The sequence below is a fragment of the Nonomuraea sp. CA-141351 genome (assembly GCF_050944675.1).
Lineage (GTDB): Bacteria > Actinomycetota > Actinomycetes > Streptosporangiales > Streptosporangiaceae > Nonomuraea.
Genome location: NZ_CP191982.1, coordinates 8,813,679 through 9,041,431, shown reverse-complemented (window position 1 = coordinate 9,041,431; position 227,753 = coordinate 8,813,679). Strand labels below are relative to the sequence as shown.

Sequence of the window (227,753 nt, the reverse complement as noted above, 5' to 3'; positions counted from 1 at the left end):
CAGGACCGCCGCCGCGGGGGTCAGCAGCGCGGCGCCGAGCAGCTGGTAGAGCAGCGCCTTCCAGGGAATGGTCACGGCTCCCGACGCTAACCGGGCAGCTCAGAGACCACCTCCCCCGCGTGGGGGAGGTGGCTGCCGCTTTGGCATATCGGCTGCGTCGCCGGCAGGCCGGAGGCTATGCTCCTGTCTCCACCGGTGGATAGACGTGCGGGCTCCGATGGGCCGCCGGCAGCACGCAACGTCGCCCTGACTCGACGTCGGCGCAACGTTCGGCGTCCTCGCGCTGGGGGAGAGGTTCGGGGTTCGCCTGGATTCGCGGCACTGGACGGACGCTATCGGCGGTGTCCAGTGAGCTGGTCGCGCGGCGGCAACGATCAAAGCTCTGACCGGTCTCACCAATTCCAGTTAACCGTTACCGTGAGTAATACCCCAACCAGGTAAAGGCGTCGTGCGGAGTGGCCAAACCCCGCATTCGCCCATGACGGGCGCGGGCATCAAGCGGCCATGACCAAGATTTCTCAGCGCAGGGCGCTGCTACTGGCGGCTGTCGTCCCTGCTCTCCTGGTCGCGGGCTGTGCCGCGGGCGGTAACGGTACGCAGGCGATGAAGGGGGCGGCGAGCCCGGCGACGCCGACGGAGGAGATGTCGCCCGACGAGACAGAGAACGAGTCCCCGGCGGAGACGGGGAGCGAGGGCGCCACGCCGAGCGAGACGCGCACCGGCGCCGGGCTGCCGCGCTCGGCCATCGAGAACTTCTTCTCCGCGCTCAAGTCCGGGAACCTGGACCAGGTCGTCAGCGCCTTCGCCAGCACAGCGGTGGTCGAGCTGGACGGTCAGGCCACGGCGGACAGCACCCAGGCGATCCGCGGCCTCTTCCAGAAGCAGCTCCAGGGCGGGACCGAACAGCAGGCCACGCACACCGTCGAGGACGTGCGCACGATCAGCGACAAGGACGCCGTCGTCCGTTCGACGAGCAAGGCGGGGAGCCAGACCCGCCGCGAGCTGTTCCTGCTCATGCAGGACAGCGGGGAGTGGAAGATCTCGGAGTTGATGAACAACCAGCCGTCCTGACTCGCGGCGGGGCATTGCCGAACGGCAGGGTTGCTTCATGACCTCGCAAATCGACATTTACCACGATATTTATCGAACGGGCTAAGTCTGCGGGGTGTCGCCGGGGATGCGAGGAGTGATGCGGCGCTGGTCGACGAGCGCCAGATACACGGCGAAGGCGCCGCGCGCCCACATTTCCGCCTGTCGCGTGGTCAACCTGATCTCCTCGCCCTCGTGCGACACGATCATGTATCCACCCCAAGGGATCCGACGCCACGCGACCAATACGTTCTCGTAAACGAGCACGTCCAGCATCGCAGTCAGATATTCGCGTCCGGCGGCGGACACGGCGCAAGCCTCCTCGCTCCTCGCCGAATTCTCGCCTCACCTCCATTGTGCGCGTCTGACCGGGAAATGTCGCAGGACCTTGGCGGTCCCATGAAGAGAATTCTTCCTGCGGGCCGTTCCCGCGGTGATTACGCCGTCACCGCAGGGGCAGAGGGCCGTTGCCCCGTGCCATGAGGCCGCTGAGTGGGGCTTGGGTATATCGCCGGGGTGTGCCTGCGACGTCGCTTTGGAGCGGCACCACGTCGCGGCCCACCCCGGTCTTCGATCGGTGGCCTCCGCATTCGACGGATCAGCGGCACCCGCACCGCCGCGTCCCGAGGACCGCGACCGTGGACGGTGGGATGGGCGCTCCCGCCGTCGGAGGAGGCCAGGACACGCGGGGGTGGCGTCGGAGGGCGGGGCGAGTGCTCCGAGGGGCGGCTCAGGCCACGGGGGCGTTCAGAGGCCGCGTTCCTGGCGGTCCAGGATGGAGACGGAGACGGAGACCGCTCTGGTCGCGTCGCCGTCCTCGATCGCGCGCAGCAGGTCGTCGTGGGAGCTGTCCAGGTAGAGCGCCGCCTGCTCCTGGGGCCTGACGCTGTCGCGCAGGGCGTCGCTCATGCTGCGGTAGAGGTCGGCGAGGAGCGCGTTGTGCGCCGCGTCCGCCACCAGCACGTGGAACTCCACGTCCGCGTCCGCGAACCCGTCGAGGTCGCCCGCCTGTCCGGCCGCCTCCCTGCGGCCGAGCGTCTCGCGCAGCGCGGTCAGGTCCTCCTCCGTGCGCCTGCCCGCGGCGAGCCTGGCCGCGACCAGGTCGAGGCCGCGGCGCACGTCGATGATGTCCATGGCGGCCGCCGTGTCGAGCCGCCGGCGCAGGGCGACCTTGGACTCGTCGGTGGCGGTCACGTACGTGCCGTCGCCCTGGCGAGTGTGCAGCAGCCCGGCGTGGGCCAGGACGCGGACCGCCTCGCGTACGGACAGCCTGCTCATGCCGAGGCTCTGCGCGAGCTGGCTCTCGGAAGGGATCTTGGTGCCGACCGGCCACACCCCGCGCGCGATCTCCCTGCGGAGCTCGTCGATGGCGGCGTCCACGAGCGAGGTCCGAGCGACGTTTCGCATGCACCTTCTCCTCATCGGGTGGAGAGAACCCCAGCCTAGACGCCGACCGGCGACCCGGTGCGGAAGCCGGCGCGTAACGATGTGATCTTCGTTACCGGGCCAGCTCCGTGGCGAGGCGTTCGATCGTGTCGCGGCCCTCCAGCGGCCGTAGCCAGGCGGCGGGCAGGGCGGCGGCGCCGTGGAGGGCGCCGAGCAGGTTGCCGCACACCGAGCCGGTGGAGTCGCTGTCTCCCGAATGGTTGACGGACAGCAGGAGCGCGCCTTCCACGGAGGGCTCGGCCAGGGCGCAGTACACGCCGATGGCCAGCGCCTCCTCGGCCACCCACGCGCCGCCCAGCGACTCGAGGAGCTCCGGCGAGTGCTCGCCGCCGGCGGCCAGCTCCACGGCCGCGCGCAACGCCGCTGTGGTCTCGTCGTGCGCCGGGTAAGCGGCCAGCAGCTCCAGGGTGCTGTGGACGGCCGGCTCCAGCGGCTCGCCCGCCATGAGGCGCGCGACGATCGCCGCGAACGCCCCCGCCGCCAGGTAGCCGGTCGGGTGCCCGTGCGTGATCTGCGCGCAGGCCGCCGCCACCTCGAACGCCTCCCGGGGGTGTGGCGTGATCAGGCCGAAGGGGGCCGAGCGCATGACGGTGCCGCAGCCCTTCGAGTTCGGGTTCACCGGGCCCGGCTCGCCCAGCGGGGACGGACCGGGGAACGGCTTGTGGAGGCCTGACAGGCAGGCGTTGCCCGGGGCCCTCCGCGAGTACAGCCAGTCCTCCTCACGCAGCCGCCCCGTGCGGTGAGGGCGGTCCGCCGGCGGGGGAGTGCGGTGGTCCTGGGTGTCGAGCCAGCGCAGGTACGCCTGCCGCACCGCCTCCACCACCAGCGCCTCCCCGCGTCCGGAGCCGCCCCGTTCCAGCGCGTCGCCATCCCTGGAGGTGAGCGGGCCGCCGGCGCGGAGGAGGCCCTCCACCGTGAAGAGGGTCATCTGCGTGTCGTCGGTGATGAGGCCGGACTCACCGCGCCACGTCGTCACATATCCGGTGATGCCTTCCGTCCCGTGATCCCTGCGGATCTCCCGCAGCGACTGGAACTCGATCGGCGCTCCCAGCGCGTCGCCGATCGCGCCGCCGAGGAGGCAGCCCCGGACTCGATCCACTACATCCATACCGGAAATCTTGTCAGTTCTCCGGCCATCTGAGAGATTGCGGTGTATTTGGCCAACTGTCCCGGAGGTCACGCGTGCCACAATTACGACCGGCCTTCCTCGCCGTCGCCCTCACCTTGGCGATCGCGACTCCTGCCCAGGCGGCAGCCGCACCCACGATCACCGTCGAGAACGGCCGTACGCAGCCGGTCTTCTCCTATGCGGACGCCGTCCGCGAGCACGTGTACGTCGAGTCGACCGTCGACAGCGACCTGGACGGCAAGCTCGACAAGGTACGGGTGGACATCATCAGGCCCAAGGAGTCCGGCCCGGGACTCAAGGTGCCGGTGATCATCGATGAGAGCCCGTACTACGACAACTCGGGCCGCGGAAACGAGTCAGAGCGCAAAATTTATGACGCCGCCGGAAATGTCGCGAAATTCCCGCTCTTCTACGACAACTACTTCGTCCCCCGCGGCTACGCCGTCCTCAACGTCGACATGCTCGGCACCACCAGATCAGAGGGCTGCCCGGACATCGGCGGCAAGGCGGACGTGCTGGGCGGCAAGGCCGTCATCGACTGGCTGAACGGCCGCGCCAAGGCGGTCAAGGACGACGGCACCCCGGCCGTGGCCGACTGGACGACGGGCAAGGCCGCCATGATCGGCAAGTCGTACGACGGCACCCTGGCCAACGCCGTCGCCGCCACCGGGGTCGAGGGCCTGAAGACCATCGTCCCCATCTCGGCGATCAGCTCCTGGTACAAGTACCAGCGCTCCAACGGCGTCATCTACAACCACGACTACGCCTCCTGGCTGGCCGACTACGTCGACACCGACCCCGAGGCCAAGTGCCGGCCCGTACGCGACAATATGGACGCCGAGGACGGCGATGACACGGGTGACTACAACCCGTTCTGGGCCGAGCGCGACTACGTCAAGGGCCTGCTCGGCGACGCCTCCAAGGTCAAGGCCAGCGTCTTCGTCGTGCACACGGTCAACGACCTCAACGTCAAGCCCGACAACTTCTCGACCTGGTGGAAGGCCCTGTCCGACAGGAACGTGCCGCGCAAGATCTGGGTCGGCCAGACCCAGCACGTGGACCCGTTCGACTTCGAGGGCCGCAGGGCGCTCTGGGTGGACACCCTGCACCGGTGGTTCGACTACTGGCTGCACGGCGTACGCAACGGGATCATGAACGATCCCCGTGCGGATGTCCAGATGGGCCCGGCGCGGTGGATCACGCAGCGCGACTGGCCGGCGCCGTATGCGCTCAAGGCGTCGCTGCGCCCGGCCGCCGACGGCTCGCTCGGCCTGAAGCCGGCCGGCAGGAACAGCACCGCGTCCTTCACCGACGTCGCCATGAGCGAGGGCGACATGGTGGCCGACGTCGGCACGGCGAACCCGGGGCGGGTGGCGTTCACCACGGGCGAGCTCCCGCTCGACCTGCGCCTGTCCGGCACGCCCACCGCCGACCTGCGGGTCAAGCTGGACAAGCCCACCTCCAACCTGACCGCCCTGCTCGTCGACTTCGGCGAGGACACCCGCGTCGACTGGCGACGCGGCCAGGGCATCACCACGCTGACCGAAGAGGACTGCTACGGCGAGAGCACCGCGAGCGACGACGCCTGCTACAAGAAGGTCGTCACGAACGTGGCCACCCGCCCGCTCGAGATCGTCGCCCGCGGCTGGATCGACGTCCAGAACCGCGACTCGCTCAGCCAGGCCACCCCGCTGCCGCCGAACACGTACGGCACGGTCAAGTGGCTGACGCTGCCGCAGGACTACACCTTCAAGAAGGGCCACAGGATCGGCCTCGTGGTGGCGGGCACGGACTCGGACTACAGCGACGAGACCGGCACCGGCGCGAACGTGACCCTCGACCTGGCGAGATCCAGCGTCGTCGTCCCGTTCGTCCTGGGCACGCCGCTGGCCGACGTGCCGAAGGACGCGGCCACGTTCCGCGGTCCCGATCGGGTCGAGCTGCCGCAGCCCGAGCCCGAGTTCTCGTTCTTCTAGCGGCCCGATCGTGAGGGGCCCCCGGGCGCACGCCCGGGCCCCTCACCGGCAGTAGACGACGCCGCGGTCCCTGTCGAGCATCCGCACGCCGCCGCTCCCGGCGACCGTCCAGGACACGCTCATGGTCAGGGTGCCGTGCCCGGCGGTGGTGCCGCCGGTGGTCTTGCCGTCGCCCGTGGCCTTGCCGGCCCACCGTACGGTGATCTTGCCTCGCTTCACGCTCGGCCGCGCCGAGCAGGCGCGCTGGGAGAGCGGCGCGCGCACCTTGAAGGCGGTCCCGGAGACGGCGATGCCCCCGGTGCCGGTGGCCGAGGTGATCTCGCAGCTTCCCGTGCACGACAGTGAGAACGTTCCGGTACGCCCGGCGCCCAGCGACACCGACGACGGCGTCAGCCTGGCCACCGGAGGCGCCGGCCTGGGCAGCTCGGCCTTCCTGGCCATGCTCGACAGGCCGGAGCCCGCGGCCGGGGCCACCTCGGGCACATAGCGCGCGGGCGGCTCCTCCAGCACGCCCGTCTGCGCGGCGGTCTTGGTGAGCGTCGCGGGATGCCGCTGGGCGTTCACGACGGCCCAGACCAGCCCTGCCACCAGCAGGCCCACGCCCACGATCAGCCCGAGCCTGGCCACGGCCCTGATCGGCGGCCCGGCCTCCGGATCGTCGTCGTCCGGCCGCTCCCGCCAGAACTCCTGCACCTGCCCGTCCCGCAGTTCGACCAGGTCACCGCCCATGGTGATCCCGCCGTACCGGATGATGGCTCCCTGGCTGTGGACGCCGTTGCTCGAGCCCTTGACGGCGGCGGTGTAGACGAGCTTGTCGCCGTTCGCTCCGCCGCGGAAGGCCCGCGTACGGCTCGGCGGGGTGAACGGATGCCGCCCGCGCACGGCGGGGGCCGCGGGAGGCTCCTGGTCGGCGGCAGCCGCGCCCGCCGCCGACCAGGGCTTTCCCGAGGTCGCCGTCGTGGGGTCGGCGACCGGGACTTGCGGCGTGGCGTCGGCGACCGGGGGAGCCGGGGAAGGGCCGGTCTCCACCAGTGTGCGGGCCTGCACAGGGAAGCCGTCCGCCCGCCAAAGAGGCCCCTCGCCGGGCAACGGCTGCGCCAACGCCAGCCGGTTGGGAAGCGTGCCGGGCAACGTGGTGATCGGCAGGCGGCGCAGCAGCGCCGCCGCCGACATGGTCCTGGGCGCGGCCCGGCAGGTCGCACAGGACTGGATGTGACGGCCGATTCTGGCCCTGGCCCGCCGGCCGGGGGCCGCGACCCACTCCGACACCCGCGCCGTCAGGTCGGGGCATCCGTCGTGGCCCCGCGCGGCGATGATCGCGGCGAACCACTCCTCCAGGGAGGCGGCCGCCTGGGTGACGATGGCCCGCACCTCGTCCTGGCGCAGCTCGAAGATCACGGCGATCTCCGTGTCGGCCAGGCCGTGCCGCAGGGACAGGTCGAGCAGCTCACGCTGCGGGCGGTTCAGGGAGAGCAGCGCCTCGGGCAGCAGCTCCGACATCCGGCCGGGCCGCGACCACGAGCCGATGCTGGCGGGCTTGGCCACGACCGCCCGGTGCGCGCGGGCCACCGCGTACAGCCAGGGCCGCCGCAGGGCCGGATCCACCACGCGGTCCGCGTACAGGTGCGCCGTCAGTGCCGCGCCGGCCACCGCCTGCTCGGCGTCGCCCGCGGCGAGCTCTGTTCGGCAGTAGTCGTAGAGGCGGGCTCCGTGCTTGTCGCACAGGTCGCGAATGGCCTGGCGAGCGTCGTCAGACAGGGTTCGCCACATCCGGCGTCACACCTCCTCCAGTCAGTACGCGGAAACGGGGGTCGTCACCTCTTCCCAGGCACGGTGTCCAGGAGCTTGCCTGGCACGGTGTCCAGGAGCGAGGCCTGCGCCAGGTAGGCGCGCGTCGCGTCCGGGTCGCCGGCGATGGCCCGCAGCCCGGCCATGGCCGCCGCCAGCCTGGCGCTGTCGTGCTCCCGCACGCCCACGAGCCGGGTCTCACCACGCGGGATCACCCGTTGCAGCAGCACCGAGCGCCGCCGCCAGGCCCATGCCTCCAGCGCGGCCGGCGGGGCGAAGCCGCCGATCGCGGCCGCGATCACCTGGCCCACCTCGGCGGCGTCGTGGATGCCCGCGTTCATGTTGAGCCCGCCGACCGTGGACGTCAGGTGCGCGGCGTCGCCCACGAACAGCACCCGGCCGCACCGGTACGACGTCAGCACGCCTCTGGACAGCCCGAACCGGTCGGCGCCCGTCACGTGGATGGGCCCGCTCGCCCCCGGCAGGGCCCGGCGGACCAGCAGGGACAGGTTGGAAGGCGACAGCGGCTCGTGCGCGTCGCAGGGGATCTTGAAGATGATCCGCCAGTGGTCGGGCAGACCGAGCAGGGTGCACGACTGCTGCACGTCCCGCACGTACGTCAGCGGCGCCAGGCTCGGCAGCAGGCGGTCCAGCGGGGAGTCGGTGAACACCCGCAGCGCCTGCGTCGGATAGGCGGACCTGGGGAACGGCAGCCCCAGCGAGCCGCGCACCGTGCTGTGCGCGCCGTCGGCGGCGATCATGTACCGGGCCCGCGTCCAGGTGTGGCCGACGCGGACCCGGATCCCTGTGCCGCCTTCCGCCACTCCGTCCACGCGGGTGCCGAATCGCACATCCACGTCCGGGTAGGCACTCAGGGCGGCGAGCAGCAGCGGGGTCAGCGAGGCCTGGTCGGCGTGGATCCTGAACGGATGCCTGGTCAGGCCGTTGAGCCGGTTCATGCCCATCTCGGCCAGCACGATCCCGGACCGGTCGCGCCACTGCACGCGGTCCACGACGCGGCCCTTGGCGACGAGCTGGGAGGCCACGCCGAGGTCGTCGAGCAGGTCGAGCGTGGCCGGATGGAACGTGCAGGCCCTGGTCTGCTTGCTGAGCTCGTTCTCGCGCTCCAGCACGGTGACCGGGATCCCGGCCCTGGCCAGCGACAGCGCGGCGGTCAGCCCCGCGGGCCCCGCTCCCACCACGATGACGCCGTTCATGCGGCGCCTCCCATGTAGCGGCGGTGCGGCACGCGCGCGAGCGTCACGTGTTGCCCGATGGCCCTGGACAGAGCCCACCAGGCCGTGCAGAGGTTGGAGGTCAGCAGGATCCGGTCGTTGCCGGCGCTGAGCCGCCCGAGCACGGGCAGCGTGGCCATGCCGGTGCCGGTGAACAGCAGCACCGCGTCCCCGGGCAGCTCCGCCAGCTCGATCTGGCTGATCAGCTCGGCCGGGGTGACCGCGTACGAGGAGTAGCCGTTCTTCGCGCGTACCTGGACGACCTGGGTGACGTTCAGCCCGGCCGACTTCCAGAACCGCTCGGCCAGCTCCGTCAGCCACGGCTGGTACGGCGAGACCAGCACGATGTCGCTCACGTCGGCGTGGTCCATCGCCTCGCGCGCGGCCTGCGTGGCCGAGGCGAACGGCACCCCGGTCGCGGCCGTCAGCTCGGCGCACTGGTCACGGTCCTCGTCGGGGCCGAGCAGGTAGCGGGGCTCGCTGCAGGCCATGACCATCGCGCTCAGCGGCAGGCCGTCGAACGCGTAGACCATGGTGGGCAGGGCCTCGTTGTAGCTCTCCAGCCGTTCGGCCAGGGATCCCGGCCGTACCGGGAAGCGCGTGACGTGCATGTCGGCGCGCGACCCGAGCAGTCGGGTCAGCTCAGGCTCCGCCGACGGGTTCGCGGGCGCCACGATCACGCCCACCCGCCCGCGGCTCACCGGATACTCCGGGCGAGGACGGTGCGCATATGGGATCTCCTCCTGTGCGGGAAGGGTGGGTGTTCAGGAAGCGCGGTGCCGCAGGGCCTGGTCGATCTCGGTGATGGCCTCCACGGACACCTGCCGGATGCGGCGCAGCCGGTGCACGGTGCGCGCCGATCCCGCCGGCGGGGCGTCGCCCTGGTCCTCGCCCCAGGGCGGCGGCGGCGCGTGCCTTGCCCCGCGGGCGTGGAACTCATGCGGTTGTGACCTGCGCAGCTCATCCGTGAGCATGATCGCTCCTGTTCATCGCGGGTTGACGTGGTTCGGCGAGGGGCCGGCGGAGTTTCGCCGGCCCCTCTTCCGCCGTGCGTTGAGATCCAGGTTCGGTCTCACTGCCCGACGCCCCGGCGACCCGCACCAGCGCCGTGGCGGCGAGCAAGACGGCGGCCAGGAGAACGGCCACCAGGACGGAGGCACGCCCGGACACGGGCACCTCCAAGAACGGCCGGTCGATCAGCACCATGGCGCCCACCACGCCGATCGCCCCACCCAGCATCGCTCCTCCGCCCGGAGCGAGGCCTCCGCCGTGGCCGGCCTCGACGGGCCCGACGCGGCGGGCGGCCGGCGCGGCCGCCGGAATCGCCGCGATCATGGCTGTCAGTGGCTCGGCCTTCTCCACATAAGGCGGCCCCATGGTCAGCACGGCGAACGAGGCCGAGCCTGACAGGCAGGACGCGCCCGCCGCCCATGGGAAACCGCGTCGCCGCCGTAGCCGCAGGTCGATCGCGCCCGTACGACGCCGCCACGAGGTCGCGAACGACCTCGCGAGCAGCACCGCGAGCGCGGCCGCACGGCCCGGCGGACGCTGAGAAAGCCAGCCCCAGGCGCTACCCCTCGTGTTGGCCAGCACGCCAGCCGCGACCGCGCTGGCCAACAGCACCGAGCCGACTAAGTCGGGCACGTGCCGCACGGTGCCGGGGGGACGGGGAAGCGCCGGGGCCAGCGGCAAACGCGCCGCCATCAGTCCCGCGGAGGGGGCGGGCCGGCCGCACTCGGCCGGCGGCCTCCCGCCGCCTGATGGCAGCGCCGGCATTCCCGCCCCACCGCACGCGCACCAGAGCGCGACGCCCCAGGGCCTGCGGCCGGTGGGCGGCGCGCTGAGAGGCAGCGCGAGCGAGGCGGGGAACATCATGGCGACACCGATGCCCTTCTGACCACGTTGGGCACGCTGACGCAGACCATGCGCTCGGTCAGTCCTGCCCCCGGGCTCGAAGAACCCGGTGTGGAAGAGCACGGTGCCGACGAACGTACGCGCGACCTGGCCGGCACCGCACCACCGGCCACCGTGCGCGCGACTTTCGAGGCGAGCGCGAGATGCTCGCCGCAGCGACGGCTCACCTTGGCCTCCAGCCCGGCCACCTGGGCCAGCCTGAGCCTCAGCGGCTCCAGCGACGACCGGCGTTCGAGGCCGTCGAGATCGGCCAGCCGGGCGGGCCAGCGCAGCTCGTCGCCGCAGCGAGCTTCCACCTCGGCAGGAAGGTCCTCGATCGGGAACCCCTCGTGGCGCAGCCGGGTGGCGATCATGACGGCCATGAACGCCGTCTTGTCGAAGTCGGTCAGCCGTCCCGCCAGGGCCGCGCTCAGCATCCTGGCCCGGTGGCTCAGGCAGACCGCACTCCACCCGAGCAACAGCAGCCGATCAGGTCCCGTTTCCGTGTGCCATCCGGCCAGCCGCAGCTCGCGGGCCATCCGGTGGTGGAAACGCCAACGGTGACGAGGGCTGTCCAGCCAGACCTCGAGGCCGCCCAGCGGCAGGCTCGCGACGTGCACACCGGCTCCCACCACCGGTCCCGCCACGCGCTCGCAGATCCGCTGGACCACCTGCTCCTGGCCGGTGGAGGCCGGACCTTCCAGGAACATCGAGTCCGTGGTCATGTCCGGTCACCTCCTCCCCGTCTGGCTGTTAAGCCTCAGTTACCACGCGCTCTGATAGTCCGCTTATAGACTGGGCTATGTCAACTGACAGTTTGCGCATAAGTTGATACCTACTCGCGGGGCAGAGCTGGCCCGTATGGCAGGGGACAGTGGGGCCCGCGTCCCTTACGCTGGAAAAGTTCACGGGCGGTAGGAGGTGTGCCGTGGCGAACTTCGCCGAGCGGCTCGATCTCGCGCTGACCAAGCGCGGCTTCACCGGCGCACAGGTCGCCTCCGCTCTGACGGAGGCGGGCATCCCCATCACGCGCGCCTACGTCAGCCAGCTGCGCACCGGCAAGCAGACCAACCCGACGCTCCAGGTGCTCAGGGCGCTGGCCTCGTGCCTCCAGGTGAGCGTCGGCTGGCTGGTCGGCGACGAATTCCTCGAGTCCGGCGCCGTCGAGGACCTCCAGTTGCGCGCGGCCGCCATCGGCCTGAACGCCTCAGGGCTGTCCGAGAGCTCCCTGACCGTCCTGCGCGGCGTTGTCGAGCTGGCCCGCAAGGCCGAGGGCCTGCCCGAGGAGCCCGAGACCACCTCCTCCGACATCCCCGACGCCGCCGCGCCGCTGAGCGGGCCACAGCGCCGGGCGCTCGGCAAGCGGCTGCACGGCCTGCGCCTGGCCGCCGGCCTCTCGGCCGAGCAGGTGGAGACCGCGATCGGCAAGGGGACCGCCGCGATCCCGGCGGTCGAGGAGGGCAGGCTCGCCCCCGCCCCCATCACCGTCGAGCGCCTGCTCACGCTCTACGGCGTCGTCGCGCCGCCCATCCGCGAATACGTGCTCTCGCTGGCCAGGGGCGAGCGCGAGGCCGCCTGGTACGACGCGCACTCCGTGCCGGTCTGGCTGGCCGCCGCGTACGCGCTCGAGCAGCGGGCCACGGTGATCCGCACGTACCACCCCCAGTTCGTGCCGCCGCTGCTGCAGACGGAGGAGTACGCCAGGGCCGCCATCACCGCGGCCGGGCCGGCGACGCTCGGGCAGCACACGGTGGACGAGGCACTCGCCCTCGTGCTGGCCCGCCAGGAGGCCGTGGCCCGCGACAGCGGCATCGTGGTGTGGGCGGTGATCGACGAGAGCGTGCTGGTGCGCTCGATCGTCGGGCCGCACGTACAGCTCCGTCAGGTCGAGCAGCTCCTCGACCATGCCAAGCGCCCCAACATCTCGCTGCACGTGGTGCCGATGGAGGACCCTGCCTACGTGCCGCGCACCGGTCCGTTCACGCTGTGGCGCTTCGCCGAGGCGTTCGAGCCGGACATCGCGTGCGCCCATGGCATCGAGTCCGACGAGCTGGTCACCGACACCGCCGCGGTGGAGGCGTACCACCAGGCGTTCACGAAGCTGTCGGTGACGACGACCACGCGCGAGGAGACCTTCGAGGTCTTGAATTTCCATCGCGAGCGACTTTCGCGTTCTCTCGGAAAATGATCTCTTTCCCTAATGAATGATCATTATTCTCGGTAGAGGGTTAGGCAGATATACCGAAAACTAATGGCTTTTCCGGTTGTCATCCGCTCCCGAACGAGGATCATATGTTCTGGGTCATCGAGTGTGGGGTCCGAAAGGATCAGCTTTTCCCGAGATAGTGGGCGAGGGGAAAGGGGCAACACTCAATGCGTCAGCGTGCCATCCGAAACCTGGCGAAGCTGGAGATGACCCAAGCTACGATCACCCGGGTTCTCGACGCCGCCACGGGTGGAAAGAACAATTTCGTGGCGGACAGAGACGCAATGCGCCGCTACGACCAGGCCGCTCCCATCGTGACGACGGCCGCGCGGGCCGTGCTGCAATATTTATGCCGCGTGGTACGTCACCTGGCGACAGAAGGCGTGGACCAGTTCGTGATCGTCGGGAGTGGCGTGCCAAGCGGCCTGCCGGCGGGAAGACAGTTGCACGACGTGGCCCGTGACGCTTTGGGCGCCGCGGTCCCCCGTGTGGTCTACGTGGAGAACGACCCGATGGTGCTGGCCGGAGCTCGGGCGACCATCGAGCCCGTCACCGATCTCGTACGCGTCGTAGAGGGCGACGTGCGCGAGATCGACGACATCCTCGATGACCGGGTCATGCAGACGTTCCTCGACTGGGACCGGCCCATGGCCGTGCTGCTGCTGTCGACCCACAGCCTGAACGACGACGAGTACTTCCACTACGTGATCAAGCGGATCCGGCAGGTGGTGCCGGAAAGGAGCTACCTGTCGCTGCTGCAGACCACGTTCGACGCGATTCCACCGGAGCTGCTGCCGGCCATTCACAATCTGCTGGCGATGACGCTGCCCGGTCACGCGATTCGCACCAGAGAGGAGGTGGCGGCGTTGCTCGAAGGTCTGGTGCTGGTAGACCCGGGACTGGTGTGGGTGCCGGAATGGCGGCCGAACGGCCTCGACACCGCCTGCGCCGATCAGCCGAGCTCCTCAGGAACTTACGGCGCCGTGGCCCTGATCCCGTGAACGACGGCCCTTCCCCCAGGGGACCGTAACCCGTGACGTCGGGAGAGCATTCATCCCGCCGTCACGGGTTACGGTCCTCTCGGGAGCGGGCCGCTCGTGCCCATGGAAGGCGCCGCCGCGACCGGCCGGCGGCCTGCGGACCGAGGCCGGGAAGCCGGAGCTCAGTCCCACCAGAACGACCACGCGTGCCCGCCGATGATCTGCTCGGCGTAGCCTTGCAGGTCGCCGGGCCCCTGGACGATGTTGTCCGGGCAGAACGCCCAGTGCTCCGCGGCCACCTGTAACGCGTGCTCCGGATCGACAGGCGGCGCGGCCACGCTCAGGTCCAGCGTGTTGAACCCGACGCTCACCACCCGCGCGCCGAACCGGTCCTCCCAGCTGCGCACCACGGCGGCCATGGGGATCATCCACTCGTTGTGGTGCAACGCGCCCTGCCAGCCCATCACGGCCAGCGCGTCGGCGCCCCTGGGGGCGGCGACCAGGCCGAGCGGCATCCCCTTGGCGGCCAGCTCTCCCGCGAGCCAGTCGGCGACCGCCCCGGGCTCGGCCTTGAGCACGCCGGGCGGGGCAGGTCCGGGGCAGATCGCCCCGTACGGCTCCAGCTCGGTCAGCGCGCTCTGCGGCATCTGGGCCACCCACTCCTCCCACACCTCGGCCATGAAGCCCTCGGCGGTGAAGTGGGCGATCTGGCGCGGGTCATCCGGCACGACCTGGCCGACGGCCCAGGGCTGCGCCGACTCGTCCAGCAGCACCGGCCACAGCCCGCTGTGCGGGTGCCACTCGCGCATCAGCGCCCAGTCCGCGCCGGTCGCCGGCTCCTCGCTCATCCAGAACGCCGGCAAGGCCGCCTCGCCCTGCCGGGTGTAGCCGGGATCGGGCCAGACCACGTCCCCCGGCGGCAGCCCAGCGGGCAGCCTGCGCCCCATGCCGCCGTCGGCGAACAGCCGGCCCAGCTCGAGTGGCAGCCGGTGATCGTTCATGCCCTACCGTTCCGATACCGAATCCTGTCTCGGAGATGGTAGTGCCGCCGGTAGCCCCGGCACCTTTGGCGACGCGCGAAAAGCGGATCGCTGTCACAATGAGGGGCTGTGATCCCCTTTGACGCGGTTCTGTCTGACCTCGATGGAGTCCTCCGCCACTTCGACCACGCCGCCCAGGCCGACATCGAGGCCCGCTACGGCCTCCCGCTCATGAAGACGGCCCTCGACCCCGAGCTGATCATGCCTCCCACGCTCGGCCAGGTCACCGAGGAGCAGTGGCTGGAGTCCATCGTGGTCGCGCTGGGCGGCGACGAGCGCGCCCGCCAGGCCGTCGCCGAGTTCGCGGGGATCCGGTACTGGGTGGACGAGGAGGTCAGGGCGCTGCTGGCCAGGGCGCAGCAGCACGTGCCCGTGGTCATCGTGACCAACGCCATGGATCGGCTGGAGGAGCAGCTCGACCTGCTGGGGCTCACGCACTTCGCCGACGACGTGGTCAGCAGCGCGAGGGTGGGCGTGGCCAAGCCCGATCGCCGGATCTACGAGATCGCGGCGGAGCGTGCCGGGGTCGAGCCCGAGCGCTGCCTGTTCGTGGACGACCGGCTGCCGAACGTGGAGGCGGCCAGGGCCATCGGCATGACGGGCGTGCACTACCGGACGTACCAGGACCTGGCGGCCGTCCTGGGCTAACCGGACTCGCCGGCCATGTCGAAGAAGGCCCGCTCCAGCTCGACCGCGCGGCGGAACACACCGAGCACCCGCGTCCGGCGCTCCTCCGCCAGCTCCGCGCCCAGGCGGTCGAGCTCGCCGCGCAGGAAGGCCACCCAGGCGCGGAACTCCTCGCCCTCGTGCAGCTCGATCCACTCGCGGTGCACGAACCTCTCAGGAAGCGGCTCCTCGGCCCGCGACGCCCATCCCAGGTAGCACCACTCGGCCACGCACAGCACGGCCACGATCAGCAGGTAGTCCTGCGAGGCCCGCACCTCGTCCATGAGCCGCCTGAACGCCGTCGTCACCGGCTCCAGCGGCACCTCGGTCCGCCCGCCCAGCTCGGCCAGCGCCCGGTGGAAATACGTCTTCTCCTCGGTGGTCGCGACCTGCCCGAGGAACTTCCCGTACGGCACCCGCGCCTCGAACGTGTCGGCGCTCGCCACGGCCGCGCCGAGCAAGGCGGTGAACGAGTCCACGAACTGGAAGTCCTGCTCCAGGTAGCGCCGCATGTCCTCGTCGGCCGCCGCGCCCTTCGTGATCGCCATGGCGAACGGGTGCGTCACCACCGCCGTCCACTCGGGCTCGCACTGCTGCCTGAGCCACTCGCTGAAGGTCCCCTCACTCACGCTCTGACCGTACCCCTCCCCTTCCGAAGGGACTCACCCGAAGTGCGGCGAGTGACACCAGCGGAGTGGGGATGTTTCCGGCGCGGCTCGCGCAAACCGCGCCGGAAACGGTCGTGTGACCGCCGCCCCCAGCCTGCCGGCGAGCTGCGCACCTCACCAGGGCTGGGGACGACGGCGAGCGAGCGCCCGGTCAGTACCCGCCGTAGGGGTTCTGGGAGGACGGCCGGGTAGTGGGCGCGCTCGTCTGGTGGCCCGACGGGTGGTTCGTCGGGGTGCTCGACGGCGTTCCGGTGGACGTCGGCTTGGTGCCCTGCGGGGCGATGATGCCGATCAGGCCGTGCTTGGTGCCGTCGATGCCGGCGGAGAACCACAGGGAGTTCTCTCCGCCGGTGGTGGCGGTTCCGGGCTCCAGGTCCCAGAGGCCGGGCAGCACGATCGGCTTGCCGTCGGCCGTGCGCAGCGAGCCCAGGTGACGCGAGTGCTTGTACGCGTGCACGGTGCCGTCGCCGAAGTTGCCGACCAGCAGCGCGCCGGCGTACTGTCCCCAGCCCTTCGGCGCGGCGGTGATCCCCCAGGGGGCGTTGAGCCCGACTCTGGAGATGCGGCCGGTGAGGCGTCCGCCGGCGTTGAAACGGCTCACGAAGCCCTTGCCGGCGCCGAAGGTGGGCTTGCCGGTGGACTGGTCACGCAGGGCGTAGGCCACCCAGATGCTGCCGTTGGCGATCGCCACGTTGTAGGCCTTGTACGTTGAGGGCACCCCCGGGTCCTTGAACTGCCAGTTCTTCAGGTGGATGCGCCGGAAGTCCTCGTCGAAGGCGTGGATGCGCCCGCTCGCGAAGTCGGCGGCCAGCAGGAAAGCGCCGTCGTCGGTCTCGACGAGCTCCAGCCCCTTGTAGTCGGCGCCGCGCGTGAAGGCCGCGATGATCGCGTTGGCCGGGTCGACCTCGGCGTTCCAGCCGCTGATGGCGCCGCTCGGGCTGGAGAAGATGAACGTGGCGGGCTTGCCCTTGACGGTGAAGCCCTCGCCTGGGTTGAACACCTGACCCGTCGGGGCTCCGCCCGGAACGGCCACCTCGGTCTGCTCCTTCTTGCCCGTACCGGAGTAGACGGTGGCACTGCCGGTGCCGGTGTTCGAGACCCACAGAGTCTTGCCCATGGCCAGGCCCCACGGGTTGACGACCTTGGGGTCGGTGACAGGGGCTTTGCCCTTGACGTCCGACACAAGGTTGATGACGTCGAAACGGTTCCTGGTGGTGGCGTGTGCGGGAGTGGTGAGAGTCGCTCCCAGAACGACCGCAACAGCGCAGAGTGTGATGATGCGTGGCCGCATCCGTTGCCTCCTAGTTAGCGCTTGTGACGCGAGATACGCGGAGGCGTGTGAGGGGGTTCACCCGGTTCCGGAAATATCAGGACGGGAGTTTTTCGCGTCCTGAAGGGGAGAGGGAGTGTCATGAACGTGTTGGGCATCGATATCGGCGGCTCGGGAATCAAGGGCGCGCCCGTCGACACCGAGGCTGGAGAACTGGTCAAGGAGCGTCTGCGCATTCCCACGCCCCAGCCGTCCAAGCCTCATGAGGTTGCCGAGGCGGTGGCGGCGATTGTCAAGCATTTCGGCTGGAACGGTCCGGTCGGGGTCACGTTCCCCGGTGTGGTCAAGGACGGCGTCGTGCTGACGGCCGCCAATGTGGATCACTCGTGGATCGGCGTCGACGCGGGTGAGCTTTTCGGCGGGGCGACGGTGCTGAACGACGCCGACGCGGCCGGCGTGGCCGAGATGACCTTCGGGCGCGGTAAGGGGAAGCGCGGCACCGTGCTCGTGCTGACATTCGGCACGGGGATCGGGAGCGCGCTGTTCACCGACGGGACGCTCGTACGCAACACGGAGCTCGGGCACCTGGAGCTCCGGGGCAAGGACGCCGAGCATCGGGCGTCGGCGCGAGTGCGGGAGGAGCACGAGCTGAGCTGGGACAAATGGGCCGAGCGGGTGGAGGAGTATCTGCGGCACGTGGAGATGCTGCTGTCGCCCTCGCTGATCGTCATCGGTGGGGGTGTGAGCAGGAAGGCCGACAAGTTCCTGCCGCACGTCCACATCGGCACGCCCGTCGTGCCCGCCGCGCTCCAGAACGAGGCGGGCATCATCGGGGCGGCTCTGGCGGCGGAGTCCTGAGCCGGCTCAGTCCTGGACCGGCTCAGTCCTGGACCGGCTCAGCAGGCGGCTCAGCAGGTGGCTTGGCGGGGGCGACCCACTTGAAGCCCTTCGCCGCGTCAGGCAGCTTGTCTCCGCGGTCCGGGAGCTGGAAGGTCGGGTACGCCGATCTGTCGATCTTGACGGTGGAGAAGTCCACGCCCTGCAGGCTCCCTTTGGCCCAGCCGCCGTCGGTGATGTGGATGTCGGCCATCTTGTCCAGCTGATGCTCGCGCGCGACCAGGTAGGCGATGATGGCCATCTGCCCAGTGAAGTGCGTGATGAGCGCGCCCACCATCACGACCACGATCTTGTCCGCGGCGTTCGCCAACCACCTCAGGGACATCCGGGCCTGCACGGCGCTGGCGGGCACCATCGACATCGGGACGAGGTACGCGGTCAGGGGGATGAGCATCGCGCCGAGGGCCGCCATCGACCCTTTGAAGAGCCGGAAGGCGATGGACATGCTCTCGAGCATGTCTCCCATCTTGTCGAGCGAGTCCCGTAGGGCCTCGGTGCCGGTGTGCATGTCGCCCGTCACCCGGGAGAACTCCCGCTGGTCGTCGGCGATCCAGCGCTGCCTCGTCTCGTTGGGGATGCCGTCCAGCACCTCGACAGGGCGGTCGAGGTCCCGGGCCATCTGCTTCCAGATCTTGGCGACCTCCGAGACCTTGTCGTAGTCCATGCCGAGGCTCATCAGGAGCGAGATCGACACCATGGGAACGGCCCCGTACAACTGCAGTTCCCTGAGTGCCGTGAGGGTCGGCGCGGGCACGGGCAGGGCGGCCATTACCGGTACTCCACGATGCTGGCCTGCTCGGCCGCGCGCCAATTACCGGCGCAGGTGGTCAGGCCTTCGGAGATGCCCAGGGACGCGATGGTGCCGTCACGCAGGGCGTCCTCGCAGCCCCTCTGCGCCTTGCCGTAAATCCCGACGACCCTCTCGGCGAGCAGCACGCCCAGCGCGTCGCCGAGGTCGGTGTCCCAGATGCGGTCAGCGCTCCTCCGGAAATCGACCCAGATGTCCCTGTAGTGCTCGCTCATCTTGTCGATGGTGCGAGAGGTGATGAATCTTGTGTCCTGTGGGCCGGACATGTCGCTCCTTCAGCAATATTGCGTCGAAGGTCATCTTTGTGGGTGAGGAGGCGTTGATCATCTGGGTTCACCGGATGTTCGATGGGGTGACGCTGTTCGCTACCAACCGGTTCAGGCAATCTTGATCGACTTGCAGGCCATGCCGACGAACAGGGAAGGCCATGGCATGTCCGGCTTCGATCCGGTCACTGTCACGCCCGAGGAGCTCGAGAAGATCAGCCGGCGCGCGGACCAGGCCATGGCGAAGCTGGCCGAGGCGATGAACGGGCTCAAAGAGGTCACGGGGAGGGGACGGCCGCCGGCGGGAAGATCCAGGCCGCGGTGGAGTCCGACGGCCTCGTGCGCGAGATCCGCCTCGATCCGCGCGTGCTGCGCACGATGGGCGGCGACGAGCTGGCCGAGGCGATCGTGGCGGCGGTGCGCGCGGCCCAGATCTCGGCCCGTACGCAACTGGAGGAGCGGCTGGCCGAGGCCAACGGCGGGGAGCGGCCCACGTTCGACCCCGGCGAGGTCGAACGTGGCTTGGACGCCGTCCAGTCCGCGTTCCTCTCCTCCTTCTCGCCCCGCTGACCGGCCCCGCCGCCTCGCGGGCTGTGCGCCGTGTGTGTCGCATCCCACCGCTCCTGCGCGGCGGCGTCGCACCGGCCTCGTGTCGCGGGCTGGGGGCCGAGCGTGTTGCGCCGTACACCGTGTCGCCGACGCGTCGTGCGTGCGGCGGCCCACGCTGACGCGTCCGCCCTCGGGCGCCTGCTGGTGGGGCGGCCCGCCCGGCCGTCGTCAGCGTGTCCGGGGCGGCACCGTGCGGCGCGGAGGCGCCCGGCGTGTCGTCCGGATCCAGCCCTCAGCCGGTGAGTGGCGGGGGATATTGGGATGCGCGCCACCGCCATGGTCGGGCAGCATGGGCGGTTGGCTCCGGGGAAGCCGGGCTCAAATATCCTGAAAGCAGTATGGGAACGCCTTCCTTGTCCTCTCCACTGGCCGAGCTCCAATCCCGCCTGCCCGAGCTCATGCCGCGCGACCAGCGGCGGCTGCGGCGCAGGCTCGACGGCATGCGCCGGGTGCGCTCGCGCGACGCCCGCGACAAGATCGTCGCGGAGATCCTCGCCGACGTCGAGCGCGCCGAGCAGCGGCTGGTACGGCGGCGCGAAGCCGTGCCGGTGGTGACATATCCAGAAAATCTGCCGGTCTCCCAGCGCAGGGACGACATCCTTGAGGCCATCCGTGACCACCAGGTCGTGATCATCGCGGGCGAGACGGGCTCCGGCAAGACCACCCAGATCCCCAAGATCTGCATGGAGCTGGGCCGCGGCGTCCGAGGGCTCATCGGCCACACGCAGCCCCGCCGCATCGCCGCCCGCACGGTCGCCGAGCGCATAGCCGAGGAGCTCGGCACGGGCCTCGGCGAGGTGGTCGGCTACAAGGTCCGCTTCACCGACCAGGCCAGTGACCGCACGCTGGTCAAGCTGATGACCGACGGCATCCTGCTGGCCGAGCTGCAGAACGACCGCATGCTCGACCAGTACGACACGCTGATCATCGACGAGGCCCACGAGCGCAGCCTCAACATCGACTTCATCCTCGGCTACCTCAAACAGCTCCTGCCCAAGCGGCCCGACCTCAAGGTCATCATCACCAGCGCCACGATCGACCCGGAGCGGTTCTCGCGCCACTTCGACGACGCGCCGATCATCGAGGTCTCCGGGCGCACGTACCCGGTCGAGGTGCGCTACCGGCCGCTCGACGAGGACGACGACCAGACCCAGGGCATCGTGAACGCCTGCAAGGAGCTGATAGGCGAGGGCCCCGGCGACATCCTCGTCTTCCTGTCGGGCGAGCGGGAGATCCGCGACGCCGCCGACGCGCTCGGCAAGGCCGAGTTCCGCAACACCGAGATCCTCCCGCTCTACGCCCGCCTGAGCGCCGCCGAGCAGCACCGCGTCTTCCAGGGCCACACCGGCCGCCGCGTCGTGCTGGCCACCAATGTGGCGGAGACGTCGCTCACGGTCCCCGGCATCAAATACGTCGTGGACCCCGGCTACGCGCGCATCTCCCGCTACAGCCACCGCACCAAGGTGCAGCGCCTGCCGATCGAGCCCATCTCGCAGGCCAGCGCCAACCAGCGCAAGGGCCGCTCGGGCCGCACCTCCGACGGCATCTGCATCCGGCTGTACGAGGAGGAGGACTTCCTCAACCGGCCGGAGTTCACCGACCCCGAGATCCTGCGCACCAACCTGGCCTCCGTCATCCTGCAGATGACCTCGATCGGGCTGGGCGACATCGAGGCGTTCCCGTTCGTGGAGCCGCCGGACCGGCGCCAGGTGAAGGACGGCGTCAACCTGCTGCACGAGCTGGGCGCGTTCGACGCCCACGGCAAGCTCACGGGCGTCGGCCGCAAGCTGGCCAACCTGCCCGTCGACCCGCGCCTGGGCCGCATGGTTCTGGAGGCCGAGAAGAACGGCTGCCTGCGCGAGGTCATGGTGATCACCGCCGCCCTGTCCATCCAGGACCCGCGCGAGCGCCCGTCCGACAAGCAGCAGCAGGCCGACGAGAAGCACCGGCGCTTCGCCGACCCCGAGTCCGACTTCATGGCCTACCTCAACCTGTGGAACTACCTGCGCGACAAGCAGCAGGAGCTGTCGTCCAGCGCGTTCAGGAGGCTGTGCAAGGCGGAGTTCCTCAATTACCTGCGGGTCCGGGAGTGGCAGGACATCTACAGCCAGCTCCGCCAGTCGCTCGGCGCCCAGCCCAACAGCCAGCCCGCGCAGCCGTACCACGTGCATGTGTCCCTGCTGGTCGGGCTGCTGTCGCACATCGGCGTCAAGGACGTCATGGACAAGCAGCGCGGGCAGGACGGCCGCAGGCCGATCCAGGAGTACCTCGGCGCCCGCAACGCCCGCTTCGCCGTCTTCCCCGGCTCCGCCCTGGCCAAGAAGCAGCCGCAGTGGGTCATGTCGGCCGAGCTGGTCGAGACCTCCCGGCTCTGGGCGCGGATCAACGCCAAGATCGAGCCCGACTGGGTCGAGCCCCTGGCCCAGCACCTGGTCAAACGCACCTACTCCGAGCCGCACTGGGAGAAGAACCAGGGAGCGGTGATCGCCCTGGAGAAGGTCACCCTGTACGGGGTGCCGCTCGTGGTGGGCCGCAAGGTCAACTACGGCCGCATCGACCCCGACCTGTCGCGTGAGCTGTTCATCAGGCACGCCTTGGTCGAGGGCGACTGGGACACCCACCACCGCTTCCTCAAGGACAACCGCAGACTGCTCGAAGAGGTCGAGGAGCTGGAGAACCGGGCACGCCGCCGCGACATCATGGTGGACGACGAGGCGTTGTTCGACTTCTACGACCAGCGGGTGCCCGCGGACGTGGTCTCGGCCCGCCACTTCGACTCCTGGTGGAAGAAGGTCAGGCAAGAGACGCCCGACCTGCTCACGTTCTCGCCGGAGATGCTGGTCAACGAGGGCGCCGACATCAGCGCCCGCGACTACCCCGACACGTGGAAGCAGCTCGGCCAGCGGATGAAGCTGACCTACCAGTTCGAGCCGGGCGCGGACGCCGACGGCGTGACCGTCCACGTGCCGCTCCAGGTGCTCAACCAGGTCAATTCCGACGGCTTCGACTGGCAGATCCCCGGCCTGCGCGAGGAGCTGATCACCGCGCTGATCCGCTCCCTGCCGAAGGCCCTGCGCCGCAACTTCGTCCCCGCGCCCAACTACGCCAAGCAGGTGCTGGAGGGCGTCAAGCAGGGCGGCGAGCCGCTGCTGGAGGCCGTCGAGCGGGAGCTGCTGCGGCTCACCGGCATACGCGTGCCGCGCGACGCCTGGCAGCTCGACCAGGTGCCCGACCACCTGCGCATCACGTACCGGGTGATCGACGAGCGCAAGCGCACGGTGGCCGAGGACAAGGACCTCGACACGCTGAAACGCCGCCTCGCCCCGCGCCTGCGGCAGACGCTCTCGCAGGCCGGTGACGACCTGGAGCAGACGGGCCTGCACACGTGGACCTTCGGGACGCTGCCGAAGGTGTTCGAGCAGGGCCGGATGAAGGGCTATCCGGCTCTCGTGGACGCGGGCGACTCCGTCTCGATCAAGATCTTCGAGACGGCGGCCGAGCAGCGCCGCTCCCACTGGCCCGGCGTGCGCCGCCTGCTCCTCCTGAACGTCACCAACCCGGCCAAGTCCCTGCTCGGCGGCCTGTCCAACCAGGCCAAGCTGGCGCTGTCACGCAGCCCGCACGGCGGCGCGGTGGCGTTGTTCGACGATGTGGTGAACGCTTCGGTGGACAAGCTGATGCTCGACGCCGGGGGCCCGGCGTGGGATCCGGTGGCCTTCGACCGCCTCTACCAGCACGTACGGGCCAACCTCCACGACACGGCGGCCGACGTGCTGTCGAGGGTGGAGCAGATCCTGAGCGTCTGGCACGAGGCCGGCGCCCGGCTCGACGCCCTGCGGGCCGGCGCGGCCACGGACGACATCCGCGAGCAGCTCGGCAAGCTCGTCTACCCGGGCTTCGTCACGGCCACGGGCTACCAGCGCCTTTCCGACATCCTGCGATACATCCGGGCGGTCGACCGCCGCCTCGCCAAGCTCCCGGAGGAGCCCTGGCGGGACCAGGAGTGGATGGACCGGGTGCACAAGGTCGAGGACGACTACCACGACCTGCTGGAGAAGCTCCCCCGGGCGCGGCGAGGCGATCCGGACGTGCTGGAGATCCGGTGGATGATCGAGGAGCTGAGGGTGAGCTTCTTCGCCCAGACGCTGGGGACTCCCACACCGGTCTCGGAGAAGCGCATCGCCAAGGCGATGGAGAAGCTCACCCCCTGAGCTCACGCGGGGACGGCGCTCACGTCGCGTTCGTAGAAGCGGTGGCCGGCCACCGCCGTCGCGAACTTCTCCGCGATGCCGTCCCCCATCACCACCCCCACGTCGTTGGGCAACCGTGCCGCCTCCAGGAGCTCGCGCCCGGACCCCACCACGCCGATGGCCTTGCCGTGCCTGAACGCCTCCTTGACGAAGAACTGGGCCCGCCCCGACGGCGCCAGCGCGGCACCGTCCGCGGCCACCACCGCGTCGTAGAGGACCGAGTTCGCCGCGCTGAGCTGCTTGTCCACCGGGATGCCGCCCACGGTGCCCTCCGCCGGGGCCACCACCTCGCAGATGGCGCCCTTGCCCTCCAGGGACTCGCGCAGGGCCGTCACCTCGCCGGCGTCCGTCCCGTCCGCCATGAGGATGGCGATCTTGCGGGTGGCGACGCTCTGCGGCTGTCCGGTCATGCTGAGCGCGGGCGAGGCGTTCGAATGGACCTCGGCCATCGCGGGCTCGGGCAGGCCCAGCCCTTTGGCCACCTGCGCGGCCAGGTCGGGGTGGATGTGACCCAGGTGCCGGACCACGCCCTCCTTGATGTGCGGGCGCTCCACGTGCCCCAGCTCGAACAGGTACGCGGCCACGATGTGCTGCTTCTCCCAGTCCGCCATGCTGTTCCAGAACAGGGTGGCCTGGCTGTAGTGGTCGTCGAAGCTGGGGCTGCGCTTGCGGATCTTCACGCCGTCCACCCGCTCCTGGTAGTGCCGGTAACCGTCCTCCGCCGCGGGGTGGCCCCCGCTGATGGAGTTCGGCGCGTAGCTCGTGCGCGACTCGTGGATCATGTGCTGGTGGAAGCCGTCGCGCTGGTCGTTGCGCACCTCGTTGACCGGCCGGTTGACCGGGATCTGCGGGAAGTTCGGGCCGCCCAGGCGCAGCAGCTGGGTGTCGAGGTACGAGAAGTTCCTGGCCTGCAGCAGCGGGTCGTTGGAGAAGTCGATGCCGGGCACGAGGTTGGCGGTGTGGAAGGCCACCTGCTCGGTCTCGGCGAAGAAGTTCTGCGGGTTGCGGTTGAGCGTCATCTTGCCGATGGGCCGCAGCGGCACCTGCTCCTCAGGGATGATCTTCGTGGGATCGAGCAGGTCGAAGTCGAAGTCGTGCTCCCGCGACTCCGGCACGAGCTGCACGCACAGCTCGTACTCCGGATAGGCGCCACGCTCGATCGCCTCCCACAGGTCCCGGCGGTTGAAGTCGGGGTCGTTGCCCTGGATGCGGAGCACCTCGTCCCACACCAGCGAGTACGTCCCCAGCGCCGGCCGCCAGTGCCACTTGACGAACGTGCCCTGCCCCAAGGCGTTCACCAGCCGGAACGTGTGCACGCCGAACCCCTGCATCATCCGGAAGCTGCGCGGGATGGCCCGGTCGGACATCAGCCACATGATCATGTGCAGCGACTCGGGCTGGAGCTGCACGAAGTCCCAGAAGGTGTCGTGTGCCGACTGCGCCTGCGGGATCTCGTTGTGGGGCTCGGGCTTGACCGCGTGCACGAAGTCGGGGAACTTGATGCCGTCCTGGATGAAGAAGACCGGGAAGTTGTTGGCGACCAGGTCGAAGTTCCCCTCCGTGGTGTAGAACTTCGTGGCGAATCCGCGCACGTCGCGCACGGTGTCGGCCGAGCCGCGCGAGCCCGCCACGGTCGAGAAGCGCACGAACGTCGGCGTCGGCTTGGACGTGTCGTTCAGGAAGGCCGCCGAGGTGAGGTCGCCGAGCGGCTCGTAGAGCTGGAACACCCCGTACGCGCCCGCGCCCCTGGCGTGCACCACACGCTCGGGGATGCGTTCGTGGTCGAAGCGGGTGACCTTCTCGCGGAAGTGGAAGTCCTCCATGAGCGTCGGCCCGCGCTCGCCCGCCCGCAGCGAGTCGTCCGTGTGGTCGACCCGGACGCCTTGGTCCGTGGTCATGTTGAGATCGTCGGCTGGGACTCGATCGGCGTCGAGCTGGCGGTCCTTCGCGTCGCGCTCTGATGGCATGAAAATCCCCCTTGTAGGCTTTTGCTCTATGCCGGTGCCCAGGTGGGCGGTTTGAAACGGGGGGATTGATGATCAAGGCTGTGGTGTTCGACGTCGGGGAGACGCTGATCAGCGAGGCGCGGATCTGGGCGCGCTGGGCCGACCGGCTGGGCGTGAGCGAGTTCGTGCTGATGGGCGCGCTCGGCGGGATGGCCGCGCTGGATCGCCCTCACAGCGACGCCTTCGAGCTCGTACGGCCCGGCTTCGACCTCCTCGCGGAGGAGGCCGCATGGGAACGCGACGACCCCCAGGGCCTGCGCAACCGCTTCGACGCCGACGATCTCTATCCCGACGTGCGTGACGCGCTGGCCGCCATCCGTGAGGCCGGATACCAGGTGATCATCGCGGGAAATCAGCCGAGACGGGCTTTCGACGCGCTGGTGGCCATGGATCTGCCCGCCGACTCCGTGCACACCTCCGAGGGGTGGGGCGTGTCCAAGCCGGACCCCGGTTTCTTCGCCAAGGTCGCGGCGGTCGCGGGGCGGGAGCCCGCCGAGATCCTCTACGTCGGCGACCGGCTGGACAACGACGTGCTCCCCGCCGCCGAGGCGGGCATGCGCACAGCGCTGCTGCGCCGCGGGCCATGGGGCTACCTGCACGCCGAGCGCCCGCGGGCGGCGGCCGCCGACGCGGTCGTCGACGACCTGCACGCGCTGCTGTCCGTGCTGGAACGCCTCGCGTGACGCGCCGGCGAGCCTGACGCCCGCGCCGGGGCGTCTCACGGAAGGTTCTCGTCGGGATCGATGCGGACGGCACGCTCCTCCGCCGACAGATCGTTGCCGTCGTCGTCGCCCCAGTCCAAGCCGAGCTCTTCGTCCTCGGTGTCCGGCTCCAGCCCTTCGTCCGGCTGGGTCAGCCGGTGCTTGGGCCGGGGCTCGTGGAGCCGGTCCCTGGCCTCCCGGCGCAGGCGTTCGTCGAGCGTGTCTCTGTGCTGGGGGTCGTCCTCGACGACTTCGTGGTAAAAGCCGAGGTCGTCGTTCCACTCCTCGACCTCGATCTCCTGCTCGTCGCTGAGGCCGAACCGGTCCGGAGGTTTTTCGGTCATACGCGCCCTCTACCCAGCGAGCAGCCCGAAACCCTTCTATTTGGCCTGCCTTAGCGCCTGGGCCAACTCTTTCTTGTCCATGTGGGACCTGCCGGGAATGTCGGCCTCCTTGGCCTTCTCGTACAGCTCGGACCTGGTGGCCCCCTCGCGTGATCCGGGCGGGGCCGCCTGCTTGGGGACGCTGAGCGCCTTCAGCTCCTCCGCCCTGCGTTCCTTGAACGCCTTGCCGAGCTCCTTCAGCTTTTTCTCGCCGACCGACTTCGCCAGGGCGGGGAGGATCTTGCTCTCTTCTTCCTCGACGTGGTGCGTGACGGACTTGATCAGTTCGTCCAGCGTCTTGCGGAACTCCGGCGTGCCGGGCTTGGCCCGTACGAGCGCGTCGAGCAGGATCTCGGCCTCTTTGTGCTCCTCGACGCTGTGGTGGGCGTCGATGCCCGGATAGACCCGGTCCTCCTCGGCCCGCGCGTGCGCGATCAGGAGGGCGTGCAGCTCGGCCACGGTGGCCGCCTGGTCGCCCTGCCCCTTCTTGAGCCGCTCGAAGAGCTTCTCCACGGTCCGGTGGTCACTGGTGATCAAGGTGATGACGTCGGTTGCCATGGGGCGACTGCTACCCAGGTGACCGGTGTCCAATCGGGTCATTCCAGCTCGAGGACGCGGCGGATGGCGGTGAGTCCGTCAGGCGTTCTCCAGACGGGGGCGGAGCCGTACGGCCTGCATGAAGGTCCGGCCGGACAACCTGGCCAGCCCGACGGCCGCCAGGAGCGCGGCCGCCACGCAGGACACGCCGCCGATCTCCAGCGCGACCCGCGGCCCGAGCGTGTCGCTGAGCCAGCCGAGCAGCGGCCCGCCGAGCGCGCCCGATCCCGCGCTGACGATGGACAGCGCCGCGATGACCCGGCCGCGCATGGCCTCGGGGCTGTCGAGCTGCGCACGCGCCGAGACGGTGGTGTCGAGAGCCACCGCGCCGGCCGCGATCGGCAGCAGGACGGCCCCGAACGTCCACAGCTCCGGCATCAGCCCGCTCACCGCCTGCGCCACTCCGGTCCCGAACGCCGTCACCAGCAGCAGCCGGATCGTCAGCTGTGGCCTGGCGGCGGCCAGGAAGCCGCCGAGCACGGTGCCGACGGCGAAGGCCGTGGACAGCAGGCCGTACCCGCCGGCGCCCGCCTCCAAGGGGCCGGCGCTCATGGCGGCCATGGTGACCTGGTAGTTGCGTCCCACGCTGCCCGACACGAACCAGAGCGCCAGCACGACCAGCAGCCACGGGGTACGCAGCACGTACCCCAGACCCTCGCGCACCGAGCCCCGCTGCCGCTCGGCGGGCGCGAGCCGGTGGAACTCCTCCCGCCGCATGGCCAGCACCGCCGCGACCACCACGAAGAAGCTGGCGGCGTTGATCACGAACAGCCCCTCGTTCCCGGTGAACGGCAGCAGCACGCCCGCCAGGCTCATGCCCAGGATGCGGCCTGCGGAGCTGAGGATGGAGCCGAGCGCCATCGCGTTCGGCAGGTCGCCGGGCGGCACCACCTCGGCGCCGAACCGCCCGAGCGCGGGCCCGCCCAGCGCGGTGATCACGCCCCCGGCCAGCGCCACGCCGTATATCGGCAGTACGGACTGCACGCCCGTGAACGCGATCACTGCCAGCACGGCCGCCAGCGCGGACTGGGCGAGCTGGGCGGCGATCACGACGGGCCGGCTGGGCAGCCGGTCGGCCAGCGCGCCGCCCCACATGCCGAGCAGCAGCGTCGGCAGCGCCTGCATGACGAGGCTCAGCCCGACGCTGGTCGCCGAGCCCGTCAGCGTCAGGATGAGCCAGTTGACACCCAGCACCTGCATCCAGGTGCCGGTCACGGAGACGAGGTCAGCTCCCGCCCAGAGCCGGTAATTGTGGTGCCGCAGAGCTCTGAACGTGGAGGAGGAGAGAGACAAAACCGGTCCTAGCCTTGAAGATTCACCGGGGGGTCAAACACGGTGATCTCGGAGGCGGATTCCGGTCTGACCGGAATGTGAGGCAAGACACGTCTGATTGAGGTTTAAACAAGCTCGAGCGGTTCGTCCCGGCTCACCAGCGCCGCGTAGTGGCCGCCACGCGCCATCAGCTCGTCGTGTGTGCCGCGCTCGACGATCTTCCCGCCGTCCAGCACGACGATCTGGTCCGCGTCGCGGACCGTGGACAGGCGGTGCGCGATCATGATGGTCGTACGGCCCTGCGCCAGCGCGTCGAGCGCCTCCTGCACGGCCCGCTCGGTCTGGGTGTCCAGCGCGCTGGTGGCCTCGTCGAGGACCAGCACCGGAGGGTTGCGCAGCAGCGTGCGCGCGATGGCCAGGCGCTGCTTCTCGCCGCCCGAGAACCGGTAGCCGCGCTCGCCCACCAGGGTGTCGTAGCCGTCGGGCAGCGAGGCGATGTGGTCGTGGATGCGCGCGGCCCGCGCCGCCGCCTCCAGCTCCTCGTCCGTGGCCGACGGCTTGGCGAAGCGCAGGTTGTCCGCGATCGAGGCGTGGAACAGGTACGTCTCCTGTGACACCACGCCGACCGCCTCGCTCAGCGTCTCGAACGTCAGCTCCCGCACGTCCACCCCGTCGATGGTGACCCGGCCGCCGATGACGTCGTAGAGCCTGGGCAGCAGGTAGCTGAGCGTGGTCTTGCCCGAGCCGGTCTCGCCCACGACGGCCAGGCTGGTGCCCGCGGGGACGGTGATGTCCACGCCGGTGAGCGTGGGGGTCTCGTCGTACGAGAAGTCGACGCCCTCGAAGCGGACCTCGCCGCGGACGTCGCGCAGCTCCCGCGTGCCCGGGTGGATGTCGACCGGCAGGTCCAGATACTCGAAGATCCGCGCGAACAGCGCCAGCGAGCTCTGAACGTCGACGCCCAGCCGCAGCAGCGAGACCATCGGCCGGAACAGGCTGGTCTGCAACGTCGTGAACGCCACCAGCGTGCCGACCGAGATCGTGCCGGTGTAGCCGACGGCCCAGTAGATCAGCGCGGGCATCGCGGCCATGACGAGCTGGATCGACGACTGCCGCCAGCGCCCCGCCATGCTGACCCGCACGCCGACGTCGGCCAGCTCGCTGGACGCCCGCCCGAAGCCCTCCGTCAGCTCGCCGGAGCGGCCCATGGTACGGCCCAGCAGGATGCCGCTGATCGACAGCGACTCCTGGACCATGGACGCGATGCCGGCCAGCTTGCGCTGCTGTTCGGCGGTGATGCGCTTGCGCTCCTGGCCGACGTTGCGGCTGATCCACACGAACACCGGCATCAGCAGCAGCGAGATCACCGTCAGCCGCCAGTCGAGGGCGACCATGGCTACGACGGTGGCGATCACGGTGGTGAGGTTGGAGACGAGGGAGGCGGCGGTCGAGGTGACGACCGACTGCATGCCGCCGATGTCGTTGGCGATGCGCGACTGCACCTCGCCGGTCCTGGTGCGGGTGAAGAACGCCAGCGACATGCGCTGCAGGTGACTGTAGACGGCCAGGCGCAGGTCGTGCATCACCCGCTGGCCCACCGTGGTGGAGACCAGCGTCTGCAGCACGTCGAACACGTTGGTGGTGACCGCCACCGCGATCATGCCCAGGGCCAGCAGCGTGAGCAGGGTGGCGTCCCTGGCCGGGATCGCCGTGTCCAGCACCTCGCGCAGCAGGAACGGCGAGGCCAGCGCCACCAGCGACGACAGAAGGATGAGGACGCCCACCAGGGCCAGGCGGCCCCGGTAGGGGCGGAACAGTTTGATGATGCGCCCGAGCGGCGCGCGTGGTTCCTCTGCCAAGTGGTGCCTCCTTTTCAGATGTCCACTCAAACAGAGGTTAACTCATATTTGTTCCGGCTAAACTTACGGGCATGGCAGATAAGGAGCTCGCCGAGCTCTTGCACCTGGTGGGCCGGCGGTTGCGGCATGGGTACGTGCATCGGCTGGGGCCGCTCGGGCTCAACCCCGGGCAGGCGCGTGCCCTCCGTGTGCTCGCCGACGCCTCGCAGCCGCTGCGCATGGTGCAACTGGCCGACGAGCTGCGGATCGTGCCCCGCTCGCTCACCCCGGTGGTGGACGCCCTGGAGTCGGCGGGGCTCGTGCGGCGGGAGGTCGATCCCGCCAACCGCCGCTCCACGCTGGTGCTGATCACCCCGGAGGGCCGCCGCCTCGCCGACCGCGCCCGCCACGCCCGCCGCGAGGCGGGACAGGAGCTCTTCGCCGTCTTGACGGAGGAGCAGCGCGACCAGCTCCGGGACTTGCTGGGCCTGGTGGAGGAGCAATTCCGCTAGGGCACCGCACACGCCGTACGGGGCATGGCGGGCTCTGGACGCGCGCCGGCTACGAGACTCCCGCTCGGCGTCTCTCCGCGCGCTCAGGTCCCTGGGAGCGCCGGGCCGGCGGGGGTTGGTCTGGTGGGGGCGGGGAGGGGCGCAGCGCGCTCGGCGCTCAGCCGGGCGACGCAAGGGTCGGTGGGGCGGTTGGGGGTTCAGGCCGCGGGTGGGGTGGTCACCGTGCCGCCGATGACCGTGCCGAGCCAGGGCGGCTGGGCCAGGAGCGCCGCGTACGGGTAGCGGCCGCGGGCGTCGAAGACGGCGAAGTCGGCCCGCGTGCCGGGAGCCAGCGATCCGATCCGCCCCTTGCCCCGATCCATCCCCAGCGCACGAGCCCCGCCCAGCGTCGCCGCCTCAACCAGCCTGCCGTCCAGCCCTCGGGTACGCAGCCCGCGCTCACGAGCGTCCCGCCTGATGGCCCGGGCCACACCGAGCAGATCGGCAGGCGCCGGCCCGCCGGCACCGTCCGCGCCGGCAGGAACGGCGGGGCCGTTCGGGGCCGGGCCGGTCGCCAGCGCGACCGGGTTGCCCTCGTCGAGGAGCATCAGTACGTCAGGGGCAGACGACGGGCGGACAGCCACCACGGTCTTGCGCAGCCGCAGCAGCTTGCGTTCCCCAGGGTCCAGGGGCCGGGCACACGCCACGTGGCACAGCCGTCCCAGCACCCCCGCCTCGTCCAGGGCCGCGGGTGAGTGCCGGTCCAGATCCACCAGCAGTCGCAGCCCGAACGTCCTGGCCAGCACCGCCACGTCCTCCAGCACCTGCGGATCCCGCGTGTGCGCCGCGATCCCCACCGTGCAGGGCTGGTCGACCTCGCGAATCGCCGTGATCACCGCGTCCCGCCCGTACGCCTCCCACTCCTCCTCGTTCTCGCTGGTCACCTTGACGTACGAGATGCCGGGAACCTCAGGCGGATCGGCCAGGTCGGACACCACGCCGGCCCGTGCGGTCACCCCGGCGCCGGCAGTGGGGGCGGCGGCGCAGGCGTCCACCAGCCCGGCCACGATCATCCCGGTCCAGCGCACCTCGGAGGCGCCGGGAAGGGACGAGAGCACCGAAGCTCGCGGGCCCACCTTGACCACGCGGTCGCCCCTGACCGCGACCGCGCCGTCACGGATGGGCTCGGTGCAGATGGGCAGCACGAGTGGGGCGGAATGGACCACGACGGGTGCGGGCGCGCGCCTGCCCAGAGCCGGACCGGCACGCTTCGCAGACGGCATCGGATCTCCCGTCGGATCTTCTCTCAGGGCATTAAACGTGAGCCAGGACAAGTACGCAATAGGGACAAATCATGCGATTCCATCCGTAAGTATCATTCGGAGGATTGCAGGGCGCCCGAGTCCCGGCACCCGCGCGGTCGCCTCAGCCGCAAGGACCGGGCCACCTGTACGGGTCACCCGGCGCGACCTGCGGAAGCGCGTGCACCTAGAGCGGACGCCGACTCCCCGCGCCGCAGGCCTTCAAGGTCGCCGCCAGCTCTCCAGTAGCAGGCCGGTCGAGAGGGGCGGCGAGCTCGTCCGGACCGCCCAGCCACGCCAACCCCTTTACGGGGACATTTCATCAAATGTCGGGATAAGACGCTACACGTCACGTATTTGCATGCAACTGATCGTTGATCTCTGTCAATAACGTCTATACCGTCAATCCGTGATTGCCCCGAAGAAGCTGCTGAAGGGATTGCTGGCGGCCATCGTGCTGATCCCGGTGAGCCTGATAGCGACCCCTGCTTCCGCAGCACCCCCCACAGACCCCGAGTTCCCCTGGCGGCAGAACCACTGGCCGCAAACGCAGCCCTGGCAGCTCGACGCACCCGCCGACGCCCAGACCCTGCGCACCGGCCCGGCCGGCGGCATCAAGCCCATCGACCCACAGAACTGGGAGAACCCCGACAACATGACGTGGGCGGACTACAAACAGCCGCCCGGTACCAAGTGGAACGACCCCGCCGTCAAGGGGTCGAAGCGTACCTTCAAGGGCGCGCTCGTGCTGCTCGACTACCCGAACCAGCCGTTCGTGGTGACGCAGCCCAAGGGCTCGACGATCTACGCGAACCCGAGCGCCGAGGCCCACGACATCCCGCGCGACCAGGTGGCCAAGTTCTACCAGGACTTCCTCAACACCCCTAACGCCCTCAACAAGGGTCACACCATCCACGAGTACTGGATGGAGGACTCGGGCGGCAGGTACGGGGTGGAGCTGACCGGGTTCGGGCCCTACACGCTGTCGGGCAAGGACCACGAGTACGCGATGGAGTTCCAGGCGGGCACCGGCTGCCCATCGGGTGACACCTGCAACAAGAACCTGCGTACCGAGGGCAACGCCGCCTGGATCGGCGCCGTCGGCGAGGAGGTGGCCAAGCAGTTCGACTTCGTCTTCTACCTGAGCGCCGGCCAGGACGAGTCGTCCACCTGGCAGGAGTTCGGGATGATGAAGTTCCCGACCAAGGAGGACGTGCCGGACGAGTGGGGCCCGCCGGACCCGGCGCTGCCCAACTGGGTGGCCACCCGCTACGTCGACTGGACCTCGTGGCAGGCCGGCTCCACCTTCTGGCCGAACGCCCGCTTCGGCGTCGACTCGGTGCAGGCCGAGAGCTCCGGCATGGCCGTCTACGCGCACGAGCTGAGTCACATCATGGGCGTCGCCGACAACTACAACAACCCGTACGCCGTGCCGCCCAAACGGGCCTACACCGGCATCTGGGAGATGCTCAGCCGCGGCAGCTTCAACGGCCCGGGCGGCCCGCACTCCCGCTGGCTGATACCGCCCACGTCCGGCGCGTCCATGGGCGCCCAGCACATGCTCCGCAACAAGATCAAGCTGGAGATGGTGGACGAGCAGAACGTCCTACGCCTGTCACGCGCGGCGCTCGACGAGTCCGGCCTGGTCACCGCCAGGGTCCTGGCCCGCGTGGACCAGCCGGGCAAGGACGAGCTGGCCGGCGTCAACATCTCCTTCGACACCGATGGCGACAAGAGCTCGTGCGACAAGGCCGACCCGCTCTGCGACGGCGGCGGCTACGACAACTACACGGTCGAGGTCGTGGACCGCATGGGCACCGACTCGTTCACCCCTGACGCCGGTGTCCTGCTGGCCAAGACCAAGAACCAGGACCGGGCCCCGTTCGAGTGGGTGATCGACGCGAACCCGCAGGACATCAACATGACCGACTACGTGATGCCCAACGGGACCAAGGTGCCGATCACGATCGGTGACTACCGCCAGCTCTCCGACGCCCTCTTCCACGCCGGCACCGACTCCGGCAGCGAGTACGAGTACATCGACCAGGCCAACCGCCTGCACTTCTACATCACCGACGTCAAGCGCGACCGCGACGGCCACCTCTCCTACACGGTCGCCATCCGCTCGCTCGACGGCGCGGGCCCGCAGAAGCGTGGCGTCAAGCTGCTTCCCGCGGCCGGCCTGCCGACCGGCAAGAGCATCTCCACCTGCAAGTTCCCGCTGTTCAACACCGGCAAGACGGCCCCGGCGCAGGGCCAGCACCCGGAGGACGTCAGCGCCTACCTGAACTCCGACGTCTACCGCCTCAAGGCCGAGGTCCAGGGCAAGGGCTGGACCGCCCAGCTCCCGAACGCGCTGGCCTCCGTCGCGTTCGGCAAGCAGGCCCCGGTCACCGTGAACGCCGTGCGCGAGTCCGGCGGCGACCGGCTGGCCAGGGTGAAGCTCACCGCCACCTCGGAGAGCGACCCCACCAAGACGGCGACGGCCACCTGTCATGTGATCGGCTAGTGAATGAACGATGGGGTACGGCTGGCGCAAGCCGTACCCCATCGGTTTGAATCACCCCAGGGGGTGTTCGTTGACAGGCGAGTTGCCGGACAAGCCGCGACCGCGACGTAGAAGGGTCTCCTGGGCCGCACCGGTCTCCGCGGGACTGGCGGCGGCCGCGGCGAGCGTGCTGACGGCGTCCATTGAGTGGGAGATCCCGCCGGTGGCCAAGATCGCTGTGACCGGTGCGGCCGCCGCCCTCGTGGGACTGACCACCTGGGCCACCACCGAGCCGCGCGGGCCCAAACGCCGGGCGCTTCCGGAGTCCGCCTCGCTCGCGCCCGACCAGTGGCCGCCGGTCCCCGAGCACTTCACCGGGCGCGCGGAATCGCTTGCCGAGTTACGCGAGGTCTTCGCGGGCCGCAGGGAGTCCTCCGACCTCTCGCCGCCCCTCGTGGTCTCGGTGTACGGCCGGGGCGGCGTCGGCAAGTCCGCGCTGATGACCAGGTTCGGGCAGGAGATGTCCGGCTGGTTCCCCGACGGCAGGCTCTATGCCGACCTGCGCGGCGGGGTCGACGCCCCGGTCCGCCCCGACGAGGTGCTGATCGGGTTCCTGCGCGCGCTGGACGTGCGCCTGACCACCGACCCCGGCGGCCTCGACGAGTTACGCAAGCTCTGGCTGACCTGGACCAAGGGCCGCAGGATCCTCATCGGCCTGGACAACGCCCACGACGCCGCCCAGGTCAAACCGCTGATCCCGGCCGAGCCCGGCTGCGCGGTGCTGGTCACGTCCCGCGCGCCGCTGTTCCTGAACGGCACCCATGACACGCGGCTCGGCGTGTTCAGCGAGGCGCACGGCGTGGAGCTGCTGGCCCGGCTGGCGGGCGGCGCCCGGGTCGTCGAGGACCTGGAGGCCGCCAAGGAGGTCGTACAGATGTGCGACTACCTGCCGCTGGCGATCAACATCTGTGGCGGCCGCCTGGCCACCCGCGAGCAGTGGACCATGCGCGAGATGGCCAACCGCCTGGCCGACACGCGCCGCCGCCTCGACCAGCTCGAAGTGGCCCCGACGGTCGACAAGAGCGTGCGCGCCTCCGTACAGCTGAGCTACGACGACTGCACGGGGATGCAGCGCCGCCTGCTGCGCCTGCTCAGCGCGCTCACCGCGCCCGACGTGCCCGGCTGGGTGGCCGGCGAGCTGCTCGACATCTCCGGGCTCGACGGCGCCGACCAGCTCGAGGCCCTCATCGACGCCCAGCTCGCCGAGTGCTCGGGCACAGACCAGACCAGTACGATGCGTTACCGCCTGCACGACCTGGTCAGGGTGTTCGCCGCGGAGCTGGCCGAGCAGGACGAGGCCGAGCGGCGCAGGGCCGCCATCGAACGCGTGCTCCACGGCTACCGCCGCCGCGCCGAGGACGCCGCGCAGAACCGATGGCCGCAGGACTGGAGGAGGGGCGGCCGCCGCTCCACCAGCGACGGGCAGGTCCGCGCCGCCGACTGGCTCAACGCCGAGCGGCTGTCGTTGATCGCGATGATCCACTTGGCCCGCCAGCTCCAGCTGTGGGAGCTGACGTGGGGGCTGGCCCGGGCTTTCTGCTCGTTGTGCCACTCGCTGCGCGCGTACTGGGCCGACTGGGTGGCCATGGCGGAGATCGGCTGCGAAGCGGCCGAGCAGGCCGGCGACCGCCGCGCGCTGGCCATCGCGCTGCTCGACAGCGCCTCCGTGCACGGCGGCCTGGGCCTGCGGGAGCGGGCTCTGGAGGAGGCGGAGCGGGCCCTGGAGACGTTCACCGAACTGGGGGAGTCGTGGTGGGCGGCCAGGGCCATGCGCACGATCGGGATGACGCTGTTCAGCGACGGCCACCTGGACCGGGCACAGGACTACCTCATCGGGGCCATCACCGCGTTCAAGGGCGAGGACGACCTGTGGTGGATGGCCCGCACCCAGCGCAACCTGGCCGAGATGCGCATGGCGGAACGCCGTCCCGACGAGGCCAGGGAGCTGCTGGAAGACGCCCTGGAGATCTTCAAGCGGGAGGGCAACCGCTACTCGGAGGCCCAGACGCTGCGCGTCTACGGCGAGGTGCTGGCCGCGCAGGCGCGCGGCGAGCACCAGGCGGGCGACCACCGGCTGGCCGCCAACCTGTTCACCAGGGCCGGGTTCAGCCTCGACCGGGCCGCCGAGATGTTCAAGCAGCGCGGGGAGCGGTGGGAGGAGGCACGCTGCCTGCGGGCCGCCGGCGAGGTGGGCGACCCGGACAACGGGCTGCGCGAGCTCGAGTACGTACGGCGGGCCGAGAGGATCCTGGTGGCGCTGGGCGACTCGTGGGGAGTGGCCAGGACCGCCGTGTCGGCCGGGCGGGCGCTGGCGAGGCTGGGACGGATCGAGGAGTCGGAACAGGAGCTGCGGCGGGCCGTGCAGGGCTTCGAGGAGCTCGAGGACCGGTGGTGGATGGCCAGGAGCCTGCGTTACCTCGGGGAGGCTCACCTGGACGCGGGAGGGCGCGGGGCCGCGGTGGAGCCGCTGGAGCAGGCCAGGGAGATCTACCGCAGCCTCGGCAACGAGGCCGGCATGCGCCGGACCCTGGAACTCCTCAGACGCGCCGCGCCCTGACCTTCAGGTGAGGGGAGACCTGATCAGCTCGCCCGCCGCCTGCCTCGCCTGGAGGATGCTCTCCTCGAACAGCTTGCGCACGTGCGCCGCCTGATCGGCCAGCTCCCTGATGCGCTGGTGTGCCAGCTCGTCCCGGACGGTCTCGGCGATCAGCTGCTGGTACTCGGGGGTCTTGGCCGCCAGCGCCTCGAGCCGCCGGTGGGCGTGGTAGACCTTGTCCGCCTTGATCACCTGCTTGGCGTACTTCTCCAGGTGGCGTACGCGCTGCGACAGCGACGTCCAGGCGGCGTCCAGCGCGCTGGAGTAGGGCTTGAACGCGTCCTCCAGGCCGGACGGCAGCTCGCGGGGGACGAGCTTGCCGTGCTCGGCGTGCATGGACGACAGCCGCCGCAGCCGCTGGGCGATCTGCCAGACCTCCTCGGGCAGCGACACCATGTTGTCGATGCTGTCGATCAGGCCGTCCCTGTGGACGCGGGAGCCCATGATCGCATCGACCGCGTTCTGTGCCCTGCGCAGCAGCATCTGGCAGGGGTGGTCCAGGTCCTCCGGCAGGATGTAGTGGTTGGCATGGACTCGGGCGAGTTCAAGCTTTCGCCTGGTCGCGCGATATGAGCTGTCCACCGCTATCCACCGGATCAGGACCATCACGCCGACTCCGATGCCCGCGACCAGCATGGCCGGCAGGTCGGCCACCAGGGCGAGCACCGCTATGAAGGCGGGCAGCACGAAGAGCATGGCGGGGTTTTTCGTGGTGTCCATGCGCGCACCCGATCGAGCCTTGCGGAGGACGTGCGGGCTCGACCGCAGCTCGGCCAAGATCTCCGGGGGCAGCGATGGATCGATCACCAGCCGTGGAGGCAGAGCTCGTGGATCCATACGTTCATGCTGCGTTATGAACCTCGAATTCGCTCATATTTGGCGGACATATAGGGTCGCAATGATGGACGAGATGACGAGGTGGATAGACCTGGAAGGCGCGGTCAACGCGCGTGACCTGGGCGGACTGCCCACTCGCGACGGTGGCCGCACCCGTCGCGGGCGGATCTTCCGCGCCGACAATCTGCAGGGCCTCACGCCTGCTGACGTGACCCACTTGGTGCACGAGCTGAACCTGCGACATGTCGTGGACCTCCGCTCGAACGCCGAGGTCTCGTTGGAGGGCCCCGGGCCGCTCACGCAGGTGCCCGAGGTGCGGCACCACCATCTGACGTTGTTCGCGGAGGGCGGCACGCACACCGACGTCGAGGCCGACACCATCGACGGCGACCGGGTGCTGCCCTGGGCCGAACGCGGTCTGGACGAGGAACTGCGGGTGACCGGCTTCTACTTCGGCTACCTGCGCGACCGTCCGGACGCCGTGGTCGCGGCGCTGCGCGCGATGTCGCTGGACGACGGGGCGGCGCTGGTGCACTGCGCGGCCGGCAAGGACCGCACCGGCGTGCTGTCGGCGCTGGCCCTGGAGGTAGCCGGGACGACCCGGGAGGCGATCGTCGAGGACTACGCGGCCACGGGGGAGCGGCTGGAGCTGATCCTCAAGCGGTTGCGGAGCAGCGAGACGTACCGGGGCGACCTGGACTCGCGGCCGGCCGACGACCACATGCCTCGCGCCCGGTACATCGAGCAGTTCCTCGGGGTGCTCGACGACCGGTTCGGCGGGCCGATGGGGTGGCTGACCCGGCACGGCTGGACGGACGCCGACACGACCGCGATGCGCGCCCGCCTGCGCGACTGACAGCGGCACGCGGTCGCCTGCGCGCTTGACCACCGTGCGCTTTCCGCGCGATCGGCCACCGCCGGGCGACCGCCGACGTGCGTCGCGCTCCGGCACGCTGCCCCGGGCGGCCTCGCGGGTGAGGTGCTGGATGGCCGCGGGGCTGCGTGGCGGCAGGTCCGCGGCGCGACGCTCATCGGCCCGCCTCTCGGCGTGCTGCGTACGTCGAGAGCCGGTCGGTGGGTGCGTCAGGTCAGGTGGGCGACCATGCGCTGGGTGGCCGAGAGGTGGGCGGCCTCGATGACGGTCAGCGTGTCGATCACGCTCGCCGGGTCAACGGGTGGTGGCGCGCCCTCGCGCAGCGCCGCCACCACACCCTGGTAGAAGTCCAGGTACGCGCCCGGCTCGGTCCGCACGGCACGATGGGCGTCCTCCGTGCCGAGCATCCCCCAGCTTCCCTCGTCATCCTCGCCGAACTCGGGCGAGTCGGGCGTCATGCCCGCCCGCAGCCGCTCCTCCTGCAGGTCCATCCCGTACTTCTCGAACCCCGCGGAAGACCCCAGCACCCGGAACCGGGGCCCTCGAAAGGCGGCCACCGAGCTCATCCACAAGTGGGACCGAGCCCCGCTCGCATGCGTCAGCGCGATGAACGTGTCGTCGTCGGAGGCCACCCCCTCGCGCCGCACGTCGCTCTCGCAGTAGACCTCCCGGACGGGCCCGAGCAGCTGCAGGGCCTGGTCGACGAGGTGGCTGCCCAGGTCGTAGAGCAGCCCGCCGATCTCCTCCGCGCCCCCGGTCTCCCGCCAGCCGCCCTTGGGCACCGGCCGCCAGCGCTCGAACCTCGACTCGAACCGCAGCACCTCACCCAGCCGCTCCTCCTCGACCAGCTTTCGCACGGTCCGGAAGTCGCCGTCCCACCGCCGGTTCTGGAACACGGTCAGCATGAGCCCGCGCTCCTTGGCCAGCCGCAGCAGCTCGCGCCCCTCCTCGGCGGTCCGGGCCAGCGGCTTGTCCACGACGACGGGCAGGCCGTGGGTGAGCGCGGATGTGGCGGTGGCCACGTGGGTCTTGTTGGGCGAGGCGACCACGACGAGATCGCACAGGCCCCACAGCTCCTCCACGTCGGCCACAGGGCTCGCGCCGTACTTCCCGGCCACTTCGGCCTGCCGGGCGGGGTTCCTGGTCACCACGGCGGCCAGGGAGAGGCCTGGGGTGGCGTGGATGAGGGGGGCGTGAAAGTACGCCCCGGCGGTGCCATAGCCGACCAGCCCGACCCGGATCTCACTCATTTCCCCAGGCTATCCCTGCCCACCCCCGAAGATCCCCCAGGCCGCCCACGCCACCAGTCCCGCCCCATGTGGCGCTGGGAAGGTGTGCTGTCGCGAGGCGTCCGTCGCGACATGGCCCTCTGGACGGTCACAAGGGCACCGTCCAGGGGAGTGATGGGACCTGGTCACCGCTGCCAGGGATCCAGAGCCGTCCCGTATTCAGACATGACGGCATCCGGCCACGAAGGCACCACCCAGACGGCCCAGGGGGCGCCGTTACGGCGCCCAGCCACGCACACCTGGTGAGCGTCACCCTGGACAGAGCCCGGCCATGTGCGGCGGGTGGTGCCAGGCCGGGCCACCGTAAAATATGGGGTTTTGGATTGGGTCAGTCCTCGTCGCGCTCGGCGAGGAAGCGCTCGAACTGGGCGGCGAGTTCGTCGCCGGTGGGCATCGGGGTGCTCTCGGCCATGAGGTTCTCGCGCTCGGCGCCGGCCGCGAAGGCGTCGTACTGCTGCTCAAGCCCCTTGATCGCCGTAGACAGCTCGGTGGAGGCGCTGATCTGCTCCTCGATCTCCGTCATCGTACGGCGGGCCGCGTCGCGCAGCGGGTCCATCGGGAACACCAGCCCCGTCCCCCTCGTCACGGCTTCGAGAGCGGTCACGGCGGCGGTCGGGTATTCGGCCTGCGACAGGTAGTGCGGCACGTGGACCGCGTACCCCAGCGCGTCGTGCCCCTGCGCCCCCAGCCGCAGCTCCAGTAGCGCCGCCACGCTCCCCGGCACCTGGACGCGCCCGAACGCGCTCGTCTGGGAGTTGATCAGCTCGGGCCGGCTGGCGTGCATCGTGATGCCGAGCGGCCGGGTGTGGGGGACCGCCATGGGGACGCCGTGCAGCGTCACCAGTTTGCTCACGCGCAGCCGCTCCACCAGATCCGACACAGCCTTGGTGAACAGCTCCCACTCCCGGTCAGGCTCGGGCCCGTTCATCACCAGGAACTGCGTCCCTGTCGAGTCTTTCGCAACATAAACGGCCATTTCCGGGCTCTCGTACTCGACCCAGCGGTCGGTGTCAAAGGTCATGATGGGCCGGCGAGACCGGTAGTCGAGCAGCCGGTCCACGTCGAACGTCGCCACGACCCGGTGCTCCAGCTCGGCCAGCACGTGGCCCAGCGCGAGACGTCCGGCGCCGCCCGCGTCGACAAAACCGTCGAAGTGGTACAACAGCACCGGATCGGGCAGCTCGGGCGCGTCGTCTGCGAGCTTGTAGAGATCCGTCGGGTCGATCACGGTTGGACAGCCTTTCCCTAGGTACTCATCTCCAGAACCTACGGCGGGTCAGAACGATTCCGCGTCCAGAGGGCCGGAACGATTCCGTGCAGGGCACCCTATCGAGGCACAATGGGGCGCATGGACGGGGACCCGGAGCTCGAAGAGTTCGCCACCAGGATGTTCGACCTGGCCAGGGCGGGTGACACCGAGACGCTGCGCGCGTATGTCGAGGCAGGGGTGCCGGTCGACCTGACCAACGGCAAGGGTGACACTTTGCTGATGCTGGCGGCTTGTTATGGTCACGCTGAGACCGTGGGCATGCTGGTCACGTGCGGAGCCGACCCCAACCGGGTCAACGACCGCGGGCAGGCACCGCTCGCGGGTGCGGTCTTCAAGAAGGAATCCGCTGTGGTCAGAGCGCTGCTGGACGCGGGCGCCGACCCGAACGCGGGTACGCCGTCGGCTTTGGACACGGCGCGAATGTTCGCAAATGAGCAGTTTATCCAATGGTTCTCGGCATAGTGATTCATAATATGAAATAAGCTTTTAAGGTATCGAAGTTGTCGAGTATGGCCTTACGAGCGGTCTGTAGTCATGCTGGGGGATGTGGCTAAATCTGCGCACCCCTTCGATAGGCGACCGCTCCACATCCCTCCGCTGCCATGTCCGTTCCCCAACGAGATCAACGTTCATGCCGCGGAGGTCACTGCAGAGAGTCACGCATGGGTGGCCGCCTCGAACATGCTTCCCAGCGCCGACTCCATCGACCACTTCAGTCGCTCGGAACTCGGCCTCCTGCCCGCACGGACCAACCCGACCGTGCCGCGCGACAGCCTCCGGCTGATCACTGACTGGTACTTCTGGCTCTGGGCCTTCGACGACGGGTTCTGCGAGAGCGAGCTCACGGGGCATCGGGCCGCCGCGGTCGCCCGCGCGCTGCCGTCACTCCTGGAGGGCCTCGACGGGGACAGGGACCCCGAGCCCGGCGACGCGTTCGGCCTCGCCCTCAAGGGGCTCCTGGACCGCATCTCCGCGATGGCCACTCCCGAACAGCTGGACCGATGGCGGAGCGCGGTGAAGGAGTACTTATTCGCCCAGATCTGGGAGGCGGCGAACCGCGAGGTCGATCTGATCCCGACCCCCGCGGACTATCTTCTGATGCGCCGCACCACCGGCGCCACGTACACCTGCTTCGCCCTCATCGACATCGGCGGCGGCTACCGGATCGAGACCGAGGACTGGTATCACCCCGACGTGCGCGCGCTCTCCGACCTGGCGTGCGACCTCGTCGGCTGGGACAACGACCTGCTCTCGTACGCCAAGGAGCGCCGCACCGACAAGGCCCGGCACAACCTCGTGACCGTGCTGGCCACCCACAAGTCGCTCTCCCTTCAGGACGCGCTGCTCGAGGTCGCCCGCATGCACGACGAGGCGATCGCCGCGTTCGTCGACCGGCGTGCGGCGATGGAGAGGTGGGCTCCGCCGCCGGTGCTCAACTACGTGCGCGGTCTCGAACACTGGGTCCGCGGCCACATCGAATTCTCGTTCGGCAGCGCACGCTTCGTGCACGCCTGGCCGGACGACACCCTCTGGCCGCAGGCCGTCTGAGGCCCCCTGTCAGCTGTCCTTGAGGGCGTCCAGCTCGCCCAGCGCGAGCGAGGACGCCTCCTCAAGGTCGAACCTGGCGCCCTCCTCGAAGGCGTTCTTGTAGGCGAGCTCACCCATTCGCCGCACGCACTCTCTGATGCACGCGTTGTGGTCATCGGACAGGAACGGCGCGCCCAACTGCGGCAGGCCGGCCGATCTCCAGTTTCGCTGCAGCGCCCCCAGCAGCAGGGCGGCCTGCGGGAGCCGGTCCAGGGCCACGAAGATCCGCGCCGAGGACTCCAGCGCCAGCAGGGTGCCGAGGGTGTCGTGGAAGTGCAGCTTGATCCGCAGCCCCTCCCTGAGGCTCTGCAGCGCCTCCTCGGGCCGGTTGGTCGCGAGCCTGGTGCCCGCCAGCGCCCACTGCGCGTGCGAGCTCAGCCAGAGCTCGCCCCGCTCCCTGCACACCAGCAGGCAGTCCTGCAGCAGAGACTCGGCCTCGTAGAACTCCCCCTGCGCGGTCAGCACGATGGCCAGCTCGACGATGGCGGGCAGCAGGCCGGGGTTGAGCTCCTTGTTGTCGGTGTTGAACTCGATCGCCACACCCAGCAGCGCGCTGGCCTTCTGCATGTCGCCTTGGAGCATCGCCGCCGTGCCCTGCATCTTGGAGGCCAGGATCACCGCCCGGGAGTCGCCCACCTGGACGGCCTCGGAGCTGCACGTTTCCGCCGCCGTCTGCCCTCCGACGCTGTCTCCCTGGGAGTTGCGTACGTAGGCGAGCACCCAGAGCGCCTTGCACCGCTCCTTGCTCGGGCCGGGGTTGGCTTCCAGCGCCCGCTCCAGGTAGAGGCGCCCCTCGCGGGCGAACCCGCAGCAGACCCACATGAACCAGAGCGACGACAGCAGCGTCAGAGCCAGCGGCTGCTTGCCCGGCGTCTTCAGCGCGTATTCGAGCGCGAGCCGGACGTTGTCGTGCTCCTGGCGCATGCGGACGAACCAGTAGATCTGCCTCGGGCCCGACCACGCATCCTCACCGCGCTGGGCCAGGCTCAAGTAGTACTCCAGATGCCGCCGGCGCACCTGCTCGGCCTGGCCGAGCTTGTCGAGCCACTCCTCGCCGTACTCGGCGAGGGTGTCGATCAGCTTGTAGCGCATTCCGGCGTCGTTGCTCTTGGTCAGCAGGATGGACTTCTCGACGAGGTCCCCGATGAGGTCGGTGATGCGCTCGGCGGACAGGCGCCCGTCGGAGCAGACGAACCGGGCCGCGTCCAGCTCGAAGTCGCCCGCGAACACCGACAGCCGCGCCCACAGCAGCCGCTCGGCCGGCTCGCACAGCTCGTGACTCCAGCCGATGGCCGCGCGCAGCGTCTGGTGTCTGGGCAGGGCCGTGCGGCTCGCGCCGGCCAGCAGGCTGAACCGATCGGTCAGCAGCCCGAGGATCTGCTCCACGGACAGCGCCCGCAGCCGTACGGCGGCCAGCTCGATCGCCAGCGGGATGCCGTCGAGCCGCCGGCACAGCTCGGCGACGGTGCCGATGTTGTCCTCGTCGAGCGTGAAGTCGGGCACGCTGGCGCTGGCCCGGGCAGCGAACAACTTGACCGACTCGTTGGTGAACAGGTTTTCCGCCGGATCGTCGCCGGGCACCAGGAGGGGCGGCACCGGCATCACGTGCTCGAAAGGCAGGTGCAACGACTGCCTGCTGGTGGCCAGCACCTTCAGATTGGGCGCGGCCTCCAGCAGCTCCTGCACCAGCTCGGCACATCCCTGCAGCAGGTGCTCGCAGGTGTCGATGATGAGCAGCATGTCGCGCTCGCCGACCCACTCCGCGAGCGACTCGGACTCTGCTCGCGAGGACTGGTCGGCGATGCCGAGCGCGGAGACGATGGTGTGCTTGACCATGCCCGCGTCCTGCAGCCGCCCGAGGTCGGCGAACCAGACGCCGTCGGGATACTGTCCGCGCACCTGGTGCGCCAGCCGCAACACCGTACGCGACTTGCCGACGCCCCCGATGCCCGTCACGGTCACCAGACGGGACTCGTTGAGGTGCCGTTTGAGCGTGGCGAGGAGACGTGTCCGGCCTATGAAGCTGGTCAGCTCCGCCGGCAGATTGCCTTCTCGCCGCCAGCCTGTCGGGGTGGCCATGGGCAGCCTCACGGGGGGTAGGCGACACCTGCTCTCGCATCGTACCGCCGCAGGTCTCGCCTGTCTTTCGACCTCATGAGACGCCGGGTGCAGGTTTGTATGCCCCGGTAGCATGTCGGGCGTGACAGATTTTCTACCGGAGCAGACGGCGGACGACACGGACGAGGGCTGGGGCGACTGGCGCGAGGACGACGCGGACGCGTTCTACCTGGACAACAAGCCCCCACACTGGTCCTAGGTCTCCGGTGACACAGACCACCGACCACCGCCTGCGCACCGCGACGCCCGCCGACTACGACGCCATAGCCGCCGTCGTGGACGACTGGTGGGGCCGCCCGGTCCTGCCGGCCCTGCCCAGGCTCTTCCTCGACCACTTCCACCGGACGAGCCTGATCGCGGAGGGCCCGGCGGGCATGGCGGGCTTCCTGATCGGCTTCCTGTCCCCGTCCGTGCCCGACGAGGCGTACATCCACTTCGTCGGCGTCTCGCCCGACGCCAGGCACGGCGGCCTCGCCCGCACCATGTACGAGCGCTTCTTCGAGCTGGCCCGCCGGCACGACCGGCAGGTCGTGAAAGCCATCACCGCACCCGTCAACCAGACGTCCATCGCGTTCCACCGCCGCATGGGGTTCGAGGCCGGCGAGCCCATCCCCGATTACAACGGCCCGGGAACGAGCCTGGTGACCTTCGTGCGTCACTTTGCGTGACGCTTAGCGCACGATCAGTATGCCTTCCCGGGGATCGGGAATGGCACACAACGATCACGTGCGCAAGGAGGACCGGTGGCCGAGCGTCTCAACCGGATGGGGCTGGCCGGCGAACTGATCGCGGAGTTCGCCGGGACCATGGTGCTCATCCTGTTCGGCGTGGGCGTGGTCGCGCAGGTGGTCGCCGCCGAGCTCGGTGACCACGACAGCATCGCCTGGGCGTGGGGGATCGGGGTCGCGCTCGGCGTCTACGTGGCGGGCCGGACCACGGGCGCGCACCTCAACCCGGCGGTCACGGTGGGGTTCGCGGTCTTCCGCGGGTTCAGGTGGCGCAAGGTCGTCCCGTACGCGCTGGCTCAGACGGCGGGGGCGTTCATCGCGGCGCTCATCGTGCGCTGGAACTACACCGAGGTCCTGAGCATGGTGGACCCCGGGCACACGATCAAGACCCAGGGCGTCTTCTCGACCCTGCCCGGCAACGGCAGCCTGCCGGTGAGCCAGTGGGGCGGGTTGCGCGACCAGATCATCGGCACCGCGATCCTACTGTTCGTCATCTTCGCCGTGTCCGACACCGCCAACATGGCGCCCAGCGCCAACCTGGGGCCCGTCGTCATCGGGCTGCTCATCGTCGGGATCGGCATGGCCTTCGGCGCCGACGCGGGCTACGCGATCAACCCGGCGCGCGACTTCGGGCCGCGCCTGGCGAGCTTCATCACCGGATACGGCAGCGCATGGCGAGACCAGCACGGCGACCTGTACTTCTGGGTGCCGATCGTGGGCCCGCTGGTGGGCGGGGTCATAGGGGCCGGTCTCTATCAGGTGGGCATCGCCCGGTTCCTCCCGCCGAGTGAGGAACTCGGCATCGTCACCCCGATGGACGAGTGAGAGGAGAGCTCCATGCCCGAGTTCGTGGGGGCCGTCGACCAGGGCACCACCAGCACCCGCTTCATGATCTTCGATCACGACGGCGCGGAAATCGCCAAGTTCCAGCTCGAGCACCAGCAGATCCTGCCGAGGGCGGGCTGGGTGGAGCACAACCCGATCGAGATCTGGACCCGTACCGCCGCCGTGATCCAGACCACGCTCCAGCGCGCCGGGCTGCACGCCAAGGACCTCGCCGCGCTGGGCCTGACGAACCAGCGTGAGACCACCGTCGTATGGAGCCGGCGCACCGGCCGCCCGTACCACAACGCGATCGTGTGGCAGGACACCCGTACCGACCGGATCGCCGCCGCGCTGGAGCGGGACGGCCGCGGGGACGTCATCCGCGACAGGACGGGGCTGCGGCCCGAGGCGTACTTCTCCGGCGGCAAGATCCAGTGGATCCTGGAGAACGTGGACGGCGTCCGCGAGGCGGCGGAGCGCGGCGAGGCCGTGTTCGGCAACACCGACACGTGGACCCTGTGGCACCTCACGGGTGGTGTCAACGGCGGCGTGCACATCACGGACGTGACCAACGCCAGCCGTACGATGCTCATGGACCTGCAGAGGCTGGACTGGGACGACGAGTTGCTGTCGTTCTTCGGGGTCCCGCGGGCGATGCTGCCCGAGATCCGGCCGTCCGCCGACCCCGCCGCGTACGGGACCACGATCCCGTACGGGCCGGTCGGCGGCGAGGTGCCGATCAGCGCGATCCTCGGCGACCAGCAGGCGGCAACGGTCGGCCAGGTCTGCTTCTCGCCCGGCGAGGCCAAGAACACCTACGGCACCGGGAACTTCCTGCTGCTCAACACCGGCACCGCCCGCGTGAGCTCGCAGAGCGGCCTGCTGACCACGGTGGCCTACAAGTTCAGCGACCAGCCCGCCGTGTTCGCGCTCGAAGGGTCGATCGCGGTGACCGGCTCGGCGGTGCAGTGGCTGCGCGACCAGCTCCACCTGATCACCTCCGCGCCCCAGAGCGAAGCCCTGGCCCGGCAGGTGGAGGACTCCGGCGGGGTGTATTTCGTACCGGCGTTCTCCGGCCTGTTCGCCCCGTACTGGCGTGCCGACGCCCGCGGCGCCATCGTCGGCCTGTCGCGCTACAACAACGACGCCCACCTCGCCAGGGCCACGCTGGAGGCGATCTGTTACCAGAGCCGCGACGTGGTGGAGGCGATGCAGCGGGACTCAGGGGTCGTCCTGGACGTGCTCAAGGTCGACGGCGGGGTCACCGCCAACGACCTGTGCATGCAGTTCCAGTCCGACATCCTCGGCGTGCCGGTCAGCCGCCCGGTCGTCGCCGAGACCACAGCGCTCGGGGCCGCCTACGCGGCCGGGCTCGCCGTCGGGTACTGGAAGGACGCCTCGGAGCTGCGGGCGCACTGGGCGGAGGACCGCCGGTGGGAGCCCACATGGAGCGAGGAGCGCCGGGAGGAGGCGTACGCGGGCTGGAAGAAGGCCGTGACCAAGGCGTTCGACTGGGCCTAGCTCACCACGTCCTTGCGGCGGAATCGGCGGAACGCGACCGCGATGAGGATGGCCGCGTACGTGATCGACACCGAGGCCCCCTTGGCCATGCCGCTCCAGTCCAGCTCCGGCGCCAGGGCGTCGAGCCAGGCGTTGTTCCAGAACGTGGGCAGGAACTCGCGCAGCCCCCCGAGCGCCTCCACGGCCTGCAGGATGTTGGAGACGATCCAGAGGCCGACCGCCCCGCCCACCGCGCCCAGCGGGGAGTCGGTCATGGTGGAGACGAGAAAGGCGAGCGCGGCGACCACGAGCTGGCTGACCAGGGCGTACCCGATGACGATGCCGAAGCGCGGCAGCACGTCCAGCGCCGGGATCGTCTCTCCCGTGCCGGGCACCTGGATGTCGTTCCAGCCGAACGCCAGCGTGCCCGCGAGCAGCGCCATCAGCGGCAGGCAGATCACCGCCGCGGCGGAGTAGCCCAGCGCCACGATCAGCTTCTGCCGCAGCAACCGGTCGCGGGGAACCGGCGCCGCCAGCAGGTAGCGCAGTGACGACCAGTTGGCCTCGCTGGCCACGGTGTCGCCGCAGAACAGCGCCACCGCCACCACCAGCAGGAAGCTGGCCGACACCGACAGGGCGAACGCGGCGAAGTTCAGGCCGCCGGCCGTCGCCAGGTCCGAGATGCGCAGCGACGACTGCCCCTGCCCGCTGGACTGCGGCCCGAACTGGAACGCGATCACCAGGATCCACGGCAGCGCCAGCAGCAGCCCGAACATGACCATCGTCCGCCGTCGCTTGAACTGCCGGACGATCTCCACGCGCAGCGGCAGCGTGCGGCGGGCCGCGTAGCCCGTTGCGCCGGGGTGGGCCGCGTGGTCCGTGGCGGCGGTCATGGCTTGTCTCCGATGAGGTCGAGGAACACGTCTTCCAGGCGCGGTCCGTGCCCGTTCGTGGTGACGGCGGCCGAGGTGAGCAGCCGCGACACCGGGCCGGTGGAGACCAGCCGTCCCCGGTGCATGACCACGACGTGGCTGCAGGTCTGCTCCACCTCGGCCAGCATGTGGCTGGAGACGATCACGGTACGGCCTTCGCGCGCGTAGCGTTTGAGCACCTCGCGCATCTCCCGGATCTGGGGTGGGTCGAGCCCGTTCGTGGGTTCGTCGAGCACCAGCAGGTCCGGCAGCCCGAGCATGGCCTGGGCGATGGCGAGCCGCTGGCGCATGCCCTGGGAGTACGTGCGTACCGCCCGCTCCAGGGCCTTGCCCAGGCCGGCGATCTCCAGCGCCTCGTCGAAGTGCGCGTCGGCGGCCGGCCGGCCGGTGGCGGCCCAGTACAGCTCGATGTTGTCCCGCCCGGACAGGTGCGGCAGGAACCCCGGTCCTTCGACGAACGACCCGAGCCTGGACAGCACGGGCGCCCCGGGTGTGACGAGGTCACCGAAGATCCGGATCTCGCCCCCGTCCGGCTGGATGAGGCCCATCATCATGCGCATCGTGGTCGTCTTGCCCGCGCCGTTCGGCCCGAGCAGGCCCAGGACCTGGCCCTGCTCGACCCGGAACGACAGCCCGTCGACGGCCAGCTCCCCGTTCCTGTACGCCTTGGTCAGCCCGCTGATCTCCAGCGGGACGTCCTTGTCGCCGGTCCGGCCTGGCTGCTCCGGCGAGGACGGGTGACCCGAGGTGGCGGGCACGTCGTGGGACTCGCCGTTGAGAGCGGGAGTGGGCGTGTCGTGCGACTCGCCGTTGAGAGCGGGGCCGGGCGTGGCGGGCGACTGGCCGTTCCCTGCGGGGCCGCGGGCTGCCAGGGCGCGGGACGGGGTACGGCGGCCCGTGGCCAGCAGGACGCCGGCGATGACCACGGCGGCCAGCGGCATGGCCCACACCCACCACGCCACCCCGGTCGGGGGAGCCGCGAGCGTGCGGACCGTCGGGACGGCCAGGGCGGGGGAGGCCAGCGAGACCTGGTGCGCGGCCGGCGTGGCAGGGGTCGCGAAACCCATGTCCGTCGTGGTCACGACCAGGCGGAGCCGGTGGCCCGCGGCGAAGCGGTAGTCGACGGCGGGCAGGGTGACCGTGGCCTCCGCGCTGCCCGCCCCATCGGGGATCGTCACCCTGATCGGCGCCACCAGCCCGGCGGGCAAGATCGGCAACTGGGTGCCGTCGGCCACGTCGTACAGCTTGGCGAACAGCGTCGCCTCACCCTCGCCCGACACCCTGATCTTGGCCGTGGAGCTGCCGGTGAGCTGGAGCGGGCCGGTGAGCGGGCGGGACTCGAACGCGGCGCTCTGGCCCGGCATGTCGATCGACACGCCGGTGTTGCCCTGGCCGCCGCCGCTCAGCAGGCCGCCGACGCCGGGCACCGTCGAGATCGAGGCGGGCGCGCCGCCAGGCGGGTTGACGATGTTCTGCTCGGGGCCGTTCAGCTGCACGGTGGTGGTGTCGGTGCCCGCCAGGCCGGGGTAGGAGCCGGCCTCCGGGTGCAGGCGGATGCGCTGGCGGGTGCCGGGGTCACGGCCGCCGTCACGAGTGACCGTGAACGGGCTCACCGCCGGAGCCGATTTGTCGCCCTTCAGGTAGCGGGCGAACCAGGCCGTGGACTCCTCGGACACCCAGTCCGCCTCGCCGTTGCCGCCGTCGTGCCCGCCGTCGAACCAGGCCAGGCTCACCGGGGTGCCCGTCGCGGCGATCGCCTTGGCGGTGGCGTCGGCGTGGCTCAGCGGGAACAGCGAGTCGCGCTGGCCCTGGATGAGCAGGGTCGGCGCCTTGATCTGGCCGGCCACGGTGATCGGGCTCGACTTGCGCAGGATGGAGACGGCCTCGGGCGTGGCCCGGCCGTCCTTGGCGACCTGCTGGTAGATGTCACAGATGGCGGGCAGGAACCTGCCGCACCGCGCCTGCTCGGCGGTCAACGGCCCGGCGGCCTGCCGCTGCCCCTGTAATGCGAAGGTGTCCAGGGATACGCCCTGGCCGAAGAAGATGCCCGCCCACATGCGCTTGAAGACGCCGCTCGCGGCGTTCTGGCCGATGGTGGCGGGCTGGGCGGTCTGGGTGGCCGCGTTGGGGAAGAGCGCGTCGGCCAGGTCGGACCACGTGATCTGGGGCACGATCGCGTCGACCCGGTGGTCGAAGGCCGCCGTCATCAGCGCGATGGCGCCGCCGTACGAGCCGCCCGCGATGCCCACGCGCGGGTCGCCCGTGGCGTCGAGCTGGACCTCCGGACGCTTGGCCAGCCAGTCGATCAGCTGCTTGACGTCCTTGACCTCGTAGTCCGGCGAGTTGAGCGCGATCTCGCCGGTCGAACGGCCGAAGCCGCGCGCCGACCAGGTCAGCACGGCGTAGCCCTGCTGGGCGACCCGGATCGCCTGCTCCCGTACGCTCTGCTTGCTGCCGCCGAAACCGTGGGCGATCAGTACGGCCGGGGCCTTCCTGCCGTCCGGCGGCGGGAAGAAGGTCGTATCGAGATCGACCCGTTGATCGTCGGCGGGTCCGTCGACGACGGTTATTCTCTGGTCCTGGCCCCGCACCGCAGGAGCCGACGGCCACACCAGCCACGTCGTCACCCCGATGAGGGCGAGTGCCGCAACCAGCGCGGCCACACGCTTCATGACCGTGAGCCTACTTTCCGCACCTGAGAGATCCCTGAGACGACGCTCACGCCGGGATCGACCGCCCGGTGCCGCCGGCGTCGAGCTGGGCCGGCTTGATCGCTTGCCACCTGGCGAAGCCAGGTATAGAGCGGAAGTACGGGGAGAGGAAGGGGTGGCATGTCGGTGGTGGCCGGAGGCGAGCGGGGTGTCGGCGCGGGGCGGTCCGCGGTCGAGGTGTTCATGCCGTCCACCTACGAATCGGCTGTCCCGTACGACCTGTTCGCCGAGCTGAGGGAGGAATTTCCCGTCTGCTGGATCCCGGAGCCCGCCATCGGGCCATGGCGGGAAGGCCCCGGCTACTGGGGCGTGTTTCGGCACGACGATGTCAAACACGTCCTGCGCGACCACGAGGGCTTCTCCTCGCACCTCGGCGCCACCCAGCTCCGCGACCCCGACACCCCGGGCGACCTGGCGTTCGTGCGTTCCCAGATGCTGAACATGGACCCGCCCGGCCACTCCAGGCTGCGCAGGATCGTGGCGGCGGCGTTCACCCCGCGTGCCGTGCGCGCCCTGGAGCGGACGATCGCGGGGCGGGCGGCGGCGCTGTTCGCGGAGGGGGAGTGCGACTTCGTGGAGGTAGCCGCCGACCTGCCCGTGTGGACGCTGGCCCACGTCATGGGCGTCCCGGCACAGGACCAGCGGCTGCTGTACGACTGGGCGTCGCGCGTGATCGGCTACCAGGACGCCGACTACGCGGGCCTGTCCACGGCCGACGTCGAGTCCCTCACCCCCATGGGCCGCCTGGCCGTCGCGTCGAGGCCCGAGCTCCAGCCCGGCACGAACCCGCGATCGAGGGCCGCGCTGACCGACATGTTCGCCTATGCGCATGCCCTGGCCGAGGCGCCCGTGGACGGCGAATCCGTCATGTCCGCGATGCGGAAGGGCGGCCTGACGGAGGCGGAGTTCGAGAACACGTTCTTCCTGTTCGCCGTCGCGGGCAACGAGACACTCCGCAACGGCATCCCCGGTGGGCTGCTCACACTCCTCCAGCACCCCTCCGAGCTCGCCCGGTTGCGCGAGGACCCGTCCCTGCTCGGCTCCGCGATCGAGGAGATGCTCCGGTTCTGGCCTCCCGTCATGCACTTCAGGCGTACCGCCACGCGCGACCTCACCCTCGGCGGCCGGCGCATCCGGGCGGGAGACAAGGTGGTCGTCTACCACGCCTCCGCGAACCGCGACCCGGCCGTCTTCCCCGGCCCCGACCGCTTCGACATCACCCGCACCCCGAACGACCACGTGAGCTTCGGCTTCGGCCCGCACTTCTGCCTCGGCGCCCACCTGGCCCGCGCCCAGTTCCGCTCGCTCTTCACCGAGCTGCTGGTCAACTGGGACGTCGAGCCGGCGGGCAGCCCGCGACGGCTGACGTCCAACTTCCAGAACGGGCTCAAACACCTCCCGGTACGGCTGACGAGAAGGCGGCCCTGACCGGCCCCGTAGCCTCCGGAAAACCAGCGGCGGCGAGATCGGAGACCCGCCTACGCTTCTCGTTCATGGACTATCTGGACGTCAACCGGGCCAACTGGAACGCGCGGGTCCCCATCCACGTCGCCAGCGACTTCTACGACGTCGAAGGCTTCAAGGCGGGCCGGAGCGCCATCAGGTCGTTCGAGCGGGACGAGGTCGGCGACGTGTCCGGCCGCAGCCTGGTGCACCTGCAGTGCCACTTCGGCCTGGACACCCTCTCCTGGGCCAGGCTCGGCGCCGAGGTGACCGGCCTCGACTTCTCGGAGGCCGCCATCGGGCAGGCGCGGGCCATCGCCGCCGAATGCGGCATCCCCGCCGAGTTCGTCACCGCCGACGTCTACGACGCGGTCGAGGCGCTCGGCGGGGCCACGTACGACATCGTCTACACCGGCATCGGCGCCCTGGTGTGGCTGCCCGACCTCACCCGCTGGGCCGAGACCGTGGCCGCTCTGCTCAAGCCGGGTGGATTTCTCTATATCGCAGAACTTCACCCGTTTGCCGACATCTTGGACTACGAGACGGGTGCCACCGTCACCCACGACTACTTCGCGAAGGGCCCCCACGTCTGGGAGTACCCGCACACCTACACCGGCGACGAAGTCCTCGAGCACCAGACCTCCGTGCAGTTCCAGCACGGCCTGGGTGAGGTGGTCAGCGCGGTGACGGCGGCCGGACTGCGGGTGGAGTTCCTGCATGAGCACGACCACACCTTCTTCCAGCGCTTCGCCACCCTGGTCGCGAGCGAAGGACGCCACCGGTTCCCGGAGGGCGCACCCAGGATCCCGCTCGTCTACTCCCTGCGAGCGACGAGGAGCGGATCGGATCTCGGATGACATGGCCCGGCATTACCCCAGCAACGGCGCGACGCGCGGAACCGTAAGATTCAGTCCCGTGAAGTCTCCAGCATCGTTCAAGAAGGCCGCCGCCTGGGCACTGCCGTACTGGACCAGGGGCCAGGCGGGGCGTGAGACGCCGCAAGACCTGTTCAGGGTGCTCTATTTCGGCTGGCTGGTGGCGCTCACGCTCAAGCTGCTCGGCTCGGCGTGGGACGTTTCGTGGCACTTCAAATGGCTGCGCGACGACCTCGCCCCGCCCCACCTGCTCAACTCCGCCGGCACGGCCATCGCCGTCGCGCTGACCGTGATCCATGGCTACACGGGGTACGGCGTGGACAAGGCGGCGCTCCGGCTGATCCAGTGGGGCACCGGGATCTTCCTGATCGCCGTGCCACTCGACCTGATCAACCACCGCGTCAACGGGCTCGACATCACGTCATGGAGCCCGTCGCACATCATGCTCTACCTCGGAACGTTCTTCATGATCGCGGGCGTGATCCGCGGCTGGTTCATGGGCGCGCCGCCCGGCAGGGAGCGGACCGTGGTGCTGGGCGCGTTCTTCGCCTTCTTCCTGGAGAACGTGCACTTCCCCGAGCAGCACCAGGAGTACGGCATCCTGTCGATCGGCGCCTGGGACAACCACGCGACCTACGCCGAGCCGATCCTGCTCCGGTTCGCGGCCGACCAGATGGGGCGGCCGGTGGACCGGACGATGATGCTGGGGTTCGCGCTGCCGGTCCCCGACTACCTCTACCCCGTCTACGCGGTGGTCGTCGGGCTCTCGGTGCTGGTGGTGGCCAGGCTGATGATCGGCAGGTTCGGGGCCGCGAGCCTGGTGGCGGCCGCCTACGTGGGGTTCCGGACGTTGATCTGGCCGCTCCTGACGGCCACCGGCTTCCCGCCGTCGGCGGTGCCGTTCTTCCTGGTCGTCGCGGGGCTCGTGGTGGACCTCGCGTTCCTGGTGCGGATGCCTTACCTACGGGCCGTGCTGGGGGCGGTCGGCGGGACGGCCGCCGCCTACGGCGCGCTGGTGGCGCAGAGCACGATCATGGGCGGCGTGTACGGCGCGATCAAGGGCCAGGAAGGGCTGGTGGGCGCGCCCCCACTGGCCACGTCGTCGGCCGTCTGGGCAGGGCTCGGCCTGCTTGCCGCCTGGCTGGCCGTGGAGTGGATCGCGGGAAGGCGCAGTCCTCAGGAGGCGATGGAGGCCCGGGTGATCGCGACCGCCACGCCGTAGGCCAGCCCCATCACCCCGACCTCGGCCGCCGCCCATCCCACCAGGGCGGTGGCCCGCCCCCGGCGCACCGCCGGCATCAGGCGGAAGCGGATGTGCGCGGCCAGCGGCACCAGCGACGCCACCAGCACCGTCTTGACCACCACCAGCACGCCGTAGTGGCTGGTCAGGAGCGCGCCGGGAAGCGTCACGCCGGGCGTGAGCGCCATCGTGCCGAGCCCGTTGACCAGCCCGGACAGTCCCACCATGAGCAGGCACACCGTGGCGATCCTGGAGAACCTGGGCAGCACCACGGCCAGCAGGTCCCTGTGCGGCGCCACGAACACGGCCGTCGCCACCAGCCCGCCCGCCCACGCCGCCGCGCCCATCACGTGGATCTCCATCGAGATCATGATGGGGTCGTGCCAGACCGAGTTCACGGCGTGCCCGGTGACGGGGATGGGCAGCAGCCCGAACAGCCCCACGATCACCCGCAGCTCGGCGGGCACCTTCTCGCCGAACCGCACCGCCATCAGCCCGATGCCCGCCGCCGCCAGCGCGCACGCCGCGCTGAACAGCAGGCCCTGGCCGGTGCCGACCTCCTCGACGTATGAGGCGATCATCCCGAACGTCGGCACGCGGCCGGGGTTCAGCTCGGCCGTCTGCAACACGATGGTGAGCAGCGCGCAGATCGCCCACGCCCAGGCGGCGATCACCGCCAGCGGCCGCACCCTGAGCATGACGGGCTCGGTACGGTCCGGATTGTCGTACCCGAGCAGCTTGGACACCAGGCTCAGCCCGACCACGGCGACGGCGGACAGGTCGAGCAGCACGCGGATGACGGGCAGCCCGACGGACACCAGCGGGCCCGGCATGGGGATGCCGGGGACGGCCTGCTGAGCGGCGAACGAGCTCGCCGCCACGGCGGAGACGACGGCGCACACGCCGAACGCCCCGGCGACCAGCCGGCCGCCGATCCTCTGCCGGGGGATGGGAGGCGCGGAAACGCTCACGCCCGCACCCCTTCGGCCGAATCCTGCCCCGCGGCCCGCTGCGCTCCGGAGGACGCGCGTCCTTCGGGCCGGTGCGGGTCGGCGGCGCCCTCCGGTCCTTCCGGATGATGAGGGCTCGAGGGGTCGGAGGCGGGCTGGGGTTCTCCGGTGAGGTGCGTGTCCGAGGCGGGCTGGGTGGCCGGGCGGGAGCGGCGCAGGGCCACGGCCGTGCCGGCCGCCAGCACCAGCAGCGCGCCCACGATCCACACCACCGCCATGCCCGCCCCGCCGTTGGCGGCCGCCTCGGCGGCCTCCGCACTGGCGTTCTGGGCCGTTTGCCCGGTGGCGGCGGCGGCCGGGGCGCCGGCGGCGCCGGGGGACAGGGTGAAGGTGATCTTGCCGGTGACCGGGTGGCCGTCGGCCGACAGGATCCGGTAGCCCACCACGTACGAGCTCCCGGCCGGCAGCGGCTTGACCCGTACGGAAACCCGCTCGGCCGCCACCACGGCGGACCCGTCCGCCCACGAGGACCCGTCCGCGCCCGTCACGCCCACCTGGGCGTACCCCTGGCGCACCGCCTGATCGAACACCAGCGTCACCTGAGAGGGCGCGGCCGACAACGTGGCCCCGTCCTTGGGATCGCTGCCGATCAGCACGTTGTGCGCCTGAGCCGCGGGCTGCGCCACCCCGGCGGCGGCGAAGGCGAGCAGGAGGACCGTGAGTAGCCGCCTCAAGGATCAGAACCTTCCAACGAAGACAACGAACCTGTATATGGTCCCATCCATGACAGACCTGTTCGGCGGCGCGGCACCGTACTACGCGAAATACCGCGCCGGCTACGGCGATCCGGCGATCGAGCACCTGGCCATGACGTTCGGGCGTGACAGCACCGCGCTCGACCTCGGCTGCGGCCCCGGCACGATCGCGATCCCGCTCGCGCGGAGCGTGCGCGAGGTCCTGGCGGTCGATCCCGACGGGGAGATGCTGGCGGAGGGCAGGCGGCTGGCGGGGAACGCCCCGAACATCCGCTGGATCCACGGCGACTCCACGCGGCTGCGCGAGCTGCCGGCGTTCGACCACATCGTCATGGGCAGGTCGTTCCACTGGATGGACCGCCGTGCGGTGCTGGCCGAGCTGGACGAGTTGCTGCCGCCCGGCGGCGTCGTGGCGCTCGTTGGCCCGAGCCGCGACCCCCAGGAGGAGCCCTGGGAGCCCGCCATGCGACGGGTACGCGACGAGTTCGAGGTGAACACGTTCACGGCGAGCAACTCCTACCAGGCCAGCGGCGAGCACCACGACGACGTCCTGGCCACCTCGCCGTTCGCCGACCTGGACGCCACCAGGTACGAGCACCGCCTCGTGTACGACCTGGAGGCCGTGATCGGCCTGCAGCTCTCCTACTCCTACACCGCCCCCGCCCGCCTCGGCGACCGGATCGAGTCGTTCAGGGAGGCGGCCAGGAAGGCGCTGCTCGCGCTCAACCCCGCGGGCAGGTGGGAGCAGGTGGCGGTCACCGAGGTGCTGATCGCCCGGCGCCCGAACGACTAGACCGCACAACCAGCGGGGCTAGATGCCCATGGCCCGCCAGATCCGCCGGGTGAACGCGTTGATCAGCCCGATCTCGGCGCACAGATCCCGCGTCTTGGCCACCGAGTCCCTGATCTCCCGCTTGGCGGCGGGATTGCGCAGGTAGACCTCGGCGACCACGTGGGCCGGGATCCGGAAGCGCCTGATCATCGGCCCGGGAGGGGCCAGCATGATCCGCGCCATCACCCCCAGGATGAGCGGCGTCAGGACGCCCAGCAGGAGCCGCCGGTACGCGGGCATCCGAGGCACCCGATTGCGCAGGTAGTGCCGGGCGAAGGAGATGTGCCGGGCCTCCTCCGCGATGTGGATCCGCATGATCGTCTCTTCCAGCGGATGGTGCGCCCGCTCGTCCTTGAGCACCTTGCGCTGCACGTGGTCGATCGGGTCCTCGCCGCCCAGCACGAACACGAAGAACAGCTCGGTCGAGACCAACGGTATCCACGGCGCCACCTGCGCGATCACGGACAGCGGCCCCGGCATCCCGCGGATCGGCATACGGGTACGGTTCACGAACTCCTGGAACATCATCCCGTGATGTCCCTCTTCGATGGTCTCGTGGTAGACGTACCGGAACTCCGGTGACCCGTTCGGCAGCCGGTAGGCGTAGTTGAGCAGCCCGCGCTTGAGCAGGTTCTCGAACTGCAGCCCGATCTTCATGGCCGTGGCCACCCGCCACAGCCCGATCGCCGCCCGCACCTCGGGCGGGCGGCTCCGGTACCACGGGTGGCCGCCCAGCTTGTCGACCTCGGGCAACTCCCAGCGCGGGTCCGCCGGGTCCACCTGGAACTCGGGGTCATCCCACGGGATGTCCCGGTACGGCTCCCAGTGCTTGTCGACCGACGCCTTCGAGAGGCGTTCGATGACCGTGTGGTAGGCGCCCCTGCCGGCGACCTGCTCGTCGCGTTCGCGGGCGGCGGTAGAGCGCGGTGCCGATGCCATCGCGTGCTCCTCTCCTCGCCCTCTAATTGTACGGAGCATCCAATAGTGCCGGAAGGGGGAGAGTCACAGCTTTTCGGCGGATATCCCGAGCTCGGCCGCGGCGGCCGTACGGATCAGCACGTTCACCCGGCGCCTGGACAGCACCTTGGCGTGCACGTGCGTCTGGATCGCCAGCCCGTCGACGAGCGCGAGGATCCGCCACGTGGCATCGTCGGGAGCCTCACACTTGAACTCGCCGCAGGCCACGCCGGCCTCGATGATCTCGCGTAACAGCACGCGGCCCTGGTAGTCGATGCGCCGGGAGATCTCCTCGAGCTCCGGGTTGCGCATCGCCTCGGACCACGCGTCGATCCACAGCCGCCATCCCTCGGTGGGGATCCCCGGCGAGGAGAGCCTGAGCAGGGTGCGCAGCCGTTCGAGTGGCGTGCCCGTGGACTGCTCGATGTCGGCGAGCGCGTTGAGATGCTGGCGGGCGGCGTACGTGAAGGCCTGCGCGAACAGGCGTTCCTTGCTCTCGAAGTGGTAGAACAGCAGCGCCTGGCTGACGCCGGCGGCCCTGGCGATGTCGATCGTCCGGGTGTGCCCGAATCCCTGCTCCGCGATCACCTCGCAGGCCGTCTTCAGTAAATCCTCGCGCCTTAATCGGCTGAACCCTGATGTCACAGCGCGCAGCTCACCTCCGGTACCTCGAGCAGGGTCGAAAGCCTGTCATACCCACCATCAGTCCTGTCGTATCGGCAGCCGCAGAACGAAGCGGGCTCCGACATCCGAATCCTCGATCTTGAGGCTGCCGTGGTGGAGCCGCGCGATCTCGCGGGCGATGGGCAGGCCCAGCCCGGTGCCGCCGGCGTCGCGGCTGCGCGAGGCGTCCAGCCTGGTGAAGCGCCTGAAGACGACCTCGCGCTGCTCGGGCGAGATGCCCGCCCCGTCGTCGAGCACCTCCAGCACGGCCTCGCCGTTCCGGCGCAGGGTCACGATGATCGTGCTGTCGGCGTGCCGCTCGGCGTTGTCCAGCAGGTTCGTCAGCAGGCGGGCCAGCCTGAGACGGTCGCCCAAGACGACCACGCCGGGCTGCAGGCTGGTGATGACCCTCTTGGAGCGTGGCCGGGTGGTCTCTCCGGCGACCAGTTCTGCCAGGTCGACGGGCTCGAACGCCCCGGGGGCGCCCGCGTCGAGCTTGGCGAGCGCCAGCAGGTCGGTGACGATGTTCTGCAGCCGTTCGAGGCCGGCCATCAGCTTGCCGCCGGTCTCGCACCAGTCGGTCTCGTCGGGGGCGAGCATGGCCGACTCGAGCTCGGCGCGCATGGCCGTGATGGGGCTGCGGAGGTCGTGGGAGGCATCGGAGGTGAACCTGCGCTGCTGCTCCATCGCGGCCTCCATCTGCGCCAGCATCCGGTTGGCCGCCTCCGCGAGCGCCTTGACCTCGTCGGCGTTCTCCGGGACCGGCACGCGCAGGACCTCCTCGCCGCGAGTGATCGCGTTCAGCCGCTCGGTGATCTCGTTCACCGGCGCGAGCGTCTTGGCCACCACCCTGGACACGCCGAACCAGGTGATCGCGACGAGCAGCGCGGACAGCCCGGCCGCGATACCGATCGCGGCCGGGTGGACGTACCAGGGCACCGAGGGGTCGAAGGCGTAGGTGAGCCACTCGCCGTCCGGCCGGTTGACGCGGGAGACGACCATGATCTGGCACTCGCCGCCGAACCGCGGCAGGTCGCACACCTCCTCGACCTTGTCACTCCTGGCCGGGTCCGGAATCGTCCGGGATAGGCGCGGCGAGCCCACCAGGTTGGAAGTGGAGGCCACCACCCGGCCGGACGGGGCGACGACCTGGACACCCTTCAGGGGGAGGTCGAGGACGGGGGTCAGCTCGTTCCGCTTGATCCAGCGGATCGGGCGCTGGGAGACGCTGATCACCTCTCTCGTGCGGATGCCGACCGCCGTGTCGTGTCCCACCCACACCAGGGCCGCGCCGGTCGCCAGGCACAGCAGGGCCATCGCGATGCTGGCCCACAGAGCCAGCCGCGCGCGAATGGATCTCCCCAGCCGTGCGATCACACCCAATCCCCCGTAATCAGGTGATCACAGTACGTGCCTCCACCTCTAATTGTCGGAGATTCGGCGACAAATCACGCTAAAGGCCCCCAGAACAGTGCCCTATGCGCCGTCCGGCCTCCTGGCTAGAGTAAGTGGGCACTGATGCCAAGGAGTCGATGTGAACCTTGCTGACTACCGGCGCGCCGCCAGGGCCTGGTTGCAGGAGAACGCTCCGACGGACGACCCGGAGACGGACGCGATCGCCAGGGCCAAGAAGTTCATGGCCAAGCTCCACGACGCCGGCTACTCCGGCATCACCTGGCCCGAACGGTGGGGCGGACAGGGGCTGACGCAGGCGGAGGAGCGCGCGTTCGCCGCCGAGGCCCGTGGCTACACGCTCCCCACGTACGTCTTCTCGATCGGGCTCGGCATGACCGGGCCGACACTGGTCGACCGGGGCACCGACGCGCAGCGCGAGCGGTTCCTCAAGCCGCTGCTGCGCGGCGAGGAGATCTGGTGCCAGCTGTTCTCCGAGCCGGGGGCGGGCAGCGACGTGGCCAGCCTGCAGACGAAGGCCGAGCGCGACGGCGACCACTGGATCGTCAACGGGCAGAAGGTGTGGACCTCGGTCGCCCACCACGCCGACTGGGGCCTGCTGCTGACCCGCACGGACGTGGAGGTGCCCAAGCACAAGGGGCTGACCATGTTCGTGGTGGACATGCACCACCAGGGGGTGACGGTCAGGCCGCTGAAGGACATGAGCGGCAGGGCCAACTTCAACGAGATCTTCTTCGACAACGTCCCCATCCCCGACGAGCACCGCGTCGGCGAGGTCAACGACGGCTGGAGCGTGGCCGTCACGACGCTGCTGCACGAGCGGCTGTCGATCTCGGCGGGTGTCGGCATGGGCGGCCAGAAGGACGACCCGACCTCGCTGGAGGCGCTGCGCCAGGTGGTCGACACCGAAGACCCACTGGTCCGCGACCAGCTCGTGGAGCTGCACATCCGCAGCCGCGCCCTGGCGCTGTTCAACCAGCGGCTGGCCCAGGAGACCGAGGCGGGCATCTTCCCCGGTGCCCGGGGCAGCGCCGCCAAGCTGCTGCTGGCCGAGCTGACCATGTTCCGGGCCGACCTGGCCACACGGCTCGTGGGGCCGGAGGCCGCGCTCGGCGACCACCCGCTCGCGTACGCGATCTCGCTGGCCCCGGCCATGTCGCTGGGCGGCGGCACCAACGAGATCATGCGTAACATCGTGGGCGACCGCGTGCTCAACCTGCCGCCGGAGCCCAGGGTGGACAAGAACGTGCCGTTCAAGGACCTGAAGGTGGGGACGCAGGGGTGAAGCTCGTACTCGATGAGGAGCAGCGGCAGCTCCGTGAGGCCGTGCGCGCCTTCCTGCGCGCCGCCTCGCCGCTGCCCAAGGTGCGCCACGGCTACGACCCGCAGGTGTACGCCAGGCTCAACGGCGAGCTCGGCCTGTCAGGGCTGATCGTCCCCGAGGAGTACGGCGGCGCGGGCGCGGGCATGGCCGAACTGGCGGTCGCGCTGGAGGAGACGGGCGCTGCCTTGCTGCCGGGACCGTTCCTGGCCACCGCCTTCGCCACCATCGCTCTGGCGGGCACGCCCGACAAGGAGCTGCTCGGCGCGATCGCCGAGGGCCGGATCGCGGCCACGCTCGGCCGGGACACCCTCGACTATGACGGCGCGGCCGTGCGCGGCACGCTGGCGCAGGTGCTCAGCGGCATGGAAGCGGACGTTCTGGTGACGCCGGCCCGCAGCGGCGACGACACGGTCCTGGTGGCCGTCGAGCTGGCCGGGCCCGGCGTCACCCGGACGGCGCTGGAGACGCTCGACCTGACGCGCGGCCAGGCACGGGTGGCCCTGGAAGGCGCGCCCGCCCGCGTGCTGGGCCCGGCGCCGGAGGCCGACGACCGGCTGTGCGTGGCGCTGGCGGCCGAGCAGCTCGGCGTGATGCGGGCGGCGCTGGACGCCATCGTGGCCTACGCCAAGATACGCGTGGCCTTCGGCCGCTACATAGGCTCCTACCAGGGGGTGAAGCACAAGCTCGCCGACATGCACTGCCGGCTCGAACAGGCCGAGTCCATCGTCAGGTACGCCGCCTGGGCCGCCGACGAGTCGCCCGACGAGCTGCCCGAGGCCGCCGCCCTCGCCCAGGCGTACGTCGGCCGCGCCTGCTTCGAGGTGGCCCGCGACCACCTCTTGCTGCACGGCGGCATCGGTTTCACCTGGGAGCACGACGCGCATCTCTACTACAAGAGGGCCAAGGCGGACGAGGTGCTGCTCGGCCCGCCCCGCGTCCACCGCGCCCGCCTCGCACATCTGTTGGAGCTGTGATGATGGACGTCAGCCAGCTGCCCGGCTTCTACGCCATCGCGGCCGCCGACCCCGCCCGCCGCGCGGTGATCGACTACGACGGCACGGAGACGTCCTACGGCGAGCTGCTCGCCCGGGTCAACCAGGTGTCGCACGGCCTCAGGGCGCGCGGGCTCGGCACCGGCGACGTGGTGGCGGGCGTGCTGCCCAACGGCATCGACGCCATCGTCATGCTCATGGCGACCGCCCAGATCGGGCTCTACTACGTGCCGATCAACTGGCACCTCACGGCGTCCGAGGTGGCGTACATCCTGGACGACTGCGACGCCAAGCTCGTGGTCACCGGCCCCGGCTACGCCGTGCCGGGAGCGGAGATCGGGACGGCCGGGCTGGCCGAAGGGCAGCCCATCGGGGCGCCCGGCGAGCGGACGTCCGGGGCGGTCATGTGGTACACCTCCGGCACCACCGGCTTCCCCAAGGGTGTGCAGCGGCCGCTGCCCGGCGCGGAGCCGGAGCAGCTGGTGCCGGCGTACAGGTGGTTCCTGGGCGAGGTCGTGGACCTGCGGCCGGGCGACGACGTGCACCTGGTGACCTCGCCGATGTACCACTCGTCGCCGTGCGCGCACACCCAGTTCGCGCTGCACCTCGGGCACACCGTGGTCGTCGCGCCCAAGTTCGAGCCGGTGACCATCCTGGAGCTCATCGAGCGGTATCGGGTGACCAACGCGATGATGGTGCCCACCATGTTCCACCGCATGCTGCAGCTGCCGGAGGATGTCAGGGGCAAGTACGACGTGTCGAGCCTGCGCCAGGTCATCCACACCGCCGCCGCCTGCCCGGTCGCGGTCAAGCAGCAGATCATGGACTGGTGGGGTCCGGTGCTGTACGAGTACTACGGCTCGACCGAGTCGACCATCGCGTTCGCGGTCAAGCCGCACGAGTGGCTGGCCAAGCCGGGCACCGTGGGCAGGCCCGCGCCCCTGTTCGAGGCCAAGATCGTCGATGAGGCGGGCATGGAACTGCCGCCCCGCGAGCCCGGCATGATCTACGTCAAGTCCAGCATGGGCACGTTCGAGTACCGCAAGGACCCGGCGAAGACCGCCGCCAGCATGCTGGGGGAGTGGTACTCGCCGGGTGACATCGGCTTCCTGGACGAGGACGGCTACCTGTTCCTGTGCGACCGGCGGACCGACCTGATCGTCTCCGGCGGGGTGAACATCTACCCCGCCGAGATCGAGGCCGCCCTGCTCGAGCACCCTGCGGTGGCGGACGTGGCCGTCATCGGCGTGCCCGACGAGGAGTGGGGCCACAACGTGGTCGCTCTCGTCCAGCCCGCCGAAGGGGTCGCGCCCGGCCCCCAGCTCACCGCCGAGCTGCTGGAGCACTGCGGGCCGCGCATCGCCAGGTTCAAGCACCCGAAGGTGATCGAATATCGTTCACCGCTGCCGCGCACGCCCACGGGCAAGTTGTCGCGCATCAAGGTACGCGAGGACTACCTGTCGGAGCTGTGAAACACCAGCTCGTCGCTGTAACCCCGGCCGTCGCCCAGGTAGAAGCGGGTCGACAGGGTACGGTCGGCGGTGTCGAAGACCGTGGTCCACAGCGTGCGGAACGGCAGCGCCGGATCCTCCCGCGGCCGGACCGCGCACAGGCTCTCGCGCAGGTCCTGCGATGACATGGTGGCGCCCTTGCTGCGCTCGTGCAGCGTGCGCAGCCGCTCGAACGTCCGGAAGCCGGCCGCCGTGTCCGCGGGCAGGTTCATCGGGTCGGGGTGGCGGTGCAGCAGGTGGTTGGTGACGCAGAGCGGGCCGTCGCCGAGCTCGACGATGTGCTCGCTGCCGTCCCTGCCCCGCTCCCACACGAACGCCCGCCCGTTCGCGTCGGCCACCAGGTAGTGCAGGGGCATGCCGTGGTCGTACTGCTTGGCGCCGAGCAGCGCCTGCTTGGCCTGCTCCACGTTCTCGCAGGTCTCGACCAGGAACCTGGGCAGCTGCACGCTCCCCACTCCGACCTGCGGCGAGATGCTCTCCGGCGGAGTCGCGTTCTCGAAGTCGGCCACCAGCAGCATGACCGCCAGGCCCGCCGAGTTGATGCCGTCCATGCAGCCGTCGAGGTCCGACATGGTGATCACCGTCGAGGACAGCCCCTCGTCGGGCACCGTCGTGATCACGTACGGGCGCGAGGCCATGGGCAGCTCGTTCGGCCGGGGCTCACCGCCCATGATCTGGCTGGTGGTCGTGGGGAAGAAGTCGTAGTTGCGACCCACCCTGCCGTGGCCGTCGGTGGACGCCGACGGCGGTATCCACAGAGCCGAGCAGCCGGAGCCCTCGGGCACGAAGCTGAGGCCGTCGAGGGCCAGCTCGTCCTGGTCGGGGTCGAGGCCGAGGGCCGCCGCGGCGCCGTCCAAGCGGGCGTCGTGCTGGGGCCAGTGCCGCTCGAACCACGTCCTGCGGGCCCGGTTCACCGTGGGGTCCACCGGCGTGGGGGACCAGCCCAGCCTGCGGGCCTCCTCGGTGAGCGCCCTGCCGATCTCGAACTGGCTGCCCTTGAGCGTGAGGTGATGCACCAGCTGGAAGTCGTCCTTGCTTCCGGCGACCTGTGTCATGTTCTTCATGCCACCGAGGCTGCGGCCGCCCGCTGACCGGGGCCTTACCGCCGGCTGACCGCCCGCCGGTAGCGCTCGGACAGCTTCAGCACGTGCTCGGCCAGCTCGGGCGGGTCGAGCACCTCGAAGTCCACGCCGACGAACCCGATCCACACGGCCATCCCGTTGAGGTCGTCGCCGCCCAGCCGGAGCAGGCAGGTGGCCTCGTCCACCGGCTCCACCTCCAACCCCGGCGCCAGCTCCTTCACCTGGCCGGCCGGGGTGTGCAGGAGCACGGTGGCCCGGTAGCGCCACATCGCCGTGTTGACGCCCCGCTCCACGAACGCCGCCACGTCGCCGTCCCCGGGCAGCTCGCGCGGGGTGAACCTGGGCCCGGACGGCGTGCGCGGGCGCACCCTGTCCACCCTGAACGTGCGCCAGCCCTGCCGCTCGACGTCGTATCCCACGAGGTACCAGCGGCCGCGCCGGTGCACCAGGCGGTGCGGCTCCACGTTCCGCACGGTCGTCTCGCCCTCGTGGCCGGTGTAGTCGAAGCGGAGCCGCTCGTGGTCGCGGGCCGCGTTTGCGATCGTGGTCAGCACCTCGGGCGCCACCGAGGGGGCGTTGCCGGGGATCTGTACGGTGTAGCTGTTGAGCGTGTTCACCCGGCGGCGCAGCCGGGACGGGAGCACCTGCTCCAGCTTGGCCAGGGCGCGTACGGAGGTCTCCTCGATGCCCTCCACCCCGCCGCCCGCCGCCCTGCCGAGCCCGACCGCGACCGCCACGGCCTCCTCGTCGTCGAGCAGCAGCGGCGGCAGCGAGGCCCCCGCGCCCAGCCGGTACCCGCCGGCGACCCCCGGCGTGGCGTGCACGGGATAGCCGAGCGAGCGCAGGCGCTCGACGTCGTTGCGGATCGTCCTGGTGGACACCCCGAGCCGGGTGGACAGCTCGGGGCCCGTCCATTCCCTGTGCGCTTGAAGCAGGGAGAGGAGCTTCAGCAGGCGGGCCGAGGTTTCCAGCATGGAGACCAGTGTGCCCGCTATCGCGGCAAGGTGGCTTCCGTGTTCACCACGATCTTGCCGAGGAAGTGGCCGTCCTCGCTGCGGCGGTGCGCGTCGGCGATCCGCTCCAGGGGGAACACCTCCGCGACCGGGATCCGTACCTCATGGGCTGGTACGGGGCCTCTCGTGCCGCCGGTCGAGAAGCGTACGCCCATCTTCGCCGCGTTGACCGGATCCGCGATGCTGATCACCTTGGCGGGGTCGCCGGTGAGCTTCACCGACAGCTCCAGCTCGCCCCTGCCCGAGGCGTCCAGCACCCGGTCGACCGGTCCCGGGAGGCGCTCCTCCAGGCCCTCGCCGTACGTGACCGGGTGGACGCCGAGGTCGCGGAGGTAGGGGTGGTGATGTTCGCCGGCCGTGCCGACGACCTGGGCTCCCCTGGCGATGGCGAGCTGTGCGGCGGCCAGCCCGACGCCGCCCGCGACCGCGTGGATCAGCAGCGTCTGTCCCGGTTGGAGGTCGAGCTCGCTGAGCGTGCGCTGGGCCGTCTCGAGGGCGACCGGCAGCGCGGCGGCCTCCTCGTACGTCAGCTCGTCCGGTTTCGGCGTCAGGGCGGCGGCGTCGGCGATCGCGTGCGTGGCCGCCGCGCCCGACTCGACCTGCCCGAACACCGGCTGGCCGAGCCGCCACCCGCTCACCTCCGGGCCGATCGCGTCGATCGTCCCGGCCAGCTCGAGGCCGGTGCCGCGGGGGCCGTCGACGGGGCCGCCGCGGCGGAGCTTCCAGTCGAGGGGGTTCACCCCGGCCGCCCTGACCGCGACCCGCACCTGTCCGGGGCCCGGCTGGGGGAGCACGATCTCGTCCAGCGTCAGCACCTCGGGTCCGCCGTTGGCCCGGTAGCGGGCGGCCTGGGCGGTGACGAGCAGGACCGCCTTGCCGACCAGCTCGCGCCTGTCCAGCGCCGCGTGCGCCTCGCTCGCCCGCTCCAGCGGTACGGCGAGCCCGACGACGGTGGCGAGCCTGTCGTCCTCCATGACCCTCTGGGCCAGCTGCCTGAACTCGTCCGGGGCGAACTGGACCTGCTCCATGCCGACCACCCTGGCCGCCCCGGGCTTGATCAGGGCGGCCGAGCCGCTGGGCACGCCGTAGGCGAAGAACGTCCCGCCGGGCTCGACCAGCTCGTACGCGGCGCCGCCGACCTCACCGCCGACCCCGTCGAACACCACGTCGAACCGCCCACTGAGCTCGGTGTAGTCGACGGCCTCCGCCGCGCCCATGCCCAGGGCCGCCTCCCGCTTCGCCGCGCCGTGGGCCGCGGCCGTCACGTGGGCGCCGGCCGCGCCGGCGAGCCGCACGATCGGCAGCCCCAGCGCGCCTCCCGCCCCGGTGACCAGCACGCGTGACCCGGGTTTCAGCTCGGCCGCGTCCACCAGGCTCAGAGCGGCCGGCCCCACCTGGATGAGCGAGGCCGCCCGCCACAAGGGCACCTCGTCCGGCACCCCGACCACCGTCTCGACGCCGGCCACGACCTGCTCGGCGTACCCGCCACCGCTGGGCAGGAACGCGGCCACCCGCCGTCCAGCCCAGCCGGCGTCCACCCCGTCGCCCACCGACAGCACCCGCCCGGCCACCCCGGTGCCGGGCACGAACGGCGGCTTGTTCGGGAACCACTCGCGCCCCCACCCGGCCCGCAACTGCGCGTCCAGCGACATCACGTCCACCGCCGACACACCGATGAGCACCTGCCCAGGACCGGCCACGGGCTCCGGCGCCCGCCGGACCTCCAGCACCTCGGGACCGCCGAACTTCGTCACTTCGATCACGTTCATGCGACCGAGTCTGATACCTCAAGTTCGGTTGAGGTCAAGCTCAGGGCAGGTCGTACGCCGTCTGGTGCCGGGGCTCGTACAGCCCGAGCCGCCCGCCCCCGGGCAGGTGGACCGCCGTGAGCATTCCCCACTCGTGGTGGGTGACCGGGTCGAGCGGCACGTCCTTGGACCGCAGATCGTCCATCGTCTGCTCCAGGTCGTCGCACGTCAGATAGAGCTCGTGGACCTCCGCCTCCCCGGTCGGGTGGACGGCGAGCTCCGAGGGAGGCAGCTGGAAAATCAGCCAGCCGCCTCCCCCGTCGACGAACGGGAACTCGAGCACGTCACGGATGAACGCCCGGTCGGCGTCCGCGTCGTGACTGTAAACGATCAGATGCGCTCCGTTGATCATCCCCTCACGATACGCCGAAGAGCTTCTGTGCCTGCTGAATGACGACCATCACGGTCAGCGTCCCGAAGAAGGCCACCGACCACACCAGCGCGCCCAGCCGGTACGAGCGCACCTTGATGGCCTCGGGCAGCGACCGCCGGTTGAGGATGATCAGCAGGATCGAGTACACGAACATCATCACGGCCGCGAAGCACGCGGAGAACACCAGCAGGATGAGCGGCTGGTCGAAGCCCGCCAGCAGGACCGCGATCCCGATCAGCGCCATGGCCCAGACCGTGTAGAAGTAGACCCGGTTGACCGAGACGGGCTTGTCACGCAGGTAGACCGTCTTGATCGTGTCGGAGGCCAGCCGCGAGGTGTAGTCGACGATGCCCATGGCCGAGGCGAACAGGGCCAGCGCCCCGATCACCCAGAACAGCACGCCGAACCACGGGGCGACGACGTCCTGCAGCACCTTGCCCTCGACCTGCAGGAACTGGATGCTGTTGGCCAGCCCCTCCCGGCCGAACACGGTGGAGTAGGCCAGCATCGACATGAACGCGATGGTCAGGAACGACACCACCGCGAACGTCCAGGCCTGCTCGATGTTCGCGAAGCGCCACCACTGCTTCCATCGGGCCAGGTTCTCCTTGGTGGGCGGGAACTGGAAGCCCGTCGAAGCGGCCGCCTCCTCCTGTCCGGTCACCGGGCTGACCAGGCGCGGCACGTACTGGCCCATGCCGAAGCCCTTGTCGCGGATCCAGTTGCTCTGGCAGAGGTTCTGGCCGCCGCCCGCGCCGGCGTACGCGATGGCGCCCATCAGCACCGAGAACTCCAGCGGCGGCACGGGGAACCTGGCCCCGACCGTCATGCCCTTGCCCAGCTGAACCCAGCTGTCGGCATTGATCGCGAACAGGACGGCGACCACGATCAGCGTCGCCACGAGGATGATCTTCACGAAGATGACGCGTTCGAGCACGGTATAGATCACCGGCGCCAGCGTCAGGCCGAGCGCGATCACGAGGAGCATGCCGATGGCGATCCACCGCACGCTGCCCGCGCCCGACCCGGTCAGGTACGTCACCATGGTCGCGGACGTGGTGACCCAGCCCGGCCAGAGGTTCGAGCAGAGCGTCATCACGACGAAGACCAGGCCCCAGTGCTTCCACATCCGGCTGAACCCGGTGAGCGCGGTCTCGCCGGTGGCCAGCGTGTAGCGCTCGATCTCCATGTTCAGGAACCACTGCGTGATGATCCCGATCGCGGCTCCCCAGATGAAGATGAGCCCGACTTGGGAGGCGATGTACGGCCAGAGGATGAACTCGCCCGACGCCAGCCCCACACCTGCGCCCACCAGCCCTGGGCCGATGATGCGCCATTTGGATCGGGGAGGATCAGGCAGATCGCGGACGGTGACGGATGGTAGGACTCGCGCAGGAACGGTCGGGGTGTACTCCGCCATGCGGATCTCCTTGCTCAGCGTTGCCTGAGCGCCACATTACAGAGATACGTAATGCCGGTGGAATAGTCAGTTAACTTGCATCACGACGTACTCGCCCCGGTCTGTGAACCCCACGACCCTCCCGCCCGCCTTCATCAGCCCGCCGAGGGTGTCGCGCACGGCCAGCCGCCACGCCTTGGCCGCCGCCGGGTCCTCGCGCCGCAGCCGCTCGACATCGGCCGGCGTCCCCACCAGCACCACGTCGCCCCGCGCGTCCTTCACGACCGGCCACCCGCTCTCGTCGGCGAGCAGCGCCTCTGCGGCGGGCGGCTCGTCGCGCCGCTCGCGAGCGGCTATCCGCCACACCGCCAGCAACCGGTCGGACGCGTCCCCCTCGTTGATCGCGTCGGCCATGTCCCCGTAGAAGTCCTCCAGGTACTCCTCCGGCATGGCGCCCAGCTTGACCAGGTTGAACCGCGCGTTCCTGCGTACGAGCGGGTCGAACGTCCACGTGATCCGGTCCAGCCCCCGCTCCAGGCACCAGGCTCGCTGGTGCGACTTCAACGCGTACCCGATGCCCCGCCCGATGACGGCGCCGGTCACGTGCGAGTGCAGCGTCCGGCCGGCGCCCCTGAACCCGACGGAGGCGCCCACCAGCGCGCCCCCCTCGTACGCGCCCGCCACGTAGTTGCCCGTGTGCGCGAACCCGATCATCAGCTCCACGGTCACGGGCGGGTTGTGCGGCTCGGGATGCCAGATGTCGTCGAAGAGCCGGTAGACCTCCTTGAACTCGTCGATCTCCCGCAGTTCCCTGATCACCACGCCGCCGTTCACTTCTCCATTTACGCACGGCGAGGCGCAAGGCGTTACTTCACCCGAAGTCTCTTGGCGACTACTCTCAGTAGTCGATCGAAGGTCCGTCTCGGTGCCGGGACGGCCGTTGACCTGGGAGGTTCCCATGACGCTCGTGCTCACCGCCGCCCGCAAGCTGGCCGTACTCGGACTGTGCGCGACGCCGTTCCTCGCCCCGCTCCCCGCCGTCGCCGACGACGACGCACCGGGCGCGGAGCTGTTCATCACCGTCGAACCCCGGTCGGGCGGCGAGTACGCGAGGACCCTCACCTGCGACCCGCCCGGCGGTCTCCACCCGCGACCGGAGGAGGCGTGCGAAGTGCTGCGCGAGGTGGACGGGCACGTCGAGGACCTCGACGCGGATCCAGGGCCGTGCCCGATGATCTGGGACCCGGTGACCGTCGACATCGGAGGCCACTGGCACGGCGAGGACGTCTCGTTCCACCACGAGTTCTCCAACAACTGCGTCGCGGAGCGGAAGTTCGGTCCCGTCATCTAGCCGGGCGATCCGAAGGCCGCCCGCAGCCCCCGCCACCCGGCGGGGGCTTTCTCATGCCTTGGAATCGCGGATCACGCCAGTTGTTCGCCGAGGAAGCGGTGCACGTTGCCGCCGATGATCTTCATGACGTCCTTCTCCGCGAGGCCCCGGGCGAGCAGGCCCTCGGTGACCGTGGGCAGCCCCGACGGCCCCTCCAGACCGGGGATCGCCGACTTCGGGTCGACACCTCTCGTGTGGACGTCCTCGCAGCACGGCGGGGTCAGGTCGTCCATGACCTCGCGGATGAAGTCGGGGCCCAGGCCGACGTGGTCGATCCCGGCCACGGACACGATGTGCTCGATGTGGTCGAGCAGGCGATCGAGCGTCATGTCCTCCTCGCGGTCGGCGAGGAACGGGGCGAAGAAGTTGACGCAGATCACGCCACCCGTGGCGGCCACCGCGCGGAGCTGGTCGTCGGTGAGGTTACGGTGGTGGTCGCGCAGCGCCCGGGCGGAGGAGTGGGTGGCCATGACGGGTCTGGTGGCCAGCTCCAGGACGTGCGCCACGCCGGAGGCGCCCAGGTGGGAGACGTCGAACACGATGCCGAGCCGCTCCATCTCCTGCAGCGCCGCCACGCCGTGAGACGTCAGGCCGCTGCCCGTGGCGTCCTCGCCGCTGCCGTCGGCCAGCGGTGTGCGGCCGAAGTGCGCGATGGACGCCACCCGCACGCCCAGCCGGTGGACGGCCGAGATCAGCTCGACGTTCGCGTCGATGCCCGGCATGCTCTCCAGCGCGATCACCAGGGCGATCTTGCCCTCGTCGAGTGCCCGGTCGATGTCGGCGGCGTTCAGACATATGCGGACGTGGTCGGGGTTTCCCTCGGCGAGCACGTGCGCACACTCGATCATGCGCAACGTCTGCCGTAGCGCACCCTCCGGCCGGTACTGGTCGTCGATGAAGACCGGCAGGACCTGCAGATTGACCCCGCCCTCGATGAGCTGGGGCAGCCACCTCTCGCGGAAGAACGAGGCCCACTGCTGAGGCGGCCGCGCGGAGACGGCCATGAGCAGATCGTTGTGTGTGTCGGCCACGACTGCGCGCTGGTGCAGGGAAACAGTCATATGTCGGACGTTATCGCGAGGGCTGGACCAGCTCCAATGCGCCTGTCGTCTCTGAGAGGGCCGGGGTGCCCTAGACGGGGCGGTAGGCGGGCGCCGGGCGCTTGGCGGTGAGCTTGCGGTAGAGCGTGGTGGTGCCGGGCCAGTTGTTGGTCACGCGGCCTTCCGCCGTTTTGTACCAGCTCTGGCAGCCGCCGCCCCACACCATCCGCGTCATCGCCGCGTCGAGTTGCCCGCGCCATGCCGCCATGACCTCAGGTCGTACCTCGATCGGCCCGTTGGCCGACAGGTACGGCAGGCAGGACAGGATGTGCCTCACCTGGCATTCGATCATGAAGACGATGGAGTTGTGCCCGAGGTTGGTGTTGGGGCCGTACAGAAGGAAGAGGTTCGGGAAGTTCGGCATGGATATGCCCAGGTACGCCTCGGCGCCGCCCTTCCACTGCTCCTCCAGCGTCCGCCCGTCGCGCCCCAGGATCTCCATCGGCGCCAGGAACTCGGTGCTCTTGAAGCCGGTGGCGTAAACGATCGTGTCGACCTCGTACGGGCCCTCGGTGGTCTCGATGCCCTTCGGCGTGATCCGTACGATCCTGTCCGTCACCACATCGACATCGGCCCTGGTCAGCGCCGGATAGAAGGTGCTGTCGATGACGACCCGCTTGCAGCCCGGCGGATAGTCGGGGGTGAGCTTGGCCCGCAGCGCCGGGTCGGGCACCTGGTCGTGCAGGTGACGCAAGGCGCGCTTCTTGAGCAACTCCGCGCTCCAGCCCTGGGCGAGGGCGGGATAGAGGGTGGCTTCGGCGTACCGGTAGATCCACTCGCGGTAGGCCCGCTGGAGGCCGGGGACGAAGTGGAACGCGAGCCTGGTCAGCGGTCCGAACGCGGCGTCCGGCTTCGGGATCACCCAGTTGGGCGTGCGCTGGAAGACGTACAGGTGGCCGGCCTGCTCGGCGATGCGCGGGATGAACTGGGCCGCTGACGAGCCGTTCCCGATCACCGCCACGCGGCGGCCGGTGAGGGTGTGATCGTGGTTCCATCGCGCGGAGTGGAAGGAGACGCCCTCGAAATCCGACATTCCGGGAATGTCGGGCAGGCGTGGGCGGTTCAGCTGGCCCACTCCCATGACGAGCACGTCGAACGCTTCGGTGTGGTCCCCGCTCGTGAGCTGCCACTGCGCGCCGTCGAAGACAGCCCGCCGCACTTCAGTCCCGAAGCGGATTTTTCGCCTGACGTCGTATTTCTCGGCGCAATGTTCAAGATATCCAAGAATTTCGGGCTGCTCCGGGTAACGGCGCGTCCAGCTCGCGTACTTCTCGAACGAGTATGAGTAGAGGTGCGAGGGGATGTCGCACCCCGCTCCCGGATAGCTGTTGTCGCGCCACGTGCCCCCGAGCCCGTCGGCCTTCTCGAAGACCGTGTACGAGCGGACCCCGGCCCGTTCGAGCTGGATCGCCATGCACAGTCCGCCGAACCCCGCTCCGATGATCGCGACGCTTGGTGACATGCCGTCCTCCGCAGGTCAGGATTCACTTACATTACGCCGAACGCCGTTCCAACGACACCCTCCCCCAGGCCGATAGTCTGCGCAGGTGGCTGCTGTGACGTTGACGAACGTGATCGAGGTGCTCGAGGCGTCCTACCCGCCCGCCCGGGCCGAGTCGTGGGACGCCGTGGGGCTGGTCAGCGGAGACCCGGCGCAGGAGGTGCGGCGGGTGCTGTTCGCGGTCGACCCGGTCGCGGCCGTGGCCGATGAGGCCCTGGAGTGGAAGGCCGACCTGATCGTCACCCACCACCCTCTTTACCTGCGCGGCACCACCAGCGTGGCCGCGACCACACCCAAGGGCCGCCTGATCCACACCCTGATAAAGAACGACATAGCCCTCTACACCGCCCACACGAACGCCGACGTGGCCAACCCCGGCGTGTCCGACGCCCTGGCCCGGGCCGTCGGTCTGGTCGACGACCTGGTGCCGCTCCAGCCGTTCCCCGACGATCCGTGGCGCGGGCTGGGCCGCATCGGCGAGCTGCCCTCGGAGATGACGCTGGGCGAGTTCGCGGCACAGGCGGCCAAGGGCCTGCCCCGCACGTCCGGGGGCATCCGCGTGGCAGGCGATCTGTCCCGCCCCGTCACGCGCGTGGCGGTCAGCGGGGGCGCGGGCGACTCACTCCTCGGTACGGCGAAGGCCGCGGGGGTCGATGTGTTCCTCACGGCGGACCTACGGCATCATCCGGCGAGTGAGTTCGTGGAGGCGGGCGGTCCCGCGCTGATCGACGCCGCGCACTGGGCGACCGAGTGGCCCTGGCTGGAGAGCGCGGCGTCCATCCTGCACTCGAGTGGCGTTACCGTTGAAACGCGTGTCTCCGCCACGGTCACCGATGCTTGGACAAGAGGATATTGATCATGAAAGCTGCGCCTGAGGCCCAGAAGAGACTGCTCGACCTGGCAGAGCTCGACTCCGTGATTGATCGGCTGGCGCACCGCCGCCGCACCCTGCCCGAGCTGGCCGAGATCGACGAGCGGTCGAAGTTGTTCGCCAAGCTCGCCACACAGGCGATCGAGGCCCAGACCGAGGCCGGCGACCTGGCGCGCGAGCAGGCCAAGGCGGAGAGCGACGTCGATGCCGTACGCACCCGTGCCGACCGTGACCAGAAGCGCCTCGACTCCGGCGCCGTGACCTCGCCGCGCGACCTGGCCGGCCTGCAGTCAGAGATCGCCTCGCTGCACAAGCGCCAGGGAGACCTGGAAGAGGTCGTTCTGGAGATCATGGAGCGCAAGGAGGCGGCCGACACCAAGGTCACCGACCTGGTCGCCCAGCGCGACGAGCTCGCCGCCGCCCTCGCCGTCGCCGAGGCCCGCCGCGACGAGGCGCTCAAGGAGATCGACAAGGAGGCGGGCGCGGTCCAGAGCCGCCGCGCCGCCGTCTCCGGCGACATCCCCGCCGACCTCCTCGGGCTCTACACCAAGCTCAAGGACCAGTACAGCGTGGGCGCCGCGATGCTGCGTGGCGGCCGGTGCCAGGGCTGCAAGGTGGCCCTCTCCATCGCTGAGATGAACCGCATCAAGGCAGCGCCCCACGACGAGGTGCTCCGTTGCGAGGAGTGCCGCCGCATCCTCGTACGTACGGCAGAGTCAGGCCTGTGACCTCCTACATCATCGAGGCCGACGGCGGCTCGCGCGGCAACCCGGGGCCTGCCGGTTACGGCGCGGTCGTCATGGACGCCTCCGACGGCCAGGTGCTGGCGGAGGCGGCCGAGGCCATCGGCGTCACGACCAACAACGTCGCCGAATACCGCGGTCTGATCGCCGGTCTCCAGGCCGCGCTCCGGCTGGGCGGTGAGGGGGCTTCGGTGGCCGTCCGGATGGACTCGAAGCTGGTCATCGAGCAGATGGCGGGCCGCTGGAAGATCAAGAACGAAGGGCTGCGCCCGCTCGCGATGGAGGCCGGGGCGCTGGTCAGGCGGTTGCGCGTGACGGAGTGGACCTGGATCCCCCGCGAGCGCAACAAGCACGCCGACCGCCTGGCCAACGAGGCCATGGACGCCGCCGCCAAGGGCCTGACCTGGAAGGCCGGCGGCACGACCGAGCCCGGCGCACCAAGCGGACAGGGACCCGACACACAGGCGCGTCCGGGCCCCTCAGGAGCACGGGCGACGGACGCCCAGGGACGGCGGGACACCGCAGGAGCACGGGCGACGGACGTCCAGGGACGGCGGGACACCGCAGGAGCACGGGCGACGGACGTCCAGGGACGGCGGGACACCGCAGGAGCACGGGCGACGGAGGTCCAGGATCGGCCGAGCGCCTCCGGGGCGACCGCCCGCACCGCGTCCCGGCCCGCCGCGCGGCAGACGGACCTCCTCGACGCGGGCGACATTTCCGAAATATCAGCTCCCACCGCCTCCACTGCCACAGCCCAGCAACGCACCGCCAAGGGCACCGGCTGGCGCCCTCCCACCCGCGTGGCCACGTCACTTCTGCTGCTCAGGCACGGTGAGACCGAGCTGTCCGTGGAACGCAGGTTCTCGGGCCTGGGCGACGCCGAGCTCACGCCCAGCGGCCTGGCCCAGGCGGCGGCCGCCGCCGAGAGGCTGTCGCGCGAGCCGTACCGGCTGGATGTGATCATCACCTCGCCGCTCAAGCGCGCCATGCAGACCGCGGAGGCGGTCGCCCAGCGGACCGGGCTCGACGTCGAGGTCGACGAGGATCTCAGGGAGCTCGATTTCGGCGAATGGGAGGGCCACACGTTCACGGAGGTGCAGCGCCGCTGGCCGGCCGAGCTCGCCGCCTGGCTCGCCGACCCCGAGATCGCACCGCCGGGCGGCGAGAGCTTCGCCTCGACCGCCCGCCGCGTCCAGGCGGCGGGAGAGCGGCTGGTCGAGCGCTACGAGGGCAAGACCGTTCTCGCGGTCTCGCACGTGACACCCATCAAGATGCTGCTGAGATTGGCCCTCATGGCCCCTCTGGAGTCCCTCTACCGCATGCACCTCGACCTGGCGTGCCTGTCGCTGATCGAGTACTACGCGGACGGCCCGGCCGTGGTGAAGTCGTTCAACGACACCTCGCACCTACGCCGGGAGTAACGTAGGGCTTGGTATAATTTTGGAGACGAGTCGGCTGGGCGACCGCGTTGGGCCTTACGGCCTGCCGAGGAAGGTCCGGGCTCCACAGGGCAGGGTGGTCGGTAACACCGACCCGGGGTGATCCGCGGGACAGTGCCACAGAAAGCAGACCGCCTCCCGGTTGACGGGAGGTAAGGGTGAAAGGGTGGTGTAAGAGACCACCAGCGCCCACGGTGACGTGGGCGGCTAGGTAAACCCCACCCGGAGCAAGGTCAAGAAGGGACGCTCTCCGGAGCGTTCCGCGCGCGACGTTCGAGGGCTGCCCGCCCGAGCCGCGCGGGTAGACCGCTCGAGGCCGCCGGCAACGGCGGCCCTAGATGGATGGTCGCCCCTTCTCACGAAGGACAGAACCCGGCCTACAGGCCGACTCGTCACCCTCCGCCCCTTTGACTAGGGGCGGAGCACCCTTCAAGATCTCCCATTCCGTCCCTGTTCCGTGATCTTTGGAAGTAGAAGCGCATCGATCGCTCCGCGTCCGAGATCTTCTGTTCCGGGAAAAGTGACCGTAGGTGTCCATCGTCTCGGCGATGGCGGCGTGACCGAGGCGGGTTTGGATCACCTTTGGGCTGAGGTTGGCCTCGATCAGCCCGGAGGCGTAGAAGTGCCTCAGATCGTCGAATCGAGTGCCCTTGGGTAGCCTGGCCATTACGGCCTCGCGCCAACAGTGGACGGGGTCAGCCATCGAGGCCATCGATGACAGAGGCCGAATCTCGACAATTTTGAGTCGCAATGCGACTGTTTGCGTTCGATGGGTGGGCGGGGCGGCGCCTCACCACGACGGTGGGGGGCACTGGCCGTGCTCGTCATGGCGGTGGTCGCGCTTGACTGGCGCTGTTCCACGCGGTCTCGTACTTCATGCCGCTCGGCTGCGTGGGCTGGGGGAAAGGCTCCATTGGCTGCTGTGGCGTCTGATCCCGATGGTCGGCTACGGCGTAGCGATCGTTTTGCTGGTCGCAGGAATCCAGAGCGTCAGGAGCCGGGCTGGTTCATCTTCCGGCGCGTCGTCCGCATGAGCTCCTCCACCCGTGCGATCTCCGCCGTCACCTCCGCGATCTGGTTCTCCAGGATGACCGGCACCCCCGCACCCCCATAGCGGGCCTTCTCGATCTCGAGCTTGTTGAGCGAGCCGTAATGGACGTTCAGCAATGTGCTGAGCCCCTCCAGCCGAGTCTGCAGCGCCTTACGCTCCACCTGGCTGTCACGCCAGCGAGGCTCCACCAGCACGTCATCTGCCAGCTCGACAGCCCGCCGACCCGCGTCCCCTGCCAAGATGCCCTTCTGCAACCGGTCGACGTCCTCCAGAGTCCGTGGCGGCTGCCGCAACGCATCGGCAACGTCCCTGATCTCCTGGAGCAGGTCCTGGAGGGCGGGCCGAAGCCGCTCCAGCGCCTCGTCCCGCGACGACTGCTCCAGCACCCGTACGGCTCCCGCGAGCCTGCGGGTCTGCCCACCCACAGCCGCCAGCGAGGCCACCCGCTGGTAGAAGATGGCCAGGTCGCTTTCCCGCAGCTCCCGACCCGGCGGCAGGGTCAGGCTCACCTCCTCCAGCGACGACCCGCGCGCCAGCCGGTCGCAGATCGTCTGGACGAGGATCTGGGCACCCTCATACAACGGAAACCGCCCGGTGCCGGTGCCGAGCGCCGGGAGCGCGATGCTTCGCACCCGAAGGCTCTCCGCCAGGTCCAGCGACCGGTTCACCAGCTGCCTGATGCACGCCGTGTCCGGCATGAGATTGCGATCCAGGTCGATGGAGACCGCATGGAAGACGTACTTGGCGGACAGCTGCCCCGCCGTCGTCACACCGACGTCGCCCAGTGATAGCGGCAGCAGCTTCCTGGCATGCAGACGCAGCTCCGCACCGGCCTTGACGGACAGGGCCATGGAGACACCGCCGCCCATGGTCAGGTAATTGTCGTCGGAGCTCACCAGCACCTCGGCAGTCGACTCGGTGAGGTCGCCGTAGCCGACGCGGAACAGGGACGAGCCGATCCGGTAGGCGGTCGTCATCGCGGCTGGCCACGGAGGCGCTCGCGCACCGCCTCCAGGCGGTCGCGCTCGTCCTCGAGCTGGGTTTGCAGGTGGACAGGAGCGCTTCCGGCGTACTTGGCGACCTGTTCTTCGAGAATGCGCACGTTCCGTTCGTGAATGCGCAGAAGATTCCGCAGGCTCTCGCGGTCGAAATCCGGCGTGCCGGGATTTTCGTGCATGCGTGACTCCTGTCGACTTTCCTCCGTGTACGGCTGAGCCGCCATCCGGGCAAGCCACCCCGCCAGCCCCAACGCCACCGCCGCGCCAGCGAACCACAGCGCCTGGGCCCACCAGGGGCCATCCACGCGGTTGGTCGCCACCCCGCCGGCGACGGTCGCCACGGCACTGCCGACGGCGATGAGCTGGACCGGTTTTCGCGCGCCCTTTTTCTGCTTTTTCATATGAACCGGAAACCGGCGCGGGGGTTTCTCATTAGAAAAGTGTAAAGGCGTCACCCTTCCATCCGGGGGAGGAGTCGCTCGCTCACCCCATCCAATAATCCAGCCCCAGATGCGTGTGGGTGTCGTGCGCCTGCCGAGCGTGCCACCGAGCCAGCCCGGACCCGCCGTCGCGGCCGCCAGCTCCGCCAGCATGGTGTGCGTCGACCCCCGTACGGCGCCACCCGTGCGCTCATGACCAGCCGTTCCGAATACGGCATGAGCCTGCCGGTAGGGCGCGGCCGAATCCGGCACGCCCAGCCGGGCGGCGACGTGGCCCAGACCACGCCGAGAAACTCGGCCGCCCAGTCCTCCCTGATGTCGCTGCCCCCACCGCTCCAGCAGCCGCCGGGCCAGCGCGACGTCGTCCACGTCGAGGGGGCCAGCACGGCGACGGGGCGGAGCGGCCCCACTCGGGGTCGTGCATCCCTCGGAGAGATTCCCCATTGGGTCAAGGTCGTGGTGACGTCCCGCACTGCCGTTTCGACGGTGCCGGGGCCGAAGACGAGGTCGGCCAGTGCGCCCAGCCGGGTGAGACCGACCCGCTGATGCAGCCGTCGGTGTCCACCGAGTAAGTAGCCTAGCGCGGTCAGAGGGAAACGGGCTTGGCCGTCTTCTCCGGCCAGCTGGTGGAGACGGCTGTGATGGGCTCGATGAGACGGCTCAGGTCGCTCGCCTCAGCGAAGTGCCTGCCGGGCTGCGGGCGCGACATGCAGTGGGCCAGCGCGGCGCGCTCACCGGTTGTCAGGGTGGTGGCGGGCTCGAGCCGTCGTGCTTGGGCTGCGCTGATGGGCATCATGACGGCACCACCAGTCCAGCCAGCAGGCGCTCTCGCTCTGCCTGAATCGATGCACTCGCGCGACGGAGCTTGCTGGCCAGCTCACGGCCGCTGAGATGGATGTACGTCATCGTCGTGGCCAGATCCCTGTGCCCGGCGTACTGAGCGATTTGATCGAGAGTCGGTGAGCTCGCTCATGTCGCAGAACCTATCGCACGCCGGGTTCTGCGAGATGTTCTGCGAGAGGTTTTGAGAGTGACGCCAAGGGGTGAACCGGACACCGCGCGAACCTTGGTCTCGTGTCGCAGAACTATCCATTTCTGCGACACGATGCCGAGGGCCCTATTGCAGGGTGCGGCGTTGGTGGTCGCTGTCGCGGCGCAGCTGTCGGGTGTGCTGGTCCAGGGTCTGGGTGCGGGCGGCGAGGTCGGGGTGGCGGGGGCGTAGGTGGGGGGTGGCCTGGATGAGGGGGGTGAGCAGGTGGGCGGCGTCGTTGTCGGCCAGGGCTTGGGTGAGGCGGACGATGGCGGTGTGGGCGGTGTCGGGCAGGTCGTCTAGTGAGGTGATCTGTCCGGCCAGGCGGCGCAGGTCGGCGGCGTGGGCGCGGGCCCAGGCGGTGATGGTGCGGTCGGCGGCGCGGCGGTCGCGTTCGGCTTTGACGCGCTGCTCGCCAGTGGTGCCGGGTGTGCTGGCGGGGCGCAGGCGCAGGTAGCGGCGTTCGGCGGCTTGGCGGCTGGCCACGCCCAGGGGGGCGGCGAGTTCGGCCCAGCTGGCGCCGGCGTCGCGGGCGGTTTCGATCAGGCCGCTCTCCCAGCTGTCCAGGTGTTCGCGCACTTCGCGCAGCAGGAGCAGGGCCGCCAGGGCTTGTTCGGTGCCGGGGCTCGAGTCCTGGCGACCGGCCTGCTGGTGGGCGGTGTGGATGGCGTGGTCGATGGCGCGCAGGGCGCTGGCCGCGGCCAGGAACGTTGTCGGCCCGACCCGCGGTGCGGGGTGCGGTGCGGCGGGCTGGGGGGTGGTGTCGTCATGGGCCATGCGGTGGCCTCCTCTCGATCTTGTCATTGTTTCGGTGACGAGCATGTTTGTCATCGTTTCGATGACATGCTACAACGGAGGTGAGCGAAGGCATAGGCAGCACCTGCCTGAACCGAGTTGGAGGTGTTTCGTGATGTTGATGCGCACCGATCCCTTCCGTGAGCTGGATCGCCTCACCCAGCAGCTCCTCGGATCGACCGGCACCTGGTCGCGGCCGTCGGCGATGCCGCTGGACGCCTACCGGGAGAACGACGAGTACGTGGTGGCCCTGGACATCCCGGGGGTCACGCCGGAGGCGATCGACATCGACGTCGAGCGCAACATGCTCACCGTCCGGGCCGAACGCCGGCCCGTGGCCAAGGCCGACGAAGTCCAGGTCGAGCTGTCGGAAAGGCCTCTGGGCGTCTTCTCCCGGTAGATCATGCTCGCCGACACCCTGGACACCGACAACATCAAGGCCGACTACGACGCGGGTGTGCTGACCTTGCGGATCCCGATCGCCGAGCGCGCCAAGCCCCGCAAGATCGCCATCGGCAGTTCCGGCGGCCACAAGCAGATCCGCGCCTGACCCCGCTCTCGCGCCCGGGCGGGCGCCGCGCTCCGGCCATCCCCGCGGCCCAGACGGCGGGCCGCGGGGCGTCACCGTAGTGATGCCCGCATGGCAGAGCCGGGTAGAAGGCGGCCTGGAGGAGATGGGCACCGCTGAGGAGAACGCCGTGATCACCGCCTGCGGCGATATCGACGTCGCCACCGGCCCGGCGCTGTGAGACCGGATCACCGCGGCCCTCGAGCACCATCGCGCCGCGGTGCTCGACCTGTCCGGTGTCGCGTTCATCGACTGCGCCGGCCTCGGCTTCCTCATCGCGGCCTTCAACCACGCCGAACACCACGGCCGCACCCTGATCCTGCGCTCTCCCGGTCGGCAGGTGCGGCGGCTGCTCCACCTGGCCGGCGTGCACCAGCGGCTGCCCATCCAGAACTGACCCGACACATGGACACGCCCCCGACCCCGGCAGGCGTGCCGGGGTCGAGGGCGCGGAGGGAGCCCACCGCGATGACGCTGCGATGGCAGGCGTTCCTGGAGGCGGTCCAGGAACGCGGCGAGTACCCCACGCCACAGGAGGCCGACCGCGCAGCACGGGTCGTCCTGGCCCTGCTCGGCGCACATCTGGTCGGCTCGGAGCGGGCCGAGCTGGCCGCCCGCCTCCCCGAGACCTACGCCCTGATCCTGCTCAACCCGCTGCAGGCCGCCGAACCGCTCACCCCCGAACGCTTCATCCGCGCCACCGCCGCATGGATCGAAGGCGCCACCGCCACCACCGCCGCCTGGGACGTCAGCGCCGTCCTCAGCACAGTGGCCGACGCGGCCGACGACGAGCTGACCGAGCGTCTCCTGCTCCAGCTCCCACACGGCTACGATCTGCTGTTCGGCCGGCCCACCCCGGCCTGACCAGGGGGCACAGGCGTGACGGCCCGACCCATGCCAGCATCTCCCGCACCAATCCACGGGTTCTCCCACAGTGATCAGGCAATCACCGATCGCCATGAAGTCCACCGCAGCCTTCGGGATGTCCTCGCGCCGTGCCCCGTACACACATGTCATGGCAACGATAACATTCCTGGTTTCATCCCGTGTTGCTGGTGAAATGCGAGCTTGACGTACTGGAATGGCATCGTTAACAATCGACAGCGAACGGCCGCCCCCGCCTCTTCGGCGCCACCCCGACCCAAGGAGGGCTCAATGGTCCGCTCGCTCCCATTGGTAGCGGTAACATCCCCAACTCGCCGCGACGTCCTGCGCGGGCTGGGAGGGCTGGCCGCGGGGGGAACGTTGGCTGCCTGCGGAGTGCCCACGGAATCGGGTGAACCCGCGGCGCTCGGATCGTCGGCCCCGCCGTCGGGGGCGCAGGCCCGCGGCGAGGTCACCTTGTGGATGCGCGACGACGACCTGCTGAAGGTCTTCCGGACCGTGGTCCCGGCCTTCAACGCCAAGTACCCCAACGTCAAGGTGAACCTCAAGGGCGTGGACATCGCCACCAAGCTGCCGCCGGCCCTGGTTAGCGGCACCGGCCTGCCGGACGGCTCGTTCTGGGAGGACGACCAGATCGGCCAGCACGCCGACCACCTCTACGACCTGAGCACGCTCATGAGCAAGTACCGCGCCGACACGGTCCAGTTCAAGCTCGACGTCCTGACCCACCACGGCCGGCTGGTCGGCGTTCCCTGGGACACCGACCCGGGGCTGCTCTACTACAACGACGAGGTCGTGACCGGCGCCGGCATCGACCCTGCCTCCCTGACCGACTACGACGCGCTGCTGGCGGCGGCCCGCGCCATCAAGGGCAAAAATCCCAAGGCCAGACCCATCCCGCTGGAGCAGGACAACACCCTGAGCATGATGTGGTACACGATGTTCCTGAACCAGCAGCAGGGACACGGCCTGGTGGACGCCTCCGGCAACCTGACCCTGGACGGGGAGGCCTCCCGTCGCGCGCTCACCTGGATCAAGGCTGTCGTGGACGAGGGGCTGGGCGCGCGGCAGAAGTTCGCCGGCACCGCCCAGATCACGATGCTCGACGAGGGCGTCATCTCGCTGGTGCCGTGGGCGCAGTGGTTCATCTTCATCCCGCAGTCGGGCCTGAAGAAGACGACCGGCAAGTGGCGTGTGAGCAGCCTGCCCGCCTGGACCAAGGACGGCGCCCGCAGCGGGCTGATGGGCGGCAGTTCCTTCGTCATCCCCGACAAGGCGAAGAACCCGGAGCTGGCCTGGCTCTTCTACGAGTTCGCCGTCTACCAGCCCGACGGTTACCGCAAGGTGTTCTCCAAGAACAGTGTCTACCCGACCGGGCTCAACACGCTGGTGCCGTCCGTCAAATCCGCGCTCGACCCGGCCAAGCCGCTCGTGGACAAGCTGCCGCAGCTCGGCGGGGTGGACAACTGGGCGATCAGTACCAAGGCGGCGCTGGAGATCCCCGCCGGTTACACGGCGCCTTCCTGGTACGGCCAGGCCGCCAAATACCTGGGCGTCAACATCCAGCGGCTCATGGACGGCAAGATGTCGGTCGACGAGGTGATCGCCAAGTCCATGGCCGACATCAAGAAGAACCTGATCGACAGGAACTGATCCCTTGTCTTTGCTGGCAAATCGGGTGGCCGCCCGGCAGGCGCCCGCCGTCCGCTCGACCGGTGGCCGCCGCGGCCCGCGTACGGGCTGGAGAGGGCTGCTGCTGGTGGCCCCGTTCTTCGTGTTCTTCGCGGCCTTCACCGCCTACCCGCTCTACTACGCCTTCCAGCTCAGCTTTCTCGACTGGCACGGCGGCGCGACGTTCAAATGGGCAGGGCTCGGCAACTACCTCTACCTGCTGACGAACCCGGACTTCTGGACGGCGCTGGGCAACACCGCGCTGATCTGGCTGCTGATCGTGCCGCTCCAGACGATCGGCGCGATCGCGGCGGCGGGCGCCCTGTCCCGGGCTGGGCTCCGGTTCAAGCGTCTGCTGCGCACCGCAGTGATCATCCCGTACGTGACGCCGCTGGCGGCCATGGCCCAAGCCTTCATCCTGATCTTCGACCGGGACTACGGCGTGGTCAACCACCTGCTCGGCCTGGCCGGCCTACCGCCCGTCGAGTGGCTCACCTCCACCGAGTGGTCCAAGGTGACGATCGCGCTGCTGGTGCTCTGGAAGTCCAGCGGGTTCGCGCTCATCATCATGCTGGCCGCCATCCAGTCCATCCCGGGCGAGGTCTACGAAGCCGCCGCGCTGGACGGCGCTGGGCCGCTGACCACCTTCTGGAGGATCACCGTGCCGCTGATGCGTCACGCCATCGCGTTCTTCTTGGTCATCTCCACGTTGGGCATCTCGCAGATGTTCCTCGAGCCGTACGTCCTGACCGGCGGCGGGCCCTACAACAGCAGCACCACGACCGGCCTGTACCTGTTCCAGCACATCGGCGCCTCCGATCTGGGCACCGGCTCGGCCAACACCTTCCTGCTGGTCGCCATGGTGCTGGCGCTGTCGCTGGCGGCGGTGCGCCTGTTCCGGGAGTCGAAGTGAGCCTCCTGCGCCGCGGTGGCGGATACCTGCTGCTGGCGGCGGCCGTCGTGGTCTTCCTCTATCCCCTCTGGTGGATGGTCGTCTCGGCGTTCAAACCCGGCGCCAGCATCCTGAACGACCCCCTGGGGGCCGGACCGTTCACCCTGGACAACTTCCGGGCCATGTTCGAGGAGGTGCCGATCGGGCCGGCACTGGGCAACACGGCCCTGGTCGTGGCCGCCAAGAGCGCTCTGACCATGGTCTTCTGCCCGCTGGCCGGCTATGGCTTCGCCAAGTACAGCTTCCGCTTCAAGGAGGCGTTGTTCGCGCTGGTGCTGGTGACCCTCATGCTGCCCGTCCTGGCCCTGGTCATCCCGCTGCTGCTCGAGATGAAGCAACTCGGCTGGGTCAACACGTACCAGGCGCTGATCCTGCCCGGCGCGGTCGACGCCTTCAGCGTCTTCTACATGCGCCAGGTGATCAGCCAGGTGCCTGACGAGCTGCTGGACGCCGCCGCCATCGACGGCGCGTCAGTGGTGCGGACGTTCTGGTCGGTGGTGGTGCCCGTGATCCGTCCAGGCCTGGCCGCGCTGGCAGTGCTCACCTTCTTCGCCAGTTACAACGATCTCGTCTGGCCCATCGTGGCGGTCAACGACGAGAGCCGGCAGACCGTCTCGGTGCTGCTGGCCAACCTCGCCACCAACGTCACCGGAGCCCAGACCGCCAGCGGTTTCGATCTGTGGGGGCAGCTCATGGCCGCCTGCACCATCGCCACCGTGCCCACCGTCATCATCTTCCTGCTGGTCCAGCGCCACTTCATCCAAGGTCTGCTGGCCGGCAGCAGCAAATAGACAGGAGTACCGTTGCTCACCGCTGACATCACGCTCAGCACCTCCTTCCACCGCGGCCCCCTCGACCGCCGCCTGTTCGGGTCCTTCGTCGAGCACATGGGCCGATGCGTCTACACCGGCATCTACGAGCCCGGCCACCCCACGGCCGACGAGCACGGTTTCCGCACCGACGTCGCCGACCTGGTGCGCGAACTCGGCGTCACCCTGGTGCGCTATCCGGGTGGCAACTTCGTCTCCGGCTACCGGTGGGAGGACGGCATCGGCCCCAGGGAGTCCCGCCCTCGTACCTTGGAGCTGGCCTGGCGCGGAATCGAGCCGAACGAGGTCGGCACCGACGAGTTCCTCGGCTGGGCCGCGCGCGGCGGCCTGACCCCCATGATGGCGGTGAACCTGGGCACCCGTGGCATCCAGGAGGCCGCCGACCTGGTCGAGTACTGCAACATGCCCGGCGGCACCCGCTGGTCCGACCTGCGCCGTGCCAATGGCACCGCCGATCCGTACAACGTCCCGCTGTGGTGCCTGGGCAACGAGATGGACGGGCCGTGGCAGATCGGACACACCAGCGCCGCCCAGTACGGAGCGCTGGCCCGCGAGGCCGGCAAGGCCATGAAACTCGTCGATCCCGGCATCGAGCTGGTGGTCTGCGGCAGCAGCAACCGGCAGATGCCGACCTTCGGCTACTGGGAGGCCGACGTCCTGGAGCAGGCCTACGACGTGGCCGACTACATCTCCCTGCACGCCTACTACCTCAACGACGGGGAGCGTGCCGGATACCTCGGCTCCGGCGCGGCGCTGGATTCCTTCATCGGTGACGTGATCGCCACCGCCGACGCCGTCGGCGCCCGGCTCGGGCGTCCCAAGCGCATTGACCTGTCCTGCGACGAGTGGAACGTGTGGACCCGCGATCCCGCGGTCGACATCTCCGCCCGCGAGCCGGACGTGGCGGTGCCGATCACCGAGCACGTCTACACCCCGCTGGACGCCGTGGTGACCGGCGATCTGCTGGTGGCGCTGCTCAATCACGCCGACCGGGTCCGCATCGGCTGCCTGTCGCTGCTGGTCAACGTGAGCGCGCCGATCCTCACCGAACCGGGCGGCCCGGCCCGCAGGCAGACGATCTTCTACCCGGCCGCGCTCACCGCCCAGCTGGCCCGCGGCGTGAGCCTGCGCACTGTGGTGTCCAGCCCCGAGGTCGCGACCGTACGGCACGGCGACGTGCCCGCAGTCGCCGCCGCCGCCACCTACGACGAGGACTCCGGCGAGGTGGCGCTGTTCGTCACCAACCGCGGCACCGACACCGCGCACGTGCGGCTGCACGACATCGGCCCGGGGACGCTGGCGGTCCAGGAGGCCTGGACCCTCGCCGCGGCCGGGAGCGGGCTGCCCATGCCTTTCACCCAGTACGTCACCGACGACGACGGCGGCGGCATCGTCCTGCGTCTGCCGCCGGAGTCCTGGACGGCACTCAAGAGCCAGCGGAAGGACTGAACGATGGGGATCTGGTGATCAGCCCGGCGCCGGTGCGGTGCTCGCCCGCCGCACCAGCGCCGGAACCACGTGCGGTGCGTCATCGGCGTCGTCGTCCTGCCCGTCCATCTGGCGCAGCAGCACCTCGACCGCACGGCGGCCCACCTCCTCGTGGTCCGGCCTGACCGTGGTCAGCGGCGGGATCAGGTAGCCGGCCTCCGGAATGTCGTCGAACCCGACGACGCTCACGTCGTCCGGCACACGAATGCCGCGCTCATTGAACGCACGCAGCAAGCCGAGCGCCATGTGGTCGTTGGCGGCGAAGACGGCCGTCACACCCGAGCGCTCGGCCAGCTCCAGCCCGGCCTGATAACCGGACTCGGCGCTCCAGTCGCCGGGCACGACCCGGGGGACGGAGCGGCCTGCCTGCTCCAGCGTGGCCCGCCACGCCTCGATACGTGCCTGGGCGTCCATACGCTCCCGAGGACCGGAGACATGCCACACCGTCGAATGCCCCAAGCGCAGTAGGTGCTCCACCGCCATCCGCACGCCCTCGACCTGGTCGATGCGCACGGCGGGGACCGACTCGTCGGGAGCCGCCTCCACCGCGACGGCGGGCAGTCCCTCAGGCAGGCTGTGCAGCGCGCTGGTGGCCGCCGCCTGGGAGGCGAACACCGTGATGACCCCGGCCACCGTGTGGCTGGTCAGATCGGCCATCGCCTCGACGATGCTGCCGCGATCGAAGCTCTCCGGAGTGGCGATCGTGACGCCATAGCCCGCGGCACGAGCCGCGCGGCCGATGCCCAGGAGCGTGGAGGCCGGCCCGAAAAGCACCGAGTCGAAGCTGATCACGCCGATCGTGTGCGCCTGCTGGCGGACCAGCCCGCGGGCCATCAGATTGGGGCGATAGTCGAGCTGCCGGATCGCCTCCAGCACCCGCTCCCGTGTCTCCTCGCGCACGTTGGGGCGTTCGTTGAGCACGCGCGACACCGTCTGGTTGGACACCCCGGCCAGCCGGGCGACATCGCCGATCACCGCGGGACGCGCGCCCCGCCGGACACCTGCCACCGAATCCTCTTCCCCGTGTCGAAGCTCTTGATAACGATATCAGGGACGCTCGCACAGGCTGGGAATAGTGCTCGACCAGCGCTGTGGCCTGCGCGGCACCCTATCACGTTGTTCACCGTCCTAATGGGGTACGACAAGAGAGCCACCACATCCCACATCAAAGCCTGATGACAGCGACGATGACCGGAATGCTAACGTTAACAATTGTCGTGTCCGGCCGAACTTTGGAGCCCAACCGTGCACAACGCGCATCTCACGATCGACCCCGCCTTCCTCGTAGCCCCCGTCCGCCGGCGCACCTTCGGCACGTTCGTCGAACATCTGGGGCGCTGTGTCTACACCGGCATCTACGAGCCGGACCACCCATCGGCCGACGACGACGGTTTCCGCGGCGACGTGCTCGACCTGACGAGGGAACTGGGGGTGTCCACGGTCCGCTACCCGGGCGGCAATTTCGTCTCCGGCTACCGGTGGGAGGACGGCGTCGGCCCTCGCGAGAGCCGCCCCCGCCGCCTGGACCTGGCCTGGCACAGCACCGAGACCAACGAGGTCGGCGTGGACGAGTTCGTACGCTGGTGCCGCAAGGCCGGCGTCGAGCCCATGATGGCCGTCAACCTCGGCACCCGCGGCATCGAGGCGGCGCTCGACCTGCTGGAATACTCCAACCACCCGTCCGGCACCGCGCTGTCCGACCTGCGCGTCGCCAACGGCGCCAAGGAGCCGCACGGGATCAGGATGTGGTGCCTGGGCAACGAGATGGACGGTCCCTGGCAGACCGGGCACAAGACCGCCCGCGAGTACGGCAGGCTCGCCGCCGAGACCGCCCGCGCCATGCGCATGATGGACCCCTCGCTGGAGCTGGTCGCCTGCGGCAGCTCGAGCTCGTCGATGCCGACCTTCGGCGCGTGGGAGGCCGAGGTGCTGGAAGAGGCCTACGACGTGGTGGACTACATCTCCTGCCACGCCTACTACGAGGAGAAGAACGGCGATCTCGGCAGCTTCCTGGCCTGCTCGACCGACATGGAGTACTTCATCTCCTCGGTCGTGGCCACCGCCGACCACGTCGGGGCGCGGCTGAAGTCCCGCAAGAAGATCGACATCTCCTTCGACGAGTGGAACATCTGGTACCTGTCGCGCTTCCAGAACGCCGAGCCGCCCGCGGACTGGCCGGTCGCGCCGCGGCTGCTGGAGGACCACTATCACCTGGCCGACGCCGTCGCCTTCGGCGGGCTGCTGATCACGCTGCTGCGCAACAGCGACCGGGTGACCGCCGCGTCCCTGGCCCAGCTGGTGAACGTGATCGCGCCCATCATGACCGAGCCCGGCGGCCGGACCTGGAGGCAGAGCACCTTCCACCCGTTCGCGCAGGCGTCCCGGCTCGCGGCCGGCGACGTGCTGCGGGTGGAGCCGGTGAGCCCCACGTACGAGACGGCGGACTACGGGGATGTGCCGCTGCTGCACGCGGTGGCCACGCACTCGGACGAGGGCACGACGCTGTTCGCCGTCAACCGCTCCACCGACGCGCCCCTCTCCCTGGAGATCGACGCCCGCGCGCTCGGCGGCGCGCGCATCCTCGAGGCCACCACCCTGACGCACACGGACGTGTACGCCCGCAACACCGCCGCCGACCCCGACCGGGTCGCACCCCGACCCAACGCGAACGTCGAGCACGACCCGGCCCGCGTGCTCCTGCCCCCGGTGTCCTGGAACGTCATCCGCCTGGCTTGACCAGCCACGGCGACCCGGCCGGCCGTACTCTGGAAAGTGGGACCGGGCCGTACGACTGCTCGCCTTGTTCGCGCAGGATCGCCTGTCGCGCCTTGCGCAGTTTCCTGCGGCCCGGCTCGGCAACCGGGATCAGGGCCGCTGCGCGCCTTCGCCGTCCCCGTCGAGCAACGGCCAGGCCGTCAGGAGCCCTTGGAGGGATTGACCGTGAAGTAGAGGCTCATGTTCAGGTCATCCGGCACTTCCAACAGCTTGCGCACCAGTTCGCCCTTGAATCCCACGACCTGGATCTCGTCGTTGGCCCCGTTGTCCAACTCCCAGCAGTACAGATGCGTTTCGTCGTACCAGCCCAGCACCCTGTCGCAGTCAGAGGTGAACTTCTGGAGCCGCTTGCCGGTGGCAGTGTCCCAGAGGCAGGTGTCCCCGTCGTGGCCCTGCGGGCAGTCGGTCACGAACATCTTGCCCGAGGGCGAGAACATGTCCCTCTCGCCGGACGACAACGATCCGACACCTGGCGCGTCGCGTGTGGGCTTGCCGGAGGTGTCGAAGAAGCGCAGGCCCTGGTCCTTGCCGTAGAAAGAGACCACGCCTTCCTGGTCGCCGTCCCAGCCGAAGTCCGAGCCACGTATCGAGTCGTCGGCCACGTCGACCACGCTGACCTTGGCCTGGGCCACGTCGACGATGGCGAAGCCCAAAGAGAGCCAGTCCTCTTTGCCTCGCTTGTCCTTGATCTGCTTGTCGATGTTGAGCAGCACCCTCGAGCCGTCGTCTGACCAGGAGCGGATTGTGCTGATCAGTGGGTCGCGTACCGTCTTGATCCGGAAACTGGACCCCGCCTGTCTGTCGTTGATCAGGATGGAGTCGTAGCCGTCCGAGGTGTACTCCTTCTGTCGTCCCGCGACATAGCGGCCGTCGGGGGAGACCATCGTGTCGAAGTTGCCGGCGTACTTGTCGAACGTGCCCCGCGGCGATTGCCTGGCGTAATCGACGTCGCCGTCGTCATTCTTGTCGTAGACCTCGTACGCCGTCAGCGTGATCGGGTCGGAAGGAAGCTCGTAGAGCGTGATCGGGCCCCCGGGCAGCCTCTTCTTGACAGGGGCGGCCGGAGCCGTGGTCTTCGGCGCCTGACTCGCGGGGCCTGGGAGGACAGGGTTGCTCGGGGCGTTCCGTAGCGCCACGGCCACCGGCACTCCGGCCAGCGCGAGGATCACGGCCGCCGCGGCGATGACGATCGGCCTGCCGCCCTTCTTCCGCGGCTTCCGCGGCTTCCGTGGTTCCTCCCCTTCCTGCGGCTTCGCGTCCGTGACGGCACCCGTGGCGGCTGCCTCGCTTCCCGCCTGGAGTACGCGTGAGCTGGGCACCGGATGTGCCAGCAGCCGCATGATCACCTGCTCGGCCGTCGGCCGCTGCGCCGGATTCTTGGCGAGGCACTGCTGCACGACGTCACGGAGCGGCCCGTCGAGCGAGCCCAGCTCGGGCGCGTTCCTGAGCACCCGGCCCATCACGGCGAGCGTCCCCTCGTTCCCGAACGGCGCTCGCCCGCACGACGCGAAGACGATCGTGCCGGCCCAGGAGAACATGTCAGCCGCAGGTCCGACCGCATGCCCCAGGATCTGCTCGGGAGACATGTACGCGGGCGTCCCGATCTGCGTGCTGCTGGTCATCGTGGCCGGACCGAGCTCGCGCGCGATGCCGAAGTCGACCACGCGCGGCCCGTCGGAGGCGATGATGACGTTGCCCGGCTTGAAATCCCGGTGCACGACGCTGGCCGCGTGGATCGCGGCCAGCGCGGTGGCGGTGCCGATGGCCAGCCGATCCAGCGCCGGGCCGGTGTGCGGGCCGTCATTTCGCACGGCCCGCTCCAGAGAGGGCCCCTCGACGAACTCGCTCATGATGTACGGGCGGTTGTGCTCGACACCCGTGCTGAGTACGGCCGCGGTGCAGAACTGCGCCACCCGCTGGGCCACCTCCGCCTCGCGCAGGAATCGCTCGACGCTCTTCTGGTCGTCGGACCGGTCGAGGCGCAGCCACTTGATGGCCACGTACATGCCCATAGGGGTCCTGGCCAGGTAGACGACGCCCTGCCCGCCCTCTCCGAGCTTGCCGAGCAGTTCCAGGCCGGCCAGCTCCGGGGGATCACCGGGCATCAGAGGGGTGAACGACGGCATGACAAAATATTGGACCAATGCCGTGGATCTACGGAATCTTACTTACGGACAACTCCTCCGATGCGATGCGGCCGACGTGCTCAGGAGGCCTTGGCGAGGGCCTTGGTGACGACCTTGGCGACGGTCTCGACAGCCTTCACCCCCACCCCCATCGAGCGGTGACGATCCGAGATGACGGCGATCAGGTACGTGTGCCCGCGGCTGCGGACCCGGCCGATGCTGTTGACCGTCCACCGCCCCCCGTCCCGGGGACGGGGCAGCCAGCCGTTCTTGAGCGCGACGCCCTTGCGCCCGGCCGCGCTGACGCCCCATGACTGCGCCCGCGTCACATCGCTCATCAGGCGCAGCACGTACCGGCGGTTCCTGGCGGAGAGCGGGCTCTTGGCGGAGGTGAGGGCGGTCATGAGACGCACCTGGTCGGTGGCGGTGGTCGTGGTCGCGCCCCACGCGCCTCCCGGGCCGGGCGCCGTGTCGCGCAGCCCGAGTTTCCTGTTGGCGGCGGCCAGGCCGGACGCCCCGCCGATCGCCCGCCACAGCGCCGACGCGGCGGCGTTGTCGCTCACCTTGATGGCCCGCGCCGCCAGACGCTTCTCCCCGGCGGTGAGGCCGCGGTGCCGGCGCTGGGCCCTGAGCAGCAGCGTGACCAGGATGTCGACCTTGACGATGCTGGCCGTGGCCGTCCTGAGGCCGGGGTGGTAGGCGTAGGACAGGCCCGAGGACAGGTCGCGTACGGACACCGAGAGCCGGCCCGAGAGGTGGCTCACGTAGCGGTCGAGGGCGCGGGTCAACGACTTCTTGTACGACTTGCGCGAAGGCGCGAGGGCCGATGCCACGGCGACCGGACGGGGTGCGAGGAGGACGGCAGCGGGGCCGGAGGCAGGGGAGGGACTGCTCGGGGAGAGTAAGAGGAGCAGGGCGGCCACGGTGAGGAGGGACGCCGGCAGAGCCCGCCGGCGCCGCAGCGTCCCGGGCCGGGCTGCGTACGCAGGGGATAAAAGCGGCAAGGAACGCAAAGCCATGCGAGGCAGCATTACGGCACGGCTGTTTCCTCTGTGTTAGCTGAGGTAAAAGGTGAGGGGCGGAAGCAACCGCACAGCCTCCGCCCCTCCGGCCCCTGGGAGTCAGGACCGCCGCCGCGAGGAGCGCCATGGGCTACCTGGAGAACCTCGCCGGCGCCCGCGACACTAACCCGCTCCTGGGCGCCACGTCTGCGGAGGATTACTCAGAACGGGCCGCCCACGCCGCGAGGATGGCGGCCTCTTTCTCCGGCGCCATCCCGTGCGTGGTCTTGACGCCGTAAACGCGCTCCTCCTCCGGGATCTCGCGGAGCCAGGCCCACGTGTCACGGACGATCTCCGACACCGGACGCGTGCTCAGCCCCGCCGCCTCCGCCCTGGCCGTGGGCACGCTCCAGAAGTTTCCGACCTCCGCGGACGGCGGCCCGCCCCACAGCGGCAGCTCCACGAACGCCCCCGCCCCATGCTCCAGCAGGAACCCGCTGTCCACCCACACGAACTCCGCGTCCGACCCCGTCGCCTCCTTGCAGAGAGCGAGCCACTCGCCATAGGTGGTGTTGCCCGCCGGCCCCGTCACCAGGAAGGTGTCGGACGTGCCTCGCTCCGCGTGATCGAGGGTGAAGATCGCCACGTCGCGCGCGTCCACGAGTTGCATCGGCGTGGCCGGGTCGCCGGGTGCGAGGACCCGGCCGCCGCGCGCGATCCTGCTCAGCCACCACGGCAGCCTGGCCACGTTTTCGTGCGGCCCCAGGATCAGGCCGGGCCGGACGATCAGCGCATTACCATCGAACCCCTGCCGGACCGCGCGCTCGCACCCCGCCTTCAGCACGCCGTAGTCGCCGTCGTCGGGCCCGGCGTCGGGCGCGCACGCCCATCCGGGCGTGTCCTCGGTGGCCGGTACGCCGGGAAAGCCGTCGATGGCCGAGACGCTGGAGACGAAGGCGTACGTGCCGGCATGTCCGGACAGCGCCATCGCCGACTCGCCCACGACCCGCGGCGTGTAGCCGGACGTGTCGACCACGGCGTCCCACGACCGGCCTTCGACCAGCCGATCGAGGTCCGCGCGCACCTCCCGGTCGCCCCGCACGACCTCGGCGCCGGGCACGTCGGCCCCGCTCCGCCCCCTGTTGAACGTCGTCACCTCATGCCCGCGGGCCAGCGCCTCGACGACGACGGCACGACCCAGGAACCCTGAACCACCAATGATGAGAAGCTTCACGCACTCATTGTTCGCCCATCGTCGGCGTGCGATGGGTCTTCTTCACGCAGAGCGGAGCCCGTGGGGCGCAGCGGCGGCACGATGTGCACCCTCGCCGAGCCGATGTCGAAGAACAATCCCACCAGCTCCAGCTTCCCGGCCCGGACCTGCTCGTCGACCTTGCGGTAGGTGCGCAGGTTCTCCAGTTGCTGCTGTACGTTGACCCGGCACAGGACGTCCAGAGCGCCGCTGTGCAGCCGGTCGCCCTCGGTCTCGATGAACGTGGCCAGGCTGTGGTTTCCGTGCCGCAGCCACCGTCTCAGCCCCGGCAGGCTGCCTGCCTGCACGCCTCCGCTGAGCACCCCCGCCATCGCGCCGCACCCGGAATGCCCGCACACCGTGATCGTGTGCACGCCCAGGACCTGCGTGGCGTACTCGATCGCCGCCACCACCGAGTCGTCGTGCGGCTCGGAGCCCCTGCGCGGCACCAGGTTGCCGATGTTGCGCACGGTGAACAGGTCGCCGGGGCCGCTCGCGGTGATCAGGCTGGGCACGATCCTGGAGTCCGCGCACGTGATGAACAGGTGCGTCGGCTGCTGCTTACGGGCCAGCTCCGTGAAGATGGGCCGCAGCAGCGGCGCCGTACGCCGGTGGAATTCCCGCGCCCCCACCGTCAGCTGGCATTCCGCACCCTCGGAGCCCGGCGCCGCGGGGGGACGGCGGTGCCGGTGCGCCCACGGCAGCCACCAGCGGTCCGGCGCCTTGGGCGGCGACTTGACGGGGAACATGCGCGCCCCGCTGGCCGCCAGCGAGTACCACTCGTCGTGCAGCTCGTCGATGTCGATCGTGCCGCCCATGCGCTCGTGGTCGAGCCGCCAGGAGTGGAGGGCCTCGAAGGCGGCGTTGTCCATGAAGTCGATGTTCAGGTCGAGGTCCACGTCGGCGCCGGGGGCGATGGCCCGCAGCTCGCGCGTCAGCCTGGGCACACCCAGGAACGTCAGCGAACCGGAGATCGTCACGTGCAACCGGCCGTCGCGATCCTCCCGCTTCAGCACCGTGACCCAGGTCAGGCGGCGCAGCGCCAGCAGCGCGGCCAGCGCCAGCCCCGCCAGCACGCCTTCGGCGAGCCCGAGCAGGATCACGGCGAGCATCGTCGCCACGTAGACGGGCACCTCGCCGTGGCCGTGCACCTTCCTGATGTGGGCCAGGTTCACCATCTGCACGCCGATGAACACCAGCAACGCCGCCAGCGCCTCCAGCGGGATCAGCTTGATCGTCCAGCCGAACCCGATCGCGAACACCAGCACCCAAACTCCGTGCAGGACCGCCGACCAGCGCGTACGCGCGCCCGCCTGCACGTTCGCGGTGCTGCGTACGATCACGCCGGCCACCGGCAGGCCGCCGAGCGCGCCGGTGACCATGTTCGCGACACCCTGGCCGGTCAGCTCCTGGTCGAGGTCGGCGCGGCGGCCGGCGTGCTGCCCCTCGACCGCCACGCAGCACAGCAGTGACTCGCACCCGGCCAGCAGCGCCACCAGCAGCACCGCCGCGACGATCAGGTGCCAGTCGCCGTGCGGCAGCACGGGGAACGCCCACTGGACGACGCTCTGGGAGAGGTCCACGCGCGTGACGTCCCAGTTGAACACCCACGCCGTGGTCGCAGCCACGAGCAGCGCCACCAGCGGCGCGGGCACGGCCTTGACCTTCTTGGGCATCCGCGTCCACAACGCCAGCACGGCGATCGTGAGCACTCCGACGGCGACCTTGTGACCGTGCAGGTTGGCGATCTGGCCGGGCAGCTCGATGAGGTTCGCCACGGCCGAGCGCTGCGAGCTGCCGCCGAGCACCACGTGGAGCTGGGCGAGCGCGATGATCACGCCGACGGCCGCCAGCATCCCGTGGATGACCGCCGGCGACACCGCGAGCGCCGCCCTGGCCGCCTTGAACACGCCGAGCAGCAGCTGCACGGCCCCTGCCAGCAGGGTGATCATGCAGGTGGCCCGCCATCCGTAGGTCTGCACGAGATCCACGACCACCAGCGACAAGCCGGCGGCGGGCCCGCTCACCTGCACGGCGGAGCCACCGAGTGCGCCCGCCACGATCCCGCCCACCACGGCGGCGATCAGCCCGGCGGCCAGGGGGGCGCCCGAGGCCATCGCGATGCCCAGCGAGAGGGGCACCGCGACGAGGAAGACCACGAGCGAGGCGGGCACATCATGCCTGAGCGTGCCCAGCCGGTTACTCTTTGTGTCGGGGATCATGGAGCAAACCCTATTGCTCCGTCGGCCCCGCTTTAAGGGTGCGTCACGCGGGTTTTACCCATTAATGGGCGCCTGCGGATCACCGGTAATAGTCGTGGGGATAGTCCTGGTCGGCGGGCGAGCGGCGGTGGTTGCCGCCACCGTTGCCGTTCTGGGAGCCGTACGTCGGCCACGGGGTCGCGCTCGACGGCGGCTCGGGCCAGGCGGCGGCCGGGCTGGTGGTGATGTCGCCGGTCTCGTACGCGATCGAGCTGGGCTTCGGCGCGGGGGCCGACAGCACGTCGTCGTAGGCCGAGACCGCCCTGCTGGGTGCGGTCGGGGTGCCCGTGGCGGGGGAAGGGCCGGTGAGCGGGTCGGTGTCGTCGGCGACCGCCCAGCCGGAGCGCACCTCGTACGAGGCGGGGTACGACGAGCGCGCGGCGGGCTGCTCGAAGGCGGGCCACGAGCTTCCCGAGGTGGGAGAGGGGTCGTCGAGGATGTCGGGCTGGGCGGGCCAGGAGCCGGACGACGACGACGCGGGCGTGCCGGCCCAGGTGGTCTCGGCGGCGTTGTTGTAGGCGGGGAACGGGTCGCTCGTGGGCGCCCCGTGGATGGGTGAGGGCTGGGCGGGGAAGGAGCCGCTGGAGTTCACCGCGGGGGTCACCGGGAAGGAGCCGCTGGAGCTCGCCGCGGGGGTCGCCGGGAAGGAGCCGCTGCCGAAGGAGCCGCTGCCGCTCGGTGCGGTCAGGGGGTTCGGCTGGGTCACGGGGGTCGCGGGGAAGGAACCGCCGGCGGCGGGAGTGGCCGGGAAGGAGCCCGTGCCGTTGCCGGTCGTGTTGGACGACAGAGAGTCGGGGCGAGGGGAGGGCACCGGCTGGGCGCCGGCGCCGAGGATGCTCATCACGTCGGCCGTCGGCGCGGCGAATGTCATCGTTCGCTGGTCCGCCAGCTCGGCCTGGGACGGAGTGGCGCGCTTGGCCGGCTGCTCCACCAGGTCGGCGAGGTTGGCCGCCGCGGCGGCCGGCTGGCGCTGCGGAAGGGGGGACTGGACGGTGGTCGCGTTGGGGTCGGCGGAGGCGGCCGCGGGCTGCGGCTGAGTGGTGCGTTCCCGGCGCCTGGCGGCGGGACGCTCAGCAGGGCGCTCGGCGGGGCGCTCGCGCTCGACAGGGCGGGAGGCGCCCTTCCTGGCCGCCACGGTGCCACCCGCACCGAAACCGCCCTCTTCCGCATCGCTGCGGATGTTGGCCCAGAACTCCTCGTCCTCGTCGTCGGAGGTGGGGTTGCCCCACTCGTCGACGCCGCGCCTGCCACGCTGACCGGTGCGTACCGGTTTGGGCTTGGGCTCGTCGATAGGGCTGAAGTCGGGGCTGAAGTTGGCCATGCGCGGCTCGTGCGAGGCGAACTCGTCAGTGGACCGCGTCTGGGTCATCTCCTCCTTTTCGGCCATCTCCTTCAGCCGTTCCGGAGGGAGAGAGCTCTCCCGGCGGTTCATGGAACGCATGCCCAGTGCCACGACGACGAGCACGAGGAGCACGACAGCGACCAAGCTCACTACGACCGCGATCATTGCACCACCCTCAAAGCCATGGCCTCCCTTCGGCGCCGGTGAGATCGCGCGGCCATCGACGCGACCTGCCCCCTTTGATCACCAGTGCCTAACAATTGGATCTGATTGTGTCGGACCACTATGAGCGTTGTCACACCCTACGTGAAGAATTGGTACACCGAATTACCTGCTGTGTTCGGGGTATCACTGGATGTCGACCGCTGTGAGTCTGCCCCGGGCAATGGTCTTGTTCGCGATGTCCTTCAGGATGTCGGGGAGCCCGCCATCCTTCGGGACGACGACCTTGTCGTTCAGCGTGTAAACGGTGAAGCGGTAGTTGCCGCTCTCGCCGCACGGGGGGTCGTAGCCCGTCTTGCCACTGGTCACCTTGGCCTGACCGGATCCCGGAGGGGGATCGGCCGCGGCGTTGGGCCCCAGCTCGGTCGTGGTCGCCGGGATGTTGTAGAGCACCCAGTTAACGACCGATTCCGATGGTGTATGAGAATCGACCACGATTGCGATCGACTTGGCCTTGGGCAGCGGCTGGCTCGACCAGCGCAGCGGAGGGCTGCCCTGGTCGCCTCGGCAGGAGTAGTCGGCGGGCAGCGGCTTGCCCTCCCGCAACTCCGGGCTCGAGACGTTGATCTGCGCGATGTCCTCGGCCTGAGATCTGCCTATGAGACTGGCGCAACCCGACAAGGCGAACGCGGCAGCCACCACCGTCACACTGACGGCGATGCGTCGCATGCGTGATGCCGCGTTACACAGCCCCATGCCGGACGATGCTACGCGGCTCTCGGCGGTGCGCAGACCGTTTCTCGATGGTCGGTGCAAGGTAAAGGATCCGAAACGAGGCGGAATCGCGGGATCCGGGTAGTGACCTTCGACACAAGTGTGGCCCCCGCCGGCGCTGGGGGCCCGGAATGGCGCCGTACCCGGGAACCTTTTCTGACCTGCTGGTTCACTGCGGCCGGACTTCCGGCGGGATCTCGTACGGCGACCCGACAAAACGGACATCGGTTTCGGTCGTGCCCCTTCCGTAAAAAGCAGGTGCGCCGGATCCATCCAGAGATGTAGGCACAGGCGATGATTCCCGGGGCCGGCCGGGTGGACGGCGGCTGCCACGTTGCGTGAGGCGCTCGCGCTCTGGTGCGGTCCCGCGCTGGCCGGGCCTGGCTGGCACGCACGTGGCGCCGCCGATGTGGCCAAGCTCGACAGCCTGCGGCCGGCCGCCATCGAGCATGGCACCGAGGCGGAGCAGGGCGGCGGCAGACACGCCGGGCGTGCAGGTGGATCTTGGCGGGCCGCGGACAGATCGCTCCGGCGGTTCGCGCCCTAAGCTGGCCTTGTGACGTCAACTGGCCCGCTGCGCGATCCGGCGAACCGCGTCTCGCCCAAGGCCGTCCGCCTGTGGTTGCTCGAGTCGCTGGTCGCGTTTGTCTTCTTCCTGGGCGGCTCGCTCCTGGTGTCGCGGTGGGTCGGCGGAAGCGGGTGGTCGTGGGTGCCCGGCTGGTTCGCGGACCACTCCTGGTTGCTGCCTGCCGCGGTCGTGGTCCTGACGGGGCCTTTCCTGGTCGCCGAGCCCTTCATACGGTACGCCGTGCATCGCTGGGAGCTCTCTGGGGACGTCGTCTACGCCAGGTCGGGGTTCCTGACCAGGGAGTGGGTGTTCGTGCCCGTGAGCCGCATCCAGACGGTCGACAAGGCGCAAGGGTGGATCGAGCGGATGCTCGGGCTGGCCACGCTGGAGATCCGCACCGCGTCCCACGCGGGGTCCTCGACGATCAAGGGTCTCGACCACCACGTCGCGGCGGGGCTGGCCGAGCAGATCGCGCACCGCGCCGAAGCCCTCAGGGACGACGCGACATGATCGGCCCCCAGCCGCCCCATGGCGGCGGCGACCCCCACGCCGGCCCCGAGCCGCAGGGTTACGCTCCACCTCGGAGTGCTCCTCCGGCGCGGGTGCCGCTGCGGTTGAGCCCGAAGGTGCTGCTCATCGATCCCGTACGCATGCTGCCCTCGCTCCTGCTCCCTCTCGTCGGCGTGCTCTTCGTGGGCGGGTTCTCGCCCAGGTCGTACGCCTGGGCGGCGCTCGGCGTGGCCGGCACCGTGGTGTTCGCGATCGTCCGGTGGGCCACCTTCACCTACGAGATCGCCGGCGACCGGCTGGAGACCAAGCGGTCGCTGATCAGCCGCTCCGTCCGCACCATCCCGCTGGAGCGGATCCGTGGCGTCGACGTGTCCACGCCGCCCATGCACCGCCTGCTCGGCCTGGCCGTACTCAAGATCGACACGGGGGCGAGCGGGGACGACGAGGAGGCCGAGCTCGACGGGGTCACGCTGGAGGAGGCCGAACGGCTCAAGTCGGTGCTCCTGCGACGCTCCGCCCGGCCCGAGGCGCACGTGGCCGACATGGCGGGGCCCCGCGAACGGGTGATCATCGGCGTGCCGCGGAGGTGGCTGCTGTACGGGCCGCTGTCGGGCGCGTACCTGCTCACCCCCTTCGCGCTCGCCGGCGGCGCCATAGGGCTGGTGTTCCAGTGGGGCGACGACCTGGGGTTCGACCAGGACGCCGCCTTGAGCGCCGGAGAGTGGCTGTGGACCCATCCCTATCTGCTGCTGGTCGCGGTGCTGCTGCTCGTGGTGGCGATGCCGTTCGTGGGCGGGCTGATGTACGCGATCTTCAACTGGGACTTCCAGCTCAGACGCCGCGACGGCTACCTGGTGGCGGAGCGCGGTCTGATCAACCGGCGCAGTGTGTCGCTGGAGTCCGCCCGGGTGCGCGGCTACGAGATCGTGGACGGGCTCGCCGAGCGGTGGGCCGGGGTCGTACGTGTCTGGGCCATTGTGACGGGACTGGGCGACTCCCAGACGCGGGGGCAGCTTCTGCCCGATGTGCCCCGGCCCGTGGCGCACCAGGTGACCGACGACGCCATCGGCCCCTACCGGGCGCCCCTCCGCCCCCATCCGCCCGTGGCGCGCAACCGCCGCCTGTTCCGCGCCGTCTTCCCCTGGGCCGTGCTCGCGTTGGCGAGCGCCGTGGCGATCTGGGTGACGGGGACGACCCTGTGGCTGGTCCTGCTGGTGCCGGCGCTGCTGCTGGCCGGGGCCGGGGTTCCGCTGGGACTCGACCGGTACACGTCGCTGGGGCACGGCTACGACGGGGTACGGCTGGCGGTGCGCTCGGGGTCGCTGCGACGTTCCCAGGCCGTGGTCGAACGCCGGGCCGTGGTGGGGTGGCGGCTCCGGCAGACGTGGTTCCAGCGGCGGGCGGGGGTGCTCACACTGATCGCCGGCGTCGGGGCGGGCAAGGGCGGCTACTCGGCGATCGACGTGTCGGAGGCTCAGGGGGCGGGGTTTCCCGCCGAGGTGACGCCGGAGTGGCTCGCCCCCTTCCTCCTCGAGCCCCGAACGCCACCCGCAGGCTGACCGCCTCTTCCGGCACTGGACGCCGCCGAGGCTGATCCCCCCGGCGGCGATTGCTGACGGCCGGTGCCGGTCAGTCTAGGGCGGTGGATTCCGACGATCCGCCGTGTGCCAGTGCGATCAGCCCCGTGCGGCGGGTTCTGGTGATTGCCGTGGGCGGGTGCGGTAGGTCCGGGCGGCGGATCATGACGATCCGCCGCGTGCCGGGTGCCGTCAATCCTGGCGGCGAGCTCCGAACATGATCTCATCCCAGGTCGGGACCGAAGCTCTGCGTCCCCTCGAGCCCTTGCGCGCCTGACGGGCGGCCGGGGCGGGCGGCGGGGACGGCACGGGCACGGCAGGCTCTTCCTTGGACCCGTCCTTGGCCGAACGCGCAGCCGGGACCGCGGGCTTGGGCTTGGGCGCGGGCGCCGGAGGCTTGCTCTCCTCAGCCGGCGCGGCCTCCTGAGCAGACTCGCCCTCCTGGGCGGCCTCCTGAGCAGGCTTGGCCTCCTGAGCGGGCTGCTCGGACTGGGCCTCCGGTGCGGCAGGCCGGGTGACACTCTCAGGCTCCGGTGCGGCGGGCTCCTGGGCGCTCTCGACCTTCGCCGCGGCGGGCTCGGCGGCGCTGCTGCGCTCCACCTCCGGCGCGGCAGGCTGCGCGGCGCTCTCGGACTTCGGCGCGGCGCTGTCTGGCTGTGGCTTGGCGTCCGGTACGGCCTGGGCCGCCGCCTTCCCCTCCGGTGCGGTCGCCGCCGGCTCGGGGGAGGCCGCGTCCGCCACGACCTCCGCGGCCTTGGCCGTCTCGGCCTCCATGACACCAGGCGTCTGGGCGTCCATGGCGTCCGCCTTCTGAGCGTCTACGGCGTCTGCCTTCTGGGCGTCCGTGGCACCCGTCCTCTGGGCGTCCGCGGTGCCGGGCGTCTGAGCGTCCGCGGCGTTCGTCCTCTGGGCGTCCACGGCAGAGGGCGTCTGCGCGTCCGCGGCAGTGGGCGACGTGGCGTCCGCGCTGGCAGGCGCCTTGGCGTCCGAGGCGTCGGACGTGCCGGCCTCCGCGGTGGCGGTTGCCGCCGCGCCCGTTTCCGCCGATGCGGGCGTCGCGGTGCTGGACGATGTCGTGGAAGCCGGCCCCGTGGCGTCGCCGGATGCGGCGATGGGCGCGGCGGCGGACTCGGTGGCCGCCTCTGGTGTGGAGGGCGGCTCCACCGGGGAAGGCGAGTCCACCGGAACGGGTGCCTGCGCAGCGGCCGCCGGCTGGGCGGGCGATTCCACCTCGGCCGGCACCTGCGCCGCGACCTCGGGCCCCGCGGGCGAGTCTGCCGTGGCGATCGGCTGCCCCTGGACGGCGGCCTGATCCTGTGCCTGGGCGGTGGGCCGCGCCTCTGCGGCCGGCTGGACCGGGGCAGTGGGCTGCGCCTCCACGGCGGGCTGCACCCCCGCAGCGGGCTGCGCCTGGGAGGTGGGCTCCGCCTGGGAACTGGACTGCACCCCCGCGGCAGGCTGCACCTGCGTAGCGGGCTGCGCCTCTGCGGTGGGCTGCGCCTGCGTGGCGGGCTGGGCCTGGCGGGCGGGGTGCGCCTCCACGGCCGGCTGGACCGGGGCAGTGGGCTGCGCCTGCGTGGCGGGCTGGGCCTGGGCGGCGGGCTGGGCAGGAGGGTGCGCGGACGCGGGACCCTGCGCCTGCGCCGGGGCCTGTTCCCCGGCCGGGACCTGCTCATAGGCGGCCGTGTGCTCCCGGACGGGCGGCTCCTCGGCGGTGGGCGGCGGAGCCGTGCGGGAGTCCGGAAGCGGAGCCGGAGAGGTGGGCGCAGGGCTGGTGGCGGGAGAGTAGATCGGGTCCGTGTCGCGCTCGGCAGGACGGCCGGGGCCGAAGTCGGGCAGCCACGGCGAAGGCCCGCCGCGGCGGGACGAGGTGTCGCCGGGGCGGGCATAGCCGGTCTCACGCGCAGGCGGCTCCGGGCGGAAGGACTCGCGCGACGGCGGCTCGTGCCGCGGGCCGGCCTCCCTGGAAGGGTCCCGCCGGTCCTGGCGGGTGTCGGGCGCGTCGAAGGACGACTCGTCAGGGTCGCGCGGGGGAGCGGCGCGGTCGAAGGGGGGCGACGTGTCCTGGGTGCGGCCGTAGGAAGGCTCCGGTGACCTCGGCGGCGGGTTGTAGCCGACCGCGGGCTCCTCGGCGGCCTCGCGCCGCACCATCGAAGGGATGGAGGTGAGCGGCGGCACCGGCTGCAGCTTGGCCACCCGCGGCGTGAACGGCGTCACCGTGGTGTCCTCCACCACGGGCGGCTCGGGGTCGAAGTCGGCCGAGGACAGCCGCATGGCCTCGTCGTCGTGGGGCGTCACGTGCCGCTTGCGCGGGTCGAAGAGCCACTCGGCGTGGCGCGTGTGACCGTTCCACACGTAGCCGAGCTTGACCCGCCACAGGCCGTCGTCGCGCTTGGCGGAGTCCCAGTCGATCTCGTCCGTGGGCACGCCGCGCCTGGTCAGCCGCTCCGCCACGAGGTCACCCAGAGTGGGCCCGGGCGCCGACTCCCCGGGCATCCGTACGGCCACACGCTGTGCCTGCTGGGCCACGTACTCCCGCTCCTGCAACACCGGACCTTCAAACCAGCGGACACGCTCGACCGGGATCCCGGCGGTCGCGGCTATCTCCTCCGCCGTCTCTCCGGCGCGGATGCGTGCCTGGATCTCCTTGGGGCGCAACGGACTCTCCACTTCGATCTCGTACTGGCCGAGACGGGAGAAGTTGCCGCGGACGGCAGCACGGAGCCGGTCGTCCACGGGAAGCGTGAAGCGCGTACCTCGCCCGGCAGTAGCCAGCACGAGATAGGTGCCGTCCTCACTCACCGCGACGAGTCGGAGCTCCTGCATGCGAGTCCCTTCGTCAGCGTCGCCATTCTTCCCCCGGACCCTTGAGTCTCTCGCGTGTGCCGGTTGCCTGCCAGCACCGTACCCGGCATGTCCGAACATCGCCTTCCTGGGATACTCCCGGGACGGTGTGACGCCGGTCACATTTGTGGGATCCATCACTCTAGAGCCCGCCGTTGCGCATTTGGAGGCTAGAGGCCGCCGACGGGTTCTGGCGAATCGCGCCGCCCCGCACGACGGACACGCCCGAGCGGACCAGCGACCGTACGGCCGCGTCGAGCGCGGGGGAGCCGGAGCCGTCAAGGGACAGATTGGCGACGGACGCGCCGCGCGCGTGCCTGTGGATCCAGTCCAGCCCGGCCAGCACGTCGGCCAGCGTGCCCGAGCCGCCGCAGCCGAGCACCCGTACCGAGGCGATCCTGGCCCTGGGCGCCGCGGTGTGGACGCGCCGGGCGACCTCGGTGCCGTGGCCGAGGCAGTCGTGCCCGGTGCCACCGGTGGCGTCGAAGGCGCGCCAGGCCCGGTCGCCGAACTCGGCCCTGCCCGCGTCCACGCCGCTGTCCACGACGTAGAAAGTGGTGGCCGAGCGGGGGAGCGGGCGGGCCTTCCCGGCGGGCGCGGGGCGGATCTGGCGATCGGGCTCGATCGCGCGCACGCGCGGGTCGGCCTGGAGCTCGGCCAGCTCGGCAGCGGTGAGGAAGGTGGCGAAGCCGGGCAGCGCCGCGGTGTAGAAGCGCCGCACCCGCCACCTCACCTCGCCGACGAGATCGCGGGCGGCCACCCTGCTGCGCGCGGTGACGATGAAGGGCCGGGTGGGTTCTGAGGGGGCGGGGCGCAGGGCGAGTCCTGAGGCGGGCGTCATGGCGAGAGGTACGGCGGTCGTGGCGGCCGTGGCCACGGCCGCGGCGAGGTAAACGGAGGGCAGGCCGAGTCGTCGGGGCACGAGTTACGAGAATGCCCGCCACTCGGCTCGCAGGGATGCCGGGACACGTTTCCGAGGAAGCTTCTTTACCGAAGGCCCGCGGACCCAGAACCTTTGCCAGGTTTAGCACGCGCACAGTAACTACGCCTGCACGCAACGCAACCACAAGACGGTCGGGCCGGACGGTAGCCGGGTCTATGAAACGCCGAGCACCCGATCCAGGTATTCGTTGCCGAACACGCGCCCTGGGTCGAGCCGGTCGCGCAGAGCCGTGAAGTCCGCGAAGCGGGGATAGACCTTGCTCAGGTAGGAGGCGTCCCTGGTGTGCAGCTTCCCCCAGTGCGGCCGCCCGCCCAGCCGCGTCATGATCTCTTCCACGCCCTCGAAGTACGCGGGGTTCGGCGTCGGCCGGTAGATGTGGCAGGCGATGTACGCCGACGGCCGCCCGTACGCGGTGGACAGCCAGGCGTCGCTGGGCGGCGTGACCCGTACCTCCACCGGAAAGGTGATCTTCCAGTCCATCCGCTCGATCAGGTCCCGCGTCTCGCGCAGCGCCTGGGCGAGGTGCTCGCGCGGCACCGCGTACTCCATCTCGAGGAAGCGCACGTCCCGTCGCGCCGTGAAGATCTTGTACGACGTGTCGACCGATTCGGAGTCCCCGAGCGCCGCCGCGCTGACGGCGTTGATCCGCGGGATCAGGTCGGGGAAGCGGGCCCCGAGGGCGCAGGCCGCGCCGAAGACGGTGTTCTCCAGGAACACGTTGTCCAGCCAGTGCCTGAACGCGCTCGGCGGCCGGGCCGGGCCCGCGCTGCGGTTGTTGGTCTTGACCAGGCAGGCGTCGGTGTGCGGCAGCCAGAAGAAGTCGAGATGCTCGTTCTCGGAGGTCAGCGCGTCGAGGGAGCCGAGGATCTCGCCGAGCGGCAGCTCGCGCCGCCGGTTGTGCAGCAGGAACGCGGGCTCCACCCGGAATGCGACGGCCGTCAGCACTCCGAGCGCCCCCAGCCCGACCCTGGCCGCGTCGAACAGCTCCTCGCCCGGCCCGGCGGTGGCCACGGACCCGTCGGCCAGCACCAGCTCCAGCTCGGCGACCTGGTCCGCGAGGCCGCCGCTGTCGCGCCCGGTGCCGTGCGTGCCGGTCTGGATCGCGCCCGCGACGGTCTGCTCGGTGATGTCGCCCATGTTCGCCAGGGCCAGGCCGCGCTCGTCGAGCAGTTCGTTCAGCACGCGGAGCGGGGTGCCCGCCAGCACAGTCACGCGGTCGCCGGCCCATGACCTGATGCCGGTGAGCGCGCCGGGGCGCAGCATGATGCCGTCGGTGAGGGCCGCCCCGGTGAAGGAGTGGCCCGTGCCGACCATGCGGACCCGCCGCCCGGAGGCGGCGGCGTCTCGCACGGCGCTTACGACGTCCTCGACCGAGGCGGGCGTGCGCACCTCGGCGGGGGTGCACGACTGGTTACGCGCCCAGTTCGCGAACGTCACGAGCACCCCTCCAGAGGAGATCATTCAGTTAGACGCGAACGATACTCACTTCTCCCAGCCGGCGGGAACCGGGTAGATGTCGCCGGGCTTGAGTTCCTCGTTCGCGCCCTTGAGCACCTCGGACACCGTCACCAAGTGGTAGCCCTTCTTCTGCAGGGTCTTGATGAGGGAGGGCATGCCGTCGACGGTCTGCTTCACCCAGTCATGCATGAGGATGATGCCGTTGGGCTGGGCGACCTCGAGCGTCTTCTTCTGGATGGCCTCGACGTTCTTGGTCTTCCAGTCCTCCGAGCCGGCGGTCCAGAGGATCATCGGCATCCCGAACTCGGCGGCGATGTCCGAGACCTGCAGGTCGGCCATCCCGTACGGCGGACGCAGCAGCTTGGGCTCGACGCCCGCGGCCTTCTTCACCGCGTCCTGGGTCTTCTTGATCTCGTTCCTGATGGTCCCGGCCTCGGACTTGGTGAAGTCGGGGTGGCTGTAGCTGTGGTTGCCGAGCTCGTGGCCCTCGGCGGCCATGCGCTTGACGTAGGCGGGGCGGCTCTTGACGTACTGGCCCTCGAGGAAGAACGTCGCCTTCGCGTCGTACTTCTTCAGTGTGTCGAGCAGCGTCCCCGCGTACTGGCCCGGCCCGTCGTCGAAGGTCAGCGCGACGCACTTGACCTGGGTGCAGTCGACGGGCGCCTTCTTGGGCGTCTGTGCGAGGGCGGGTGCCGGGGCCAGCGTGACGCAAACTGCCGCGATGGCTAGAAGTGAATTCATTTGTCGGGACATAAGAATGCTTCCATTGTGATGGGTGTTGCGAGGGATGTCCCGACCGTAGCGGATCAGCTCTTCGCGGGTGAAGGAGCCTCGGGAAGTCTCAGCAAACCCGAACCTGCGACACCCACGACCGCGGCGAGGATCGCCGAGCCCCAGGAGAAGGCGTACGCGTTGGACGCGCCGAACGCCTCGGTCAGCCGCCCGCCCGCCCACGCGCCGATCGCCACGCCGAGACCGATCGAGGTCGAGATCCACGCCATGCCTTCGGTGAGCAGGGAAGGCGGCACCAGCCGCTCGGTCAGCGAGAAGCCCGTGATGAGCGTCGGCGAGATCGCGAAGCCGGCCAGGAAGAGCGCCACCGCCATGATCCGCATGTCGCCGATGAACATGATCGGCACCAGCCCCACGACGAACAACCCGAGCGTCCGCATGAACCGCCCGCGCAGCGAGATCTTCCAGTGCCTCGACCCGAACCACAGCCCCGACACCATCGACCCGCCCGCGAACGCGGCCAGCAGGAACCCGGCGGCACCCTTCGCGCCGTGCTCCTCCGCGAACGCCACCGTGATCAGGTCCACGGAGCCGAACACCGAGCCCAGCGCCAGGTCGACGCAGGCCAGCAGCGCGATGCCGGGGATCAGGATGGGCGTGCCGGCCGCCGACTTGACCGGCCGCACGGGCGGCTGGGTGCGCCGCTGAGCCGCCAGCGCCAGGCAGCCGAAGAGCATGCAGACCAGGGCCACGACCAGTCCCGCGTACGGGTTCACGGAGGTGGCCAGCACCGTGACCAGCGCCGGCCCGGTGACGAAGATGACCTCGTCCACCACGGACTCGAAGGCGAACGCGGTGTGCAGCTTGCTCGATCCGCCGTGGATGACCGACCAACGGGCCCGTACCATCGAGCCGACGGACATCGAAGAGGCGCCGACGAGCAGGCCTGAGGCGTACAGCGTCCAGTCGGGCAACCTGAGCCCGGCGCAGAACATCAGCGAGACCAGCGCGAGCGCGTTGACGACGGAGAACGGCGGGATGACCTTGCCCTGCCCGAACCTGTCCACGAGCCGGCTCGACAGGGGAGCGGCGATGGCGAAGGCCACGTTGGTCATGGCGGCGACCCCGCCCGCAGTGGCGTATGACGTGGTGAGCGTGGAGATCAGCAGCACGACCCCGATACCCAGCATGGACATCGGCATGCGGCCGAAGAAACCCGCCAGCACGAACCCCTTGACGCCGGACCCGTCGAACAGCCCCCGGTAAGGCCCGACCACGCCATTTCCTCCTTACTTGTGCGAGCTAACCATTGCGCACCGTATGTCCGGAGGGCAACTGATTTATCGGCCGCGTGGGTTAACGTGTCCCGCGTGTCCGGTCTTCCCTCGTTTCGTGCGGTCATGCTCATGGTCATCGCCGTGCTCGCGGTCACGGCCGCGGCCGGCGGAATCGTCGTGATCATGGGCGATGACCTGGTCAAAACCGCGCAGGAACCCGTACGCAGGCAGGCTTCACCGCGACAGCAGCAACCGGCTCCCCGCCTCGACCAGCTCGTGCCCACGGCGCAGCCGGTCAAGGAGTTCGGCAAGGGCGGCGCCGGGGTCACCGTGACCCCGCCGCGCGTGCTGGCCATCGCCGCGGGCACCGTGCCCAAGAAGACCAGGTTCTCCCTCGGCGCGCTCACGCACGTGCAGAAGGTGATCGTGGTGGACGCGGGCGCGGTCAAGGTGTCGGGCACCGCGCTCAACCTGCTGGCCGTCGATCCCGCCGACTTCCGCTCCTGGACGCCGCAGCCGGTCGCCGACCAGCCCGCCGTGTGGAGCGCGCTGGCCAGGGGGGAGTTGGTGGCCGACGCGGGCTCGATGCGCAAATTCGGGATGATCCTGGGCGCCATGTACCAGGTGGACGGCGGGCCCAGGCTGCGGGTCGCGGCCTCGGCCACGCTCGGGCTCACGGGCGTGGACGGACTGGTCAGCGCGGACCTGGGCAAGGCGCTGGGGTTCGTGCCCGGGGTCGCGGTGCTGCTGCACGGCAAGGCCGGCAAGATCAGCGAGGCGGGGGTGCGCAAGCTGCTCGGCAAGGGCTCGCAGGTCGTCATGCTGGACGCGGCGCACCGTACCACCACCCCCAGGCAGCAGCAGAAGCCGCAGACCACGGTGAACGTGGGCCGCCCCGGCAGCTACCTGGACCTGTACAAGGCCGCGGCCACCCGCTGCCCCGGGCTGTCGTGGACGGTGCTGGCGGCCATCGGGCAGGTGGAGAGCAGCCACGGGCGCAACAACGGCCCGTCCAGCGCGGGCGCGCTCGGGCCCATGCAGTTCATGCCCGCGACGTGGAAGCACTACGGCGTGGACGGCGACGGCGACGGCAAGACGGACATCTGGAGCCCGTACGACGCGGTGCCGGGCGCGGCCAACTACCTGTGCGCCAACGGCGCGGGCCAGGGCGGCGAGAAGTTACGCAAGGCGATCTGGTTCTACAACCACTCGTGGGACTACGTGAACAAGGTCATGGGCATCGCCGAGGGGTACGCGCGGACCTACGCCTGAGGACGTCTGCGGGGCGCAGGGCAGCACGTCAGCGCGCACGGGACGGGCTCCGGCTCGCCCATCAGCTCGCGCACCATCTGGACGAAGCGTGGGTGCGTGCCCGCCGTCGCCGCCCGCTCCAAGGGAAGTCCCAGCTCGGCGGCCACCTGCCTGGCCTCGGTGTCGAGGTCGTAGACGACCTCCATGTGGTCGGAGACGAACCCGATCGGCACCAGCACCACCGAGCGGGCGTCCGTCTTGCGCAGGAAGTCGCAGACGTCCGGCTCCAGCCACGGCACCTGCGGCGGGCCGCTGCGTGACTGCCAGACCAGGTCCCACGGCTCGGTACGGCCGAGCGCCTGGCTGACCAGCTCGGCGCTCCTGCGGAGCTGCGTCTCGTACAGGCCGCCCGACGGCCCGGCGGTCTCGGCCATGGAGACGGGGATGCTGTGGGCGGTGAACACCAGCCGGGCGTCGTCGCGGCCGAGCCGCTCCAGCGCCGCCCGCGTGTGGTCGGCCATCGCGGCCACGAACCCCGGGTGGTCGCCGAAGTGCCGCATCTTGACCAGCTCGGGGCCGCCGTCGACGGAGATCCTGGCGATGTCCTCGTAGTACTGGCGGCAGCTCGAGTAGCCCGCGAACGCCGACGTCGCGAACACGGCCGCCTTCCTGACCCCGTCGTCCTTCATCCGGCGCACGGTGTCCTCGCCGAACGGGTGCCAGTTGCGGTTGCCCCAGTAGACCGGCACGCCCGCCACCGGGCGCAGCGCCTCGACCAGCTCGCGATTCTGCCGGTTGATCGGGCTGACCCCGCCGAAGCCCTGGTAGTGCTCGGCCACCTCGAGCAGCCGCTCCCGCGGCACACCCCGGCCGCGCACCACGTTCTCCAGGAACGGGATCACGTCGTCGGGACCCTCGGGCCCGCCGAACGACAGGACGAGCAACGCGTCGTAATTTCCCACGTGACAAACTCTATTCGCGCGAGGGCGCGCCGCCGCCTGGACTGAGGAGCGCAGGGAGCGTAGCGACCGGAGTGACGAGGGAAGGCGGCGGCTCCCCAGCGACCGAGCCGCCTCCACGGAGTGGAGGCCATGGGTACGTGCGGGCGGTCCTTGTGGCGCGGTAGGTTCGATTGAGTGAGCGCATTCAATGACATACGCGACTATGTGGCCATCCCCCGTGTTCTCTCGCTGAGGCTCTCGCCCGACGGCTCCAGGCTGATCTCGACGGTCCAGTCACTCAACCCCGACGGCAAGTCCTTCGGCACCGCGCTCTGGGCGATCCCGGTCGACGGCGAGCCGTACCGGCTGACCCGCTCCGCGAAGGGCGAGTCCGCCGCGGTCTTCACGGACGCCGGCGACGTGCTGTTCACCTCCGCCCGCCCCGACCCCACCGTCAAGGACGCCACCGACGAGGTGCCCTCGCTCTGGCTGCTGCCCCGTGCGGGCGGTGAGGCCCGCCAGGTGGCCACTCGCCCGGGCGGGATCGGCGCGGTCCGTACGGTCGGCGACATCGTCGTGTTCTCCGCTGATGTGCTCGACGGCGAGGAGGCCGCCGAGGAGGGCAAGCGCAAGGCCCGCAAGGACGCCGGGATCAGCGCCGTCCTGCACGAGGGCTACCCGGTCCGCTACTGGGACCACGACCTCGGTCCGGGCCGCACCAGGCTGTTCGCCGCCAGGCTCGGCGCCGACCGCCTGGAGGACGTGCGCGACCTCACCCCCGACGCGGGCGAGGCGCTGCGCGACGCCGCGTTCGAGCTGACCCCGGACGGCACCACGGTCATCACGACCTGGCGCACCTACCTGCCGAAGGGTGAACACCGCACCGACCTGGTGGCCGTCGACGTGGCCTCGGGCGAGCGGCGCACCGTGCTCTCCGAGGACCGTTACGACTACACCCAGCCCATCGCGATCTCGCCCGACGGCGCCAAGATCGCCTGCTCGCGCGAGCGGTTCACCGGGCTGGACGTCTCGGTGCGCGTGGAGCTGTGGATCGCCGACCTCGCCACCGGCGAGGGCCGCGCGTACGCGCCCGATCTGTTCCCCGCGGACATCGAGTGGGCTCCGGACTCCTCGGCCGTCTACATCGTGGCCGACCACCAGGGCCGCCGCCCGATCTTCCGCGTCCCTTTGGACGGTGAGGCGACCAGGCTCACCCAGGACGACGCCGCCTACGCCGGACTCAATGTCTCCTCCGACGGCAACGTCGTCTACGCCCTGCGCAGCGCCGTCGACCTAGCGCCCGGCCCGGCCAGGATCGACGTCGCCACCGGCGAGATCACCGACCTGCCCTCGCCCGCGCCGCGCCCCGAGGTGCCCGGCACGCTGACCGAGATCTCCGCCACCGCCGACGACGGCGCCACGATCCGCGGCTGGCTCGCGCTGCCCGAGGGCGCCTCCGCCGACGAGCCCGCGCCTTTCCTGCTGTGGATCCACGGCGGCCCTGTGGCGTCGTGGAACGACTGGCAGTGGCGCTGGCAGGTGTGGCTCATGACCCAGCGCGGGTACGCCGTACTCATGCCGGACCCGTGCCTGTCCACCGGCTACGGACAGGAGATGATCGACCGCGGCTGGGGCAACTGGGGCCCGCGCACCCAGGCCGACCTCGACGCGATCGTCGACGTGGCCCTGGCCAGGGACGACATCGACAGCGAGCGCATCGGCGCGATGGGCGGCTCGTACGGCGGCTACATGGCCAACTGGCTCGCCGGCCACAGCGACCGCTACAAGGCCATCGTCACCCACGCGTCCCTGTGGAACCTCGACCAGTTCGCCGGCACCACCGACGCCTCCATGTACTGGCAGCGCGAGTTCGGCGAGCCCGGCTCCGAGCGGTACGCACTGCTGTCGCCGCACCACTCCCTCGGCAATATCACCACCCCGCTGCTCGTCATCCACGGCGACAAGGACTACCGCGTCCCGATCGGCGAGGCCCTGCGGCTCTGGTGGGACCTGCAGCGCACGGAGGTCGAGTCGAAGTTCCTGTACTTCCCCGACGAGAACCACTGGATCCTCAAGCCGGGCAACGCCGTCGCCTGGTACGAGACCGTGTTCGCGTTCCTCGCCCAGCACGTGCTCGGGCAGGAATGGAAGCGCCCGGACTCGGTGGCCTGATGACGGATTTCCTGCGACTGGCCGAGGACATCGCACGCGAGGCGGGCGACATGCTGCTCGCCAAGCGGCCCACGATGTCCGAGGAGGTCGAGACCAAGTCCAGCCCCACCGATGTGGTCACGGCGCTCGACACGGCCTCGGAGGAGCTCATCCGTGAGCGCATCCTGGCCGCCAGGCCCGATGACAGGATCCTCGGCGAGGAAGGTGGAGAGGAGCCCGGCGAGTCGGACGTGCGCTGGATCGTCGACCCGATCGACGGCACCGTCAACTTCCTGTACGGCCTGCCCGACTGGGCGGTGTCGATAGCCGTCGAGGTGAACGGCCGGGTCGTGGCCGGTGTCGTCAACGTGCCGGCGCGCGGCGAGATCTACACGGCCGCGCTCGGCGAGGGCTCCTGGCTCGGCGCGGAGCGGCTGCGCTGCAACACGGGCGTGCCGCTCGCGCAGGCGTTGGTGGCGACCGGGTTCGGTTACTCGGTGGCCAAGCGCACGGTCCAGGGCCAGGTGGTGGCGGAGGTGCTGCCCCGGGTACGCGACATCAGGCGCGGCGGCTCGTGCGCGATCGACCTGTGCTCACTCGCGGCCGGCCGCGTGGACGCCTACTACGAGCGCGGCATCAACCCGTGGGACTTCTCCGCGGCGGGCCTGGTGGCGACCGAGGCGGGCGCCAGGCTCGGCGGCCTGCACGGCAAGCCGGTCGGCCCGGACTTCGCGCTGTGCGCGGCACCCGGGCTCTTCGAGGAGCTGCACGACCTCCTGGCGCCGCTCGACCCCGAACGGGACGCCTGACCCGCCGTAGGGGAGGCGACGCTTCGTTCGCCCGGTGAGACGCGAAACGGCCGGAGCCCCGGGGCTCCGGCCGTTTCCGCGTGGCTAACGGGGCAACGGGACGCCGTGATCGTCGGCCAGCCGCCGCAGGTCCTCGATCTCGGCGGTGAGTGTGTCGGCGAGGTAGTCGTCGCCGATGCTGCGGGCCTCCCGAAGGCCCTTATAAGCCTGGTCGAGGCGGTGTTCGATCGTGGTCGTGAACTCGCCCATCTCACCTACTCTCTGTGGTCCGATCCGTGCTTGGGGTGGAGTACGCCCATTGCCGGGTGATGGTGTCCCGCAGGCATACCCCGGCTTGTCGCCCCCCGAAACATGAATTTCTCTCTCCCGTGCCTGACCACGGCGTCACCCACCCCTGAACATGGCTTACCGTGCGCTTATCGACACTGTGAGCAGAATGAGTGACCACAACCGGAGAGAGGTGCATCAGGCGTGCGGGTGCTGGTTGTAGAGGATGAGCGGGTGCTCGCCGACGCGATCGCGACCGGGCTGCGGCGCGAGGCCATGGCGGTCGACGTCGCCTACGACGGAGGCGGCGCCCTCGAGCGGACCTCCTATATCGACTACGACGTGATCGTGCTCGACCGCGACCTGCCGGTCGTCCACGGCGACGAGGTGTGCCGCCGCCTGGTGGAGCAGCGGAGCGCCTCGCGGATCCTGATGCTGACCGCGTCGGGTGACGTGGACGACAAGGTGGAGGGTCTCGGCCTGGGCGCCGACGACTACCTGGCCAAGCCGTTCGTGTTCATCGAGCTGGTCGCCAGGGTACGCGCGCTCGGCCGCCGCTCCGCCCCCGCCCTGCCGCCCGTCCTGGAGCGCGCCGGCATCCGGCTCGACCCGGGCAAGCGGCTGGTGGAGCGCGACGGCAAGGAGATCGTGCTGACCAAGAAGGAGTTCGCGGTGCTCGAGGAGCTGATGCGCGCCGAGGGCGCCGTGGTCAGCCAGGAGGACCTGCTGGACAAGGCGTGGGACGAGAACATCGACCCGTTCACGAACGTGGTCCGCGTGACCATGATGACGCTGCGGAAGAAGCTGGGCGAGCCTCAGGTGATCGAGACTGTGCCCGGAGTTGGGTACAAGCTGTGACAGATAGGCCAGAGCGCGAAGCGGGGCCGACGCATCCGATGATCAGCCCGCATTCGGAGAGGAAGGCCACTCGCGTTCAGGAGGCTCCACCACCGCCCAGCGGCCCGCCCGCCTGGGACGGTCCGCCCCCGCCGACGCACGCTCCGGTGCAACGGACGACGATGGAGCGCATGAGGGCGCTCCCCGCGAAGGTCAGCATCCGGTGGCGGCTCACGCTCACCTACGGTGCGCTGGTCTTCGCGGCCTCCGTGGTGCTGCTGTTCTCCGTCTACTCGATCGTCGCCCGGGCCATCGACGACAACTGGCCGACGCTCAACATCGGGGGCCTGCAGGATCAGCTCGTCTGGCGGGACGCGCAGCAGCAGGCCGTGACGGCCGCCCAGAACGCGTTGTTGCGCAGCTCCTTGATGGCGCTGGTCGGAGTGGGCATCCTGTCGCTCATCATCGGCTACTTCGTCGCGGACCGGGCGCTGCGCCCGGTGACGAAGATGACCGCCACGGCGCGCAAGCTCTCCGAGAGCACGCTCGCCCACCAGCGCATCGCCCTGGAGGGCCCCAACGACGAGCTGAAGGAGCTGGCCGACACGTTCGACGCCATGCTCACCCGGCTCAACGTCGCCTTCGACACCCAGCGAAGATTCGTGGCCAACGCCTCCCACGAGTTGCGCACCCCTCTCACGATCAACCGGACGGTCCTCGAGATCGCCCTGTCGGATCCCGAGGCGTCCGAGGATCTCAAAGCGCTCGGCCGTACCCTCCTCGAGGTCAACGCGCGTAACGAGAAGCTCATCGAGGGACTGCTGCTGCTGGCGAGGAGCGAGCGCGAACTCGCCGTGCGCAAACCGCTCGACGTTCAGGAAGTCGCCCAGACGGCCGTGGAACAGGTCCAGCCGTTCGCCCAGGAACACGGCGTCACCGTGACGACCGAACTGGTCAGCGCGCCTACCATAGGCGATCCCGTGCTGTTGGAGCGGTCCGTCAGCAACCTGCTGGAGAACGCCGTCAAGTACAACATTCCCGAAAACGGAAAAGTCTGGATCCGGACGGGAATGGTGGACGGTGCCTTGGTTGTTCAGGTGGCCAACACGGGGCAGCACGTGCCGGCGTACGAGGTGAACAGCCTGTTCGAGCCGTTCAGGAGGCTCCATGCGGATCGTGTGGAATCGGCCAAGGGGGCGGGGCTCGGGCTGTCCATCGTTCGTGCGGTGGTGCAGGCACACGGTGGAAATGTGGCTGCAGTGCCGCGCGATGGTGGAGGGCTGGTCGTGACCATTCGGCTGCCAAGACGCTGAGACTCATGTTGCTCCGATGCGTTCATCCGCGTGTTGATGTACGGGGGGCGTCTCGTTCTGGCCACACATGTGGTTGGATGTGCCGTCGAACACGGTGGTGCATGACGCCAAGGCTGTGGGTTTCGCCATATTTGGCTAACCATTGCCGACGGCAGCAGGCCCTGACGTGTTGGGAGGTTCGTTGTCCGTTCCCGCGGGGTACCGATGGGAAATCTCCCCGACGGAACGGGCACAAGATGGGCTTCCTGGACGTTAGAAGACGCGCGATGAGCGCGAAGACATATAGATGAGGGGGATGGAGTAAGCACAATGGCTACCGACTACGACAGCCCGCGCAAGACAGACGACGACCTGGGGGAGGACAGCCTCCAGGAACTCCAGGCTCGGCGCACCGACAAGTCGTCCGGCAGCATCGACATCGACGAGACCGACCTGGCCGAGTCGCTCGAACTGCCTGGTGCGGATCTGTCGAACGAAGAGCTCTCCCTGCGGGTCATTCCCCGGCAGGCTGACGAGTTCACCTGCTCGCGCTGCTTCCTGGTGCACCACCGCAGCCAGCTGGCCTCCGAGAAGAACGGCCAGCAGGTCTGCCGGGAGTGCGCCGCCTGATCGACTGGAGCGAAGGACTCGGGGTAAGGACGAATACCGACCCTGAGCAGTCGCGACCATGAGGACGGAGGCATCGCGTGGCCCAACCTGAGAAGGACAAGCAACCAGGCAACGAGGTCGCCGGCCCCGAGAACGAGGTCGGCGAACTCGTTGGCAAGCTCACAGCGCCCGGCGAGCTCGAGCCGGCCGAGCGGCGCAGGCTGCTCGGCCGACTAGCTCTGGCCCTGTCCAACGGGGCGAAGAAGGCGCGCGCCAACGGCGCCGGCCGGGGGCGCTGGCTGGCCGATGTCTTCCTCAACATCGCCCCCCGCATCCCGATCAGGGACCTGCACACCCTTTCCGAGCACCACCACGGCCTGACCGGCGAGCAACTCGCCGACGACCTCATGCGCACCGCCCAGAAGGCCACGATGACGGTCGGGGCCATCGGCGGAGCACTCGCGGCCGCGGAGTTCGCCGCGCCGCCCCTCCTGCTCTCCGCCCCCGCGCAGCTCGTCGCCGAGACCATCGTCGTCGCCGCCATCGAGGTCAAGCTCCTGGCCGAGCTGCACGAGGTCTACGGCGTCAGCGTCCAGGGCTCCGGCACCCAGCGCGCGGTCGCCTTCACGGCCGCCTGGGCCAAGCAACGTGGCATCGACCCCCTCACACCCACGTCCGTCTCGCTGGCTCTCGGCGCGGCCACCAAGACCGCCCTGCGCAACCGCCTCCTCCGGACGCTCGGCCGCCACCTGACCACGCTCGGCCCCTTCCTCACCGGAGCGGTCGCGGGCGGCGCGCTCAACCGGATGGCCACCAAGAAGCTCGGCGACGCCGTACGCAACGACCTGCGCGTCAAACGGCCTGCCGCACCCCCCGGCACCCCTGCCGCGGAGATCGATCCCCAGCGGCGCGGGGAGTTAGACGCGTAGGCCGCTGAAGGTCATCTTGAGCAGCGCGTCGGCCAGGTCGTCCGCCGATGCGCCGCGCGCCGGCTGATACCACTCGGTGATCGAGTTCACCGTGCCGAACAGCAGGCGCGTCACCAGGGCCGGATCCACGTCCGGCCGGATGCTTCCCTCCGCCGCCGCCTCCTTGACCAGGTGGCTGAAGAACCCGTCGAACTCCCGCCGCCGCTCCAGCGCCGCCTGCTCTGTCCCGCTGTTGCCGCGCACCCGCAGCAGCAGCGTCACGTACGGTAGCCGGTCCACGAGAATGCGCACGCTCTGCCGTACCGCCCACTCCAGGCGGTCGATCGCGGGGCCCGAGGCGGCCCGCTCGTCGGCCACCACTGCGAACAGCCCGTCGAGCGCCCGGTCGAGCGCCCGCGCCAGAAGCTGCTCCTTGCCCGGTACGTGGTAATAGATGGCCGACTTGGTGACGCCGAGCGCCCTTGCGAGGTCCTCCATGCTCGTCCCGTCGTAGCCGCGCTCGTTGAAGACGTCGACGGCGATGGCCAGCACGGACTCCGGGTCGTGTCCGCGCTTGCGCTGACGGGTGGGGGTTGGAGGGGCCATGGGTTAATTATCCCGCTTGTCGATGACTCGTTTGAGCTTGCCGACCGAGCGCTCCAGCGTCTCCGGGTCCACGACCTCGACCTCCACGCTCACACCGACGGTGTCCTTGACGGCCTGGCGCAGCGCTTCACCGGCCTCCGCACCCCCTGCGAAGCCGGGGCGGCCCTCGACCCTCACCGTCATCACGTCGAGCCGCTGAGGGCGGGTCAGGAGGAGCTGGAAGTGCGGTGACAGTCCCTCGGTACGCAGCACGAGCTCCTCGATCTGGGTGGGGAACACGTTCACGCCGCGCAGGACGATCATGTCGTCGGTACGGCCCGTCACCTTCTCCATGCGCCGGAACGCGGGCCGGGCGGTGCCGGGCAGCAGCCTGGTCAGGTCGCCCGTGCGGTAGCGGATGACCGGCATGGCCTCCTTGGTGAGGCTGGTGAAGACCAGCTCGCCCGCCTCCGACGGCTCGCCGGTGAAGGGATCGACCGTTTCGGGGTAGAAGTGGTCCTCCCAGACGTGCAGGCCGTCCTTGCTCTCGACGCACTCGTTCGCCACGCCGGGGCCGATCACCTCGGACAGGCCGTAGATGTCCACGGCGTGCAGGTCGAAGCAGTCCTCGAGCTCGGCACGCATCCGCTCGGTCCACGGCTCCGCGCCGAAGATCCCGATCCGTAGCGACGACGCGCGGGGGTCCTGGCCCTGCCTCTCGAACTCGTCCAGCAGGGCCAGCATGTACGACGGCGTGACCATGACGATGTCGGGCCGCAGGTCCGTGATGAGCTGGACCTGGCGCGGCGTCATGCCGCCCGAGACCGGCACCACCGTACAGCCCAGCCGCTCGGCCCCGTAATGGGCGCCCAGACCGCCGGTGAACAGGCCGTACCCGTAGGCCACGTGCACGACGTCGCCGGGCCGGCCGCCGGACGCGCGGATCGAGCGGGCCATGACGTCCGCCCAGACGTCCAGGTCGTGCCTGGTGTAGCCCACGACGGTCGGCTTGCCCGTGGTGCCGCTGGAGGCGTGGATCCTGGCCACCTGCTCGCGCGGGACGGCGAACATGCCGAACGGATAGCAGTCGCGTAGATCCTGCTTCGTGGTGAAAGGGAATTTCGCCAGATCGCCGAGTTCCTTGCAGTCGCTCGGATGAACTCCCGCATTATCGAATTTTTGCCGATAAATCGGGACATTTTGGTAAGCGTGGCTAAGTGTCCGTTGGAGGCGGTCGAGCTGGAGCGCTATGAGCTCGTCGCGGGAGGCCCGCTCAATGGGGTCGAGTTGGTCCGGCGCGGGGGGATCGCCGAGTCTCATGGGTTTCCACCTATCTGAGCTCTCTGCCGCGGTCGCGGAACTGCGCGACGCGCGCTCTCCAACGCAAGTCTTCCCTTGTCAACTGACCGAATGTTCGGTAAACACTTCACCGTCCGGACTATCCCTGTCAAGAGGGTGAACACCATGTTCGAGCAGCACCGCGAGACTCTGGAGAAGGCGCTGTCCGCCATCGCCGAGCGGGGATACTGGAGCGCCTACCCCGAGTCGCCGAGTCCCCGCGTCTACGGCGAGGGGGCCGCCGAGCGGGGCAAGGAGGCGTTCGAGTCCTACCTCGGCAAGCCGTTCCCCCTCGACCAGCCGGGCACCGGGTCCTGGATCGGGGCCGAGCGCTCGCCGTACGGGATCGACCTCGGCGTCACCTACCCGGAGCCGCTCGTGGACGACCTGATCGCGGCAGCTGAGGCGGCACTGCCCGCGTGGCGGGACGCGGGGCCGGAAGCCCGCGCGCTGGCCTGTGTCGAGATCGTCCACCGGATCAACCAGCGCAGCTTCGAGCTGGCCAACGCGGTGCAGCACACGACCGGGCAGGCGTTCGTGATGGCCTTCCAGGCGGGCGGGCCACACGCGCAGGACCGCGCGCTCGAGGCCGTCGCGTACGGCTACGCCGCCATGACGTCCTCGGCCACGACCGCCCGCTGGGAGAAGCCCGCCAAGGGCGACCCGCTGGTCATGGAGAAGCGCTTCACGGTCGTGCCCAGGGGCGTCGCGCTGGTGATCGGCTGCAACACGTTCCCGACCTGGAACGCGTACCCGGGGCTGTTCGCCTCGCTCGTCACAGGCAACCCGGTGATCGTCAAGCCGCACCCGCGCGCGGTGCTGCCGCTCGCGATCACCGTGCAGATCGCCCGTGAGGTGCTGGCCGAGGCGGGCTTCGACCCCGGGCTGGTCTCGCTGGCGGCGGAGGAGGGCCGGGGGCTGGCCAAGACGCTCGCCACCCATCCCGACATCCGCATCGTCGACTTCACCGGCTCGACGGAGTTCGGCGACTGGCTGGAGGACAACGCCCGCCAGGCGCTCGTGCACACCGAGAAGGCGGGGGTCAACACGATCGTCGTCGACTCCACCGACTCGTGGCGCGGCATGCTGGGCAACCTGGCGTTCTCGCTGTCGCTCTACAGCGGCCAGATGTGCACGGCCCCCCAGAACATCCTGGTGCCGGCGGCCGGGATCGAGACCGACGAGGGGCACAAGAGCTTCGACGACGTCTGCGCCGGGCTGGCGGGCGCCGTCGGCAAGCTGCTCGGGGACGAGGCCCGGGCGGTGGAGCTGACGGGGGCCATCGTCAACCCGGACGTGCTGGTGCGGGTCGAGGCCGCGCCGTCTCTGGGCGACGTGGTGCTGGAGTCGCGTGCCCTGAAGCATCCGTCCTTCCCGGACGCGGTGGTGCGGACTCCGGTGATCGTGAAGGTCTCTCCGGACGAAGCCGATGTCTACGGACGCGAGCACTTCGGGCCGATCTCGTTCGTCATCCCGACGGGATCGACCGAGGAGAGCCTCGACGTGCTGCGCCGCACGATCAAGGCCCGCGGGGCGCTCACCGCCGCCGCGTACTCGACCTCATCGGACGTGCTCGACGAGGCCGAACGCGCCGCCATCGACGCGGGCGTCAACCTGTCGTGCAACCTGACGGGCGGCGTCTTCGTCAACCAGTCGGCCGCCTTCAGCGACTACCACGGCACCGGCGCCAACCCGGCCGCCACCGCCTCACTCACCGACCCCGGCTACGTGGCCGGCCGCTTCCACATCGTCCAGTCCCGCCGCCCTGCATGACCCCACCCCGCATGGCCCCGTGCGCGCCCGCCCCTGCGCGCGTGCTCGGGCCGCCTGCGGTGCTCGTGGCCGTCGTGTGCACGGAGGAGCGGCACCGCGCCGGGGACGGGGTGCCGGTGGTGAGCCCGTGACGCCGTCAGGAGGCAAAGGGAGGGGCGGTGGAGAGCCGGGCCTGAGAGCGGGAAGGTGTGGCATGGGAGTGGTGACCGCGTTCCTGGAGGAGGGGTTATGGCCAAGCCGTTCGCATCGTCGGCGGATCTCGGTGAGAAGCGGCAATCCCTGGAGGTCCTGGCGGAGGGCGTGTACGCGCTCACAGCCGAGGGCGACCCGAACGTGGGCGCCATCGAGGCCGAGGACTTCCTCGTCTGCTTCGAGGCGCTGGCGACGCCCGTGGCCGCCCGCCAGTGGCTGGCCAGGCTGCGCGAGCACACCGACAAGCCGATCAGGTACCTGGTGCTCTCGCACTATCACGCGGTCAGGGTGCTGGGCGCGTCGGCGTTCGGCGCGGACGTGATCGTGACACACGACAAGACCCGCGAGCTCATCGCCGAGCGCGGCGAGCAGGACTGGGCCAGCGAGTACGCCAGGATGCCCCGCCTGTTCAAGGAGCCCGAGTCGATCCCGGGGCTGACGTGGCCGACGGCGACGTTCAGCGACACGTTCACCATCGACCTGGGCGGCGACCGGGGCGACCTGGTGGCCTGGCTGCCCAAGCGGCGCGTCATGTTCGCCGGCGACCTCGTCGAGTCGCAGGCCGCCCTCTACACCGGCGACGCCTTCCACCACGACTGGTCCACTGCGACCCTCGACAAGGTGGCGTCGTTCGGGGCGGAGACGCTGGTCGGCGGCAGGGGAGCGGTGGCGCGCGGCAAGGCGGGCGTGGACGCGGCCATCGGGCAGACGCGCGACTTCCTCGCCGTGATGCTGCGCGAGGCCGGCGCTGCGGGCACGCTGAAGGAGGCGTTCGACCGCACGCACCGGGCGCTCGCACCGCGGTACGGGTCCTGGCCGATCTTCGAGCACTGCCTGCCGTTCAACGTCTCCAGGCTCTGGGACGAGCTGCACGGCGTCGAGCGGCCGCGCATCTGGACCGCCGAGCGTGACCGCGAGGTCTGGGACCAGCTCCAGTCATGAACGCACAGGTCATCGTCGTAGGGGCAGGGCCGGTAGGGCAGAGCGCCGCGCTGCTGCTGGCCCGCTGGGGCATCCACGTGCTCGTGCTCGACGGCCGCGCCGGACGCGACTCCACCGGGTCGAAGTCCATCTGCCAGCAGCGCGACGTGCTCGACATCTGGGCCGCCGCCGGGGCGGGCAAGATAGCGGACGAGGGCCTCGCCTGGACCACCGCCCGCACGTACTACCGCGACCGCGAGCTGTTCTCCTGGGAGTTCGAGCGCGAGGGCCCCCTGCCACCGTGCGTGAACATCTCCCAGACCCGCACCGAGCAGATCCTGGACGAGGCCATCGCGGCGCAGCCGCTCATCGAGGTGCGCTGGAACCACGAGGTCACCGGCCTCACCCAGGACGGCTCCGGCGTGACGGTCCAGTGCGGCCAGCGGCTGCTGCGCGCCCCCTACGTGCTGGTCTGCGCGGGCGCCAGGGCCCAGCGGGTACGCCAGTCGCTCGGCGTCACGTTCGACGGGGAGACGTTCGACGACCAGTTCCTGATCTGCGACATCAAGGCCGACCTGCCCGGCTGGGAGAACGAGCGCCGCTTCTACTTCGACCCCGTCTGGAACCCGGGCCGCCAGGTGCTGATCCACCCCTGCCCAGGCGGCGCGTTCAGGATCGACTGGCAGATCGCACCCGACTTCATCCCAACAAAGGTCGATATTTCGCGAAAGGTCAGGCAGATCCTTGGCGAGCGGCCGTACGAGCTGCTCTGGCACAGCACGTACCGCTTCCACTCCCGCATCGCCTCCCGCATGCGCGTCGGCCGGGTGCTGCTGGCCGGCGACTGCGCCCACCTGGTGGCCCCGTTCGGCGCCAGGGGGCTCAACTCCGGCGTGCCCGACGCCGAGAACGCGGCCTGGAAGCTGGCCTTCGCGCTCAACGGCTGGGCCGGGCCGGGGCTGCTGGAGTCCTACCACATAGAGCGGCACGCCGCCGCCCTGGAGAACCTTCGGATCACCGCCGCGACCATGCGCTTCATCGTGCCCGGCACCGTGGAGGAGCGCATGCGCAGGCGGGCCGCGCTGGAGGGCGGCCTGGCGGCGGAGGTGGACTCGGGCCGGTTCGCGGAGCCGTACTGGTACGTGGACTCGCCGCTGACGACGCCTGAGCCGACGCGGCCGTTCGCGGGCAGGCCGCCGAAGGGGGCGCTGTGCGTGCCCGCGCCCGGCGTGATCCTGCCGGACATGCGGCTTCCCGGCGGGAGATTGCGGGAGCTCTGCCGTGACGGTTTCCTGGTTCTGCTGGGTGAAATGTGCGATTCGCGTTTGTTTGCGCAGGTCCTGGGCAAGGTCATTACGGTGCCGCATGCCGTGCGCGGGTTCACGGAACTCGATGGGCTCGCTGAGAGGCTCGGCGCCGGGCCGGATGAGGCATGGCTCATCAGGCCCGACTCCCACATCGCTGCGATCATCCCCCATGCGGGTCCGGAGTCGGTGGCGGACGCTGTCCGCCGCGCTCTCGGTGAAGAGGAGGAAACTGCGTGACTGGCCGTAGCTCGTTTCTGATCGTCGCGAACCGGTTGCCGGTGGATCGGACGATCGAGCCTGACGGAACGGCCTCGTGGCGCAGGAGCCCAGGAGGACTCGTCACCGCGATCGCACCGGTGATGCAGCGGCGCCACGGAGCCTGGGCCGGCTGGCTCGGAGCCCCGGGAGAGAAGCTCGAGCCGTTCGAGCAGGGCGGCATGAATCTCATCCCCGTCCCGCTGTCGGCCACCGAGGTGGAGCTCTACTACGAGGGCTTCTCCAACGCCACCCTGTGGCCGCTCTACCACGATGTGGTGGCGCCGCCGGTGTTCGACCGGGCGATGTGGGAAACGTACCGCGCCGTCAACGAGCGCTTCGCGAACGCCGCCGCCGAGGCCGCCGAGAAGGGCGCTGTGGTCTGGGTGCAGGACTACCAGCTGCAGCTCGTCCCGGCCATGCTGCGCAAGCTCAGGCCCGACCTGCGGATCGGGTTCTTCCTGCACATCCCGTTCCCGCCGACCGAGCTGTTCTGGCGGCTGCCGTGGCGTAAGGACCTCGTCGAAGGGCTGCTCGGGGCCGACCTGGTGGGCTTCCAGCTGCCCGGCGGGGCCTCCAACTTCCGCCGGCTGTGCCGGAGGCTGCTCGGGCTGCCGTACAAGGGGAACGAGATCTTCCTCGACGACCGGGTCGTGACCACGCAGGCCTTCCCCATCTCCGTCGACTTCGGGCAGCTCGACTCGCTGGTACGCGATCCGCAGATCATGGCGCGGGCCAAGGAGATCAGGGTGGAGCTGGGCGACCCCGAGCACGTGCTGCTCGGCGTGGACCGGCTCGACTACACCAAGGGGATCGGGCAGCGGCTGGAGGCGTTCGGCGAGCTGCTCAAGGACGGGCAGCTGAAGGCCAACGAGGCCGTGTTCGTGCAGATCGCCACGCCCAGCAGGGAGCGGGTGGAGGAGTACAAGCGGCTGCGCGACGACATCGAGCTGCAGGTCGGGCGGATCAACGGCGAGCACGCGCAGCTCGGCTACCAGCCGATCCAGTATTTTCACCAGTCGTACGACCACGCCGAGCTGGCGGCGCTCTACCTCGCCGCCGACGTCATGGTCGTGACCCCGCTGCGCGACGGGATGAACCTGGTGGCCAAGGAGTACGTCTCCTGCCACCACGACCTGCACGGCGCGCTGGTGCTCAGCGAGTTCGCCGGGGCCGCCGACGAGCTGCGCCAGGCCTACCTGGTCAACCCGTACGACGTGGAGGACGTCAAGCGGCAGATGCTGGCCGCGATGCGGGCCACGCCGCACGAGCTGGCCCGGCGGATGCGCACGATGCGCCGCCGGGTAGCCACCTACGACGTGGACCGCTGGGCCAGCGAGTTCCTCACTGCCCTGGAGTCACCTGCTTCACAGACTTCCACGCGTCGTAGCGCTTCTTGGCGGTCCGGTTGACCACGATCTGCGCCACGGACATGCCGACCCCCATGAGCACGGCGTAGCCGATGGCCTCTCCCATGCTGACCTCGGGCGAGTCCGTGTCGAGGGGCGGCTCCTTGCCGGTCGCCTTCACCCAGACGAACCCGAGGATCTTCCTCGCCGCCCAGGCGGTCGCCAGCCCCATCAGACCGCCGATGACACGCCAGGCGATATCGGGCTTGTCCTCCGCCATGCCGATCTCCCTTCCCCTTTGTAACGAACACTAGTCTGTACCGCTTGCCACGCCTGCGAAGCCGTACCATAAGGAGGCATGACTCAACAGCGACTACGCCATGCCTCTATGCCGGAAAAGCCGACCCTCGACGGCTTGGAGCAGGTATGGGTAGCGCGCTGGGCGGAGCAGGGCACCTACCGCTTCGATCGGTCCAAGTCGCGCGAGCAGGTCTACTCCATCGACACGCCGCCGCCGACCGTGTCGGGCTCGCTGCACGTCGGTCACGTCTTCTCCTTCACCCACACCGACATCATGGCCCGCTACCAGCGGATGATCGGCAAGTCGGTCTTCTACCCGATCGGCTGGGACGACAACGGCCTGCCCACCGAGCGCCGGGTGCAGAACGTCTACGGCGTGCGCTGCGACCCGTCTCTGCCTTATGACCCCGACTTCGTTCCACCGGACAAGCCCGGCAAACGCGAGATCTCCATCTCGCGGCGCAACTTCGTGGAGCTGTGCCACAAGCTGACCGCCCTCGACGAGCAGGCGTTCGAGGAGGTCTGGCGGCGGGTCGGCCTGTCGGTCGACTGGTCGCTGCTCTACACCACGATCAGCGACGAGGCCCGGGCGGTCTCGCAGCGGGCGTTCCTGCGTAACCTGCTGCGCGGCGAGGCCTACCTCGCCGAGGCGCCGACGCTGTGGGACGTGACCTACCGCACCGCCGTCGCCCAGGCCGAGCTGGAAGACCGCGAGTGGCCCGGCTCGTTCCACAAGATCTCCTTCTACGGCGAGAAGGGCCCGGTCTGGATCGAGACGACCAGGCCCGAGCTCATCCCGGCGTGCGTGGCGCTGGTCGCCCATCCCGACGACGAGCGCTACCAGCCGCTGTTCGGCACCTCGGTGCTGACGCCGCTGTTCGGGGTGGAGGTGCCGGTGCTGGCCCACCGGCTGGCCGAGCCCGACAAGGGCACCGGCATCGCGATGATCTGCACGTTCGGCGACATCACCGACGTCACCTGGTGGCGGGAGCTGCACCTGCCGACGCGGCCGGTCATCGGCTGGGACGGCCGGCTGCTGCCCGAGCCGCCCGAGGGCGTGGAGGAGGATCCGTACAAGGAGCTGGCCGGGAAGACGGTTCACAGCGCGCGTGAGCGCATCGTGGAGCTGCTGCGCGAGTCCGGCGACCTCGAGGGCGACCCGAGGCCCGTCTCCCGCACGGTGAAGTTCTACGAGAAGGGCGACAAGCCGCTCGAGATCGTCACCACCCGCCAGTGGTACATCCGCAACGGCGGGCGCGACGAGGAGCTGCGCGCGCGGCTGCTGGAGCGCGGGCGCGAGCTGGCCTGGCACCCGCCGCACATGCGGGTGCGCTACGACAACTGGGTCGAAGGGCTCACCAGTGACTGGCTGATCTCGCGCCAGCGGTTCTTCGGCGTGCCGTTCCCGGTGTGGTATCCGATCGACGAGTCGGGGCAGCCCGTCCACGACGCGCCGATCGTGCCGTCGGAGGACATGCTGCCGATCGACCCGTCCTCCGACGTGCCGCCCGGCTACACCGAGGACCAGCGCGGCGTGCCCGGCGGGTTCATGGCCGACCCCGACGTCATGGACACCTGGGCCACCTCGTCGCTGACGCCGCAGATCGCGGGCCGCTGGGAGACCGACGACGACCTGTTCAAGCGGGTCTACCCGGCCGACCTGCGGCCGCAGGCGCACGAGATCATCCGCACCTGGCTGTTCTCGACCGTGGTCAGGTCGCATTACGAGTTCGGCCAGTTGCCGTGGAGCGACGTCGCGATCTCCGGGTGGATCCTCGACCCCGACCGCAAGAAGATGTCCAAGTCCAAGGGCAACGTCGTCACCCCGCTCGACCTGCTGGAGCAGCACGGCTCCGACGCGGTGCGCTACTGGGCGGCCAACGGCCGCTACGGCGTGGACACCGCGTTCGACGCCGGGCAGCTCAAGATCGGGCGGCGGCTCGCGATCAAGATCCTGAACGCGTCGAAGTTCGTCCTGGGCCTGGCCGGGAGCGACGGAGCGGTCACCGAGCCGCTCGACTTGTCGATGCTCGCGGCCCTGTCCGACGTCGTGCGCGAGGCCACGGACGCGTTCGAGGCCTACGACCACACCAGGGCGGTGGAGGCCGTGGAGCGCTTCTTCTGGGCGTTCTGCGACGACTACCTGGAGCTGGTCAAGGCCCGGGCCTACGAGTCCGGTCCGGCCGCCGCCTCGGCTCACGCGGCGCTGCGGCAGGCGCTCGACGTGCTGCTGCGGCTGTTCGCGCCGTTCCTGCCCTTCGTCACCGAAGAGGTGTGGTCGTGGTGGCGCGAGGGGTCGGTGCACCGGGCCTCGTGGCCCGCCGTCGAGCGCGGCTCCGGCGACCCGGCCGTGCTGGCCGTGGCGTCCGAGGTGCTCGGTCAGGTGCGCAAGGCCAAGTCCGAGGCCAAGCAGTCGATGCGGGCAGAGGTCTCCAGGCTGACCGTTTCCGCGCCGGAAGTCGCGCTTGTCCGCCAAGCTCAGGACGACCTTTGCGCCGCGGGCAACGTGGAGGAGTTCGTCCTGGAGTATGGTGACGAGCTGAAAGTCGAGGTCTACCTGGGCTGACGTCCGGATGGCAGGACGCCGGGCGCTCGCGTAGGCAGCGCCCGGCGTCCGTGCGTTCACGGGTCTCGGCTCACGTCGCGGTGCATGGCGAGGAAGAGCGAGTACGCCTCGCCGTCCGGTGGCGGCTGCTTGTCGCGGTACTCGTCGGCCAGCGCCTGCAACCGCCGTTGCAACTCGGCGTGATCTTCTTCGGTGAGCCGGAGGCCGAGCCTGATGAGAGTGGCCTTCTCGAGGTCGACGAGCCTGACCTCCTCCAGGAAAGCCTCGATCATCGCCGCCCTGGCCCCGGTCACGCCGCTCTCGCGGACATCCATCTCCCATGACTTGCCGGTGGCCCGGTAGGGGATCTCCGTGGAGCCGCGCGGCCCCGGCCGGCTGGGCTCGGCGGCCAGGAAGCCGGTGTCGACGAGCTTGCGCACGTGGTGGAGAGTGGTCGCCGGGTTCGCGGCGAGGCGGCCGGCGATCTCCTTGTTGGTGAGCGCCTGGTCGAGGCAGAGCCGCAGGATGCGCAGCCGGACGGCCGAGGCCAGCGCGCGAGCCTCGGCCTCGGTGGCGCGGCGTTTGGTGCCCATGGACGGCCACCCTATAACCGGTTGATTTTTCCCAATCGGTCGTGGATGCTGTGGCGGGTGAGCTTGCTACGCGATCACGACTTCCGCCGGCTGTTCCTCGCCGACACCGCCAGCCAGGCGGGCAGCCAGGTCCTCATGCTGGCCCTGCCGCTGGTGGCCGTGTCGGCGCTGCGGGCCTCGGCGTTCGAGGTGGGCCTGCTGGCCACGTGTCAGACGCTGGCGTTCGTGGTGATCGGGCTGCCTGCCGGCGCACTTGTCGACCGCATGCGCAAGCGCGTGGTGATGGTGGTCGCCGACTGGGCACGGGCGCTGGCGCTCGCCTCCGTGCCGGTGGCGTGGTGGCTGGACGTCCTCACCATCTATCAGCTGTACGCGGTGGCGCTCGTGCTGGGCGTGTTCACCGTGTTCTTCGACGTCGCTTACCAGAGCTACCTGCCCCACCTGGTCGAGCGCGAGCGGCTCGTCGAGGGCAACTCCACGCTGGAGATCGTGCGTACGGTGGCGCAGGTCGGCGGGCCGAGCGGGGGCGGCTACCTGATCCAGCTCCTCACGGCGCCCTTCGCGCTGGTCGCCACGGTGGCCGGATTCGCCTGGTCGGCGCTGTGCCTGGCCACGATACGCGGACGCGAGCCACGCCAGGAGCCGGGCCGTGCCCGCCTGGGCAAGGAGATCGCCGAAGGCGTCAGGTTCGTGCTCGGCCAGCCGCTGCTGCGCCGCATCGCGGGCTGCACCGCCACCGCGAACCTGTTCGTGTCCGTCTCCCAGCCGATGGTCCTGCTCCTCCTGGCCAGGGAACTCGGCCTGGGCGGGGGCGCCATCGGGCTGCTCACGGCCGCCGGCGGGCTCGGCGGGATCGTCGGCGCGCTGGTCAACGCCAGGGTCGCCAGGCGGCTCGGGCAGGGGCCGGCGATGTGGCTGGGTCTCGCCGTGCCCGCGCCGCTGGCGTTCGTGCTGCCGTGGATGGAGGCCGACTGGCGGCTGGGGCTGTTCGTGCTCTACGAGTTCGGCACGGGGGCGGGAGTGGTGCTGTACAACGTCACGCAGCTCAGCTTCCGCCAGGGCATCACGCCCGAGCCGCTGCTCGGGCGGATGAACGCCACCATGCGCTTCCTCGTCTGGGGGACCCTGCCGCTGGGCGGGCTGATCGGCGGCGCGCTGGGCGGGTCGATCGGGGTGCGGAACACGCTCCTGGTCGGAGCCGCCGGGTCCTGCCTGGCGTTCCTGTGGCTGGTCACCTCGCCCCTCCGCACGATGCGCGAGCTGCCCGCCGGCAGTCACACGCTCGCGTAGCCCCGGCCTTCCTGGGGCGGCTCGGGAGCACGTCCACCACCGGCTCGATGCGGGAGGCACTGGAGGGCACGCGGCGCCGGCTCGGTGCGGCAGGCGCACCTTGTGACGCGACCCTCGCTTTATCGGCGCGCATCCTGGGCCCGGACGTGCCAGTCTTGGACACGTGATGCCCGACCGCCCAACCAAGCTCGTGCCGCCCGTGCTGGCCAAGATGGCCGCGTGGTGTGTGTGCCTGATCCTCGTGGGCGTGGTCGTCTACTTCTTCGCTCTGATCATCGCCCGGCTCACGTTCGTGGCGCTGCCCGTGGCGATCGCGCTGCTGCTGACCGCGCTGCTGTTCCCGCTGACCAACCGCCTTCGCCAGGCGGGCATGCGGCCCATCTACGCCACCTGGATCACCATGCTGGTGGCCCTGGCCGTGCTCGTGGGCACGGGGTGGCTGGTGGGGGCTCGGGCCAGCGACGAGTTCCCCAACCTGGTCCAGCAGGTGCAGGCGACCGCCAGGTCGGTCCAGGACTGGCTGATCACCGGCCCGCTGCACCTCAAAGAGGCCCAGATCACGAGCTACGTCGACGAGATCGCGGCCATGGTCAACCAGCAGCGCACGGCCATCACCGGCACCGTGCTGTCGGCCGGGGCGGTCGCCTTCGAGGTGCTCGCCTCCATCGTGCTGCTGCTGTTCGTGACGTTCTTCCTGCTCAAGGACGGCAACCGGATCTGGGCGTGGATCCTCAGGGGGTTCGGCGAGGTCGCGCCGCGCGTGGACCGGGCCGGGCGGGCCGCCTGGGCCACGCTCTCCCACTACGTGCAGGGCACCGTCGCCGTGGCCGCCGTACACGGGCTGATCATGGGCATCGTGCTGGCGGGCATGGGCGTGCCGCTGTGGGCGCCGCTGGCCGTGCTGATCTTCTTCGCGAGCTTCATCCCCATCGTCGGCATCTTCTTCGCCGGCACGGTCGCCACCCTCGTCACGCTGGGCGCCAAGGGGCTCGTCTACGCGCTGATCTTCCTGGGCATCCTCATCATCGAACAGCAGCTGGAAAACCACGTGCTCCAGCCGCTGATCGTGGGACGGGCCCTGAACTTCCATCCGCTGGCGATCATCCTCGTGCTGTCCATCGGAGGCATCCTGGCGGGCATCGCGGGGGCCGCGGTGGCCGTGCCGGTGGCCGCGGTGATCTACCGGGCGTTGCCCGAGCTCAGGCACAAGGTCCCCGCCCTGCCGCCGCCGCCCCATCCCGAGGCCCCTCCCCGCGAGGGCCCCGGCGAGGGCGGCGGACCCAGCGAGGGCGAGGCCGCGCCGCGGCCAGAGGCCGTGGAGCCGAAAGGTGAGAACGTCGGTGCCCGTGGCGAGGATGGCCGAAGGGCGGACACGGAGTAACCTCGTCACCCGTGACTCGTTCCTCCCTCACCACCTCGCCGGCGGTCCCCGGCACCCCTGTTCCCGTGGGCACGACACTCCACCCGCGCGCCTGGTGCGACGGCATCACGGGCAGGAAGGCGTACCTTGAGGCTGAGGGGCGCATCGGCGCTCCCGACGGACCGGTCGACGGCCGCGCGGCGGCGCGGTTCAGCGAGGTGCGCATGGAACACTTCGCCGGGCACGGCGACCTGGCCGCCGCCACCGAACACCAGGACTACGAGGTGACCCCTTGAGCAACGTCGAGGTCCTCATCCAGCGGCTCGACGCCGAGCTGCCGATGCCGTCCTACGCCCACCCGGGAGACGCGGGGGCCGACCTCTACGCGGCCGAGGACGTCGAGTTGCTGCCCGGCGAGCGGGCCGTCGTCGGGACGGGGGTGGCGATCGCCCTGCCCGACGGCTACGCCGCGTTCGTGCACCCGCGCTCGGGGCTGGCGGCCAAGCACGGCGTCACGCTGGTCAACGCGCCCGGCACCGTCGACGCGGGATACCGCGGCGAGATCAAGGTGACGCTGATCAACACCGACGCCAAGGAGCCGTTCCGCCTCCAGCGGGGCGACCGCGTGGCGCAGCTCGTGGTCCAGCGGGTCGAGCGCGCGGCCTTCTACGAGGTCGAGCGGCTGCCGGGTTCGATGCGCGGCGCCAACGGGTTCGGATCCACAGGACGTTGATCAATGGGCCGCGTTGACGGCCCGCGAGCGAGGAGAGTGAGGAACGTGTTCCGACGTCGTCGTCGTGAGCAGCCGGAAGAGGTGGCCGGGCAGGAGCCCGCCGCCCCCATGCGCGAGTCCGGCCCGTGGGACGCCGACGAGCCCCACCCGGAGAGCGACAGGATCGACCTCGGCGGCCTGCGGCTGCCGTACAACCCCGACTTCGACGTACGGCTGGCCTCCGTCGGGGACCAGCACGTCGGCGTCGTCGTCCTCTACGAGGAGAGCTCGCTGCAGCTTCAGGCCCTGGCGGCGCCACGGAGCTCGGGCCTGTGGGACGAGGTCAAGACCAAGATCCTGGCGCAGTCCAAGCAGCTGGAGGAGCGGGAAGGCCCGTTCGGCAGCGAGCTGGCCGGCGAGATGAGGATCGACGGGGCCACCCGTCCCGCTCGTTACATCGGCGTCGACGGGCCCCGCTGGTTCCTGCTGGCGGTGATCTCCGGCAAGGCGGCGCTCGACGAGAACGTCGCGGCGGCGTACATAGACTTTGTGAAGGACGTCGTGGTGGTGCGCGGCGACGAGCCCATGGCCCGTGAGGAGCCGATTCCGCTGCGCCGTCCCAACGAACAAGTGAGCGAGAAGGCGGACGAGCGGCCCGGGCTCAACCCGTTCAAAAGAGGGCCTGAAATAAGCGAGATTCGCTGAGGGCTGACATCGCGCCGACATCACATAGGCTGATTCATCATGAGTACGGCAGAGCCTCCGAAACGCGGGGGATTGCGCGGGTTCTTCAGTCGGCTGGCCTCACCCCAGTCCGAAATCGAGGCCCAGGAACTGCGGGAAGACGCCGACGAGGTGGGCGCGACCCCCATCGTCTCGTGTGGTGGGCGCAGGCGCTTCTGCGTAGCCGGTACGCTACGTACAGTGACACTGCGTCCGCGGGGCGGCGCTCCCGCTCTTGAGGCCGAGCTCTACGACGGGTCCGACGTGATCGACCTGGTCTGGCTCGGCCGCCGCAAGATCGCGGGCATCGAGCCCGGTCGCACGGTCAAGGCCGAGGGCCTGGTCAGCGTCCAGGACGGGCGCAAGGTGATGTTCAATCCGCGTTACGAGCTGCGCCCAGGGAGTTGAACGTGAGTGCTGAGGCGGAAGAGGTCGCCCACGACACCGTTGAAGCGGCGGTGCGAGCCCAGCTCGCCAAGGCGTTCGGCGGTGTGCGCGGCATCATCGAGGCGGCGATCCCGACGATCGCGTTCACGCTCTGCTGGGTCATCACCGAGGAGCTGAAGGTCTCGCTCATCGTCAGCATCTCGCTGTCGGTCCTGCTGCTGCTGGTTCGGATCGTGCAGCGGTCCACGCCACAGTTCGTGATCAACAGCCTGATCGGCATCGCGATCGGCGCGTTCTTCGCCAGCCGCAGCGGTGACGCGAAGGACTACTTCCTGCCCGGCATCCTGTGGAACGCCGGCTACATGGTGGGGATGCTGCTGTCGATCGTCACCCGCTGGCCTGTGGTGGGCTTCCTGATCGGCTCGGTCACCGGCGACCCGACCGCCTGGCACAAGGACCCGGGCATCGTGAAACTGTGCATCCGGCTGACCTGGCTGCTCATGCTGCCTTGCGCGGTCCGGGTGGCCGTGCAGGCACCGGTGTACCTGTTCGGGGGCGGCGACGAAGCGGTCGCCGCCCTCGGTCTCGCCAAGATCGTCATGGGCTGGCCCCTGCAGGTGGCCGCCCTCGCCGCCATGCTCTGGGTGCTGGGCCGCGGCCGCACCCCGATCAAACCGGTCGCCCCGGCCTGACCCTGCCCGCCTCCGTCCCGGCCGGGCAGACCCGCCCGGCCCCGGCACGGCCAAGGCTTTAGGCTGCGTCGGGTGAGCATCATGCGAATCCCGGGGTCGAAGTCCATCACCGCCCGCGCGCTGTTCCTCGCCGCCGCCGCGCGCGGCACCACGGTGCTGCGGCAACCGCTGGTCTCGGACGACACCGAAGGGTTCGCCGAAGGGCTCGAAACCCTGGGCTACCGGGTGGAACGCGGCCCTGAGGCGTGGACGATCGAGGGCCGTCCCGAGGGGCCGCGCGCCGCCGAGGCCGAGGTGTTCTGCCGCGACGGCGCCACGACAGCACGCTTCCTTCCCGCGCTCGTGGCGGCTGGGCAGGGAGTCTTCCACTTCGACGCCTCCGCCCAGATGCGCCGCCGCCCGCTCGGCCCACTCACACGCGCGCTGCGCGAACTCGGCGTCGACCTGACCCACGAGGGTCAGGAGGGGTACCACCCACTGACCGTACGCGCCCAGGGGATCAGAGGCGGGCGGATCACGCTCGACGCGGGGCTGTCCTCGCAGTTCCTCACCGCGCTGCTGCTCGTCGGCCCGCTCACGGCCGAAGGGCTGCACATCACCGTGACGGACCTCGTCTCGGCGCCGTACGTCGAGATCACCCTGGCGATGATGCGCCGCTTCGGCGTCGAGGTCGAGCGCGCGGGCGACACCTTCCACGTGCCGCCCCAGCCGTACGCGGCCACCGACTACACCATCGAGCCCGACGCCTCCACGGCGAGCTACCCGCTGGCCGCCGCCGCGCTCACCGGGCACAGCGTCACCATCCCAGGGCTGGGCTCCGCCTCGCTCCAGGGCGACGTGCGTTTCGCCGAGGTGCTCGGGCGGATGGGGGCGACGGTGGAGCTCAAGCCTGACGCGGTGACCGTGACCGGCAACGGCAGGCTGCGTGGCCTCACCACTAACATGCGCGACATCTCCGACACCGTCCCCACGCTCGCCGCGGTCGCGCCGTTCGCGGACGGGCCGGTGCGCATTGAGGACGTCTACAACACCAGGATCAAGGAGTGCGACCGCCTGGACGCCTGCGCCGAGAACCTGCGCCGCCTGGGAGTGCCCGTAAGCACCGGACGGGACTGGATCGAGATCCACCCTGCACCGCCGCGCGCCGCCGAGATCGCCTGCCACGGGGACCACCGGATCGCCATGTCCTTCAGCGTCACCGGCCTGCGTACGCCGGGCATCACGCTGGACGAGCCTGGATGCGTGAAGAAGACGTTCCCCGGCTTTCACCAGGCCCTGGCCGACCTTCGGGCGGGCTGGGCGCTCTCGTAGCGCCCCGATCGACGGTAAAGACCTCCGGAGCAATCCCTTAAGCAGGTGATCCACTTGCGCGGGTACAAAGGTCGGCGAACGATCACGCCGTATCGGGGGCCCATCATGTACAGAAGCGCCATCATGGCCGTGACCACGACCGCCGCCGCCCTGCTCCTGTCTGCCGGGCCCGCGATCGCCGACGACGACTGGCTCGGGCCGGATCGCGCTCTGTGTGGAGGGGGTGCGGAGGCGACGCCGGGCTTCGACGTGTTCTTCATGCCGGAGGGAGTCTTCTTCGTGCCGCGGAGGGTCGCCACGCCCTGTGCGGACACGAACGACCCGCACGACTCCCCATTGATGGGCTGAGCACCCGTTGAGATCCCTCGCATGTCGTGGCGAGGGTCGCTTGGGTTTTGCCGTCGTCGTTCTGGTTGAAGGCGGACCGGAGTGCACCGGACTCGCGCGCGGAACGGCAGACGCCGTTAGGTTCTCGATGATTCAGCGGTCTCGCAGGACCGCATGACACCCTCAGAACGCCCGCAAGCCTTGCGGCAAAACGCCCAAGAACTACCCGGCAGAACGCCCACAGATAGTGCGGCAGAACGCCCACGCGCATGGGCTCAGCTGCGGTGACGCGCGGTATGACTAAGCCGCATCTGCCCCCGAGACGCGCCGAAGCGATGGCACTTGAAGCCCTGGCGGACACGCGGGTCGTGGTCGTGGACAGTGCTCGGCACGCAGCGCCTGGGCGCAGGGCCACGTGGACGAGGCGTACGACGTCCTCATGGATCGGCGCGTGTCGTGTGCATGATCACAGAAGCGAGGGCCAGAACTTCGGCGGCGTCTTGGCCGGATCGATGAGATGCAGGCGACTTGCCGCAGTCGGATCGACACCACGCAAGGTGATCAACCGCTGACCATCGGACTCCTTCAGCAAGGCCAGCGCGCCAGGCAGGCCGGCCGCGACGGTCGCGATCGCGATGCCTATGCCGACCAGTCCTGGGTGCTTGTGCGAGTACTCGACCCGATGTATTCCGGAGGTGGCGATGGCCGCGACCTCTCGGGGACGCTGCATCTGCCGCCCGTCGTTCGTCAGGATCGCATCAAACCCGTCAGCCGCAGCCCGAGGGTAGAGCATCTCATCGCGGGTTCCAGACCAGCCATCGAGATCGAGCAGGTGCACGATTTCGTGGTTCAGGATGAATGCGGTGAGAACCTGATGGAGGGGCTTGGGGACGTTCTCATCCAGCAGCAGCCTCACGCGGCTCCCTCGGGGGATCATAGCTGTCGACGTAATCAGCGAAGTCCTTCGCGTCCAACGCCGCGGGGGCCGTCACGCTCGGGTAGTACTTGGAGATCTGCTCGGCTGGTATCCCGTCACGCAACAACGCTGCGACCTCGTCATAGGGCACGCGGGTGCCTTCGATCACGGGTATTCCACCCCTGATGGCAGGATCGACGGTGACGTGGTCACGGGGCCGAAGCAGATCGGGAATGTGCCGGCCATCCCGGTAGAACGGGCGTAGGACATCGACCATCTCATGGATGACCACATGAGCCTTACGGTGCACGAGGTCGGTTGCCTGTCCCGGCTCCACGAGATAGATCGTGGAGCCATCGGCCACCATGCGGTAAGCCGACAGGTGCTCACGCTCCTGTAGATCGTCACGAAGCGTGTCCAGGGCTCGCCGAATCTTCTGCAGCGAGGTGTCATTGCGCAGCTTCACACAGGTCCGCAGTGCCACCAGGTCGCGGAAGGAGTAGAGAATGGGGCGGATCACGGAGATCTCGGGGATGAGCACGGCCCCACGGCTGGCGCTGGCTTTACGCCAGTGCGCGAGTTGGCGAAGCGTCGCACCCGACAGCGCCGCCGCAAGCTTCGGACTGTAGGACATCGGCTCCGCACATCCTCCCTCTCCTCGGTCGAGAACCTGCATCGGAGTCATCATCGCAAAGATCTCCTCGCTGCACAGGCATTGGTCGGCAGCCTGTCACTCTGCGATCGCCCGTGAGCTCCAGAAAGCGGGACCCGACCAGCTCAAGCCAGTCTGGATTCGTGCGATTCATCTGTGAGCTCCTTGAACACGAATCGTGCGCGCATTGTCCTTTATGGCGGCCATGATCTCCCCCCGCCCTCGGCCCGCATCAGCGAAGGCATCAGGCATCCACCTCGCACATCGCAGCCTCATTGGATGGCGTGAGGGTCTTCTCCACTTCAAGGGGCTCTCGGCTGAGCCACTCGTCCGGTTTGCGGCGCTCAGCGGATGTTCGCATTGTGTCGAGCCAAACGGTGGCACCTGGAGTGGCCATCTGCCGGGATGGCGTTTACCCGCGGTAATTGGGGGTCGCGTCCGGGGGTGCGGGGACCGGCAGGTCCCCGCCTGGGGGTGTGGGGGCTTGCCCCCACAGGACGCAGCCCGAGCTCTCGTCGCGCGTAGCGCGTCTCCGGGCGAGGACCGCGCCTTTGCGGGGTCGAAGGGGCGGAGCCCCTGGGAGGCAGGGCCCGAGTGCTCGCATGGCGCGAAGCGCCTCCCAGCGCGAGGACCTTGCTTTCCGCCTCCGGAACCCCCGGAGGCTCCGGAACCCTGGGACGTCCTGGGCGTACCGGCTAGTGCTGGGAGAGGAGGTGGGCGAGCTCCTGCTCGACCTCCTGGTTGGCCACGAACAGCAGCTCGTCGCCCGCCTCCAGCGGATCGTCCGCCGTTGGCACCAGGACCCGGCCCTCGCGGAGGATCGCCACCAGGGCCGCGTCCACCGGCCAGGGGACCGAGCCCGCTCGCTGGCCGACGACGGGGGCGTCCTCCGCCAAGGTGAGCTCCACCAGGTTGGCCTGGCCCTGGCGGAAGGTCATCAGGCGGACGAGGTCGCCGACGCTGACCGCCTCCTCCACCAGCGCGCTCAGCAGGCGCGGGGTCGAGACCGCCACGTCCACGCCCCAGGACTCGTTGAAGAGCCACTCGTTGTTGGGGTGGTTGATGCGGGCGACCACGCGTGGCACGCCGTACTCGGTCTTGGCCAGCAGCGAGACGACCAGGTTGACCTTGTCGTCGCCGGAGGACGCGACCACGACGTGGCAGTTGTTGAGCCCGGCCTCGTCCAGGGAGGCGATCTCGCAGGCGTCGGCGAGGAGCCACTCGGCGCGCGGCACGCTGTCGATCTTGATGGCCCGGGGGTCGATGTCGATGAGCAGGACCTCGTGGCCGTTCTCCAGGAGTTCGGCCGCGATGGAGCGGCCGACGGCGCCTGCTCCGGCGATGGCGACGCGCATCACTCGTCCTCTTCCGGTGCCGCGGCGAGCACCTTGTTGATCCGGTCCATGTCGTTCTCCGCGGCGATGACGTGCAGCACGTCACCCTCCTGCACCACGGTGTCGTCCGTGATGGTCAGGGCCTCACCCATGCGGTTGATGAAGGCGGCGCGAGCCCTGACGCGCGCCTCGAGGTCGACGACACGGGTGCCGATCCACTCCGGATGCGCGGTGACCTCGGCCAGGATGACGGTGCCCGTGGGGTCGCGCCAGAGCGGCTCTGTGCCCTCGGGAAGGATGCGGCGCATGATCTGGTCGGCCGTCCAGCGGACGGTCGCCACCGTGGGGATGCCCAGCCGCTGGTAGACCTCGGCCCGGCGAGGGTCGTAGATGCGGGCCACCACGTTGTCCACGCCGAACGTCTCGCGGGCCACACGGGCGGAGATGATGTTGGAATTGTCGCCGCTGGAGACCGCGACGTACGCGGCGGCGGACTCGATGCCGGCCTCGGTGAGCACGTCGCGATCGAAGCCGATGCCCGTCACCCGCCGACCCCGGAATCCGGCGCGCAGCCGCCGGAACGCCTGCGGATCGCGGTCGATGATGGCGACGGAATGGCCGCTGTCTTCGAGGATGTGGGCGAGAGTCGAGCCGACCCGGCCACACCCCATGATCACTATATGCATTTCCCCCCGCATGTTCGCGGTCGGCCGATTGCTGGACACCAGTATGGCCCGAGGGGGGAGCGCCGCGTTTAGGGCGTCGGCATGGGGCTAGCATCTCGTTACGTGGCGAAGGTAACGGATCTTGTCAAACGCATGCTCGTGGGGCGGGCCCTACGCAGCGGGCAACTCCACGAGCAACTCCTGCCTAAACGGATCGCACTCCCGGTTTTCGCGAGTGACGCGCTCTCTTCTGTGGCGTATGCGCCGCAGGAGATTCTGGTCATCCTGTCCCTGGCCGGCGTCTCCTTCTATACATACAGCCCCTGGGTCGCGGTCGCTGTCGTGGTCGTGATGCTCACCGTCGTGGCGTCGTACCGGCAGAACGTGCACGCCTATCCCAGCGGCGGCGGTGACTACGAGGTGGCGACCACCAACCTCGGCAAGAACGCCGGGCTCACCGTCGCCAGCGCGCTCCTGGTCGACTACGTGCTGACCGTCGCGGTGTCCGTCGCCAACGGCGTCGACTACGTCGGCGCCACGATCCCGTTCGTGGGCGAGCACAAGCCCGCCATCGCCATCGCCATCGTCATCCTGCTCACCGTGGTCAACCTGCGCGGCATCCGTGAGTCCGGCGTCGCCTTCGCCATTCCGACGTACGCATTCATGATCGCCGTCCTCATCCTGATCGCCTGGGGCGGGTTCCGGCTGCTGGTGCTGGGTGACAATCTCCAGGCGCCGAGCGCCCACTTCACCATCCAGCCCGAGCAGACCAACCTGGCCACCTTCGCCGCCGCGTTCCTGATCCTGCGCGCGTTCTCCTCGGGCTGCGCCGCCCTGACAGGCGTCGAGGCCATCAGCAACGGCGTGCCCGCGTTCAGGAAGCCCAAGAGCAAGAACGCCGCCACGACGCTGCTGATGATGGGCCTGGTCGCGGTCACCATGTTCGGCGGCATCATCGCGCTCGGGCTGGCGTCCGGGGTGAAGATCGCCGAGCCGTCCGTGGTCGCCGAGGACCTGCTCAGGCCCGACGGCACGCCCGTCGGGCCCGGCTACTATCAGCAGCCGATCATCTCCCAGGTGGCCGACGCGGTGTTCGGCGGAGGGTCGCTGCCGTTCGTGGTGATCTCGGCGGTGACGGCGCTGATCCTCTTCCTGGCGGCCAACACCGCCTTCAACGGCTTCCCGGTGCTCGGCTCCATCCTGGCGCAGGACCGTTACCTGCCGCGCCAGCTCCACACCCGCGGCGACCGGCTGGCCTTCTCCAACGGCATCGTCATCCTGGCGGCCGGCGCGTGCCTGCTGCTGTGGGGCTTCCAGGCCGACGTCAGCCGCCTGCTGAACCTTTACATCGTCGGGGTCTTCGTCTCGTTCACGCTCAGCCAGACCGGCATGGTCATCCACTGGACCCGCCACCTGAAGACCGAGACCGACCCCAAGGTGCGCCACCAGATGCACCGGTCCCGCGTGATCAACTTCTTCGGCGGGATCATGACGGGGCTCGTGCTGGTTGTCGTGCTGCTGACGAAGTTCCTGGTCGGGGCGTGGATCGTGTGCATCGCGATGCCGATCCTGTTCCTGATGATGAAGGCCATCAGGCGCCACTACGACAACGTGGCCGCCGAGCTGGAGGTCACCGAGGACTACGAGCCGGCCATGTTGCCCGCGCGCAACCACGCGATCGTGCTCGTCTCGAAGATCCACAAGCCGACCCTGCGCGCCCTCGCGTACGCCCGCGCCACCAGGCCGTCCACGCTGGAGGCCGTCACGGTGGGCGTCGAGGGCGAGGACGCGCGCAAGCTGCAGGAGGAATGGGAGCGGCGGGGCATCCCGGTGCCGCTCAAGATGCTCGACTCGCCGTACCGCGAGATCACGCAGCCCATCCTCGACTACGTCAAGACCCTGCGGCGGCGCTCGCCGCGCGACGTGGTGACCGTGTTCATCCCCGAGTACGTGGTCGGCCACTGGTGGGAGCACCTGCTGCACAACCAGAGCGCGCTCAGGCTGAAGGCCCGGCTGCTGTTCAAGCCGGGGGTCATGGTGACGAGCGTGCCCTGGCAGCTGCACTCCTCCGACCGGCTCAAGGGCAGGCCCGAACCGTTCGCTCCCGGGGCCGTGCGCCGGCCCTGGCACGAGACCGTCAAAGATGAGGAGCAGCTCCGGGCATAGGGTGTTCCTGTGGAACAGGCATCTCTCGAGTTGACGGTAGGTCCGGTCGCGCATGGCGGCTGGTGTGTGGCGCGCCACGAAGGGCGCGTGGTGTTCGTACGGCATGCGCTGCCCGGCGAGCGCGTGATCGCCCGCGTCACCGAGGAGACCGCCCGGTTCCTGCGCGCCGACGCCGTGGAGATCTTGGAGGCCTCACCCGACCGGGTGGTGCCGCCTTGCCCGTACGCGGGCCCGGGGCGGTGCGGCGGCTGTGACTGGCAGCACGCGACGCCGGAGGCGCAGCGGCGGCTCAAGGCGCAGGTCGTGGCCGAGCAGCTGCAGCGGCTCGCGGGCATTTCGCGCGAGGTCGTGGTGGAGGAGGTGCCGGGGGCCAAGGACGGGCTCGGCTGGCGCACGCGGGTGCAGTTCGCCGCCACGCCCAGCGGCGAGCTGGGCTTCCGCCGGCACCGCTCGCACGAGATCGAGGTGGTGGACGCCTGCCTGATCGCCCATCCCGAGGTGGAGGCGGTCGGGGCCGAAGAGCGCTCCTGGCCGGGGGCGTCCGGCGTGGAGGTCATCGCGTCCTCCGCCGGCGATCGGGCCGTGGTGGTCGCGCCCAGGCCGCGCCGTAGTGTCACGGTGCCCGATCTCGACGCGTCCGCCTCGGTCCTGCTCGACCAGGGCAAGGGCCGTACGGTGCCGCGGCGCGGCTCCGGGGTGCTGCGCGAGCAGGTGGGCGACCGGGAGTTCCGGGTGGCGGGCAGCGGTTTCTGGCAGGTGCACCCGGGGGCCGCCGAGACGCTGCTGGACGCGGTGCTGGCGTACGCGGCGCCGGAGCCGGGGGAGTGGGCGCTCGACCTCTACTGTGGGGTGGGGCTGTTCGCGGCCGGGCTGGCCGAGGCCGTGGGGCCGTCCGGCGCGGTGTTCGGCCTGGAGTCCGACGCGGCCGCCGTGCGCGACGCCCGGGCGAACCTTCGCGACCTGCCACAGGCCCAGGTGGAGCGGGGGCGGGTCGAGGAGGCCCTGGACCGCTTCCAGATCGAGCGCGCGGACATCGTGGTGGTGGACCCGCCCCGTTCCGGGCTGGGACGCGAGGTGGTGGAGCGGATCTCCTCGATGGACGCGCTGCGCATCGTGTACGTGTCGTGCGACCCGGCCACGCTGGCGCGGGATCTGGCCTGGCTGGCGGAGCGCGGTTACACCCTTTCTGATTTGCGGGCTTTTGACGCATTTCCGATGACCCATCACGTGGAGTGCGTGGCGCTGCTGGTCAAGAGTTAGAACACGCTGCGGCATAGACGGCGCACGCGAGCCGATCGGATCGGCGTGGGCGGCGTGGTCTTTATCGTGCTCGGATTCCTGCTCGGGAAGTTCTTCGGACAGCGAGTCTCGGGGCGCCTTAATACCGGTACCACGACGTGTCAGGACGCCGGGCGGAATGGGCGTGCTCCCGTTCATTAAGCGGCCTGTTGTCTCCTGACTCGCCCCCATAGTGAAATTTACTTTCACCGGCGGAGAAACGGGTGAAGGCTGCTTGCAGATTGGTAGACCCTCATGCACCGTGGAATCAAGATTGAGAAAGGAGGAACAGTGCAGGTCAGGGGACCAATCCGGGGGGAGGTGATACCAGGATGTGCGATCCATCGGGCTTTGGGACCACGATCGTGCAAGAGCTCGGACGCATAGTCCGGGATGCGATCAAGTCAACACCCCGGACCGTACGGTTTCTCGTGATACTGGCCGCCGTTGTCATAGCGATCGGCGCTGTAAGAGCCATGATCGACTAAACGGCGTCGCATGTAGTGGAGATACATGCGAATGAAGCAAGGCTAACGTGGGGAAGGCCAAGTGTCGAGCTTCCCCACGTGATGCCTTCCTGAATTCCCACAGCTCAGGCGGCCTGCAGCAGGCGCACGGAGCTTTTCCCCTCCCGGTAATTCCGCGCGGATGTTGACCTCGACCTCGCTTGAGGTTGCACAGTGGGGCGCATGGAAAGCTTCGAGATCGGCGTCGTGCTGCCCGGGGTCGACGTCCAGCGCCGGGACGGCATCGACCTGTCAACGGCCGCCCGGCACGCCGAGGACGCCGGGCTGGACGGCGTATGGCACGGCGACCACCTGGCCATCGGCGGGCCGACGCTGGACGGCCCGATCGCCCTGGCGATCGCGGCCGCGGCCACCGCCGAGGTCAGGGTCGGCACGAGCGTGTTCATCCCCGCGATCCGGCCCCTCGCCTGGGCCGCCAAGCAGATCGCGTCCTTGCAGCACGTCTCCGGCGACCGCCTCGTGCTGGGCGTGGGTTCGGGCGGTGGGCCCGGGCAGTGGGCCGCGGCCGGAGTGCCCTATGGCTCGCGTGGCCGCCGTACCGACACGGCCCTGGAACTGCTGCCCCGGTTGCTGGCGGGTGAGGAGGTAATGCTGCCGGACGAACCTGGCGAGCCGCCGGTCCGGTTGGCCCCGGCTGCCGCGATGCCCCCGGTGTGGGTCGGCAACGCGTCCGCGGCGGCGATCCGGCGGGCCGCGCGGCTGGGCGACGGCTGGTTCCCGTCCCTGATCTCGCCCGGGGAGGTGGCCGAGGGCCGGGCACGCCTCGCCGAACTGGCCGCCGAACACGGCCGCCCCACGCCGGTCATCGCGATCGGCGGCGCGGGCGCCCTGGGTACCGGACCCGGCCTTCCGTCCCGGGAGGAGATCGCGTCAGGCATCAGCGCCGCCTACGGGCGCCCCCAGGAGGAGGTCGTCGAGATCCCGCTCACCGGCCACCCGAAGGAGGCCGCCGAGAAGCTCGCCGCCTACCGCGAGGCGGGGGCCCGCCACGCGATCATCGGGATATCGGGCGGCGACTGGCGGACGCAGGTCGACCTGCTGGCGGAGGCCCGGAGCCTGATGCGATAGCCGGGCGGCACGTGCAGGAGCCGCTGCCGCGTGTACGCCTACGACGTCCTCGCCGCCACCGCCGTCGTGCGCGAGCTCCCGGTGGACGCCGCGAAGGTTCACGGCGCGTGCGGTTAGAGCCAGCCCATACGCTGGGCCGTCCTGATGGCCTCCAGGCGGTTCTGCGCGTTGAGCTTGGCCATCGCGCTCGACAGGTAGTTGCGTACGGTGCCCTCGGTCAGGTGCAGCTCGGCCGCGATCCGCGAGATCGTGGCCCCGTCGCCTGCCAGCCGGAGCGCGTCGCGCTCACGCTCGGTCAGCGGGCTGTCCCCGGCGGCCATCGCCGCAGCGGCCAGCTCGGCGTCGAGGTAGCGGCCGCCGGCCTGGACCTTGCGGATCGCCATGGCCAGCTCTTCGGCCGAAGCGTCCTTGCCGAGGAAGCCGCCCACGCCCGCCGCCATGGCCCTGCGCAGGTAGCCGGGGCGGCCCAGGCTCGTCAGGATGATGATCTTGCAGTGGGAGCTGATCTGCTCGGCCGCGCTGAGGCCGTCCATGCCGGGCATCTCGATGTCGAGCACGGCCACGTCAGGCCGGTGCTCGGCCACGGCGGCCACGACCTCGTCGCCCCTGCCCACCTGGGCGACGACCTCGATGCCTTCCTCGAGGTCGAGCAGGGCCGCGATGGCGCCCCTGATCAGGTGCTCGTCGTCCGCAAGCAACACCCGGGTCGTCATGCCGGCACCGCCGCCCGCAGCAGGTAGCGGCCCTCGTGAGTCGGCGAGGCCTCCAGGGTGCCGCCCGCCGCTCGCACGCGCTGGGCCAGCCCCGCCAGGCCGTTCGGCGCGGGCTCGCTGACCGGCCCGCTCAGCCCGTCGTTGGACATCTCCAGCACCCCGTCCTCGATCGTGATCGTGCAGCGTTCGGCCTTGCTGTGTTTGAGCACGTTCGTCGCGCCCTCGCGCACGACCGCGGCCAGCAGCGTGCGGGCCTCCGGCGACAGCGTGCCCGTCTCCGCGTGCACGGTACACCGTACGTCCGCCGCCTCCAGCACCGCGCGCACGCTGGACAGCATCTCGTCCAGGTCGACGGCCCGGTAGCTCTGCACGACCGAGCGGACCTCGCGCAACGACCGCCTGGCCTGGTCGCGTACCGCGAACATCTCCTCGGCGGCCGCGCGAGCGTCGGTGGGCAGCGTGCGCGACGCGTTCTCCGTCCGGGCCGCGATGTCGGTGAGGCTCTGCCCGAGCAGTGAGTTCAGGTCGCGGGCGAAGCGCAGCCGCTCCTCCGACACCGCCAGCCTCGACCGCGCCTCCTGCCCTTCGTGGGCCTCCTTGGCCACCCGCCACAGCCACAGGTTGATCAGCACGCCGCCCACGCTGATGGCGGTGAGCAGCGCCTGTGCCAGGACCAGCGCCGGCACGAACCCGCTCAGCAGCCCCACGTAGAGGTTGAAGGCCACGACGGACGCCACCGACAGGACGACCGCGGTGCGCCTGCGCACGAACGGCGCCAGCGTCGCCAGCCACGTCGGCATGGCCCACATGAGCCCGATGACCGCCAGGAGCAGGCTGAGCACCCCGGTCACCGCCAGGATCGCCGTCGGCCGCGAGCCGCCTCTCATGGCCACCCTGAACGGCCGCGTCGCCAGCACGTTGAAGGTCAGCAGCAGGACGGCGCCGGTCACGAGCACCGGCATGGGCACCCCCAGCTGCCAGCGGACATACAGGTCGTAGTAGCCGATTAGAGAGGCCAGCTGGATGACGTCGGTGGAGTAGACGATCAGCCAGCGGAGCTTGTCCAGCTTCGTCGCGCGCCGCATCACGTCGGCACCGCCGCGCGCAGCAGGAACTCACCGGTCGGGGTGGGCTCTGCCGAGAAGGAGCCACCCGCCGTGGCCAGCCGTTCCGACAGGCCGCGCAGGCCGTTGCCCGGGGCGGGCGTCCACCCTGGCACCCCGTCGTTGAGCATCTCCAGCACTCCGCCGTCGATGGTGATCGCGCAGCGCGTGGCGGTGCTGTGCTTCAGCACGTTCGTGGTCCCTTCGCGAACCGCCCACGCCAGCAGTGTTCTGGCGGCCGGCGACAGGCCGTCGGCCCTGGCGTCGATCACGCAGCGGGCGCCCGCCGCCTCGAGCGCGGCACGCGCGCCGGACAGCTCCTCGTCCAGGTCGAGCATCCGGTATCCGTGCACCGCCTGCTGCACCTCGGCCAGCGAGTCGCCGGCCAGCCGGCGCACCTGGGCCATCTCGTCGGCCGCCCGCCCGGCGTCCTTGGTCGCCAGCTTGGCGGCCAGCTCGCTCTTCAACGTGATGACCGACAGGCTGTGCCCGAGCAGGTCATGCAGGTCGCGGGCGAAACGCAGCCGCTCTTCCGACACCGCCAGCCGGGCCTTCGCCTCCTTGCTGTCGTGGGCGTCCCTGATCGTCCACCAGAGCCAGCGCCAGAGCAGCATGGACGCGGTGATCACGATGGCGCTGAGCGTCTCGGGGATCAGCACGTCCGGCCAGGACCGGTCGGTGATGGCCACGACGTAGCCGCTGACCAGACCCACCACGGCCACCCCCAGGCCGAGGGTCACGGTCAGCGGGACGTACAGTGCCGCGATCGACAACCACACCACGCCGAGCTCCAGCCAGCTGGGCGTGTCCCCCAGCGGGTGGTGCGGCAGCAACACGACTGAGACCACCGTGAAAAGCGTCGCGATCATCAGCTTGGGCGTCGGGCGGCCCGGCCTGCTGTCGTAGGCGTCCCTGAGCAGGAAGGGGAAGAGCCCGAAGAACCCGAGCATGCACGCGATGGTGATCGTGGCGTTGAGCGGGCTGATGCGGCCGGCCGTGGCATGCAGCACGGTGAGGGTCACCATCAGCAGGCCCAACAGGCCGATCGCGGCGTCCATCCAGAGGAGCAGGAGCTTTCGCGCCGTCTCCGGACGCGCCGCCATCACGTCCTCCCCCTGCCGCCGGAACCCTCATCGGTCTCGGAAATCCTATATTCAGGGAAGGGCTCGCCAAAGGATCCGCGACACGTCGGGCGCCGGGGCGACTCCGCGTAGCGACAGCCAGGCCAGCCCGTGGCGGGTGGCGTACTCGGTCAGCGTGCGGGCGTCGACCTCGTTCAGGTCGCCCGAGCCTGTCAGTACGGGGGTCAGCGCGATGCGCCTCCACGCCTGGTCGGGGTCGGTCAGGCCCTGGGCCTGCGCGATCTGGTCCCTGGCCGCCAGCACGGCGTCCGCCACCCGGTGCAGGCGGCCGTCGGCGGAGCCGCGCGGCTCGATCTCGGCCAGCAGGTTGACGGTGCCGACCTCGGCGCCCGCCTGGCGGGTGGCGCGCAGCATCGCGACGTCGCCCGCGTCCAGCCCGTCCTGTCCCAACGGCAGCGTGAAGCTGACCTGGAGCGGCCGTTCGCGCTGCATGGCGTAGATGGCCCGCGCTCTGCGCAGCACGGCGGCCTTGTCGTCGCTGTCGCGGACCTCGAAGTCGACGGCGGCGGCGTCGAACGCCCCGACCACCCTGCGGTAGGCGGCCGCCAGCCCGCCGGGCCTGGCGCACGTGTCGGCCAGCTCCCGCCCGTCCGGGCCGCCGAACACGGGCGCGGCGTCGCCGCCCATGGCCCTGAGCCGGCCGATCCGGTTGGCCACGGGGTTCTTGCCGGGGTCGAGCGGGCCGGAGCCGGACGGGCCGTTCCATTTGGGTACGCAGCCGTCGTCGCCCGCCACGAGGTGGCCGAGCGCGTAGTGGCGCACTCCGGTGCGCCGGGACTCCTTGGACAGGTCGAAGCCGGGTTCGCGGGCGGTGTCGACGAATTCGACGAACCCGGCGGCCGGCTCGTCGGCCACCGGTGGCGAGGCGGCAGGGGTTTGCCTCACCACCGGCGGCGGCTTCGGCGCGGGACTGGCGCCCGCGGGGAGCATCCGCACCACCATTCCGGTGGCGCCGGCGAGCACGAGCGCGCTGAGGATCGAGAGTGGGCGCGGGAGCGTGCCTGGCTCCCTCTTCCGCCGCGGCATGGGCAACCCCGTGTGATCAGTCGGCTACGTACCGGCGCTTTCGTGAACGCTAGCAAGCACGCGGGCCTCCGTGCGGGGCTTTTCCGGCGCGCGTCCGTTGTGTACGCATAATGGCGTCATGAAGCTGCGGATCTTCACCGAGCCCCAGCAGGGCGCGACATATGACGACCTGCTCACCGTCGCCCAGGCCACCGAACGGCTGGGCTTTGACGCTTTCTTCCGTTCCGACCACTACATGCGCATCGGCCCCGGTGACCCGGGCCCCGGCTCCACCGACGCGTGGATCACCCTCGCAGGGCTGGCGAGGGAGACCTCGAGGATCCGGCTGGGCACCCTCGTGACGCCGGCCACGTTCCGGTTTCCCGGGCCGCTGGCGATCAGCGTCGCGCAGGTCGACCAGATGAGCGGCGGCCGGGTCGAGCTGGGCTTCGGCACCGGCTGGTTCGATGCCGAGCACGCGGCGTTCGGCATCCCGTTCCCGCCGCAGAACGAGCGGTTCGGGCGGTTCGAGGAGCAGCTCGAGATCATCACGGGCCTGTGGGCCGCGGAGAAGAGCTTCTCGTTCGAGGGCAGGTACTACCGGGTCGCCGACTCGCCCGCGCTGCCCAAGCCGGTGCAGAGGCCCCGGCCGCCGGTCATCATCGGCGGTTTCGGCGCCAAGCGCACGCCGCGGCTGGCGGCGGCGTACGCGGACGAGTACAACCTGCCGTTCCGCACGCTGTCCGACACGGCGCAGGGGTTCGGGCGGGTGCGCGAGGCCTGCGAGACCACCGGGCGCAGCCTGGTCTACTCGGTGGCGCAGACCACCATTGTGGGCCGCGACCGGGCCGAGGTCGAGCGGCGCGCGGCCGCCGTCGGCGAGAACCCCGACACGCTGCGGGAGAACGGCCTGGCCGGTACCCCCGCCGAGGTGCTGGAGAAGATCGGGAAGTTCGCCGAACTGGGCGCCGAGCGGCTCTACCTCCAGATCCTGGATCTGTCGGACCTGGAGCACCTGGAGCTGATCGCCGCCGAGGTGCTGCCGCACGTCTAGTAATCGAATGGCGGTGCTTCGCGGGGGTACGGCAGACTTGGGGCGTGCTGCTGACGATCACGACCACCGCGAGGCCCGCCACCGACTTGGGTTTCCTCCTGCACAAGCATCCTGAGCGGGTGCAGGAGTTCGGCCAGTCGTTCGGCACGGCCAGGGTGTTCTACCCCGAGGCGGACGACGAGCGCTGCACGGCGGCGCTCATGCTCGAGGTGGACCCGATCGCGCTGGTCAGGTCGCGCGGCAAGAGCTCGCCCGACTTCAGCCTGTCGCAGTACGTCAACGACCGCCCCTACGCGGCCTCGTCGCTGCTGGCCGTGGCGCTGGCCGACGTGTTCCGCACCGCTCGGGCCGGCCGGTGCAAGGCCAGGCCGGAGCTGCCCGGCACGCCGCTGCCGCTGGAGCTGCGGCTGCCCGCGCTGCCCTGCCGGGGCGGCCCGGAGCTGGCGGCGCGGCTGTTCGAGCCGCTCGGGTGGGAGGTGGACGCGCAGGCGTTGCCGCTCGACGAGGGCTTTCCCGAGTGGGGTGAGTCGCGCTATGTCCGGCTCACCCTGCGCGGGACCGCGCGCCTCGCCGACGCGCTCAACCACCTGTACGTGCTGCTGCCCGTGCTCGACGACGGCAAGCACTACTGGATCGCGCCCGACGAGGTCGACAAGCTGATCAGGGCAGGTGAGGGATGGCTGCACGGCCACCCCGACCGCGGCCTGATCACCCGGCGCTACCTGGGGCGGCGCTGGGCGCTGGCCCGCACCGCGCTGGCGCGGCTGGCGGAGCTGGGCGACGAGACCGAGGAGGAGCTGGAGCCCGCGGTCGAGGAGGACGCGCCCGCCGGGGAGACCGCCGCCGACGAGGCGGCCGCCGCGGAGGCCGAGGTCCAGGGCGAGGCTTCCCCGGAAGAGGCCACGAAGAGGAAGCCCCTGAACATCACCCGCCGCGAAGCGGTGCTGGCCAAGCTGGAGGAGCTGGGCGCGGTCAGCGTGATCGACCTGGGCTGCGGACAGGGCGAGCTGGTCGGCGCGCTGCTGGGCAGGCCCAGGTTCGCCAGGGTGAGCGGTATGGACGTGTCGTCGATGGCGCTCACCATCGCCGCCCGCAAGCTGCGCCTCGACCGCATGCCCGACAGCAAGCGCGCCAGGCTCACCCTTTTCCAGGGCGCGCTGACGTACACCGACAAGCGCCTGTCCGGCTATGACGCCGGGGTGCTCATGGAGGTGATCGAGCACGTCGACCCGCCCCGGCTGGCCGCGCTCGAAAACGTCGTGTTCGGCCACGCGAGGCCCTGGCACGTGCTCGTCACCACGCCCAACATCGAGTACAACGTCCGCTATGAGTTCCTGACCGGGCTGCGCCACCGCGATCACCGCTTCGAGTGGACCCGCGCCGAGTTCGCCGCCTGGGCCACCCGCGTGGCCGGCGAGTACGGCTACCATGTCGCGTTCGAGCCGGTCGGCGACGACGACCCCGAGGTCGGCCCGCCCACCCAGATGGGAGTGTTCACCCGTGATCAGCGTTCCTGAGCTGTCCCTGGTGGTGCTCGTCGGCGTCTCGGGCAGCGGCAAGTCGACGTTCGCCAGGAAGCACTTCAAGCCCACGCAGGTCATCTCGTCCGACTTCTGCCGCGGCCTGGTCGCCGACGACGAGAACGACCAGGCGGCCACCCCCGCGGCGTTCGACCTGCTGCACCACATCGTCGGCGTGCGGCTGGCCAGGGGCCTGTTCACCGTGGTCGACGCCACCAACGTTCAGTACGCCGCCCGCAAGAGCCTGATCGAGCTGGCCAGGCAGCACGACGTGCTGTGCGACGCGATCGTGCTCGACGTGCCGGAGGAGGTGGCCATCGAGCGCAACGCCGTGCGCCCCGACCGCGACTTCGGCCGCGGCGTGGTGATCCGCCAGCGCAAGGACCTGCGGCGCTCGCTGAGCAGGATCTCGAACGACGGCTTCAGGCGGGTGCACGTGCTGCGCGGTCTCGACGAGATCGACGACGCGGCGATCACGTACGAGAAGGCGTGGTCCGACAAGACCGAGCTGACGGGCCCCTTCGACATCATCGGCGACATCCACGGCTGCCGCTCCGAGCTGGAGACGCTGCTGGGCAGGCTCGGCTGGCAGCGCCGGCCAGAGGGGCTCGCGCACCCGGAGGGCCGCACCGCCGTGTTCGTCGGCGACCTGGTGGACCGCGGGCCCGACACGCCCGGCGTGCTGCGCCTGGTGATGGACATGGTCGAGGCGGGCACCGCGATCTGCGTGGCCGGCAACCACGAGCAGAAGCTGGTGCGCGCGCTCAACGGGCGCAAGGTCAAGGTCGCGCACGGCCTGCAGGAGTCGCTCGACCAGCTCGCCGAGCAGCCGCCCGAGTTCGTGGAGCGGGCCAGGTCCTTCATGGACGGCCTGCGCAGCCACTACCGGCTCGACGGCGGCCACCTGGTCGTCGCGCACGCGGGCCTCAAGGAGGCCTACCACGGCCGCGCCTCCGGCCGGGTGCGCTCCTTCGCCCTGTACGGCGACACGACCGGCGAGACCGACGAGTACGGCCTGCCGGTCCGCTACCCGTGGGCCGAGGAGTACCGCGGCAGAGCCATGGTCGTCTACGGCCACACCCCCACACTCCGCCCCGAATGGGTCAACAACACGATCTGCCTCGACACCGGCTGCGTCTTCGGCGGCCACCTGACCGCGCTGCGCTACCCCGAGCGCCAGATCGTCCAGGTCCCCGCGGAGAAGGTCTGGTACGAGCCGGCCAAGCCACTCGGCGGCCCGGCCCGCGATCCCGGCATGCTGGACATCAACGACGTGACCGGCACCCGGTACGTCGAGACCGGCTTCGGCCCCCGGGTCAAGGTCCTTGAGGAGAACGCGGCCGCCGCCCTGGAGGTCATGAGCCGGTTCGCGGTGGACCCGCGCTGGCTGGTCTACCTGCCGCCCACCATGGCGCCGCCGGAGACGTCCAAGCTGGACGGCTACCTGGAGCACCCGCACGAGGCGTTCGAGGAGTTCGCCGCCGCCGGCGTGCGCTCGGTCGTGTGCGAGGAGAAGCACATGGGCTCCCGGGCCGTCGCCGTGCTGGCCAGAACGCCGGAAGTGGCGGCGGCCAGGTTCGGGGTGACGGACGGCAGCGCGGGCGCCGTCTACACGCGCACCGGGCGGCCGTTCTTCGACGACATGGCGCCACTGGTCACGCGGCTGCGCGAGGCGTGCGAGCCGCTCTGGGCCGAGCTCGGCTCGGACTGGGTGGTGCTCGACTGCGAGCTGCTGCCCTGGTCGGCGAAGGCCGGCGAGCTCATCAGATCGCAGTACGCCTCCGTCGGGGCGGCCGCGCGCGCCGCGCTGCCCGAGGCGGTCGCGGCCTTGGAGGCGGCGGCCGGGCGCGGGCTGGATGTGGGCGATCTGCTGCATCGCACCCGCCGCCGCTCCCACAACGCTGCCCTGTTCCGCGAGGCCTATGCGCGTTACTGCTGGCCGGTCGACGGCCTGGAGGGGATCAAGCTGGCGCCGTTCCAGATCCTGGCCTGCGAGGGGCGGGCCACGGCGCTGGAGCCGCACAGCTGGCACCTGTCCACGCTGGCGGTGCTCGACTCGCCGCTGATCACCCCTACCCAGCATGTCTTCGTCACGCTCGACTCGCCGGAGTCCCGGGCGGAGGCGACCGCGTGGTGGGAGTCGCTGACGGCGGCGGGCGGCGAGGGCATGGTGGTCAAGCCCGCCACGTACGCGCCCGGCCGGGTGCAGCCGGGGGTGAAGGTACGCGGGCGCGAATACCTGCGCATCATCTACGGCCCCGACTACACCGAGTCGCTCGACGTGCTGCGCAGGCGCTTCCTGGGCAAGAAGCGCTCGATGGCGCTGCGCGAGTACGCGCTGGGGCTGGAGGCGCTGTCGCGGCTGGCCGAAGGGGAGGCGGGCTGGCGGGTGCACGAGCCGGTCTTCGCCGTGCTGGCACTGGAGTCCGAGCCGGTCGACCCGCGGCTTTAGCGGCATGACCTGCGGGTATGTGTCCCCCACCTCGGGGGAGGACCTGCATGGCTGCCAAGTACACCCATCACGAGCATCTGGGCCACGTCGTGTTCATCACGGCGGCGGCGGCCATCGGAGGGTTCCTGTTCGGATATGACAGCGCCGTCATCAACGGCGCGGTCGTCGGGATCCAGAAGTACTTCCAGGTGGGGCCGGTCCGGACGGGGTTCGTGGTGGCCATCGCGCTGCTCGGGTCCGCCGTGGGGGCCTGGGCGGGCGGCGGGCTGGCCGACCGGCTGGGGCGTACCAGGACGATGCAGGTGGCGGCGGGGCTGTTCGCGATCAGCTCGATCGGGCAGATGCTCCCGTTCGCCCTCTGGGACCTCGCCCTCTGGCGCGTGGTCGCGGGCTTCGCGATCGGCATGGCGTCGGTGATCAGCCCCGCGTACATCGCCGAGGTGGCCCCGCCCGCCTATCGGGGACGGCTGGGCTCGTTCCAGCAGCTGGCCATCGTGCTCGGCATCGCGGTCTCGCAGCTCGTCAACTACCTGATCGTCCAGCTGGCCGGCGGCAACGTGAACAACGACGTATGGGCCCTGCAGGCGTGGCAGTGGATGCTGGGCGCCTGCTTCGTGCCCGCCCTGCTCTACTTGGTGTTCGCCCTGACCATCCCCGAGTCGCCGCGCTACCTGATCATGTCGGGGCGCACGAGGAAGGCGCGCGAGGTGCTGGCCGAGGTCGAGGGCGAGGACGTGGACCTCGACGCCCGCATCGCGGAGATCCAGCACGTGCTGCGTACCCAGCGCGTGCCGACGGTGAAGGATCTGCGCGGGCCCGGGTCCGGGCTGCTGCCGATCGTCTGGATCGGGATCACCCTGTCGGTGTTCCAGCAGTTCGTGGGCATCAACGTGATCTTCTACTACTCGTCAGTGCTGTGGCAGTCGGTCGGCATCAACCAGGCGGACTCGCTGCTGATCAGCTTCTCCAGCTCGATCATCAACATTGTGGGCACGTTCATCGCGATCTCGCTGGTGGACAAGATCGGGCGCAGGCCGCTGCTCCTGATCGGCTCGGCCGGGATGACGGTCGCGCTGGCCACCGCGTCGTGGGCGTTCAGCGCCGGCCGCGTGGCCGGGAAGTCGGTCACGCTGCCGGACCCGCAGGGGCCGATCGCGCTCGTGGCGGCCAACGTGTTCGTGCTGTTCTTCGCGCTGTCCTGGGGTGTGGTGGTCTGGGTGCTGCTGGGAGAGATGTTCCCGAACCGCATCCGCGCCGCCGCCCTGGGCGTCGCGGCGGGAGCGCAGTGGATCGCCAACTGGGCGATCACGGTGTCGTTCCCGGCGCTGGCGCAGTGGAACCTGCCGGCCACCTACGCCATGTACGCGTTCTTCGCCCTGCTGTCGTTCCTCTTCGTCACCAAGTGGGTGCGGGAGACCAAGGGCCGCAAACTCGAAGACATGGGCTAATCTCCGGCACGTGATTGACGACGTGCTGGCTCCCTCGCTCGACGTGCTGTTCTGCGGCATCAATCCCGGCCTCATGTCCGAGGCCACCGGTCACCACTTCGCCCGCCCCGGCAACCGCTTCTGGCCCGCGCTGCACCTGTCCGGCTTCACGCCGCGCCTCCTGGCGCCTTCCGAGCAGCACCTTCTCCCCTCGTACGGCCTGGGCATCACGAACATCGTCGCCCGCCCCAGTGCCAAGGCGTCGGAGCTGACCAGACAGGAGCTGGCCGAGGGCGGTCTGGCACTGGCGGCGAAGGTGGCGGACGCCGCGCCCAAGGTGCTGGCCGTGCTGGGGATCTCGGCCTACCGGACGGCCTTCGCCCGCCCCAAGGCCCGCATCGGCCCTCAGGACGAGCTCGTCGGCGGGGCCAGGGTCTGGGTGCTGCCCAATCCCAGCGGGCTGAACGCCCATTGGACCCTGGCCACCATCGCCGGCGAGATGGGCCGGCTACGCGGCTACCTGCCGACGAAGTCCTGGGTCCAGTAGATCCGGCCCTGGGCGTTCTTGGCGGCGCCGACGCCGATGAGGTTGTACGCGCAGTTCATGATGTTGGCCCGGTGGCCCGGGCTGTTCATCCAGCCCTCGACCACGGAAGCCGGGGTGGGCTGGCCGAAGGCGATGTTCTCGGCGAAGGCCCTGCCTCCGGAGAAGCCGGCCGCCCTGATCCGGTCCATGAAATCGCGGCCGTCCTTGGAGGCGTGGTCGAAGTAGCCCTGCTTCGCCATGTCGGAGGAGTGGCCGAACGCGGCCGCGCGAAGCAGCGGGTCGAGCTTGAGCGGCGCGCAGCCGCCCTTCGCCCGCTCGGCGTTGGTCAGCCTGAGGACCTCGTTCTCCAAGGCCGTGCCCACCCCTCCCGTGGAGGGGGCCGGGCTGGTGGGTGTGCCGCTGGGGCTGGGAGTGGGCGTGGGGGTGCTGACGGGGGCGCAGGCCAGTCTCACAGCCCGTGACTTGACGGTACGGCCGCGGTAGTCGGTGGCGAACGCGTAGTAGGTGCCGGGCTTGCAGGCGAGCACCAGGGTGACGCGGCCGTTCCTGGTGGCCCCGCTCTTGACGACGCGGTCGGGGCCGGGGACGGCGCGCTGGATGCGGATGCGCAGCAGCGCCGGACTGTCGCAGCCACGCCGGGTGGCGAACGACGTGATCTTGCCTTTGGCGCTGAGCCTGGGCTTGGCCACGCTCACGCGGCACGAGGTCTCCGACGACACCGCGGAGCCCTGCGCCGCCGCTGAGCCGGGCGATGGGGCCGAGCCCTGCTGTGCGGCCGAGCCCTGCGCCGCGGTTGAGCCCTGCGTCGCGGCCTCGGCCGCACAGCCAGTCGCGCAGAGCGCCGCCAGGCTCAGGAGCCCGGCGAATACCCCATGGGGTCTACGCATAGGGGGTTTCCTCCAGTTGCGATAGACGCTGGATGGCTAGGCATTCTGTCGGGGTCGAGACCGATTTGTCATCAAATTGGGATATTTGCCACAAGACTCAGGTAAACCAAAGTGATCGTTGAGGCGTCTGTGACGCCGCCGCGCAGGCCCGGAAACCCCTACGCGAGCGGGCTTCGCGAGCCACGATCTCGCCTGGAGGTACGCACCGGGCCGGCGTCCGGTTCGGACGGCGGGCATCCCCACCGAGGTGCGCACGGTGGTAAGGACTCCGGCCCGCTCGCTGCTCTCGTTGAACCGGTTAGCCGACCCGGCGGGTACGCATCGCGCCCCTGAGAGCGTTTGCAGGAGCCACGTCTCGAAAGCGTCACGGGCTATTGACGGCACCGATCAGGGAATTTACGGTCACGGTACTTATCCGGTTCAGCAGGCCATTGACCGGCCTGCGCCTACTGAAGAGTGATCGCTCACCGGTCCCAAGGCGGGGAGCGCTCTTCGCGTCCGGCCTGGGAGCGCTCCCAGGTGAGAGTCCGGAGCGCGGCCCGTTCGAGAGCAGCCGGCCCATCGAGGTGTCGACAAGACGTGCGAACCTTCGCGCCGGGCGCGGAGGAAGGAGAGAAGCGATGCGTAACCGGGTTCGGATCATGATTCCGCTCGTGGCGGCGGGCCTGCTCGCCGCGGCCTGCACGGGCGGCGGAGCCACGCCGACCCCGCCGGCCTCCCAGTCGCAGAGCCAGGGCGCGGTGACCAACGCCAACCCCGACTCGCTGCCGCGCAACGAGACGCTCTATACGACCGGCACCCAGTGGGGCCCGCCGGCCAACTTCAACCCCATCAGGGAATGGGACCACGCCACGGGCACCAAGGGCCTGGTGTACGAGACGCTGTTCCACTATGACGCGACCGCGGGCAAGTTGACCCCCTGGCTGGCCGAGAGCGGCTCGTGGGCCGACGACAAGACCTACCAGGCCAAGCTCCGCCAGGGCGTCAAGTGGTCCGACGGCCAGCCTCTGACGGCCAAGGACGTGGTGTTCTCCTTCGAACTCGGCAAGATGGAGACGATCCCGTACCACAACCTGTGGACCTGGCTGAAGAGCGTCGAGGCCGTTGACGACCAGACGGTGAAGTTCACCTTCTCCACGGCCAACTACCAGCAGTGGGACTTCAACCTCTTCAACCGGTCGATCGTCCCCGAGCACATCTGGAAGGGCCGTTCGGAGAAGGAGGTGCTCGACGGCACCAATGAGAACCCGGTGGGTACGGGCGCGTACACGTTCATGACCAAGGACCAGGACCGCGTCGTGCTGCGGCGGCGCGACGACTGGTGGGGCAAGGCCGCGCTGAACATGGAGCCCAAGCCGCGCTACATCGTGGACATCGTCACCCCGAGCAACGAGGTCGCGCTCGGCCTGCTGCTGCAGAAGGGCATGGACCTGAGCAACAACTTCCTGCCCGGTGTGGCCAACCTGGTGAAGGGCAACTTCGGCCTGACGACCTACTACAACCAGCCGCCGTACATGTTGTCGGCCAACACCGCGTGGCTGGTGCCCAACAACACCAAGAAACCGCTGAACGACCCCGCCTTCCGCAAGGCGCTCGCCTCCTCGATCGACGTCAAGAAGATCGTCGAAGGCGTGTACGGCAACCTCGTCAAGGCCGCCAGCCCGACCGGCCTGCTGCCGCAATGGGAGCAGTACGTCGATCAGAACGTGGTGGCCAGGTCCGGATTCGCTTTCGACGTGGCCAAGGCGAAGAAGATGCTGACCGACGCCGGTTACAAGGACACCGACGGCGACGGGTACGTCGAGAACAAGGACGGCTCCAAGCTCAACCTGAGCATCATCGTGCCGTCCGGCTGGACGGACTGGATGGAGTCGGCCAGGTCCATCGCCGCCAGCGCCAAGACCGCCGGCATCCAGGTCACCCCGGACTTCCCCGACTTCAACGCCCTGGTGGAGAGGCGCGGCAAGGGCGACTTCGACCTGCTGATCAACAATGAGCGGCAGCTGTCGAACTCGCCGTACACCTACTACGAGTACCTCTTCCAGCTCCCCGTCCAGAAACAGCAGAACACCGTCAACTTCGCCCGCTACGACAACAAGCGCGCCTGGGACCTGACCAAGCAGCTCGACCAGGTCAAGACCGACGACGTCGAGGGCATGAAGAAGATCATCTCCCAGCTCCAGCAGATCCACCTGGACGACCTGCCGGTGATCCCCCTCTGGTACAACGGCCTGTGGGCGCAGTCCAGCAACCAGGTCTGGAAGAACTGGCCGGCCGCGGAGGGCAGCACGCCCAAGACTCCGGCCGTGATGTGGCACAACTGGTTCGAGCTCGGTGGCTTCGAGACCCTCACGCAGCTCCAGCCCTCCGGCTCCTGACCCCACCGCCCCCCCGCGCCGCCGGGAGCGGGGGCGCTCACGGCTCTCACGGCTCTCACGGAGAAAGCATCACGTGCGTCGATATTTCGGCAGAAAACTGCTTATATATGGGCTGACCTTCTTCGTCGCGGTCACCGTCAACTGGATGATCCCGCGTTTCATGCCGGGCGACCCGGTGGCGAGCATGGTGGCCAGGGCCAACGTCACCCAGCCCGCGGCCGCGGAGGCGATGCGGGCCTACTACACCAACCTCTTCGGCTTCGACCAGCCATTGATCACGCAGTACCTCAACTTCTGGGCCGCGCTGGTCAAGGGCGACTTCGGGATCAGCATCTGGCTGTTCCCCACCCCGGTCAGCACCGTGATCACGGCCGCGGTGCCGTACACGCTGGGGTTGATCATCCCGTCGGTGCTGCTGAGCTGGGTGGTGGGCAACCAGTTCGGCGCGTACGCCGCCCGGCGCAAGCTCCTCGACAACACCGTGCTCCCGGTCGGGTACGTCCTGACCGCGATGCCGTACATGTGGCTGGCCGTGCTCCTGGCCTGGTCGCTCGGCGTGATCGCGGGCCTGTTCCCGGTGGCCGGGGGCTACAGCTTCTCGATGCGGCCCAACTGGTCGTGGACGTTCCTGCTCGACCTGCTGCAGCACTGGACGCTGCCGTTCCTGTCGCTGTTCCTGGTGGCGCTGGGCGGGTGGGCCATCGGCATGCGCAACATGATCATCTATGAGCTGGAGTCCGACTACTCCAACTACCTGGCCGCGCTCGGCGCGCCGGCCAGGCTCATCCGCAGGTACGCCTTCCGCAACGCCGTCCTGCCCCAGATCACCGGCCTGGCCCTGCAGCTCGGCGTGATCGTGGCCGGGGCGCTGGTCACCGAGATCGTCTTCGCCTATCCGGGCCTGGGCAGCCTGATTCTCAACGCCATCAAGAACAAGGACTTCTTCCTGCTCCAGGGCACGTTCCTGTTCATCGTGCTCGGCGTGCTGATCGCCAACTTCATCATCGACATCGTCTACGTCGTGGTCGATCCGCGTACCAGGGCGGGAATGGCGGGTGCGCAGGCATGACGGCACTCCAGGAAGTCGCCCCGCGCGAGCGCGCCGGGATCCGGCGCGAGGCGCTCTACTTCGCGGTCCGCAACGGCAAGCTGATGTTCGGCTTCGGCGTCGTGCTCGTGCTGCTCCTGCTGGGCCTGATCGGGCCGGTGCTCGCCGGCGGCACGCCCAACGAGTACGGCCCCCGCCCCATGAGCCCGCCCTCGGCCGAGAACTGGTTCGGCACCACCACGTTCGGTCAGAACATCTTCCTCCAGTTCGTGTACGGCCTGCGCAGCACCTTCGCCGTGGGCGTGGTCGGCGGCGGCATCGCGGCGGCCATCGGCATGCTCGTCGGCTTCGTGGCCGGTTACCGCGGCGGCATCGTCGACGAGGTGCTCAACATGCTGACCAACGTCATCCTGGTCATCCCCACGCTGGCCGTGCTGCTGATCATCAACGCGTATCTGGGGATCAGGAGCGTGGCCGTGCAGGGCCTGTTCATCGGCCTGACGCAGTGGCCGTGGGCGGCGCGGGCGATCAGGGCGCAGACGTTCTCGCTGCGTACCCGCGAGTTCGTGGACCTGGCGCGGATGAGCGGCGCGGGCACCTGGAAGATCATCACCAGGGAGATCGCGCCGAACATGAGCTCCTACCTGTTCATGACGTTCATCCTGCTGTTCGGCGGCGCGATCCTCATCGCCTCCTCGCTCGACTTCATCGGCCTCGGCCCCACCGAGGGCGTCTCGCTCGGCCTGATGCTGCAGAACGCCAACCAGTGGAGCGCGCTCCAGCTCGGCATGTGGTGGTGGTTCGTGCCCCCGGGCGCGGCCATCACCGCCATCGTGGGCGCCCTGTACGTGGCCAACGTCGGCCTCGACGAGGTCTTCAACCCGAAACTGAGGGAGACATGAGCCTGCAGGTCAGCGAGCTGAGGGTGTACTACCGCACGCTCAGGGGCGAGGTCCGGGCCCTCGACGGCATGTCCTTCGAGCTGTCTGACGGCGAGATCCTCGGCCTGGTCGGCGAGTCCGGGTGCGGCAAGAGCACGCTCGGCAAGAGCCTCATCCGCATGGACGGCCGCATGCGCCACGTCGGCGGCCGGGTCGTGCTCGACGGCCGGGAGCTGCCCATCGCCGACGACCGCCGGATGAACGACTTCCGCTTCAAGGAGGTCTCCCTCATCCCGCAGTACGCCATGAGCGCGCTCAACCCCACCCGCAAGATCCGCAAGATGGCCGGCGAGCTGCTCAGGTCCAGGGGCGCGGCCCTGGACGCCGCCGAGCTGGAGCGCCGGATGGACCAGGTCGGCCTGCCCCGCGAGGTGCTCGACCGCTACCCGATCGAGCTGTCCGGCGGCATGAAGCAGCGCATGGTGATGGTCATCTCCACGCTGCTCGACCCGTCCCTGCTGATCGCCGACGAGGTCACCTCCGCGCTCGACGTCTCCACCCAGAAGGCCGTCGCCCGCGCCCTGCTCGGCTTCCGCGAGAGCGGCTACGTCAAGAGCATGATCTTCGTCACCCACGACATCGCGCTCACCCACCACATCGCCGACACGATCATGGTCATGTACGCGGGCAAGCTCGCCGAGAAGGCCCCCGCCGACGTGATCGTCAAGGCGCCCCGCCACCCGTACACGAGGCTGCTTCTCGACTCCCTGCCCGAGGTCGGCGTCCGCTACGCCGACCGCAGGCTGGCGGGTATCGCCGGCAGCCCGCCCTCCCTGCTGGACCCACCTGCCGGCTGCCGCTTCCGCGACCGCTGCCCGCTCGCCGGAGACGAGTGCGCCGAGGAACCGCCGGTCGTCGAACTCGGCCCCGACCACCACGTCGCCTGCTGGAAGGCCCGATGCTGAAACTCGACGACGTCACCAAGGAATTCAGGATCGGCGCCTTCGGCGGCAAGAGCGTCACGGCCGTCAGGAACGTGAGCTTCGAGGTCGTGCCCGGCGAGGTCGTCTCCCTGATCGGTGAGAGCGGCAGCGGCAAGAGCACGATCGGCCGGATGATCCTGGGCCTGAACCCGGTCACCAGCGGCTCGATCACCTTCGACGGGCGGCCCGTCCAGGCCGGCAAGGACTATTACCGCCACATCCAGGGCATCTTCCAGGACCCGTTCAGCTCGTTCAACCCGGTGTTCAAGGCCGATCGGGTGTTCGCCATGATCAAGGAGGCGTACCACCCGGCCGTCCCCGAGCCCGAGTGGGCCGATCGGGTCGCCGGGTCCCTGCGCGACGTGCGGCTCAACCCCGGCCAGGTGCTCGGCAAGTACCCCCACCAGCTCAGCGGCGGCCAGCTCCAGCGCCTGCTCATCGCCCGCGCGCTGCTGCTGGACATCAAGCTGCTGGTGGCCGACGAGATCACCAGCATGCTGGACGCCTCCACCCGGATCGACGTGCTCAATCTGCTGGCAGAGCTGAAGGCCAGGGGGCTCGGCGTGCTCTACATCACGCACGACCTGTCCCTCGGCAACTACCTCGCCGAGCGCACGGTGGTGCTGCGCCGGGGGAGCGTGGTCGAGATGGGCCTGACGGACAAGGTCTTCGGCGATCCGCTGCACCCGTACACGCGCGAGCTGCTGTCGGCCGTGCCGCGCCTGCACCAGGGCTGGGACGACGCCGCGCCCGTGGACACCTGCCTGTATCACCGGCGGGGTGCCACCGGGGGACTGCTGGAGGCCGAGCCCGGCCACTTCGTGGCGTGCGCCCAGCTGGAGACCTGCTGAGGAGGCGAGGCGGTCAGACCCTGAACTCCTCGGTGCGGTGCGCGTAGGCAGGCACCGCGGCCCGCATCTCGTCGGTGACCAGCGGCGGCGGCAGCGGGACGATCTCCCGCTCGTGGAAGCCGAGCACGTCCTCGCCGGCGGCGAACAGCTCCCGGACCGCCCCCAGGCACGGCCCGACCACTCCGGGATCGGTGATCCGCCGGCCGCCCATGCCCCCGCCGTACCGGTCGTACAGCACTTCGTACATCAAGGACGGAGAGAAGATCACCAGCTCCGGCAGCGGGTCGAAGTCCGCCACCCGGTCGCCCTGGACGACCCGGCACGGCGAGCCGGCCCGGTCGCGCAGCGCCAGGACGTGCATCTCCCACTGCAGGTACGCGCTGATCGGGAACTCCACCACCCGCACCCGCCTGACCGGGACGCGGTGGCGGAAATAGTCGGCCACGGGCGCCGCCATGCGGTCGGCCAGGGCCAGCGACCGCTCCCAGTCGCCGTCCATCATGGCCCGCCAGCTCGCCACGTCGGGTTCGTAGAAGTGCTGGGCCCTCTCCAGCTTCCACATCGGCTCGGCACAGGCCGCGTGGTCGTGGTCGAAACGGGCTTGGTACTCCGGCACGTCCAGGAAGAGGCCGTCGGCATGGGTGACGGCGGCGAACGGATTGGGGCGACGGGCCGGAGTGCCCTGCTCGGTCATGGGCGTCCCTTCGACTCTGAAGATCCGCCCCGATCATGAAGTGAGGCCCTGACCGGGTCAAGGCCCAAAACCATCCGGGCGCCCGCCCTCAGCGGCGGTGGTGGAAACGCCGGTGGACCAGGCTGAACAGCATGACGCCCAGCCACGCCACGAACAGCACCTTGAAGATCCCGAACCCGCCGAAGATCAGCCCCAGCATTATGAACACGAACAGCACGGGCAGAATCGGGTGCGGCCCCCGGTGTTGCCGCCACGGGTGGCCTTGGTGGCGCCATTGCCGACGCATCTCACGCTGCGCCTGGTGCATCGACCGCATCTGCTGCCGGTGCGCGGACATCGCCTCACGCCAGCCGTCCATGTCGTACTGGGGGACGGGCTCGCGGTAGCCGGGCGCCGCCTGCCGCGGCCCCGGCAGGTCGGCCGTCACCTTCGCGAGGTCGCGGGCCGTCTTCGAGGCCAGCGCCTGGTCGAGTCGCTCGTCGAGCTCCTCGTGGGTCAGGCGGCCCTGCGCGAAGTGCTCGCGCAGGGCGGCCATCGTCTGCTCACGCTCGGCGTCGCCGATGCGGAGTTCGTTCGGATCCATGCCCAAGCCCTCCACGAAGGTGTTGTTCACTCCTCGCCCGGTTCGCCGTCGGCCAGGATCTGGTAGAGCTTGCGCCGGGTCTCAACAAGAGTCTTACGCGCTTCGCGGATTTGTGCGTCGTTCCCGGTCTGGAGAATTTGCATCATGGCGAAGGCGGACTGCCGGGCGATGTGCCAGAGATCGGCGGTGTTGTCGTCGATGTCCGGCCGCATCTCGTCCCACGGAGCCCGTACCTCGTCCGCGTGCGCCTCGATGTAGTTGCGCCCTTCCTCGGTGAGGCGGAAGGTCTTGCGGCCCTCGCTCTCCTCCGAGATCACCAGGCCCTCGTCGGTGAGCTGCTGCAACGCCGGGTAGACGGCGCCGGGGCTGGGCTTCCAGCCGCCCTCGCTGCGCTCGGCGATCTCCTGGATGATCTGGTAGCCGTTGCGCGGTTCCTCGGAGAGCAGGGCCAGGATCGCGGCGCGTACATCGCCCCGCTTGGCCTTGCGGCCCCTGCCCCAGCCGCGCGGGCCGCCGCCCCACGGCCCGCCGGGGCCACCCCATGGGCCGCGCCCCCAGTCGAACGGGAACGGGCCGGGGCCGCGCCTGCCGCGCTGCCGGTGCTCGTCGTGTTCGTGATGGTGACGGCGACCCTCTCCGAAGGCCTCGGACATGGTCCTGAACGCCTCGCGGGCTGCTTGCCTGGCCTCTCGGGCCGCCTGCCGGTACTCGTGCGCGCCGGGCCAGTGCCCGCCTGCTGCTTGTGCGGAAGTCATTCTTTCCCCCTATATCGTGATCTGTTCTCGATGCGTCAACGATATATCGATAGTATGTCGTTCGCAAGCCTGGGGATGGAGTGAGCTACATCACGAAAAAGTTGCGGAATCTGGGAACAGGATCGGGGAGGGGCTCGTTGTTCACAGCAGACGAGGTCGTTCCGCGTCGGCAGGGCTGGGGGGTGCTGTCGCCGCGGAGACGACCTCGTCTGCGTTTGCGGACCATTGCCCGGATGGTTAGGGGCCGCGAGCCCACATCGGGTCGCCACCGTCCGCAACCACGTCCCAATACTTCGCAAAGTCACGCGTCGCGGACAGGGCTCCAGCTGTCGTGAAGGCGCGCCAGGCGGGTCTCGGCGCGTAAAGGGATTGTTTGCCGTACAGTCCGGATCATGATGGGGCACACGCACGCGATGACTGGGGCCATCGCCTGGCTGGGGCTGGCGCCACCTCTCGCCGCACTTCCACTCGTGAACGAATCCTCCCGGTTCATCGACACCGGGATCATGGCGAGCGCCCTCAGCCCGGCCGAGCTGATCGCCGGAGCGATCATCTGTGCCGGGGCCGCGATGCTGCCCGACCTCGATCATCCGAGCGCGACGATCGCGCAGACGTTCGGGCCGGTCACGTGGGTGCTCAGCAAGGCCGTGTGCTGGATCAGCGGCGGGCACCGTGGAGCGACCCACTCGCTGGCGTTCGCGGTGGCGCTCGGGTTCGGGACGCACTGGCTGGCCAACACCTATCCCATTGGGCGCGACATCGTGGTCGTGCTGCTCATCGGCCTGGCCCTGCGGGCGATCGGTGTCGGCATCCCCGGTAACAAGATGGGCTCCGCGCTGATCAACATCGGGCTGACCGCCGGGCTGTACGCCGTCTTTCTCTCGCTCCAGGTGGGTTACGCCTGGCTGGGGCTGGCGGTGGCGGTCGGCTGCCTCATCCATGTGGTGGGCGACTGCATGACCGAGCGGGGGTGCCCGGTGTTGTGGCCGCTGGGGGCCAAGTTCGTGTTGCCGTGGAAGATCGGCATCAAGACGGGCAAGAAGTTCGAGCAGAAGATCCTGGCTCCGATCCTGTCCGTGGCCATCGTCGGGCTGCTCTTCTGGCGGCTGGTCCCCGCTTAACTTGATGTCGAGATATCCTAGAGATATCTTGACGTCGAGACATCCGCCGCGGTGCTCGTTGACTTAGGGTCACCTAACGTGGTTCCCGTTCGAAGAGTGCGGCAGGATTTGGTCTGAAACCTTTCTGATGGAGGAGGCGAATCACCGTGTCCGCGAACAGCTTCGGCAGCCGTGACACGCTACGCGTCGGTGACGCGTCATATGAGATTTTCCGGCTGGATGCCGTCGAGGGCGCCGCACGCCTCCCGTACAGTCTGAAGATCCTGCTGGAAAACCTCCTCCGCACCGAGGACGGCGCCAACATCACCGCCGACCACATCCGTGCGCTGGGCGGCTGGGACCCGAACGCGAAGCCGAGCGTGGAGATCCAGTTCACGCCCGGGCGCGTGATCATGCAGGACTTCACCGGCGTGCCCTGCGTGGTCGACCTCGCCACCATGCGCGAGGCCGTGCGCGACCTGGGTGGCGACCCGGCCCGCATCAACCCGCTCGCGCCGGCCGAGATGGTCATCGACCACTCGGTCATCGTCGACTACTTCGGCCACCCCGACGCCTTCCAGCGCAACGTCGAGCGTGAGTACGAGCGCAACCGCGAGCGCTACCAGTTCCTGCGCTGGGGCCAGACGGCCTTCGACGAGTTCAAGGTCGTCCCGCCCGGCACCGGCATCGTGCACCAGGTCAACATCGAGCACCTGGCCCGCGTGGTCATGACCCGCGACGGCAAGGCGTACCCCGACACCTGCGTCGGCACCGACTCCCACACCACCATGGAGAACGGCATCGGCGTCCTGGGCTGGGGCGTCGGCGGCATCGAGGCCGAGGCCGCGATGCTCGGCCAGCCGATCTCCATGCTCATCCCGCGCGTGGTCGGCTTCAAGCTCAGCGGCAAGCTGCCCGCCGGGGCCACCGCCACCGACCTGGTGCTGACGATCACCGAGATCCTGCGCAAGCACGGTGTGGTCGGCAAGTTCGTGGAGTTCTACGGCGAGGGCGTCTCCTCCGTGCCGCTGGCCGACCGGGCCACGATCGGCAACATGAGCCCCGAGTTCGGCTCCACCTGCGCGATCTTCCCGATCGACGGCCAGACCATCGACTACCTGCGGCTGACCGGGCGCTCCGAGGAGCAGATCGCGCTCGTCGAGAGTTACGCCAAGACCCAGGGCCTGTGGCTCGACCCGTCCGCCCCCGAGCCGGTCTTCTCCGAGTACATCGAGCTCGACCTCGGCACCGTCGTCCCGTCGATCGCCGGCCCGAAGCGCCCGCAGGACCGCATCGCGCTGTCGGCCGCCAAGGCCACCTGGCGCCACGACGTGCAGAACTACGTGGCCGACGACATCGACGAGGCCGGCGAGGAGACCTTCCCGGCCTCCGACGCGCCCGCCTCCAACGCCACCGCCAACGGCGGCCGGCCGCACAAGCCGGTGCCCGTCACGCTGGCCGACGGCACCTCGTTCGAGATCGACCACGGCATCGTCTCGATCGCCGCGATCACCTCGTGCACCAACACCTCCAACCCGTACGTCATGCTCGGCGCGGCGCTGCTGGCCCGCAACGCCGTCGACAAGGGCCTGACCCGCAAGCCGTGGGTCAAGACCTCGCTGGCCCCCGGCTCCCAGGTGGTCACCGGCTACTTCGAGCGCTCGGGGCTGCAGCCGTACCTCGACAAGATCGGCTTCAACCTCGTCGGCTACGGCTGCACCACCTGCATCGGCAACTCGGGCCCGCTGCCGGCGGAGATCTCCGAGGCCGTCCAGGCCAACGACCTCGCGGTCACGGCCGTGCTGTCGGGCAACCGCAACTTCGAGGGCCGCATCAACCCGGACGTCAAGATGAACTACCTGGCCTCGCCGCCGCTCGTGGTGGCGTACGCGCTGGCCGGGACCATGGACATCGACCTCGACACCGAGCCGCTCGGCCTCGGCGGCGACGGTGAGCCGGTCTACCTCAAGGACATCTGGCCGTCGCCGGAGGAGATCTCGGCGGTGGTCAACTCCTCCATCGGCCGCGACATGTTCGAGCGCGACTATGCCGACGTGTTCAAGGGCGACGACCACTGGCGTTCGCTGCCGATCCCGACGGGTAACACGTTCGAGTGGGACCCGGACTCGACGTACGTGCGTAAGGCCCCATACTTCGACGGCATGCCGTCCAAGCCCGAGCCCGTCACCGACATCACCGGCGCCCGCGTGCTGGTCAAGGTCGGCGACTCGGTCACCACCGACCACATCTCGCCGGCCGGTTCCATCAAGGCCGGCACGCCGGCCGCGCAATACCTGCAGGGCAACGGCGTCGAGGTGAAGGACTTCAACTCCTACGGCTCGCGGCGCGGCAACCACGAGGTGATGATCAGGGGTACGTTCGCCAACATCCGCCTGCGCAACCAGATCGCGCCGGGCACCGAGGGCGGCTACACCCGCGACTTCACCCAGCCCGACGGGCCGGTGTCGTTCATCTACGACGCCTCGGTCAACTACGCTGCGGCAGAGACGCCGCTGGTGGTGCTGGCGGGCAAGGAATACGGCTCCGGCTCCTCGCGCGACTGGGCGGCCAAGGGCACGGCGCTGCTCGGCGTGCGCGCGGTCATCGCCGAGTCGTACGAGCGCATCCACCGCTCCAATCTGATCGGCATGGGTGTGCTGCCGCTGCAGTTCCCCGAGGGCGGCTCGGCCGAGGCGCTGGGACTGACCGGTGAGGAGACGTTCGACATCACGGGCGTCGAGGAGCTCAACTCGGGCGGCATCCCGCGCACGGTGCACGTCAAGGCCGGCGATGTGGAGTTCGACGCGGTGGTGCGCATCGACACGCCGGGCGAGGCCGACTACTACCGGCACGGCGGCATCATGCAGTACGTTCTTCGCTCGTTGCTCGCGAAGTGACTTCCCGGGCCCGCGCGCGGTCATGAGCCGCGCGGGGGCCGGGAGCCCTTGGCTTCCTGTGAGCCGGGGTTGGGCGCGATCCTCACGCGCCCGTATCGGGGGAACCACCCGACACAGAGAAGAGCCGCTCGGCGGGACACCCCCCGCCGGGCGGCTCTTCGTCATCGTGACATCGTCCGGTAGCGGTGGATGGCCAGCGGCAGGAACACCACGAGGATCGCCACCGACCAGATCAGGCTCGCCGCCACCGGGTGCTGGAGCGGCCAGGCGGAGGAGACCGAGGTGGGGTTGCCGAAGAGGCCGCGGGTCGCGGCCACGACGGCGCTCATGGGGTTCCAGTCGGCGACGGGCTTGAGCCAGACCGGTAGCCCCTCGGTGGGGACGAACGTGTTGGCCAGGAACGTCATCGGGAACAACCAGCCGAACGTGGCCGCGTCCGCCTGCGCGCCGCTCTTGATCCACAGGCCGATGTACGTGCCCACCCAGATCATCGCGAACCCGAACAGCGCCAACAGCCCGAACGCCGCCACCGTCGCCCCGAGGCTCCCGTGCGCCCGCCACCCGGCGATCAGGACTCCGGCCAGCACCATCGCGGCCAGCGACAGCAGGTGCATCGACAGGTCGGCCACACTGCGGCCGACCAGCACGGCGCTGCGGGCGATGGGCTGGGCGCGGAACCTGTCGATGATCCCGCGCGCCATGTCCTCGCCCACGGTGGTGGCGGCGGAGGTCGCGGTCATGGCCATGACCTGCATGAAGATGCCGGGCATGAGGTAGTTGCGGTAGTCGCCGCCGCTGGGCAGGGTGATCGCGCTGCCGAAGACGTAGCCGAACAGCACGGTCATGATCACGGGGAACACCAGGAAGCTGGCGATCTCGACCGGCTGGGCCTTCAGCCGCGAGTAGGTGCGGCCCGCGATCGTGAGGGAGTCCAGCAGGGTCCAGCGCAAGGTCTCGTACATCGAGGGGCTCCTTTCAGGCCGTCAGACGGAGGAAGACCTCGTCGAGGGTGGGCCGCCGCAGCGCCAGGTCCTCCACGGGGATGCCGGCCGCGTCCAGCGCGCCGGCGATGCGGATGAGCGACTGCGCGCCGTCGGCCGCGGGAACGGTCACCTGCCGCCCCTCGGCGCTCTCGATGTCCGGCGACCCGGCGTGCCGGAGCAGCCGCAGCCCCGCGTCCACGTCCCCCGGCTCCCGGAAGACGACCTGGACGCGATCGCCCCCTACCGTCCGCTTCAGCTCGGCGGGCGAGCCCGCGGCGGCCACCACGCCCTCCCTCAGGACCACGATCTGGTCCGCCAGCTGGTCGGCCTCGTCCAGGTACTGCGTGGTCAGCAGCAGGGTGGTGCCCTCCTTCACCAGGTCGCGCAGCAGGTCCCACAGCTGCAGCCGGCTGCGCGGATCGAGCCCGGTGGTGGGCTCGTCCATGAACAGCACCGGCGGCGAGACGATCAGGCTCGCCGCCAGGTCGAGCCGGCGCCGCATGCCCCCGGAGTACTCCTTGACCGGCCGCCGCGCCGTCTCCGCCAGGCCGAACCGCTCCAGCAGCTCGTCCGCCCTGTGCCGCGCCTCAGCCCTGGGCAGGTGATAGAGCCGCCCGAACAGCTCCAGGTTGCGCCGCCCGGTCAGCAGCTCGTCCACCGCCGCGTGCTGCCCGGCCAGGCCGATTTTGAAGCGCAGCTGGGCCGCGTCGCGTACCACGTCCAGCCCGGCGACCTCGGCCCGTCCCGCGTCCGGACGCAGGAGCGTGGTGAGAATGCGTACGGCGGTGGTCTTGCCCGCCCCGTTCGGCCCGAGCAACCCGCAGACCGTGCCCGCGGGGACCTCGAGGTCGATGCCCTTGAGTGCCTCCGTGGCCGCGTACCGCTTCCGTAACCCTTCCGCGTAGATCATCGCGACGCACCTCCTTAACGCTGTTAAATCTAACAGCGTTAAGGATGCATTGAACGTTGTTAAGCTGTCAACCGTGGCACTCGAAAAAGGCACCATCGTCGCGACCGCGCTGCGGCTGCTGGACGACGTCGGGTTGGATGGGCTGACGCTGCGGCGCCTGGCCGCGGAGCTGGGCGTGCAGGCCCCGGCGCTCTACTGGCACTTCAAGAACAAGCAGCAGCTGCTGGACGCGATGGCGGCGGAGCTGATGTCCGGGCACAAGTCCCGTCCTCGGCTGACGGAGCCGGGCAAGTGGCGAGAGTGGGTCGCCGACTACGCACACACCGACCGCGCGATGCTCAACTCCTACCGTGACGGGGCCAGGCTCGTGGCGGGCACGCGGCCATCGCCCGAGCTCTTCGCGGCGGTGGAGCGGGTGGTGGCGGGGCTTGAGTCGGCGGGGTTCACGGCCGGGGACGCGATGCGTGGCCTGTCCACGGTCGCCGGGTACGTGGCCGGGTTCGTGCTGGAGGAGCAGGCCGACAGGACGCGTACGGACCCGGAGCACGCCATGCCGGACATGGAGGAGTTCCAGGCGGCCTATCCGCGGCTCATGGCCGGCATGGCAGAGGTGGGCGACCCGCAGGGCGATCGGGCGTTCGAGGGCGGGCTGCAGCTGATCCTGGACGGTATGGAGCTCCGCCTCAACGCTCAGGCCACCTTGGAGGCGGGGGCCGACCAGGTGTCGCAGGCGGAGGGGGAGACGGCCCGGTAGCCGCGCTTGAGCCAGTAGACGCGGGTGGCGCCCTTGCCGTGGCTGCGGTAGCCGTCCTCGCCGCCGCTGGCCCGGGTCGCGTCGAGCAGCGCCGCCCAGTCCCGCTCGGTGCGGCCGAGCGAGTCCCACACGCTGCCGAGGAACACTCCGGACAGGCAGTCGGCCTGCAGCTCGTAGCGCCGCTTCAGCTCGCCCTGGCGATCGCTGCGCACCCTGGCCTTGTACGACCGCCAGACGCCGAGCTGGCTCTGCAGGTGATGCCCGTACTCGTGGGCGGCCACCTTGAACGGGTAGAGGTCGGTCCGGTTCTCGATCCACCCGCCGGTGAGCGGGAACACCAGGGTGCCGCGCTCGGTGCAGTAGAAGGCGGCCGCGTACTCGGGCCACGGCACCCCGCACACGGTGCTCTCGGGCTCCTCGTAGTACCGCACGACGGGCTTGTGGAACGCCCACCCGGCCCGCTCGAAGTACGCGGCCCACGACTTATCCAGACATTTCACGACTGCCTCGAGGTACTGCCGCGTCCGCGGGATCCCTCCGTAGGTGATCGCCGTCTCGGGACAGGCCGTGTCGCCCAGCTTCCCGGCCTTCTTGGAGAACGGGCTCTTGACGGGGGCGGCGTGGGCGACCTGGGCGGGTACGCAGACGGTCGCGAGGATCGAGACGAGGGCCAGAGCGCGCTTGAGCGGGAGGAACTGCACGGAGGGCAGCCTAACGATCAGCGGCGGTGTGGCACGATGGAGGTGCCACCCGGCGAACCGTTATTTCGCCGGGCGGCAAACTTCATAGCATCCGATTGAGCGCGGTGATCGCTTCTGCGACAACGTCGTCGGGCACGTTGCCGATAAAGAAGTCGAGCCTGTCGGGTGAGATCGCGCGCACTTGCTCGATCATCGCCCAGCTCGTCCTGGCTAGCCCGGTGCCATTTCGGTCGATGCGGATATGTGAGGGGTATCCGCGCTCGCGGCTGGTCAGCGGCACCGCGAAGATGAGCCCCAGCTTCGATCGGTTGAACCGGTCGCTGCTGAGGATCATGGCCGGGCGGTCGAAGCCTTGCTCGCGGCCGACCGGATTGTGGTCGAACTGCGTGAACCAGATCTCACCTTGGGCTAGTTTCATCCTTCTCCTCAGGGAATGTGATCAGTCCCTCCCACTCCGGCGCGATCCGGCGGGAACGGGGTCGTGGCCCCAGCCAGGCCTCGCGCTCGGCGAGGTATTCAGCCCAGCCCTCGGGGTCTTCGCGCTGGGTCCGCTCGATCTGCTCGTTGAGGGTTTCCCAGAACAGCTTCTGCTCGTAGTCGGCGATGGCGTCGTTCAGCACCTCGGTCATGGCTCGGCCCTCCTTGCGGGCGATTGCGGCTAGACGATCCCGGGTCTTCATGCTGACGCGTATCGACGTCCCAGCAGCTTTAGGTCTCATGGCCATGCTCCAGACACTACGTCGGCGTCGTGAGAGGACACTACACCCGCTCGATCACTCTCGCAGTAGAAATGGCAACGGAGAGTAAAGATGATTGACTATCCTCCATGACTGATGCGGCATTAGTACTGATTGTTGGCGGTCTGGCGGTCTTCGTCGGAGCGATTGTCCAAGGTGGCGTGGGTTTCGGCCTCGGGCTAGTCGCCGCCCCCGTGCTCACCATGCTCGGCCCCGACCTCATGCCCGGCGCCATCCAGGTCGTCAACGTGACGCTGCCGCTGTTCACGCTGGCCGTCGAATGGCGGACTGTGGACTGGCGCGGGCTCGGGTTCGCGGTGCTGGGAAGGTTGCCCGGAAGCGTCATCGGTGCAGTCATTGTCGTCTACGTTTCCGTATACATCAGGGGTGCCTTCGTGGCCGTCATGGTGCTCATCGCCGTGGCGCTTACGGCGAGGGCGCTGAGCGTGCCGCGCAACGGCCTGACGGTCGCCTCGGCCGGATTCGTCTCGGGGATCACCGGGACGGCCACCGGCATCGGCGGGCCGCCCATGGGTCTCGTGTACCAGCACGCCAAGGGGCCGCAGATCAGGGCGACGCTGGCGATGTACTTCTTCCTGAGCGCCGTCCAGTCGCTGGTCATCCTCGCGGTCGTGGACGAACTGCCGGCCCGGGCGTTGTTGACGGGGGCCGGGTTGATCGTGCCCATGGTGCTCGGCTTCCTGGTGTCGGGGCGGCTGCGGCGGTATCTCGACGGAGGCAAGGTGCGGGGGGCCGTGCTCACGGTGGCCGCCGCCTCCGCCATGGCGCTGCTCGTACAGAGCGTGATCGCTAATGTCGGTTAACCGTCTGATCACAGAGGTGACCTTCGCCGGCAAGGACCATTAGCGCCCACCTGGCCGCGCGGGAGGGGATGATTTCTTTCCGGAATCAAGTCTCCGCCCGGGCGCGCGACGTTATGATCGGCCCATTCGTGCTCACCCTGCTCGCGTTTTCCGGCTGGGGGACATCGCACTATGAGAAATGGCCGAAAAGACAAGACCGGAAAGAAGAGCCGAGCCGGTGAGAGTGGGCCGCGCGCAGCGGAGAAGCCCGAAGACGCACGATGGAAAGCGGCGCGCACGTGGGTGGCCGGAGTCGTCAGCGCGGTGCTCGTCGCGGCCATCGGGGTGGTGTTCACCGCCTGGTTCAATTCCCGTGGCACGGATGCGATCGACCAGATCAGAGGAGCTCCGCCCGTCACGATCGGCCACGTGGCCGTGGACACCGACGAACGGGACATCGCCTTAAGAGAGCCGGTGACGGATCCGGAAGGCCGGAGAATTCTCCTCGGCGCCCATTCGGCGGACGAAGAACGGCAGGCATTGCTGACCCGCCACCAGGCCGCCGCCATTGACCGGATGAATATCACGGTCGTCCTCGTGGGAAATCGCAAGAGCCTGCGCATCGTCGATCTGAAGCCCCGCATTGTCGCGCGTAGATCCGTGTCGGACGGCGCGTATCTGGAAGCCGCCAGGGGCGGCGAGACCGGCACCGTGGAACTCCGCGCGGACCTCGACAAGGCGGCACCCCGTTTCATGACCGCCAAGGATCCCGGCGTCCGGTACTTCTCCACGAAGCAGATCGACTTGAAGAGGGGCGAGCGCGTCACGCTGAGTATGACGATCAGCGGCACGGCGGCGTACTACGAGTTCGACCTCCTCGCCACTGTGCTGGCGGAGGAGAGGACCGAGCAACTCGTGATCAACGGACCGGGCGGGGGCCCGTTCCGGCTGACCGGCGGGGGCGAGAGCTACCGCTCCTTCTACACCACGTCATCGCTGGGCGGGTGGGCGCCGATGCCGGAGGCCGAGGTGTGCGAGTTGTTCCCGAAGCGGAAGACATGCTGACCGCGCGCGGTCTGCGCGTCCTCGCGATCCTCCTGGCACTGGCCGCCTGCCCGGTCGTGGCAGCGGACGCGCCGCGCCTGCCGTGGGCGCCCGTCGCCTGGCGGACCGCCTGGTCCATGCCCGACCAGGAGGAGGACCCACTCGTACTCGGGAACCCGCGCTATGGGGTGTCGGAGGCGGGCCTGGCCGTGGCGACGCCGAAGGGGACGGTGGCTGTCCACGACCCGCGGACCGGCAGGCGGCGGTACAGCATTCCCGCCGATACCGTCCCCGCCGCCGGTGTGTGGGTCGCGGCCGGGACGATAGTCGTGGCGAGACAGGCGACCGGAGGAGCCGGCCACCAGCTGTCCGGCTACGAGCTGGCAGACGGGACCCTGCTGTGGCGTAGAACGGTCACCGTCGAGCAGGTCGAGTTCGTGGAGGGCGCCCCCCGCTACCTCGGCCCGACGATCATGGTGACCGAACGAGGCGTCACCTTCATCGACCGGCCGGTCGGCCCCTACACATTCACCTCGCTCGACCTCCGCACCGGCAGGATCACGGCGCGGACGGTCCGCCCACGCGACTGCCTGCTGCGCGGCGCCGCCTCCGCCCGGTCGGTCGCGCTGCTCAGTGACTGCGCGGGCAGGATCGAACTCGCCTCCGTGAACCCGCACACCCTGCTCCCCGACTGGACGCGCTCGCTGCGGCCGTCCGGGCAGGCCGCCGACCCGCCCTGGCTGGTGGCGGGCGACGACGGGTACCTGGACGTCATGGGCGGAGGCGTGGAGTCGTTCTTCGCACCGGACGGTCGGCTGGTGTCCACCGCGCGCGCGGCCCTTGAACGCCCTCCGGCCGCCGGGGCCGCGCAACCGGAGCGATGGAGCCGCCCCCTCCGGGTCGGCGCCTACCCGGAGCTCGGTCGTGACGGGAATCTCCTGACCAGCGGCAAGTTGGCGATGCCCAACTTCCTGATGTCCCTGGAAGCGGTCACAGGCCGAATCCGCGCGTTGCCCGTCGCCTTGCCCGCCCTCAACCCCATCCTGGTGGGCACGACCGGCGACATGGCCTTCGTCCACGACCAGGCCGGTCGGATCTTCGCGTACACGCTGGTCTACGGGCTGTCCGGTGACCCCGCCCCGCCTGGCGGAGTCCCCCTGTCCGACTGGCCGGACGCCTGTGCCCTCCTGGGCGAGCGCGCGCTGGGCGCCCTTGGCGGCGGCTACCGTCCCGGCCCCGTGCGACGGACCGTGGCGGGAGCGCCGACGCCGAAGCCGGCCGACTGCGACTGGATACCGCAGACGGACGAGGGAGCGGTCGTGTCCGTCTCGGTCGCCTGGGTGTTCTCCACGCCGGCCGCCGCGAGGGAAGTCTTCGCCGCCATGGTCCGCCACGTCAAGCACACCGGCAGGTACGACCCCACCACCGAGACCCCGTACGCCCTGTCGCAGACGCTACCCCGCACGCCCAGCGGGATGATGAGCGAGTCCATCGTCACCGTGGGCCCGGCCCTGGTTCTTCTGCGGTCCTCCTCACGCCGGGCCATCCGGCTGCTCACTCCACCGCTCCAGAGAAACCTGCTGGCCCGCTACGAGCCGGGAGCCGTCGTTACCGACGACGGCCCGCGCGCCGCCCGCCCGGCCGGATGGAGCTTCCCCGCCGACGCCGGATTCCGCCAGCTGGTGGTGGCGGGTGGCATCGTGTACGCGGGCAGCGACGACGGCAAGGTGTACGCGCTGGACGCCGCTTCCGGCGCCCTGCGATGGAGTCACCAGATCGGCGACATGGTCACGGATGGCCCGATCCGAGTCGGCGGAACCATGTACGCCGCCACCTGGGGCCGGATCGTCGCGCTGGATGCAGCCCGCGGCCGGACGCGGTGGAGTCGCAGGGCCATAGGGACGAGCGGGCTCGCGGTCGACAGGCGCACGGTGTACGCCGCGACCGACCGCGGGCTGCTCATCGCCCTGGACGCCGCCTCCGGCCGGACGCGATGGCGTGCCAGGACGATCGGCTTCTTCCGCGATGTCATCCCGCATGCGGCAGGTGACCTCGTCTATGCCGCCGGCGCCGATGGTGTGGTGGCGCTGGACGCCGGCTCGGGCGAACGCCGCTGGCGTTTCCGCGTCGACGGGCGCACAGGCATCGCGGGCGTGGCCACGACCGCCGACACTGTCTACGTCGCCTCCCAGGAGGACGGCCGGCTCCACGCGCTGGACCGGATCACCGGCAGGCCCAAGTGGAGCTTCGAGACCGGCGTCCCGCTCTACACCCGCCCGCAGGTGAGCGGCGGGGCCGTCTACGTGGGCGACAGGGGAGTGCTGCACAAGCTCGACGCGGCCACGGGCGAGCGACAGTGGACTTTCAAGGCCGGCGGCAGCCCGGCGCAGTGCGCCTTCACGGTCGTCCGCGGTGACGTGTACGTGACACTCGTCGGGGTCCGGCTCCACGCCCTGGACGCCGCCACGGGCGAGACCCGGTGGAGCTTCCCCCTCGGCGGCGAGGCCGCCTTCGGGTTCTCCGACGTGTCCCGCCCCGTCGTGGTGGGGGACGCACTGTACGCCGCGGCCGGCGACGGCCAGTTGCACGCCCTCGACGCCGCGACCGGCACCCGCCGGTGGAGCTTCCAGACCGGCGGCGACCTCGGCACCGCCCCCGTGGTGGCGGGCGGCCGGGTGTACATTGGCAGCGCGAACGGCAACGCGTACGCGATCCGCGCGTCGGACGGCACGGCCTGACCGGCAAGGGCGTGAAGATCGGTGTGGTGGACACCGGTATCGACCCGAACCACCCCGACTTCGCCGGACGGATCGCGGCATCACAGAGCTTCGTCGCCGGCTCCTCCTCCGCGAAGGACGGCAACGGGCACGGCACGCACGTCGCGTCGATCGCGGCGCGGTCCGGTGCGGCGTCCGGCGGCAAGTACCGGGGTGTGGCGCCGGATGCGGAGCTGGTGGTCGCGAAGATACTCAGCGACGAAGGCTCCGGTTACGACCGCCGGTAACTCGATCGACCAGACCATCACCAGGGCCTGGAAGGTCGAACGGAGGTAGGAGGGCGCGACATCGGCGCCGTTCGGCTTCGCCTCCCGACCTGTCGGCCGGTGCCGGAAACTCACCGGGGCGGTCCGGCCGCCCATGGTCCACTCTGCGATCTACCCTGACCCGCATCGCCAAGTTCAAAAGGGGCTTAACGTTTGCCACATCCTGGTTGTGACTCTGTCCTGCTCTGGTAACCCTTCGATAGGGGAAATGGCGCCACACTCTTGATCACGGGGGGTGATCAAGGTCAACCGCTGGGATCGTTGCTCGATCCGGACCCGCCTGGCCCTGATCACCAGCGTCGTCGTGGCGCTACTCTGCACCGCCATCGCGGCATTCATCCTGGTGAAGGCACGGCATGATGCCGTCCACGACCGCACGGATCACCTCTTTGCCCAAGTTGTGGCCCTGGGTAGTCAGGCACGCAGGCACACGAGAACGCCTGATCTGGCGCCGGTCAGCTCGGGGCGGGCGATTCAATTGTTCAACCCAACCGGAACCATGGTGGCGGCCACGCCGGACATGGCGCACAGGCCGCCGATGACCACGTTGCATCCCGATCCCGATGCGTTCGCCACCGCCCGCTCGTGCGACGGGCCGGTGTTTCCCGGGCGGTGCATGATCGTGCTGGCCTATCCCTTCCACCGCTACGACGGTGTCTGGCAAGTCGACATGGCTGTCCCTGATGTTCCCTGGTACGTCGGGCCCGGGTTGCTGGCGGCGGTGGCTGGCGGCTGGCTGCTGCTCGTGGGGGCTACGGCCGTGAGCAGCTACCGGATCGTGGGCAAGGCTTTGGAGCCTGTGCAGGCCATCAGCGGGAAACTCGCCCAGATCACGGCCAGCGACCTGGGACATCGGGTGCCGGTACCCAGTCACCGAGACGAGCTGCGGGATCTCGCCGAGATCGCGAACCGGACGTTGGACCGGGCCCAGTCGGCGGTCGAACAGCAGCTCCGCTTTGCCTCTGATGCCTCCCACGACCTGCGTAACCCGTTGACCGCCATGCGAACGCGGATCGAGGAGGTGCTGATGTGTCCCGAGCAGAGCGACTGGCCGGGCACCGCGAACGCGCTGCTCGAGAGCGTGGAGCGAATGCAAGATCTGGTCGGCGACTTGTTGCAGGTCGCCCGGCTGGACGCGGGTGTGACCGGCCGTCGTGAGGCGATCAGCCTGACCGATCTGGTGCGATGTGAGTTGGACCGGCTCCCGCGCAGGGTCGCCGTACGCCATCGTCTCACCCCCGCGGTGATCGTGAACGGTGAGCGGATCGGGCTGACCAGACTGCTGAACAACCTGCTGGACAACGCCGAACGACACGCCGCCTCCCTCATCACCGTGACCCTGGAGTTCTGCTCCGGTACGGCGGTGCTGGAGGTGTGTGACGACGGCGAGGGCATAGCCCCTGAGCAGCGAGAGATCATCTTCGAACGCTTCGCGCGGCTGGAGGCATCCCGGGTCAGAGACCCTGGCGGCACCGGGCTCGGGTTGCCGATCGCCCGGCAGATCGCCGAAGCCCACGGCGGCACCCTGGCCGTGGAGGACAGCACCCGCGGCGCGCGGTTCGTCCTGCGTCTGCCCGGCAAGATCGCGTCCCCGCCGGAACTGGAACAGCGCGGCTAACCGGACCTGCTTGGTCGAGCTCCTCCAGATCATGGACATGGTGACGCCAGCAAAGCAACGGCCGCGGCTACATGGCCTGGACGTGGTGCGTCTCCTCCAAGACCACCGCGCCGCCGGCCACCGCGCAAGGCGCCCAGGTACGGGTGCTCGCCGGCGCCTACGGACTCACCGCCGCGCGCCGTGCTGCCGTCCTTGATGCGATCCTCGACCGCCAATCCCGCAACGCCCGCTGGTGGGCAGAACGCCCGACCGACTCCGGCCACCGTCTGGCCAGTCCCGAACAGATCACCTCCCGCATCGCATGGTCCGAACGCGAGCACGCCTGCACCAGTGCCAACCGCCTTGTCTTCGCGGCGGCACTGCGCTGACTGGTCACACCGAGCGTGTACTGACCGCAGACGCGCGCCGAAGCACCGAGTGCCCATCTCAAGCGCGAAATGGCCAACTGAAGCGCTCAGTCACAGAGCGGAAGTCGGGAAGATTGAGGTGGCGTTTCTGGATTGTTACCCGAAACAACAAACTCCCGACCGGCAGGGTCTTCCAAAGCAGGCTATCCCGGAATACGTTGCCGCAAACAACATTCATCCGGGCCCCTCCGGAAGAAAGGACCCTGCACCATGCGCAAGGGGATCCTCAGCCTGACCGCCGCGGCAGCCGTGCTCGCCCTCGGTCTCACCGCCTGCGGGGGCAACAGCGGTCAGACCAACGCGTCGACCTCGTCAGCCTCGGCCTCAGCCTCAGCGGCGAAGGCCGGCAAGATCGGCGTCATCCTGCCGGACAGCAAGTCCTCGGCCCGGTGGGAGACGGCGGACCGCAAGTACCTCGAAGAGGCGTTCAAGGCCGCCGGCGTCCAGTACGACATCCAGAACGCCCAGAACGACAAGACGGCGTTCCAGACCATCGCCGACCAGATGGTCACCAACGGTGCCACCGTCCTGATGATCGTTAACCTGGACAGCGGCAGCGGCAAGGCCGTCATCGACAAGGCCAAGTCCCAGGGCGTGGCCACGATCGACTACGACCGGCTGACGCTCGGCGGCGGCGCCGCGTACTACGTCAGCTTCGACAACACCAAGGTCGGCACGTTGCAGGGCGAGGGCCTGAGCAAGTGCCTGGCCGACAAGAAGGCCAGCAAGCCCATCGTGGCCTACCTGAACGGCTCTCCCACCGACAACAACGCCACTCTGTTCAAGAACGGCTATGACGGGGTGCTCAAGCCGAAGTTCGACTCCGGCGAGTACGTCAAGGGCCCCGACCAGGCCGTGCCCGACTGGGACAACACCCAGGCCGGCACGATCTTCGAGCAGATGCTGACCCAGCAGCCGAAGATCGCCGGCGTGCTGGCCGCCAACGACGGCCTGGGCAACGCCGCCATCACCGTGCTGAAGAAGAACAACCTCAACGGCAAGGTGCCCGTCACCGGCCAGGACGCCACCGTCCAGGGCCTGCAGAACATCCTCGCCGGCGACCAGTGCATGACGGTCTACAAGGCCGTCAAGAAGGAGGCCGACGCCGCGGCCAAGCTCGCGGTGGCGCTGGCCAAGGGCGAGAAGCCCACGGCGAGCAGCAGCGTCAAGGACCCGGAGACTGGTCAGGACGTGCCCTCCGAACTGATGGAGCCGCAGGCCATCTACCTCGACAACGTCAAGGACGTGGTGGCCGACGGCTACGTGACCAAGGAGGAACTGTGCACGGGTGACTTCGCCAAGAAGTGCACCGAGGCAGGCATTCAATAACACCGAAGGGGGCGCGGCCGGACCGGCCGTGCCCCCTCTTAGGGAGCCCCATGACCCCCCTCCTTGAAGTGCGCGGGATCGACAAGAGCTTCGGCCCGGTGAAGGTCCTGCACCAGGTCGAGTTCGCGGCGTACCCCGGCGAGGTGACGGCCCTGGTCGGCGACAACGGCGCCGGCAAGTCCACCCTGGTCAAGTGCGTCGGCGGCATCTATCCCATCGACGGCGGTGAGATCCTCTTCGACGGGCGCCCGGTGCAGGTCCACAGCCCGCGCGACGCGGGCGAGCTCGGGATCGAGATCGTGTACCAGGACCTGGCCCTGTGCGACAACCTCGACATCGTCCAGAACATGTTCCTCGGCAGGGAGCGCAAGAACGGCCTCCTGCTCGACGAGGACAGCATGGAGGAACTGGCCGCGCAGACCCTCAGCAGCCTGTCCGTGCGCACGGTGAAGTCCATCAGGCAACTGGTCTCCAGCCTGTCCGGCGGGCAGCGGCAGACCGTGGCCATCGCCAAGGCCGTGCTGTGGAACAGCAAGGTCGTCATCCTCGACGAGCCGACCGCGGCACTGGGCGTGGCCCAGACCGCGCAGGTCCTGGAGCTGGTGCGCCGGCTGGCCGACACCGGCCTGGCCGTCGTCCTCATCTCGCACAACATGAACGACGTCTTCGCCGTCTCCGACCGGATCGCGGCGCTCTACCTCGGCAGGATGGCCGCCCAGGTCAGGACCGCCGACGTGACGCACGCCCAGGTCGTCGAACTGATCACCTCAGGCCGCAGCGGGGAACTCGGCCTCAAGAACGGGGTCACCCCATGAGCAAGGTCAAGGAACTCCCTGGCGAGGCCATCGCCGCCGCGACGCAGTCCCCGTCGATCGGCAACAGCTTCCTCGCCTACGTCGAGCGGGTACGCGGCGGGGACATGGGCGCGCTGCCCGCCGTGATGGGCCTGATCGTGCTCTGCACGGTCTTCGCCATCGCGCGGCCCGCCTTCGTCACCTCCATCAACTTCGCCAACCTGTTCACCCAGGGCGCCGCGATCACCCTGATCGCGATGGGCCTGGTGTTCGTGCTGCTGCTCGGCGAGATCGACCTGTCCGCCGGCTTCGCCAGCGGCGTGTGCGCGGCGGTGCTCGCCGTCACACTCACCAGCATGGGCCTGCCCTGGTACGTGTGCGTGCTGGCCGCCATCGTCACCGGCGTGGTCATCGGCACCGTGCTCGGCACACTGGTCGCCAAGGTCGGCATCCCGTCGTTCGTGGTCACGCTGGCCGCGTTCCTGGCCTTCCAGGGCCTGGTCCTGGTGCTGGTCCAGGAGGGCACGAACATCTCCATCAGGGACAACGTGATCGTCGCCGTCGCGAACAGGAACCTGCCGCCCTGGCTCGGCTGGGCGCTCTACGCGGTCTGCGTGGCGGTCTTCGCCGCCGTGCAGCTCCTCCGGGCCAGGAAGCGTTCCAAGCGCGGGCTGGTGGCCGACCCGCTGTCGCTGATCGCGGCCCGCGTGGGTGCGCTGGCGGTGCTGGCCGGGCTCGCGGTCTACGTGCTCAACCTGGAGCGCAGCCGCAACCCGGCGCTGGTCTCGCTCACGGGCGTGCCGATCGTGGTGCCCGTGATCCTGGTGCTGCTGGTCGTGTGGACGCTGGTGCTGCGCCGTACCGCGTTCGGACGTCACCTCTACGCGGTCGGCGGGAACACCGAGGCCGCACGGAGGGCGGGTATCCCGGTCGACAGGATCAAGATCAGCGCGTTCGTGATCTGCTCCTCGATGGCCGCGATCGGCGGGATCGTCGCCGCGTCGAGGGCCAGCTCCGTCGACCCCAACACGGGCGGCAGCTCCGTCCTGCTGTACGCGGTCGGCGCGGCGGTCATCGGCGGCACGAGCCTGTTCGGCGGCAAGGGCAGGGTGCTGGACGCCGTGCTCGGCGGCGCCGTGGTGGCGGTGATCGAGAACGGCATGGGTCTGATGGGGTATGGGGCCAGTGTGAAGTACCTGGTCACGGGGTCTGTACTGCTGCTCGCCGCGGGGGTGGACGCCCTGGCTCGCAGGCGGGCTGCTGCCGCTGGTCTAAGGTGATCAGCGACTCACAGCCCCCCTTGAAGGAACCCCAGACGATGCGTGCCGGCCCTTCCCAAGAGGACATCAGGCGCCACAATCTCGGCGCGCTGCTTCGCCATGTCCACCTGGGCGGGCCGATCTCGCGTGCCGAGCTGACCACGAAGATGGGGCTCAACCGCAGCACGATCATGGCACTGACCTCCGACCTCACCGCGGCGGGGCTGGTGCGCGAGGAACTGCCCCGTGAGACGGGCCGCGCGGGACGGCCCTCGCTCGTGGTGCGGCCCGAGTCGGCGCGGGTCTACGTGTTCGCCTTCGACGTGGGCCCCGACCGGCTCGCGGTCGCGCGCGTGGGGCTGGGCGGGGTGATACTCGACCGCCGCGACACTGCACGCGAGCGTGGCCCGTTCCAGCTGGACGAGCTGACGGGGGCGCTGGCCGGCTTCGCCAGGCAGATGCGGCGCAAGACCCGGGACGACACCGTCTGCGTCGGGGCGGCGGCGGCCGTGTCCGGCGGCGTGCGCAAGGCCGACGGGGTGGTGCGGTTCGGGCCCAACCTGATGGCCGAGGAGGCACCGTTCGGCGAGGAGCTGGGCCGCAGGCTGGGCCTGGGGCTGCCGGTCAGCGTGGGCAACGACGCCAATCTGGCCGCGCTCGCCGAGCACAGCCGCGGCGTCGGGGCCGCCGTCAGGGACCTCATCTACCTGCACGGCGACGTGGGCATCGGCGGCGGCATCATCGCGGGCGGCCACCTGCTGGGCGGCCACGACGGTTACGGCGGCGAGGTCGGCCACATGGTCGTCAACCCGGGGGGCCGCGCCTGCGGCTGCGGCTCGCACGGGTGCCTCGAGGCGGAGGTGGGGGAGCGGGCCCTGCTGGAGGCCGCGGGCCGCGTCGGTCCCGGGCAGCACGGGCGGGACGCGGTACGTGCCGTGGTCGAGGCCGCCGACCGGGGCGACATCGAGGCGCAGGACGCGCTGAACAAGGTCGGCGACTGGCTCGGGCTCGGCGTGGCGAACCTGGTGAACATCTTCAACCCGGAAATGGTGATCTTCGGAGGGATGCTGCGGGAGATCTACCTCGGGTCGGCGGCGCAGGTGCGTACCCAGCTCGCCCTGCACGCGATGGCGCCGCAGCGAGAGAGGTTGCGGTTGCGCACGTCGTCACTCGGGGACGCCGCCACCCTGGTGGGCGCGGCCGAGCTGGCCTTCGCCCACGTCCTCGCCGACCCCCTGGAGGTCCTGGCCCGCGCGGGCGGTTCGTACGAACGGACTGTCAGGTGACCTTGGACGTGGTGGCCGTCCACGTGTTGCAGAAGCCCGTGGCGCCGCCGCGGTAGCCGCGGTCCTGCCAGAAGGCGAGGTTGCGCGGCTTGCCGTGGATCTTGCTCTCGTCCGCCCTGCGCACGGCATCGATCCAGTCGTCCCACTCGATCCCGGGGTTGATCGACTCGAGGGTGGCGCTGTAGAAGACGCCGGCGAAGCATTCGGCCTGCATCTCCAGCCGGTGGCTCAGCAGAGCCCGGGCGCCGTCCGACGCGGGCCAGTACAGCGCGTTCTGCGCGTCCAGCACCCCGATGAGCTGCTGCACGTGGTGCCCCCACTCGTGGGCGACCGAGTGCGCGATGTTCATCCTGAACGGGTCGCCCAGGTCGTGCTTCATGATGCGGATGACGATCGTGCGCTGCCCCGGGCAGTATTGCGCGCCGTTGCTGGTGATCTTGCCGCAGACCGAGTCGCTCCCCGTCGTGATCGTGACCTCGGGCGAGGTGTACGTCAGCCCGGCGGCCGCGAACCGGGCGGCCCAGAAGCGGTCGGCGCATGCGGCCATCGCGCGGTGGAAGGACTTGAGGGAGGCGACGCTCCCCTCGCGGATCTGCGGGATCGCGCACTTCTGGACGGCCACGCGACCGCCCGTCGCCCCCGACAGGCCGGCCTGCGCGATGCCTGACGCCGCCCAGGCCGGCCCCGAGAAGAGGACCAGGCCCGCGACCATGCCCGCTAAGAGGGAAATGCGCATGATCGCGGATCATAGAGGACTACTTGGACACTTTGGACTTGGGCGCCGTCCATGTGTTGCAGCCGCCGGCCGACTCGGTGTCGAAGCCGCTCTTGAGCCAGCGCCCGATGTTCGAGGCGTTGCCGTGCGTCTTCTCGCCCCAGCCCTCGACCTTCACGCCGATGGCTGACAGGTCGAGGCCGGTGCCGCCGTTCTTGACGAGGTAGGTGAAGTCGGTGTCCGGGCGGCCCAGGGAGTGCCAGACGCTGCCGATGAACACGCCTCCCAGGCACTCCGCCTGAAGCTCGAAGCGCCGTGCCTCGTCGAGCACGCGGGCCTCGTTCTTGCCGTTGTACCGCGTCTCGACCTTGAACATGCCCGTGAGGTGCTGGACGTGGTGGCCGTACTCGTGGGCCAGGACCAGCATCAGTATCAGGTCGTTCGGCTCCTCGACGAGGTTCCAGCTCAGCAAGTAGGTGATCTTCTTGTTCCCCGGGCAGTAGATCGCCTGTGCCCCCTCCGGGAACTTGCCGCAGCCCGTGGCCGTGCCGACCTTGGTGATCACCTGCAGCGAGGGCTTGCTGAAGGCGTAACCCGCCTTCTTGATCTTGGGCTCCCAGGCGGCGTTGAGGCAGTCGAGCACGACGTCGAGGTAGCCCTTGACCTCGTCCAGGCTCCCGGACGGCACTTTCGGCTCCTCGCACGTGTCGAAGCCGAGCTTGCCCGTCTTGTAGATCGGGTTTTTCGCCAGTACGGGCTTGTATGCCGGAGCAGCGGTGGCCGCGTGGGCCGTGCCGGCGAAGAGCAGGCTCGCCAGGGCGCCTGCCATGAGCGCCAATCGGGGGATACGCATGAGAAGGCACCCTATTAAAGAGGGAGTTCCAGGTAAAGGAATATTAAAGTGTATTCGTGGGTGAGGCGGACCAGGTGTTACATGCGCCCGGAGTCCCGCGGTTGAAGCCACGTGTCATCCAGGCCGCCTGCGTCGGCCCCCTGCCGTGGTCGTTCTGCGGCCAGCCCTTGGCGCCGTTCTTCCTGAACCAGTCCACGGTGTACGCCCAGTCGGCGTCCGTGACCAGCTCCGTCCCCTTCAACGTGCTCATGAAGACCGAGGAGAAGCATTCGGCCTGCAACTCCGAATTGCGTGAGAGCTGCAGCCGCTTGGCCTTTCCCGCCACGTTCCTGGCGGCCCAGTAATAGTTCCAGATGCCGGAGGTCTGCTGGACGTGGTGGCCGTACTCGTGGGCGATCAGGCGGGTGATGCCCAGCGGGAACGGGTTCCTTAACTGGTCCCTGCTGATCATCAGGTACATCGTGCGGTCGGTGGAGCAGTAGACGCCGTCGGCGCCCGCGTTCCACGCGCCACAGGGTGTCTTGATCTTGGTGGTGATGATGCGCAGCCGCGGCTTGGCGAAGGGCAGCCCGGCTTTGCGGAACTGGGCGCCCCACGCCTTGTTGAGGCAGTTGGTCACACGGGTCAGGAAGCGCCGGTAGGCGGTCATGCTTCCGGCCGGCAGGTCGCCCGGCGTGCAGTTCACGTCGGTCAGGCGCCCGGTCCTGTAGAGCGGGTTCGCCGTCGCCAGCGCCCTGCCGATCGACGGGCCCTTCTGCGACTGGCTGGAGACCTTGGAGGGCGGGGAGGCGGCCTGCTGGGCCTCGTTCTGCGGCTCCGTCGAGGTGGTGGCCACGTCGGCCAGCACGAGCACCAAACCGGCCGCTGCCAGGGCAAGTGCCAGCATGGCGACCGCGAGAGCCGCAAGTTTGCTTTTGGGGACGGAGTTCATATGTCCCGAAAGACTAGGTCAAGATCGGACATATGTGGGTGGATTTGACTCGATGGAGTCAGTGAGGCCTCCGGGAACTAGACTCGGAGCGTCGGCGCACAAGAGCAGAGGGGAGTCGGATCCGTGAGCGGGTTGCTGGGCTCGATTAAGGGACCGCACGACGTCAAACGGCTCGCTGTCGAGGAGTTGCCACGACTCGCGGGGGAGATCCGTGATCTGCTCGTCGACTCGTGCGCCAGATTCGGCGGCCACCTCGGCCCCAACCTCGGTGTGGTCGAGCTGACCATCGCCGTGCACCGGGTCTTCGACTCGCCGGACGACCCCATCGTCTGGGACACCGGCCACCAGGCGTACGTGCACAAACTGCTGACGGGAAGGGCCTCGGGCTTCGAGGCGCTCAAGCAGGAGGGCGGCCTGTCGGGCTACCCGAGCCAGGCCGAGTCCGAGCACGACTTCGTGGAAAACTCCCACGCCTCGACCGCGCTCTCCTACGCCGACGGCCTGGCCAAGGCGTTCAAGCTGCGCCGCGAGCACGACCGCACGGTGGTCGCGGTGATCGGCGACGGCGCGCTGACCGGCGGCATGGCATGGGAGGCGCTCAACAACATCGCCGCCGCCAAAGACCTGCCGGTCGTGATCGTGGTCAACGACAACGGCCGTTCCTACTCGCCCACGATCGGCGGCCTGGCCTCCCACCTGTCCTCCTTGCGGGTCAACCGCAGGTATGAGGACATGCTCGAATACGTCAAGGAGAAGTTGGGGAACGTTCCCGTTCTCTACGACGCGCTCCACGGCTTCAAGAAGGGCGTCAAGGACGTCCTGGCGCCGCAGGTCATGTTCGAGGACCTCGGGCTGAAATACGTCGGCCCCATCGACGGCCATGATGAGCAGGCCATGGAGGCGGCGCTGCGCAAGGCCCGCGACTTCCGCGGCCCCGTCATCGTCCACGCGCTCACCCAGAAGGGTCGCGGCTACACGCCCGCGGAAAACCACGACGAGGACCAGTTCCACTCGCCCGGCGCCTTCGACCGGGCCACCGGCGCGGAGAAGCCCAAGGGCCGCATCTGGACCAACGTGTTCAGCGAGGAGCTCGTCCGGCTCGGCAAGGAGCGCGAGGACCTCGTCGCGATCACCGCGGCCATGCTCCACCCGACCGGCCTCAACGCGTTCGCCGACGCCTTCCCCGACCGCATCTACGACGTCGGCATCGCCGAGCAGCACGCGCTGACCAGCGCCGCCGGGCTGGCGCTCGGTGGCATGCACCCGGTCGTGGCCGTCTACGCCACGTTCCTCAACCGGGCCTTCGACCAGCTCCTCATGGACGTCGCCCTGCACCGGCTGCCCGTCACCGTGGTGCTCGACCGGGCGGGCGTCACTGGCGACGACGGCGCCAGCCACAACGGCATGTGGGACCTGTCGATTCTCCAGGTCGTCCCGGGCCTGAGGATCGCCGTGCCGCGCGACGGCGACCGGGTGACCGAGCTGCTGCGCGAGGCCGTGGAGGTCACCGAGGGGCCGACCGTGCTGCGCTTCCCCAAGGGCCCGGTCGCCGAATCGATCGAGCCGGTGGGCAAGCTGGGCGAGATGGACCTGCTGCGGGCCCCCGAAGGCGACCCCGACGTGCTGCTGGTCGGCGTGGGCCCGATGGCGCAGGTCTGCATGGACGCCTCGGTCCTGCTCGACGCCCAGGGCATCTCGGCCACCGTCGTCGACCCCCGCTGGGTCAAGCCGCTCGACGAGGCGCTGGTGCTGGCCTCGAGTGCCCACAAGCTGGTGGCCGTCGTCGAGGACAACGGCCGCGTGGGTGCCGTGGGCGACGCCGTGGCCCGCCTGCTGCGCGACTCCGACGTCGACGTGCCGGTGCGTACGCACGGCATCCCGCAGGAGTTCCTCGACCACGCCAAGCGGGCCGCGATCCTCGGCAGGATCGGCCTGACCGGACAGGACCTCGCCCGGCAGATCACCGAGGCCGTCGCCAAGCGCACCTCCCACGAGGAGCCCGCCCGCCGTTGACCACCCCGCGGCGTCGATCCCCCAGCACGGCGATCAACGCCGCGGCCACCACCGGCGGCACATCCACTTCGCGTGCTGCCACACCACCCCGCCCGGCGGCGTTCCGCTCCGTCCGGCGCCGACGCCGCTCTGCCCGGCCCGGCCCCGCCGCGACGCTCGCCCGCCTCCACCACCGCGCGGTGCGGCGGCACTCGCATGATCGAGGTGGCCGTCTGGTGGCCGGGCACCAGGGCGATGAACACGCGCACCGCCCGTCGCGGCCGACGCCTCGGCTTGCCGCAGCAGTGGCTGTCTGTGGTGTCCGTCGAGCGTGCCGGCCCGCCCTCCCTCCCGCCCAAGCCGGCCGGAGAACGGGCCGTTGTCACCGTGTGGCCAGGCATGGTCACCCAGGGCGTGGGAAGGTGCACTGGTTGTGGAGATCTTTCGCACGAAGAGTGTCGAGCAGTCGATCCGCGACACCGAAGACCCCGAACACCAGTTGCGTAAGCGCCTCACCGCCACTGACCTGACGATCTTCGGCATCGGGGTGATCGTCGGCACCGGGATCTTCGTGCTCACGGGAGAGGTCGCCAGGGAGGTGGCGGGGCCCGCGGTGGCGGTCTCGTTCGTCGTGGCGGGCATCGTCTGCGGGCTCGCGGCCTTGTGCTACGCCGAGTTCGCCTCCACGATCCCGGTCGCCGGCTCGGCCTACACCTTCGCCTTCGCCACCCTGGGCGAGTTCCCCGCGTGGGTGATCGGCTGGGACCTGACCCTGGAGCTGGCGCTGGCCGCGGCCGTGGTGTCGGTCGGCTGGTCGGGCTACTTCGCCTCGATGCTCTCGTCCGTCGGCATCCACCTGCCCAGCGCCATCGCGGGCGAAAACCCCGTGGTCAACGTGCCCGCCATCGTGATCGTCCTCCTCCTCACCTCGATCCTGGTCGCCGGGATCAAGGTGTCCTCGCGGGTCAACCTCATCCTCGTGATCACCAAGATCCTTGTGGTGCTGCTGGTGATCGGGGCCGGGCTTTTCTTCGTCAAGGCCGCCAACTACACGCCGTTCATCCCCGAGGCGGTGTCCACGCCGCGCGTGGGAGGGCTGAAGGCGCCGCTGATCCAGGTGCTGTTCGGCGTCACGCCCGTCGCGTTCGGCGTGCTCGGCATCTTCTCCGCCGCGGCGATCGTGTTCTTCGCGTTCATCGGCTTCGACATCGTGGCCACGGCCGCGGAGGAGACCATCCATCCGCAGCGCGACGTGCCGCGCGGCATCATCGGCTCGCTGGCCATCTGCACGGCTCTCTATGTCGCCGTCTCGCTCGTCGTCGTCGGCATGCAACGCTACGACCGGCTGAGCACCTCGGCGCCGCTGTCCGACGCGTTCACCTCGGTCGGCTACGCCTGGCTGGCCACGATCATCAGCGTCGGCGCCATCGCCGGGCTGACGACCGTGGTGCTGGTGCTGCTGCTGGGCCAGACCCGGGTGCTGTTCGCGATGTGCCGCGACGGGCTGCTGCCGCGCCCGCTGGCCAAGGTCCACCCTCGCTTCGGCACGCCGGCCCGGCTCACGATCGTCATCGGAGTGGTGACGATGGCGCTGGCCGGGTTCGTGTCGTTCGGCGAGCTGGCCGAGCTGGTGAACATCGGCACGCTCTTCGCGTTCGTGGTGGTCTCGATCGGCGTGGTCATACTCAGGCGCACGAGGCCCGACCTGGAGCGGGCGTTCCGCGCGCCGCTGGTGCCGGTGCTGCCGATCCTGTCCGTGCTGGCCTGCCTCTACCTCATGCTCAACCTGCCGGTGGAGACGTGGCTGAGGTTCCTGGTCTGGATGCTCGTCGGCGTCATCGTCTACTTCTTCTACGGCTACCGCCACAGCAGGACCGCGACCCCCCGGGCCAAGAGCGACGACTGAGGGGGCGGGCGCGATCCCCGCCCCCTCAGTCGTGTCAGAGGGTGAAGACCTCTCCTGTCGCGGCCTTCACCAGGCAGGCGTTGTCGAAGACCTTGCCCCAGCGCACCTTCTTGCCGTCCCAGCGGCCCTGGATCGCGACGGCATGCGGCTGCAGCTCCCGCGTGCAGGCGGCGTCCGGCGAGACGTTGAGCCGCTCGGGATGCCCGTCGACCTTCTCCAGCAGCTGGCAGGCCGCGCGGGCGTCCGGGTGGGTACCCCCGGCGGGCCCGCATTGGAGCCGGACCGTTGTCGGCGACCCGCCCTTCACCGCGATGCCGACCTTGAGCTGGGCCTTCGGCGCCTTCGGGCGCGCGGCCAGGGCGGGCGACGACATGCCCAGCATGACGATTCCGCAGACCGCGACGGTGCCAAGTACTCGGATCATGACTACTCTCCGTTCGTAGGACGCTACAAAACGCTACGACGGAGGTCCAAATAGGTTAAGGAGGCCCGCCGGACGGGCCTCCTTAAAGGATCAGACAGGCACTGAGGCGATCCCCGGGGCGAGGAAGCGCGGCTGGGCGATGCCCGTCCTGTCCAGGTATGGAGTGATACCGCCCAGATGGAACGGCCAGCCCGCCCCGAGGATCATGCACAGGTCGATGTCCTGCGGTGCGGCGACCACACCCTCCTCCAGCATGATGCGGATCTCCCCGGCCAGCGCCGACAGGACGCGGTCGCGTACCTGCTCGGCGGTGGACGGAGACGAGCCGCCGGAGAAGACGGCCACCGCTTCGGGGTCCAATGTGAAGTCGGGACGGTACACACCCGGCTTGCCCGTGGCGACCAGCTTGGCCATGTTCTCCGAGACGCCGAACCGGCCGGGGAAGGCCTCGTGCAGCGTCTCGGCCACGTGCAGGCCGACGGCCGGGCCGACGAGCTGCAGCAGCGCGAACGGCGTCATCGGCAGCCCGAGCCCGTCCAGCGCGTGCTCGGCCACCTCCAACGGCGTGCCCTCGTCCACGGCCGCCACGACCTCGCCCATGAAACAGGTCAGCAGCCGGTTGACCACGAACGCGGGGGCGTCCTTGACCAGCACCGACGACTTCTTCAGCGTCCTGCCCACCGCGAACGCCGTGGCCAGCGTGGCGTCGTCCGTCGCGGCGCCGCGGATGATCTCCAGCAGCGGCATGACGGCCACCGGGTTGAAGAAGTGGAACCCGACCAGCCGCTCGGGATGCTCCAGATCGGCGCCCATCTCGGTCAGGGAGAGCGAGGAGGTGTTCGTGGCCAGCACGCACTCGGCCGAGACCACGGCCTCCACCTCGGCGAACACCTGCTTCTTGACCGCCAGGTCCTCGAACACGGCCTCGATCACGAAGTCGGCGTCGGCGAAGGCGTCCTTGGTCAGGGAGCCGGTCACCAGACCCTTGATCCGGTTGGCCTGGTCGTTCGAGATGCGGCCCTTGCCGAGGAGCTTGTCGACCTCGGCGTGCACGTACCCGACGCCCTTGTCGAGCCTGGCCTGGTCGAGGTCGGTCAGCACGACCGGCACCTCCAGGCGGCGCGCGAACAGCAGCGCCATCTGCGAGGCCATCAGCCCCGCGCCCACCACGCCGACCTTGGTGACCTTGCGGGCCAGCGACGCGTCGGGTGCGCCCGCGGGCCGCTTGGCGCGGCGCTGCACCAGGTCGAACGAGTAGAGCCCGGCCCGCAGTTCGTCGCCCATCAGCAGGTCGGCCAGCGCCTGGTCCTCGGCGGCGAAGCCCTCGTCGCGGGAGGCCGTGCGGGCCTGGGCGATCAGGTCGAGCGCGCGGTAGGGGGCGGGTGAGGCGCCGCGCAGCTTCATGTCCACCAGGAAGCGCGCGTCGCCGACCACCTTGTCCCAGTCCTCGTCGTGGGACGGCCGCTCCACGGCCGGCTCGCCCTTGATCACGCGGGCGGCCCAGCGCAGGGACTCCTCCAGGAAGTCGGCGGGCTCGAACATCGCGTCCGCGACGCCCAGCTCGTACGCCTCCTTCCCCCTGATCATGCGGTTCTGCGAGAGCGGGTTCTCGATGATCAGCTTGATCGCGTTCGCCGGGCCGATCAGGCGGGGGAGGAGCTGCGTGCCGCCCCAGCCGGGCACCAGGCCGAGGAAGCACTCCGGCAGCGCCACCGCGGGCACGCCGGAGGAGATGGTCCGGTACGTGCAGTGCAGCGCCACCTCGAGCCCGCCGCCCATCGCGGCGCCGTTCACGAACGCGAACGACGGGATCGGCAGCTCGCCCAGCCTGCGGAAGACGTGGTGGCCCAGCGCGCCGATGGCCAGGGCCTCCTCGTGTGTGGTCAGGGCGGCGGCGCCCTTGAGGTCGGCGCCGACGGCGAAGATGAACGGCTTGCCCGTCACGCCCACGGCGGCCAGGTCGGTGCGCTCGGCGATCTCCGACAGCGCGCCGTCGAGCGCGAACAGGCCGTGCGGGCCGAACGTGTTGGGCTTGGTGTGGTCGAACCCGTTGTCCAGCGTGATCAGCGCCATCGTGCCCGCGCCGTGGGGGAGCTGCACATCGCGAACGAGCGCCTTGGTGACGACTTCGTCGGTGTTGCGCTCGCTCAGCAGCGCCCGCCAGGTCTCGAGGTTGCTCATGCCAGGTTCTCCCAGATCACAGTGCCGCCCATGCCCATGCCGACGCACATGGTGGTGATGCCGTACCGCACGTCGGGACGCTCGCCGAACTGCCGCGCGAGCTGCGTCATCAGCCGCACGCCCGAGGAGGCCAGCGGGTGGCCGTAGGCGATGGCGCCGCCGTACTGGTTCACGCGGGGGTCGTCCTCGGCGATCCCGAAGTGGTCGAGGAAGGCCAGCACCTGTACGGCGAACGCCTCGTTGATCTCGAACAGCCCGATATCCGAAATGTCCAGGCCCGCCAGCCGGAGTGCCCGCTCCGTGGACGGGATCGGCCCCACGCCCATGACCTCGGGGTCCACGCCCGCGAACGCGTAGGAGACGAGCCGCATCTTCGCGCCCAGCCCCAGCTCGTCCGCCACCTCCTTGGCCGCCACGACGCAGCCGGTGGCGCCGTCGTTGATGCCGGAGGAGTTGCCCGCCGTGACGTTGCCGTGCGGCCTGAACGGCGTCTTCAGCGCGCTCAGCCCCTCCATCGTGGTGCCGGGTCGCGGCGCCTCGTCCTCGACCGCCAGGCCCCAGCCCTTCTCCGCCGTCCTGATCGCGGTCGGCACCAGGTCGAGCTGGATCTTGCCGTCGGCGTACGCCTTGGCCGCCCGCTCCTGCGACAGCACCGCGTACGCGTCCGCGCGCTCCTTCGTGATCGCCGGGTAGCGGTCGTGCAGGTTCTCCGCTGTCATGCCCATGACCAGCGCGCTCGGATCGACCAGCTTCTCCGACAGGAACCGCGGGTTCGGGTCGACGCCCTCGCCCATCGGGTGACGGCCCATGTGCTCGACGCCGCCCGCGATGGCCACGTCGTACGCGCCGAACGCGATGCCGCCCGCGACCGTGGTGACCGCGGTCATCGCGCCCGCGCACATGCGGTCGATGGCGTAGCCGGGAACGCTCTTGGGCAGCCCGGCCAGCACCGCCGCCGCCCGGCCGATGGTCAGGCCCTGGTCGCCGATCTGCGTGGTCGCGGCGATGGCGACCTCGTCCACCCGCTCGGGCGGCAGGTCGGGGTTGCGCCTGATGAGCTCGCGGATGACGCGGACGACCAGGTCGTCCGCGCGGGTCTCCGCGTACAGCCCCTTCGGTCCTGACCGGCCGAAAGGCGTGCGCACGCCGTCGACGAACACGACGTCACGAGAGGAAGGCACGGATTCGCTCCTCGTTGGAGAGTGGGGTTCCGTGCCTATGCTACTCGCCAGTAACTACTCCGCAGACGAGAGCGACGGTCAGCAATGCGTAAATGACGGCCGTGCCCGGCTCCCAGAGATGGGCGCGGGCCCCGACCAGGGCCGCGACCGCCACGGCCGCGCCCGTCCAGAGCGCCGCGCCCTCTCGCGGGCACGCGCCACGGCCGGGGTCCCACGGATCGCCAGGTGATCCGCCCGGCCGCAGGGCACGCACCAGCATCCCCACCGCGTCACGTGCCCACCACAGGACGAACAACACCCCCGCCGCGAGACTCGTCACCGCCAGCGCCTCGGCGGCCCAGGCCAGGGCGTCGGCGAAGGCGTACAGGGCGGCCTCGCGGAAGAAGTGCGGCGCCGTCCAGCCGAGCAGCAGCGTCACCGCCCAGCCGCAGGCCACGGCGAGCCGGCTGAGTGGCCGCGCCCAGCCCGAGCGGGCGACGGCGTAGAGCTCGCGCTCTCTCTGGTGGACGAGCCGGGCACAGGCGCCCCAGACGTACTGGGTGATCGCCAGTGCGGGCAGCGCCATCATGAAGACCGCCAGCGACAACACGGCCAGTGGCAGCGTCTGCTCCTTGGTCGGGGCCCGGTCGGCGAGCAACTGGGCGGTGGCCAGCAGCGCGATGGCGGCGGAGAGTGCGACGAAGGCCCGGCGGCGGGCGGCCCTGGCCGTGGCCCGCAACTCGGTCAGCTCCTGAGCGCCTGGAGGGGGCGCCGTCTCGGTCAACAGCATGCATGTCATGATGGCGTCACTCCTCGTAGCGACGCCCCGGATTCGCGGGCTTTGGATGGAGCCCTCGCTAGCACGGAAGAGTGGCACCCCGGTGAATTGCCGCCGTCGTCAAGATGGCGCGACAGTCCTTGAGTCACGGGTTTTCTCAGTACACTGCGCGTCACCGGAAGGGGAACGCGTTTCTCTTCTGCGGAGGGGGGCGTGTGAGACAGAGCGCGAAATATCCGGTGGAAGCTCCACCTCGGCGGCGCAGCCGCGAGCCGGGCCCGCGACGGCGGGTCTCCGTGCTGGGGTGGGTCAGCATCGGGCTGACGTTCGTGCTGGTGGCCGTCTCGCTCGCGGCATACGCGTACGTGCGGAGCGTCGAGGCCGAGATTCCCCATCAGCCCATCGTGGTCGGCCCGAACCGTCCGCCCGAGACCGGCGCACTCAACGTGCTGCTCGTAGGCTCCGACTCCCGTGAGGGCGACAACAAGAAGTACGGGCCCCACCTCAAGGAGATCGGCGAGCGCACCGACACGATCATGCTGCTGCACATCTCCCCGAACCGGGACAAGGCCACCATGATCAGCTTCCCGCGTGACTCCATGGTGATGATCCCCGAGTGCCGGAGCCGTACCGGCACCGTGCTCCCCGGGGGGCTGCGCCAGATCAACTCCGCCTTCAACGACGGCGGCATCAACTGCACGATCATGACCCTCGAGTCGCTCACCAACATCAAGATCAACCACTTCGTGAAGGTCGACTTCACCGGCTTCAAGGGCATCATCGACGCCATCGGCGGCATCGAGATCTGCCTGCCCAAGGCCGTCAACGACCCCAAGTCCAAGCTGGTGCTCAGCGCGGGCAAGCACGTGGTGAACGGTGAGCAGGCACTGGGGTATGTACGTACCCGGTACGCGCTGGGCGACGGCAGTGACCTTAGCCGGATCCAGCGCCAGCAGGTCTTCCTCACCAAGGTGCTGGAGGCCGTGACCGACGGCGGCCTGCTCACCAACCCCGCCAAGCTGAACTCGTTCCTCCTGGCCAGCGCCAAGGCCGTCACCGTGGACGACGAGCTCACGCTCGACCGCATGGTGGAAATCGCCTACAGCGTCAAGGGCCTGACGGCCAAGGAGCTCAAGGGCATCACCGTGCCCACCGAGCCCTATCCGGCCGACAAGAACCGGGTTCAGTTCAGCCAGCCCGCCGCTCGTGACTTCTTCGAGAGCGTACGTGACGACGTCGAGGTCACCGCGACCCCCGCACCCGGCAAGTCCGCCGCGCCCAAGATCGAGAACAAGCAGGTACGCGTCCAGGTGCTCAACGGCACGGGGGAGCCGGGCAAGGCGGTCCAGGTGGCCGACGAGCTGGCCGCGCAGGGGTTCGTGATCACGGAGGTCGGCAACGCCGCCACGACCGCGAACACCGCCGTCCGGTATGCCAAGAAGGACGCCGCGGACGGGGCCGCCTACGGGGACGCGGTGGCCGCGCGGCTGTCCAAGGACAAGAAGACGCCGGTGGCGGGCAAGGTACGGCCGGTCAACACGCAGCCGTACAAGTCCCGGGCCGTCCAGGCGCCGGACGGGCCGATCATCCAGCTCGTCATCGGGACGGACTGGCCCGGGGTGCGCGTGGTCTCGGCGATCCCTGACTCGCTCAAGGACAAGGTCGTCGACTCCAGCACCAACCCGTGCCTGTGACATCCGTTCACGGGTCGGGCGGGCCGAGACGGCCGTAACGCGCCCGGTCCGTTCGGCGCCGGTCCGTAGCGCTCATCCGGTCTTTTGTATGCCTTTGTAAGCAGGCCGCAGCACTGGCATTGCTTAAAGTGACGAATGTTACAGAGAGTGTTTTTAGGGAAACATGTGAAATTTCCGGACAAGCTGAGGTTTGGTCTGCTAGGAAAGGGCGCGGTCCGAATTCGTATCAGAGAGGTTCCATCGTGGCGCGCGACGAGAACGACAGGCCATATGAGGATGGGCAGGGGAGGTCGTTAAACCCTGAGATGACGGGTGACGTGCTGTCCCCGCGGTGGAGCACTGAGGACACCGACGAGCAGCCCGCCATCCAGGTCGTCGGCAACGAGACCTACATCCTCCCGCTCGACAAGGGCTCGGCCGGTGAGCCGCAGCTCATCGAGGGTCGTGACGTGCTCGACGACGGCCCCCACGACGTGCTCGGCGGCTCAAGCGGCTCGCATGACCTGTACGCCGGGGCCGGCGGTTCCCATGACCTGCTGGGCGCTCATGACCTCGGCGGTCCCAGTGGCTCGCACGACGTGCTCGGCGAGCCCGGCGCGAGCGGCACGCGGGACCTGCTCGATGAGCCGAGCGGCCCGCACCGCATCGACGACGACAACCCGTACCTCCCGCTCGACCGCAGCTACGAGGGGGGCCTCGACGACGACCGCGAGGACGAGCGGCCCAAGCGCGGCTTCCTCGGCTCGGGCTGGACGGACGACTCGGACGAGGGGCGCTCGCGTGGCCGTTCCGGTGACGGCGAGGGACGTGGCCGTTCCGGTGACGGTGAGGGCGAGGTGCGCCGCCGTACCAGGAAGCTGCTGGTGGCGGCCGCCGCGGTGGTGCTGGTCGGCGTGGGCGCGGGCTTCCTGCTCACCGGCAACTCCTCCGACGACCCCTGCAAGGCCGGTCAGTGCGCCAGCGCGGGCGAGGTGACCTCTCCTTCGGAATCCGCGTCCCCCGAGGACACGCCCTCGGACGAGGACACTTCCGAGCCCACCGAATCGGACACCCCTGAGCCGACCGACTCCGAGTCCGAGGACCCGGCCACCCCGCCGACGCAGCGGACGCGGCACACGCGCGAGCCCTCGGCCCGTCCGACGAACACGCGCATCGGCCAGCCCACGGCGAAGACGAGCACCCGGCCCACCCGCGCCCCGCAGACCCGGGCGCCGGACATGGGCAACGACACCGGTGACGACCCTGCCGACAACACGGTCCAGACCAAGGCGCCGGAGTCCAAGTCCACCGAGGCTCCGCCCACCCAGGCCCCCCAGACCCAGGCGCCCGCGCCCGCGCCCACGCCGACGAAGGAGAGCAAAGGCCTGCTCGACATCCTGTTCCCCTGGGCCTGAGCCCCATAGGGTGCTCACCAGGGGATGCGGATCCAGGTGCTGGTCTGGCAGACTTGGAAACCGCTTTCCGGGGAGGTCTCGTGGTCACGCTTGAAGACGTCGCCAGGCAGGCCGGCGTCTCGCTCGCGACCGCCTCGCGGGTGCTCAACGGCAGCACCCGCCAGGTGGGCGCGGCCCTGCGCGCGCGCGTCGAGCAAGCCGCCGACGAACTGGGCTACCGCGCCAACATCGCAGCCCAGACGCTTGCCCGCGGGGCGAGCAACGTCATCGGCATCGTCGTGCACGACCTGACCGACCCCTACTTCGCGGCCCTGGCGGACGGGGCGATGCGGGCGGCCGCCACCGAGGGCCTGCTGGTCATGGTGGGCACCACCCACCGCGACCCCGAACAGGAGATCGCCTACGTGGCCACGCTGCACGCCCAGCGCGTGCGGGCGGTGCTGCTGGTCGGCTCGCGCGTCGCCGACCCAGCCGTCACGGGGCGGCTCCGCGACGAGCTGGCCCGATACCAGTCGGGCGGCGGCCGTGCCGCCTGCGTGGGTCAGGACCTCCTCGGCGTCGACACCGTCGCGCCCGCCAACAGGGAAGGGGCGGCCGAGCTGGCCCGCGCGCTGGCCAGGCTCGGGCACACGCGGTTCGCGGTGCTGGCCGGGCCCCCGCACCTCGTCACGGCGGCCGACCGGTGCGCCGGATTCGCCGGGGCGCTGGAGGAGCTGGGGCTGCCCGCGCCGCAGGTGATCCAGGGGCCGTTCGACCGCGACGGCGGCTATGCCGCGGCCCAGCAGGTCGGGGACGCGACCTGCGTGTTCGCGGTCAACGACGTGATGGCGGTCGGCGCGCTGGCGGCCTACAGGGAGCGCGGGGTCAGGGTTCCTGAGGACGTCTCGGTGGCCGGGTTCGACGACATCGTGACACTGCGCGATCATGTGCCCGCGCTGACGACCGTGCGGCTGCCGTTGAAGGACATGGGGGCGCGGGCGTTGGAGCTGGCGCTGGGCGAGGAGGACGCCGTCGTGGTCGAGCAGGTGGCCGGCGAGGTCGTGCTGCGGGAGAGCGTACGGAGGCTGGCGTGAAGCTGGCGGTCAGCACGCTGGGGATGCCCGGCGAGGGGCTCGACAGGGCGATCGAGATCGCGGCCGGGGGCGGCTGTCAGGGCCTCGAGCTTCGCCTGCACCAGGACACCGGGGTGCACAGCGGGCTCGACGCCGCGGGGCGGCGCTCGGTGCGGGAGCGGGTGGAGCGGGCAGGTTTGGAAATTTCAGCGCTCGCCGGATATGTCGGCATTTGTGAGCCCGGGGCCGACGAACCGGTCATCGAGGCGCTGACCGCAGACCTCCAGCTGGCCGCCGACCTGGGGGCGCCCGGCGTGCGGGTGTTCCCGCGCGGCGACGACCCCGCCGTCGGCGCCCGCAGGCTCAAAGCCGTCTCCGGTACGGCCTCCGCGCTCGGCACGCTCGTCCTCGTCGAGACGCACGACCTCATGGCCACCGGCGCGGCGGTGGCCGGGCTGCTGGCCGAGGCCGCCTGCCCCGAGACCACCGGCGCGATCTGGGACCTGCTGCACCCGTGGCGCCACGGCGAGTCCCCGGCCGACACCCTGGCCGCGCTGGGCCCGTACCTCACGTACGTCCAGGTCAAGGATGCCGTCTCGGCCGAGGACACCACGCCGGTGCCCATGTGGACGGGGTCGGTGCCGCTGGACGAGTCGGGCGAGCTGCTGCGCGGGGCCGGCTACGACGGGTGGGTGTCGCTGGAGTGGGAGCGTACGTGGTATCCGCAGGTCGCCCCGGTCGGGGAGATCGTGCCGGGAGCGGCTGACTGGGTACGGCGCTTCGCCCCTTAGATGGCATCGCCGCTTAGATAGGGGGCATGCCCACTTCTAAGCGGAACAAGGTGCTCGTCGTCGGCATGGACGGCCTGCGGTTCGACCGGCTCCAAGCCCTGGGTGCGCCCGTGCTGGACGCGCTGATGTCCTCCGGCGCGTACGGCACCAGCAAGCTCCCCTACGGCGAGGCGGGAACGCCGCGTACGGAGTCGCCCGGCGAGGTCGTCCCCAAGTCGCCCGAGCCGGGCAGCCGGGTCATCGCCTCGCGTACCGACTCGGGTCCCGGCTGGTCGTCGATTGCCACCGGGGTCTGGCCGGACAAACATGGCGTGGTGGACAATGGCTTCGCCAAGCCTAACTTTACGAAATTTCCGGACTTCCTGACTCGTGCGAAGAACGCCCGGCCGGAGCTGAGCACCGCCGCGTTCTTCTCCTGGGCGGCGCTCGACGAGCACGGCGCCTTCAGCCGGGCGATCGACCACCGGCTGGTGCTGGACGGGTACGGGATGGGCACCTGGGCAGCCGCCGACAAGCAGGTCGCCGAGGCCGCCGAGCGGCACCTGGCGGCGGCCGATCCCGACGCCGTCTTCGTGTACCTGGGTGACACCGACGAGGTGGCCCACGACCTCGGCCCGCACTGCCCCGAGTACTTCGCCGCGCTCCAGACGCAGGACGCCTACCTGGGCCACCTGCTCGGCGCCGTCCGCGGCCGGTCCACGTACCCCGATGAGCGATGGACGGTGCTGGTCACGACCGACCACGGGCATGTGGACGGCGGTGGGCACGGGGGGACCTCGGACGAGGAGCGCACGGTGTTCGTGATCGCGAACCGGTTGGGCGATGACCTGGGCGGCCGCCCGCTCGGTGAGCCGCGGCTGGTCGACGTTGGGCCGACGGCGCTGGGCGTGCTGGGCGTAGCGACCGACCCCGACTGGGATCTGGACGGCACGGATCTTTTCATCAACTGTTGAATTTCTGCCGGGAAAGCGTGAAACTGATTGACAGGACGCTGAACCGCAGAGGAGCACGCGATGAACACGGCACTGGCCTTCGCCGAGGTCGACGCGGGAATGCTGGCCGAGGTGGGCGGCAAGGCCGCGAACCTGGGCGAGCTGACCAAGGCCGGCCTGCCCGTCCCGCCGGGATGGGTGCTGACCACGGAGGCGTACCGGCAGGTGGCGCAGGGCCTCGAGACGAGCGGCGAAGGGCTCGCCGAGAGGGCCAGGCGGCACCTGCTCGAGGCGCCTGTGCCGGAGGCCGTCCACGAGGCCATCGTGACGTCCTACACCGCCCTGGGCGACGACGTGCCCGTCGCGGTCCGCTCCTCGGCCACGGCCGAGGACCTGCCGTTCGCCAGCTTCGCCGGGCAGCAGGACACCTTCCTCAACGTGGTCGGCGCCGAGGCGGTGGTGGACGCCGTACGCCGCTGCTGGGCCTCGCTCTGGACCGACCGCGCGGTCGCCTACCGCGAGTCCAACGGCATCGACCACGCAGCCGTGCGGCTCGCGGTGGTCGTCCAGGTGATGGTGGACGCGCGGGTGGCGGGGGTGATGTTCACCGCCAACCCGGTGACCGGGCGGCGGCTTGAGACCGTCATCGACGCGAACCCCGGCCTCGGCGAGGCCGTCGTCTCCGGCGCCGTGAACCCCGACCGCTTCGTCGTGTACGGCGGCGAGATCCTCGAACGCCACGCCGGCGACAAGCGCCTGATCATCCGCTCGGTGCCCGGCGGCGGCACGGAACGCGTCGAGACCTCTCACGAGGATCTCTGCCTGACCGACGATCAGGTGCGCGCGCTGGCCGGCCTGGGCGTCCAAGTCGAGGACCATTACGGCGCGCCCCAGGACACCGAGTGGGCCATCGACGAGGACGGCAAGATCTGGCTCACCCAGGCCAGGCCGATCACCACCCTCTACCCGCTGCCCGAGCAGACCCGGCCCGGCCTGCGGGTGTACTTCTCGGTCAACGTGGTTCAGGGCGTCATGGCGCCCTTCACCCCGATGGGGCTGTCGGCGTTCCGGCTGATCAGCGGTGGAGCGGCGAGGCGGTTCGGCTACGGACCGGCCGACCCGCTCGACGGCGCGCCGTTCGCCGCCGCGTCAGGGCAGCGCATGTGGCTCGACCTGACCACGGCCGTCCGCAGCCGCTTCGGCCGCGCCGTGCTGCCGCGCATGCTCGCGCTGGGCGAGGCCCGCGCCGTCCCCATCTTCGAGCAGTTGATGCAGGATCCGCGGCTCTCTCTGACGTACACCTCACGCCTCCCGGTCCTGCGCGCCGTGCGCAGGTTCGCCGGCGCCATCCACGCCCCCTCCAGGATCCTGCTCGCGCTGGCCAGACCCCGCGAGGCCCTCGGGTACACCGCCCGCCTCGGCACAGAGCTGGACCGGCGCCTCGTGCCGCCCGCGTCGGCCACCCCCGAGCAGCGTCTGGACCACGCCGAGCGCCTGCTCGCCGGCACCTTCCCGGTCATCCTCTCGATCATGCCGATCGTGCTCACCGGCTACGGCCTGTTCGCGCTGGCCTCCAAGCTCTCCGGCGTGCCGCTGAACGACATGCAGGACATCCTGCGCAGCGTCCCCCACAACCCGACCACGGAGATGGACCTGGAGCTGTGGGACCTGTCCACCCGCGTCGAGCCGGAGCCGTTCAGGGAGAAGCCGGTGGCCGAGCTGGTCGACCTCTACCAGGCCGGGGGGCTCCCGCCGGTCGCCCAGCGGGAGATCACCGCGTTCCTGGACAAGTACGGCCACCGGGGTGTCGCGGAGATCGACCTGGGCGTGCCGCGCTGGTCGGAGGAGCCCGCGCACATCATCGGCGTGCTGGCCAACTACCTGCGCATGGACGGCGGCGCCGACCTCGCGCCCTCCGCGCTGTTCGCCAAGGGCGCCGAGCAGGCGCGCTCGGCCATCGCCCACGTGGTGTCCGCGGCCCGGCGCAAGGGCTGGTGGCGGGCCCCGGTGGTGCGCTTCGGGCTGCGGCGTACCCGGGAGTTCGCGGGACTGCGCGAACTGCCCAAGTTCTACCTGGTCAAGACCCTCGCCGGGGTGCGGCAGAGCATGCTGGTTGTCGGGGAGCACCTGGTGGAGCTCGGCGTCGTGGACTCCGCGAGAGACGTGTTCTTCCTGAGCTTCCGGGAGGCCAGAGCCGCCCTGGGCGGGGGCGACCTGCGCGAGGTCGTGGAGGAGCGGCGGGCGGCGTACGGGCAGGAGTCGCGCCGCAGGCACGTGCCCAGGGTGCTGCTGTCCGACGGCACCGAGCCCGAGGCGCTCGCGTCCGCGGCCGCGGATGGCGCGCTGACGGGCACGGCCGCCTCGGCGGGCACCGTCACGGGCGTGGCCAGGGTGGTGCTCGACCCGATCGGCGCCCACCTGGAGCCGGGCGAGATCCTGGTCTGCCCCTCGACGGATCCCGGCTGGACGCCGCTGTTCCTGACGGCGGGCGGGCTGGTGATGGAGATGGGCGGCGCCATGTCGCACGGCGCGGTGGTGGCCAGGGAGTACGGCATCCCGGCCGTCGCCGGGGTGCCCGACGCCACCCACCGCATCACCACGGGCCAGGAGATCGAAGTGAACGGCGCGGCGGGGACCGTGACGCTATTGTGATCAAATGCCCGAAGCGTACTGGAACCACAACGTGCATTACCAGCGGCTCGTCCTCCGGCTCGTGCCCGAGGGGTGCGAGCGGGCGCTCGACGTCGGTTGCGGCGACGGTCTGCTGCCGAGCAGGCTGGCGGCCCGCGTCCCCGCCGTGACGGGCGCCGACCGTCACGCCGAGGCGATCGCGATGGCCCGCCGGAGGCACGGCCATCTGGACAACGTCACGTTCGTCGAGGCCGACTACCTCGACGACCCGAAGGGATCGCTTCCGGAGGGCAAGTACGACCTCGTCACCGCCGTCGCCGTCATCCACCACGCCGACTTCCGCGAGGCCGTGGAGGCCCTGGTGCGGCTGCTCGCGCCCGGCGGTCGGCTGGTGGTCGTCGGCCTCGGCAGGGACCGCTCACCTCTGGACTGGGCCGTCCGCCTCGCGGGGCAGGCGGCCTCGCGCGTCCTGCAGCTGCGCCACGGCCGCAAGAGCGGCGCGGGCGTGCCGGCCATGGATCCCGTCATGCCGTGGGGAGAGGTGGGGCGGGCGGCCCGCCGGCTGCTGCCCGGCTGCCGCTTCCGCCGCCTCCTGCTCCGGCGCTACCTGCTCGTGTGGGACAAGCCGAGGTAGCTCAGGGGAGCACCAGCTCCTCATACCTGGCCTTCATCGTGGCCACCACCTCGTCGGGGTCGGCGGCCCAGACGTCGGCGTTGAAGATCTCCACCTCGATGTCGCCCGCGTACCCGGCGGCCTGCACGGCCTCGGTGATCGGCCTGAAGTCGATCACGCCGTCGCCCATCATGCCCCGCCCGAGCAGGAGGTCCTGCGGCAGCGGGTGCAGGTAGTCGCACACCTGGTACGAGGCGATCCTGCGGCCGGCCCGCGCGATGTCCTCGAACACCCGCGGGTCCCACCACACGTGGAACGTGTCGACCACCACGCCGACCTGATCGTCCGGGTACGCCAGGCTCAGATCGAGCGCCTGGCCCAGGGTGGACAGGACCGCCCGGTCGGGGCAGTAGATCGGGTGCAGCGGCTCCAGGGCCAGCTTGACCCCGCGCTCCCCGGCGTAGGGCGCCAGCTCCGCCAGCGCCTCCGCCACCCGCTCGCGCGCCCCGGCCACGTCACGCGAGAAACCGCCCGCGGGCAGCGGCTCGCCAGGTTTCACGCCCGGCAGGCCGCCGACCACCATGACCAGGCACGCCGCCGACAGCTCGGCCGCCTCGTCGATGGCCCGCCGGTTGTCGTCCAGCGCCTGCGCGAAGGCACGACGCCCCTCCTCGCCCGGCAGCCCGCCGGCCGTGAGGAAGCCGCCCCGGCACAGCGACGACACCCGCAGCCCGGCCTCGCGTACCAGCTTCACGCTCTCCGCGAGACCCTGCTCGGCGACCTTCTCCCGCCACAGCCCGACCGCCTCCAGGCCGTGCCGCACGCACCCGTCCACGGCCTCGGCCACGGACCAGCGCCTGGTGGTCCACTGGTTCAGCGCAAGGCTCACAGGCCGTTCACCGCCAGCAGCGCCTTCATCCGGCGTACGGCGAGCTCCTGGTCGGCCAGCAGCCCGGCCTGGTCGGCGAGGCGGAACACCTCCGACAGGTGGAGCAGCGAGCGGGCCGACTGGGCGCCGTTCACCATGGCGAACGCGTCCTGGTGGCCGTTGAGCCAGGCCAGGAAGACGATGCCGGTCTTGTAGTTGTACGTCGGCGCCTCGAAGATCTTCCGCGACAGAGGGACGGTCGGGGTGAAGATCTCGTCATAGCGGTCCAGGTCGCCGGAGTCGAGCGCCTGGAGGGCCGCCGCCGCGGCCGGGGCGATGGCGTCGAAGATGCCCAGCAGCGCGTGCGAGCCCGACTTGATCAGCGACGGGTAGTTGAAGTCGTCGCCCGTGTACAGCTTGACGCCCTCGGGGAGCGCGGCGCGCAGTCGGACCTCGTGCTCCTCGTCCAGCAGCGACACCTTCACGCCGTCCACCATCGCGGGGTGGGCGTGGATCAGCTCCAGGAACGACTCCGTCGCCGCCGCCACGTCCCGCGAACCCCAGTAGCCGGCCAGCTGCGGGTCGAACATCTCGCCCAGCCAGTGCAGGATCACCGGCCGGTCGGCCAGGCCGAACAGCTTGCCGTACACCTGGTGGTAGTCCTCGGGACCCGTCGCCACCTTGGCGAGCTGGCGGGAGGCCATGACGATCACCCCGGCGCCGGCCGACTGGACGGTCTCGATCTGCTCGGCGTACGCGGCGGTGATCGTGTTCAGGTCGGCGGCCTGAGGCGCGTGGTCGGTGCCCGCGCCGCAGGCGACCAGCGTCGCCGGGTCGCCGTACGAGTGGGCCTCGGCGGCGCTGCGCCGGATGAGCTCCTTGGTCGCCGCCCAGTCCAGGCCCATGTTGCGCTGGGCGGTGTCCATGGCGTCCGCGACACGCAGGCCGTGCGACCACAGGTGGCGGCGGAAGCGCAGGGTGGCCTCCCAGTCCACGGCGGCGGGGGAGCCGGGCGTGTTGTCGCCGAGCGGGTCGGCCACCACGTGGGCGGCGGCGTACACGATGCGGCCGGCGGGCGGTTTGTCCGGCACCGCCCACGTCACCGGCTCGCGCAGCTCGTAAGCCCCGATCCCGGGCAGGTCGATCGTCGTCACAGCTGCGGCACCTCGATTCTGCGGCCCTCGGCGTTCGAACGCAGCCCCAGCTCGGCGAGCTGCACGCCGCGGGCGCCCGAGGCGAAGTCGTTCGGGAAGGGCGCGTCCTCCAGCACGTGCCTGACGAACGCCTCCCACTGCACCTTGAACCCGTTGTCGAACTCGGCGTTGTCCGGCACCTCCTGCCAGCCGTCGCGGAAGCGGGCGGTGGCGGGCAGGTCAGGGTTCCAGACGGGCTTGGGGGTGGCGGAGCGGTGCTGGGCCCGGCAGTTGCGCAGCCCGGCGACCGCGCTGCCGTGCGTGCCGTCCACCTGGAACTCGACCAGCTCGTCGCGGTTCACGCGAACCGTCCAGGACGAGTTGATCTGCGCGACGATGCCGCCTTCGAGCTCGAAGATCCCGTACGCGGCGTCGTCCGCGGTGGCCTGGTACGTCTTGCCCTGCTCGTCCACACGTGACGGGATGTGCGTCACGGCGCGGGCGTAGACGGACTGGACGCGGCCGAACAGGTTCTCCATCACGTAGTGCCAGTGCGGGAACATGTCGAGCACGATGCCGCCGCCGTCCTCGGCCCGGTAGTTCCACGACGGGCGCTGCGCCTCCTGCCAGTCGCCCTCGAACACCCAGTAGCCGAACTCACCGTGCACCGACAGGATCCGGCCGAAGAAGCCGCCGTCGATCAGCCGCTTGAGCTTGAGCAGGCCGGGGAGGAACAGCTTGTCCTGCACGACGCCGTTCTTCACGCCCTTGGCCGCGGCTGCCTCGGCCAGCGCCGTCGCCTCCTGCGTCGACTCGGCGGTGGGCTTCTCGGCGTAGATGTGCTTGCCCGCTTCGATGGCCTTCAGGACGGCTTTGACGCGGGCGCTGGTGACCTGGGCGTCGAAGTAGATCAGGTTGTCGTCGTTGGCGAGGGCGGAGTCGAGATCCGTGGTGAAATCCGAAATCCCATGCTTCTCCGCGATATCTGCCAATTTGTCGGCATTTCTCCCGACGAGTACGGGCTTGAGCTTCACCTTGGTGCCGTCCGAGAGCGTGACACCGCCCTGCTCGTTGATGGCCAGGACGGAACGGACCAGGTGCTGGCGGTAGCCCATCCGTCCGGTGACGCCGTTCATCACGACGCCGATGGTGCGCACGCTCATTGAGGATCCCTTCAGGACAAACATGGGGAAAGCGCTTTCCCGAACCGTACGGCCGCCCTGCCAACCACGTCAAGTAGCCCTCGCCGCTCGTCCCCCGAAACCTGTGTCCGGACCGTCTGGAGTGAGGACACCATGGACCTCTTGATCGACGCGCACGCCGCCACTCGCCCACGCACCCCGCACACGCGGCCGGGTACGCCCGGGGGGCGGCGTCGCCACGACCGGCCCTTGAACGCATTGGTGCATGCCGCGACGGCCGGGCCCGGCGGAAGCACGGGCTCCAGCCGGGCCGCAGCGTCGGACTCCACCTGGAGCCGGCCTGCGGCTACAGGTCGCCGCGGGTCTCCAGGCGGGCCAGGGCCTTGGTGATGGGGTGGGAGGTCAGGGAGAGCTGCCATTCGCGGGCCCCCAGCTCGCGCAGCCGGGCGGTGACGGTCTCCTCGTTGATCTCCGCGGGTGGCTCCCACGTGAGCCGTCGTACCGCATCCGGCTGCAGCAGGTTCTCCGTGGGCATGTGGTGCTGCTCGGCCAGCCCCGCCACCACCGCGCGGGCGGCGGCCAGGCGTTTCGCGGCGGCCGGGTCGCGGTCGGCCCAGCGGTTGGGCGGTGGCGGACCTTCGCCGGGAGTGCTCGGCGTGGGGAGCTGGCCTTCGGGCAGCTGGCGGGCGCGGGTCACCGCGGCGAGCCAGTCGCTCATATGCCGGCGCGCGCTACGCCCGGTGAATGCCGATATTTCGGTCAAAGCCTTCTTGGTGCGGGGCCCCTCGAGCGCGGCCGTCACGATGGCGGCATCGGGCAGCACCCGCCCAGGCGCCAGGTCGGCCTCCCGGGCGATCCTGTCGCGCATGGTCCACAGCTCCCGGACGATCGCCAGCGCCCGTACGTTGCGTACCTTGTGGATGCCCGAGGTGCGCCGCCAGGGGTCGGACCGGGGGACGGGCGGCGGCGTGTTGAGCACGGCGTCGAACTCCTCGCGCGCCCACTCCAGCTTCCCGCTCTCCGTGAGCTCCTGGTAGAGCGAGTCACGGAGCTCGACCAGCACCTCCACGTCGAGCGCCGCGTACCGCAGCCAGTCTTCCGGCAGCGGCCTGGTGGACCAGTCGGCGGCCGAGTGGCCCTTCTCCAGGCGCAGCCCGAGCACGGTCTCGACCATCGTGCCGAGCCCCACCCGCTCGTAGCCGAGCAGCCGCCCCGCCAGCTCGGTGTCGAACATCCGCCGGGGCCTGAACCCCACCTCCAGGAGGCACGGCAGGTCCTGGGACGCGGCGTGCAGCACGACCTCGGCGTCGGCCACGGCCGCGTCGAGCGCGGACAGGTCGGGACACGCGATCGGGTCGATCAGCGCGGTGCCCGCCCCGCCGCGGCGCAGCTGCACGAGGTAGGCGCGGTTGCCGTAGCGGTAGCCCGAGGCGCGCTCGGCGTCGACCGCGACGGGACCGGTGCCCGCCGCGAAGCGCGAAACGATTTCAGTGAGCGCGGCGTCGTCCGCGATGACCGGTGGAATGCCCTCGCGTGGCTCGAGCAGCGGCTCGACGGTGCGTTCTTCTGTCATGAGCTCACCGACCTCATGACGCTGATGCTGTCTTGACTGATGCCCTCACTTCGTACGGTCACTCTCCGGATCATCACGGCGGCGGGGAAGGGCGGCCACGTCGGGCGGGAGCGGCGGGATCCCCGCCGCCAGGCACATGAGGTCGCACCAGGCGGCGACGTGGCCGGAGAGATCCTCCTGCGCGGGTGACCAGGACGCCCGCAGCTCGAGCTCGGTCGTGACCGGGTCTTCGGCCTTGTTGCCGAACCCCTCTGACACGGCTCTTGTCACCGTACCGCCAGCGGCGGAGTAGTCGGCTTGATGTGCGTCCAGAGCCTCGGTCAGCCAGCTCCAGGCGACCGGCCCGAGCAGCGGATCGGACGTGATCTCCGGCTCCATGTCGGCCCTGACATAGGCCACCAGCCGGAACGGGCCCTCCCACCCGCGCTGGCCCTCAGGGTCGTAGAGCAGGATCAGGCGGCCCACCGCGAGCTCGTCGTCGTCGCGGTAGACCGACGCGCCGATGGCGGCCGAGTAGGGGGCCAGCCGCTGTGGCGCGGGAAGGTCTTCGAGCTCGATCTCCGGCCTGACCTCGGCCAGCCGCATGCTCTCCGCCGCACGCGCGAACGCTGCGGGAGGAGGCTGGTCACCGAGTGTCATAGCGGAAGCGTAGGTCGAAGACGGACGGAAGGGGACCACGGGGGTGCTCATCCTTCGTGATCAAGCCGCTGCCGTAACCAGCTGGCGAATCGGTCGGAGGGATTCGGCGGTGGCGAGGATGATCGCGTGACCGCACTCGACGCAGGCCCACTCGGGACAGTGGCCGGGCTCATGCCCGTCGAGGCACGGCGGCTGCTCGAACGGCCGCTCACCTGCGCAGGAAGGGCAGCGCTCACTGCGGCGCTCTGGGGAACTCCACAACGCGGTTGTCGCACGAGTCATCGAACCGGGGCCTTTCTTCGGGTCGTGGCTCCGACGTTGGCACGAGCCGCTGACAATTCCCCGCAACGCGCTCGGCGTGTCCCGAAAGTGGTCTCTGAATCGATGCCGCGCGGTGGGTTGGTGAACATTTGGCCCAGTCGAGACCGGCTCTCTGGCCGGGCATGGGGTGTGTTCGACCCGAGTGCGGCGCCGATGCCGAGCAGACCGGTAAACCTTCATCTGGCTATCTGATCATGCTTTGGGGTGTCCAATCGATGTTTTTCCGACAGGTCGCTCCCGTGTCATGGCCGACACCCGTACGTGGCACCCTTGTGGAGTGAACCTCGCCGACTCCGCATTCCTGCGTGCCTGCCGTCGCCAGCCCGTTCCGCACACCCCGGTCTGGTACATGCGCCAGGCCGGTCGGTCGCTGCCTGAATACCTGAGGGTCCGCGAGGGCGTGCCGATGCTCACCGCCTGCGCGACGCCCGACCTGATCGTCGAGATCACCATGCAGCCGGTGCGCCGGTACGGCGTGGACGCCGCGATCTTCTTCAGTGACATCGTGGTGCCGCTCAAGGCCATCGGCGTCGACCTCGACATCAAGCCGGGCGTCGGCCCCGTCATGGCCGACCCGATCCGCGACGCCAAGGGCATCGACGCGCTGCGGCCGCTGGAGCCGGACGACGTGCCGTACGTCACCGAGGCCATCCAGGCGCTGACCGGCGAGCTGGGCGGCACGCCGCTGATCGGCTTCGCCGGCGCGCCGTTCACGCTCGGCTCGTACCTCATCGAGGGCGGCCCGTCCAAGAACCACGACCGGACCAAGGCCATGATGTACGGCGAGCCGGAGCTGTGGCACGCGCTCATGGAACGGCTCTCCACGATCGTCCTCGAGCACCTGCGCATCCAGATCGCCGCAGGGGCCTCGGCCGTGCAGCTCTTCGACTCCTGGGTGGGAGCGGTGGCGCCGGCCGACTATCGGGAGTTCATCCTGCCCCACACGCGGCGCATCTTCGAGGGCGTGGCGGGCGTCCCGCGCATCCACTTCGGCGTCGGCACGGGCGAGCTGCTCGGCGTGCTCGGCGAGGCCGGGGCCGACGTGGTGGGCGTGGACTGGCGGGTGCCGCTCGACGAGGCGGCCCGCCGGGTCGGCCCCGGCAAGGCGCTGCAGGGCAACCTCGACCCGGCCGTGCTGCTGGCGCCGTGGGAGGTGGTCGAGCGCAAGGCACGCGAGGTACTGCGCCTGGGGCGGGCGGCCGAGGGGCACGTGTTCAACCTGGGGCACGGCGTGCTGCCCTCGACCGATCCCGACCAGCTCAAGCGCCTCACCGACCTCGTTCACGAGGCCGGCTGACGGTCCGGGTCAGGCCGCTTCCGGGTCCGGACCGCCGGGCTGCGGCCCCGGCGGGGGCATGGGGGTCCGGGGGCGCCTGCCGCGGTCACGCCGTGCCAGATAGATCACCAGCGCGACCAGCGGCAGCGAGGCGACCAGCCACGGCAGCACCGCGCCGAGCACGGTGACCGACACTTTCGCGAACGACACCAGCGCCTGCCAGCCCGCCTTGAGCCCGCCCAGGAAACCGGCGGGCTCGTCGGAGGGATCCTCGACGACGGCGACCGGCCCGACCAGCCGGAGCGTCACCGTGGCCATGGCGACCTGGGTGGCCAGCTGCTTCTGCTGCGCCTGCAGCGACTCAAGGTCGGCCTCGCGCGAGGAGATCTCCCGCTCCACCTGCAGCACCTGCCCGACGGTGTCGGCCTTCTTCAGCAGCGTGCGCAGCGACTCCAGCGACTGCTGCGCCGACTTCAGCCGGCTGTTGACGTCGGCCACCTGCATGGTGACGTCCTGGGTGCCCTGGTTCATGGACAGCTGCTTGCCCAGGTCCTTGCCGAGCCGGCCCAGCACCTCGTTGTACTTGTCCGGTGGGATCTTGAACTCCAATGTGGCCGTGTCCTCGGTGTCGCCGGCCGAGTTCGTCTCCTCCTTCGACAGGTAGCCTCCCGCCGACGTCACGATCTGCTTGGCCTGCTGGGCGGCGGCGGTGACCTGCTTGGCCCGCACCGTCAGGGCGCCGGTGTAGATGACCTGCCGGTCCTGCTGGGTCAGGTTGACGTTCGAGACGAGGCCGTCCTTGCTCTGCGGCTGTCTCGCCTGGTTGTCGAGGTTCTGGGCCACGGCCGGCGCGGACGCGGCGCCCGAGGACTCGCGGCTGGCGCTGTCCATGCTGCTGCTGCCACAGCCCGCCAGGAGCAGGGCCGAGCAGGCGGTCGTGAGTGCGACTCCGTACCGGATTCTCCTCATGCCCATAAGACGGTCTGCGGATCGCCCTGGTTTGACAACGGAAATCACGTTACGGTCACTGCTCCCTCGCTGCCCCCGCGCAGCTGGGCACCCCGGCGAGGCGGTAGCGTCTGGAGACGTGGAAGGGAATCGGGCGCACGTCGTCGTCGTCGGCGGAGGGATTTCCGGTCTCGCCGCCGCGTGGTATCTCCGCCAGAGCGCGGGCGAGCGGGTCAAGGTGACCGTGCTCGAGGCCGGGTCACGGGTCGGCGGCAAGCTGTACGCCTCGGAGGTCGCCGGGGTTAACGTGGACGCGGGCGCGGAGGCCATGCTGGCCAGGCGGCCCGAGGGCAAAGACCTGGCCGGGGGGGTCGGGCTCGGCGACGACCTGGTCTTCCCCGGCACCACGACCTCGGCCGTCTACGCCAGGGGCGCACTGCGCGCGATGCCGAAGGGCCAGGTCATGGGCGTGCCCGCCGACCTGACCGAGCTGGCCAAGTCGGGCATCGTCTCGCCCGGCGGCCTGCTGCGCGTGCCACTCGACCAGATCCTGCCGGCGACTCTCGTGCGCACCGACGTGTCCGTGGCCGCCTACGTCCGCGCCAGGATGGGCGCCGAGATCGTCGACCGGCTGATCGAGCCGCTGCTCGGCGGCGTCTACGCCGGCCGTTCCGACATGCTGTCCCTGGAGGCCACGATGCCGCGCGTGGCGGCGGTGGCACGCTCCGAGCGCTCGCTGCTGACCGGGGCCAGGCAGCTCGTCGAGGAGACGCCGAAGGACGCGGGCCCGGTCTTCACGTCGCTGAAGAACGGTCTCGGCGGCCTGCCCGAGGCGGTCGCCAAGGCGTCGGGCGCGGACATCAGGACCGGCGTCACCGTGCGCGAGCTGCGCAGGACCGGTGACGGCTGGCAGCTGGTCACGGGCCCCGTCCCGAAGCCCGAGATCGTCGAGGCGGACGCGGTGATCGTGGCCACGCCGGGCGCGGCCGCCGGCAGGCTGCTCAAGGCCGAGGTGCCCAAGGCGGCGAGCGAGCTGGCCAGGATCGAGTACGCCAGCATGGCCATCGTCACGCTCGCGTACCCGATCGACGCCTTCCCCCAGCCGCCGGCCTCCAGCGGCTACCTGGTGCCGCCCGTCGAGGGGCGGCCGGTCAAGGCGGTCACGTTCAGCTCGGTCAAGTGGCCGCACCTGGCGACGGACATGGTGATCCTGCGCTGCTCGATCGGCAGGATCGGCGAGGAGCACCTGCTCCAGCGGGACGACACCGAGCTGGTGTCGCTGGCCACGGCCGAGATGGCCGACGTGATGGGCGTGAGCGGCCTGCCGATCGACACCAGGGTCACGCGCTGGGGCGGGGCGCTGCCGCAGTACAACGTGGGCCACCTCGACCGGGTGGCCAGGGTGCGCGCCGCGGTGGCCATGGAGCCGGGGCTGGCCGTCTGCGGCGCCGCCTACGACGGCATCGGCATCCCCGCCTGCGTCGGCACCGCGCGTACGGCCGCCGCCCGGATTCTGGACCACCTGTCTCAACGAGGAGAATAGGCGACATGACAGAGGCTTCGCCGCGGCTCAAGGCCCGCGATCTCAACCAGGTGATCCGTTACACGATGTGGTCGGTCTTCCAGGTGACCGAGCCGTGTCCCGTCGATCGCGACGGCCTGGCGGGCGAGGTCGAGGAGCTGCTGGAGCAGGCCGCCGGCAAGGGCGTCGTGACCAGGGGGGTCTACGACGTGGCGGGGTTGCGGGCCGACGCCGACTACATGTTCTGGTGGCACGCGGCCACGCCCGAGGACCTGCAGGACGTCTACGCCAGGTTCCGCCGCACCGAGCTGGGCCGGCACAGCAGGCCCGTCTGGTCGGCGATGGCGCTGCACCGGCCGGCCGAGTTCAACAAGTCGCACATTCCCGCCTTCCTCGCCGAGGAGGAGCCGCGCGCTTACGTGAGCGTCTATCCGTTCGTGCGGTCCTACGAGTGGTACTTGCTGGACGACTCCGAGCGCCGCGCCATGCTGGCCGAGCACGGCAGGATGGCGCGCGACTATCCCGACGTGCGGGCCAACACGGTGGCGTGCTTCTCGCTCAACGACTACGAGTGGATGCTCGCGTTCGAGGCCGACGAGCTGCACAGGATCGTCGACCTGATGCGCACGCTGCGGGGCGCGCAGGCCCGCCGCCACACCCGCGTCGAGATCCCGTTCTACACGGGGGCGCGCAAGCCGGTGCGGGAGCTGGTGGCTGCCCTGCCCTAGCCGCCGGCGACACCTCGCCTTGGGACCCAGGGGAAAAGATCCAGACCAAGTTGGCGATCCAACGGACTTGATCTATCCCCTTTGTCACAATCAGGGAAATCCTTCGCTCGTACGGGCGCGCCTGCGGTGGCACGTTCCAAGGCGATGGGGAGGGCGGGGTGATGGGCGGATCGGGCAGGCGGGGGAGCCGGCGGCGGGCATCCGGCCGGCATGTGGCGGCGCGATCGCCGCATGGGCGGCGTCGTATCGGAAGGCTGCGGTGGGCTGCCGGGGCGGTGGCGCTGGCGGGAGGCGTCGCCGCGGGGCTCGGCGCGAACGGGACTTTCAACGGGCCGCTGACCGCCGCCTCCGCCCAGCAGCCGCGCGCGGCGTCCGGCTCGCAAGCCCGGGCCGAGCAGCAGAACGGGTCCTCGGCGCTGTCCGGCAGGGCTGAGACCGGCGCGGGGGCGAGCGCGCAGGCCAGGGCGCGCGAGCTGCCGAAGACCGAGCCGCCCAAGGCCACTGCCGGCGCGGCCACCTCCGGCGCGGTGGAGCCCGGCCTGGTGGAGGGGAGCGCCAACCCGGAGGACCCCGACCCCGCTGAGGCGGAGGATTACAGGGCGGACGGGCCGTCGCGGCACACCGACCAGCAGGCGGCGGAGTATTTCCGTACGCACTGGAGCCCGGACGACACGGCGCTGAAACGCCTCAAGGACATCCGCACTGTCGGCGGATATTTGCGCATTTACACGGATTTGCCGGAAACGGCGGGCAATTCCTCGCAGGCGATCACGCTGTGCAAGCGCGGCCTGGAATACCTGCACTCTCTCGGTGTGGCCAACCCGGTCGTGTTCGTCCAGGCCGAGTTCGGCGAGAACGGGAACCCCGTGCTCGCCAACATCCTCGGCCCCTCCGACACCAGTTGCCGGGTCACCCACCCAGAACCCGGCTGACTCTCTGGAGAATCGCCTAGCGCACCCGTACCCGCGTCTTCGAGCACACTTCGCACCGTTGCGTCACGACTCGCCCGATAGTCTCAATCGTCACCCAGCGGTGGCGAAGATGGACAAAGCGCACACGAATCTCCTACCCGAGGCAGGCGATCGGTACGCGCTGTCGTTAGCCGATCACCCCTTGGGTTCAAGCGTAAGGGAGATCGAGTTGATGCAGTAACGGTCGTCGGTCGGTGTCGGGTATCCCTCGCCGTGGAACACATGACCAAGATGCGAGTCGCACTGCGCGCACCGCACCTCGACGCGTACCATCCCGTGGCTGCGGTCCTCGATCAGCCGCACCGCGTCGGAGTCGGACGGCGCGAAGAAGCTCGGCCATCCGCAGTGCGACTCGAACTTCGTGTCCGACCGGAACAGCTCGGCCCCGCAGGCGCGGCACGAGTAGACGCCCTCTGTCTTGGTGTCGACGTACTCGCCCGTGAACGGGCGCTCGGTCCCGGCCTCCCTGAGGACGTGGAACTCCTCAGGCGAGAGCTGAACCCGCCACTCCGCCTCGCTCTTGACCACCTTGTCCATGAGTCCAGGGTACGAGATCCGAGCAATTAGGGATCAGGCAAAAAGAGATCTTCGGAGGGTGAAGCATCCGTTCTGGGGTGAATTCGCGTCTTTGTAGGCAAGGGGGTGTCATCGCCTCCTGCCAAGGGGTGAGATCATCCGCAGATCTCGGCGAGCGGCACAGCCCACGCCCGTGCTGGAGCCGCCGGGGGTCGCAACGGCCGGCCGGGTGGCGCGCCAGCGCCCGGAACGGCGGCGGATGGTCTAGCGGCCCGTCCTGTCGAGCCCTCGGTCCCGCCACCGAGGAGGCTCCGGGACGGGCCCACCTCATGCGGCGGCTTCCCAGCGACCGAGCCCGCCTCCGCGGAGCGGAGGCCGTCAACACAGAGTAGGTTCGGTGGCATGGCATCGCCGTACATAGAGCTCGAGGTGGGGGAGCGGACCGTCAAGGTCACCAACCCCGACAAGGTCTACTTCCCTGAGATCGGCGCCACCAAGCGGGAGCTGGTCGAGTACTACGTGAGCGTCGGCGAGGGCGCGCTGAGGGCGCTCAAGGACCGGCCGACCAACCTCAAGCGCCACCCCGACGGCGTGCAGACGGAGGCGATCTACCAGAAGCGGATGCCGCCCAAGCATCCCGACTGGCTCGAGTCCGTGACGGTGACCTTCCCGAGCGGCCGCACTGCTCAGTCGCTGCGGGTCACCGAGGTGGCGGCCATCGCCTACTGCGCGAACCTCGGCACCATCGACTTCCACCCCTGGCAGGTCCGGGCCTCCGACGCCGAGCACCCCGACGAACTGCGCGTGGACCTGGACCCGCAGCCGGGCCTGGACTTCGACGCGGCGCGCAAGGCGGCCCTGCTCACGAGGGACGTGCTGGAGGAGTTCGGGATGACCGGGTTCGTGAAGACGTCCGGCAACCGCGGCGTCCACATCGCCGTGCGCATCGAGCCGCGCTGGGACTTCATCCAGGTACGCCACGCCGGCATCGCCCTGGCCAGGGCCGTCGAGGAGCGGGATCCGGCGCTGGTGACCACGGCGTGGTGGAAGGAGGAACGCGGCGAGCGGGTGTTCATCGACTTCAACCAGAACGCCCGGGACCGTACGGTGGCCAGCGCGTACTCGATCAGGGCCAAGCCGCACGCCCCCGTCTCGACCCCGCTGACCTGGGACGAGCTGGAGGACGCCGACCCGCGCGACTTCGACATCCGCACGGTCCCGGCCAGGTTCGCCGAGGTGGGTGACGTGCACGCGGCCATCGACGACGTGGCGTACTCGATCGAGCCGCTGCTGGAGCTCTACGCCAAGGACGATCGGGGCGACATGCCGTACCCGCCCAACTACCCCAAGATGCCGGGCGAGCCGATGCGCGTGCAGCCGAGCCGGGCGCGGAACACCGACTAGCGCACGAGGTGATGCGGGGCGAGCTCACGGGTTTCGCCCCTGTCGAGGTAGACCACCCGATCGGCCAGGCCGTTCTGCTCGATGTGGTGGCGGAAGTCGTCCAGCGGTGAGCTGAAGGCGGCATAGTCGTCGTAATGCACCGGTACGACCGCGTGCGGGTTGATCAGGTCCACCCACGACGCGCCCTGCTCGCCGTCCATCGTGACGAGCAGGAGGCCGAGCAGCCGGGTGCCGCCCAGGTGCACCAGTGCCAGATCGATGTCGGGGAAGCGGCGCGGGATCGCGTCAAGGCGGCGGTCGAGCAGCGTGTCGCCGCTGACGTGGACGCGTAGCTCCACCCGTTCGTCCGGACTGAGGAACTCCAGCATCGTGCCGATGACGGGCGGCAGCAGCGCCTCGGCGGGGCCCGGCGCGTGCTTGGCGGGCAGCGCGGTGATCCGCACCGCGCCGTGCGGGCCGCGTAGCTCGTGCGTGTGCCATTCCTCGAGCCCCACGGTCCGCCGGAAACCGCGGCGTCGCAGGCGGCGGGCCGCCGCGGTGGTCGTGATGACCGTCGTGTCGCGGTCCAGGCCCTTGCGGGCGACCCGGTCCCAGTGGTCACCGTGCAGGTGCGACAGCACTATCCCGTCGAGTGGTGGCAGGTCCTCGATCTCCACGGCCGGATCGGTGAGGCGGCGGGTGGACAGGCCATAGCCCAGGTACGCCCGCTGGCCCTGATGCAGGAAGTTGGGATCGGTCAGCAGCGTGAGGCCGTTGTAGTGGATCAGCGTGGTCGCGTTGCCGATGAACTGCAGGCTTCCTTTCATCTTCGCTCACCCCGGGTACGGCGGGCGCTGCCCGGGAGGCACGCCGCCGCCCTTGCCGCCCCCTTTGCCGCCCTTGTCCATGCCGTGCGGGCGGGCGGAGCGCTTGGCTCCCTGCTTCGTCTGGGGCGTGAGGTGGGCGGACTTGAACTCAGTGGGCGATTTGCCTGATCTGCGAATCTCAGGCTGTTGTGGATTGCTCATGGCATTTGTCCCCCTTTATGCGGTTATTTCCTGCCACATTGGGGCGTGGTTAAACCCTCCGTGTCTGGCCGGTTTCACTTAGGTCACATTACTTGACTCGTTATCTAATAATTCGCAAGGCTCTCTTGTGCATCGGGGGAGACAAACGAGTCTGGAGCCTTTTCATGGCAAGAGCACGTCTCGCGGCGGCGGTGGCCGCCTTCGTGGTCGGAGGGGTGACCCTGGCGGCGCCCCCCGCGTACGCATCCTCCGGTCCTGATCTGCCGGTCGAGCTGCCCACCTGCCTTCTTCCGCTGCCGCTGCTCTGCGACGAGCAGCCCGAGCCCACGCCCGACGACTCCTGGTCGAGCCCGCCTCCCTCGGCCGAGCCGGGACCGAGGGATTCCTGGCCGGGGCCGGAGGAGTCCGCGGAGCCTTGGCGGCCCGCGGGCGAGAACGAGCATCGGGTGCCGAGAGGGCACCCCGAGACCGGTGGCGGCGGACTCGTACCGGACGACCCGGTGTGGCCGTTCACGCTGGGCGGTGCGGCCCTGCTGGCGGGAGCGGGGCTGGCCGGGTTCGCGGTACGGCGCCGCAAGGGTGTCGTCTGAGCAGCGGCTGCTCCGGACCGGGGCAGTCGTCGTCTCGCTGGCAGGGGCGCTGCTGATCGGGCTCGGTGTCAGCGGCATCTTCAGCGACGAGCCGGAGCCGGGTCCGGTCGCGGCCACGCGACCCGTGCCCTCGGTCGCCGGCGTGCCTACCGGCAAGGTGGCCGCGCCCATGAAGGCCGCCAAGCCCACGGCCGTCTACATCCCGTCCATCGGCGTGGCCGCCCCGCTGATGGAGCTGGGCCTGGACGCGCAGGGCGCGATCGAGAACCCGCCGTTCGACCCGCCGAACCAGGCGGGCTGGTACCGCTACGGCGCCGTGCCCGGCCAGCGCGGCGCCGCCGTGATCACCGGCCACCTGGACACCAGGAGCGGCCCCGCCGTCTTCGCCAACCTCAAGAACGTCAAGCGCGGCGACCAGGTCCAGGTGCTGCGCGCCGACCGTTCGGTGGCGGTGTTCGTCGTCGACAAGGTCGAGCACGCGCCGAAGCGGAATTTCCCGGTCAAGAAGGTCTACGCCGAGCTCACCTATCCGGGGCTGCGGCTGGTGACCTGCGGCGGGACGTTCGACCGGCAGGCGCACAGCTATGTCGACAACACGATCGTGTACGCGCACCTGGCGGCGCCGTACTATCCCAAGAGCTGATCACGGGTCGCGGGGCAGGCCGAGCGCGCGTTCGGCGATGATGTTGAGCTGCACCTCCGTGGTGCCGCCGCCGATCGTGAACGCCCGGGTGGCGAGGATCGTGCGGGTCCAGCGGCGGCTCGCCGGCGCCAGCGACCAGCAGAACTCCGAGATGGCCTGGGCGTGGCGCATGCCGAGCAGCTTGCGCACGCTGGAGGCGGTCGCGGGGTCGCCGCCGGACAGCTGCGAGAGCGTGATGCGCAGGCCGAGCGCCGAGATGGCCTGACCCTCGGCCCACAGCCGGCCCGCCTGCTCGCGTTGCGACTGGCGGAGCGGGGGCAGCTTCGCGATGAGCTCGGCCATGTCGGTGTGCTGCGAGCCCGGGCCCCAGGAGTCGCCGAGCGCGACGCGTTCGTGGGAGAGCGTGTCACGGGCCACCCGCCAGCCCTCGTCCACCGCGCCGACGATCAGGTCGTCCGGTACGAAGACGTCGTCGAGGAAGACCTCGTTGAACACCTCGTCCCCGTTGATCTCCTTGAGTGGCCTGACGGTGACTCCCTTGGACGCCATGTCCACCAGGAAGTACGTAATGCCGTTGTGTTTGGATTTTTCGGGAGAAGTCCGGGCGAGGCAGATGCCCCAATGGGCGAACTGCGCGAGGGACGTCCAGATCTTCTGGCCGGTGAGCGACCAGCCGCCCTCCACCTTCGTGGCCTTCGTCGCCAGCCCGGCCAGGTCGGAGCCCGCGCCGGGCTCGCTGAACAGCTGGCACCACACGATCTCCCCGGCGAACGTCCTCGGCAGGAAACGCTCCTGCTGCTCGCGCGTGCCGTACCGGACGATGGAGGGGACCGCCCAGGCCGCGATGCCCAGGTTCGGCCGTTTCAGGTCGCGGAACTCCTGGTGGATGATCACCTGCTCCAGAGGCGAGGCGGCCCTGCCCCATGGCCTGGGCAGGTACGGCATGATCCACCCTTCCCTGGCGAACCTTCCCAGCCTGGCCGCCGGCTCCTCGGCCCGCAGCGACTCGGCCTCCGCCCTGACGGCGTCCCTGAGGGCGGTGGCCGCTTCGGGCAGGTCCGGCTCCATCGACCGCCGCGTCCCCGCCACCGCCAGCGCCGCCACCTCCTCGGCCCACGGCCCCGGGTCGCCGGCCAGCATCCGGTCGGACAGCGCCCTGCGGTAGTAGCGGTGCGCGTCGTGCTCGAAGGTGTACCCGATGCCGCCGAGCACCTGGATCGCGTCCGTCGCCCCTCGCACCGCCGCGTCGGGTCCCAGCACCGCGGCCACCGCCGCCGCCAGCCTGACCTCCTCGGGCGACGCGGGGTCGTCCATGGCCCTGGCGGCGTCCCATACGGCGGCGCGGGCCTGTTCGAGCGTCACGAGGGCGGCGGCCACCCGGTGCTTGACGCCCTGGAACTGGCCGATCGGCCGCCCGAACTGCTCGCGTACCTTGGCGTACTCGGCCGCCGTCGCAACGGACCACGCCGCCACGCCGCACGCGTCGGCGCCCAGCAGGACGGCGGCGATCTCCCGTACCGGCACCTCGCCCAGCACCCGGTCGGTGGGGACGTCGCGCGCGGCGATGGAGCAGAGCGCCCGGTCGAGGTCCACGCCGCCGGTGGGCTCGGCGGCGACGTCGGCACGGTCCAGCACCGCCCACCTGCCGCCGTCGACCGGCACGAGAAACAGGTCCGCCTCCGGCGCCCCCAGTGCGAGGGCATCATCCGGATCTCCGGCCAGCACGACGGCGGCGGTCGCGGACCCGGTGGCGAGCCCGGCGACCAGCCTTTTCCTGTCGTCGGGGAGACCGGTCGAGTCTCCCGGCCAGGCGAGAACGGCCGAGGTGAGGACGGTCGGCAGGTACGCCCCCAGGACGCGCCGCTCGCCCAGCGCCTCCAGCGCGACGCACAGCTCCAGCAGCCCGTACCCCTGCCCGCCGCACTCCTCAGGCAGATGCAGCCCCAGAAGTCCCTGTCCGGCGAGGGCCGCGTGGTCGGGCGCACGCCCGGCGAGCCCGTGTACGGAGGCGGCCAGCGCCCGGTGTTCCTCGGTCAGCCCGATACCCATACGCCCGAACGTTAGAAGATGATTCGCTCAAAAACCATTGGTCGCCCGCCGTTACGCTCCCTCGTGTCCTGACGGTGGAGCATTCGGGCAGCCATGCCCTGGAAGAGGGTGCGATCCTGACCGGCCGGCTGCGGAGAGCTGTACGTGCGCGAGACCAGTCGAGTCAGTGGAGTCGGCCTGCCTGGTGTAGTTCGTCGAAGACGATCTGGTCCACGGCTGACACGCGGTGGCGATCGGCGTAGGTCAGCCAGACAATCTCCTCAATCTCGTTACTGGGCGTCGGTGTCCCATGGTGGTCGGCGGTGTAGCAGGCCATCTGCACGATGACACCCACAGCGTGACCGTGCGCCTGAGCCTGGTAGGTCCCCAGGTGGGCGGCGGTCGCGGGGACGATGGCGACGGACAACTCCTCGTCGATCTCCCGGATGAGAGTCTCGACGTCACTCTCGCCAGGCTCGCGTTTGCCGCCGGGGAGGTAGTAGACGTCCTTGCCGTGCGATCGGGTGCTGAGGATCTTGCCGTCGTCCAGATGAATCCATGCGATCTTGTCAATGCCGGCGGCCATTGCGGTCTCCTGTCCGTATGAGGGCGGTACAGTACACCGTCCGGCGATCTTGGCCGAATCTGGCCGGTCTGACTTCTGAGCGGAACTGCAAGCTGGTGAAGCAGGCATGGCGATCGTTCCCGACCCGGGACAAGGACCTGATCGCGACGTTCTTCACCAGGGACGCGGAGTGGCCGGCCCCGCCCGGGAACGCCACCGCCGTGGCGCTCGGCGGATCGCACCACATGGTGGGCAGGGATGCCATCGTCCACTTCCTCACCGTGGACTTCCGCGCCTGTTCATCGCCGATGTGACGGTGGATTTCCGGGGGTTCCACGCCACCGGCGACGTGGTCGTGGTGGAGGAGACCATGCAGGCGACGCTGGCCAACGGCAACGCCTACCGCAACGACTACTGCTTCGTCTTCGAACTGCGGGACGGGCTGATCAACCGGGTACGCGAGTACATGGACACCGCCAACGGGCATTGCATGGTGTTCACCGAGACACCGGCACCGCCCACCTGCTGCCCTGCCTTATACGGCTCCCGGACGGTACGTCCCGCACCCGCAGCCGGCGATCCCTGTCCGAACGGCGCCCCGTCCCATCGAAGGCCGGGTGGTTGGCGGCGGTTCCGCCGGTCCGCTATCGGGTGTTCGTGTGGAGCCAGTCCAGGGCCTTTGCGGAGGAGCGGAGGACCGAGATGTGGCCGTCGCCGGGACATATCTGGATCTGCGCCGAAGGGCAGTGCCGGGCCAGCCACGTGCCGTGCGAGCTGGGCACGACGCGGTCCTGGTCGCCGTGCATGAGCAGCGTCGGCGCCGTGATCTGCGCAGGATCGCATCCCCAGGGGTTCACGTACGCGAGGTCGTCGTCGATCGGCCCGCCCTGGCCGCCCTCCAGTGCCGGGCCGACGACGCTGCCGAACCACGACCAGTCGCCTTCCAGCGCGGCATGGTCGGCCGGCGCGAACATCTCCGGGTCGTACTCGGCCGACGCCTCGTGCCGCTCCTTCGCCGCGCGGCCCTGGACGGCGGCGCGCAGTGATGCCTGGCCGGAGGCGTACATGCCCGCGAACCAGTCAAGGCCCTCAGCACCGTACGGGGCCAGGCCGGACACGCTGACGACGGCCAGCACACGTTCCTGGAGCAGGGCGCCGCAGGCCAGGGCGTGTGAACCGCCGCCGGAGTGGCCCATGACCGCGAACCGATCGACGCCCAGCTCGTCGGCGACCCGGGACACGTAGCCGGCCGCCGACGCCAGGTCCCTCCCCGTCGAGGGGGTGGAGCCGCCGTAACCGGGCCGGTCGTAGGACACCCATCGGATGCCGAGGCGCTCGGAGATGGGGAAGAGCGGCTCAGGAGGCGTCCCGATGTTCGGCGTGCCGTGGTGCCAGAAGACGGTCAGCGGGTGGCGCGCGTCCTCCTGGCCGGTGTCGTAAACGTGCAGCTGACGGCCGTCGCCGAGATCGAGATCGAACTCTTTCATCATCACGCCGGGAGCCTAACGACCGCGACTGACAGTTCGCGATGTGCGACGTCCGGGTGCCATCCGCCGTCCCCGCCTCGGCGGCGACGTGACCACCACTGTCATCGCCGGGCGATAGCCTGAACGGTCTTCTTCATTTACGGCCCGTCCATCGCGGAAACTCATCCTGCCAGCGATTTTTGTCACCCTGGGAGGAGGGAAACCACACCTCATCCCCCCTGTCGATCGCCATGATCTCGCGCCGGTTTGCCACCATGTACTCACTGGCAGTAGGTCCCGGTCGTCAGGACATGGGCCCTTCCGACTAGCGCAAAGGCCGGGGGAGATGGATATAGAGGCGGCCATTCGCGAATTGAGACACCGTCTGGCGACCCTCGAAGCAATGATGCGTTTCGATGACACGGCCTCCGCCCATCCCAACGTGCTCTACGGTCGCTTCCCGACAGAGGAGAGCACGCTCGGGGAAGGCGCCACCACGCTGGAAGTCGCCATCGCCGAGGTGCGGGCCGATGTCGCCGACCTCCACATCGGGCTGAACCAGGACTTCGCGGCCCTACGGGACGAATTGGCCGGCCTTCGGCGGCAGACGGATGAGCAGTTCGCCTCGGCTCGGAGCAAGATGCTCAAGCGGTGCGAGGCCCTGCGGTGCGACATGATCGACTTGGCGATCCGGCTCGACCGTCTGCCGGAGAGACGGGGCGCGTAGAGCCGGTGCGGCCACGGCCCCCCGCCCGAAGCAGCCGCCTGACTGCCGACCGGCGAAAAAAGAGGAGGCGGGAACGGGAACGCCGCTGGCAGGATGGCTGCTTCATACCTGCCGCGAAAGATCCCGAAGGACCTGAACGACCGTGCCCCGCGCCATCACGTTGATCCGCTCCGCCTCCCTCTCCGACGTCGCCGAGTACGCTTACGCGGCCACGGCGCCCGCCGAGTCGCGGCTCATCTTCCTCGCCGGCGCGTGTCCGCTGAACGAGGACGGGTCGACGGCCGCGATCGGCGACTATGCGGGTCAAGCGGCGAAAGCCGTCGAGAACATGCGGGAAGCTCTCGCTGCCGCCGGCGCGTCGCTGCAGGATGTCATCAGCACAAGGGTTCTCGTCGCGTCCACCCGGCGGGAGGACCTCGTGGCCGCCTGGGAGGTGGTCCGGGACTCATTCGGTGAGCATGACGTTCCGAGCACCCTGATGGGTGTCACCGTGCTCGGATACCGCGACCAGCTCGTCGAGATCGAAGCCGTTGCCGCCGTGCTTGACTCCTGAGATCCGGGAGCCGGCCACGCGTGATTGGCTCAGCCGGGCCTCTGGGCGCGCAGGATCCGCTTGTTCATGTGTTGTCGCGCGGGGTCCACGCGGCCGACGCCGCGAAGCGCCCTCCCGGCCCTGCGCCTCGGGACTGAAGATGGTGGCCAGGCGGCCGTTTCGCTGACGCTTCCGGTACAGACCGAATATGGTGACCCGTGGAAGATCGGCCAAGCCGGTAAGCCTTCGGGAGTCTCTATGCGTGCCGCAGCGGCAATCCTCTCTTTCGTTCTCGCCATCATCGTCGTGCCCTCCCAGCCGGCCGCCGCCGCGCCGCTGCCGGGTGGCAAGGCCACCTACGTCGTGTCGCAGGGTCATCTCAAGGCCGCCTCCAGCGAGAACTGGGTACGGCTGGGCAGCTACCGCTTCGCCACGAACGGCACGGTGACCGCCGCCCTCTACCTGTGGTGGCAGCGTCACCCCGTGGCCAGGCAGCGCACCGGCATGGTCCCCGACTCCGGCTGCACCACCAAGGCCGGCGGCGCCCAATCGCGCCCCCGTATGTGCGAAGTGCTCACCGCCGGCGGCTTCACCGGCGCACCCGACGAGAGCCGCACCGGGACGTACACCGTGTCAGGGAACGTGCTGACCATCCGGTGGAAGATCGCCCAGGCGTGGACAGAGCAGTGGTACGTGCGGCCTTCCCCCGATGGGAAGCTGGCCCGTCTGGACCTCAAGTCCAGCACGCTGGCCACTCACGGGTACGGCTACGGCAGCAACGCCGCGCTCGGCACCCGGCGCGCGATGAGTTCGGTGAAGGCGTTCCCCGGCTCGCTCAGGCAGGACCTGACAAGCTGGGCGGGCGGCAAGCTCGTCAACTCCGCCAACCAGCCGTTCGGCCTCTCCTCCTTCCGCACCTGCTCCACCACCACCTCGTGTCTGACCTACCTGCAGCCGTCCTCGAACAGCGCGTGCCAGAAGGAGGGCGGCTGCCCCCATTACGGCGGCGGAACGCGCGCCAACATCAGCTCCATCCAGTACTACCTCACGAAGATCTCCAACTCCGACCGCCGCGACACGCTGTGGCACTGGTGCACCTGCCTGGCGATGGAGCGCCGTGAGTTCTGCTACACCGGCAACTCTCACGTCAAGCCGCTCATGCAGATCATCGACGACGCGGG

205 protein-coding genes, 1 other RNA gene and 4 pseudogenes (2 of these 210 cut by a window edge) are annotated in these 227,753 nt (G+C 69.9%); 110 read left to right on the top strand and 100 right to left on the bottom strand.

The features are described from left to right. Window positions 1–75, bottom strand: the 5' portion of a protein-coding gene (locus ACQPWU_RS42555) for a sensor histidine kinase (protein WP_433431341.1). Its footprint begins 1,011 nt before the window's first position; 75 of the gene's 1,086 nt are visible here — the first part of the coding sequence; the start codon lies at window positions 73–75; its stop codon lies off the left edge, out of view. A gap of 429 nt (window positions 76–504) precedes the next feature. Here ACQPWU_RS42555 and ACQPWU_RS42550 point away from each other — a divergent pair, with 429 nt between their 5' ends. Then, window positions 505–1,071, top strand: a complete 567-nt coding sequence (locus tag ACQPWU_RS42550) for a nuclear transport factor 2 family protein (protein WP_433431340.1) — start codon at window positions 505–507, stop codon at window positions 1,069–1,071. Window positions 1,072–1,152: 81 nt separating this feature from the next. Here ACQPWU_RS42550 and ACQPWU_RS42545 read toward each other — a convergent pair whose 3' ends face one another. From ACQPWU_RS42545 to ACQPWU_RS42535, 3 genes are all read right to left on the bottom strand, one after another. Beyond that, a complete protein-coding gene (locus ACQPWU_RS42545; RefSeq protein ID WP_433431339.1) occupies window positions 1,153–1,398 on the bottom strand; it encodes a hypothetical protein in 246 nt (81 codons plus the stop codon). Between the two features lie 438 nt (window positions 1,399–1,836). Continuing rightward, window positions 1,837–2,496, bottom strand: a complete 660-nt coding sequence (locus ACQPWU_RS42540) for a FadR/GntR family transcriptional regulator (RefSeq protein WP_433431338.1) — start codon at window positions 2,494–2,496, stop codon at window positions 1,837–1,839. A gap of 91 nt (window positions 2,497–2,587) precedes the next feature. Beyond that, a complete protein-coding gene (locus ACQPWU_RS42535) occupies window positions 2,588–3,643 on the bottom strand; it encodes an ADP-ribosylglycohydrolase family protein (RefSeq protein ID WP_433431337.1) in 1,056 nt (351 codons plus the stop codon). Window positions 3,644–3,717: 74 nt separating this feature from the next. Between ACQPWU_RS42535 and ACQPWU_RS42530 the strand changes: the two genes are divergently transcribed. Then, a complete protein-coding gene (locus tag ACQPWU_RS42530; RefSeq protein ID WP_433431336.1) occupies window positions 3,718–5,640 on the top strand; it encodes a Xaa-Pro dipeptidyl-peptidase in 1,923 nt (640 codons plus the stop codon). Window positions 5,641–5,682: 42 nt separating this feature from the next. Here the strand turns inward: ACQPWU_RS42530 and ACQPWU_RS42525 are convergent, their stop codons facing one another. The 6 genes from ACQPWU_RS42525 to ACQPWU_RS42500 all read right to left on the bottom strand — a co-directional run bounded on the left by ACQPWU_RS42525 (window position 5,683) and on the right by ACQPWU_RS42500 (window position 11,281). Continuing rightward, window positions 5,683–7,410: an RNA polymerase sigma factor gene (locus ACQPWU_RS42525; RefSeq protein WP_433431335.1), complete on the bottom strand. Its 1,728-nt coding sequence runs from the start codon at window positions 7,408–7,410 to the stop codon at window positions 5,683–5,685. Window positions 7,411–7,454: 44 nt separating this feature from the next. After that, window positions 7,455–8,645, bottom strand: a complete 1,191-nt coding sequence (locus ACQPWU_RS42520) for an FAD-dependent oxidoreductase (RefSeq protein ID WP_360713003.1) — start codon at window positions 8,643–8,645, stop codon at window positions 7,455–7,457. Beyond that, complete coding sequence (locus ACQPWU_RS42515) at window positions 8,642–9,364, bottom strand: maleate cis-trans isomerase family protein (RefSeq protein ID WP_433431334.1); 723 nt, start codon at window positions 9,362–9,364, stop codon at window positions 8,642–8,644. The genes ACQPWU_RS42520 and ACQPWU_RS42515 overlap by 4 nt, the downstream gene beginning before the upstream one ends. Window positions 9,365–9,427: 63 nt before the next feature. Beyond that, the gene (locus ACQPWU_RS42510; protein WP_433431333.1) at window positions 9,428–9,637 is read right to left on the bottom strand and encodes a hypothetical protein; all 210 of its coding nucleotides are present in this window, start codon (window positions 9,635–9,637) and stop codon (window positions 9,428–9,430) included. Next, window positions 9,624–10,307, bottom strand: a complete 684-nt coding sequence (locus tag ACQPWU_RS42505; protein WP_433431332.1) for a hypothetical protein — start codon at window positions 10,305–10,307, stop codon at window positions 9,624–9,626. Before ACQPWU_RS42505 ends, ACQPWU_RS42510 begins: the two co-directional genes overlap by 14 nt. 227 nt (window positions 10,308–10,534) lie before the next feature. Continuing rightward, a complete protein-coding gene (locus ACQPWU_RS42500) occupies window positions 10,535–11,281 on the bottom strand; it encodes a hypothetical protein (protein ID WP_433431331.1) in 747 nt (248 codons plus the stop codon). Between the two features lie 203 nt (window positions 11,282–11,484). Between ACQPWU_RS42500 and ACQPWU_RS42495 the strand changes: the two genes are divergently transcribed. Together ACQPWU_RS42495 and ACQPWU_RS42490 are read left to right on the top strand one after the other, a co-directional pair. Beyond that, window positions 11,485–12,744, top strand: a complete 1,260-nt coding sequence (locus ACQPWU_RS42495) for a Scr1 family TA system antitoxin-like transcriptional regulator (protein ID WP_433431330.1) — start codon at window positions 11,485–11,487, stop codon at window positions 12,742–12,744. Between the two features lie 224 nt (window positions 12,745–12,968). Next, complete coding sequence (locus tag ACQPWU_RS42490; protein ID WP_433431329.1) at window positions 12,969–13,763, top strand: SAM-dependent methyltransferase; 795 nt, start codon at window positions 12,969–12,971, stop codon at window positions 13,761–13,763. Between the two features lie 161 nt (window positions 13,764–13,924). Here the strand turns inward: ACQPWU_RS42490 and ACQPWU_RS42485 are convergent, their stop codons facing one another. Continuing rightward, the gene (locus tag ACQPWU_RS42485; RefSeq protein ID WP_433431328.1) at window positions 13,925–14,743 is read right to left on the bottom strand and encodes a DUF4253 domain-containing protein; all 819 of its coding nucleotides are present in this window, start codon (window positions 14,741–14,743) and stop codon (window positions 13,925–13,927) included. 108 nt (window positions 14,744–14,851) lie between these two features. On the opposite strand from ACQPWU_RS42485, the gene ACQPWU_RS42480 reads away from it, so the two are divergent. Beyond that, window positions 14,852–15,430 (top strand): HAD family hydrolase, encoded by a 579-nt coding sequence (locus ACQPWU_RS42480; protein WP_433431327.1) that lies wholly within the window; start codon window positions 14,852–14,854, stop codon window positions 15,428–15,430. Here ACQPWU_RS42480 and ACQPWU_RS42475 read toward each other — a convergent pair. Together ACQPWU_RS42475 and ACQPWU_RS42470 are read right to left on the bottom strand one after the other, a co-directional pair. After that, window positions 15,427–16,077: a TenA family protein gene (locus ACQPWU_RS42475; protein ID WP_433431326.1), complete on the bottom strand. Its 651-nt coding sequence runs from the start codon at window positions 16,075–16,077 to the stop codon at window positions 15,427–15,429. The genes ACQPWU_RS42480 and ACQPWU_RS42475 overlap by 4 nt on opposite strands. A gap of 190 nt (window positions 16,078–16,267) precedes the next feature. Continuing rightward, window positions 16,268–17,407, bottom strand: a complete 1,140-nt coding sequence (locus ACQPWU_RS42470; RefSeq protein ID WP_433431325.1) for a TIGR03118 family protein — start codon at window positions 17,405–17,407, stop codon at window positions 16,268–16,270. A gap of 120 nt (window positions 17,408–17,527) precedes the next feature. Between ACQPWU_RS42470 and ppgK the strand changes: the two genes are divergently transcribed. Continuing rightward, the gene (gene ppgK, locus ACQPWU_RS42465; protein ID WP_433431324.1) at window positions 17,528–18,244 is read left to right on the top strand and encodes a polyphosphate--glucose phosphotransferase; all 717 of its coding nucleotides are present in this window, start codon (window positions 17,528–17,530) and stop codon (window positions 18,242–18,244) included. A gap of 22 nt (window positions 18,245–18,266) precedes the next feature. Here ppgK and ACQPWU_RS42460 read toward each other — a convergent pair whose 3' ends face one another. From ACQPWU_RS42460 to ACQPWU_RS42450, 3 genes are all read right to left on the bottom strand, one after another. Then, window positions 18,267–19,052, bottom strand: coding sequence for a WXG100 family type VII secretion target (locus ACQPWU_RS42460; RefSeq protein ID WP_433431323.1), 786 nt, complete (start codon window positions 19,050–19,052; stop codon window positions 18,267–18,269). Further along, on the bottom strand, window positions 19,052–19,306 hold the full coding sequence (locus ACQPWU_RS42455; protein WP_433431322.1) for a hypothetical protein: 255 nt from the start codon (window positions 19,304–19,306) through the stop codon (window positions 19,052–19,054). Before ACQPWU_RS42455 ends, ACQPWU_RS42460 begins: the two co-directional genes overlap by 1 nt. A 162-nt stretch (window positions 19,307–19,468) precedes the next feature. Then, complete coding sequence (locus ACQPWU_RS42450) at window positions 19,469–19,630, bottom strand: hypothetical protein (protein WP_433431321.1); 162 nt, start codon at window positions 19,628–19,630, stop codon at window positions 19,469–19,471. 48 nt (window positions 19,631–19,678) lie between these two features. Here ACQPWU_RS42450 and ACQPWU_RS42445 point away from each other — a divergent pair, with 48 nt between their 5' ends. Continuing rightward, entirely contained in the window at window positions 19,679–19,927 is a 249-nt protein-coding gene (locus tag ACQPWU_RS42445) for a hypothetical protein (RefSeq protein ID WP_433431320.1), read from the top strand. Between the two features lie 377 nt (window positions 19,928–20,304). After that, window positions 20,305–24,177: an ATP-dependent RNA helicase HrpA gene (gene hrpA, locus ACQPWU_RS42440; RefSeq protein ID WP_433431319.1), complete on the top strand. Its 3,873-nt coding sequence runs from the start codon at window positions 20,305–20,307 to the stop codon at window positions 24,175–24,177. Between the two features lie 2 nt (window positions 24,178–24,179). On the opposite strand, the gene ACQPWU_RS42435 is transcribed toward hrpA, so the two are convergent. Then, window positions 24,180–26,183 (bottom strand): catalase, encoded by a 2,004-nt coding sequence (locus tag ACQPWU_RS42435; RefSeq protein WP_433431318.1) that lies wholly within the window; start codon window positions 26,181–26,183, stop codon window positions 24,180–24,182. 68 nt (window positions 26,184–26,251) lie between these two features. On the opposite strand from ACQPWU_RS42435, the gene ACQPWU_RS42430 reads away from it, so the two are divergent. Then, the gene (locus ACQPWU_RS42430; RefSeq protein WP_433431317.1) at window positions 26,252–26,905 is read left to right on the top strand and encodes an HAD family hydrolase; all 654 of its coding nucleotides are present in this window, start codon (window positions 26,252–26,254) and stop codon (window positions 26,903–26,905) included. Window positions 26,906–26,940: 35 nt separating this feature from the next. On the opposite strand, the gene ACQPWU_RS42425 is transcribed toward ACQPWU_RS42430, so the two are convergent. From ACQPWU_RS42425 to ACQPWU_RS42410, 4 genes are all read right to left on the bottom strand, one after another. After that, window positions 26,941–27,267, bottom strand: coding sequence for a DUF5709 domain-containing protein (locus tag ACQPWU_RS42425; protein WP_433431316.1), 327 nt, complete (start codon window positions 27,265–27,267; stop codon window positions 26,941–26,943). A 36-nt stretch (window positions 27,268–27,303) separates the two neighbouring features. Beyond that, window positions 27,304–27,864: a hemerythrin domain-containing protein gene (locus ACQPWU_RS42420; RefSeq protein WP_433431315.1), complete on the bottom strand. Its 561-nt coding sequence runs from the start codon at window positions 27,862–27,864 to the stop codon at window positions 27,304–27,306. A 78-nt stretch (window positions 27,865–27,942) separates the two neighbouring features. Further along, window positions 27,943–29,196 (bottom strand): MFS transporter, encoded by a 1,254-nt coding sequence (locus ACQPWU_RS42415; RefSeq protein ID WP_433431314.1) that lies wholly within the window; start codon window positions 29,194–29,196, stop codon window positions 27,943–27,945. 104 nt (window positions 29,197–29,300) lie between these two features. After that, window positions 29,301–31,034, bottom strand: a complete 1,734-nt coding sequence (locus ACQPWU_RS42410) for an ABC transporter ATP-binding protein (protein ID WP_433431313.1) — start codon at window positions 31,032–31,034, stop codon at window positions 29,301–29,303. A gap of 71 nt (window positions 31,035–31,105) precedes the next feature. Between ACQPWU_RS42410 and ACQPWU_RS42405 the strand changes: the two genes are divergently transcribed. Then, window positions 31,106–31,525, top strand: a complete 420-nt coding sequence (locus tag ACQPWU_RS42405) for a MarR family winged helix-turn-helix transcriptional regulator (RefSeq protein WP_433431312.1) — start codon at window positions 31,106–31,108, stop codon at window positions 31,523–31,525. 197 nt (window positions 31,526–31,722) lie between these two features. On the opposite strand, the gene ACQPWU_RS42400 is transcribed toward ACQPWU_RS42405, so the two are convergent. Beyond that, entirely contained in the window at window positions 31,723–32,787 is a 1,065-nt protein-coding gene (locus tag ACQPWU_RS42400; protein WP_433431311.1) for an amidohydrolase family protein, read from the bottom strand. Between the two features lie 427 nt (window positions 32,788–33,214). Here ACQPWU_RS42400 and ACQPWU_RS42395 point away from each other — a divergent pair, with 427 nt between their 5' ends. Both ACQPWU_RS42395 and ACQPWU_RS42390 read left to right on the top strand, forming a co-directional pair. Further along, window positions 33,215–35,314 carry a M6 family metalloprotease domain-containing protein gene (locus tag ACQPWU_RS42395; protein ID WP_433431310.1) on the top strand — a complete coding sequence of 700 codons (2,100 nt, stop codon included), beginning with the start codon at window positions 33,215–33,217 and terminating at the stop codon, window positions 35,312–35,314. Between the two features lie 70 nt (window positions 35,315–35,384). Then, window positions 35,385–37,910 (top strand): ATP-binding protein, encoded by a 2,526-nt coding sequence (locus ACQPWU_RS42390; RefSeq protein WP_433431309.1) that lies wholly within the window; start codon window positions 35,385–35,387, stop codon window positions 37,908–37,910. Window positions 37,911–37,913: 3 nt separating this feature from the next. On the opposite strand, the gene ACQPWU_RS42385 is transcribed toward ACQPWU_RS42390, so the two are convergent. Continuing rightward, on the bottom strand, window positions 37,914–38,786 hold the full coding sequence (locus tag ACQPWU_RS42385; protein WP_433431308.1) for a hypothetical protein: 873 nt from the start codon (window positions 38,784–38,786) through the stop codon (window positions 37,914–37,916). Window positions 38,787–38,859: 73 nt separating this feature from the next. Here ACQPWU_RS42385 and ACQPWU_RS42380 point away from each other — a divergent pair, with 73 nt between their 5' ends. Next, complete coding sequence (locus ACQPWU_RS42380) at window positions 38,860–39,642, top strand: tyrosine-protein phosphatase (protein WP_433431307.1); 783 nt, start codon at window positions 38,860–38,862, stop codon at window positions 39,640–39,642. Window positions 39,643–39,869: 227 nt separating this feature from the next. Here the strand turns inward: ACQPWU_RS42380 and ACQPWU_RS42375 are convergent, their stop codons facing one another. Both ACQPWU_RS42375 and ACQPWU_RS42370 read right to left on the bottom strand, forming a co-directional pair. Then, window positions 39,870–40,910, bottom strand: a complete 1,041-nt coding sequence (locus tag ACQPWU_RS42375) for a Gfo/Idh/MocA family oxidoreductase (RefSeq protein WP_433431306.1) — start codon at window positions 40,908–40,910, stop codon at window positions 39,870–39,872. Between the two features lie 367 nt (window positions 40,911–41,277). Continuing rightward, window positions 41,278–42,177: a proteasome assembly chaperone family protein gene (locus ACQPWU_RS42370; RefSeq protein WP_433431305.1), complete on the bottom strand. Its 900-nt coding sequence runs from the start codon at window positions 42,175–42,177 to the stop codon at window positions 41,278–41,280. 111 nt (window positions 42,178–42,288) lie between these two features. Between ACQPWU_RS42370 and ACQPWU_RS42365 the strand changes: the two genes are divergently transcribed. Next, window positions 42,289–42,681 carry an ankyrin repeat domain-containing protein gene (locus ACQPWU_RS42365; protein WP_433431304.1) on the top strand — a complete coding sequence of 131 codons (393 nt, stop codon included), beginning with the start codon at window positions 42,289–42,291 and terminating at the stop codon, window positions 42,679–42,681. A gap of 219 nt (window positions 42,682–42,900) precedes the next feature. Then, complete coding sequence (locus ACQPWU_RS42360; protein ID WP_433431303.1) at window positions 42,901–43,767, top strand: terpene synthase family protein; 867 nt, start codon at window positions 42,901–42,903, stop codon at window positions 43,765–43,767. A 9-nt stretch (window positions 43,768–43,776) separates the two neighbouring features. Here the strand turns inward: ACQPWU_RS42360 and ACQPWU_RS42355 are convergent, their stop codons facing one another. Then, window positions 43,777–45,897 carry an ATP-binding protein gene (locus ACQPWU_RS42355; protein WP_433431302.1) on the bottom strand — a complete coding sequence of 707 codons (2,121 nt, stop codon included), beginning with the start codon at window positions 45,895–45,897 and terminating at the stop codon, window positions 43,777–43,779. A 233-nt stretch (window positions 45,898–46,130) separates the two neighbouring features. On the opposite strand from ACQPWU_RS42355, the gene ACQPWU_RS42350 reads away from it, so the two are divergent. The 3 genes from ACQPWU_RS42350 to glpK all read left to right on the top strand — a co-directional run bounded on the left by ACQPWU_RS42350 (window position 46,131) and on the right by glpK (window position 48,998). Next, the gene (locus ACQPWU_RS42350) at window positions 46,131–46,592 is read left to right on the top strand and encodes an N-acetyltransferase family protein (RefSeq protein ID WP_433431301.1); all 462 of its coding nucleotides are present in this window, start codon (window positions 46,131–46,133) and stop codon (window positions 46,590–46,592) included. Between the two features lie 75 nt (window positions 46,593–46,667). Beyond that, entirely contained in the window at window positions 46,668–47,477 is an 810-nt protein-coding gene (locus ACQPWU_RS42345) for an MIP/aquaporin family protein (protein WP_433431300.1), read from the top strand. A gap of 12 nt (window positions 47,478–47,489) precedes the next feature. Beyond that, entirely contained in the window at window positions 47,490–48,998 is a 1,509-nt protein-coding gene (gene glpK / locus ACQPWU_RS42340; RefSeq protein WP_433431299.1) for a glycerol kinase GlpK, read from the top strand. Here glpK and ACQPWU_RS42335 read toward each other — a convergent pair. Together ACQPWU_RS42335 and ACQPWU_RS42330 are read right to left on the bottom strand one after the other, a co-directional pair. Next, window positions 48,995–49,870: an ABC transporter permease gene (locus tag ACQPWU_RS42335; protein WP_433431298.1), complete on the bottom strand. Its 876-nt coding sequence runs from the start codon at window positions 49,868–49,870 to the stop codon at window positions 48,995–48,997. The genes glpK and ACQPWU_RS42335 overlap by 4 nt on opposite strands. Next, window positions 49,867–52,581 carry a CocE/NonD family hydrolase gene (locus ACQPWU_RS42330; protein WP_433431297.1) on the bottom strand — a complete coding sequence of 905 codons (2,715 nt, stop codon included), beginning with the start codon at window positions 52,579–52,581 and terminating at the stop codon, window positions 49,867–49,869. The genes ACQPWU_RS42335 and ACQPWU_RS42330 overlap by 4 nt, the downstream gene beginning before the upstream one ends. Window positions 52,582–52,740: 159 nt before the next feature. Between ACQPWU_RS42330 and ACQPWU_RS42325 the strand changes: the two genes are divergently transcribed. The 3 genes from ACQPWU_RS42325 to ACQPWU_RS42315 all read left to right on the top strand — a co-directional run bounded on the left by ACQPWU_RS42325 (window position 52,741) and on the right by ACQPWU_RS42315 (window position 56,160). Further along, window positions 52,741–54,048 carry a cytochrome P450 gene (locus ACQPWU_RS42325; RefSeq protein ID WP_433431296.1) on the top strand — a complete coding sequence of 436 codons (1,308 nt, stop codon included), beginning with the start codon at window positions 52,741–52,743 and terminating at the stop codon, window positions 54,046–54,048. A gap of 65 nt (window positions 54,049–54,113) precedes the next feature. Next, a complete protein-coding gene (locus tag ACQPWU_RS42320) occupies window positions 54,114–54,920 on the top strand; it encodes a class I SAM-dependent methyltransferase (protein WP_433431295.1) in 807 nt (268 codons plus the stop codon). 58 nt (window positions 54,921–54,978) lie between these two features. Continuing rightward, window positions 54,979–56,160 carry a hypothetical protein gene (locus tag ACQPWU_RS42315; RefSeq protein WP_433431294.1) on the top strand — a complete coding sequence of 394 codons (1,182 nt, stop codon included), beginning with the start codon at window positions 54,979–54,981 and terminating at the stop codon, window positions 56,158–56,160. Here ACQPWU_RS42315 and ACQPWU_RS42310 read toward each other — a convergent pair. Together ACQPWU_RS42310 and ACQPWU_RS42305 are read right to left on the bottom strand one after the other, a co-directional pair. Beyond that, complete coding sequence (locus ACQPWU_RS42310) at window positions 56,115–57,149, bottom strand: copper resistance D family protein (RefSeq protein WP_433431293.1); 1,035 nt, start codon at window positions 57,147–57,149, stop codon at window positions 56,115–56,117. The two genes, ACQPWU_RS42315 and ACQPWU_RS42310, sit on opposite strands and share 46 nt — an antisense overlap. Further along, entirely contained in the window at window positions 57,146–57,862 is a 717-nt protein-coding gene (locus tag ACQPWU_RS42305; protein WP_433431292.1) for a copper resistance CopC family protein, read from the bottom strand. Before ACQPWU_RS42305 ends, ACQPWU_RS42310 begins: the two co-directional genes overlap by 4 nt. A 49-nt stretch (window positions 57,863–57,911) precedes the next feature. Between ACQPWU_RS42305 and ACQPWU_RS42300 the strand changes: the two genes are divergently transcribed. After that, window positions 57,912–58,676, top strand: a complete 765-nt coding sequence (locus ACQPWU_RS42300; RefSeq protein WP_433431291.1) for a class I SAM-dependent methyltransferase — start codon at window positions 57,912–57,914, stop codon at window positions 58,674–58,676. 18 nt (window positions 58,677–58,694) lie between these two features. Here the strand turns inward: ACQPWU_RS42300 and ACQPWU_RS42295 are convergent, their stop codons facing one another. The 3 genes from ACQPWU_RS42295 to ACQPWU_RS42285 all read right to left on the bottom strand — a co-directional run bounded on the left by ACQPWU_RS42295 (window position 58,695) and on the right by ACQPWU_RS42285 (window position 61,712). Beyond that, complete coding sequence (locus ACQPWU_RS42295; RefSeq protein ID WP_433431290.1) at window positions 58,695–59,654, bottom strand: AurF N-oxygenase family protein; 960 nt, start codon at window positions 59,652–59,654, stop codon at window positions 58,695–58,697. A 63-nt stretch (window positions 59,655–59,717) separates the two neighbouring features. Beyond that, entirely contained in the window at window positions 59,718–60,317 is a 600-nt protein-coding gene (locus ACQPWU_RS42290; protein ID WP_433431289.1) for a TetR/AcrR family transcriptional regulator, read from the bottom strand. Between the two features lie 57 nt (window positions 60,318–60,374). Then, a complete protein-coding gene (locus tag ACQPWU_RS42285; RefSeq protein ID WP_433431288.1) occupies window positions 60,375–61,712 on the bottom strand; it encodes a sensor histidine kinase in 1,338 nt (445 codons plus the stop codon). Window positions 61,713–61,869: 157 nt separating this feature from the next. Here ACQPWU_RS42285 and ACQPWU_RS42280 point away from each other — a divergent pair, with 157 nt between their 5' ends. The 3 genes from ACQPWU_RS42280 to ACQPWU_RS42270 are packed head-to-tail and all read left to right on the top strand — an operon-like array spanning window position 61,870 to window position 65,536. Next, complete coding sequence (locus tag ACQPWU_RS42280) at window positions 61,870–63,033, top strand: acyl-CoA dehydrogenase family protein (protein ID WP_433431287.1); 1,164 nt, start codon at window positions 61,870–61,872, stop codon at window positions 63,031–63,033. Continuing rightward, window positions 63,030–64,046, top strand: a complete 1,017-nt coding sequence (locus ACQPWU_RS42275; protein ID WP_433431286.1) for an acyl-CoA dehydrogenase family protein — start codon at window positions 63,030–63,032, stop codon at window positions 64,044–64,046. Before ACQPWU_RS42280 ends, ACQPWU_RS42275 begins: the two co-directional genes overlap by 4 nt. Further along, entirely contained in the window at window positions 64,046–65,536 is a 1,491-nt protein-coding gene (locus ACQPWU_RS42270) for an AMP-binding protein (RefSeq protein WP_433431285.1), read from the top strand. Before ACQPWU_RS42275 ends, ACQPWU_RS42270 begins: the two co-directional genes overlap by 1 nt. Here ACQPWU_RS42270 and ACQPWU_RS42265 read toward each other — a convergent pair. From ACQPWU_RS42265 to ACQPWU_RS42240, 6 genes are all read right to left on the bottom strand, one after another. Then, on the bottom strand, window positions 65,518–66,639 hold the full coding sequence (locus ACQPWU_RS42265; RefSeq protein WP_433431284.1) for a C45 family autoproteolytic acyltransferase/hydolase: 1,122 nt from the start codon (window positions 66,637–66,639) through the stop codon (window positions 65,518–65,520). The genes ACQPWU_RS42270 and ACQPWU_RS42265 overlap by 19 nt on opposite strands. Window positions 66,640–66,674: 35 nt before the next feature. After that, a complete protein-coding gene (locus tag ACQPWU_RS42260) occupies window positions 66,675–67,631 on the bottom strand; it encodes a helix-turn-helix transcriptional regulator (RefSeq protein ID WP_433431283.1) in 957 nt (318 codons plus the stop codon). A gap of 17 nt (window positions 67,632–67,648) precedes the next feature. After that, window positions 67,649–69,439: a zinc-binding dehydrogenase gene (locus tag ACQPWU_RS42255; protein ID WP_433431282.1), complete on the bottom strand. Its 1,791-nt coding sequence runs from the start codon at window positions 69,437–69,439 to the stop codon at window positions 67,649–67,651. Window positions 69,440–69,479: 40 nt separating this feature from the next. Beyond that, entirely contained in the window at window positions 69,480–69,830 is a 351-nt protein-coding gene (locus ACQPWU_RS42250) for a VOC family protein (protein ID WP_433431281.1), read from the bottom strand. Between the two features lie 4 nt (window positions 69,831–69,834). Next, complete coding sequence (locus ACQPWU_RS42245; RefSeq protein ID WP_433431280.1) at window positions 69,835–71,271, bottom strand: Nramp family divalent metal transporter; 1,437 nt, start codon at window positions 71,269–71,271, stop codon at window positions 69,835–69,837. 66 nt (window positions 71,272–71,337) lie between these two features. After that, window positions 71,338–72,084 carry a GNAT family N-acetyltransferase gene (locus ACQPWU_RS42240; RefSeq protein ID WP_433431279.1) on the bottom strand — a complete coding sequence of 249 codons (747 nt, stop codon included), beginning with the start codon at window positions 72,082–72,084 and terminating at the stop codon, window positions 71,338–71,340. Between the two features lie 124 nt (window positions 72,085–72,208). Between ACQPWU_RS42240 and ACQPWU_RS42235 the strand changes: the two genes are divergently transcribed. Next, on the top strand, window positions 72,209–72,601 hold the full coding sequence (locus ACQPWU_RS42235) for an SSI family serine proteinase inhibitor (protein ID WP_433431278.1): 393 nt from the start codon (window positions 72,209–72,211) through the stop codon (window positions 72,599–72,601). Window positions 72,602–72,672: 71 nt separating this feature from the next. On the opposite strand, the gene ACQPWU_RS42230 is transcribed toward ACQPWU_RS42235, so the two are convergent. Together ACQPWU_RS42230 and ACQPWU_RS42225 are read right to left on the bottom strand one after the other, a co-directional pair. Continuing rightward, on the bottom strand, window positions 72,673–73,701 hold the full coding sequence (locus ACQPWU_RS42230; RefSeq protein ID WP_433431277.1) for a dipeptidase: 1,029 nt from the start codon (window positions 73,699–73,701) through the stop codon (window positions 72,673–72,675). Between the two features lie 70 nt (window positions 73,702–73,771). After that, complete coding sequence (locus tag ACQPWU_RS42225) at window positions 73,772–75,202, bottom strand: flavin-containing monooxygenase (RefSeq protein ID WP_433431276.1); 1,431 nt, start codon at window positions 75,200–75,202, stop codon at window positions 73,772–73,774. Between the two features lie 94 nt (window positions 75,203–75,296). On the opposite strand from ACQPWU_RS42225, the gene ACQPWU_RS42220 reads away from it, so the two are divergent. The 4 genes from ACQPWU_RS42220 (at window position 75,297) to rnpB (ending at window position 78,693) form a co-directional block, all read left to right on the top strand. After that, entirely contained in the window at window positions 75,297–76,097 is an 801-nt protein-coding gene (locus ACQPWU_RS42220; RefSeq protein ID WP_433431275.1) for a Nif3-like dinuclear metal center hexameric protein, read from the top strand. A gap of 2 nt (window positions 76,098–76,099) precedes the next feature. Further along, on the top strand, window positions 76,100–76,840 hold the full coding sequence (locus ACQPWU_RS42215) for a zinc ribbon domain-containing protein (protein ID WP_433431274.1): 741 nt from the start codon (window positions 76,100–76,102) through the stop codon (window positions 76,838–76,840). Continuing rightward, on the top strand, window positions 76,837–78,279 hold the full coding sequence (locus ACQPWU_RS42210; RefSeq protein ID WP_433431273.1) for a bifunctional RNase H/acid phosphatase: 1,443 nt from the start codon (window positions 76,837–76,839) through the stop codon (window positions 78,277–78,279). Before ACQPWU_RS42215 ends, ACQPWU_RS42210 begins: the two co-directional genes overlap by 4 nt. A gap of 26 nt (window positions 78,280–78,305) precedes the next feature. Further along, window positions 78,306–78,693: RNase P RNA component class A (gene rnpB, locus ACQPWU_RS42205), an RNA gene on the top strand. Window positions 78,694–78,823: 130 nt separating this feature from the next. Here the strand turns inward: rnpB and ACQPWU_RS42200 are convergent. The 3 genes and pseudogenes from ACQPWU_RS42200 to ACQPWU_RS42190 form a co-directional block, all read right to left on the bottom strand. After that, window positions 78,824–78,964, bottom strand: a pseudogene (locus ACQPWU_RS42200) (tyrosine-type recombinase/integrase); the annotation flags it as partial. Window positions 78,965–79,287: 323 nt separating this feature from the next. Further along, the gene (locus ACQPWU_RS42195) at window positions 79,288–80,325 is read right to left on the bottom strand and encodes a macro domain-containing protein (protein ID WP_433431272.1); all 1,038 of its coding nucleotides are present in this window, start codon (window positions 80,323–80,325) and stop codon (window positions 79,288–79,290) included. Further along, window positions 80,322–80,747 carry a hypothetical protein gene (locus ACQPWU_RS42190; protein WP_433431271.1) on the bottom strand — a complete coding sequence of 142 codons (426 nt, stop codon included), beginning with the start codon at window positions 80,745–80,747 and terminating at the stop codon, window positions 80,322–80,324. The genes ACQPWU_RS42195 and ACQPWU_RS42190 overlap by 4 nt, the downstream gene beginning before the upstream one ends. Window positions 80,748–80,978: 231 nt before the next feature. Here ACQPWU_RS42190 and ACQPWU_RS42185 point away from each other — a divergent pair, with 231 nt between their 5' ends. After that, window positions 80,979–81,332 carry a hypothetical protein gene (locus ACQPWU_RS42185; protein WP_433431270.1) on the top strand — a complete coding sequence of 118 codons (354 nt, stop codon included), beginning with the start codon at window positions 80,979–80,981 and terminating at the stop codon, window positions 81,330–81,332. Window positions 81,333–81,372: 40 nt separating this feature from the next. On the opposite strand, the gene ACQPWU_RS42180 is transcribed toward ACQPWU_RS42185, so the two are convergent. Then, a complete protein-coding gene (locus tag ACQPWU_RS42180; RefSeq protein ID WP_433431269.1) occupies window positions 81,373–81,582 on the bottom strand; it encodes a hypothetical protein in 210 nt (69 codons plus the stop codon). Between the two features lie 321 nt (window positions 81,583–81,903). Further along, window positions 81,904–82,593: a hypothetical protein gene (locus ACQPWU_RS42175; protein ID WP_433431268.1), complete on the bottom strand. Its 690-nt coding sequence runs from the start codon at window positions 82,591–82,593 to the stop codon at window positions 81,904–81,906. A 133-nt stretch (window positions 82,594–82,726) separates the two neighbouring features. Here ACQPWU_RS42175 and ACQPWU_RS42170 point away from each other — a divergent pair. From ACQPWU_RS42170 to ACQPWU_RS42140, 7 genes and pseudogenes are all read left to right on the top strand, one after another. Beyond that, window positions 82,727–83,161: pseudogene (locus tag ACQPWU_RS42170) on the top strand (Hsp20/alpha crystallin family protein). Window positions 83,162–83,366: 205 nt separating this feature from the next. Beyond that, window positions 83,367–83,576 carry an STAS domain-containing protein gene (locus tag ACQPWU_RS42165; protein WP_433445422.1) on the top strand — a complete coding sequence of 70 codons (210 nt, stop codon included), beginning with the start codon at window positions 83,367–83,369 and terminating at the stop codon, window positions 83,574–83,576. 71 nt (window positions 83,577–83,647) lie between these two features. After that, window positions 83,648–84,043 carry a DUF2267 domain-containing protein gene (locus tag ACQPWU_RS42160; protein ID WP_433431267.1) on the top strand — a complete coding sequence of 132 codons (396 nt, stop codon included), beginning with the start codon at window positions 83,648–83,650 and terminating at the stop codon, window positions 84,041–84,043. A 291-nt stretch (window positions 84,044–84,334) separates the two neighbouring features. Beyond that, window positions 84,335–85,717 (top strand): ABC transporter substrate-binding protein, encoded by a 1,383-nt coding sequence (locus ACQPWU_RS42155; RefSeq protein WP_433431266.1) that lies wholly within the window; start codon window positions 84,335–84,337, stop codon window positions 85,715–85,717. 4 nt (window positions 85,718–85,721) lie between these two features. Then, window positions 85,722–86,648, top strand: a complete 927-nt coding sequence (locus ACQPWU_RS42150) for a carbohydrate ABC transporter permease (protein ID WP_433431265.1) — start codon at window positions 85,722–85,724, stop codon at window positions 86,646–86,648. Beyond that, window positions 86,645–87,478 carry a carbohydrate ABC transporter permease gene (locus tag ACQPWU_RS42145; RefSeq protein ID WP_433431264.1) on the top strand — a complete coding sequence of 278 codons (834 nt, stop codon included), beginning with the start codon at window positions 86,645–86,647 and terminating at the stop codon, window positions 87,476–87,478. The genes ACQPWU_RS42150 and ACQPWU_RS42145 overlap by 4 nt, the downstream gene beginning before the upstream one ends. 12 nt (window positions 87,479–87,490) lie before the next feature. Further along, window positions 87,491–88,966 carry an alpha-N-arabinofuranosidase gene (locus ACQPWU_RS42140; protein ID WP_433431263.1) on the top strand — a complete coding sequence of 492 codons (1,476 nt, stop codon included), beginning with the start codon at window positions 87,491–87,493 and terminating at the stop codon, window positions 88,964–88,966. An 18-nt stretch (window positions 88,967–88,984) separates the two neighbouring features. Here the strand turns inward: ACQPWU_RS42140 and ACQPWU_RS42135 are convergent, their stop codons facing one another. Next, the gene (locus tag ACQPWU_RS42135; RefSeq protein ID WP_433431262.1) at window positions 88,985–90,013 is read right to left on the bottom strand and encodes a LacI family DNA-binding transcriptional regulator; all 1,029 of its coding nucleotides are present in this window, start codon (window positions 90,011–90,013) and stop codon (window positions 88,985–88,987) included. A 237-nt stretch (window positions 90,014–90,250) separates the two neighbouring features. Here ACQPWU_RS42135 and ACQPWU_RS42130 point away from each other — a divergent pair, with 237 nt between their 5' ends. Beyond that, window positions 90,251–91,741 carry an alpha-N-arabinofuranosidase gene (locus tag ACQPWU_RS42130; RefSeq protein ID WP_433431261.1) on the top strand — a complete coding sequence of 497 codons (1,491 nt, stop codon included), beginning with the start codon at window positions 90,251–90,253 and terminating at the stop codon, window positions 91,739–91,741. Between the two features lie 179 nt (window positions 91,742–91,920). On the opposite strand, the gene ACQPWU_RS42125 is transcribed toward ACQPWU_RS42130, so the two are convergent. From ACQPWU_RS42125 to ACQPWU_RS42100, 6 genes are all read right to left on the bottom strand, one after another. Then, window positions 91,921–93,906 carry a protein kinase domain-containing protein gene (locus tag ACQPWU_RS42125; protein ID WP_433431260.1) on the bottom strand — a complete coding sequence of 662 codons (1,986 nt, stop codon included), beginning with the start codon at window positions 93,904–93,906 and terminating at the stop codon, window positions 91,921–91,923. An 80-nt stretch (window positions 93,907–93,986) separates the two neighbouring features. Next, complete coding sequence (locus ACQPWU_RS42120; protein WP_433431259.1) at window positions 93,987–94,739, bottom strand: serine hydrolase; 753 nt, start codon at window positions 94,737–94,739, stop codon at window positions 93,987–93,989. Window positions 94,740–95,124: 385 nt separating this feature from the next. After that, the gene (locus tag ACQPWU_RS42115) at window positions 95,125–96,141 is read right to left on the bottom strand and encodes an NAD-dependent epimerase/dehydratase family protein (RefSeq protein ID WP_433431258.1); all 1,017 of its coding nucleotides are present in this window, start codon (window positions 96,139–96,141) and stop codon (window positions 95,125–95,127) included. Continuing rightward, complete coding sequence (locus tag ACQPWU_RS42110) at window positions 96,138–98,381, bottom strand: SulP family inorganic anion transporter (RefSeq protein ID WP_433431257.1); 2,244 nt, start codon at window positions 98,379–98,381, stop codon at window positions 96,138–96,140. Before ACQPWU_RS42110 ends, ACQPWU_RS42115 begins: the two co-directional genes overlap by 4 nt. A gap of 79 nt (window positions 98,382–98,460) precedes the next feature. Next, window positions 98,461–99,927, bottom strand: coding sequence for a hypothetical protein (locus tag ACQPWU_RS42105; RefSeq protein ID WP_433431256.1), 1,467 nt, complete (start codon window positions 99,925–99,927; stop codon window positions 98,461–98,463). Window positions 99,928–100,110: 183 nt separating this feature from the next. Further along, window positions 100,111–100,653, bottom strand: a complete 543-nt coding sequence (locus ACQPWU_RS42100; protein ID WP_433431255.1) for a YbhB/YbcL family Raf kinase inhibitor-like protein — start codon at window positions 100,651–100,653, stop codon at window positions 100,111–100,113. A gap of 376 nt (window positions 100,654–101,029) precedes the next feature. Between ACQPWU_RS42100 and ACQPWU_RS42095 the strand changes: the two are divergent. The 3 genes and pseudogenes from ACQPWU_RS42095 to ACQPWU_RS42085 all read left to right on the top strand — a co-directional run. Continuing rightward, window positions 101,030–101,245: pseudogene (locus ACQPWU_RS42095) on the top strand (BTAD domain-containing putative transcriptional regulator); the annotation flags it as partial. A gap of 9 nt (window positions 101,246–101,254) precedes the next feature. Next, the gene (locus ACQPWU_RS42090) at window positions 101,255–101,776 is read left to right on the top strand and encodes a PH domain-containing protein (RefSeq protein WP_360709368.1); all 522 of its coding nucleotides are present in this window, start codon (window positions 101,255–101,257) and stop codon (window positions 101,774–101,776) included. After that, the gene (locus ACQPWU_RS42085; protein ID WP_433431254.1) at window positions 101,773–103,335 is read left to right on the top strand and encodes a PH domain-containing protein; all 1,563 of its coding nucleotides are present in this window, start codon (window positions 101,773–101,775) and stop codon (window positions 103,333–103,335) included. Before ACQPWU_RS42090 ends, ACQPWU_RS42085 begins: the two co-directional genes overlap by 4 nt. 210 nt (window positions 103,336–103,545) lie before the next feature. On the opposite strand, the gene sepH is transcribed toward ACQPWU_RS42085, so the two are convergent. From sepH to ACQPWU_RS42060, 5 genes are all read right to left on the bottom strand, one after another. Next, window positions 103,546–106,179, bottom strand: a complete 2,634-nt coding sequence (gene sepH, locus ACQPWU_RS42080) for a septation protein SepH (RefSeq protein ID WP_433431253.1) — start codon at window positions 106,177–106,179, stop codon at window positions 103,546–103,548. A gap of 160 nt (window positions 106,180–106,339) precedes the next feature. Next, window positions 106,340–107,119: a protease inhibitor I9 family protein gene (locus ACQPWU_RS42075; protein ID WP_433431252.1), complete on the bottom strand. Its 780-nt coding sequence runs from the start codon at window positions 107,117–107,119 to the stop codon at window positions 106,340–106,342. Between the two features lie 174 nt (window positions 107,120–107,293). Then, entirely contained in the window at window positions 107,294–108,601 is a 1,308-nt protein-coding gene (locus tag ACQPWU_RS42070; RefSeq protein WP_433431251.1) for a D-arabinono-1,4-lactone oxidase, read from the bottom strand. A 21-nt stretch (window positions 108,602–108,622) separates the two neighbouring features. Then, complete coding sequence (locus ACQPWU_RS42065) at window positions 108,623–109,339, bottom strand: polysaccharide deacetylase family protein (protein ID WP_433431250.1); 717 nt, start codon at window positions 109,337–109,339, stop codon at window positions 108,623–108,625. A gap of 65 nt (window positions 109,340–109,404) precedes the next feature. Next, the gene (locus tag ACQPWU_RS42060; RefSeq protein WP_433431249.1) at window positions 109,405–110,607 is read right to left on the bottom strand and encodes an MFS transporter; all 1,203 of its coding nucleotides are present in this window, start codon (window positions 110,605–110,607) and stop codon (window positions 109,405–109,407) included. 93 nt (window positions 110,608–110,700) lie between these two features. Here ACQPWU_RS42060 and ACQPWU_RS42055 point away from each other — a divergent pair, with 93 nt between their 5' ends. Continuing rightward, window positions 110,701–111,879: a lytic murein transglycosylase gene (locus ACQPWU_RS42055; protein WP_433431248.1), complete on the top strand. Its 1,179-nt coding sequence runs from the start codon at window positions 110,701–110,703 to the stop codon at window positions 111,877–111,879. Here the strand turns inward: ACQPWU_RS42055 and ACQPWU_RS42050 are convergent. Further along, window positions 111,870–112,820 (bottom strand): ferrochelatase, encoded by a 951-nt coding sequence (locus ACQPWU_RS42050; RefSeq protein WP_433431247.1) that lies wholly within the window; start codon window positions 112,818–112,820, stop codon window positions 111,870–111,872. The genes ACQPWU_RS42055 and ACQPWU_RS42050 overlap by 10 nt on opposite strands. Before the next feature lie 174 nt (window positions 112,821–112,994). On the opposite strand from ACQPWU_RS42050, the gene ACQPWU_RS42045 reads away from it, so the two are divergent. Continuing rightward, window positions 112,995–114,971: a prolyl oligopeptidase family serine peptidase gene (locus tag ACQPWU_RS42045; protein ID WP_433431246.1), complete on the top strand. Its 1,977-nt coding sequence runs from the start codon at window positions 112,995–112,997 to the stop codon at window positions 114,969–114,971. Next, on the top strand, window positions 114,971–115,759 hold the full coding sequence (locus tag ACQPWU_RS42040) for an inositol monophosphatase family protein (protein WP_433431245.1): 789 nt from the start codon (window positions 114,971–114,973) through the stop codon (window positions 115,757–115,759). The genes ACQPWU_RS42045 and ACQPWU_RS42040 overlap by 1 nt, the downstream gene beginning before the upstream one ends. A gap of 84 nt (window positions 115,760–115,843) precedes the next feature. On the opposite strand, the gene ACQPWU_RS42035 is transcribed toward ACQPWU_RS42040, so the two are convergent. After that, window positions 115,844–116,008, bottom strand: coding sequence for a hypothetical protein (locus ACQPWU_RS42035; protein ID WP_433431244.1), 165 nt, complete (start codon window positions 116,006–116,008; stop codon window positions 115,844–115,846). Between the two features lie 222 nt (window positions 116,009–116,230). On the opposite strand from ACQPWU_RS42035, the gene ACQPWU_RS42030 reads away from it, so the two are divergent. From ACQPWU_RS42030 to ACQPWU_RS42015, 4 genes are all read left to right on the top strand, one after another. Then, entirely contained in the window at window positions 116,231–116,884 is a 654-nt protein-coding gene (locus ACQPWU_RS42030; RefSeq protein WP_349451511.1) for a response regulator transcription factor, read from the top strand. Window positions 116,885–116,922: 38 nt separating this feature from the next. Next, window positions 116,923–118,176 (top strand): sensor histidine kinase, encoded by a 1,254-nt coding sequence (locus ACQPWU_RS42025; RefSeq protein WP_433431243.1) that lies wholly within the window; start codon window positions 116,923–116,925, stop codon window positions 118,174–118,176. Between the two features lie 309 nt (window positions 118,177–118,485). Next, window positions 118,486–118,785 (top strand): DUF4193 domain-containing protein, encoded by a 300-nt coding sequence (locus tag ACQPWU_RS42020; RefSeq protein ID WP_020542847.1) that lies wholly within the window; start codon window positions 118,486–118,488, stop codon window positions 118,783–118,785. Between the two features lie 77 nt (window positions 118,786–118,862). Further along, window positions 118,863–119,693, top strand: coding sequence for a hypothetical protein (locus tag ACQPWU_RS42015; protein ID WP_433431242.1), 831 nt, complete (start codon window positions 118,863–118,865; stop codon window positions 119,691–119,693). Here the strand turns inward: ACQPWU_RS42015 and ACQPWU_RS42010 are convergent. Beyond that, the gene (locus ACQPWU_RS42010) at window positions 119,682–120,278 is read right to left on the bottom strand and encodes a TetR/AcrR family transcriptional regulator (protein ID WP_433431241.1); all 597 of its coding nucleotides are present in this window, start codon (window positions 120,276–120,278) and stop codon (window positions 119,682–119,684) included. The two genes, ACQPWU_RS42015 and ACQPWU_RS42010, sit on opposite strands and share 12 nt — an antisense overlap. Before the next feature lie 3 nt (window positions 120,279–120,281). Then, entirely contained in the window at window positions 120,282–121,577 is a 1,296-nt protein-coding gene (gene paaK, locus ACQPWU_RS42005) for a phenylacetate--CoA ligase PaaK (protein ID WP_433431240.1), read from the bottom strand. Window positions 121,578–121,721: 144 nt separating this feature from the next. On the opposite strand from paaK, the gene paaN reads away from it, so the two are divergent. The 4 genes from paaN to ACQPWU_RS41985 all read left to right on the top strand — a co-directional run bounded on the left by paaN (window position 121,722) and on the right by ACQPWU_RS41985 (window position 127,455). Continuing rightward, window positions 121,722–123,368 (top strand): phenylacetic acid degradation protein PaaN, encoded by a 1,647-nt coding sequence (paaN, locus tag ACQPWU_RS42000; protein ID WP_433431239.1) that lies wholly within the window; start codon window positions 121,722–121,724, stop codon window positions 123,366–123,368. A 228-nt stretch (window positions 123,369–123,596) separates the two neighbouring features. Further along, window positions 123,597–124,502 (top strand): MBL fold metallo-hydrolase, encoded by a 906-nt coding sequence (locus tag ACQPWU_RS41995; protein ID WP_433431238.1) that lies wholly within the window; start codon window positions 123,597–123,599, stop codon window positions 124,500–124,502. Further along, the gene (locus ACQPWU_RS41990; RefSeq protein WP_433431237.1) at window positions 124,499–126,025 is read left to right on the top strand and encodes an FAD-dependent monooxygenase; all 1,527 of its coding nucleotides are present in this window, start codon (window positions 124,499–124,501) and stop codon (window positions 126,023–126,025) included. The genes ACQPWU_RS41995 and ACQPWU_RS41990 overlap by 4 nt, the downstream gene beginning before the upstream one ends. Next, window positions 126,022–127,455, top strand: coding sequence for an alpha,alpha-trehalose-phosphate synthase (UDP-forming) (locus ACQPWU_RS41985; RefSeq protein ID WP_433431236.1), 1,434 nt, complete (start codon window positions 126,022–126,024; stop codon window positions 127,453–127,455). Before ACQPWU_RS41990 ends, ACQPWU_RS41985 begins: the two co-directional genes overlap by 4 nt. Here the strand turns inward: ACQPWU_RS41985 and ACQPWU_RS41980 are convergent. Continuing rightward, window positions 127,388–127,672 carry a DUF4235 domain-containing protein gene (locus ACQPWU_RS41980; RefSeq protein ID WP_433431235.1) on the bottom strand — a complete coding sequence of 95 codons (285 nt, stop codon included), beginning with the start codon at window positions 127,670–127,672 and terminating at the stop codon, window positions 127,388–127,390. The genes ACQPWU_RS41985 and ACQPWU_RS41980 overlap by 68 nt on opposite strands. 108 nt (window positions 127,673–127,780) lie before the next feature. Here ACQPWU_RS41980 and valS point away from each other — a divergent pair, with 108 nt between their 5' ends. Next, window positions 127,781–130,258, top strand: coding sequence for a valine--tRNA ligase (gene valS / locus ACQPWU_RS41975; protein ID WP_433431234.1), 2,478 nt, complete (start codon window positions 127,781–127,783; stop codon window positions 130,256–130,258). Window positions 130,259–130,314: 56 nt separating this feature from the next. Here the strand turns inward: valS and ACQPWU_RS41970 are convergent, their stop codons facing one another. Next, window positions 130,315–130,830: an ArsR/SmtB family transcription factor gene (locus ACQPWU_RS41970; protein WP_433431233.1), complete on the bottom strand. Its 516-nt coding sequence runs from the start codon at window positions 130,828–130,830 to the stop codon at window positions 130,315–130,317. 57 nt (window positions 130,831–130,887) lie between these two features. Between ACQPWU_RS41970 and ACQPWU_RS41965 the strand changes: the two genes are divergently transcribed. The 9 genes from ACQPWU_RS41965 (at window position 130,888) to ACQPWU_RS41925 (ending at window position 137,653) form a co-directional block, all read left to right on the top strand. Continuing rightward, on the top strand, window positions 130,888–132,120 hold the full coding sequence (locus ACQPWU_RS41965) for an MFS transporter (protein ID WP_433431232.1): 1,233 nt from the start codon (window positions 130,888–130,890) through the stop codon (window positions 132,118–132,120). 166 nt (window positions 132,121–132,286) lie between these two features. After that, window positions 132,287–133,501 carry an AI-2E family transporter gene (locus tag ACQPWU_RS41960; RefSeq protein ID WP_433431231.1) on the top strand — a complete coding sequence of 405 codons (1,215 nt, stop codon included), beginning with the start codon at window positions 132,287–132,289 and terminating at the stop codon, window positions 133,499–133,501. A gap of 11 nt (window positions 133,502–133,512) precedes the next feature. Next, entirely contained in the window at window positions 133,513–133,776 is a 264-nt protein-coding gene (locus ACQPWU_RS41955) for a hypothetical protein (RefSeq protein WP_433431230.1), read from the top strand. After that, window positions 133,773–134,213 (top strand): dUTP diphosphatase, encoded by a 441-nt coding sequence (gene dut, locus ACQPWU_RS41950; protein ID WP_360694464.1) that lies wholly within the window; start codon window positions 133,773–133,775, stop codon window positions 134,211–134,213. Before ACQPWU_RS41955 ends, dut begins: the two co-directional genes overlap by 4 nt. Window positions 134,214–134,258: 45 nt before the next feature. After that, window positions 134,259–134,897, top strand: a complete 639-nt coding sequence (locus tag ACQPWU_RS41945) for a DUF3710 domain-containing protein (RefSeq protein WP_433431229.1) — start codon at window positions 134,259–134,261, stop codon at window positions 134,895–134,897. Between the two features lie 219 nt (window positions 134,898–135,116). Beyond that, complete coding sequence (locus tag ACQPWU_RS41940) at window positions 135,117–135,323, top strand: OB-fold nucleic acid binding domain-containing protein (RefSeq protein ID WP_226899902.1); 207 nt, start codon at window positions 135,117–135,119, stop codon at window positions 135,321–135,323. Continuing rightward, window positions 135,320–135,994 (top strand): DUF3159 domain-containing protein, encoded by a 675-nt coding sequence (locus ACQPWU_RS41935; RefSeq protein WP_433431228.1) that lies wholly within the window; start codon window positions 135,320–135,322, stop codon window positions 135,992–135,994. The genes ACQPWU_RS41940 and ACQPWU_RS41935 overlap by 4 nt, the downstream gene beginning before the upstream one ends. Before the next feature lie 81 nt (window positions 135,995–136,075). Further along, the gene (aroA, locus tag ACQPWU_RS41930; protein ID WP_433445421.1) at window positions 136,076–137,305 is read left to right on the top strand and encodes a 3-phosphoshikimate 1-carboxyvinyltransferase; all 1,230 of its coding nucleotides are present in this window, start codon (window positions 136,076–136,078) and stop codon (window positions 137,303–137,305) included. A gap of 123 nt (window positions 137,306–137,428) precedes the next feature. Then, window positions 137,429–137,653, top strand: a complete 225-nt coding sequence (locus ACQPWU_RS41925; RefSeq protein ID WP_433431227.1) for a hypothetical protein — start codon at window positions 137,429–137,431, stop codon at window positions 137,651–137,653. A gap of 445 nt (window positions 137,654–138,098) precedes the next feature. Here the strand turns inward: ACQPWU_RS41925 and ACQPWU_RS41920 are convergent, their stop codons facing one another. From ACQPWU_RS41920 to ACQPWU_RS41905, 4 genes are all read right to left on the bottom strand, one after another. Beyond that, window positions 138,099–138,548 carry a hypothetical protein gene (locus tag ACQPWU_RS41920; RefSeq protein ID WP_433431226.1) on the bottom strand — a complete coding sequence of 150 codons (450 nt, stop codon included), beginning with the start codon at window positions 138,546–138,548 and terminating at the stop codon, window positions 138,099–138,101. Continuing rightward, a complete protein-coding gene (locus ACQPWU_RS41915; RefSeq protein WP_433431225.1) occupies window positions 138,529–139,224 on the bottom strand; it encodes a DUF433 domain-containing protein in 696 nt (231 codons plus the stop codon). Before ACQPWU_RS41915 ends, ACQPWU_RS41920 begins: the two co-directional genes overlap by 20 nt. A 671-nt stretch (window positions 139,225–139,895) precedes the next feature. Then, entirely contained in the window at window positions 139,896–140,555 is a 660-nt protein-coding gene (locus ACQPWU_RS41910; protein WP_345002424.1) for a potassium channel family protein, read from the bottom strand. Then, window positions 140,555–141,220, bottom strand: a complete 666-nt coding sequence (locus ACQPWU_RS41905; RefSeq protein ID WP_433431224.1) for a potassium channel family protein — start codon at window positions 141,218–141,220, stop codon at window positions 140,555–140,557. Before ACQPWU_RS41905 ends, ACQPWU_RS41910 begins: the two co-directional genes overlap by 1 nt. A 102-nt stretch (window positions 141,221–141,322) precedes the next feature. On the opposite strand from ACQPWU_RS41905, the gene ACQPWU_RS41900 reads away from it, so the two are divergent. The 3 genes from ACQPWU_RS41900 to ACQPWU_RS41890 all read left to right on the top strand — a co-directional run bounded on the left by ACQPWU_RS41900 (window position 141,323) and on the right by ACQPWU_RS41890 (window position 146,238). After that, window positions 141,323–143,365 carry an APC family permease gene (locus ACQPWU_RS41900; RefSeq protein ID WP_433431223.1) on the top strand — a complete coding sequence of 681 codons (2,043 nt, stop codon included), beginning with the start codon at window positions 141,323–141,325 and terminating at the stop codon, window positions 143,363–143,365. A 30-nt stretch (window positions 143,366–143,395) separates the two neighbouring features. Then, window positions 143,396–144,625, top strand: a complete 1,230-nt coding sequence (locus ACQPWU_RS41895; RefSeq protein ID WP_433445420.1) for a class I SAM-dependent RNA methyltransferase — start codon at window positions 143,396–143,398, stop codon at window positions 144,623–144,625. Between the two features lie 707 nt (window positions 144,626–145,332). Beyond that, window positions 145,333–146,238, top strand: a complete 906-nt coding sequence (locus tag ACQPWU_RS41890) for an LLM class flavin-dependent oxidoreductase (protein WP_433431222.1) — start codon at window positions 145,333–145,335, stop codon at window positions 146,236–146,238. Between the two features lie 113 nt (window positions 146,239–146,351). On the opposite strand, the gene ACQPWU_RS41885 is transcribed toward ACQPWU_RS41890, so the two are convergent. Genes ACQPWU_RS41885 through ACQPWU_RS41870 form a run of 4 tightly spaced genes read right to left on the bottom strand, consistent with a single transcriptional unit; the run spans window position 146,352 to window position 150,222 of the window. Further along, on the bottom strand, window positions 146,352–146,951 hold the full coding sequence (locus ACQPWU_RS41885) for a response regulator transcription factor (RefSeq protein ID WP_433431221.1): 600 nt from the start codon (window positions 146,949–146,951) through the stop codon (window positions 146,352–146,354). Further along, a complete protein-coding gene (locus ACQPWU_RS41880; protein WP_433431220.1) occupies window positions 146,948–148,036 on the bottom strand; it encodes a sensor histidine kinase in 1,089 nt (362 codons plus the stop codon). The genes ACQPWU_RS41885 and ACQPWU_RS41880 overlap by 4 nt, the downstream gene beginning before the upstream one ends. Further along, window positions 148,036–149,157, bottom strand: coding sequence for a sensor histidine kinase (locus ACQPWU_RS41875; protein WP_433431219.1), 1,122 nt, complete (start codon window positions 149,155–149,157; stop codon window positions 148,036–148,038). The genes ACQPWU_RS41880 and ACQPWU_RS41875 overlap by 1 nt, the downstream gene beginning before the upstream one ends. A 51-nt stretch (window positions 149,158–149,208) precedes the next feature. Then, complete coding sequence (locus ACQPWU_RS41870) at window positions 149,209–150,222, bottom strand: hypothetical protein (protein ID WP_433431218.1); 1,014 nt, start codon at window positions 150,220–150,222, stop codon at window positions 149,209–149,211. 118 nt (window positions 150,223–150,340) lie between these two features. Here ACQPWU_RS41870 and ACQPWU_RS41865 point away from each other — a divergent pair, with 118 nt between their 5' ends. The 5 genes from ACQPWU_RS41865 to mug are packed head-to-tail and all read left to right on the top strand — an operon-like array spanning window position 150,341 to window position 157,201. Continuing rightward, the gene (locus ACQPWU_RS41865) at window positions 150,341–151,255 is read left to right on the top strand and encodes an LLM class F420-dependent oxidoreductase (protein WP_433431217.1); all 915 of its coding nucleotides are present in this window, start codon (window positions 150,341–150,343) and stop codon (window positions 151,253–151,255) included. Window positions 151,256–151,299: 44 nt separating this feature from the next. Then, the gene (locus ACQPWU_RS41860; RefSeq protein WP_433431216.1) at window positions 151,300–152,772 is read left to right on the top strand and encodes a 3' terminal RNA ribose 2'-O-methyltransferase Hen1; all 1,473 of its coding nucleotides are present in this window, start codon (window positions 151,300–151,302) and stop codon (window positions 152,770–152,772) included. Beyond that, window positions 152,684–155,227, top strand: a complete 2,544-nt coding sequence (locus ACQPWU_RS41855) for a polynucleotide kinase-phosphatase (RefSeq protein WP_433431215.1) — start codon at window positions 152,684–152,686, stop codon at window positions 155,225–155,227. Before ACQPWU_RS41860 ends, ACQPWU_RS41855 begins: the two co-directional genes overlap by 89 nt. A gap of 47 nt (window positions 155,228–155,274) precedes the next feature. Continuing rightward, window positions 155,275–156,675: a sugar porter family MFS transporter gene (locus tag ACQPWU_RS41850; protein WP_433431214.1), complete on the top strand. Its 1,401-nt coding sequence runs from the start codon at window positions 155,275–155,277 to the stop codon at window positions 156,673–156,675. 10 nt (window positions 156,676–156,685) lie between these two features. Further along, window positions 156,686–157,201, top strand: a complete 516-nt coding sequence (mug, locus tag ACQPWU_RS41845) for a G/U mismatch-specific DNA glycosylase (RefSeq protein WP_433431213.1) — start codon at window positions 156,686–156,688, stop codon at window positions 157,199–157,201. On the opposite strand, the gene ACQPWU_RS41840 is transcribed toward mug, so the two are convergent. Beyond that, window positions 157,171–158,088 carry a CAP domain-containing protein gene (locus tag ACQPWU_RS41840; protein WP_433431212.1) on the bottom strand — a complete coding sequence of 306 codons (918 nt, stop codon included), beginning with the start codon at window positions 158,086–158,088 and terminating at the stop codon, window positions 157,171–157,173. The genes mug and ACQPWU_RS41840 overlap by 31 nt on opposite strands. 620 nt (window positions 158,089–158,708) lie before the next feature. Between ACQPWU_RS41840 and ACQPWU_RS41835 the strand changes: the two genes are divergently transcribed. The 5 genes from ACQPWU_RS41835 to ACQPWU_RS41815 all read left to right on the top strand — a co-directional run bounded on the left by ACQPWU_RS41835 (window position 158,709) and on the right by ACQPWU_RS41815 (window position 164,229). Then, window positions 158,709–160,466: an ABC transporter substrate-binding protein gene (locus tag ACQPWU_RS41835; RefSeq protein ID WP_433431211.1), complete on the top strand. Its 1,758-nt coding sequence runs from the start codon at window positions 158,709–158,711 to the stop codon at window positions 160,464–160,466. Between the two features lie 73 nt (window positions 160,467–160,539). After that, window positions 160,540–161,535: an ABC transporter permease gene (locus ACQPWU_RS41830; RefSeq protein WP_433431210.1), complete on the top strand. Its 996-nt coding sequence runs from the start codon at window positions 160,540–160,542 to the stop codon at window positions 161,533–161,535. Further along, window positions 161,532–162,416, top strand: coding sequence for an ABC transporter permease (locus tag ACQPWU_RS41825; RefSeq protein ID WP_433431209.1), 885 nt, complete (start codon window positions 161,532–161,534; stop codon window positions 162,414–162,416). The genes ACQPWU_RS41830 and ACQPWU_RS41825 overlap by 4 nt, the downstream gene beginning before the upstream one ends. Continuing rightward, on the top strand, window positions 162,413–163,360 hold the full coding sequence (locus ACQPWU_RS41820) for an ABC transporter ATP-binding protein (protein ID WP_433431208.1): 948 nt from the start codon (window positions 162,413–162,415) through the stop codon (window positions 163,358–163,360). Before ACQPWU_RS41825 ends, ACQPWU_RS41820 begins: the two co-directional genes overlap by 4 nt. After that, window positions 163,354–164,229, top strand: coding sequence for an ABC transporter ATP-binding protein (locus ACQPWU_RS41815; RefSeq protein WP_433431207.1), 876 nt, complete (start codon window positions 163,354–163,356; stop codon window positions 164,227–164,229). Before ACQPWU_RS41820 ends, ACQPWU_RS41815 begins: the two co-directional genes overlap by 7 nt. A 13-nt stretch (window positions 164,230–164,242) precedes the next feature. Here ACQPWU_RS41815 and ACQPWU_RS41810 read toward each other — a convergent pair whose 3' ends face one another. The 3 genes from ACQPWU_RS41810 to ACQPWU_RS41800 form a co-directional block, all read right to left on the bottom strand. Next, window positions 164,243–164,923 carry a DUF6879 family protein gene (locus ACQPWU_RS41810; RefSeq protein ID WP_433431206.1) on the bottom strand — a complete coding sequence of 227 codons (681 nt, stop codon included), beginning with the start codon at window positions 164,921–164,923 and terminating at the stop codon, window positions 164,243–164,245. An 88-nt stretch (window positions 164,924–165,011) separates the two neighbouring features. Beyond that, window positions 165,012–165,506 carry a DUF1707 domain-containing protein gene (locus ACQPWU_RS41805; RefSeq protein ID WP_433431205.1) on the bottom strand — a complete coding sequence of 165 codons (495 nt, stop codon included), beginning with the start codon at window positions 165,504–165,506 and terminating at the stop codon, window positions 165,012–165,014. A gap of 26 nt (window positions 165,507–165,532) precedes the next feature. After that, window positions 165,533–166,261, bottom strand: a complete 729-nt coding sequence (locus ACQPWU_RS41800; protein WP_433431204.1) for a PadR family transcriptional regulator — start codon at window positions 166,259–166,261, stop codon at window positions 165,533–165,535. Window positions 166,262–166,653: 392 nt separating this feature from the next. Here ACQPWU_RS41800 and ACQPWU_RS41795 point away from each other — a divergent pair, with 392 nt between their 5' ends. Both ACQPWU_RS41795 and acnA read left to right on the top strand, forming a co-directional pair. Continuing rightward, the gene (locus tag ACQPWU_RS41795; protein WP_433431203.1) at window positions 166,654–167,382 is read left to right on the top strand and encodes a metal-dependent hydrolase; all 729 of its coding nucleotides are present in this window, start codon (window positions 166,654–166,656) and stop codon (window positions 167,380–167,382) included. Window positions 167,383–167,528: 146 nt separating this feature from the next. Further along, complete coding sequence (gene acnA / locus ACQPWU_RS41790; RefSeq protein WP_433431202.1) at window positions 167,529–170,258, top strand: aconitate hydratase AcnA; 2,730 nt, start codon at window positions 167,529–167,531, stop codon at window positions 170,256–170,258. Window positions 170,259–170,419: 161 nt separating this feature from the next. Here acnA and ACQPWU_RS41785 read toward each other — a convergent pair whose 3' ends face one another. Both ACQPWU_RS41785 and ACQPWU_RS41780 read right to left on the bottom strand, forming a co-directional pair. Further along, window positions 170,420–171,220: an ABC transporter permease gene (locus ACQPWU_RS41785; protein ID WP_433431201.1), complete on the bottom strand. Its 801-nt coding sequence runs from the start codon at window positions 171,218–171,220 to the stop codon at window positions 170,420–170,422. 13 nt (window positions 171,221–171,233) lie between these two features. Further along, window positions 171,234–172,151 (bottom strand): ATP-binding cassette domain-containing protein, encoded by a 918-nt coding sequence (locus ACQPWU_RS41780; RefSeq protein WP_433431200.1) that lies wholly within the window; start codon window positions 172,149–172,151, stop codon window positions 171,234–171,236. 73 nt (window positions 172,152–172,224) lie between these two features. Between ACQPWU_RS41780 and ACQPWU_RS41775 the strand changes: the two genes are divergently transcribed. Next, a complete protein-coding gene (locus ACQPWU_RS41775) occupies window positions 172,225–172,905 on the top strand; it encodes a TetR/AcrR family transcriptional regulator C-terminal domain-containing protein (protein ID WP_433431199.1) in 681 nt (226 codons plus the stop codon). Here ACQPWU_RS41775 and ACQPWU_RS41770 read toward each other — a convergent pair. The 3 genes from ACQPWU_RS41770 to ACQPWU_RS41760 form a co-directional block, all read right to left on the bottom strand. Beyond that, entirely contained in the window at window positions 172,842–173,606 is a 765-nt protein-coding gene (locus ACQPWU_RS41770) for a neutral zinc metallopeptidase (protein ID WP_433431198.1), read from the bottom strand. The genes ACQPWU_RS41775 and ACQPWU_RS41770 overlap by 64 nt on opposite strands. A gap of 82 nt (window positions 173,607–173,688) precedes the next feature. After that, entirely contained in the window at window positions 173,689–174,024 is a 336-nt protein-coding gene (locus ACQPWU_RS41765; protein WP_360706212.1) for a type II toxin-antitoxin system PemK/MazF family toxin, read from the bottom strand. Further along, complete coding sequence (locus ACQPWU_RS41760; RefSeq protein WP_360706209.1) at window positions 174,005–174,235, bottom strand: hypothetical protein; 231 nt, start codon at window positions 174,233–174,235, stop codon at window positions 174,005–174,007. Before ACQPWU_RS41760 ends, ACQPWU_RS41765 begins: the two co-directional genes overlap by 20 nt. 197 nt (window positions 174,236–174,432) lie before the next feature. Here ACQPWU_RS41760 and ACQPWU_RS41755 point away from each other — a divergent pair, with 197 nt between their 5' ends. The 10 genes from ACQPWU_RS41755 (at window position 174,433) to ACQPWU_RS41710 (ending at window position 185,926) form a co-directional block, all read left to right on the top strand. Further along, entirely contained in the window at window positions 174,433–175,167 is a 735-nt protein-coding gene (locus ACQPWU_RS41755; RefSeq protein WP_433431197.1) for a sulfite exporter TauE/SafE family protein, read from the top strand. A 282-nt stretch (window positions 175,168–175,449) separates the two neighbouring features. After that, the gene (locus ACQPWU_RS41750; RefSeq protein ID WP_433431196.1) at window positions 175,450–176,211 is read left to right on the top strand and encodes a hypothetical protein; all 762 of its coding nucleotides are present in this window, start codon (window positions 175,450–175,452) and stop codon (window positions 176,209–176,211) included. After that, on the top strand, window positions 176,205–178,928 hold the full coding sequence (locus ACQPWU_RS41745; RefSeq protein WP_433431195.1) for a PQQ-binding-like beta-propeller repeat protein: 2,724 nt from the start codon (window positions 176,205–176,207) through the stop codon (window positions 178,926–178,928). The genes ACQPWU_RS41750 and ACQPWU_RS41745 overlap by 7 nt, the downstream gene beginning before the upstream one ends. An 11-nt stretch (window positions 178,929–178,939) precedes the next feature. After that, complete coding sequence (locus ACQPWU_RS41740) at window positions 178,940–179,194, top strand: S8 family serine peptidase (protein WP_433431194.1); 255 nt, start codon at window positions 178,940–178,942, stop codon at window positions 179,192–179,194. Between the two features lie 577 nt (window positions 179,195–179,771). After that, window positions 179,772–180,851 (top strand): sensor histidine kinase, encoded by a 1,080-nt coding sequence (locus ACQPWU_RS41735; RefSeq protein WP_433431193.1) that lies wholly within the window; start codon window positions 179,772–179,774, stop codon window positions 180,849–180,851. A 71-nt stretch (window positions 180,852–180,922) separates the two neighbouring features. After that, a complete protein-coding gene (locus ACQPWU_RS41730) occupies window positions 180,923–181,219 on the top strand; it encodes a hypothetical protein (RefSeq protein ID WP_433431192.1) in 297 nt (98 codons plus the stop codon). 249 nt (window positions 181,220–181,468) lie between these two features. Beyond that, complete coding sequence (locus ACQPWU_RS41725) at window positions 181,469–182,587, top strand: sugar ABC transporter substrate-binding protein (RefSeq protein ID WP_360688822.1); 1,119 nt, start codon at window positions 181,469–181,471, stop codon at window positions 182,585–182,587. Window positions 182,588–182,637: 50 nt separating this feature from the next. Further along, entirely contained in the window at window positions 182,638–183,402 is a 765-nt protein-coding gene (locus ACQPWU_RS41720) for an ATP-binding cassette domain-containing protein (protein ID WP_360688820.1), read from the top strand. Beyond that, a complete protein-coding gene (locus tag ACQPWU_RS41715) occupies window positions 183,399–184,661 on the top strand; it encodes a sugar ABC transporter permease (protein WP_433431191.1) in 1,263 nt (420 codons plus the stop codon). Before ACQPWU_RS41720 ends, ACQPWU_RS41715 begins: the two co-directional genes overlap by 4 nt. A 38-nt stretch (window positions 184,662–184,699) precedes the next feature. Then, entirely contained in the window at window positions 184,700–185,926 is a 1,227-nt protein-coding gene (locus ACQPWU_RS41710) for an ROK family transcriptional regulator (RefSeq protein WP_433431190.1), read from the top strand. Here the strand turns inward: ACQPWU_RS41710 and ACQPWU_RS41705 are convergent. Genes ACQPWU_RS41705 through ACQPWU_RS41695 form a run of 3 tightly spaced genes read right to left on the bottom strand, consistent with a single transcriptional unit; the run spans window position 185,919 to window position 188,425 of the window. Next, window positions 185,919–186,662, bottom strand: coding sequence for a neutral zinc metallopeptidase (locus tag ACQPWU_RS41705; protein WP_433431189.1), 744 nt, complete (start codon window positions 186,660–186,662; stop codon window positions 185,919–185,921). The two genes, ACQPWU_RS41710 and ACQPWU_RS41705, sit on opposite strands and share 8 nt — an antisense overlap. Before the next feature lie 19 nt (window positions 186,663–186,681). Beyond that, a complete protein-coding gene (locus ACQPWU_RS41700) occupies window positions 186,682–187,494 on the bottom strand; it encodes a neutral zinc metallopeptidase (protein WP_433431188.1) in 813 nt (270 codons plus the stop codon). A 43-nt stretch (window positions 187,495–187,537) separates the two neighbouring features. Further along, window positions 187,538–188,425, bottom strand: a complete 888-nt coding sequence (locus tag ACQPWU_RS41695) for a neutral zinc metallopeptidase (RefSeq protein WP_433431187.1) — start codon at window positions 188,423–188,425, stop codon at window positions 187,538–187,540. A gap of 123 nt (window positions 188,426–188,548) precedes the next feature. Between ACQPWU_RS41695 and dxs the strand changes: the two genes are divergently transcribed. Together dxs and ACQPWU_RS41685 are read left to right on the top strand one after the other, a co-directional pair. Beyond that, complete coding sequence (gene dxs, locus ACQPWU_RS41690; protein WP_433431186.1) at window positions 188,549–190,438, top strand: 1-deoxy-D-xylulose-5-phosphate synthase; 1,890 nt, start codon at window positions 188,549–188,551, stop codon at window positions 190,436–190,438. A 412-nt stretch (window positions 190,439–190,850) separates the two neighbouring features. Further along, complete coding sequence (locus ACQPWU_RS41685; protein ID WP_433431185.1) at window positions 190,851–192,323, top strand: amino acid permease; 1,473 nt, start codon at window positions 190,851–190,853, stop codon at window positions 192,321–192,323. A gap of 34 nt (window positions 192,324–192,357) precedes the next feature. Here ACQPWU_RS41685 and ACQPWU_RS41680 read toward each other — a convergent pair whose 3' ends face one another. The 4 genes from ACQPWU_RS41680 to ACQPWU_RS41665 form a co-directional block, all read right to left on the bottom strand. Further along, window positions 192,358–192,747, bottom strand: a complete 390-nt coding sequence (locus tag ACQPWU_RS41680) for an SSI family serine proteinase inhibitor (protein ID WP_433431184.1) — start codon at window positions 192,745–192,747, stop codon at window positions 192,358–192,360. A 90-nt stretch (window positions 192,748–192,837) separates the two neighbouring features. Then, window positions 192,838–194,928, bottom strand: coding sequence for a 3-hydroxyacyl-CoA dehydrogenase NAD-binding domain-containing protein (locus ACQPWU_RS41675; RefSeq protein ID WP_433431183.1), 2,091 nt, complete (start codon window positions 194,926–194,928; stop codon window positions 192,838–192,840). After that, a complete protein-coding gene (locus ACQPWU_RS41670; RefSeq protein WP_433445418.1) occupies window positions 194,925–196,088 on the bottom strand; it encodes a thiolase family protein in 1,164 nt (387 codons plus the stop codon). Before ACQPWU_RS41670 ends, ACQPWU_RS41675 begins: the two co-directional genes overlap by 4 nt. Before the next feature lie 61 nt (window positions 196,089–196,149). Further along, window positions 196,150–196,878, bottom strand: a complete 729-nt coding sequence (locus tag ACQPWU_RS41665; protein ID WP_433431182.1) for a hypothetical protein — start codon at window positions 196,876–196,878, stop codon at window positions 196,150–196,152. Between the two features lie 203 nt (window positions 196,879–197,081). Here ACQPWU_RS41665 and ACQPWU_RS41660 point away from each other — a divergent pair, with 203 nt between their 5' ends. From ACQPWU_RS41660 to ACQPWU_RS41630, 7 genes are all read left to right on the top strand, one after another. Next, entirely contained in the window at window positions 197,082–198,560 is a 1,479-nt protein-coding gene (locus tag ACQPWU_RS41660) for an LCP family protein (protein WP_433431181.1), read from the top strand. 305 nt (window positions 198,561–198,865) lie between these two features. Beyond that, a complete protein-coding gene (locus ACQPWU_RS41655) occupies window positions 198,866–199,954 on the top strand; it encodes a hypothetical protein (protein WP_433431180.1) in 1,089 nt (362 codons plus the stop codon). 80 nt (window positions 199,955–200,034) lie between these two features. After that, window positions 200,035–201,027: a LacI family DNA-binding transcriptional regulator gene (locus ACQPWU_RS41650; protein WP_433431179.1), complete on the top strand. Its 993-nt coding sequence runs from the start codon at window positions 200,035–200,037 to the stop codon at window positions 201,025–201,027. Beyond that, window positions 201,024–201,797, top strand: coding sequence for a sugar phosphate isomerase/epimerase family protein (locus tag ACQPWU_RS41645; protein WP_433431178.1), 774 nt, complete (start codon window positions 201,024–201,026; stop codon window positions 201,795–201,797). The genes ACQPWU_RS41650 and ACQPWU_RS41645 overlap by 4 nt, the downstream gene beginning before the upstream one ends. Before the next feature lie 26 nt (window positions 201,798–201,823). Then, a complete protein-coding gene (locus ACQPWU_RS41640; RefSeq protein WP_433431177.1) occupies window positions 201,824–202,750 on the top strand; it encodes an alkaline phosphatase family protein in 927 nt (308 codons plus the stop codon). Between the two features lie 60 nt (window positions 202,751–202,810). Further along, complete coding sequence (locus tag ACQPWU_RS41635) at window positions 202,811–205,381, top strand: PEP/pyruvate-binding domain-containing protein (protein WP_433431176.1); 2,571 nt, start codon at window positions 202,811–202,813, stop codon at window positions 205,379–205,381. Between the two features lie 4 nt (window positions 205,382–205,385). Beyond that, window positions 205,386–205,994, top strand: coding sequence for a class I SAM-dependent methyltransferase (locus ACQPWU_RS41630; protein ID WP_433431175.1), 609 nt, complete (start codon window positions 205,386–205,388; stop codon window positions 205,992–205,994). A 1-nt stretch (window position 205,995) separates the two neighbouring features. Here the strand turns inward: ACQPWU_RS41630 and ACQPWU_RS41625 are convergent, their stop codons facing one another. The 5 genes from ACQPWU_RS41625 to ACQPWU_RS41605 form a co-directional block, all read right to left on the bottom strand. After that, the gene (locus ACQPWU_RS41625) at window positions 205,996–206,862 is read right to left on the bottom strand and encodes a sugar phosphate isomerase/epimerase family protein (RefSeq protein ID WP_433431174.1); all 867 of its coding nucleotides are present in this window, start codon (window positions 206,860–206,862) and stop codon (window positions 205,996–205,998) included. Continuing rightward, window positions 206,859–207,995 (bottom strand): dihydrodipicolinate synthase family protein, encoded by a 1,137-nt coding sequence (locus tag ACQPWU_RS41620; RefSeq protein ID WP_433431173.1) that lies wholly within the window; start codon window positions 207,993–207,995, stop codon window positions 206,859–206,861. The genes ACQPWU_RS41625 and ACQPWU_RS41620 overlap by 4 nt, the downstream gene beginning before the upstream one ends. After that, window positions 207,992–209,137: a Gfo/Idh/MocA family protein gene (locus ACQPWU_RS41615; protein WP_433431172.1), complete on the bottom strand. Its 1,146-nt coding sequence runs from the start codon at window positions 209,135–209,137 to the stop codon at window positions 207,992–207,994. The genes ACQPWU_RS41620 and ACQPWU_RS41615 overlap by 4 nt, the downstream gene beginning before the upstream one ends. Window positions 209,138–209,462: 325 nt before the next feature. Beyond that, on the bottom strand, window positions 209,463–210,689 hold the full coding sequence (locus tag ACQPWU_RS41610; protein ID WP_433431171.1) for an HRDC domain-containing protein: 1,227 nt from the start codon (window positions 210,687–210,689) through the stop codon (window positions 209,463–209,465). Between the two features lie 45 nt (window positions 210,690–210,734). Next, a complete protein-coding gene (locus ACQPWU_RS41605; RefSeq protein ID WP_360709374.1) occupies window positions 210,735–211,328 on the bottom strand; it encodes a DUF3000 domain-containing protein in 594 nt (197 codons plus the stop codon). Window positions 211,329–211,893: 565 nt separating this feature from the next. Here ACQPWU_RS41605 and hemE point away from each other — a divergent pair. Beyond that, entirely contained in the window at window positions 211,894–212,946 is a 1,053-nt protein-coding gene (gene hemE / locus ACQPWU_RS41600; protein WP_433431170.1) for a uroporphyrinogen decarboxylase, read from the top strand. A 9-nt stretch (window positions 212,947–212,955) separates the two neighbouring features. Here the strand turns inward: hemE and ACQPWU_RS41595 are convergent, their stop codons facing one another. Beyond that, window positions 212,956–213,894, bottom strand: a complete 939-nt coding sequence (locus tag ACQPWU_RS41595) for a DUF4349 domain-containing protein (protein ID WP_433431169.1) — start codon at window positions 213,892–213,894, stop codon at window positions 212,956–212,958. A 118-nt stretch (window positions 213,895–214,012) separates the two neighbouring features. On the opposite strand from ACQPWU_RS41595, the gene hemG reads away from it, so the two are divergent. From hemG to ACQPWU_RS41580, 3 genes are all read left to right on the top strand, one after another. Further along, the gene (gene hemG / locus ACQPWU_RS41590; RefSeq protein ID WP_433431168.1) at window positions 214,013–215,416 is read left to right on the top strand and encodes a protoporphyrinogen oxidase; all 1,404 of its coding nucleotides are present in this window, start codon (window positions 214,013–214,015) and stop codon (window positions 215,414–215,416) included. A 5-nt stretch (window positions 215,417–215,421) separates the two neighbouring features. Continuing rightward, window positions 215,422–216,123: a hydrogen peroxide-dependent heme synthase gene (gene hemQ, locus ACQPWU_RS41585; protein ID WP_433431167.1), complete on the top strand. Its 702-nt coding sequence runs from the start codon at window positions 215,422–215,424 to the stop codon at window positions 216,121–216,123. Window positions 216,124–216,398: 275 nt separating this feature from the next. After that, window positions 216,399–217,055 (top strand): hypothetical protein, encoded by a 657-nt coding sequence (locus tag ACQPWU_RS41580; protein ID WP_433431166.1) that lies wholly within the window; start codon window positions 216,399–216,401, stop codon window positions 217,053–217,055. Between the two features lie 174 nt (window positions 217,056–217,229). Here ACQPWU_RS41580 and msrB read toward each other — a convergent pair whose 3' ends face one another. Continuing rightward, window positions 217,230–217,631 (bottom strand): peptide-methionine (R)-S-oxide reductase MsrB, encoded by a 402-nt coding sequence (gene msrB / locus ACQPWU_RS41575; protein ID WP_433431165.1) that lies wholly within the window; start codon window positions 217,629–217,631, stop codon window positions 217,230–217,232. A 381-nt stretch (window positions 217,632–218,012) separates the two neighbouring features. On the opposite strand from msrB, the gene ligD reads away from it, so the two are divergent. Beyond that, window positions 218,013–219,014, top strand: a complete 1,002-nt coding sequence (gene ligD, locus ACQPWU_RS41570) for a non-homologous end-joining DNA ligase (RefSeq protein WP_433431164.1) — start codon at window positions 218,013–218,015, stop codon at window positions 219,012–219,014. Here ligD and ACQPWU_RS41565 read toward each other — a convergent pair. Then, complete coding sequence (locus tag ACQPWU_RS41565; RefSeq protein WP_433431163.1) at window positions 219,011–219,820, bottom strand: MBL fold metallo-hydrolase; 810 nt, start codon at window positions 219,818–219,820, stop codon at window positions 219,011–219,013. The two genes, ligD and ACQPWU_RS41565, sit on opposite strands and share 4 nt — an antisense overlap. 6 nt (window positions 219,821–219,826) lie before the next feature. Further along, complete coding sequence (locus ACQPWU_RS41560) at window positions 219,827–220,021, bottom strand: hypothetical protein (protein ID WP_345002482.1); 195 nt, start codon at window positions 220,019–220,021, stop codon at window positions 219,827–219,829. 164 nt (window positions 220,022–220,185) lie between these two features. On the opposite strand from ACQPWU_RS41560, the gene ACQPWU_RS41555 reads away from it, so the two are divergent. Next, window positions 220,186–220,611: a hypothetical protein gene (locus ACQPWU_RS41555; protein ID WP_433431162.1), complete on the top strand. Its 426-nt coding sequence runs from the start codon at window positions 220,186–220,188 to the stop codon at window positions 220,609–220,611. After that, window positions 220,601–221,254: a class F sortase gene (locus tag ACQPWU_RS41550; protein WP_433431161.1), complete on the top strand. Its 654-nt coding sequence runs from the start codon at window positions 220,601–220,603 to the stop codon at window positions 221,252–221,254. Before ACQPWU_RS41555 ends, ACQPWU_RS41550 begins: the two co-directional genes overlap by 11 nt. Here the strand turns inward: ACQPWU_RS41550 and ACQPWU_RS41545 are convergent, their stop codons facing one another. Together ACQPWU_RS41545 and ACQPWU_RS41540 are read right to left on the bottom strand one after the other, a co-directional pair. Continuing rightward, on the bottom strand, window positions 221,255–223,303 hold the full coding sequence (locus ACQPWU_RS41545; RefSeq protein ID WP_433431160.1) for an acyl-CoA dehydrogenase: 2,049 nt from the start codon (window positions 223,301–223,303) through the stop codon (window positions 221,255–221,257). Between the two features lie 163 nt (window positions 223,304–223,466). Next, window positions 223,467–223,868 (bottom strand): NUDIX hydrolase, encoded by a 402-nt coding sequence (locus tag ACQPWU_RS41540; protein ID WP_433431159.1) that lies wholly within the window; start codon window positions 223,866–223,868, stop codon window positions 223,467–223,469. Window positions 223,869–223,885: 17 nt separating this feature from the next. Here ACQPWU_RS41540 and ACQPWU_RS41535 point away from each other — a divergent pair, with 17 nt between their 5' ends. Beyond that, window positions 223,886–224,161: a hypothetical protein gene (locus ACQPWU_RS41535; RefSeq protein ID WP_433431158.1), complete on the top strand. Its 276-nt coding sequence runs from the start codon at window positions 223,886–223,888 to the stop codon at window positions 224,159–224,161. Then, window positions 224,158–224,241 (top strand): annotated as a pseudogene (locus ACQPWU_RS41530) (hypothetical protein); the annotation flags it as partial. The gene ACQPWU_RS41535 and the pseudogene ACQPWU_RS41530, both read left to right, overlap by 4 nt. Window positions 224,242–224,491: 250 nt before the next feature. On the opposite strand, the gene ACQPWU_RS41525 reads toward ACQPWU_RS41530, so the two are convergent. Continuing rightward, complete coding sequence (locus tag ACQPWU_RS41525) at window positions 224,492–225,337, bottom strand: alpha/beta fold hydrolase (RefSeq protein WP_433445416.1); 846 nt, start codon at window positions 225,335–225,337, stop codon at window positions 224,492–224,494. A gap of 379 nt (window positions 225,338–225,716) precedes the next feature. On the opposite strand from ACQPWU_RS41525, the gene ACQPWU_RS41520 reads away from it, so the two are divergent. The 3 genes from ACQPWU_RS41520 to ACQPWU_RS41510 form a co-directional block, all read left to right on the top strand. Continuing rightward, the gene (locus ACQPWU_RS41520) at window positions 225,717–226,040 is read left to right on the top strand and encodes a hypothetical protein (protein WP_433431157.1); all 324 of its coding nucleotides are present in this window, start codon (window positions 225,717–225,719) and stop codon (window positions 226,038–226,040) included. A 142-nt stretch (window positions 226,041–226,182) separates the two neighbouring features. Then, window positions 226,183–226,593: a RidA family protein gene (locus tag ACQPWU_RS41515; RefSeq protein ID WP_433431156.1), complete on the top strand. Its 411-nt coding sequence runs from the start codon at window positions 226,183–226,185 to the stop codon at window positions 226,591–226,593. A gap of 237 nt (window positions 226,594–226,830) precedes the next feature. Beyond that, window positions 226,831–227,753: the 5' portion of a hypothetical protein gene (locus tag ACQPWU_RS41510; protein ID WP_433431155.1), read on the top strand. The gene runs 100 nt beyond the window's last position; 923 of the gene's 1,023 nt are visible here — the first part of the coding sequence; the start codon lies at window positions 226,831–226,833; its stop codon lies beyond the right edge, outside the window.

Bases quoted from the DNA above. Each gene is read 5' to 3' on its own strand.
- ACQPWU_RS42550 (WP_433431340.1), top strand. From the start codon at position 505: ATGACCAAGATTTCTCAGCGCAGGGCGCTGCTACTGGCGGCTGTCGTC.
- ACQPWU_RS42540 (WP_433431338.1), bottom strand. From the start codon at position 2,496: ATGCGAAACGTCGCTCGGACCTCGCTCGTGGACGCCGCCATCGACGAG.
- ACQPWU_RS42535 (WP_433431337.1), bottom strand. From the start codon at position 3,643: ATGGATGTAGTGGATCGAGTCCGGGGCTGCCTCCTCGGCGGCGCGATC.
- ACQPWU_RS42525 (WP_433431335.1), bottom strand. From the start codon at position 7,410: ATGTGGCGAACCCTGTCTGACGACGCTCGCCAGGCCATTCGCGACCTG.
- ACQPWU_RS42520 (WP_360713003.1), bottom strand. From the start codon at position 8,645: ATGAACGGCGTCATCGTGGTGGGAGCGGGGCCCGCGGGGCTGACCGCC.
- ACQPWU_RS42510 (WP_433431333.1), bottom strand. From the start codon at position 9,637: ATGCTCACGGATGAGCTGCGCAGGTCACAACCGCATGAGTTCCACGCC.
- ACQPWU_RS42500 (WP_433431331.1), bottom strand. From the start codon at position 11,281: ATGACCACGGACTCGATGTTCCTGGAAGGTCCGGCCTCCACCGGCCAG.
- ACQPWU_RS42490 (WP_433431329.1), top strand. From the start codon at position 12,969: ATGACCCAAGCTACGATCACCCGGGTTCTCGACGCCGCCACGGGTGGA.
- ACQPWU_RS42485 (WP_433431328.1), bottom strand. From the start codon at position 14,743: ATGAACGATCACCGGCTGCCACTCGAGCTGGGCCGGCTGTTCGCCGAC.
- ACQPWU_RS42470 (WP_433431325.1), bottom strand. From the start codon at position 17,407: ATGCGGCCACGCATCATCACACTCTGCGCTGTTGCGGTCGTTCTGGGA.
- ppgK (WP_433431324.1), top strand. From the start codon at position 17,528: ATGAACGTGTTGGGCATCGATATCGGCGGCTCGGGAATCAAGGGCGCG.
- ACQPWU_RS42460 (WP_433431323.1), bottom strand. From the start codon at position 19,052: ATGGCCGCCCTGCCCGTGCCCGCGCCGACCCTCACGGCACTCAGGGAA.
- ACQPWU_RS42455 (WP_433431322.1), bottom strand. From the start codon at position 19,306: ATGAGCGAGCACTACAGGGACATCTGGGTCGATTTCCGGAGGAGCGCT.
- hrpA (WP_433431319.1), top strand. From the start codon at position 20,305: ATGGGAACGCCTTCCTTGTCCTCTCCACTGGCCGAGCTCCAATCCCGC.
- ACQPWU_RS42435 (WP_433431318.1), bottom strand. From the start codon at position 26,183: ATGCCATCAGAGCGCGACGCGAAGGACCGCCAGCTCGACGCCGATCGA.
- ACQPWU_RS42430 (WP_433431317.1), top strand. From the start codon at position 26,252: ATGATCAAGGCTGTGGTGTTCGACGTCGGGGAGACGCTGATCAGCGAG.
- ACQPWU_RS42425 (WP_433431316.1), bottom strand. From the start codon at position 27,267: ATGACCGAAAAACCTCCGGACCGGTTCGGCCTCAGCGACGAGCAGGAG.
- ACQPWU_RS42420 (WP_433431315.1), bottom strand. From the start codon at position 27,864: ATGGCAACCGACGTCATCACCTTGATCACCAGTGACCACCGGACCGTG.
- ACQPWU_RS42405 (WP_433431312.1), top strand. From the start codon at position 31,106: ATGGCAGATAAGGAGCTCGCCGAGCTCTTGCACCTGGTGGGCCGGCGG.
- ACQPWU_RS42400 (WP_433431311.1), bottom strand. From the start codon at position 32,787: ATGCCGTCTGCGAAGCGTGCCGGTCCGGCTCTGGGCAGGCGCGCGCCC.
- ACQPWU_RS42385 (WP_433431308.1), bottom strand. From the start codon at position 38,786: ATGGATCCACGAGCTCTGCCTCCACGGCTGGTGATCGATCCATCGCTG.
- ACQPWU_RS42380 (WP_433431307.1), top strand. From the start codon at position 38,860: ATGACGAGGTGGATAGACCTGGAAGGCGCGGTCAACGCGCGTGACCTG.
- ACQPWU_RS42375 (WP_433431306.1), bottom strand. From the start codon at position 40,910: ATGAGTGAGATCCGGGTCGGGCTGGTCGGCTATGGCACCGCCGGGGCG.
- ACQPWU_RS42365 (WP_433431304.1), top strand. From the start codon at position 42,289: ATGGGGCGCATGGACGGGGACCCGGAGCTCGAAGAGTTCGCCACCAGG.
- ACQPWU_RS42360 (WP_433431303.1), top strand. From the start codon at position 42,901: ATGCTTCCCAGCGCCGACTCCATCGACCACTTCAGTCGCTCGGAACTC.
- glpK (WP_433431299.1), top strand. From the start codon at position 47,490: ATGCCCGAGTTCGTGGGGGCCGTCGACCAGGGCACCACCAGCACCCGC.
- ACQPWU_RS42335 (WP_433431298.1), bottom strand. From the start codon at position 49,870: ATGACCGCCGCCACGGACCACGCGGCCCACCCCGGCGCAACGGGCTAC.
- ACQPWU_RS42330 (WP_433431297.1), bottom strand. From the start codon at position 52,581: ATGAAGCGTGTGGCCGCGCTGGTTGCGGCACTCGCCCTCATCGGGGTG.
- ACQPWU_RS42325 (WP_433431296.1), top strand. From the start codon at position 52,741: ATGTCGGTGGTGGCCGGAGGCGAGCGGGGTGTCGGCGCGGGGCGGTCC.
- ACQPWU_RS42320 (WP_433431295.1), top strand. From the start codon at position 54,114: ATGGACTATCTGGACGTCAACCGGGCCAACTGGAACGCGCGGGTCCCC.
- ACQPWU_RS42300 (WP_433431291.1), top strand. From the start codon at position 57,912: ATGACAGACCTGTTCGGCGGCGCGGCACCGTACTACGCGAAATACCGC.
- ACQPWU_RS42295 (WP_433431290.1), bottom strand. From the start codon at position 59,654: ATGGCATCGGCACCGCGCTCTACCGCCGCCCGCGAACGCGACGAGCAG.
- ACQPWU_RS42270 (WP_433431285.1), top strand. From the start codon at position 64,046: ATGATGGACGTCAGCCAGCTGCCCGGCTTCTACGCCATCGCGGCCGCC.
- ACQPWU_RS42265 (WP_433431284.1), bottom strand. From the start codon at position 66,639: ATGAAGAACATGACACAGGTCGCCGGAAGCAAGGACGACTTCCAGCTG.
- ACQPWU_RS42260 (WP_433431283.1), bottom strand. From the start codon at position 67,631: ATGCTGGAAACCTCGGCCCGCCTGCTGAAGCTCCTCTCCCTGCTTCAA.
- ACQPWU_RS42255 (WP_433431282.1), bottom strand. From the start codon at position 69,439: ATGAACGTGATCGAAGTGACGAAGTTCGGCGGTCCCGAGGTGCTGGAG.
- ACQPWU_RS42250 (WP_433431281.1), bottom strand. From the start codon at position 69,830: ATGATCAACGGAGCGCATCTGATCGTTTACAGTCACGACGCGGACGCC.
- ACQPWU_RS42245 (WP_433431280.1), bottom strand. From the start codon at position 71,271: ATGGCGGAGTACACCCCGACCGTTCCTGCGCGAGTCCTACCATCCGTC.
- ACQPWU_RS42235 (WP_433431278.1), top strand. From the start codon at position 72,209: ATGACGCTCGTGCTCACCGCCGCCCGCAAGCTGGCCGTACTCGGACTG.
- ACQPWU_RS42230 (WP_433431277.1), bottom strand. From the start codon at position 73,701: ATGACTGTTTCCCTGCACCAGCGCGCAGTCGTGGCCGACACACACAAC.
- ACQPWU_RS42225 (WP_433431276.1), bottom strand. From the start codon at position 75,202: ATGTCACCAAGCGTCGCGATCATCGGAGCGGGGTTCGGCGGACTGTGC.
- ACQPWU_RS42215 (WP_433431274.1), top strand. From the start codon at position 76,100: ATGAAAGCTGCGCCTGAGGCCCAGAAGAGACTGCTCGACCTGGCAGAG.
- ACQPWU_RS42195 (WP_433431272.1), bottom strand. From the start codon at position 80,325: ATGACGACCGCCTACCGGATCGGCTCGTCCCTGTTCCGCGTCGGCTAC.
- ACQPWU_RS42190 (WP_433431271.1), bottom strand. From the start codon at position 80,747: ATGAAAAAGCAGAAAAAGGGCGCGCGAAAACCGGTCCAGCTCATCGCC.
- ACQPWU_RS42185 (WP_433431270.1), top strand. From the start codon at position 80,979: ATGACCAGCCGTTCCGAATACGGCATGAGCCTGCCGGTAGGGCGCGGC.
- ACQPWU_RS42180 (WP_433431269.1), bottom strand. From the start codon at position 81,582: ATGATGCCCATCAGCGCAGCCCAAGCACGACGGCTCGAGCCCGCCACC.
- ACQPWU_RS42175 (WP_433431268.1), bottom strand. From the start codon at position 82,593: ATGGCCCATGACGACACCACCCCCCAGCCCGCCGCACCGCACCCCGCA.
- ACQPWU_RS42160 (WP_433431267.1), top strand. From the start codon at position 83,648: ATGACGCTGCGATGGCAGGCGTTCCTGGAGGCGGTCCAGGAACGCGGC.
- ACQPWU_RS42155 (WP_433431266.1), top strand. From the start codon at position 84,335: ATGGTCCGCTCGCTCCCATTGGTAGCGGTAACATCCCCAACTCGCCGC.
- ACQPWU_RS42125 (WP_433431260.1), bottom strand. From the start codon at position 93,906: ATGCCGTCGTTCACCCCTCTGATGCCCGGTGATCCCCCGGAGCTGGCC.
- ACQPWU_RS42110 (WP_433431257.1), bottom strand. From the start codon at position 98,381: ATGATCCCCGACACAAAGAGTAACCGGCTGGGCACGCTCAGGCATGAT.
- ACQPWU_RS42105 (WP_433431256.1), bottom strand. From the start codon at position 99,927: ATGATCGCGGTCGTAGTGAGCTTGGTCGCTGTCGTGCTCCTCGTGCTC.
- ACQPWU_RS42100 (WP_433431255.1), bottom strand. From the start codon at position 100,653: ATGCGACGCATCGCCGTCAGTGTGACGGTGGTGGCTGCCGCGTTCGCC.
- ACQPWU_RS42085 (WP_433431254.1), top strand. From the start codon at position 101,773: ATGATCGGCCCCCAGCCGCCCCATGGCGGCGGCGACCCCCACGCCGGC.
- sepH (WP_433431253.1), bottom strand. From the start codon at position 106,179: ATGCAGGAGCTCCGACTCGTCGCGGTGAGTGAGGACGGCACCTATCTC.
- ACQPWU_RS42070 (WP_433431251.1), bottom strand. From the start codon at position 108,601: ATGATCTCCTCTGGAGGGGTGCTCGTGACGTTCGCGAACTGGGCGCGT.
- ACQPWU_RS42065 (WP_433431250.1), bottom strand. From the start codon at position 109,339: ATGAATTCACTTCTAGCCATCGCGGCAGTTTGCGTCACGCTGGCCCCG.
- ACQPWU_RS42040 (WP_433431245.1), top strand. From the start codon at position 114,971: ATGACGGATTTCCTGCGACTGGCCGAGGACATCGCACGCGAGGCGGGC.
- ACQPWU_RS42035 (WP_433431244.1), bottom strand. From the start codon at position 116,008: ATGGGCGAGTTCACGACCACGATCGAACACCGCCTCGACCAGGCTTAT.
- ACQPWU_RS42025 (WP_433431243.1), top strand. From the start codon at position 116,923: ATGATCAGCCCGCATTCGGAGAGGAAGGCCACTCGCGTTCAGGAGGCT.
- ACQPWU_RS42020 (WP_020542847.1), top strand. From the start codon at position 118,486: ATGGCTACCGACTACGACAGCCCGCGCAAGACAGACGACGACCTGGGG.
- ACQPWU_RS42010 (WP_433431241.1), bottom strand. From the start codon at position 120,278: ATGGCCCCTCCAACCCCCACCCGTCAGCGCAAGCGCGGACACGACCCG.
- paaK (WP_433431240.1), bottom strand. From the start codon at position 121,577: ATGAGACTCGGCGATCCCCCCGCGCCGGACCAACTCGACCCCATTGAG.
- paaN (WP_433431239.1), top strand. From the start codon at position 121,722: ATGTTCGAGCAGCACCGCGAGACTCTGGAGAAGGCGCTGTCCGCCATC.
- ACQPWU_RS41995 (WP_433431238.1), top strand. From the start codon at position 123,597: ATGGCCAAGCCGTTCGCATCGTCGGCGGATCTCGGTGAGAAGCGGCAA.
- ACQPWU_RS41990 (WP_433431237.1), top strand. From the start codon at position 124,499: ATGAACGCACAGGTCATCGTCGTAGGGGCAGGGCCGGTAGGGCAGAGC.
- ACQPWU_RS41980 (WP_433431235.1), bottom strand. From the start codon at position 127,672: ATGGCGGAGGACAAGCCCGATATCGCCTGGCGTGTCATCGGCGGTCTG.
- valS (WP_433431234.1), top strand. From the start codon at position 127,781: ATGCCGGAAAAGCCGACCCTCGACGGCTTGGAGCAGGTATGGGTAGCG.
- ACQPWU_RS41970 (WP_433431233.1), bottom strand. From the start codon at position 130,830: ATGGGCACCAAACGCCGCGCCACCGAGGCCGAGGCTCGCGCGCTGGCC.
- ACQPWU_RS41960 (WP_433431231.1), top strand. From the start codon at position 132,287: ATGCCCGACCGCCCAACCAAGCTCGTGCCGCCCGTGCTGGCCAAGATG.
- aroA (WP_433445421.1), top strand. From the start codon at position 136,076: ATGCGAATCCCGGGGTCGAAGTCCATCACCGCCCGCGCGCTGTTCCTC.
- ACQPWU_RS41925 (WP_433431227.1), top strand. From the start codon at position 137,429: ATGGCCGTGACCACGACCGCCGCCGCCCTGCTCCTGTCTGCCGGGCCC.
- ACQPWU_RS41915 (WP_433431225.1), bottom strand. From the start codon at position 139,224: ATGCAGGTTCTCGACCGAGGAGAGGGAGGATGTGCGGAGCCGATGTCC.
- ACQPWU_RS41910 (WP_345002424.1), bottom strand. From the start codon at position 140,555: ATGCGCGTCGCCATCGCCGGAGCAGGCGCCGTCGGCCGCTCCATCGCG.
- ACQPWU_RS41905 (WP_433431224.1), bottom strand. From the start codon at position 141,220: ATGCATATAGTGATCATGGGGTGTGGCCGGGTCGGCTCGACTCTCGCC.
- ACQPWU_RS41890 (WP_433431222.1), top strand. From the start codon at position 145,333: ATGGAAAGCTTCGAGATCGGCGTCGTGCTGCCCGGGGTCGACGTCCAG.
- ACQPWU_RS41885 (WP_433431221.1), bottom strand. From the start codon at position 146,951: ATGACGACCCGGGTGTTGCTTGCGGACGACGAGCACCTGATCAGGGGC.
- ACQPWU_RS41880 (WP_433431220.1), bottom strand. From the start codon at position 148,036: ATGCGGCGCGCGACGAAGCTGGACAAGCTCCGCTGGCTGATCGTCTAC.
- ACQPWU_RS41875 (WP_433431219.1), bottom strand. From the start codon at position 149,157: ATGGCGGCGCGTCCGGAGACGGCGCGAAAGCTCCTGCTCCTCTGGATG.
- ACQPWU_RS41870 (WP_433431218.1), bottom strand. From the start codon at position 150,222: ATGCCGCGGCGGAAGAGGGAGCCAGGCACGCTCCCGCGCCCACTCTCG.
- ACQPWU_RS41865 (WP_433431217.1), top strand. From the start codon at position 150,341: ATGAAGCTGCGGATCTTCACCGAGCCCCAGCAGGGCGCGACATATGAC.
- ACQPWU_RS41855 (WP_433431215.1), top strand. From the start codon at position 152,684: ATGTCGCGTTCGAGCCGGTCGGCGACGACGACCCCGAGGTCGGCCCGC.
- ACQPWU_RS41850 (WP_433431214.1), top strand. From the start codon at position 155,275: ATGGCTGCCAAGTACACCCATCACGAGCATCTGGGCCACGTCGTGTTC.
- ACQPWU_RS41840 (WP_433431212.1), bottom strand. From the start codon at position 158,088: ATGCGTAGACCCCATGGGGTATTCGCCGGGCTCCTGAGCCTGGCGGCG.
- ACQPWU_RS41835 (WP_433431211.1), top strand. From the start codon at position 158,709: ATGCGTAACCGGGTTCGGATCATGATTCCGCTCGTGGCGGCGGGCCTG.
- ACQPWU_RS41825 (WP_433431209.1), top strand. From the start codon at position 161,532: ATGACGGCACTCCAGGAAGTCGCCCCGCGCGAGCGCGCCGGGATCCGG.
- ACQPWU_RS41820 (WP_433431208.1), top strand. From the start codon at position 162,413: ATGAGCCTGCAGGTCAGCGAGCTGAGGGTGTACTACCGCACGCTCAGG.
- ACQPWU_RS41815 (WP_433431207.1), top strand. From the start codon at position 163,354: ATGCTGAAACTCGACGACGTCACCAAGGAATTCAGGATCGGCGCCTTC.
- ACQPWU_RS41810 (WP_433431206.1), bottom strand. From the start codon at position 164,923: ATGACCGAGCAGGGCACTCCGGCCCGTCGCCCCAATCCGTTCGCCGCC.
- ACQPWU_RS41805 (WP_433431205.1), bottom strand. From the start codon at position 165,506: ATGGATCCGAACGAACTCCGCATCGGCGACGCCGAGCGTGAGCAGACG.
- ACQPWU_RS41800 (WP_433431204.1), bottom strand. From the start codon at position 166,261: ATGACTTCCGCACAAGCAGCAGGCGGGCACTGGCCCGGCGCGCACGAG.
- ACQPWU_RS41795 (WP_433431203.1), top strand. From the start codon at position 166,654: ATGATGGGGCACACGCACGCGATGACTGGGGCCATCGCCTGGCTGGGG.
- ACQPWU_RS41785 (WP_433431201.1), bottom strand. From the start codon at position 171,220: ATGTACGAGACCTTGCGCTGGACCCTGCTGGACTCCCTCACGATCGCG.
- ACQPWU_RS41780 (WP_433431200.1), bottom strand. From the start codon at position 172,151: ATGATCTACGCGGAAGGGTTACGGAAGCGGTACGCGGCCACGGAGGCA.
- ACQPWU_RS41765 (WP_360706212.1), bottom strand. From the start codon at position 174,024: ATGAAACTAGCCCAAGGTGAGATCTGGTTCACGCAGTTCGACCACAAT.
- ACQPWU_RS41760 (WP_360706209.1), bottom strand. From the start codon at position 174,235: ATGACCGAGGTGCTGAACGACGCCATCGCCGACTACGAGCAGAAGCTG.
- ACQPWU_RS41755 (WP_433431197.1), top strand. From the start codon at position 174,433: ATGACTGATGCGGCATTAGTACTGATTGTTGGCGGTCTGGCGGTCTTC.
- ACQPWU_RS41745 (WP_433431195.1), top strand. From the start codon at position 176,205: ATGCTGACCGCGCGCGGTCTGCGCGTCCTCGCGATCCTCCTGGCACTG.
- ACQPWU_RS41735 (WP_433431193.1), top strand. From the start codon at position 179,772: ATGACCACGTTGCATCCCGATCCCGATGCGTTCGCCACCGCCCGCTCG.
- ACQPWU_RS41730 (WP_433431192.1), top strand. From the start codon at position 180,923: ATGGCCTGGACGTGGTGCGTCTCCTCCAAGACCACCGCGCCGCCGGCC.
- ACQPWU_RS41725 (WP_360688822.1), top strand. From the start codon at position 181,469: ATGCGCAAGGGGATCCTCAGCCTGACCGCCGCGGCAGCCGTGCTCGCC.
- ACQPWU_RS41720 (WP_360688820.1), top strand. From the start codon at position 182,638: ATGACCCCCCTCCTTGAAGTGCGCGGGATCGACAAGAGCTTCGGCCCG.
- ACQPWU_RS41715 (WP_433431191.1), top strand. From the start codon at position 183,399: ATGAGCAAGGTCAAGGAACTCCCTGGCGAGGCCATCGCCGCCGCGACG.
- ACQPWU_RS41710 (WP_433431190.1), top strand. From the start codon at position 184,700: ATGCGTGCCGGCCCTTCCCAAGAGGACATCAGGCGCCACAATCTCGGC.
- ACQPWU_RS41705 (WP_433431189.1), bottom strand. From the start codon at position 186,662: ATGCGCATTTCCCTCTTAGCGGGCATGGTCGCGGGCCTGGTCCTCTTC.
- ACQPWU_RS41700 (WP_433431188.1), bottom strand. From the start codon at position 187,494: ATGCGTATCCCCCGATTGGCGCTCATGGCAGGCGCCCTGGCGAGCCTG.
- ACQPWU_RS41695 (WP_433431187.1), bottom strand. From the start codon at position 188,425: ATGAACTCCGTCCCCAAAAGCAAACTTGCGGCTCTCGCGGTCGCCATG.
- ACQPWU_RS41680 (WP_433431184.1), bottom strand. From the start codon at position 192,747: ATGATCCGAGTACTTGGCACCGTCGCGGTCTGCGGAATCGTCATGCTG.
- ACQPWU_RS41675 (WP_433431183.1), bottom strand. From the start codon at position 194,928: ATGAGCAACCTCGAGACCTGGCGGGCGCTGCTGAGCGAGCGCAACACC.
- ACQPWU_RS41665 (WP_433431182.1), bottom strand. From the start codon at position 196,878: ATGCTGTTGACCGAGACGGCGCCCCCTCCAGGCGCTCAGGAGCTGACC.
- ACQPWU_RS41655 (WP_433431180.1), top strand. From the start codon at position 198,866: ATGACGGGTGACGTGCTGTCCCCGCGGTGGAGCACTGAGGACACCGAC.
- ACQPWU_RS41640 (WP_433431177.1), top strand. From the start codon at position 201,824: ATGCCCACTTCTAAGCGGAACAAGGTGCTCGTCGTCGGCATGGACGGC.
- ACQPWU_RS41635 (WP_433431176.1), top strand. From the start codon at position 202,811: ATGAACACGGCACTGGCCTTCGCCGAGGTCGACGCGGGAATGCTGGCC.
- ACQPWU_RS41630 (WP_433431175.1), top strand. From the start codon at position 205,386: ATGCCCGAAGCGTACTGGAACCACAACGTGCATTACCAGCGGCTCGTC.
- ACQPWU_RS41615 (WP_433431172.1), bottom strand. From the start codon at position 209,137: ATGAGCGTGCGCACCATCGGCGTCGTGATGAACGGCGTCACCGGACGG.
- ACQPWU_RS41610 (WP_433431171.1), bottom strand. From the start codon at position 210,689: ATGACAGAAGAACGCACCGTCGAGCCGCTGCTCGAGCCACGCGAGGGC.
- ACQPWU_RS41605 (WP_360709374.1), bottom strand. From the start codon at position 211,328: ATGACACTCGGTGACCAGCCTCCTCCCGCAGCGTTCGCGCGTGCGGCG.
- hemE (WP_433431170.1), top strand. From the start codon at position 211,894: ATGGCCGACACCCGTACGTGGCACCCTTGTGGAGTGAACCTCGCCGAC.
- ACQPWU_RS41595 (WP_433431169.1), bottom strand. From the start codon at position 213,894: ATGAGGAGAATCCGGTACGGAGTCGCACTCACGACCGCCTGCTCGGCC.
- hemQ (WP_433431167.1), top strand. From the start codon at position 215,422: ATGACAGAGGCTTCGCCGCGGCTCAAGGCCCGCGATCTCAACCAGGTG.
- msrB (WP_433431165.1), bottom strand. From the start codon at position 217,631: ATGGACAAGGTGGTCAAGAGCGAGGCGGAGTGGCGGGTTCAGCTCTCG.
- ligD (WP_433431164.1), top strand. From the start codon at position 218,013: ATGGCATCGCCGTACATAGAGCTCGAGGTGGGGGAGCGGACCGTCAAG.
- ACQPWU_RS41565 (WP_433431163.1), bottom strand. From the start codon at position 219,820: ATGAAAGGAAGCCTGCAGTTCATCGGCAACGCGACCACGCTGATCCAC.
- ACQPWU_RS41560 (WP_345002482.1), bottom strand. From the start codon at position 220,021: ATGAGCAATCCACAACAGCCTGAGATTCGCAGATCAGGCAAATCGCCC.
- ACQPWU_RS41555 (WP_433431162.1), top strand. From the start codon at position 220,186: ATGGCAAGAGCACGTCTCGCGGCGGCGGTGGCCGCCTTCGTGGTCGGA.
- ACQPWU_RS41545 (WP_433431160.1), bottom strand. From the start codon at position 223,303: ATGGGTATCGGGCTGACCGAGGAACACCGGGCGCTGGCCGCCTCCGTA.
- ACQPWU_RS41540 (WP_433431159.1), bottom strand. From the start codon at position 223,868: ATGGCCGCCGGCATTGACAAGATCGCATGGATTCATCTGGACGACGGC.
- ACQPWU_RS41535 (WP_433431158.1), top strand. From the start codon at position 223,886: ATGAGGGCGGTACAGTACACCGTCCGGCGATCTTGGCCGAATCTGGCC.
- ACQPWU_RS41525 (WP_433445416.1), bottom strand. From the start codon at position 225,337: ATGATGAAAGAGTTCGATCTCGATCTCGGCGACGGCCGTCAGCTGCAC.
- ACQPWU_RS41520 (WP_433431157.1), top strand. From the start codon at position 225,717: ATGATGCGTTTCGATGACACGGCCTCCGCCCATCCCAACGTGCTCTAC.